Annotated in this window: 128 protein-coding genes and 2 pseudogenes (1 of these 130 only partly in view); 56 read left to right on the top strand and 74 right to left on the bottom strand. The window is 64.6% G+C overall.

Going from position 1 to position 198,220, the window contains the following annotated elements; all coding sequences use genetic code 11:
• From FRC98_RS22290 to FRC98_RS13985, 6 genes and pseudogenes are all read right to left on the bottom strand, one after another.
• Window positions 1-179: pseudogene (locus FRC98_RS22290) on the bottom strand (IS701 family transposase); the annotation flags it as partial.
• Between the two features lie 372 nt (window positions 180-551).
• A complete protein-coding gene (locus FRC98_RS14005) occupies window positions 552-1,400 on the bottom strand; it encodes a hypothetical protein (RefSeq protein WP_146982061.1) in 849 nt (282 codons plus the stop codon).
• Between the two features lie 627 nt (window positions 1,401-2,027).
• Window positions 2,028-2,756 (bottom strand): AgmX/PglI C-terminal domain-containing protein, encoded by a 729-nt coding sequence (locus FRC98_RS14000; RefSeq protein ID WP_230467613.1) that lies wholly within the window; start codon window positions 2,754-2,756, stop codon window positions 2,028-2,030.
• Window positions 2,757-3,135: 379 nt separating this feature from the next.
• Window positions 3,136-3,771: a class I SAM-dependent methyltransferase gene (locus FRC98_RS13995; protein WP_146982059.1), complete on the bottom strand. Its 636-nt coding sequence runs from the start codon at window positions 3,769-3,771 to the stop codon at window positions 3,136-3,138.
• Window positions 3,772-5,062: 1,291 nt separating this feature from the next.
• Window positions 5,063-5,827: an alpha/beta fold hydrolase gene (locus FRC98_RS13990; protein ID WP_146982058.1), complete on the bottom strand. Its 765-nt coding sequence runs from the start codon at window positions 5,825-5,827 to the stop codon at window positions 5,063-5,065.
• The gene (locus tag FRC98_RS13985; protein WP_146982057.1) at window positions 5,820-7,637 is read right to left on the bottom strand and encodes an amidohydrolase family protein; all 1,818 of its coding nucleotides are present in this window, start codon (window positions 7,635-7,637) and stop codon (window positions 5,820-5,822) included. The genes FRC98_RS13990 and FRC98_RS13985 overlap by 8 nt, the downstream gene beginning before the upstream one ends.
• A gap of 76 nt (window positions 7,638-7,713) precedes the next feature.
• Here FRC98_RS13985 and FRC98_RS13980 point away from each other — a divergent pair, with 76 nt between their 5' ends.
• From FRC98_RS13980 to FRC98_RS13970, 3 genes are all read left to right on the top strand, one after another.
• Window positions 7,714-8,967: a TraB family protein gene (locus tag FRC98_RS13980; protein ID WP_230467612.1), complete on the top strand. Its 1,254-nt coding sequence runs from the start codon at window positions 7,714-7,716 to the stop codon at window positions 8,965-8,967.
• Window positions 8,968-9,124: 157 nt separating this feature from the next.
• Window positions 9,125-11,149: a prolipoprotein diacylglyceryl transferase gene (locus tag FRC98_RS13975; RefSeq protein WP_146982055.1), complete on the top strand. Its 2,025-nt coding sequence runs from the start codon at window positions 9,125-9,127 to the stop codon at window positions 11,147-11,149.
• Window positions 11,133-12,224, top strand: a complete 1,092-nt coding sequence (locus tag FRC98_RS13970) for a hypothetical protein (protein ID WP_146982054.1) — start codon at window positions 11,133-11,135, stop codon at window positions 12,222-12,224. Before FRC98_RS13975 ends, FRC98_RS13970 begins: the two co-directional genes overlap by 17 nt.
• A gap of 99 nt (window positions 12,225-12,323) precedes the next feature.
• On the opposite strand, the gene FRC98_RS13965 is transcribed toward FRC98_RS13970, so the two are convergent.
• Window positions 12,324-13,814, bottom strand: a complete 1,491-nt coding sequence (locus FRC98_RS13965; RefSeq protein ID WP_230467611.1) for a pyridoxal phosphate-dependent decarboxylase family protein — start codon at window positions 13,812-13,814, stop codon at window positions 12,324-12,326.
• Between the two features lie 206 nt (window positions 13,815-14,020).
• Here FRC98_RS13965 and FRC98_RS13960 point away from each other — a divergent pair, with 206 nt between their 5' ends.
• On the top strand, window positions 14,021-14,593 hold the full coding sequence (locus FRC98_RS13960) for an SRPBCC family protein (protein WP_146982053.1): 573 nt from the start codon (window positions 14,021-14,023) through the stop codon (window positions 14,591-14,593).
• 39 nt (window positions 14,594-14,632) lie between these two features.
• Here the strand turns inward: FRC98_RS13960 and FRC98_RS13955 are convergent, their stop codons facing one another.
• From FRC98_RS13955 to FRC98_RS13905, 11 genes are all read right to left on the bottom strand, one after another.
• Entirely contained in the window at window positions 14,633-15,088 is a 456-nt protein-coding gene (locus tag FRC98_RS13955) for a DoxX family protein (protein ID WP_146982052.1), read from the bottom strand.
• 83 nt (window positions 15,089-15,171) lie between these two features.
• Window positions 15,172-16,797 (bottom strand): glycoside hydrolase family 57 protein, encoded by a 1,626-nt coding sequence (locus FRC98_RS13950; RefSeq protein ID WP_146982051.1) that lies wholly within the window; start codon window positions 16,795-16,797, stop codon window positions 15,172-15,174.
• Window positions 16,794-17,288 carry a DUF4912 domain-containing protein gene (locus FRC98_RS13945; RefSeq protein WP_230467610.1) on the bottom strand — a complete coding sequence of 165 codons (495 nt, stop codon included), beginning with the start codon at window positions 17,286-17,288 and terminating at the stop codon, window positions 16,794-16,796. The genes FRC98_RS13950 and FRC98_RS13945 overlap by 4 nt, the downstream gene beginning before the upstream one ends.
• Before the next feature lie 66 nt (window positions 17,289-17,354).
• The gene (gene csrA / locus FRC98_RS13940; RefSeq protein WP_115606598.1) at window positions 17,355-17,540 is read right to left on the bottom strand and encodes a carbon storage regulator CsrA; all 186 of its coding nucleotides are present in this window, start codon (window positions 17,538-17,540) and stop codon (window positions 17,355-17,357) included.
• A 462-nt stretch (window positions 17,541-18,002) separates the two neighbouring features.
• Complete coding sequence (locus FRC98_RS13935; protein WP_146982049.1) at window positions 18,003-19,628, bottom strand: MutS-related protein; 1,626 nt, start codon at window positions 19,626-19,628, stop codon at window positions 18,003-18,005.
• Window positions 19,629-19,719: 91 nt separating this feature from the next.
• Complete coding sequence (locus tag FRC98_RS13930; RefSeq protein ID WP_146982048.1) at window positions 19,720-20,190, bottom strand: hypothetical protein; 471 nt, start codon at window positions 20,188-20,190, stop codon at window positions 19,720-19,722.
• Window positions 20,191-20,369: 179 nt separating this feature from the next.
• Window positions 20,370-20,966, bottom strand: a complete 597-nt coding sequence (locus tag FRC98_RS13925) for a GTP-binding protein (RefSeq protein ID WP_111731164.1) — start codon at window positions 20,964-20,966, stop codon at window positions 20,370-20,372.
• Between the two features lie 305 nt (window positions 20,967-21,271).
• Complete coding sequence (locus tag FRC98_RS13920) at window positions 21,272-21,763, bottom strand: roadblock/LC7 domain-containing protein (protein ID WP_146973838.1); 492 nt, start codon at window positions 21,761-21,763, stop codon at window positions 21,272-21,274.
• 143 nt (window positions 21,764-21,906) lie between these two features.
• On the bottom strand, window positions 21,907-22,518 hold the full coding sequence (gene recR, locus FRC98_RS13915) for a recombination mediator RecR (RefSeq protein WP_146982047.1): 612 nt from the start codon (window positions 22,516-22,518) through the stop codon (window positions 21,907-21,909).
• 27 nt (window positions 22,519-22,545) lie between these two features.
• A complete protein-coding gene (locus FRC98_RS13910; RefSeq protein ID WP_230467609.1) occupies window positions 22,546-22,848 on the bottom strand; it encodes a YbaB/EbfC family nucleoid-associated protein in 303 nt (100 codons plus the stop codon).
• 151 nt (window positions 22,849-22,999) lie between these two features.
• Window positions 23,000-24,175 (bottom strand): M20 metallopeptidase family protein, encoded by a 1,176-nt coding sequence (locus tag FRC98_RS13905; protein ID WP_146982046.1) that lies wholly within the window; start codon window positions 24,173-24,175, stop codon window positions 23,000-23,002.
• 238 nt (window positions 24,176-24,413) lie between these two features.
• On the opposite strand from FRC98_RS13905, the gene FRC98_RS13900 reads away from it, so the two are divergent.
• The 3 genes from FRC98_RS13900 (at window position 24,414) to FRC98_RS13890 (ending at window position 29,006) form a co-directional block, all read left to right on the top strand.
• On the top strand, window positions 24,414-25,289 hold the full coding sequence (locus tag FRC98_RS13900; protein ID WP_146982045.1) for a hypothetical protein: 876 nt from the start codon (window positions 24,414-24,416) through the stop codon (window positions 25,287-25,289).
• Window positions 25,290-25,489: 200 nt separating this feature from the next.
• Window positions 25,490-27,787, top strand: coding sequence for a RecQ family ATP-dependent DNA helicase (locus FRC98_RS13895; protein ID WP_146982044.1), 2,298 nt, complete (start codon window positions 25,490-25,492; stop codon window positions 27,785-27,787).
• Window positions 27,756-29,006 (top strand): lactate racemase domain-containing protein, encoded by a 1,251-nt coding sequence (locus FRC98_RS13890; RefSeq protein ID WP_146982043.1) that lies wholly within the window; start codon window positions 27,756-27,758, stop codon window positions 29,004-29,006. The genes FRC98_RS13895 and FRC98_RS13890 overlap by 32 nt, the downstream gene beginning before the upstream one ends.
• A gap of 144 nt (window positions 29,007-29,150) precedes the next feature.
• On the opposite strand, the gene topA is transcribed toward FRC98_RS13890, so the two are convergent.
• From topA to FRC98_RS13860, 6 genes are all read right to left on the bottom strand, one after another.
• Window positions 29,151-31,694, bottom strand: a complete 2,544-nt coding sequence (topA, locus tag FRC98_RS13885) for a type I DNA topoisomerase (protein ID WP_146982042.1) — start codon at window positions 31,692-31,694, stop codon at window positions 29,151-29,153.
• A gap of 282 nt (window positions 31,695-31,976) precedes the next feature.
• The gene (locus FRC98_RS13880; protein ID WP_146982041.1) at window positions 31,977-33,464 is read right to left on the bottom strand and encodes a tetratricopeptide repeat protein; all 1,488 of its coding nucleotides are present in this window, start codon (window positions 33,462-33,464) and stop codon (window positions 31,977-31,979) included.
• 110 nt (window positions 33,465-33,574) lie between these two features.
• Entirely contained in the window at window positions 33,575-33,904 is a 330-nt protein-coding gene (gene trxA / locus FRC98_RS13875) for a thioredoxin (RefSeq protein ID WP_115606576.1), read from the bottom strand.
• Between the two features lie 143 nt (window positions 33,905-34,047).
• Window positions 34,048-35,391, bottom strand: a complete 1,344-nt coding sequence (locus FRC98_RS13870; protein ID WP_146982040.1) for a dihydrolipoamide acetyltransferase family protein — start codon at window positions 35,389-35,391, stop codon at window positions 34,048-34,050.
• 71 nt (window positions 35,392-35,462) lie between these two features.
• On the bottom strand, window positions 35,463-36,878 hold the full coding sequence (lpdA, locus tag FRC98_RS13865) for a dihydrolipoyl dehydrogenase (RefSeq protein ID WP_146982039.1): 1,416 nt from the start codon (window positions 36,876-36,878) through the stop codon (window positions 35,463-35,465).
• A gap of 2,682 nt (window positions 36,879-39,560) precedes the next feature.
• Complete coding sequence (locus FRC98_RS13860; RefSeq protein WP_146982038.1) at window positions 39,561-40,859, bottom strand: hypothetical protein; 1,299 nt, start codon at window positions 40,857-40,859, stop codon at window positions 39,561-39,563.
• Between the two features lie 286 nt (window positions 40,860-41,145).
• On the opposite strand from FRC98_RS13860, the gene FRC98_RS13855 reads away from it, so the two are divergent.
• Window positions 41,146-41,733 carry a PhnA domain-containing protein gene (locus FRC98_RS13855; protein ID WP_146982037.1) on the top strand — a complete coding sequence of 196 codons (588 nt, stop codon included), beginning with the start codon at window positions 41,146-41,148 and terminating at the stop codon, window positions 41,731-41,733.
• Between the two features lie 250 nt (window positions 41,734-41,983).
• Here FRC98_RS13855 and FRC98_RS13850 read toward each other — a convergent pair whose 3' ends face one another.
• From FRC98_RS13850 to FRC98_RS13835, 4 genes are read right to left on the bottom strand one after another with little or no spacing between them, the layout of a single operon-like run.
• Complete coding sequence (locus FRC98_RS13850) at window positions 41,984-43,027, bottom strand: hemin-degrading factor (RefSeq protein WP_146982036.1); 1,044 nt, start codon at window positions 43,025-43,027, stop codon at window positions 41,984-41,986.
• Window positions 43,021-43,845 carry a heme ABC transporter ATP-binding protein gene (locus tag FRC98_RS13845; RefSeq protein WP_146982035.1) on the bottom strand — a complete coding sequence of 275 codons (825 nt, stop codon included), beginning with the start codon at window positions 43,843-43,845 and terminating at the stop codon, window positions 43,021-43,023. The genes FRC98_RS13850 and FRC98_RS13845 overlap by 7 nt, the downstream gene beginning before the upstream one ends.
• Before the next feature lie 51 nt (window positions 43,846-43,896).
• A complete protein-coding gene (locus tag FRC98_RS13840) occupies window positions 43,897-44,985 on the bottom strand; it encodes a FecCD family ABC transporter permease (protein WP_146982034.1) in 1,089 nt (362 codons plus the stop codon).
• Window positions 44,986-44,987: 2 nt separating this feature from the next.
• Complete coding sequence (locus tag FRC98_RS13835) at window positions 44,988-46,013, bottom strand: heme/hemin ABC transporter substrate-binding protein (protein WP_146982033.1); 1,026 nt, start codon at window positions 46,011-46,013, stop codon at window positions 44,988-44,990.
• A 213-nt stretch (window positions 46,014-46,226) separates the two neighbouring features.
• Between FRC98_RS13835 and FRC98_RS13830 the strand changes: the two genes are divergently transcribed.
• Both FRC98_RS13830 and FRC98_RS13825 read left to right on the top strand, forming a co-directional pair.
• Entirely contained in the window at window positions 46,227-48,323 is a 2,097-nt protein-coding gene (locus FRC98_RS13830; RefSeq protein ID WP_146982032.1) for a TonB-dependent receptor domain-containing protein, read from the top strand.
• 56 nt (window positions 48,324-48,379) lie between these two features.
• The gene (locus tag FRC98_RS13825; protein WP_146982031.1) at window positions 48,380-50,017 is read left to right on the top strand and encodes an HmuY family protein; all 1,638 of its coding nucleotides are present in this window, start codon (window positions 48,380-48,382) and stop codon (window positions 50,015-50,017) included.
• Between the two features lie 216 nt (window positions 50,018-50,233).
• On the opposite strand, the gene FRC98_RS13820 is transcribed toward FRC98_RS13825, so the two are convergent.
• Together FRC98_RS13820 and FRC98_RS13815 are read right to left on the bottom strand one after the other, a co-directional pair.
• The gene (locus FRC98_RS13820) at window positions 50,234-52,885 is read right to left on the bottom strand and encodes a hypothetical protein (RefSeq protein WP_146982030.1); all 2,652 of its coding nucleotides are present in this window, start codon (window positions 52,883-52,885) and stop codon (window positions 50,234-50,236) included.
• 405 nt (window positions 52,886-53,290) lie between these two features.
• Window positions 53,291-55,549, bottom strand: coding sequence for a hypothetical protein (locus tag FRC98_RS13815; protein WP_146982029.1), 2,259 nt, complete (start codon window positions 55,547-55,549; stop codon window positions 53,291-53,293).
• Between the two features lie 241 nt (window positions 55,550-55,790).
• Here FRC98_RS13815 and FRC98_RS13810 point away from each other — a divergent pair, with 241 nt between their 5' ends.
• On the top strand, window positions 55,791-56,615 hold the full coding sequence (locus FRC98_RS13810) for an ABC transporter substrate-binding protein (RefSeq protein WP_146982028.1): 825 nt from the start codon (window positions 55,791-55,793) through the stop codon (window positions 56,613-56,615).
• A 141-nt stretch (window positions 56,616-56,756) separates the two neighbouring features.
• Here the strand turns inward: FRC98_RS13810 and FRC98_RS13805 are convergent, their stop codons facing one another.
• The 10 genes from FRC98_RS13805 to FRC98_RS13760 form a co-directional block, all read right to left on the bottom strand.
• The gene (locus tag FRC98_RS13805; RefSeq protein WP_146982027.1) at window positions 56,757-58,382 is read right to left on the bottom strand and encodes a hypothetical protein; all 1,626 of its coding nucleotides are present in this window, start codon (window positions 58,380-58,382) and stop codon (window positions 56,757-56,759) included.
• A gap of 353 nt (window positions 58,383-58,735) precedes the next feature.
• On the bottom strand, window positions 58,736-60,043 hold the full coding sequence (locus FRC98_RS13800) for a lactate 2-monooxygenase (RefSeq protein WP_146982026.1): 1,308 nt from the start codon (window positions 60,041-60,043) through the stop codon (window positions 58,736-58,738).
• A gap of 347 nt (window positions 60,044-60,390) precedes the next feature.
• On the bottom strand, window positions 60,391-64,638 hold the full coding sequence (locus tag FRC98_RS13795; protein WP_146982025.1) for a serine-rich family protein: 4,248 nt from the start codon (window positions 64,636-64,638) through the stop codon (window positions 60,391-60,393).
• 435 nt (window positions 64,639-65,073) lie between these two features.
• Window positions 65,074-65,640, bottom strand: coding sequence for a DUF4168 domain-containing protein (locus FRC98_RS13790; RefSeq protein ID WP_146982024.1), 567 nt, complete (start codon window positions 65,638-65,640; stop codon window positions 65,074-65,076).
• A gap of 225 nt (window positions 65,641-65,865) precedes the next feature.
• Window positions 65,866-66,741 (bottom strand): YitT family protein, encoded by an 876-nt coding sequence (locus tag FRC98_RS13785; protein WP_146982023.1) that lies wholly within the window; start codon window positions 66,739-66,741, stop codon window positions 65,866-65,868.
• Window positions 66,742-66,776: 35 nt separating this feature from the next.
• Window positions 66,777-67,430: a glutathione S-transferase family protein gene (locus FRC98_RS13780; protein ID WP_146982022.1), complete on the bottom strand. Its 654-nt coding sequence runs from the start codon at window positions 67,428-67,430 to the stop codon at window positions 66,777-66,779.
• A 175-nt stretch (window positions 67,431-67,605) separates the two neighbouring features.
• Window positions 67,606-69,060: a dihydrolipoyl dehydrogenase gene (locus tag FRC98_RS13775; RefSeq protein WP_146982021.1), complete on the bottom strand. Its 1,455-nt coding sequence runs from the start codon at window positions 69,058-69,060 to the stop codon at window positions 67,606-67,608.
• A 46-nt stretch (window positions 69,061-69,106) separates the two neighbouring features.
• Window positions 69,107-69,535: a CBS domain-containing protein gene (locus FRC98_RS13770; RefSeq protein ID WP_146982020.1), complete on the bottom strand. Its 429-nt coding sequence runs from the start codon at window positions 69,533-69,535 to the stop codon at window positions 69,107-69,109.
• Window positions 69,536-69,647: 112 nt separating this feature from the next.
• Window positions 69,648-71,105, bottom strand: coding sequence for a sigma-54-dependent transcriptional regulator (locus FRC98_RS13765; RefSeq protein ID WP_146982019.1), 1,458 nt, complete (start codon window positions 71,103-71,105; stop codon window positions 69,648-69,650).
• On the bottom strand, window positions 71,102-72,283 hold the full coding sequence (locus FRC98_RS13760) for a protoglobin domain-containing protein (RefSeq protein ID WP_230467616.1): 1,182 nt from the start codon (window positions 72,281-72,283) through the stop codon (window positions 71,102-71,104). The genes FRC98_RS13765 and FRC98_RS13760 overlap by 4 nt, the downstream gene beginning before the upstream one ends.
• A gap of 674 nt (window positions 72,284-72,957) precedes the next feature.
• On the opposite strand from FRC98_RS13760, the gene FRC98_RS13755 reads away from it, so the two are divergent.
• On the top strand, window positions 72,958-73,920 hold the full coding sequence (locus FRC98_RS13755) for a sigma-70 family RNA polymerase sigma factor (RefSeq protein WP_230467608.1): 963 nt from the start codon (window positions 72,958-72,960) through the stop codon (window positions 73,918-73,920).
• 20 nt (window positions 73,921-73,940) lie between these two features.
• Here the strand turns inward: FRC98_RS13755 and FRC98_RS13750 are convergent, their stop codons facing one another.
• The 4 genes from FRC98_RS13750 to FRC98_RS13735 all read right to left on the bottom strand — a co-directional run bounded on the left by FRC98_RS13750 (window position 73,941) and on the right by FRC98_RS13735 (window position 80,951).
• Entirely contained in the window at window positions 73,941-74,720 is a 780-nt protein-coding gene (locus tag FRC98_RS13750; RefSeq protein WP_230467607.1) for a 4'-phosphopantetheinyl transferase family protein, read from the bottom strand.
• Window positions 74,721-74,971: 251 nt separating this feature from the next.
• Complete coding sequence (gene ppdK / locus FRC98_RS13745) at window positions 74,972-77,707, bottom strand: pyruvate, phosphate dikinase (RefSeq protein WP_146982015.1); 2,736 nt, start codon at window positions 77,705-77,707, stop codon at window positions 74,972-74,974.
• The gene (locus FRC98_RS13740) at window positions 77,704-80,247 is read right to left on the bottom strand and encodes a Lon protease family protein (RefSeq protein ID WP_146982014.1); all 2,544 of its coding nucleotides are present in this window, start codon (window positions 80,245-80,247) and stop codon (window positions 77,704-77,706) included. Before FRC98_RS13740 ends, ppdK begins: the two co-directional genes overlap by 4 nt.
• Before the next feature lie 104 nt (window positions 80,248-80,351).
• On the bottom strand, window positions 80,352-80,951 hold the full coding sequence (locus FRC98_RS13735; RefSeq protein ID WP_146982013.1) for an HPF/RaiA family ribosome-associated protein: 600 nt from the start codon (window positions 80,949-80,951) through the stop codon (window positions 80,352-80,354).
• Window positions 80,952-81,407: 456 nt separating this feature from the next.
• Here FRC98_RS13735 and FRC98_RS13730 point away from each other — a divergent pair, with 456 nt between their 5' ends.
• The 3 genes from FRC98_RS13730 to FRC98_RS13720 all read left to right on the top strand — a co-directional run bounded on the left by FRC98_RS13730 (window position 81,408) and on the right by FRC98_RS13720 (window position 84,193).
• Window positions 81,408-81,899 (top strand): SixA phosphatase family protein, encoded by a 492-nt coding sequence (locus FRC98_RS13730; RefSeq protein ID WP_146982012.1) that lies wholly within the window; start codon window positions 81,408-81,410, stop codon window positions 81,897-81,899.
• Between the two features lie 105 nt (window positions 81,900-82,004).
• Entirely contained in the window at window positions 82,005-83,354 is a 1,350-nt protein-coding gene (locus FRC98_RS13725; RefSeq protein ID WP_146982011.1) for an MFS transporter, read from the top strand.
• 146 nt (window positions 83,355-83,500) lie between these two features.
• On the top strand, window positions 83,501-84,193 hold the full coding sequence (locus FRC98_RS13720) for a DUF4336 domain-containing protein (protein WP_146982010.1): 693 nt from the start codon (window positions 83,501-83,503) through the stop codon (window positions 84,191-84,193).
• Window positions 84,194-84,824: 631 nt separating this feature from the next.
• On the opposite strand, the gene FRC98_RS13715 is transcribed toward FRC98_RS13720, so the two are convergent.
• Entirely contained in the window at window positions 84,825-85,475 is a 651-nt protein-coding gene (locus FRC98_RS13715; RefSeq protein WP_230467606.1) for a DUF2267 domain-containing protein, read from the bottom strand.
• 261 nt (window positions 85,476-85,736) lie between these two features.
• Here FRC98_RS13715 and FRC98_RS13710 point away from each other — a divergent pair, with 261 nt between their 5' ends.
• From FRC98_RS13710 to FRC98_RS13700, 3 genes are all read left to right on the top strand, one after another.
• Window positions 85,737-87,575: a DUF7305 domain-containing protein gene (locus FRC98_RS13710; RefSeq protein WP_146982008.1), complete on the top strand. Its 1,839-nt coding sequence runs from the start codon at window positions 85,737-85,739 to the stop codon at window positions 87,573-87,575.
• A 297-nt stretch (window positions 87,576-87,872) separates the two neighbouring features.
• A complete protein-coding gene (locus FRC98_RS13705; protein ID WP_146982007.1) occupies window positions 87,873-88,292 on the top strand; it encodes a nuclear transport factor 2 family protein in 420 nt (139 codons plus the stop codon).
• Window positions 88,293-88,328: 36 nt separating this feature from the next.
• Window positions 88,329-88,871 (top strand): YaeQ family protein, encoded by a 543-nt coding sequence (locus FRC98_RS13700; RefSeq protein WP_146982006.1) that lies wholly within the window; start codon window positions 88,329-88,331, stop codon window positions 88,869-88,871.
• Window positions 88,872-89,167: 296 nt separating this feature from the next.
• Here the strand turns inward: FRC98_RS13700 and FRC98_RS13695 are convergent, their stop codons facing one another.
• Window positions 89,168-89,584: a hypothetical protein gene (locus FRC98_RS13695; protein ID WP_146982005.1), complete on the bottom strand. Its 417-nt coding sequence runs from the start codon at window positions 89,582-89,584 to the stop codon at window positions 89,168-89,170.
• Between the two features lie 225 nt (window positions 89,585-89,809).
• On the opposite strand from FRC98_RS13695, the gene msrA reads away from it, so the two are divergent.
• Window positions 89,810-90,460 carry a peptide-methionine (S)-S-oxide reductase MsrA gene (gene msrA / locus FRC98_RS13690; RefSeq protein WP_146982004.1) on the top strand — a complete coding sequence of 217 codons (651 nt, stop codon included), beginning with the start codon at window positions 89,810-89,812 and terminating at the stop codon, window positions 90,458-90,460.
• A 493-nt stretch (window positions 90,461-90,953) separates the two neighbouring features.
• On the opposite strand, the gene FRC98_RS13685 is transcribed toward msrA, so the two are convergent.
• The 7 genes from FRC98_RS13685 to FRC98_RS13655 all read right to left on the bottom strand — a co-directional run bounded on the left by FRC98_RS13685 (window position 90,954) and on the right by FRC98_RS13655 (window position 100,518).
• Window positions 90,954-91,781: a hypothetical protein gene (locus tag FRC98_RS13685; protein ID WP_146982003.1), complete on the bottom strand. Its 828-nt coding sequence runs from the start codon at window positions 91,779-91,781 to the stop codon at window positions 90,954-90,956.
• Window positions 91,782-92,270: 489 nt separating this feature from the next.
• Window positions 92,271-93,098 (bottom strand): hypothetical protein, encoded by an 828-nt coding sequence (locus tag FRC98_RS21590; RefSeq protein ID WP_230467605.1) that lies wholly within the window; start codon window positions 93,096-93,098, stop codon window positions 92,271-92,273.
• A gap of 356 nt (window positions 93,099-93,454) precedes the next feature.
• Entirely contained in the window at window positions 93,455-94,273 is an 819-nt protein-coding gene (locus FRC98_RS13675; RefSeq protein ID WP_146982002.1) for a hypothetical protein, read from the bottom strand.
• 346 nt (window positions 94,274-94,619) lie between these two features.
• Window positions 94,620-96,812: a beta-propeller domain-containing protein gene (locus tag FRC98_RS13670; RefSeq protein ID WP_230467604.1), complete on the bottom strand. Its 2,193-nt coding sequence runs from the start codon at window positions 96,810-96,812 to the stop codon at window positions 94,620-94,622.
• A gap of 415 nt (window positions 96,813-97,227) precedes the next feature.
• Entirely contained in the window at window positions 97,228-98,133 is a 906-nt protein-coding gene (locus tag FRC98_RS13665) for a hypothetical protein (protein ID WP_146982000.1), read from the bottom strand.
• A gap of 103 nt (window positions 98,134-98,236) precedes the next feature.
• Window positions 98,237-99,670, bottom strand: coding sequence for an OmpP1/FadL family transporter (locus FRC98_RS13660; RefSeq protein ID WP_230467603.1), 1,434 nt, complete (start codon window positions 99,668-99,670; stop codon window positions 98,237-98,239).
• Window positions 99,671-100,086: 416 nt separating this feature from the next.
• Window positions 100,087-100,518: a hypothetical protein gene (locus tag FRC98_RS13655; RefSeq protein ID WP_146981998.1), complete on the bottom strand. Its 432-nt coding sequence runs from the start codon at window positions 100,516-100,518 to the stop codon at window positions 100,087-100,089.
• 325 nt (window positions 100,519-100,843) lie between these two features.
• Here FRC98_RS13655 and FRC98_RS13650 point away from each other — a divergent pair, with 325 nt between their 5' ends.
• Window positions 100,844-101,815: an alpha/beta hydrolase gene (locus tag FRC98_RS13650; RefSeq protein ID WP_230467602.1), complete on the top strand. Its 972-nt coding sequence runs from the start codon at window positions 100,844-100,846 to the stop codon at window positions 101,813-101,815.
• 7 nt (window positions 101,816-101,822) lie between these two features.
• The gene (locus FRC98_RS13645; protein WP_146981996.1) at window positions 101,823-103,436 is read left to right on the top strand and encodes a HEAT repeat domain-containing protein; all 1,614 of its coding nucleotides are present in this window, start codon (window positions 101,823-101,825) and stop codon (window positions 103,434-103,436) included.
• Between the two features lie 8 nt (window positions 103,437-103,444).
• On the opposite strand, the gene FRC98_RS13640 is transcribed toward FRC98_RS13645, so the two are convergent.
• From FRC98_RS13640 to FRC98_RS13615, 6 genes are all read right to left on the bottom strand, one after another.
• Window positions 103,445-104,269, bottom strand: coding sequence for a DUF547 domain-containing protein (locus tag FRC98_RS13640; protein WP_230467601.1), 825 nt, complete (start codon window positions 104,267-104,269; stop codon window positions 103,445-103,447).
• 319 nt (window positions 104,270-104,588) lie between these two features.
• Window positions 104,589-105,212 carry a superoxide dismutase gene (locus FRC98_RS13635; RefSeq protein ID WP_230467600.1) on the bottom strand — a complete coding sequence of 208 codons (624 nt, stop codon included), beginning with the start codon at window positions 105,210-105,212 and terminating at the stop codon, window positions 104,589-104,591.
• Between the two features lie 244 nt (window positions 105,213-105,456).
• Entirely contained in the window at window positions 105,457-106,599 is a 1,143-nt protein-coding gene (locus FRC98_RS13630) for a hypothetical protein (RefSeq protein WP_146981993.1), read from the bottom strand.
• A gap of 36 nt (window positions 106,600-106,635) precedes the next feature.
• Window positions 106,636-108,201: a tetratricopeptide repeat protein gene (locus FRC98_RS13625; protein ID WP_230467599.1), complete on the bottom strand. Its 1,566-nt coding sequence runs from the start codon at window positions 108,199-108,201 to the stop codon at window positions 106,636-106,638.
• Between the two features lie 194 nt (window positions 108,202-108,395).
• Entirely contained in the window at window positions 108,396-109,784 is a 1,389-nt protein-coding gene (locus tag FRC98_RS13620) for a hypothetical protein (RefSeq protein ID WP_146981991.1), read from the bottom strand.
• A 151-nt stretch (window positions 109,785-109,935) separates the two neighbouring features.
• Window positions 109,936-112,068 (bottom strand): PPC domain-containing protein, encoded by a 2,133-nt coding sequence (locus FRC98_RS13615; protein ID WP_146981990.1) that lies wholly within the window; start codon window positions 112,066-112,068, stop codon window positions 109,936-109,938.
• A gap of 245 nt (window positions 112,069-112,313) precedes the next feature.
• On the opposite strand from FRC98_RS13615, the gene FRC98_RS13610 reads away from it, so the two are divergent.
• The 5 genes and pseudogenes from FRC98_RS13610 to FRC98_RS13590 form a co-directional block, all read left to right on the top strand.
• Entirely contained in the window at window positions 112,314-112,925 is a 612-nt protein-coding gene (locus FRC98_RS13610; RefSeq protein ID WP_146981989.1) for an LpoB-related protein, read from the top strand.
• Between the two features lie 139 nt (window positions 112,926-113,064).
• A complete protein-coding gene (locus tag FRC98_RS13605) occupies window positions 113,065-114,573 on the top strand; it encodes a COG3014 family protein (RefSeq protein WP_146981988.1) in 1,509 nt (502 codons plus the stop codon).
• Window positions 114,574-114,630: 57 nt separating this feature from the next.
• Complete coding sequence (locus FRC98_RS13600; RefSeq protein WP_146981987.1) at window positions 114,631-115,212, top strand: hypothetical protein; 582 nt, start codon at window positions 114,631-114,633, stop codon at window positions 115,210-115,212.
• 760 nt (window positions 115,213-115,972) lie between these two features.
• Entirely contained in the window at window positions 115,973-116,167 is a 195-nt protein-coding gene (locus FRC98_RS13595; RefSeq protein ID WP_146981986.1) for a hypothetical protein, read from the top strand.
• Between the two features lie 229 nt (window positions 116,168-116,396).
• Window positions 116,397-116,774: pseudogene (locus tag FRC98_RS13590) on the top strand (di-heme oxidoredictase family protein); the annotation flags it as partial.
• 117 nt (window positions 116,775-116,891) lie between these two features.
• On the opposite strand, the gene FRC98_RS13585 reads toward FRC98_RS13590, so the two are convergent.
• From FRC98_RS13585 to FRC98_RS13575, 3 genes are all read right to left on the bottom strand, one after another.
• Window positions 116,892-117,233, bottom strand: a complete 342-nt coding sequence (locus FRC98_RS13585; protein ID WP_146981984.1) for a hypothetical protein — start codon at window positions 117,231-117,233, stop codon at window positions 116,892-116,894.
• On the bottom strand, window positions 117,230-117,532 hold the full coding sequence (locus FRC98_RS13580; protein ID WP_146981983.1) for a hypothetical protein: 303 nt from the start codon (window positions 117,530-117,532) through the stop codon (window positions 117,230-117,232). The genes FRC98_RS13585 and FRC98_RS13580 overlap by 4 nt, the downstream gene beginning before the upstream one ends.
• A gap of 88 nt (window positions 117,533-117,620) precedes the next feature.
• Window positions 117,621-118,142 carry a hypothetical protein gene (locus FRC98_RS13575; protein ID WP_146981982.1) on the bottom strand — a complete coding sequence of 174 codons (522 nt, stop codon included), beginning with the start codon at window positions 118,140-118,142 and terminating at the stop codon, window positions 117,621-117,623.
• Between the two features lie 224 nt (window positions 118,143-118,366).
• On the opposite strand from FRC98_RS13575, the gene FRC98_RS13570 reads away from it, so the two are divergent.
• The 5 genes from FRC98_RS13570 (at window position 118,367) to FRC98_RS13550 (ending at window position 126,295) form a co-directional block, all read left to right on the top strand.
• Entirely contained in the window at window positions 118,367-118,552 is a 186-nt protein-coding gene (locus FRC98_RS13570; protein ID WP_230467598.1) for a di-heme oxidoredictase family protein, read from the top strand.
• A gap of 434 nt (window positions 118,553-118,986) precedes the next feature.
• Window positions 118,987-119,697 (top strand): TetR/AcrR family transcriptional regulator, encoded by a 711-nt coding sequence (locus tag FRC98_RS13565; protein WP_146981980.1) that lies wholly within the window; start codon window positions 118,987-118,989, stop codon window positions 119,695-119,697.
• Complete coding sequence (locus FRC98_RS13560) at window positions 119,694-120,794, top strand: efflux RND transporter periplasmic adaptor subunit (protein ID WP_146981979.1); 1,101 nt, start codon at window positions 119,694-119,696, stop codon at window positions 120,792-120,794. Before FRC98_RS13565 ends, FRC98_RS13560 begins: the two co-directional genes overlap by 4 nt.
• On the top strand, window positions 120,791-125,368 hold the full coding sequence (locus tag FRC98_RS13555; RefSeq protein WP_146981978.1) for an efflux RND transporter permease subunit: 4,578 nt from the start codon (window positions 120,791-120,793) through the stop codon (window positions 125,366-125,368). Before FRC98_RS13560 ends, FRC98_RS13555 begins: the two co-directional genes overlap by 4 nt.
• A 561-nt stretch (window positions 125,369-125,929) precedes the next feature.
• Complete coding sequence (locus FRC98_RS13550; protein WP_146981977.1) at window positions 125,930-126,295, top strand: DUF6184 family natural product biosynthesis lipoprotein; 366 nt, start codon at window positions 125,930-125,932, stop codon at window positions 126,293-126,295.
• A 127-nt stretch (window positions 126,296-126,422) separates the two neighbouring features.
• Here the strand turns inward: FRC98_RS13550 and FRC98_RS13545 are convergent, their stop codons facing one another.
• A complete protein-coding gene (locus FRC98_RS13545; RefSeq protein WP_146981976.1) occupies window positions 126,423-127,673 on the bottom strand; it encodes a serine hydrolase domain-containing protein in 1,251 nt (416 codons plus the stop codon).
• A gap of 272 nt (window positions 127,674-127,945) precedes the next feature.
• Between FRC98_RS13545 and FRC98_RS13540 the strand changes: the two genes are divergently transcribed.
• A complete protein-coding gene (locus FRC98_RS13540) occupies window positions 127,946-131,515 on the top strand; it encodes a serine/threonine-protein kinase (protein WP_146981975.1) in 3,570 nt (1,189 codons plus the stop codon).
• Window positions 131,516-131,647: 132 nt separating this feature from the next.
• On the opposite strand, the gene FRC98_RS13535 is transcribed toward FRC98_RS13540, so the two are convergent.
• Entirely contained in the window at window positions 131,648-133,126 is a 1,479-nt protein-coding gene (locus FRC98_RS13535; RefSeq protein WP_146981974.1) for a right-handed parallel beta-helix repeat-containing protein, read from the bottom strand.
• 589 nt (window positions 133,127-133,715) lie between these two features.
• Entirely contained in the window at window positions 133,716-135,245 is a 1,530-nt protein-coding gene (locus tag FRC98_RS13530) for a DUF362 domain-containing protein (RefSeq protein WP_146981973.1), read from the bottom strand.
• A gap of 633 nt (window positions 135,246-135,878) precedes the next feature.
• Between FRC98_RS13530 and FRC98_RS13525 the strand changes: the two genes are divergently transcribed.
• The 6 genes from FRC98_RS13525 to FRC98_RS13500 all read left to right on the top strand — a co-directional run bounded on the left by FRC98_RS13525 (window position 135,879) and on the right by FRC98_RS13500 (window position 159,759).
• Window positions 135,879-137,504, top strand: coding sequence for a PfaD family polyunsaturated fatty acid/polyketide biosynthesis protein (locus FRC98_RS13525; protein ID WP_146981972.1), 1,626 nt, complete (start codon window positions 135,879-135,881; stop codon window positions 137,502-137,504).
• A 100-nt stretch (window positions 137,505-137,604) separates the two neighbouring features.
• Entirely contained in the window at window positions 137,605-144,561 is a 6,957-nt protein-coding gene (locus FRC98_RS13520) for a type I polyketide synthase (RefSeq protein WP_146981971.1), read from the top strand.
• The gene (locus FRC98_RS13515; protein ID WP_146981970.1) at window positions 144,558-151,391 is read left to right on the top strand and encodes a beta-ketoacyl synthase N-terminal-like domain-containing protein; all 6,834 of its coding nucleotides are present in this window, start codon (window positions 144,558-144,560) and stop codon (window positions 151,389-151,391) included. Before FRC98_RS13520 ends, FRC98_RS13515 begins: the two co-directional genes overlap by 4 nt.
• Entirely contained in the window at window positions 151,388-156,499 is a 5,112-nt protein-coding gene (locus tag FRC98_RS13510; protein ID WP_146981969.1) for an ATP-binding protein, read from the top strand. Before FRC98_RS13515 ends, FRC98_RS13510 begins: the two co-directional genes overlap by 4 nt.
• 363 nt (window positions 156,500-156,862) lie before the next feature.
• Complete coding sequence (locus FRC98_RS13505; RefSeq protein WP_146981968.1) at window positions 156,863-157,807, top strand: hypothetical protein; 945 nt, start codon at window positions 156,863-156,865, stop codon at window positions 157,805-157,807.
• A gap of 437 nt (window positions 157,808-158,244) precedes the next feature.
• The gene (locus tag FRC98_RS13500) at window positions 158,245-159,759 is read left to right on the top strand and encodes a PAS domain-containing sensor histidine kinase (protein WP_146981967.1); all 1,515 of its coding nucleotides are present in this window, start codon (window positions 158,245-158,247) and stop codon (window positions 159,757-159,759) included.
• A gap of 574 nt (window positions 159,760-160,333) precedes the next feature.
• Here the strand turns inward: FRC98_RS13500 and FRC98_RS13495 are convergent.
• Window positions 160,334-162,343 (bottom strand): hypothetical protein, encoded by a 2,010-nt coding sequence (locus FRC98_RS13495; protein WP_146981966.1) that lies wholly within the window; start codon window positions 162,341-162,343, stop codon window positions 160,334-160,336.
• 202 nt (window positions 162,344-162,545) lie between these two features.
• On the opposite strand from FRC98_RS13495, the gene trhA reads away from it, so the two are divergent.
• The 3 genes from trhA (at window position 162,546) to FRC98_RS21585 (ending at window position 168,530) form a co-directional block, all read left to right on the top strand.
• Window positions 162,546-163,199, top strand: a complete 654-nt coding sequence (trhA, locus tag FRC98_RS13490) for a PAQR family membrane homeostasis protein TrhA (protein ID WP_146981965.1) — start codon at window positions 162,546-162,548, stop codon at window positions 163,197-163,199.
• Between the two features lie 567 nt (window positions 163,200-163,766).
• Window positions 163,767-165,785 (top strand): pre-peptidase C-terminal domain-containing protein, encoded by a 2,019-nt coding sequence (locus tag FRC98_RS13485; protein WP_230467597.1) that lies wholly within the window; start codon window positions 163,767-163,769, stop codon window positions 165,783-165,785.
• A gap of 783 nt (window positions 165,786-166,568) precedes the next feature.
• Complete coding sequence (locus tag FRC98_RS21585; RefSeq protein ID WP_230467596.1) at window positions 166,569-168,530, top strand: DUF7305 domain-containing protein; 1,962 nt, start codon at window positions 166,569-166,571, stop codon at window positions 168,528-168,530.
• A 269-nt stretch (window positions 168,531-168,799) separates the two neighbouring features.
• Here FRC98_RS21585 and FRC98_RS13475 read toward each other — a convergent pair whose 3' ends face one another.
• Complete coding sequence (locus FRC98_RS13475; RefSeq protein ID WP_146981963.1) at window positions 168,800-169,234, bottom strand: hypothetical protein; 435 nt, start codon at window positions 169,232-169,234, stop codon at window positions 168,800-168,802.
• Between the two features lie 570 nt (window positions 169,235-169,804).
• Between FRC98_RS13475 and FRC98_RS22055 the strand changes: the two genes are divergently transcribed.
• The gene (locus FRC98_RS22055; protein ID WP_283809655.1) at window positions 169,805-170,923 is read left to right on the top strand and encodes an RCC1 domain-containing protein; all 1,119 of its coding nucleotides are present in this window, start codon (window positions 169,805-169,807) and stop codon (window positions 170,921-170,923) included.
• Window positions 170,924-171,338: 415 nt separating this feature from the next.
• On the opposite strand, the gene FRC98_RS13465 is transcribed toward FRC98_RS22055, so the two are convergent.
• Window positions 171,339-172,274, bottom strand: coding sequence for a LysR family transcriptional regulator (locus tag FRC98_RS13465; protein ID WP_146981961.1), 936 nt, complete (start codon window positions 172,272-172,274; stop codon window positions 171,339-171,341).
• A 171-nt stretch (window positions 172,275-172,445) separates the two neighbouring features.
• Between FRC98_RS13465 and FRC98_RS13460 the strand changes: the two genes are divergently transcribed.
• The 3 genes from FRC98_RS13460 to FRC98_RS13450 all read left to right on the top strand — a co-directional run bounded on the left by FRC98_RS13460 (window position 172,446) and on the right by FRC98_RS13450 (window position 174,991).
• Window positions 172,446-173,999 carry a hypothetical protein gene (locus tag FRC98_RS13460; protein WP_146981960.1) on the top strand — a complete coding sequence of 518 codons (1,554 nt, stop codon included), beginning with the start codon at window positions 172,446-172,448 and terminating at the stop codon, window positions 173,997-173,999.
• Window positions 174,000-174,472: 473 nt separating this feature from the next.
• Window positions 174,473-174,706, top strand: coding sequence for a hypothetical protein (locus FRC98_RS13455; protein ID WP_146981959.1), 234 nt, complete (start codon window positions 174,473-174,475; stop codon window positions 174,704-174,706).
• Between the two features lie 45 nt (window positions 174,707-174,751).
• The gene (locus FRC98_RS13450; RefSeq protein ID WP_146981958.1) at window positions 174,752-174,991 is read left to right on the top strand and encodes a hypothetical protein; all 240 of its coding nucleotides are present in this window, start codon (window positions 174,752-174,754) and stop codon (window positions 174,989-174,991) included.
• Window positions 174,992-175,007: 16 nt separating this feature from the next.
• On the opposite strand, the gene FRC98_RS13445 is transcribed toward FRC98_RS13450, so the two are convergent.
• A complete protein-coding gene (locus tag FRC98_RS13445) occupies window positions 175,008-175,985 on the bottom strand; it encodes a sigma-54 interaction domain-containing protein (protein WP_146981957.1) in 978 nt (325 codons plus the stop codon).
• A gap of 255 nt (window positions 175,986-176,240) precedes the next feature.
• On the opposite strand from FRC98_RS13445, the gene FRC98_RS13440 reads away from it, so the two are divergent.
• From FRC98_RS13440 to FRC98_RS13420, 5 genes are all read left to right on the top strand, one after another.
• The gene (locus FRC98_RS13440) at window positions 176,241-177,152 is read left to right on the top strand and encodes an MBL fold metallo-hydrolase (protein WP_146981956.1); all 912 of its coding nucleotides are present in this window, start codon (window positions 176,241-176,243) and stop codon (window positions 177,150-177,152) included.
• Between the two features lie 3 nt (window positions 177,153-177,155).
• Window positions 177,156-177,602, top strand: coding sequence for a YeeE/YedE family protein (locus FRC98_RS13435; RefSeq protein WP_146981955.1), 447 nt, complete (start codon window positions 177,156-177,158; stop codon window positions 177,600-177,602).
• Complete coding sequence (locus tag FRC98_RS13430) at window positions 177,599-178,021, top strand: DUF6691 family protein (RefSeq protein WP_146981954.1); 423 nt, start codon at window positions 177,599-177,601, stop codon at window positions 178,019-178,021. The genes FRC98_RS13435 and FRC98_RS13430 overlap by 4 nt, the downstream gene beginning before the upstream one ends.
• A 176-nt stretch (window positions 178,022-178,197) precedes the next feature.
• A complete protein-coding gene (locus FRC98_RS13425; RefSeq protein ID WP_146981953.1) occupies window positions 178,198-178,665 on the top strand; it encodes a hypothetical protein in 468 nt (155 codons plus the stop codon).
• 66 nt (window positions 178,666-178,731) lie between these two features.
• On the top strand, window positions 178,732-179,193 hold the full coding sequence (locus FRC98_RS13420) for a hypothetical protein (protein WP_146981952.1): 462 nt from the start codon (window positions 178,732-178,734) through the stop codon (window positions 179,191-179,193).
• A 172-nt stretch (window positions 179,194-179,365) separates the two neighbouring features.
• Here FRC98_RS13420 and FRC98_RS13415 read toward each other — a convergent pair whose 3' ends face one another.
• Window positions 179,366-180,436, bottom strand: a complete 1,071-nt coding sequence (locus FRC98_RS13415) for a hypothetical protein (protein ID WP_146981951.1) — start codon at window positions 180,434-180,436, stop codon at window positions 179,366-179,368.
• A 549-nt stretch (window positions 180,437-180,985) separates the two neighbouring features.
• On the opposite strand from FRC98_RS13415, the gene FRC98_RS13410 reads away from it, so the two are divergent.
• From FRC98_RS13410 to FRC98_RS13385, 4 genes are all read left to right on the top strand, one after another.
• On the top strand, window positions 180,986-181,669 hold the full coding sequence (locus FRC98_RS13410) for a hypothetical protein (protein ID WP_146981950.1): 684 nt from the start codon (window positions 180,986-180,988) through the stop codon (window positions 181,667-181,669).
• A gap of 693 nt (window positions 181,670-182,362) precedes the next feature.
• Window positions 182,363-183,331: a M23 family metallopeptidase gene (locus tag FRC98_RS13395; RefSeq protein WP_146981949.1), complete on the top strand. Its 969-nt coding sequence runs from the start codon at window positions 182,363-182,365 to the stop codon at window positions 183,329-183,331.
• Window positions 183,332-183,436: 105 nt separating this feature from the next.
• Entirely contained in the window at window positions 183,437-185,470 is a 2,034-nt protein-coding gene (locus FRC98_RS21575; RefSeq protein ID WP_230467595.1) for a hypothetical protein, read from the top strand.
• A 627-nt stretch (window positions 185,471-186,097) separates the two neighbouring features.
• On the top strand, window positions 186,098-187,006 hold the full coding sequence (locus FRC98_RS13385) for a universal stress protein (protein ID WP_146981948.1): 909 nt from the start codon (window positions 186,098-186,100) through the stop codon (window positions 187,004-187,006).
• Between the two features lie 17 nt (window positions 187,007-187,023).
• On the opposite strand, the gene FRC98_RS13380 is transcribed toward FRC98_RS13385, so the two are convergent.
• The 3 genes from FRC98_RS13380 to FRC98_RS13370 all read right to left on the bottom strand — a co-directional run bounded on the left by FRC98_RS13380 (window position 187,024) and on the right by FRC98_RS13370 (window position 192,407).
• The gene (locus FRC98_RS13380) at window positions 187,024-189,198 is read right to left on the bottom strand and encodes a protein kinase domain-containing protein (protein ID WP_146981947.1); all 2,175 of its coding nucleotides are present in this window, start codon (window positions 189,196-189,198) and stop codon (window positions 187,024-187,026) included.
• A 36-nt stretch (window positions 189,199-189,234) separates the two neighbouring features.
• Window positions 189,235-190,713, bottom strand: coding sequence for a glycerol kinase GlpK (glpK, locus tag FRC98_RS13375; protein WP_146981946.1), 1,479 nt, complete (start codon window positions 190,711-190,713; stop codon window positions 189,235-189,237).
• A 185-nt stretch (window positions 190,714-190,898) separates the two neighbouring features.
• Entirely contained in the window at window positions 190,899-192,407 is a 1,509-nt protein-coding gene (locus FRC98_RS13370) for an Rne/Rng family ribonuclease (protein WP_146981945.1), read from the bottom strand.
• Between the two features lie 1,805 nt (window positions 192,408-194,212).
• Between FRC98_RS13370 and rho the strand changes: the two genes are divergently transcribed.
• Window positions 194,213-195,460, top strand: a complete 1,248-nt coding sequence (rho, locus tag FRC98_RS13365; RefSeq protein ID WP_146972021.1) for a transcription termination factor Rho — start codon at window positions 194,213-194,215, stop codon at window positions 195,458-195,460.
• Between the two features lie 100 nt (window positions 195,461-195,560).
• A complete protein-coding gene (gene prfA, locus FRC98_RS13360; protein WP_146981944.1) occupies window positions 195,561-196,628 on the top strand; it encodes a peptide chain release factor 1 in 1,068 nt (355 codons plus the stop codon).
• 24 nt (window positions 196,629-196,652) lie between these two features.
• Here prfA and FRC98_RS13355 read toward each other — a convergent pair whose 3' ends face one another.
• Window positions 196,653-198,220: the 3' portion of a hypothetical protein gene (locus tag FRC98_RS13355; RefSeq protein ID WP_146981943.1), read on the bottom strand. The gene runs 634 nt beyond the window's last position; 1,568 of the gene's 2,202 nt are visible here — the last part of the coding sequence; the start codon falls outside the window, past its right edge; it ends in the stop codon at window positions 196,653-196,655.

Below are 198,220 nucleotides of genomic sequence, written 5' to 3'. Positions count from 1 at the left end.
GGCGTCGCGGCCAGTTGAATCCCCGCCGGCTGATGGGTCTTTCGTTTGGCCGTCGACAGCCGCGCCTCAACGCACGCTCCGAGGTTGGCCCTGAGCGGCTTGCCCGAACAGTCGCTGAAGACGAAATCGCAGAAGGATTCGAGATCTGCGCACGAGGATGTGAAGTTTGAAATGTCCATAAGCGCGTTAGATCAGGCTTCGACCAGGGCCGCAATCAAAATCGGAAGAATCAATCAAGCAGTACTAAAAGGCTGCAACTCCCCCATCCTCCCGCGCCGAATGCCCCCGAACGCCGAAAATTACCGCATCGCGAAGACGGCGACGGCGCCCGAACACCATTCGCCCGCGCAGAGCCAAGCCTACATCTGCGCCGTCCCGGGCGCCACGCAGAGCCCGGCCCCGGCCGCCACAGACGCAGCCTGAACGATCCCCCGGAATGACACCACCATATTGAAAACGTGAGTGAACGCGTCCCTACCCTGTCGACCACGGCACGCAACGCGTCCCTACCCTGTCGACGACGCGCCAGGCGCCGTCAAAACGGCGCGTCGCTACATATTCGCCGCAAGCCCGGCCTCGCAGCCGTCAGGCTCACAGCACGTGATTGGCGCGTTTCGCCTCAACCAGAGCGTACCGCAGGGAAAGACGACCCCCTTTTTGCCCTTCAACCAGCGCTCTCGCTGACGGGCATACTCGCTGCGGAACTCGCGCTCCAGGGCAATCGCCGCACGCATCACCTCCGGGTTCTTCGAGGCAAATCGAGGTCTGATGCCTCCCCGCTCTTCCCGCGTCCGGGGGCGACTTGTGGGGCTGGTAGCCAGCACGCGTTTAACGCCCACCAGACGTCTTCCCTGACGCCGTCGCTCCTCCGCGAGCTCATCTTCTGCGTCCTTGAGCAGCTTCTCGAAGTAGGCAATCACCTCCTCCAGCGGCTTATCCTCGTAGCCCGGCGGAGGCTGGGGAGTAAACTCGACGAACTCCGGCAAGCGATCGCTAAAAAACATATCGGGACGAGGCACCCGGATGGTCGTACCCCAGTCGCGCGGCAAAATCTTAAAGCCAGGCCACTCCTCAGCCCGCCCCACAAGCCCCGCAAGCACCGGATTTAGCCAGACGTAGAGCAGCTTTCGCTCCTCAGCGTCTCGATCGAGAAGCAGCGTCTCACAGTACTGGCGCCCATCCCAGAAGTAGTCTTTGCGGCCCAGATCCCGGTTGCGCGCCCGGGCGATGTTGCCCATCGCGTCACGCATAAAGTCGCTGCGCCGCCCCTTTTTATCGGTGACGATCAGGTGCAGATGGTTCGACATCACCATCGCGGCGTGCATCTCGATATCGTTGCTCTCCGAGTCGCGCGCGAAGCGGTACGCCACAATCGCGTTAATGCGCTTATCGGGGCGCATAAAGAAATGTCGGTCCAAACAGCGGCGAGTAAGCATGACGACTTGATCTGCGATCTGACGCCGGGGAGGGGTCATGATGGGCTCCAGGTGAGAGTGAAGACGTCTACCTGATGATGTTATCGAGCGCCGGCGCAGGAGTTTGCGTAAGGGGGAGAACAAAGGTGTGAGCGAAGGGGGAAATCCGCGCGTTAGCGCGGGGGCACAGAATGGCGATCACGCGCACATAAACTGCACTTCGTGCGTCTCTCGGTCGTGTTTCACCGGTCGTAATTTTCGAACTATTTTTTTCATCGGGGCAGGAGACCTCCCGGGATATCAGCTCGCGCAAGGGGGGACCTTTCATCCCACGATCGACCGAGAGTGGCGTGCCAGGATGCAACGAGGCTGACTCGATCGACACCACGTCGCACACCCGCAAGGAAGCCCCGCCCCCGGAGTCGCACTCGAAAATGGGCGGCAATCCCGCGAGACTTCGGCGAGACCTCAATCAGCGTTCGACGGCACCATAACTGGACTTCGTGCGTCTCTCGGTCGTTTTTGAGTCGTCGGAGATCACGCAAATCTCACTCATTCTCATGAGTCCTTCAGACGGACGCAGAGTCACCTGCCCCCCCCTTTACCCGATGCTCACAACCCCTCACCCTGCGCAAAATTGAAGGGATACGTCACCTTCAAGGCGGCATCCTCCCCCGGCGAATCAAACACCACCTCGCTGAGATGATGCTGCAAGCACGTGTGAAGCGAGCTCTCGTAGAGCGTCGAGTCGTCCCCAATCTCTGTCATCGACACTCGCCCCTCCCCATTCTCGCTGATGACTTCAAACTCGAGCATCACGCGCCCATCGACGTCGGGAAAATCCTTGAGCGCATCCAGGTAGCACTGGCGCGCAATCGGCCTCAGAGTCTCAATGCTCTCCTGGAGCGCCTCTCGGGAGAGGGTCCCGGCCTTGCGCTCCGGCTCAGGCTTCTCGCGGGTGGGCGCCGCGCTCCCTTCAAGCGCCGGGATGAGGCCGGCGCCTGCGCCATCCTCAGCCTCTCCCTCCTCTTCGCGAGCCGCCTCACCGGTGCGCATCGCGTTCGCCTCGGCAGGTCCCTTTGCCACCCGGTCCGCGGCTGCAGCCTCCCGCTCACCTTCGACCTCCGCCACTCCTCCGCGCGCCCCCTCCTCGCCGCCCTCACTCGCCGCGCTTTCTGCCGACGGCGCCGCTTCATCAGGCCCCTGAAAAGCCTCAAAGCCCTGCTCCCGGTCGTCCGGAGCGGCCCGCTGATCACTTCTCGCCAGAAAAAAACCCACCGCCCCGCCCAAGACCAACGCCCAGACCACCGTCCCCATCAACTGCTTTTTCCATGCTGCCATGCCAGACCCCATGCTTCTCACACACTGCTTTCAGCCATGTTTCACGACAAATAAGCGTACACTAACATACCCAACGCTCCGCCACGAACCCGCGATCCTCGCCTGCAATCGGGCGCTTGTGCGTCTCCCGGGCGCTTGTGCGTCTCCCGGGCATTTGGGTGCGTCGGTCACCCGGGTGCGCTAACCGATTGTCCGCGCCCCTGCCGACCGACCATCGCTCAATCGCCCACGCGCCTCGCTGCAAAATCGCGTTCACCCGCATAAAGCAAAGCGCTCGTGCGTCTCTCGGACATATTCTGGACACATTCTCGACGCGCACACTGTGGATTGCCGCCCCCCCCCAGATCGACCAAATTTCCCCATTTTCTCGCCACACCCCTCACACCCTCTTCGCCACAATAAACGGACGATCATCTCTGCCCTTCGACGCGTGCCTCTCACACACGACCACCTCAAACCCCGCCTCCCCCATCGCCTGCTTCAACCCCCGCTCCGAGACGCGACTTACCCCCGGCGCCTTCCCCAGGGCCTGCATCACCCGCACCGCCAGGCGCACCAGCGGGTTCATATCGAGCACGCAGGGGGTCTTGGAGATAAAAAGTCCCCCCGGCACCAGCAACTCTCGAACATGCGCCAGGGTCTCCCCCAGATCGCCGGCCAGATGCAGGTAATTAAACCCCAGCACCACATCAAAGCGCGCCTCCTCGCCAGCGAGCGATTCAGCGGTAGCCTTCTGAAACGCCAGGCCCGACACCGGCGTCTCCGCAAGCTTCTCGTTAGCAATCGCGATCATCTCGGCGGAGATATCCGTCGCCAGATAACGCCCGGCGTGCTCAGCCAGCAAAAGCGCGGTCGAGCCGCTCCCACACCCCAGCTCCAGCACGCTCCCCCCGGGACGAAGATGCTCGCGCGTGCGCTCCAACGTACGCTCATACCCCTCCACATCCCCGATCGTGCCCTTCGCATACTTGCGCGCTCTCCGATCCCAGAAGCGCTCCGACTCTGCGCTACTCATCGTGTTCCCTCCTCATTTCATCCCGCTCATCCATACATCAACAAACTCCCCAAAACTTGCTAAAAACCGCATAAAAACTGGACCTTGTGCGTCTCTCGGACGTTCGGCGAGTCCGCATTTCACGAGTCCGCATTTCAGGTCCGCTTAAGAAGGCCCGTGCGCCTCCCGGTCCGTCCACGCCCCGCCCTGCTCGCCCGATGCCCTCAAAAGCCTCGAGCAAACAACGCTCATCCTCGGCCTCGACACCCCTCTCCCCTGCCCAAACCCGGCCCCCAGGCCGACCGTCACGCCTTCCGCCGACTAAAACACCTCCTCGGAGCCGACCGTCACGCCTTCCGCCGACTAAAACACCTCCTCGGAGCCGAACGACACACCTTCCCCCGACTAAAATACCTCCGTCGTTCACTGCATCGTCTCTCGTTCAACCTAAACAAGAGGCGTCGGCCGCTTCGCTCCAACAGTTTGAATCCAGGCACGATACGTCGTTTGCTCCGACACCGCTGTTTTACTTTGCAAAGACCGCGACTTTCACTTCGCCGCCCCTCCTTCAACCGGCAAGAGCCCCGTCATTCGCTCCGACGCCTCTCCTTCAATCCAAAACACTCGCCACGACCCCACCGACACGCCTGTTTCAATTTAAAAGAGTACCGTCGAAGCGCACAAACACTGGCCTTCGTGCGTCTCTCGGACAGTTTTCCGGACAGTTTTCCGGACAGTTTTCCGGACCACTTTCCCCCCCCCCTTTTCCTCCGCGATTCCCCGACGCTGCCACCAACACCTCCCGGCGGCACTCAACCCCCATCAACACACACACTGCCCGCCACACCAACACAGCGTTCACCCCAAAAACACTGGCCTTCGTGCGTCTCTCGGACAGTTTTCGGACAGTTTTCGGAGAGAGCTCGTACTGCTACTCGTAGCTCGTGCGCCTGCTCGTACTGATACTCGTAACTCGTACGCACTCCCAAAACTCAATCGGCTTCTAAATCAGCCTACCTCCCTGAATCTTTCGAAAACGCCCACACGAACCTCCCCACCCCGCACACCCCCCAGGCCCCACAACCACCCAACCACCCAACCACCCAACCACCCAACCACACGCTTTTCCGCCCCCCTCCCAAAACTCAATCGGCTTCTAAATCAGCCCTACCCCCCGAATCTTTCGAAAACGCCCACACGAACCTCCCCACCCCGCACACCCCCCAGGCCCCACAACCACCCAACCACCCAACCACACGCTTTTCCGCCCCCCTCCCAACCTGACGACGCCCCCAGCGTCGCCCTGGGGCGGTCAGCACCAACTTTCCACCTGCTTCGCCACCCACTCCGGATCATCGAGCGGCAGCTCATGGCCGGCGGTCGGATGCACGTGCAGCTGCGCGCCCAGGTGCCGGGCCAGCGTCCATGCGCAGCGCGGATCGACCATCGCATCGCCCCCGGCGCCCAGCACCAGCGCCGGCACGCCGAGCGCTTGCGGGGCCTTAAACGTGGCCGCGGCTACAAGCTGCTTGAGCACATTGCGGCGGCGGATCGGGGCATCTTCGGCGAAGCGGGCGGCCTGCCGGGCCACGATCTCGCGGTCCTCAATCAGCGCGGAGGTGAAGTTGAGGATGCGGCGCTCCCGCTCCACCGGGTCCGGGTCAACCATCGCCCGCACCATATCGGGCAGAATTCGGGCGTTGAGGCGTCGCAGCGGGCCGTTGAGGTTGCCGGCGCTGGAGTTGATGATGACGAGGCGAGCAAAATCCTCGGGGTGCAATTCCCCCCACTTCATGGTGACCATGCCGCCCAACGAGACGCCCAGAAGGCCCCAGGCCCCCTCGTGCTGCTCGCGCAGGGGCAAAAGACGCCGGCGCAAATCGCCCACGATGCCCGCCACCGTCGTCGGGCTCTCCCGCTCACACTCGGTGCCCACCCCCGGCAAATCCAGGGTGTGTACTCGCGAGCCGGGCACCTTCGCCTCGAAGATATCGACAAAAGGCCCCCAGTGGCGCTGCTCGCGAGCCAGCCCGCGCAGAATCAGCCAGTTCGTCGGACGTTCGCCTTCCTTACGCATCGCTCTTTTCCTCACTCTTCGCGCGCTTCGCCTTACCCGTCTTCGCCTTTTTCGAAGATGTATCTTTCTTCGTCGACTTCGCCGACGCGCCCTTCGTCGACTTCGATGACTTTGTCGACTTCGACGACGTCGCCTTCTTGCCGCTGGCCGCCTTCACCACCGGCCCCACTCCGGCTGCAGCCGGAAGATGCGTCAGCGTAAAGTCATACGCGTTCTTCCAGGCAAATTTTTCGAGGATCGTCTCCACCCCGATCTCCGCAATCCCCCGGGTATGCTTATGGGCCTCCAGCAGCACCCGCAACGACTCGCCGAGCTGCGGCAGGTCGGCCGCGGTGGGACAGCTCTCGATGGGGTGAATAAACCCGTCAAAATCCGTCCCCAGGCACACCCGATCCCACACCTTGAGCTTCTCCTCCTCGCTGTAGCGATCGTCGAGCAGGATCACATCGACCAGCGCAAAGATCTGGCGCAGCACCACCTCGGGCACCACCTCCGCGTCGAGCTTATCGCCGGGCTTCATGCCCAGAATGCGCCGGTCCAGGTTGATGCCGGCCAGCCCCTCACTCTCGAAGATCGCGCGCATGTCTTCGTCGCTTAAGTTGATGCTCCAGGCGTAAAAAGGCCCGCGATGCCAGCGATCGTGCTCGCGTTCCTCCTCAGCGATCATCTGCGCCAGGGTCGGCACCCCGGCGTAGCCCGAGTGGCTCATCACCACCGGGATCTTCGGGTAGCGCGCCCGATAGGCTGCCGGCTGCTTCTCGCGCCAGGCGTTATAGGGCTCGACCACCTGCGCATAATACGCCTTACGGCTGCGCGCGCTCATATGGCGCACGTCCAGGTGAATGCGCTTTCCGCCCCGATCCTTGAGATCTTCATCCAGGTCCAGCAGCGCGCGCACCACCGGCATCCCCCGCTCCGGATCAAAGCCCTGGTTGAGGCGAGTCTCCTGATCCATGATCCAGTCGGCAGCATCGACCAGGCTGTGGGCGTGGCCGCAGAGCCCGTTGTCGAAGTGGTGCGCAAGCGTCAGAAAGAGCACCGGATGCTCCCAGTTTTTGAGCGCCTCAATGCGCTCAAGCATCACGCTCAAATCCACCGGCTTAAGGTCCGTGCCCACCGAGAAGACGTGCCCGCCCTCAATGGTGAGCACCACCGCCAGGTCATCCTCGTTGCGCTCCATCACCGCCTGCACATCATCGACGCCGGTGGCCACCCGATACGATCCCTCCACCACCCGCGGCCCCTCCCCGGTGGCAAACTCCACCTTATGGCGCTCCCGATCGCCGCGTTTCAAAAAGTCGTATTCGAGCAGCAGCTCCTCCCAGTAATCGTAGGCTGAGCTGGAAAGGTGAGCGACGCGATCGGCGCCGTAGCCCATCACCACCCGCTGCACGATCTGGCGCAGCGGGCCGTTGTTGCGCAGAATCCCCAGCGCTTTCTGCGCCGCCCCGGAGACATCACCCGCCGCCAGCTTCGAAAGCACCTCGGCGGGCCGCTTCAGGCGCAACCACGCGGCGAGCTCCTCCTTGAAGGGGCGCTCATCGCCGGAGTCGCTGCCGATGAAAAAGCCGCGCTCAATCGGCGTAAAACTCGCAAAGATCAGGCGCACATCGCCTGCGATCATCCGCGAAAAGTTCGTCTGCACATAATCCGACGCCCGCGCCCCGGCCAGCTGATGCTCCAGATGGCTCTCAAGCTCGATCCAGGGATGAAACACCGAGGGGTCTTGCTCCTCGGGGGTGTTGCGAAGCCGATTAAAGGCGTAGAAGGTTGGGTGGCAATGGATATCGGCAAATGCTAACGGTTTCATCGTGTCCTCAGAGCTCCCCAGATCAGCGTCCAGCGCGGCGGATAACGTCGGCGACGCTACACCAGCGCCCGCGGCGTTGACAACGGCCCCCCCCGGCGCGCCAGGCGCCGAGGCGCAGGCCAGCGCAACGCCGGCGTCTTATGATCCCGATGAGAGTCAGGCGCTGGCAGTGCCGCCCCCCGGGGTTCATCGCCAGGTGGTGCGCCGGGGCGATCGCCGCTTTGTGATCCTCGATCTTCCCCGCGTCGACGAAGCCTCGCTCAACGCGCTCCGCGCCACGCTGCAGGATCTTCGCCCACAGGCGCTCGCCGTGGAGATCGACGCCCAGCGCCTGGAGTGGATCGGCGACCAGGAGAGCTGGCAGGCGCTCAACCTCATCGACGTCCTCAAAGCTAAAAAAGGCACGCTGCTCAACGCCTACCTGGCGCTGCGCATCTTCCAGAAACGCTTTGGATCCTTTGACGGCACCGAGCCCGGCGACGAGTTCCGCGTGGCCATCGAGGAGGCCCGCAGCAGCGGCGCACAGCCCCACCTGGTCGACCGCGACATGACCATCACGGGGCTGCGCGCCTGGCGGCGATCCCCGGTGTGGATGCGCCTGATGCTCACCCTTACCCTGACCTTCGGCTCCTTCCGCCGCACCAAAGCTCGCCCCGCCTCCGAGCACCGCGACCGCGTGGCGCGCCGCTTAAAACGCCTGGAGCTCTCGCTGCCCGCGGCCAAAGCCGCCTTTGTCGACGAGCGCAACGCCCACATCGCCTGCCGCATCGAGGCCATCGACGCCCCGGAGGTCGTCGCCGTGCTCAGCACCGTGCACGCCGACCGGGTCGCCGACCTCCTTCAAAGCGCCCCCGATCCCCACGCCTGCGCCGACACTGTGCCGGCCAAATCCCTCTTCTCGCGCATCTTCCCCTGGGCGCTCAGCGCGGCGATCATCGCCACCTTCATCCTGGGTTTTGCCCTGGGCGACCCCTCCACGATGCGCCAGGCGCTCCTGACCTGGTTTGTCGTCAACGCCATCTGTACCGCTCTGGCCACCGGCGCGGCGCTTGCCCACCCGCTCACGATCCTCGCCAGCGCGCTGAGCGCCCCCATCGTCTCGCTCAACCCGGCCGTCGGCGCCGGCATGGTCGGCGGACTTGTGCAACTTCTCGTCGCCCCGCCCAGCATCAAAGAGCTTGAGCAGGTCGGCGACGACATCGCGCGCCTCAAAGGCTGGTGGCAAAACCGCCTGGCCAAGATCGCGCTGGTCTTCATCCTGGCCAACCTCGGCAGCACCATCGGCACCGTGGCCGCGCTCATGATGTTCCCCGACCTTTTCGGAAGTTGACCTTTTGGTTAACCTCCCCCGCATCACTCACGACACGCGCGCTACGAATGGCGCGCTGCGTCAATCTATGTTGCCCCTCGGCGCTTGCGATGCCCTCTTTCTAACGAGTAGGCTGGCGCACCTGATTGAAGTGAAAACATTTTCGCTGGAGTCCTCTGTGTTCTCATCCTCCCGCCCTTGCCTCCTCCCCGCGCTGATCATCGCTGCGCTCCTGGCCAGCGCCCCGGCCTTTGCTCAGGACGCGCCGGCGCCCGATCCCACCGACGCACCCGCACCCGAGGCCTCGGCCTCCGATGACGCGGAAACGGAAGACGACGACCAGCCAGAAGACGCGGACTCTGACGAACCAGGCGCCGACGAGAACACCCCCGACGAGGACGAGCGCGCCGAGCCTGCGCCCGAAGCCGACCCCGACGAAGACGCCGAAAATACAGGCGATGACACCGGTGCCTCCCCCACCGAAGCGCCCGCCGACGACGCGCCCAGAGTGTATGACTTCGAGAGCCGCGACGAGCCCGGCCAGCTCACCACCACCGTCCCCGAGCCCGCCACCCTGCCCCCCGACGGCATCGACGCTCCCGGCGTGATCGACGCCGAAGAAGACCTCGAAAAGAGCCGCGTCACCTACCAGGCCAAGAGCGAATACCGCGTGCGCTCCCTGCAGATCACGCCCATCGAGCTCAACGGCACCACCGTGCGCGACATCGGCTGGACCGAGCAGCGCTTTCGCCTCGACGCCTCCACCGGCCTCGAAGGGGTGGGCTCGGTCACCGTGCAGCTCGACGCCCTCGACGGCGTACTTTTTGGCGACAACGGCCGCTTCTTAGGAAACCCCTCATCCAACTCCGGGGTCTCCCTGGCCACCAAACGCCCCAACCTCACCCGCTGGCAGATTGGCCTTCTGCCCGGCGGCGATCCCTTCGATCGCGAGAGCTACGGCCCGGTCCTCACCAGCGCCCCGCTCCTGGAGGTCAACTACCTCTACGCCGACGCCATGCTGCCCATCGGTCTGCTGCGCGTGGGCCGCCAGCCCCTGAACTACGGCGCCACGGTCAACGCCCACGACGGCGGCCGCCACAACCGCTGGGGGGTCAGCCAGTACTCCGACGGCGTCGACCGCATCCTCTTCGGCACCAAGCTCAACGAGATCGTCAACACCCTGCGCTACGGCGCCGACCACACCCCCGACACCTCGCTCGACCGCGGCGTGATCATGGGGATGTTTTACGACTTCATGAAGCACGACAACATCGCCCGCACCGACGACGATCTTCGTCAGATGGGCCTCAACCTTCAGTGGCTCGTCGATGAGGCCGACTGGTTCGGGCTCGACTGGCAGGGCTTTCAGGCCTCGGCCACCTTCGTGCACCTGCGCAACGACCGCTTCAACAGCCGCATCTACGGCTTCCCCCTGGCTTTCCAGACCGGCGTCAACAACGTCGATCTTCGCCTGCAGTTCTCGCACCTTCGCGGCGAAACCACCGAGATCAGCGAAGGCTTCGCCGCCCTGACCAACGCCGAGGTGCAGACCCAGCAGATGCGCGGCTACGGCGCCCAGGGCGTCGTCGACGTGCACCTGGGCCCGGTCACCCTGACCCTGGAAGGCAACTACGCCAGCGGCGACGCCAACCCCCGCGCCGGCGACCCGATCACCTCCTTTAGCTTCGCGCGCGACATGAACGTCGGCCTGCTCCTCTTCGAACACGTCCTGGCCTTCGAGTCCGCCCGCTCCGTCGGCGTCGGTCTCGAAAACCTCGCCGACGCCGACGTCGACAGCTTCCCGCTCACCGAGATCCAGAGCGATGGCCGCTTCTCCAACGCCATCGCGATCTTCCCGCAGATCTACGTCGATATGCTCAAGACCGCCGAGCATAACCTCTATGCCCGCGCCGGCGTGCTGGCCGCCTGGTCGGCCACGCCCGATGGCGTGGTCGACGCGGTGCAGACCGCACTCAACGACGTCGGCGGTCCCATCGAAAACAGCGCGCTGAACTTCCACGGCGGCACCCCCGGGCGCTTCTATGGAACCGAAGTCGACCTTCAATTAGGCTACCGTCTGCGCGATAACTTCTTCTGGACCGTCGAAGGCGCCGTGCTCTTCCCGGGCGAAGCGCTGCACGACGAAAATGGCGACGCCGTCCGATCCTTCCTCGTGGAGAACCGTTTTGAGCTTCTTTTCTAAAAAAATCTCGTTCTTCGCTGGCGCTGCGATCGCGCTTACGTCGCTTTTGGGCGCGGGCTGCCAGGAGTACATCGCCCCGCCCGAGGCGCAGCTCAACCTGGGCGACAGCCGCGTGGCCGTCGCCGATGAACCCCTGGTCTTCGAGTTCACCAAAGCCGTCGACCCGGAGACCGTCGGCGTGCGCCTTTGGCCACGCGACCGCGGCCTGCGTCGCGTGCCCGCCTCCGCCGACGTCGAGCCCCTGGCCCCGACCTGCATGGCGTCAGATGGCGAGTGCGAAGCCATGAGCATCGCCTTTAACGACGACGCCACCGCCGCACACATCACCATCGCCCCCGAATTCGCTCGCCCCGGCTCCTCGCTCATCCTGGAGATCGTCGAAGGTTTGAGCGACCCCGAGGGCTTCGATACCGGCACGGGGTACCTCTACAACATCCAGTTCGGCGTCTCCGGCGGCGACCCCAACGCCAACATCGAGTTCCAGGACGGCATCTACATCCTCGGTGGCAGCCTCAGCGTCAGCGGCCTCAACGCCGTGCTCACGCTCGTGAGCGACCTGCGCGTCCAATCCGATGGCCGCTTCGCCCTGGCCGGCGCCAAGGGCAAGGTGGATGAGAGCCGCGCGGAGAAAACCAGCCTCGACCCCGAGGTCATCACCATCGCCGACGATGAAGAGAGCTGGGCCCTCTTCGCCCGCGGCCAGATCGTCGAAAACGACGGCACCCGCTTTCTCACCACCGAGAGCTTTGACGTCTCGGTGCCCGTGCTCGGCGTGGCCACCGTCGAGCTCAAAGACGTCGTGCTCTACGCCGACATCATCAAAGACGAAGACGGCAACGACTTCTTCGACGGCACCCTGACCTTCGGCGACTCTCAGGTCGTCTTCCCCACCGCCAACGTCGACATCCCCGCCGGACAGGCCGCCCTGGCCGGCGGCATCGTGCCCGAAGACCTCGTCCCCGAAGGCACCCCCGACATGTGCACCGACATCTGCGGCGCGGTCACCGCCGTCTGCGAGCCCCCCGCCGGCTTCCCCGACCTCGACTTCTGCGAGGAAGTCCCGGCCGAAGAATAATTTTTTTGAAGCCCGAGCAACAAAAAAGGGACGCGCATCGCGCGTCCCTTTTTCTTTTCATATCAAAGACTTACACCGCACATCCTTGATCTAAAAACCTCACTTCTTCCACGGCAACGCGTCTTTGATCACCTCTTTGGAGCTCTCGAACTTCTCCAGAATCCCCATCGCCTTATCGCCGTACTTATCCATCAGCTGCATGATCAGATCATCATCCTCGCTGGCCTCCCCACCCAGATCGGGCACCTTGCCATCGGGGCCGTACATGCCCTCCATGATCTTCTGCACGCTGAATTTGACCGCCCCGCGGAAGGGGATCTTGGCGATCATGCCGTACATCGCCGCCTGCCCCTCGCTCTTAAGCTCCGGGTGCGCACGCACATGATCCACCGCCTGCTGAAGATCGTCCAGAAAGGCCGGCACCGCCTGCAGATGATTCGCGGTCACCGAGAGGTGAAAACTGTTGGGGTTTTGCTGCCGGTCGAGGTTCCAGCCCTTCGCGTTGAGCTGGTCGACCACCGCGTAAATGTCGACCTCCGGGCTATTGGAAGCCACACAGACCACCGGCCCATCGGTGCTGCCGAGCACCTTGAGGCCATCAATGCGCCGCACTCCCGACTGCAAGGCCTCCACCGCCTCCATCGTCTTGCGCGTCAACTTCAGATAACCCTCCTCGCCCATCGCCTTCATCGCCGCCCAGGCCGCCGCAATAGGCCCCCCGGGACGCGTCCCCGCGGCAGAAGGTGAGGGGTAGATGCCCCCGGGCCAGTCGGTGGAGATGTAGAACTGATGCTTCAGGTAGCTCATATCCCGATAGAGCACCACCGACGCCCCCTTGGCCGCGTACCCGTACTTATGCACATCGGCCGAGATCGAGGTCACCCCGGGCACCCGAAAATCAAAGGGCGGCAGGTCGTAGCCGAGCTTCTCCATCCAGGGCAAAAAGAAGCCACCAAAACACGCGTCGACATGAAAGGGGATGTCCTCTTTTTGCGCGAACGCCCCGATCTCCTCAATCGGGTCGATCACCCCGTGGGCGTACTGCGGCGCCGAGGCCGCGATCAGCGCCGTGTTACGGTTAACCGCCCGCTTGAGCGCGTCAACATCCACCCGAAAATCGTCGCCGAGCGGCACGTAACGGACTTTTAGCCCGAAATAATGCGCCGCTTTGCCAAAGGCCACGTGGATCGACTCCGGCGCCACAAGCTCCGGCTGCCCGTTGAAGATGAAGCGCTTTTTGCGAAAACGCTCCCGCGCCGCCTTCACCGCCATCAGGATCGACTCGGTGCCCCCCGAGGTCATCGTACCCACCACGTCCTTATCGCCGTGGAGCATCTCGGCCGACATCCGCACCACCTCCGACTCCATGCGCCGCAGGCTCTTAAACACCATCGGGTTAAGCCCGTTCTCGCTAAAGAAGGTGTTATGCGCCTCTTTGAGAAAGTCGTAATGCTCCTCATCGGCGTAATACACCAGGCTCCAGGTGCGCCCCTCGCGCCAGTTGCCGTCGGCGTCGCGAAGCTCGCGCATCTGCTCAAGCAACATCTTCTTATCGAGCCCCTTCTCGGGGATGGTCAGGCTCTCACTCACGTCGAAACTCCGGGTCCTGGCTGAACAACTTTGAATGATGGCGCATCGGCCTCGTCTCGATAGGACGCGGACTTCTGGCCGATGCTTTTCTCACGCGCTGGCAGGCCCTATACTCTGGGGGCTTTCACACGCTTAGGCAAGCGCGTCCTTTCCCCACGCGGGGTTAGACATTGCGACGCGCCACTCACTCTTGAGGATCTTCAACGATGCGACACGCTCTCGGCACAGCTCTTCTTCTCACCCTTACCCTGGCGGCCTCCCTGGCCTCCGCCAACGACGAGAAGTTAGCCGCCGGCGAGATCCTGGTGGAGACGCAGGACGTCAGCGGCAGTGACATCCCGAGGATGATCGTCACCGGCGTGATCGATGCCTCGCCAGCCGATGTCTGGAAGATCGTCAGCGACTGCGGCAACTACAGCCGCACCATGCCGCGCATCAAAGAGTCGCGCATGGTCTCACGCGACGGCGACACGGTGATCTGCGAGACGGTCGTGGGGCTGCCCTTCCCGCTGAGCGATCTTCGCTCCACCACTACTGCCACCCACACCGAGGGTCCGGTGGAGTGGCGCCGCCAGTGGACGATGATCGAGGGCAACTACCGCTTCAACGAAGGCTACTGGAGCCTCAAATCTTTCAACGGCCACAATGACCGCACCCTGGCTGTCTACTCGGTCTACGCCGCTCCCGAAGGCTCGGTGCCCGGCTGGATGCGCCGCCGCGCCCAGGAATCCTCGATGCCCGGCGTGATCGAGGCGGTGCGCGAAGCCGTCGCGAAATAATCACGGCTTACACCATCACTGCCCGGCCTCTCGGGGGCCTCAGCCATGCTCGCGCGCGTGGCGAAGGCGCTGGCGAAAGCGCCAGGTGTCGATCCACTCGTCCAGACTCATCGGCCAGGGCTCGCGCAGCGCTAAAAAGATCAGCGCCGAGCCCATCAGCCCCCCGTTTTTCAAAAACGAGGTCAACTCCACCTGCCGGGCCGCCGCCTCATCGATCGCCCAGAAGTTGTGCATCACCAGCGTGATCGGCAAGAGCGCCAGCACGATGCAGATCACCCCGAGCAGCGGGCGCAGCCCCAGCGCCAGGCTCACGCCTCCCATCACCAGCAACACGCCGCTCAGCCCCACTGCCAGGGAGGGAAAGAGCACGCCTTTATCGGCGGCGTAGGTGCTCAGCGTCTCCCAGGCCCCGAAGTGGTTGAGGCCCATGATCAGGTAGAAAAATCCGGCGATCACCCGGCCCATCAAGAAACTTCCTTTGCGCAGGTCGCTCATACGGCCTCCGATCTTCGGTGCAGCCTGGCGTCGAGGGTACGAGGCCAAATCTAAACACCGGCCGGAGCGCCGGGGTGGCGACCTCAGGAGCCGACGCTTAAAGCGACCTTTGCCTCATCGCGCCACCACGCCGCATCAAGGGTTCCGAAGATCGGGTAGCGCGCTTCCAGCGCGTCGAGAAGTTCGATGTCGACGGCCCTGGAAGCGATCATCTCCGCGAGTGCTTCCACATGCTCCAGGTGCCCGGCCTGACGGCGATGGGCGTACTCCACGGTGGTGCCCGTCTTCATGATAAACGCCCAGTCGCTGGCCTGGGCTAAGAGCAGCTGCTGCCCCATCAGGCGCAGCGCGCGCCCGAGGTTGGGATCCTCGCCAGGGCCGCCTCGCTCCACGTCTTCCACAAGCTCCAACATCCGCGCCTCGGCGTTGCGAAGATGCCGGTAAATCCAGGCGTTCGACGGATCGAGCCACACCCCAAAATAAGACTCCTCGCCCCAGGTCGAGATCCCGGGCGTGGCCTGCTGCTGCACCGGCTCTTCGGCCAGATAATCCAGCGGAGAGACCAGCTGAAGCTCCTCATGATGGGTGGCCTCGCGCAGCACCGCCTCCAGAAAGAGCGGCCCCTCAAACCACCAGTGCCCGAAGAGCTCCGCATCGTAGGAGCAGGTCAGGTGCGCGGGGCGCTGCCCCAACTTCTCAAAAAGATCGCGTCCCTGGTCGCGACGCGCGTGCACAAAATGCGAGGCGTGCTCCCGGGCGCGACGAGCGGCGACCTCCGGGCGGTAGAAGTCCTTATCGCCCAGGTCCACATCGCCGGTGATGCGATGGTATTTCAGTCCGGTATGATGCCGAATCCCGTCGGGGTGAATGTAGGGCGCGACCACCTCCATCGGCAGGTCGTAGCCCAGGTCCCGATAAAACTCCCGGTAATCATAATCCCCCGGATACCCCTCACTCGCGCTCCAGACCTGCGCACTCGCCAGCTGATCTCGCCCGAAAAACGCCACGCCCGCCGGAGAGACCAGTGGCGAGTAGGTGCCGTAAACGGGCGGCGCATCTGCGGTGAGGATGCCCACATCCTCCAGACACGCGAAGGCGATGCCCTCCTCGGCCAGCAGCCGATCGATGCCCGGCGCAAAGGCGCACTCCGCGATCCAGATGCCGCGCGGCCGAAAGCCCAGATGCTGCTCAAACTCGGCGATCCCCGCGCGGATCTGCGCGCGCCTGCCGGCGTCGCTCTCCAGAAAAGGCAAGATCGGGTGGGTCCCCACACAGGTCATCAGCTCCAGACGATGGCCCTGAGCGTGGTGTTTAAAGCGCGCGAGCACATCGCCCCCGAGCTCATCGAGGTAATACGTGCGCAACCCCTCAAAACGCGCCTCGTAATAGTCGGAGAGTTCCCGCGCGCCCTGCGGCCGCTCGCCATGCGCGCGCTCCGCGCGCGCCAGATCCCGCATCCGCTCGAGCTGCGCCACAAAACGCTCGCGCAGAAGCCCGTCGGCCATCATCGCGATCAGCGGCGCGCTCAAACTCAGCGTCACCTTCCCCTCAACCCCGTCGGCCTCCAGCCGGTCGAGGGCCTGCAGCAGCGGGAGGTAGGTCTCGTGCATCGCCTCATAAAACCACATCTCTTCGAGGTGGTAGGCGTGCTCCGGATGGCGAATAAAAGGCAGGTGCGCGTGCAGCACCACGCTCAAATACGTCTTCATGCGTCCCCCTCGGAGCTCCTGACCCCGCTGTCTTTTTGAGCTTTTGCAAACGCCGCCGAGCTCGGCCGCTCCCCCTCGCCAGGAAGAAAACGCCCCAGCGACGGGTGTGTATGTTCGGTGGGCTCCCAGCTTAAGCCCCGCTTTTCGCTGAGCATCACGCGCACAAAACGTGGCGCTGCCTCACCGGGGCTGCGCCCCGGAGCTTCGCTCACCTCCGAGCTCACCCGCACCTCAAAGCTGCCGTCCGACCCCACAACCCCCAGCTCCGCCCGGTAGCTCGCTCTCCCCTGATCCACACGCACAAATCGCCCTGAGAGCGCCTCATCGATCCGCCAGCGCTCCAGCTCCTCCCACTCCCTGTCGGACCTCAAACGCATCAGGCGCGCCCACGCTTCGCGTGGACGCACCTCCCCGGCGAGCTCCCAGTACACATAGCCCACCTCCGGGTCGCGCCATAGCAGCACCAGCTGCGTCTCTCCCCGTTGAGACATCCCATACCCTGCGTACGGCTGCTGCTCGCTTCCCATCGCGCTCCCGATGCGTATGTCGCCCGCTTTCTATGGCTCCTCGTCGTCGCCCTGCTCCTCCTGAATCGCCTCGTACACCTCTTCGCGATAAATCGGAACGTCGCGCGGCGCGACAATGCCGATGCGAACCTGATTGCGGCGAATCTCTTTGACGACGATCTCGATCTCTTCCCCGATTCGAATCGACTCCCCGACCTTCCTGGTTAGGGTCAACATGGGCCCACTCCTTTCCACGAGTGATGATTGGGTGATGTCCGACGCACTATGCGCCCACACTTCGATCGACGCTCCCTTCACCCGAGCTGGCCCTGACAGGGCGTTTAGTCTGCGCACCATGATGGCCTTCGGCCAGCAAAAGATCGCAGATCCTGCCAGAGGGCTCTCAGGACATAACGTTTTCAAGCACTTAAAACATGCCCGAGACGCCCTGGAGGGGAACCTCCCGATGCTGGTGTCGATCGCTTCCTTGCATGACTACCTGCACCTACATCGTGAACCCATAAGACAACAGGTTGGGGGCCGGGTCAAAAAACTTAAAGAGAAACTTTAAGAAAACACCTCTTGACCGCTCTTCGACATCAAACCACGCCCACACCTCGCCCGCTGGCGATGCTGAGAGCGCTCATCCTCACCCGATTTCGGGTCATGGGGAAGTTTTTCGGGCGCGCCGGGGCGATCTCAGCCCTCATCGCCCAGATCAAGACCCAGGGCCCGGGCCACCCGCCAGGCGTCGCGGGGCACATCGGTGGCGCGACTGGGTTGAGGGCGGTAGTCCATCAGCGCGCGCAGCGCGGCGGTGAGGCCCGCCACATCCTGGCGATCTCCGCTGGCGAGCGCCGCGCGCAGCGCCTCATCGCTGACCTGCAATCCGGCAATGCGCAACCGCGCGACGTCGTCGGCCGCGGCGATCTCGGGAAAATGCGTAGCGGCGACCACGCGATCGCCGGCCTGCTGCCGGGCCTCAATCACCGACCGCGCAAAGCGCGCGCCCTCGGCCGGGTGGGTGCCGCGCCCCGGCTCATCGAGTAGCCACAGCCGGGGCGCGGCTCCCTCCCAATGCGCCACAAGCCGTCGCACCTCGCGCCCGAACGAGGAGAGCCCCTCCTCCTCGGCGACGCCCCCCTCCTCACTGCCCACGTAGATCAGCCCCTCCATCAAGCCAAAGGTGCAACCGCCGGCGGGCACCGGCAGCGCCGCCTGCGCGCAGAACTGGCACAGGCCCACGAGCTTTAAGAGCGCGGACTTTCCGCCCATATTCGGGCCGAGCACCACCGTCACCGGCGAGTCGAGCGCCACGTCGATGGCCTGAACCTCATCGCCAATGCGATCGACCTGACGAGGATCGCGCCCCTGCACAACCTCCAACCCGGCCTGCTCGTCACGCCGCGGCCAGCATCCGCCGATCGCCTCGCGAAGTCGCACCCGCGCAAGCCCCTCATCAAAACGCACCAGCGCCTCCAGCGCCCCCTCAAGCTGCGGGAGCACCCGGGTGAGAAGTTCGCTCAAACGCCCGCGCACCTGCTGCTCGCAGGTCTCCACCTCCTCGCCGGCGCGGGCCACAACCGCCTCGGCCTCCACCACCGCCTCATCGACCAGCTGCCAGGCCCCGGCCCGGTAGGCCAGGCGATGATCGTCGGGGGTTATACCGGCCTCGGGTCGGTAGCGGCCCCGCACATCGAAACGTCCACCCAGGCGCTCGCAGATCTCGGCCTCGGCAGCGTCGCGAACCTTACGAAGTTCGCGCCCCGTGCGGCGATGCGCCTTTCGTGCCCGGGCCAGCGCCGCATCGAGCTGGTCGCTCAGATGAAAACGCGCGCTGGGTTGTGCCTCCGGGTGCATTGAGGCCATCGTCTCGCGCAGCACCTCAAAGCCTGGATCGCCGGGGCGCGGCAGGCCATCGGCGCCGGCGGCCGCCTCAAAGATCGCCAGGGCATAAAAAAGGAAGCGTTTGACCTCAAAGAGCTCCGCGTCGCGCAGCACTTCCGCAAGTTGCAGCCGGCGCAGCGGTCGCTCCAGGGCGGGCAGTTCGCCAAGGGCATCGGCGATCGGGCGTTGAACGTCGGGATGATCCTGGCGCCAGAGATCGAGCGTGCGCAGGCGCTCCACCTCTGCGTCCCAACGCTGAGCCTCCGCGTTGCGGAAGATGTGCACCTGTGCCGCACGCGCGCGCCCCGCCTCACTCAAAGGACGCAGGCGCGCGAGCAGATCGCGCGCGCCCACAACTTTCAACGTCGTCGCGTCGGCAAAGTCTGCCGGCGCGCCGCGCTCCGCCCCAACTCCCTGCTGATTTTTCCACTCATTCATCGGCCGGCCTCTTCTCGAAGACGGCTGCGACTATGCGCGAGCCATCTCTCTTTGGCAAAGCCGGCAAGCTCCCCCCAGGTGAGGCGCCCCCTCAATCGGTGGTCGCCCCGCCCGGAAACACAATCGTGGAGTAGGTCTCGTAGAACCCGCGCTCGATCTCGGTGCGCGCCTCATAGAGCTCGGCGAGCTCATCAAAGAGCAGCGCCAGGTACGCCAGGCGCACCGGGTGGTAGCGCCCGCGTGTGGCGGCGGGGAGCTCCTCCATAAAATGATCGAGCTGATCCAGGATCTGCTCGGCGTAGCGCTTGAGCCCCTCGATCTCTTCGACCTCCGAGCCGAAGATGCGCCGCACTCGCGGGTAGAGATGCTCGCGCTCCCGATCGAAGGTCGCCTGCAAACGCTGGCGCAAAAGCAACGCCCGCGGCACGATCTCACGCAGGATCGCGTTGACCTCGCCCTCATCTTCTCGCGCACGCCGCGCCGCTGCGATCGAGCGACCGATCGCCTCCATCGTCGAGAAGACCTCCATATGGGTGTACGTCAGCTCTGAGAGCAAACCCATCGCATACCTCCGTGCGCATCGCCGTTGTTCTTCGTAACGTATTGAAAAACAACACCTTTACGACCACCATTCCTCGACAACCTGCCAAATATCAGCGCCCCGCGACCAAAAAAAAGCGGCACCCCGTAGTGGGATGCCGCTTTCTCAAACCGTCAAACTCTGGCGCCGAGAGGCTCGCCTTATTTGGTCTTCTTCAGCTCGACCAGGATCTGCTTGACCACCGCCTTAAGGGTCTCGAAGACGCCGGGGCCGTTGGGCGCGATCGCGCTGGCCTCAAAGTCGGGGTACTTGCCCTCCGGGTTGAGGTCGGCGCGCAGCTCTTCGAGCGGCATCGCCGTGGGCAGGTCGCGCTTGTTGTACTGGATCACAAAGGGGATCTTGTCGATGTCGTAGCCGTAGGCCACCAGGTTCTCTTTGAGATCCTCCATCGAGATGATGTTGGCCTCTTTACGAGCCCGCTGGCTGTCGGCGACGAAGACAACACCGTCGGCACCTTTCATGATCAGCTTACGGCTGGCGCTGTAAAAGAGCTGACCGGGCACCGAGTAGAGGTGCAGGCGAGTTTTAAAGCCGCGGATGGCCGGGAGACTCAGGGGCAGGAAGTCGAAGAAGAGCGTGCGCTCTTGCTTGGTCTCCAGACTCACCAGCTTACCGCGCGCGTCCGGGTTAGTCCCCGAGTAGATGAACTTAATGTTCGTCGTTTTACCACAGAGCCCCGGCCCGTAGTAAACGATCTTGAGGATGATTTCCCGCTGGGCGTAATTGATGAACGACATAGGGACCTTCTCGTCACCGCGCGTGGCCAAGGCGAACGTACCCTGGGGCCGGGGCACGTTGCGTTAGCTGGTTCGAAGTCTCGAAATCGACATCGTCGAATAAACTCGCTGGAATGCCGCGAAGCGTTATACCACGAGGCGAAATCGTGTCGAATTAAATTTTGAACATCGCCGCCCGACCTCTCAGCCTGGCGTCGAGCCTGCGCCGGTGCTCGCCAGACCTGCCCGGCACACACCTGCGAAAGCTCCCCAAAACCACATCAAAACGTCATTTGAAACACGTCGCCTCAAGCGTGGAAGCCTCACTAGAAGGCATCATTGAAGAGGCTGTCGATATCGTCGTCGGTGATCTCGCCGAAGATATCCATATCTTTGTTGCCGTCTTTGGCCTTCTCGGCGACCGCCGCGATGATGTCGGCCATCTCCGCGTAGGCGCGCTTGACCCGCAGGCGCACAAGACCAAGGCTTGAGCGCTCGTCGAAGATGACCACAAGAATCAGCGTGTCACCGATCACCGAGACATGCAGATGCTTGCTTTTTCCTTCGTGGAAGTGAACCGGGAACTCCTCCTCACCGAGCATCAGCGCCAGGCTGCCGGTTGCCGCAGTGGAGCCGGCGACCAGCGAGGCAAGACCGGTGGTGTCGATACCAGTGGTCTCGCCAGTGGCGGTGACCAGCTGCCCGTCTTTGTCCACGATAAAGATGGCTTTCGCGAGGGCATCGCGCACAAGACGCTCACAGATCTCTGTGAGCTTCTGGTGCTCCTCTTCGTAAATCACCATCTGGGAACTGAGCATGGAGGTACTCCTCGGTTGCCTCCCCTTAAAAGGAGGGTCGAGTCGGCGTCAAACTGACTTTCACGGGTCAAGCTAGCACAGTGACCCACCCCACGCAACGCCGGGGTTGGGGCCTGGAGAACGGGCGAAAACCCGCACGCACGCTACATTTCCCGCCTCTGCGAGAGGGCGCGTGAGAGCGTCACCCGGTCGGTATATTCGAGCTCTCCACCAATCGGAACACCGCTGGCGATGCGGCTGACCTTGAGCCCCAGCGGCTTGAGCAAGCGCTGCAAATAAAGCGCGGTGGCCTCCCCGTCGACCGAGGGGCTGCAGGCCACGATCACCTCCTGCGGCTCCCCCATGCCTTCGGGCGGGGTCTGCAGGCGGGTGAGCAGCTCGCGCAGACGAATATCATCGGGCCCCACCCCGTCGAGCGGGCTGATAAGCCCGTGCAACACGTGGTAGAGCCCGCGAAAATCACCGGTGCGCTCGATCGCCCGCAGATCTTGGGTGCGCTCCACCACACAGATCGTGGTGGTGTCGCGACGGGTGTCGCGGCAGATCTCGCAGACCTCGGCCTCGGTCAGGTTGCAGCAGACCTGACACAGGCCCACCCGCTCCTTGACCTCCACCAGCGCCTCGGCCAGCTCCCGGGCCATCTCCTCGCTCTCATTGAGCACGAAGAAGGCCAGGCGCGTGGCGGTACGCTCGCCAATACCCGGCAACTTGCGAAACGCGTTGACCAGGCGAGTGATGGGATCGCGGGGCTTCATCGGGTGGGCCCGGGTCAGAAGGGGGGCTTAGAAGAGGCCCGGGATGTTGAGGCCACCGGTGATCTTCTCGATCTCGGAGTTCATCATCTCACCGGCCATCTCCATGGCCTGGTTGACGGCGCCGAGCACCATCTCTTCGAGCACCTCAACGTCGGAAGGATCGACGACGTCGGGGTTGATCTTGATCTGCAGAAGTTCCTGCTTGCCGTTCACCACGGCCGTGACCATGCCGCCGCCGGTGGAGGCCTCAATGGTCTTGTTGCCGATCTCTTCCTGAACCTTGGTGATGCGCGATTGCATCTTCTGGGCCTGGCGGACCAGGCTATTCATGCCGCCTTTCATCGCGAGTGCTCCTGGGTGGGCGCAACGTCATTGAATTGAGTGTGGTTCGCGCCGCCGCCGGGCGACACGAGGGGTGAGTTATACGCACACACCCGGCAGTGCGCAACGCATCTTGGGGCCAGGAGCGCACACCCCGCGCTTAGCCAAGGCCCAGCAAAGCCTCGGTGATGGCGCGCACGCCCAGCGTGAGGCAGCGCTCATCGACATCAAAGCGCGGGGTGTGCAGCGGGTGCACCTCATCGGAGCCCGGATCTTTGACGCCCAGAAAGAAGTAAGCCGCCGGCACCCGGGTGGAGAAGGCCGCGAAGTCTTCGGCCCCAAGCTGCGGCAGATGTTTCACCATCACACCCTCGCCCACGCGCTCTTCGACCAGACGCACCACGCGGGCCTCCAGCGCCGCATCGTTGGCGGTCAGGCGCGCGCCGGGCACGAAACGAATGGAGGCGCGCGCTCCCAGAGCGGCGGAGACCCCCTCAACGATCTGGCGCGCCGCGTCGCGGGCGCGCTCCATCGCCGGGGCCGAAAGTCCGCGCAGAATGCCGGTGAGCTCGGCCCGCTCGGCGATGATGTTGTAGGAGTTGCCCGCCTCGAGCTTCCCGATCGAGAGCACCACCGCCTCGCGCGCATCGGTGATACGGCTGACGACCTGCTGCAGCGCCACGATCACCTGGGCGGCCACGGCCACCGCGTCGATGCCCTCGTGCGGGTAGGCGCCGTGGCTCTTTTTGCCCTCGATCACGACTTCCACAAGCTCCGACGCCGCCCACACAGGCCCGCCGGTATACCCGATCTTACCCACCTCCAGAGTGGGCATGCAGTGCAGCGCAAGAATGGCCTCGACCTGAGGCGCTTCGAGCACACCTTCCACAGCCATGCGCTCCGCCCCGATCGGCTCACCTGTGGGCGATGCCTCTTCGGCGGGCTGAAAGATCATCTTCACCCGCCCCTTAAGCTCACTGCGCCGCGCCACAAGCTCGCGCGCCACTCCCAGCCCCACCGTCGTGTGCACATCATGGCCGCAGGCATGCATCACCCCGGCGCGCGTGCTGCAATAGTCGCTCTGGCGAAGCTCCTGAATGGGCAGGGCGTCGATGTCGGCGCGAAACGCCCGCGTCGGGCCGGGCAGCTCCCCCTCGATCAGCGCCACAACGCCCGTCTCGGCCACCCGCGCGCTCTTTAGCCCCAGCGCCGCCAGCTGATCTTCGATGAACGCCGCGGTCTGATGCTCTTCAAACGAAAGCTCCGGGTGGGCATGCAGATGGCGACGCCAGGCCACAAGCTCATCGTCGAGGGTTAAAAGGTCCTGGCTCATCATGCACCTGCTCTGCCCGGGTCTCGGGCGTTGAAAAAGGAAGATCGATCACAAGGTTCAACACGACGTGCACAAAAAACGCCGCCGCGCTCGACAAACTCACCGGGAGTAGGGCAAATGCCCCTACCCCTGTCAAGATAGCCAGAGCGACAACGGCCGGTGCTCTCACCCTCACATCAGGGGAGCTCGCCACCTCCGAGAGCCGCGCCGCTGAAACGACAACTTCTAATGGAATGAACTGATGATGCCGTCTTCTCGTCACCCGATCTTCGTTACCTTGCTCACGCTGACCCTGCTCTTCGCCAGTGGTTGCGCCACTTCTCTAAGCAACCTCGCCCCGGCTCACACCCTTGCCCCGGGCGAAGTTCAGATCACGGGCGTGGCCCAGGCCGATCTTTATACCGGCGTGTTTGACGGCACCATCGACGCCGGTCGCGCGGTGGTCGACGCCGCCCAACGCGATGATGGCCCCATCAGCGAAGAAGAGCTGCGCACGCTGCTCGACGCCGTGCTCCTCTGGCAGCTCTTTTTGCCCGGGGTCACCCCCGAGCTGGCGCTGCGCGTCGGTGTGAGCGATCGCCCCCTGGCGGGCCTCGATGTGGGACTTCGTTATAACGGCAACGTCGTCAAACCCGATGTGCGCCTGCAGCTCTGGGAGAGCGCCAGCGGCAACCTCGCGCTGACCGCCCACGCCGCCTACGGTTACCACCGCTCCGTGGCCACCTCTGCGGTGGAGTGGGCGGTGATGACCGAGTTCAAACGCCACGACTTCGAAGCCGGCCTCTCCGCAGGCTGGGAGTACCAGGACATCTTCAAACTCTACCTCTCGCCGCGCTACCTCTACAGCGACCTCTCGGCCACCCCCAACCTCCCGGACTGGCTCAAGGAGCGCATCCCCGAGGAGTACCAGGACTACAACCCCTCGCGCTTTTTTGAGGACTCCGAGATGCACTACGTCGGCCTGAACTGGGGCGCGATGCTCGGCTACCGCTGGGTCTTTGTGCACCTGGATATGACGATGATGCGCGTGCTCTTTCGCCCCACTGTGCTGGAGTCGTCGCGCAACTACGACAACTGGGTCTTCGCCCCCAGCGCGGGTCTCAGCGTGCGTTTTTAAGTCGATGCGCAACGCCCACCGAAGGGGGTGGGCCTTGCCCGCGATCGCGATCCCTGCGAAGAAAGGAGCAAGATCGGCGCGGCCGACGCGATAATGAGAGAAGCACCATGTTGCACCTCTGGTCGTGAGCGCGCGCCGACGGCGCCACACTCGCCAGCACGTTACAGGCGTGCCGGCCCTCCTCTCTCGAGCACCGCACTATGAACCTCCCCGCTCCCTTCGCACCTATCGCGCCCTCGATCGACGCGGCGCTCCACGACATCTTCGGCTTTGAGTCCTTTCGCACCGGCCAACGCCGCGGCATCGAGGCGGTCGTCGAGGGCAACGACACGCTGATTGTGATGCCCACCGGCAGCGGCAAGAGCCTCTGCTACATGCTCCCGGGCTGCGTGCTCCCGGGGCTCACACTTGCGGTCTCACCGCTGATCGCCCTGATGAAAGATCAGGCCGATGCGCTTGAATCCTTTAACATTCCAGCCACTTACATCAACTCCTCGTTAAGCTGGGATGAGCAACGTCAACGCCTGGCGGGCATGCGCGCCGGCGCCTTCAAGGTTGTTCTGGTAGCCCCGGAGCGCTTTAAGAGCCAGGCCTTCCTCGACGCCCTGGCGGGCGTGCCCATCGGACTTTTTGCCATCGATGAGGCGCACTGCATCAGCCAGTGGGGCCACGACTTCCGCCCGGACTACCTCAACCTCGGCGAGGTCCGTCAGAAGCTGGGTGCGCCCACGACGCTGGCGCTCACCGCCACGGCAACCCCGGACGTTCAGCGCGACATCGCCGCCCAGCTCGACTTTGACAATCACAGCGTCGTCGTCTCCGGTTTTGAGCGCCCCAACCTCTTCTTTGAGGTGTATCCGGCCCGCAGCCGCCGCTCCAAATACGAGCGCATTGAGGCTCTGCTCGACCAGACTCCCGAGGGCAGCAAGGTCATCTACTGCGCCACGCGCAAGCAGGTCGAAGAGGTGGGGCGCAACCTGCGCGAGTCGGGCTACTACCCGGCGCTCTACCACGCCGGGCTCTCCGACCAGGAGCGCGACGAGGTCCAGGACGCGTTTATGGCCGGCGACGCCCCGCTGCTCATCGCCACCAACGCCTTCGGCATGGGCGTCGATAAGAGCGATGTGCGCGCCATCGTGCACTTCAACATTCCCGGCAGCGTTGAGGCTTATTATCAGGAGGCCGGGCGCGCCGGTCGCGATGGTGAGCCGGCCCATTGCCTGCTTCTCTACAACCGCGCCGATCTTCGCATCCACGAGTTTTTCACCGAAAACTCCTTCCCTGACCGCAAGCTGGTGGAGCGGCTGTGGACGCTACTGCAAAAACACGGCGTGGGCATGCACACCCTCGACGCCGACATGCTCGCCGACCACCTCTCGCGCGCCGGCGACGATCGGGTGCACCCCTGGGCGGTGGGCTCGGCGCTGCGCCTGCTGGAGCGCGGCGGGCACCTGGCCTTTGGCCAGCGCGGTCCGGCCCCCTGGCTGGAGGTCATCGACCAGGCCCGCACCCGCGATCTTCGGGTGGACTGGGACGCGCTCAACGCGCGCCGCGGCGTCGATGAGCAACATCAAGAAGATATGGTGCGCTACGCCACCGGCCACACCTGCAGGCAGGTCTACCTGGTGCGCTACTTCAGCGACACCGCCCACGACATCGCCGAATGCAAGCGCTGCGACCGCTGCTGCGGCCCCCCCTCCTACGCCCAGGCCGCAGGCCAGGTGCGCGCGCCCATCGTCGTGCGCGAGCCCGCCCAGACGGTGCTTCGCAAAGTCTTAAGCGGCATCGCCCGTGCCCGTGGCAAGTGGGGTGCGCACGTGATCGCGGCGATGTTGCGCGGCTCCCGCGCCAAGAAGATCACCGGCGCCGGCCTCGACCGGCTCTCCACTCACGGCATCCTGCATGCGCTCCGTCAGGATGATCTCGTGCGCCTGCTCGATGTCTGCTCCCAACTCGGGCTGACCACGCAAAACACCTACGGCTGCCTCTCGCTCACCGACGCCGGCACTGAGCTGATGATGTCTTCGGAGCCTCTCTCCGAGACCGTCGCCGACGTGCTCGCCAGACATCTTCGCTCCACCTCCGAGTCGGGTGAGATCCCCCCAGGGCGCGCCGCCAGTCGCCCCACCGAGAGCTTCCCCCGCCCTGCCTCCGGCGATGGCGAGCTCGGTGAGACCTACCTGCGCACCCTGATGCTCGCCCGCGAAGGCCACGACTACCGCCAGATCGCCGAAGAGCGCGGGCTGACCCCCTCCAGCGTCCTTCGCCACTTTATGACCCTTGCCCAACGCGGTCATAAGCTTCCCCTCGACGACCACGCCGACGGTCGCCTGCTTCCAGAGCTTCGCGAGCTTGCCAGCGACTGGTCTCCCGATGATAAACTTGCCGAACTCAAAGAACGCCTCACAACCCCCTGCGACTACGATACGCTGAAGTTGAACCTCGCCATCGTACTTCAGGAACGTTTTGAACACGCCCAAACCCCCGAAGCCTCCTGAGAGCCCGCTTCACCGATCGGTAAGGCAGGCGCTCGCCAGGCAGTCAAAACCGATAGAGCAAGGCCAACGCCTGCTGGTCGTCATCCCCGACGCCACACGCCCTGTTGATCTTCCCGATGTGCTCGAGCCTCTTCTCGTGCACCTCAACACCTTTAAGCCCACTCACATCTCGGTGCTGGTCGCCCTGGGCCTGCACCGCGCCCTGGCCCTCTCCGAGCTGAGACCCCTCCTCGAGATCTGCCAGCAGGCCGGCGCCTCACTCACCCAGCATAACCCGCACCACCCGCGCCTCTCGATGCTCGGCGCTGACGTCGGGCTTTTCTCCGAGCCCCGGGCCGAACCCCTCATCGGCGCGGCCCCTCCGCGAGCAGATCGGGCGCTTCCCGCGCTCCTCCACCCGATGCTCTTTCAGCACGACCGCATCATCGTTGTCGGCACGGTCGAGCCGCATCAATACGCCGGTTTCTCCGGCGGCATCAAAGCCCTGGCCATTGGCTGCGCGGGCGAAGAAACCATCGGCACGCTGCACGGCCTGGAGCTGCTTCGCCACCCCGGCGTGCGCCTGGGACGCATCGACGATAACCCTTTTCAGCAGGCCCTCTGGCGGGTGGCGAATGTGCCCGCCCCCGTCGACGCGTTGCAGATCGTCCCCGGCCATCCCGAGCCCCGCGCGATCCTCTTCGGCCCGGTTCGCCCCACCTTTGAGGCCGCCTGCAAGATCGCCGGCGAAGCATTCTTCTACACCAGTGAACCCCTGCCCTGGCTGCACCTGAAGTTGCCGCCGAGCAAGTCCGACAACTTCTACCAGGCCTCGCGCGCGGCGACCTACGCCGCGCTTGTCGAAAAGGGCGCGCTCACCCCCGGAGGGTGGATTGTGCTGGAAGCCGACTGCCCCGAGGGGCTCGGCTGCGGCGATGGCGAGCGCGCCTTTGCCCGCGCCCTGGCCCGTGGCCGCGACGCCCTGCTCGCTGAACTTCGCGGCGAACAACGCTCCCCGGAGCCGGGCGCCGGCGGCCAGCAGCGCGCCTACGTGCTGGCGATGGCGCTGGAGCGAAATCCCATCGCTCTCATCTCGCCACAACCTCTCCCCGAGCTCGACGCGGTCGGCATTCGCCAGTTCCGAAGCCTCAAAGAGGCTCACCGCGCGCTCAACCTGCCCCTGGTCACCGGGGTCTCCCTGCCCGACATCTTCACCGGGCTCCCCATCCTCAAGCACTGAGCACGCCCGCGCTGTGGTGCACACCTTAAACGCAAAAAAAGAGCGTCCCCGCCCGAATCTCCGGCGGGGACGCTCTTCTGACTTCAACGCCCGACCTCACACGTCCCGACGTCATCGTCGGGGCGCGCAAGGCCGCACGTTGGCTTAGCTCGCGTTCTTCTGCTCGATGAGCTCCAGCGCTTTCTCCAACGTCATGTCGTCGGGGTTGGTGCCCTTGGGAAGCGAGGCGTTGACCTTGCCCAGCTTCACATAAGGCCCGTAGCGCCCGTCGAGCACGTTGATGGGCTTACCGCTGTCCGGGTCGGTGCCCAGCTCTTTGAGCACCTTGCGGCTGTTGGAGCGGCGGCCCTTGGGCTGCGCCAGCAGCTCCAGCGCCTGCTCCAGCGTCACCGTAAAGACCATCTCCTGCTCGGGCAGGTTGCGGTACTCCTTGACGTGTTTGACGAAGGGCCCGTAGCGCCCGATGCCCGCCTCCACCGGCTTGCCATCTTCGGGGTGCTTGCCCAGCTCGCGCGGAAGATCGAGGAGCTGCGCGGCCTGTTCCAGCGTCACATCTTCAGGCTTCATGCCCTTGGGCACCGAGGCCGTCGGCGGCTTCTTGTTATCTTCGGTGCGCTCACCCAGCTGGAAATACGGACCAAAGCGGCCATTCATCAAAAAGATCGGCTCGCCCTTCTCCGGGTGAATCCCCAGCGACTCGGGGCCCTGCTCGCGCTTCTCCAGCAGCTCCAGGATCTTCTCATAATCCAGGTCGGCCGGCGGGATGTCGTCGGGCACATCGACGGTCTTGGTCTCACCCTCGACCTCGATCTGCACGTAAGGCCCGTAGCGCCCCACCTTCAGCTTGGCCGGGAAGTCCTCCAGGGTGACCTCACGGGCAAGGTCGGGCTCGATCTTCTCTTCGCCCTCATTGACCTTGTCGGCAAACGCCCCTTCGCGGCGGTAGAACTGGTGGAGGTACTCGACTTTGGAGCCCTTGCCGGCGGCGATCTCATCGAGATCATCTTCCATCCGGGCTGTAAACTGCGTATCGACCAGCTCGCCGAAGTGTTTTTCGAGAAACTCGGTGACCGCAAAGGCCATGTACGTCGGCACCAGCGTGCGACCCACCTTGCGGCCGTACTTCTCACCGGCGGTGATCTTGCTCATGATCGTGGCGTAGGTACTCGGACGGCCCACGCCTTCTTCTTCGAGCACCTTGACCAGCGAGGCTTCGGTGTAACGCGCCGGCGGCTTGGTCTCGTGACCGATGGCCTCAAGCTCATTGCAGTCGACCTGTCCGCCCTCTTTGAGTGCGGGCAGGAGCACTTCGCGATCTTCGAGGGCCGCCTCCGGATCATCGGCCCCTTCGACGTACGCGCGCATAAAGCCCGCGAAGTCGATGCGGTTGCCGTTGGCGCGGAACATGTAGGTGTGCTCGTCGTCGCTGACCTTCAGGTCCACGCGCACGCTGGTCTTTTTGGCGTCGGCCATCTGGCTGGCCACGGTGCGCTTCCAGATCAGATCGTAGAGCTTGCGATCTCGCCCTTTAAGCCCCGACTTCTTCGGGTGCACAAAGGCATCACCGGTGGGGCGAATCGCCTCGTGGGCCTCCTGAGCGCCCTTGGACTTCGAGGCGTAGACCCGCGGCTTATCGGCCACGTACTCCGCACCGTAAAGCTCTCCGGCGGCCTTACGCGCAGCGTTGAGCGCCTGCTGCGAGAGGTTCACCGAGTCGGTACGCATGTAGGTGATAAAACCATTCTCGTAGAGCGACTGCGCAACCCGCATCGTATCGGAGGCCGACATCCCCAGCTTACGGCTGGCCTCCTGCTGCAGGGTCGAGGTGATGAAGGGCGGCTTGGGCCGGGTGGTGTAGGGGCGCTCGGTGATCTCGTTGACCGTCCAGGGGCGGCTGGACAGCTGGTCGACCATCTTTTTGGCCTGCTTCTCGTCGAGGAGCAGAACGTTTTTGCCCTCGGCGATCTTGCCGGTGTTCTCGTCAAAATCTTTGCCGGTGGCCACCCGGGTGCCGTCAACCGCATGGAGCACCGCATCGAAGGCGTTGCCCTTCTCGGCGAGCTGCGCTTTGAGGTCCCAGTAGGAGCCGGTGCGGAAGCGGCGACGCTCGCGCTCGCGCTCCACCAGAAGTCGCACCGCGACCGACTGCACGCGCCCGGCCGAGAGCCCGTACTTGATCTTCTTGCCGACCAAAAGCGAGAGCGGGTAGCCCACCAGGCGGTCGAGGATGCGGCGAGTCTCCTGCGCGGCTACCAGGTGATCATCGACCTCGCGGGTGTTCTCCAGGGCGCGCTCGATCGCCGACTTCGTGATCTCGTGAAAGACCATGCGGTGGGTCGGGCATTTGGGCTTGAGCTCCTCCAAAAGGTGCCAGCTGATCGCCTCTCCCTCACGGTCTTCATCTGTCGCGAGGTAGAGGGCGTCGGCCTTCTTGAGCTCGGCCTTGAGCTCTTTGATGGCCTTCTTGGAGCGGGGATCTTTGACGACATAGACCGCTTCAAAGCCCTCCTCGATGTTCACACCCAGGCTGGCCCAGGACTCCTTTTTATACTTCGCGGGCATCTGGCCGGCGTTGTCCGGGAGGTCGCGGATATGGCCCAGCGAGGCCTTCACCACAAACTCCTTGGGCAGGTACTTTTGAATGGTCTTCGCCTTGGAGGGCGACTCGACGATCACGAGTTTTGACATAGAAGGATTCCGCGCTTCGCTGTTCATTCATTAACAGGGCCCAACGGCTTCGAGGCTCAGATCTACGCGCTCATCACGAGGTGGCAAGCCGCTTTCGCTGCGCGCCCCTTTTGAGGGACCTTTGCACCTACACCCGTTGCCCGTGGGGGGCTTTCATAGAGAAGAGCCCGGGGGTTTGTCCAGCGTCACCGCCGACCGAGTTTGCAAAAGAGCCCCACGCTGCGGCGCAGCGCGGGGCTCCAGAACTCAGGGAAGCCACCCCCGGAGGGCCTCGAGGTCGTCTTACTCCTCGTCGATCTTCTCCGGCGAATCGACCTCATCGCTGCCGGCATCATCGCCAGCCTCAGGCGCGCCGGGGCCTTTGCCAGACTTCATCATCGTGTAGAAGTCGCGCATCTGCTTTTCGAGATCCTCGGCCGAGAGGTTGGAGAGATCCATCTTCTTGAGCTGCTCCTCGTCGATGTCGCCGAGCATGCTCTTGGGAAGATTCTTCATCAGCGTGGGGGCCTGCTTGATGGCCATCTCGAAGATCGGTTTAAACGCCCCGCGGATGTTGCCGGACTCATCAAAGAGCTGATCGAGCATGCCCATGGGGTTGCCCCCGGGCATCTTCGGCCCGCCGCCTGTGCCGCCCTGCCCGAAGGCGTCTGCGAATTTTGAGGGATCGAAATCTTTGCCGAACATCTCGAAGATCGAGCTATCAAAGGCGGGCATCTCCACCGAGTCGTAGGCCGGGCCGAGCAAGAACATCGGCAGCTCGGCCGGGGCGCTGGCGGCGCGCTCCAGATCTTCGCGGGCGGCGTCTTCTTCGCCGCTCATCTGCAGCGCCGCGCCGCGCACCGCATAGGCATCGGGCAGGCTCGGATCGAGCATCACGGCGCGCTCAGCGGCCTTCTTGCCGGCGCTGAGCTTGCCCTCGGAGAGCTGCACATTGGCGAGCTGCACAAAGGCAAACGCTTCTTCCGGATAGATGTTGGAGGCGCGCAGCGCGTCTTCGCGCGCCAGGCGATGCTCCCCGCGCGCCAGGCGCAGGTGGCTGCGCATCAAGATCGCCTCCAGCGCCACATCGGTGCCCTCGCCAACGGCGATATCGAGCAGAATCAGCGCCTCATCGACCTGCCCGCGCAGCATATGCAGCCTGGCCATGGCCAGGGCGTAATCGGGATCTTCGGCATCGAGTTCCCGGGCGGCCTTCAAGTCGCGCTCGGCCGCCTTCAGATCGCTCAACCGCAGGTGAACTTCACCGCGCAACGCCAGGATCTCGGCGTTATCTGGATCGGCGGTGAGCGCGTGGGTCAGATCGGCGCGGGCCTCCTCGTACTCCTCGAGTTCCACGGCCACCAACGCCCGCCCCATCAGAATGCCCGGATCCCCATCGTTACGCGCGACCGCCTCATTGAAATAGGCCTGCGCCGCCTCCGGCTCATCGAGCTGGTAGCTGGCCCACCCCGCCACGGCCATCGTGGCCGCGTCGCGCCAGCCGGCCTTCCAGGCAGCCTGGGCGTCGGAGAGCGCGTCGTCGACTTCATCGAGATCCAGATAAAGCTCGGCGCGCCGGCTTAAGAGCCGCCCCCGCAGAAGATCATCTTCGTTGCGCGCGCCCGGCTCCTCGTTGCCCGGCCCCATCGTCTCGAGCATCGCGCTGAGTCGACCGATGGCCTGATGCAGCGCGCCGTCTTCGATCAGAGGCGCAAGCTCGGAGGTGAGCTGCGTCCACATCGCCTCGTAGGTCGGGCTGAGCGCGACGGAGGCCTGCTTTACATCACTCATAATCACCGCTTCCTATCGACAGACGCCCGCTCTCCTCAAGAAAGCGGGCGTCGGTCGAATCTGTAGGATTGTGTGCAGCGCGGGCGCGCCTGCGCCTTCACACAGGCGCCTTACTTCGCCGCGCTCGCCTTTTCAAAAAGCTTCCGCAGAGGCTGCTCGCCCTGGAAGCCCATCATCACGTCGACGACGTCGTTGCCGCGCATCGCCACGACCATGGGAATGGAGCGCGCGTTGAAGGCCTGAGCCAGCTCCGGCTCCTCGTCGATGTTGATCTTGCCGACCTTGACCTGGCCTTCAAACTCGCCAGCGAGCTTGTCGATGACCGGGCTGAGCGCGCGGCAGGGACCGCACCAGGGCGCCCACAGGTCCACGATCACGGGCACGTCGGCGTTGACCACTTCGTCATTAAAGTTGTTCTTGTTGAAGTTATGCGTCGTCACGATGGACTCCTTCTTTAGCTCCGCGCAAGTCGCGCGGCTTCATCAAACCTGGAGGTATGGCCGACCCGACACTCGAGCCTGCCGCTACCTTAGAGATTCAGCACCGGCGGACAAGGTTTCAAATTCATCGCCGGCGGCAGGTGTTACTCCCAGCCTTCGAGCGTGGTGCGGATATGGGCCAGGAACGCGTCGGCGGTGGCCCCGTCGATGGTGCGGTGATCGAAGGACATGCAGAAGATCGCGGTGGGGCGCACCATGATGGCGTCGGTCTTCTGATCGACAACCACGCGCTTTTTGATGGCGCCGGTGCTGATGATCGCCGTCTGGGGCTGGTTGATAATCGGCACGCCGAACTCCGCGCCAAAGATCCCGTGGTTTGAGAGCGTAAAGGTGCCGCCCCGAACCTCATCGGGCTTCAGGCGCTTGTTGCGCGCGCGCTCGGCCAGATCGTTGATGGAGCGCGCCACACCCAGCAGGCTGAGTTCATCGACGTTGCGCACCACCGGCACGATCAGCGAGGCATCGAGCGCCACGGCCACGCCGATGTTGATGTCGCCGCGGTAGACGAGCTGGTCGCCGTCGAGCGAGGCGTTGACCACGGGATAAGCCCGCAGCGCGTCGGCCACCGCTTTGACCATAAAGGCGGTGTAGGTGAGCTTGACGCCCCGCTCCCCAAACTCGGCCTTCATGCGCTTGCGGGCCTTGAACACCGCCGAGAAGTCGATCTCGTGGATGGTGTGGGCGTGCGCGCTGGTGGCGCGCGAGCGGGTCATATGCTCAGCAATCGCCGCGCGCTGCGGCCCCAGCGGCTCGTAACGGTCGCGATCGCCCAGGGTGATGGGCGGGGCGGCCGGCGCCTGACGGGTCTGCTGTGCAGGCTGCGAGGCGCGCGAGGCGATCGGTCCGGTGGAGCCGTTGGTGCCCTGGTGGGCGCCCGACTCGATGAAGGCCATGATGTCGGCTTTGGTCACCCGGCCGCTCATGCCGCTGCCTTCAATCGGCGACAGATCGGCGATGCCATGCTCCTGCGCGATGCGACGCACAAGGGGGGTGGAGCGGGTGCGACGAAGCTCCTCCCGGGAGGGCACCCCGTTGCTGCTCGCGGCCGAAGTCGCCGCCGCAGGCGGCGAGGCAAGCGCGGTGGCGGTGCCACCCGAGCTCGCAGAGGTTGCGCCGCTACTGGCCGAGGCGGCCTTCGCCGGTGCCGAAGTCGTCTCACTGGAGGCCGCGCTCACCTCACCGGGTTTCGCTTCGGTATCGAGCACCGCCACCACGGTGTTGATCTCGACGGTGTCGCCCACCTTCGCCAGGCGCTCCACCAGCACACCGGCCAGGGGGCTGGGCACCTCCGCGTCAACCTTATCGGTGGTGATCTCGAAGAGCGGCTCATCGCGCTCCACAAAATCGCCGATCTCTTTGAGCCACGCGGTCACCGTCCCCTCGGTCACCGACTCTCCCATCTGCGGCATCACCACTTCGCTTCGCATCTCGCCATCCTCTCTTTCAGTCAGGAAACGTCTTGATTGAACTTCTGCCTCACACCAGCCTAAAAGGCTCTTTAGATGTGAATGGCGTGACCCATCGCCGCGTGTGCCGCCTCGGCCACCGCCTCAGCCAGCGTGGGGTGGGGGTGGATCGTCATCAAGAGCTCCTCGATGGTCGACTCCAGCTCCATGGCCAGGGTGCCCTCGGTGATGAGCTCGGTGGCTTTAGGCCCGATGATGTGCAGCCCCAGAAGCTCGTCGTACTTTTTGTCGGCCACGATTTTTACAAACCCTTCGGTCTTGTTGAGGATCGCTGCCTTACCGATCGCGCTGAAGGGGAAGACGCCCGTCTTCACGTCATAACCGGCCTCTTTGGCCGCCTCTTCGCTCAGGCCCACCGAGGCAACCTCGGGGCTGCAGTAGGTGCACATGGGCACCAGGCGGTAGTTGATCGGGCGCGGGTTTTTGCCGGCGATGTGGTCAACGGCCAGAATGCCCTCTTTCGACGCCACGTGCGCAAGCCAGGCGGTGTCCACGATGTCGCCGATGGCGTAGACGCCCGGCTCACCGGTGCGCATGAACTCGTCGACCTCGACCACGCCGCGATCGTTGATCTTCAATTTGGTGCCTTTCGCACCGATATCCTGCGTGCGCGGCGCGCGTCCGGCGGCCACCAGCAGGTGCGAGGCGTCGATGGTCTGCGACGAGGTCTTGTCGCCCTTCTTCGTTTCGACGACGAGCTTGACGCCTTTGGCGTCGGCCTTGACGTCGGTGACCTTCGAGCTGGTCAGCACCGTCATGCCCTGCTTCTTAAAGGACTTTTCGGCCTCGGCGCAGACCTCGTGATCTTCGGAGGGAAGAACGCGCGGGGCCATCTCGATCAGCGTGACCTTAGAGCCGTAGCGCAAAAAGACGCTGGCAAACTCCGTGCCCACAGCCCCGGCGCCGATGACCACCAGGTGCTCCGGCACCTCCTCAAGCTCCAGAATCTCGTCGGAGTCCAGCACCCGCTCCGGGCTCATGTCGATGAAAGGAAGGTGGAAGCAGGTCGAGCCCGTCGCCAGGATCACGTTTTTGGTCGAGAGCGTCTGCGACTTGCCCTCGGCGCTCTCCACGCTGACCTTGCCCTTGCCCGCCAGGCGGCCGTGGCCCAGGTGCACGTCGATCTTGTTCTTCTTCATCAGGTAGCTGACGCCGCCGGCGTTCTTCTGCACGACCTTCGCCTTATAGGCGTGCATCTTGCCCATATCGAGCGCCACGTCGGAGGCCATCACACCAATCTGGTCGCCTTTTTTGAGCGTCTCGAGCATGTCCGCAGTGTGCAGCATGGCTTTGGTGGGAATGCAGCCGCGCAGAAGACAGGTGCCGCCCAGGCGCTCGGTGGGCTCGCGCTCCACGATGGCCGTCTTTAGCCCGGATTGTGCGGCATGAATGGCCGCGACATAGCCTCCCGGCCCCGATCCAATCACCACGACATCGTACTGACTCATGCCCGTCTCCTGCGCCAGACGCCCCGGTTTCCGGGGCGTTATCAAGGGTCAAAATTTCTCAGCTGCAACCGGCCCGTAACGTACTACGCCCCCCCTCCCTGTCAAGGTTGCCAAACGCCCCCAGGACGACGCTGGCGGCGTCGTCAGGGATTCGCAGTAGCGCTGCTACAGCTTCATCCCTGCCTCCTTGCCATCGGCCGCCCTGGATGCGTTTGGGTTGGGGGGTGTAAGGGTCAGGTGGCGAACCTGGGGGCGGTAGCGCTGCTACATGCTCCTCCTTGCTCCTTGCCAATCGCCGCCCTGCGTGCGCTCGGGTTTGGGGGTGTGCGCCCCAGTGCGACGCTGGCGGCGTCGTCAGGGATTCGCAGTAGCGCTGCTACAGCTTCATCCCTGCCTCCTTGCCATCGGCCGCCCTGGATGCGTTTGGATTGGGGGGTATGCGGGTTGTGGTTGGGTGGTTGGGTGGTTCGGTGGTTGTGGGGCACCGAGGTTCACGATGTGGGTCGATTCGAGTGCCCCCCGGCAGTTCGCGGGTTTTGAGTCCGAGATCGATGTCGAGCGTCAGTGCGCGCTTGTCCGAGAGACCCACATCACCCGCATAAACACTGAACCTTTCCTGACCCACAGTCAGCCCCCATCACTCCACCAGAGACAAAAAACCCGGGTCTGAGGGCCCGGGTTTTTTCTGTGTCACGCGACTTCTGCGTTTTCTACAAAACGTCGATAAAGTCACGCGACGCATGGGCTGCTTCACCCGGTGTCGATGCGTTTTGACCGCATCGACACCTTTTTGTGAAGCGGCTTGTATCAAATAAGACCTGCGTCACTTAAGACGTCGTCAGTCTTATTTGATGTGTCGTGGGAGACCTGCGTTCCGAAAAACGTCGAGAGTCTCACACAACCTCTGGCGCTCTCGTTTCAAACCTGCGTCACTTAAGACGTCGAGAGTTTGATGTGAGATCCGGATATCAGAACCTGCTAACTTAATAACATGTTCTGATATCTACGCCGCCACGAAGCGTCGTACTCTCTTCGTGACTTACTCTCAATGTGTGCACATATACCCGACCACCAAATCTTTTCATCCTTTGCAGCCCGAAAACCTCCCCGCGCACACACGAATCGACCCACACCGCAACCCCCCGCGCCACACAACCACACAACCACACAACCACACAACCACACCCGAAAACCTCCCCACGCCCTCACGAATCGACCCACACCGCGCCCCCCCGCGACTTCCCGTCCAGGAGACCCACATCACCCGCATAAACACTGAACTTCTCACGACCCAAGGTCAGCCCCATCACCCTGCCAGAGACAAAAAAACCCGGGCCATTTGGCCCGGGTTTTTCTCTGTGTCACGCGACTTCTGCGTTTTCTACAAAACGTCGACAAAGTCACGCGACGCATGGGCTGCTTCACCCGGTGTCGATGCGTTTTGACGGCATCGACACCTTTTTGTGAAGCGGCTTGTATCAAATAAGACCTGCGTCCCTTAAGACGTCGACAGTCCTATTCGACCCGTCGTGTGAGACCTGCGTCCCGAAGGACGTCGAGAGTCTCACACAACCTCTGGCGCTGCCGTCTCAACGCTGCGTCACTGAAGACGTCGACACGTCAATTCGACCTTTCGACCTCCGATCATGTTAACTTAATAACATCATCTGAGGTCTTGCGCCGCCACGAAGCGTCGTGCTCTCTTCGTGACTTACTCTCAATGTGCGCACATATCCCCGACCACCAAATCTTTTTATCCTTTGCAGCCCGAAAACCTCCCCACGCACACACGAATCTCCCCACACCGCATACCCCCGCGCCACACAACCACACCCAAAAACCTCCCCACGCACACACGAATCTCCCCACACCGCATACCCCCGCGCCACACAACCACACAACCACACAACCACACAACCACACAACCACACAACCACACAACCACACACGAAAACCTCCCTATGTATACACGACTCTCCCCACACCGCGCCCCCCCCGCGACTCCCCGTCCAGGAGACCCACATCACCTGCATAAAAACTGAACTTCTCACGACCCACAGTCAGCCCCCATCACTCCACCAGAGACAAAAAACCCGGGCCCAAAGGCCCGGGTTTTTCTCTGTGTCACGCGACTTCTGCGTTTTTTACAAAACGTCGACAAAGTCACGCGACGCATGGGCTGCTTCACCCGGTGTCGATGCGGTTTGACGGCATCGACACCTTGTTGTGAAGCGGCTCCGTCGAGTCCAACCTGCGTCACTTAAGACGTCGTCAGTTGGTTTCGACCCGTTGTATGAAACCTGCGTCTCGAAAGACGTCGCCAGCTTCATACAACCTCTGGCGCTGCCGTCTCAACGCTGCGTCATTTAAGACGTCGATACATTGATCGGGCCTTTCAACTTCAGACGACATTAACTTAATAACATCATCTGAGGTCTTGCGCCGCCACGAAGCGTCGTGATCTCTTCGTGACTTAATGTCAATGTGCGCACATATCTCCGACCACCAACTCTTTTCATCCTTTGCAACCCGAAAACCTCCCCACGCCCTCACGAATCAACCCACACTGCGAACCACCGCGAACCACCGCGCCGCACAACCACACAACCACCTAACCACAAAGCGAACCCGACACCGCCCGCACACATCGCCCCACACCGCGAACCCCCACGCCCCCCCTCCTCAGCGCGGCTGAATCAGCTGCACTTCGCGCCCGGCCGCCCAGGCGTCGTAGTCCACCCTTACCTCGTCGTGCTCCACCACGCAGGGAAGCTCAACCCGGGCCCGGGCGCTGCCTACAAGCCTGAGATCTGCGGGAATCAGGGTGCTCAGGCTTTTTTGCTCCGGGGGCAACGTCGCCGACGCCGGGCTGACCTCCGAGGGGTTCAGACGCAGCGCGAAAGCTCCGGGCGATGTACTGAAATCAAGGACGCCGGTCACGCGTCGCCCCTCCCGATGCCAGGTGGCCTCAAGGCCCGCTGCCTCATAGCGGCCCTCCACCAACACGGGGATCTCAAGGGTGGTGAGCCCCTTGTCTCCGGAGGCCTGCTGCCCCGGGCAGAGAAGCCCGGTCTGCTCCAGACTCTGGCGCTCGCTGGCCAGCTGCACCACCAGCTCACCCAGCCTCTCGGGCAAGGGGGCCTGGCCATCGCCCGGGAGCGCGTCGGACCACTGCACGATCAGACGGGTGCCGTTGACCAGCGCGATGCGTACCCCGGAGCGCTCATCGCCCAGGGGGCTTGAGCACCGGGTCCAGTCCCGGGATGCAGCGCGTGCGGCGTCGCTACGAGAAACCTGGCGAGCGTCGACGACCATGCTCTCCCGCGCGCGGACCGCGCTCCCCTCACAGGTCAACTCATAGTCAATCCGTCCGCTCAGACGCTCAAAGTTCCAGCTCTCTCGCCGCGCCACGCCCCACTCGGCCATGAATTCCTGATGATGCCTCTCGATGGGGCGCGCCGCGGGCACGTCGTAGCTGAAGGAATCAAACACCACGTTCGACGCCGAGCCACTTGTGCGCTGCTCGGTGAGCTGACCGTGGGTCAGCTTGACCTCATGAACCACGCGCCCCTCCGGGCAGGGGCGCGCTATAAGACGCGCCTCGCGGGCCTGCAGATCGACACGGTAGACCTCCGAGAGCTCGCAGGTGTTGCTCGTATTCAACGGGCTCCATCGCAGCGTCACCACGTAGAGGGACTCGATGACCGATCCGGGGCGCTGACCGGCTGGCCCCGGCTCGCAGTCATCCTCACCCGCACAGATCAGCGCGGGACGCCCCCCTTGCACCGCCTGGGCCTGGGCCAGCTCGCAGCCATCGACCCCATCGCAGAGCGTGGCGACTGCCTCCTCCAGCGTCCAGGGGGCCACCCGATCCTGGCGTGGTGCGGGCTCTGGCGAGTCCGGACGCGACGTCGCCCCGCGGGCACATCCCACCAAAAACCCCATCGCCACCATGCCTGCCATTATCGCGTTTCGTGTCATCGCGCTCACCCTCATGTCCATCGCATTGCCATCATCGCATTGCCATCATCGGAGCGCCCCTTGCGGCGCAGACTCGGGCGCACCTGCGTCACTCGCCGCGCCAGAGTCTACGCCGCAAGGGGTTCCCGGGACAAAGGCCCTGCCCGGCGGCTCTTTCCCCGAATGACGCCGCGTCGTTTGACTGCTAGGAGCATGCTTGCCCCCTTGCGGGGGCGATCGGGCGCGTGGCCCGACCCACGCGTTTTTCCTCCTCCCCCTCTCCCTCTCTCACCCGACGAGCCTGACGATGACCGACGCCCGACTGACACACGACCTGGTAGACCGTTCCGGGAACATCTGCGAGCTCTGCGGCGCCCACCACGAGCTTGCCCCCTTCGGAGTGGCCCCCTTCGAGGCCGAGAGCGCCAAACACGCCGCCCTGCTCTGCGCCGGCTGCCGCACCCAGATCAGCGGCGAGGACGCCGAACTCGATCCGACCCACTGGTTCTGCCTGCAGGAGGCCATCTGGAGCCCCGTGGCCCCGGTGCAGGTTTTGAGCTACCGACTGCTGCATCGGCTGGCCCCCCGCGCCACCTGGGCGGCCGACCTGCTGGCCCAGGCCTACCTCCCCGACGAGGTCTTAAGCTGGGCCGAGGAGGGCATCCACACAGCCGAGGACGACACCCCGCGCACCCTCGACAGCAACGGCACCGAGCTCAACGAGGGCGACTCCGTCACACTGATCAAAGACCTCGACGTCAAGGGCACCTCCTTTGTGGCCAAGCGCGGAACCCTGGTCAAAGGCATCCATCTCACCGACAACCCCGAGCACGTGGAGGGGCGGGTGAATGGAACGGTGATCGTGCTCAAGACGATGTTTTTGAAGAGAGCCTGAGGGGGCGTTGGGGGGGGGGGTCGCGATGGGGAGGTTCGGGTGAGCGGCCGGCGGTTCGCGGGTTGTGGTTGGGTGGTTGGGTGGTTGTGGGGCGCAGGAGTTCTCGATGTGGGGCGATTCGTGCGGTCGGTGGGCACCTCCCGTAGGGGCCCTCCTTGTGGGGGCCCGCGTTCGCACGGCTTTTGATTTGCAGGCGCCGGGCGGGCACAAGGCCCGCCCCTACAAAAACACACCGTAGACCCGCGCCCCCTTAAAGCGCGTGCGCAAGCTCCCGCCACGCCGCAAGCTCCGGAATCCCCGGCTTGCGCGCGCCGAAGAAGAGCGCGATCACCTCGCCATCCTTATCAAAAACTTCCAGCGCGGTGACATCGCCGTCGACGGTGGGCTTGGTGACCACCCAGGCCTGGGCAATCTCGCCGTCTTTAAGGTGCAGGTTAAACGCCGGGTCGAGCACGTTGAACCACTCCCCGGTGCGCACCAGCTTGTTGACCTTGCCGCTGTAGATCTGGATGCAGCCCTTGCTGCCCACGAACACCATGATCGGGAGCTCCTGGGCCTGGGCCTTCTCCAACACGCTGACGGCGCTCTCATTGCTGACCTGGCGGGCGTAGCCCTCGGGCGCAAGACGCAGGGCCTGGGTGCGGGTCACGCCGAACTCGCGCAGCATGCCGAAGAAGTCGTGGGTGTCTTTGAGTTCACGCCAGGTCTTCTGAAAACTGGCCACGTCGATCTCGGCGTCGGGGGTCTCCGGATCTTTGGCTTTTTTGGCCTTCGCCTCCAGATAAGGCGTCTGGTCGGCGGCGGTGTGCTCCTGAACAAAACGATCCCAGGCGGCCTCGTCGGTCTTTTTGGTCAGGTAGACCTTGTGCACGGCGGTGCCGTCGATGTCGAAGAACTGCAGGCTCTTGCGCACGCCGTCTCGGAAAGGCGTCTCGACCGCAAAACCGTGATGCCAGGACCACATAAAGAGCCGAAGATCGATCATCGGGTTGAGCACAAGGCCGGACTGACCGTTGAACGAGATATCCTCGTAGCGGCCGTGCACCTCGTGCACCGCCGACTCGTTGCGGGTCAGCGCCATGACCTCGCCAAAGGCCTCAAAGGCCTTGATCATCTCCTTAAAATCCCCATCAAGGCGCACCACGCCCTGGCCAATCTGACTCGCCAGGAGCTCGCCCTCGCTCACGCCCAGGCGCTCGGCGGCGCGGCGCGCGCGGATGTTGGGCTCGGTCTCTTTCAGGGTGTGGAGTTGGTTGAGAAGTTGCGAAGGATCGGGGGTGTGGGTGCTCAGCATGGTGTCGCCTCCGTGGTGGTTTGAGAAAGTCGGTCCCCGAGCACGACCACCTGAAGGGCGCCCGTGAGGGGGTGGTCGACGATGTCGGCGTCGACCCCGAAATGGGTTGCGAGTAAGTCGGTCGTTAAAACGTGTTGCGGGGCGCCGATGGCCTGAAGCCGCCCCTGGGCCATCAGCGCGATGGTGTCGGCGAAGCGGGCGGCCAGGTTGAGATCGTGCAGCACGCAGATCACGCCCACGCCCAGCTCACAGAACTCCCGGGCCACCCGCAGCGCCGAGAAGGCGTGGGCGACATCGAGCTGGGAGGTGGGCTCGTCGAGTAAGAGGTAGCGGGCGTCGTCGCGCTCCGGGCCGACCTGGGCAAGCACCCGGGCAAAATGCACCCGCTGGCGCTCCCCGCCCGAGAGCGTGGTGTAGGCCCGCTCGGCCAGATGCTCGATGCCCACCAGGCGCAGGCAGTCGCGCGCGATGACCTCGTCGACGCGGCTGACGCGCCCGCCGTTAAGGGGCTGGCGCCCCATCAGCACCACGTCGATCACCGGAAAAGGAAAAGTCAGCGCCGGCGACTGCGGCAGGAGCGCGCGTTTTCTGGCAAGCAGGTCCAGCCGCCAGCGTTTCATCTCCCGCTCATCGAGCATCACGGCGCCGCTCTCCCCTTTCAGCTCGCCAGAGAGCGCGCCCAGAAGCGTGGATTTTCCCGCCCCGCTGGGCCCCACCACCGCCAGAAATTCACCGGGGCGCACCCCTAAGTTGATCTCCTCGACGATCGTTTCGCCGCCCAGGCGCACGCTCAGGTTTGTGGCGCGAAGTTCACTCATCGCTGGCCTCCTCGCGAATCGCTAAGCCCTTGTTTTTATTATCAAAAGCCATCAACCCCCCCCTTTGAGCCGGCGAGTCAGGAGCCAGAGGAAGAAAGGCGCTCCGATGAGGGAGGTGATGACGCCGATGGGCAGTTCGGCCGGCGCGGCCACGGTGCGGGCCAGCGCGTCGGCGCCCACAAGGAGGGCTGCGCCGAGCAGCGCCGAGCCCGGGAGCACCAGGCGGTGGTCGGCACCGCCGGCCAGGCGAAGAAGGTGCGGCACCACAAGGCCCACAAAGCCGATCATGCCGGCAAAACCCACGCTCGCCCCGACGGCCAGCGCGCTCAGCGCCACCACGCGTTTTTTGACGCGGTTGGCGTCGATGCCCAGATGAAAAGCCTCCGATTCGCCAAGAAGCATCGCGTTGAGCTGGCGCTGCTGCGAGAGCAACAGACCGATCGCCACGAGCGCCACCGGTGTGGCCATGGCGAGCGTCGTCCAGCTGGCGGTGGTGAGACTGCCGAGCGTCCACAACGTGAAGTCGCGAAGTTCGGTGTCGCTCGACGCATAGATCAAAAGTCCCAGCCCCGCGCCGCAGAAGGCGTTGATGGCGATGCCCGCCAAAAGCATCGTCGCCACGTCGGTGCGGCCCCCGCGGGTGGCCAGGCGGTAGACGATCATCGTGGCGATGAGCCCGCCTAAAAAACCTGCGGCCGGGATCATCGCGCCGGCGACAAATCCGGTGAGCGAGCCCCCCAGCATCATCGCGCAGGCCACGCCGAGTGAGGCGCCGCTGGAGACGCCGATGAGCCCCGGGTCGGCCAGAGGGTTGCGGAAGATCCCCTGCAACGCCGCGCCGCTCACCCCCAGTGTGGCGCCGACCAGCGCGCCGAAGAGCACGCGCGGCGCGCGGATCGAGCCCACCACCGCCAGGTGCATCGCGTCGGCCGAGGTGGTTTTGAAGATCAGCGCGCCGAGCGCCGCCCACACCTCTGCCGGTGCAATCGCCACCGCGCCGGCGCCCAGGCTGATAAGCCCCACCAGCACCAGCGCCCCGCCTAAGCCGACCAGCGCCCACGTGCGGCGCCGCGCCCGCTCCGAGGCCCGCGCGCTGGGCGCTGTGCCCAACTCGGGGCTATGGGGGATCGCCGCACTCATCCTTACTTCTCCGCCCGCTCAAGGTTGGAGAAGCTCGCGCTGAGCTCACTGACCGCCTCACCCAGGCGCGGGCCGTAGCCCAGCAGCTTGAGATCGTCGATGGCCACCACCTGACGCGTGGCCGCAGCCGGCGTCTCGCTCATACCCGGCAGCTCCCAGACTTTCTCGGGCCCGCCCAGGCTTTTCAGACCCTTTTCGGTCATCACGACCACGTCGGGCGCCGCGGCGATCAGCCCCTCGGCGCTCATCGGGCGAAAGTCGTCGTATTCGGTCACAAGGTTGGCGCCGGCAAGCTCAATGGCGGTGGCCGCGCTGGTGCCACGGCCGCCGATGAGCAGCGTGCCCTGACCGCGGGCGTACACAAAGATCGCGCGCAGGTCTTCGTCGACCTGCGAGGCGGCGGCTTCGGCTTTCTCGAGCTCCGCGTCGAGCTCGGCCACCAGCGCCTCGGCCTCCTCCGTGCGCCCCAGCGCTTCGCCGACCTTCAAAATACGCTCGCGCGCGCTGGCCACGTCGGTGGGCTCTTCAAAGACGACAACGTCGACGCCGGCGCCTTTAAGCTGGTCGACCACCTCGGCCGGTCCCACGCCTTCGGAGGCCAGCACGCGGTCGGGGCGATTGGAGAGCACGGCCTCCACCGAGGTCATGCGGTAGTAGTCCAGCGAGGCCACTGAAGCGGCCTCGGGCGGGTACTCGGCGGACTTATCCGCAGCGACCACCTGCTCGCCAGCGCCCAGCGCGAAAGCGATCTCGGCGATGGGGCCACCGAGCACGACCAGGCGCTCGGCCTCAAGGGCGTCGTCTGCGGCGGCCTCTTCACCTTCGGCGCTCTGGCCCTCGGTTGCTGCGGCGCTGGCCTCGGAGGTGGGCTCGGTGCCGCTCTCGGCAGCGCCGGAGTCACAGGCCAGCTGGGAGGCGGCGCACGCCGTCACCAGGATCATCGCCAGCGTCGCAAGAAGGCGGTCGGCGCGGCGAACGCGCGTCGGTTTCGTAAAGTTCAGGTCGGCGTTTGCCGCGTCATGGCTCATCGTTCGGTCCTTTTTAACTGCCAGAAAAGCGCCTCAACCTGAGGCGAATCATTCAGGGTCGACTCCGGAGATATTGAAAAACAATTTCAATTTCAAGCAGAGATTGAAAATCGGTTTCAATTTCAATTTCTCTTTGACAGCCATCCTGTCAGTCATTATCCCTCCTAATTGAAACTGGTTTTCAATATCGAACCAACTGCAGTGAACCCCACCATGACACCTCTCGCCTCACCTCGACGCCCTCCTCACACGCCCCGCTATCTTCTGCGCGTGCTGGCGTTCAGCCTGGCGCTGAGCCCGACCTCCGCCTTTGCGCAGGACGCTTCCGAAGCGGACGGTACCCCGGAGGCAAGCACCGAGGCTCCCCGGGAAGATCGCGACGAGGAGCGCACCGCACCTGAGGATGAAGGGGCTCCCGACGCCACCAAAAGCCTCACTGAAGCCCCCACCCACACCGCAGACCCGACGCGCGAAAAGCGTCGGGCCCGCGGTCCGCTGGTGGTCACCGGCACCCGGCGCGCCCAACGCATTGAAGACAGCCCGGTGCCCGTCACGGTCATCGACCGCGACGCGATTGAGGCCTCCGGCGCCCGGGACGTCTCCGAGATCCTGGCCGCCCAGGCCGGCGCGGAGCTTGTGCCCACCGTCGGCGGCACCGGCGTGCGCCTGCAGGGAATGGACTCCGACTACGTGCTGATCCTGGTCGACGGGCAGCGCGTGGCCGGCCGCGTCAACGGGGTCGTCGATCTCGACCGCTTCAACGCCCGCAACATCGAGCAGGTCGAGGTGTTGCGCGGCCCGGGCTCCGCCCTCTACGGCGCCGACGCGATGGCCGGCGTCATCAACATCATCACCCGCAAAAGCAAAGAACCATATGAGGCCGAGGCCACCCTGGGCTACGGCCAACGCAACCAGATTGAGGCCGGTGGCCGCGCCGGCATGAACCGCGAAGGCTGGCGCGCCCACCTGGAAGCCAACCACCGCCAGGCCGATGGATACGACTTATCGCCCCAAGACATCTTCTCCACCGGCAGCGCCTACAACGAGACGCAGGCCGGCGCCGGCGGCGCGCTCGATCTGGGAGAGCACTGGGAGCTGGGCGCGCGCGGCTCCTATCTTTTGCGCCGTCAGGAGCGGGTCGACCCGGGCGCCTCGCGCGCGGTCTTCGATCGCCTCAACGCCTATGAGGATGGCCTGGCCTCGATCTACGCCCAACACGAGGGTCAGGGCCGGCTGCGCACCACGGCCACCTTTCAGGTCTTTCGCAACCAGTTCTTCTACGATCAGCGCCGCTCCGACGCCCTGGATCGTTACGAAGACAGCAGCGAGTCCCAGGCGATCGTGGAGAGCGTCTACGAGCGCACCCTAAGTGACACCAACATCCTGACCCTCGGCGTCGAAGGCGCGCTGCACCGCTTCGACTCCGAGAGGCTCGAAGGAGGCGGCGGCGCCCGCGATCGCCTGGCGCTCTTTGCCCAGGACGAGTGGTTTTTTGGCGACGCCCAGCAGCTTGTTTTGATGCCCGGCATCCGCCTCGATCTGGACTCCCAGTACGGCTTTCACCCAAGCCCCGCCCTCTCGGCGCGCTATCAGGTCTTCGAGGATCTCAACCTGCTGGGAAGCGCGGCGATGGCCTACCGCGCGCCCAGTTTCCAGGAACTTCTGCTCGACTTTGAGAACCCGGCGGTGGGCTACGTCATTGAGGGCAACCCCGATCTGGAGCCGGAGACCTCGCGCTCCTTTCAGCTCGGCGCGCAGTGGCGACCGCTGGAGCGCCTCGATGTCGAGATCAACCTCTTCTGGAACGAGCTCGACAACCTCATCGGCACCACCACCACCGAGAGCGCCGGCGCAGGTCAGGCGCTGGTGTTCAGCTACAAAAACATCGCCAGCGCCCGCACCCGCGGGCTCGAATCCATGCTGCGCCTGCGCCCCGGCAAGGGCGTGCGCCTGGAGCTGGGTTACACACTGACCGACACCCTGGATCGCGATCAGAGCCGCCCCCTGGAGGGCCGCGCCCCCCACCGGCTCAGCTTTACGTTTGGGGCCGACCGCCTGCCTCTGGGGCTCAAAGCCAACCTGCGCGCCCAGCTCACAAGCGCGCGCACCTACTACTTCGACGGCACCACCGAGCTTGCCGAGCCCGAGATTGCACCGCCCTCGGCGCTGGTCGACGCCCACCTCTGGCGCGATTTCGGCGATCATTTTTCGGTGTCGCTGCAGGGCACCAACCTCTTGAACCAGGGCGACGCGCGCTTTTTGCCCATCGCCCCCCGCGCGCTCTTTGCCGCACTCAGCGCGCGCTACTGACGCATCACCCCTTCGAACAACGAACCCTAACCCCATGAATATGTTGGAGTTTTAACATGAAGCATCTTTCAAAAAACCTGATCTGGCGCCTGCTTGTGGCGCTGCTTATCGCCGGCACGGCCAGCGCCTGCGCCAACGATCTTCGCGACGACGTGGATACCGAAGACACCGACACCGGCACCGGCCCGGATACCGACGGTGAGGAGTACGACTGGCACCAGCTCACCATCGACACGCAGGACGCCGAGAGTTTTCAGTTCTTGAACCTCCTCGACGCCGAGCTCGTCGAGGGCACCGATTTCGAGCAGGAGAACTGGCATCTGGCGCTGCAGCGCTTTCAGATCCTGGTCAACGGCGGCGTCAGCGGCGCAGGCTCGGTCAGCGTGCAGATCCTGGAAGGCGAAGATTTTGAAGCGCTCACTGAAGCGCCCGCCGGCACCTACATCACCGATGTGCAGGGCGAGCCGGATGAGCGGGGGCAGAACCCGGGGCTGGTCTTTCAGCAGGAGGGTGCCTGGTATGACTACGACCAGACCACCCACACGCTCAGCGCGCGCGACCGCGTCTACGTGCTGCGCCTGAGCGAAGAGGATTATGTGAAGGTCCAGCTCCTCGACTACTACGACGAGGCCGGCACCTCCGGCTTTGTGACGCTGCGCTTCGACAGCATCGCCGCGCCCGAAGGTGAGGTCACGCTTCCGGATGTTGAAGATCCTGAAGACCCCGAAGATCCTGAAGACCCCGAAGATCCTGAAGATCCTCAAGATCCGGTCGAAGGCACCTTCACCATCGACGCCTCGTCGAGCGAGGCCTGGACCTACGTCTCGCTCCTCGACAAAGAAGCCGTCACCGTCGGCGACGCGACGGCCGAGCTGACCTGGGATATTGCGATTCAGCGCACCGGCTTCCAGACCAACAGTGGCGTGAGCGGCGCGGGCCTTGCCGGCGCCCTTCCCCTCAACGCCGAAGCCGACTTCGAGACGCTCATCACCACCAACACCTTAGGCTTTGTGGTCGACACGATGGAGGTCCCCGCCGGCCCCCCCGGCGCGGAGCCCGTGGCGCAGAACGCCGCGCTTTCCAACTGGTTCGACTACGACATGACCACCCACACAGTCAGCCCGGCCGAAGGCGTCTTTGTGCTGCGCCTGGCCGACGGCTCCTACGGCAAGCTCGAGATCCTCGACTACGACGGGGGCATCTACCAGCTGCGCTTTGAAGCCATCGAGGCGGTGGTCGAAGAGACCACCCTGGAAGTTGACGCCAGCAACGCCGAGAGCTGGGCCAACATCTCACTGACCCTGGGTCAGGTTGTGGAAGCTGGCGCAAGCTGGGATATCGCCTTTAAAAACTACCAGGCCCGCGCCTTCGGCGGCACCACCGCCCCGGAAGGCTCTGTCGCCGTGCTGGCCCTGGAAGACGACTTTGAGGCCCTCACCGAAGCCCCGACCGAGGGCTACGAGGTCGACGAGACCCTGACCATCCAGCCCTCCGGCGCCGAGTATTCTGGCAACCCCGTGCTGGCGGAGTGGTACGACTACGACTTCACCACCCACACGGTGAGCCCGGCCGCCAAAACCTTTGTCGTGGCGCTGGAAGATGGCGGCTACGCCAAGGTGCGCGTCGCCTCGTTTGCCGATGGCGTCTTTGAGCTGCGCCTGGCCTACACCGGCCCCAACGCCTCGAGCTTTTAATCAGGGTGGCGTTCTGCACCTCAACGCTTATGCGCCGGTGTGTTTCAAAAAGCCCATGGTGATGAGGAGGTGCAAGAGGATTCCCTGAGCAAAGGAATCCCTGAACAAAGGATTCCCTGAACAAAAACCCCCGGCGGTGCAATGCACCGCCGGGGTTTTTTCGATCAGGGCATCCGGCCGCCGATGGCGGCCGGATGCTTTATGGGACGAGACCTATCAGGGGCACATCTGCCCCGGAGCCGGTGCGTTATAATAACACCTCTCGGACTGCGTCGACGTCGACGAGGAGCAACTTCCGCTGGAGCAGTTATACGTGGTCACCGAGCGGCTTCGACGGGACCACTCACAGAGCGGGGCAGGTGAGCACGACGACCAGGAACCATAATCCGTGCTTCCGCAGCTGACGCCATTCGTATTACGCGAGCAGCTGCCGGTGTCGGTGGACGTCGATGTGACGCACGTCCCGCTGGAGCAGGTGCGCGTGTACTGGGTCCGCGTTTTCGTGGCGCTGTTATCGCACGAGTTGGAGTAATTGCAGGCGCCCCAGGAACCGTAGGTTATCCCCGCACCGCAGGTTGTACCGTTGGTCTGGTTGCAGCTCTGGCTCTCGGTGAAGTTGCTGCTTGTGCAGGTGCCGTTGCTGCAGGTGCGCTCGGTGCGGGTGCGCGTCCGGGTGCCCGAGCAGGCGCCGCTGGCAATGCTGCAGCTCGACCACGCGGTCCAGGTCGTGCCCGAACCGCAGGTGGTGCCGTTGCTCTGATTGCAGCTACGACTCTCGGTGAAGTTGTTGCTCTGGCAGCTCCCGCCGCTGCAGGTGCGTTCGGTCCGGGTGCGCGTCTGAGTGCCCGAGCACTCGCCGCTGGCGATGTTGCACGTCGACCAGTTACCCCAGGTCGTGCCCGCTCCACAGGTGGTGCCGGGAGCCACGGTGCGCGTGCAGCTCCCGTTTTCGGTAACGGTGTTCGACTGGCAGGTTCCGCCCGAGCAGGTCCGCGTGGTGACCTCCCGAGACCGCGTGCCGGTGGTGTCACACACGTCGGCAAAGCCGCTGCAGGCCGTCCAGGGCGTCTCAGTGACGCCAGCACCACAGCTGCTGCCGGCGGTGGTGCGCGTGCAGCTGGCGCTGTCGGTCTCGGTGCGAGTCAGCGTGGCGCAGCCGCCGTCGGTGCATTCGCGGTAGGTCACCGTGCGGGTGCGGCTTCCCTGGGTGGAGCACTCAGTAGGATACGTGCAGTTCGACCAGGCGCCGTTCTCTTCGGCGCCGCAGCTGTCGCCCTCGGTGCTGCGCGCGCAGCCGGCGGTGTCGGTCTCGGTGCGGCTGGACTGGGCGCAACTTCCGCCCTGGCAGGCGTACTCGGTGATGGTGCGAATGCGGCTGCCGCTGGTCGAGCAGAGCGCGTCGTCGTAGCTGCAGCTCGACCAGTCGCCGACGACATCGTCCTGACAGGAATCACCGGTGGTGTCGCGGGTACAGAGCTGGCTCTCGGTGTCGGTGCGCGTGGAGCATTCGCCACCATTACACTCGCGATAGGTCACCATGCGCGACTGCGTCCCGGTCTGGCCGCACACGCCGTTGAATCCCTCACACGGGCTCCAGTCGCCGTAGGTCTCCTCACCGCAGCTCTCGCCAGTGGTGGAGCGGTTGCAGGCTTCGACTTCGGTGTCGACGCGCTCCACGCAATCGCCGCTTCCACACTCGAAGTAGGTCACGGTGCGGCTGCGCTCGCCAGTCTGATCGCAGACGCTGTCGAAGCCCCCGCACGCGCTCCACTCGCCAGCCTCGGGGGTGCCGCAGGCCTGGGCGTCGGTGTCGAGCACGCAGCTCTCGAACTCTTCTTCTTCCACCACATCGCAGCCGCCCTCGGCGCAGACAAAGCTTGTGATCACGCGCCGACGCTGGCCCTCGGTCGAACACACGCCCTGCTCGCCAGCGCCCTGGCAGTCGCCCCACTCGCCAATCACCGTCTCGCCACACTCGAGCGCGTCGGTCTCACGGGTGCAGCTCTCGGTCTCCACCTCTTCGACGATCTCGCAGGTCATCTGATCGCCGCACACGTAACGGGTGACCAGGCGTTCGCGGGTGCCAACTTCGGCGCAGGTGCTCTCGCCAAAGTCGCAGTCGCTCCAGGGCAACTCGACCGGCGGCTGGCAGTCTTCAGTAAGCTCGCACATCTTACCCGGCTCGCAGGCCTCACAGTCGGGGCCGCCGCAGTCGATGTCGGTCTCTTCGCCGTTCTGCAGGCCGTCTTCGCAGGTGGGGACCACGCAGCTGCCATCGAGGCACTCGGCGCCCTCTTCGGTGCAGCTCTCATCATCGGAGCAGGCCCCATAGCAGACGCCGCGGTAGCAGGTCTGCTCGGCGGCGCACTCGACCACGTCGCAGTCCTGAACCACACAGGCACCCTCGTAGCAGCGCGAGCCGGCCTCACAATCATCCGGCGACTCGCAGGCAGCGTAGCACACCGCGCGGTAGCAGGACTCGCCGGTCTCACACTCCACCTCGGCGCAGCTCTCATCGACGCAGACCCCGCCGGTGCAAAAGCCCGAGGCGCAGTCCACAGATGCCTCACAGGACTCCCCCACATCACAGGCCTCGCAGTCGGGGCCGCCGCAATCCACCCCACTCTCCTGGCCGTTTTTTTCGCCATCGTCGCAGGTGGGCGCCGGGGTGGTGTCGGCATCGGGCTGGCCCCCGTCTTCGCCGGCATCGTCGATGGGTGTGTCCGGCGAGCCGCTGTCGAGCTCGACGTCTTCGCCGGGGATCATCACCGAGTCATCGTCGGTGTTGCAGGCCAGGGTGGCGCTGATGAGCAGGATCATCATCCAACCCAACGCCCGCCGGGGCATCGTTTTGACTTTTAAGTGCATTGCATGGCTCCAGTGATCTTTCCACATGGGGCCACCGGCAGGGTTCCGGCAGCCGAATTCATTGGCGTCAGCCAGGTCCATCGCTTGCCTGTCTGGCGAGGCGCAGAAGGGCGCTGACGCCTCCCGGATCGGTTCACATACGACGAGATACGCGCAGTGGGCACCGTACCAATTCTCCTCTTTGTGGGAATAACCCCTGATTGCAACACTAAGTAAACATCCACCTGCAACGCAAGCGCGTCTCGCAAATCCTGCGCCTGGGCGCTCGGCAGCTGGCCCGTCAGCGCGCAGAGCAAAAAGACCCGACGCCTGGGGGGGCGTCGGGTCTTCATGAAGTCACTGGCGAGGTCATACCGCCGGGGCGCGTCCCTCCTCAACCTTTCGCGGGTCGAGGAGGTCGCACGATCAGGGGCAGAGGAACCCTTCCAGACAACGCCCACCGCTGCAGCAGCCCCATTGGCCCGAGGGGCCGGTACACGAGGAGCCCTCAAAACACGATCCACTGCAATCACACACACCGCCTGAGGTGCAGGTACCCGACAACATGTTGCAGTTGCAATTCGTCCCCGAAGGTGCGTTGCAGCCCCGCGTGTTTGTAGCGCTCACATTTGTGCAGCTTCCATTGGAGCATCGCCGGTAGGTGACCGTTTGGCGCTGCTCTCCCCCGCAGGTGCCCTGGACGAGCAGACAAGCTCCCCAGGTGCCGGTCGAGGTCGTACCACACGTGGTGCCATTGCTGGCGTTGCAGCTCTGGCTCTCCGGAGTGTCCGTGCTCACACATGTCCCGTTATTGCAGGTGCGGTCGGTGCGGGTGCGGGTCTGGGTCCCGGAGCAGGCGTTGGTCGCCAGATTGCACGCGGAGTAGTTCGTGCGGGTGGTTCCTGCGCCACAGGTCGTGCCGTTGGTCTGGTTGCAGCTCTGCTCCTCAGTGAAATGGTTGCTTATGCAGGTGCCGCCGCTGCAGGTGCGTTCTGTGCGGGTACGGGTCTGGGTGCCCGAGCACGCACCGCTGGCGATGCTGCAGCTCGACCAGTTGGTGTGGGTCGTGCCCTGATCACAGGTCGTGCCATCTCTGTTTCGAGCACACCCCTCAGTGTCGGTCTCCGTTCGCGTCGATGAGGTGCAGCTTCCTCCCTGACACGCGTATTCGGTCACCAAGCGCGTGCGACTTCCACTGTTGGAACACGTCTCATCCTCATAGCTGCATGCGCTGTAATTGCCCTCAACATCGGGCTGACACTCAACTCCGTTGGTGTTGCGGGTGCACTGCTGACTCTCCGTGGCAGTCCTCGTCTCACACGCCCCACCGGCACATTCTCGGTAGGTGACGGTTCTGAACTGCGTCCCGGTTTGCCCGCAGACACCGCTGAAACCCTCACACGCGCTCCAATCACCATAGGTCGTATCCCCGCAGCTATCGCCACCGGTGGAGCGGCGGCAGGTCTCGGTCTCGGTGTCGACGCGCTCGTTGCAGTCGCCGCCGTTGCACTCAAAGTAGGTCACAGTGCGGCTGCGCGTGCCTTCCTGATCACACACGCTGTCAAAGCCGCCGCACTCGCTCCACGCGCCAGTCTCCGGCGTGCCGCAGGCCTGAGCGTCGGTGTCGAGTACGCAGGCCTCAAACTCCTCTTCTTCTACAACCTCACAGCCGCCATCGGCACAGACAAAGCTGGTGATCACGCGCCGACGACGCCCCTCGGTCGAGCATACGCCCTGCTCGCCAGCGCCCTGGCAGGCGCCCCACTCGCCAATCACCGTCTCGCCACACTCCTGAGCGTCGGTCTCACGGGTGCATTCCTGGGTCTCGACCTCTTCATTCACCTCACAGGTCGAGGCCTCGCCACAGCTGTAGGTCGTCACCGTGCGCGTCTGGGTGCCCACTTCGGCGCAGGTGCTCTCACCGAAGTCGCAGTCGCTCCAGGGGGTCGCCAGCGGCTCCTGGCAGTCTTCGCCCACTTCGCACATCTTGCCGGCGGCGCAGGCATCACACGTTGAGCCGCCGCAGTCGACATCCGTCTCATCGCCGTTTTTCAGGCCATCGTCGCAGGTGGGCACCACACAGCTTCCCTCCACACACTCGGCGCCTTCCTCCGAGCAACCCTCATCGCCGGAGCAGGCCCCGTAGCAGACGCCGCGGTAGCAGGTCTCACTGGCGGTGCACTCGGCCGTGGAGCAGTCCAGCGGCACGCACGAGCCCTGGTAGCAACGCGAGCTCGGGTTGCAGCCATCAGCGTCTTCACACGCCAGGTAGCAGGCGCCGCGGTAGCAGGCCTCCTCCTCGGAGCACTCCACACCGGCGCAGCTCTCATCGACGCAGAGGTTGCCGGCGCAGAAGCCCGACTCGCAGTCGGCGGCCTCGGAGCAGCCTTCACCCAGGGCACAGGGCGCGCAGTCGCCGCCACAATCTACAGCAGTCTCATCGCCGTTCTGGATGCCGTCGTCGCAGGCCGGCGCGGGCACGTCGGCATCGGGTTCTCCAAGATCGGGCTCCCCGACATCCAGGTTGGCGTCGGGCTGGCCGGAGTCCAGGTCGCCGGCATCATCGCCGGAGCCGGGGCGAGTGATCGCGCCGTCGTCGACATTACACGCGATCACAAACACGAAGAGCGCGGCGATCCACCACGTCTTCTGCAGAGAACGCTGACTTCGAATCCACTGAACCATAGACCTTTCTCCCAAAACCATGACACCCTCGGTGTCGACAGGTCGGCTCAACTCGCCGACGGTAGAGCTGCGCGAGCTTTTCCCTCACTCACCACGCAGGTCGCGTCAGGCGCAGGCCAGGCGGCATGTGATGCGTGGAAAGAGCACGTCCTTCGCGATGGATGGAATAAATCCTGACCGTCAGCTTAGGGAAAATTCTGCGTATTTTGCAAGTTACGCCGCAAGTTAAAGGACGCGACCCATGACCCGATTTCAACTTCCCCGAAGCCCCGAACGCATCGTCTGTCTGACCGAAGAGACCACGGAGTTGCTCTACCTGCTTGGCGAGGAGGAGCGCATTGTGGGCATCAGCGCGTACACCGAGCGGCCGGCGCGGGCCAAGGCGGAGAAGCCGGTGGTCTCGGCCTTTATCGGCGGGAGCGTCAAAAAGATCGCCGCGCTCAAGCCCGATGTGATCATCGGATTTTCGGATATTCAGGCCGATCTTGCTCGCGAGCTCATCAAGGCGAACCTGCCGGTGGCGATCTTCAACCAGCGCAGCCTCCAGGAGATTTTGGAGGTGATGGTGATGGTGGGCACGCTGGTGGACCGGCGAACGGAGGTGCTGGAGCTTGTGGGGGGGTATATCGCGCGGCTGGAAGCCGCGCGGCAGAGAAGCGCCGCCGCGAAGCGGCGGCCACGGGTCTATTTCGAAGAATGGGACGAGCCGCGCATCACCGCCATCCAGTGGGTCAGCGAGCTTGTGGAGCTGGCCGGCGGCCAGAATATTTTTGGCGAGAAGGCGGCCGGCAAACTCGCAAAAGAACGCTTTGTGGACGATGCCGCCATCATCGAAGCCAACCCGGAGCTGATCCTGGCGAGCTGGTGCGGAAAACCCGTCGACAAAGAGAGCATCCGCGCGCGGCCGGGCTACGCCGAGCTTGAAGCGATCAAGCACGATCGCATCATCGAGCTCGACCCGGCGATCATCCTGCAGCCCGGCCCGGCCTGCTTGAGCGCCGGGCTCGATGCGTTGGAGGCGGCGATTCGACCTCTGGCCGAGGATGGACCTGCGACCACGCCCTGAAAACACACATCCCCCGGCTGCGCGAGCAACCGGGGGATGTGTGCGGGCTCATCTCAACCCATAACGCATCGCTCATCACGCCATCGTGGCGACGCGGTGAGCCGATCTTGACCTTAGTTAAGCGTCCTGATCCAACGCCGACTACCCAAGGCAGGGAACATCAGTGCGGCACTGCATCCCATCTGACGTGCAGCAACCGGAGGTGCCATCCGGGGTCGTGCAGCCGAAACCAGGCTGACAGACCTGAGGGACACAGCGGCCGTTCGGGTAAGTGCGGGAGACGGGCGTGCAGCCGCCGCTGCCGTCGCACTGCGAAGACCAGGTCGTCACCATCCGGGTGCCATTCACACACTCCTCGGTGTCCATCGGAATCGGCCCCATGCAACTTGTGCCGGCCTCGGCGTAGCACGCCTGGATCTCGGACGACTCCATGCTCTCACAGCTTCCGCCCTGACAGATGCGGTCGGTGCGCGTTCGGCTTTCGCTGCCCGAGCACGTACTCACCGCGATTCGACATCCCGACCATTCGCCGAAGAAGCTGCGTCCGCAGCCAAGACCATCGGTCTCCACGTGACACGTCCGTGTCTCGACGAACGAGGAGGTCTCACATGCCCCGCCAACGCAGCGCTGCTCGTTGACTTCGCGCGACTGCAAGCCCTCGCTATCGCAGGTATCGCTGGCCCGAGCACACGGCGACCACTCTCCCTCCACGCGGCCTCGATCGCAGCTCAATCCTTCGGTCCGACGCTCACATGCCTCGACTCGAACGTCTACGATCGCCTCGCATCCTCCATCGCGGCAGACGTAGGAGGTGTTCACCTGACGGCGCTCTCCGCGGGCTGAGCAGTCGGGCTCGCCAGCAATCGCCTCACAGCCGCTCCATTCGCCGATCACCGGCTCCGCACACTGCACCTCGCCAACCTCGCGGCGGCACTCACGGGTCTCGATCCCTTCGGCGGCCTCACAGGTTCCTGAATCACCACAGGTAAACCGAGTCACGGTACGGCTCTGGGTGCCGACCAGCGCACAGGTGTTGGCGTCGTCGAATTCGCACTCCCCAAAGTCGGATTCGATCGGTGCCTGGCAATCCTCGCTCACCTCACACATCTTGCCGACCGCGCAGGCGTCGCAGCTGCTTCCGCCGCAATCCTTGTCAGTCTCTTCGCCATTTTGCAGGCCATCGTCGCAGGTCGCCACAACGCAGCTGCCGTCGAGGCACTCGGCGCCCTCTTCGCTGCAGCTCTGATCGCCGGAGCAGGCCCCGTAGCACACGCCGCGGTAGCAGGTCTCATCGGAGCCGCACATCACCCCCGAGCAGTCCAGAGGCAGACACGCCCCCTGGTAGCAGCGGGAGTTGGGGTCGCAGCCGTCGGCGTCGTCGCAGGAGAGGTAGCAGACCGCGCGGTAGCAGGCCTCTTCCTCATCGCATTGCACGTCGGCGCAGCTCGGATCGACGCAGATATTGCCCGTGCAGAAGCCCGATTCGCAGTCGGCACCCTCTTCGCAGCCGACTCCCAGGGCGCAGGGGGCGCAGTCGCCGCCGCAGTCTTGCCCGGTCTCATCGCCGTTTTGAACGCCGTCCTCGCAGCTCGGCGCGCTCACATCGACGTCGGGCTCAGCGCTATCGGGCCCGTCCGTGTCGGGATAGCCGATATCAAGATCTCCGCTGTCCTCGTCCACGTGGCCCGTATCATCGCCATAGCCCGGATTGAGCACGGCGCCGTCGTCCACATTACAAGCGCTCAGCACGAAGAGCAGACAGATCATCGACGCGATCTGTCTGCTCCAATCACCACCCAAATTCCATACATTCCATGAGTTTCGCATTTTTCATCCTCGTTCAAGTTCGCCGCAGGCTGCGCCCGGGCATCGCCCCGATCGGCATGATGCTTCCGACGTAGTCCCTTAATAGTAATAGGCCGCGGCAGAGACAATTAACCTCACGGTTAGTCTAGGTAAAAAAATGCAAAAGCGAAGCAAATAATCGTAACATCGCCATTTTTCTCGGAACTTTTCCGCGCGCAGCTCTCGGCCCCCGCCCGACATGCCTCAAATGCGCGCGAATCTTTAGGTTTCACGGCTCTGGCGATTCGCCTCCCCAGACGGCGCACCACACGCGCTCAGCGCTCAACCAATGTCGCCTGACGCACCTCCTCGATGGTGCGACATCCCGCCAGCCCCATGGTCAAATCAAAGTCGGCTTTGAAGTTACGCAGCACCTCCACCACGCCCTCCTCCCCCCCGGCAGCAAGTCCGTAGACATAGGGCCGGCCCACCAGGACCGCGTCCGCCCCCAGCGCCACCGCTTTGAAGACGTCGGCGCCGGTGCGAATCCCGCTGTCGAAGAAGATCGTCAGATCGTCGCCTACGGCCTCGGCGATCGCCGGCAGCGCCTCAATCGAGCTGAGCGCCCCGTCGACCTGGCGTCCCCCGTGGTTCGACACCACGATGCCGTCGATGCCGTGCTCCCGCGCGAGCTTCGCGTCCTCCACATGGCAGATCCCCTTGAGCACGATCGGAAGCTCGGTGCACTCGCGCAGAAAACTCAGGTCCTCCCAGGTCAGCGAAGGTCTCGAATAAATGCCGGTGAACTTTCGCACCGCCGCCAGCGCCTCCCCGCTGGTCAGGCTCTTGAAAAAGCCGTCCGGGTAGTTTCCGGCTAGCTCCATCAACACGCGGATCGTCGAGAGGTTGACCTTGCGCTCCGGGCCCACCTCCTGGTCGAGCTCATCCTCTTTAAGAAGTCGCCGAAAGACCGGATCGGAGGTGTACTGCGCGATCCCCTTTCCTCTCAAAAAGGGAAGATACGCCAGATCCAGATCGCGGGTGCGCCAGCCCAACAGCGTCGTATCCAGCGTGACCACGATCGCCTCACAACCGGCCTCTTCGGCTCGCTGCACAAGGCTTTTGACCAGATCGTTAGACACGCTCCAGTAGAGCTGAAAAAAACGCGGCGTCTCACCCAGCTCCCGGGCGCAATCCTCCATCGGCACAGATGCCTGATTGCTGAAGATCATGGGAACATTCTCGCGCCGCGCCGCCCGCGCCACGGCCAGATCCGCCTCGGCGTGCGCCATCTCCAGCACTCCGATCGGTGCGAGCATATGCGGCGAGTTGTAACGCGTGCCGAAGATCTCCACGGAAGCGTCGCGCACTGAGACGTCGCGCAGCATCCGCGGCACGATCGCCCACCGGTCAAATCCCTGACGGTTTGAGGCCATCGTGCGCTCCATCCCCGCGCCGCCGGCCACATACCCGAACGCCTCCGGGCTCATCGCCTCTTTTGCGCGCTGCTCCAGGGTGCAGAAATCCACCGGCACAGCCGGCGGCTGACCGCTGACGCCGCGCACGTAAATCTCGGTCTGACGCTCCCGGCCGATGCCCGGCTTTGAAGTTGAGGGCGACGTCGGATTCTGAGGCTTCGACATGGAGGCTCCTTAGGCCAGAACATCAACGAAGTTCGCGAAAGACGCGCCTCATCCACGCTCCACCTGCCGCGGCCGCCGGCTCATACATGAGCGCTGCACGCGTGAGAGACGCACAAAAATTCGATGCGTTGAGCTTTGTCCGCGGGTTCCACAAGGTCAAGCCTCACCGGCCGGCGCAGCCGGCGATCTCTCGCATAACCGAGCGATCGCAAAAGCGACTCGCCATGCCACCCAGCACAGAGCAAGGAGACGTTCGAACGTCTCCCACCATGAAAAAACCGGCCGCGATTGCTCGCGGCCGGTTTTTTCAACTTACATGCTTACATAGTCGTACGTAAGTACTGCTTTTAGAGCATGCAGATCCGCTGCGGTTCTCCAGGGCGCCCCTGCGGCTCACAATAGCCGTTGAAGTCACAACAACCCGACCAACCGTTGTCAGCCGTGCAGTTCATCCCGAAATTCGCGTTGCAGCTCTGCGACTCGGTACGCGTGGTGGTGGAGCAGCTACCGTTGGAGCATTTGTAGTCGGTGCAGCTGCGACTCTGCGTCCCGCTGCACGTCCCATAATTCACCATGCACATGCCCCAGGTTCCACACGAGGTGGTGCCACACGATTTGCCGTCCGTGTTTCGCGAACATCCCACCGTCTGCGTCGTGGTACTCGACGAGCAGTTCCCGCTCGAACAGGAGTAGGTCGTCACGCTGCGGCTTTTCGTGCCCGTTTCATCGCAGCTGTTGGAATAACCACCGCAGGCCGAGTAGGTGCCATAGACCGTGGTTCCGCAGCTATTGCCGTTGGTCGAGCGTGTGCAGCCCTGCGTCTCGGTCGCCGTCGAGGTCGTGCACGTGCCGCTGGAGTTACACTTATAGTCGGTGCGCGTACGCGACTGTGTTCCGGTCGTATCGCAGGTGTTGGCGTAGCCGCCGCAGCTGCCCCAGCCGGTGTAGGTCGAGGTCCCGCAGCTGTTGCCCGTCACGCTGCGCGTGCAGCTCTGCGTCTCGGTGCGGTTGACCGTCGAGCAGGTCCCATTGGAGCACTTGCGATCAGTAGCGGTACGCGACTGGGTGCCGGTCCTGTCGCACGCGCTGCTAAACCCGCCGCAGCTTCCCCAGGAGCCGTAGGTCGTCGACCCGCAGGTATCCCCGTCGGTGTCGCGCGAGCAGCTCTGCGTCTCGGTGAAGTTCGAGGAGCTGCAGCTTCCGCCCGAGCAGTCATACTCGGTTCGCGTGCGCGTCTGGGTGCCAGTCTCATCGCAGCTATTGGCGAACCCGCCGCAAGCCGACCAGGTGCTGAACGAATCACTGCCGCAGCTGTTGCCGTTGGTCACCCGGGTGCAGCCCTGCGTCTCGGTCGCCGTCGAGGTCGTGCACGTACCGCTGGAGTTGCAGTTGTAATCGGTGCGTGTACGCGACTGCGTACCGGTCGTATCACAGGTTGAGCTGTAGCCGCCGCAGCTGCCCCAGGAGGTGTAGGTCGAGGTCCCGCAGCTGTTGCCGGTGACGCTGCGCGTGCAGCTCTGCGTCTCGGTGCGGTTGACCGTCGAACAGGTCCCGTTGGAGCACTTGCGATCGGTCGCGGTGCGCGACTGCGTACCGGTCGAATCGCACGCGCCGGTGAACCCGCCGCAGCTGCCCCAGTTGCCGTAGGTCGTCGACCCGCAGGTATCCCCGTCGGTGTCGCGGGTGCAGCTCTGCGTCTCGGTGAAGTTCGACGAGGTGCAGCTTCCACCCGAGCAATCAAACTCAGTACGGGTGCGCGTCTGCGTGCCCGTCTCGTCACACACGTTGTCGAAGCCGCCGCAGGCCGACCAGTATGTAAACTGGTCGGCGCCGCAGTTGGTGCCATCCGTGTCACGCGTGCAGCTCTGCGTCTCAGTCGCCGTCGAGGTCGTGCACGTGCCACTGGAGCTGCAGTTGTAGTCGGTGCGCGTGCGCGTCTGCGTGCCGGTCGTATCGCACGTGTTCGCAAAGCCACCACACGCCGTCCACGAGGTGTACGTCGAATTCCCGCAGCTATCACCATCGGTCACCCGCGTGCAGCTCTCAGTCTCGGTGGTCGTCACAGACTCACAGGTGCCGCCGGCGCAGGTGCGCGTGACCACACTTCGGCTGCGCTCACCGGACTCATCGCAGGCGTTTGCAAAACCGCCACACGCGCTCCAGGGGCCCTCGGTCACGCCCGCGCCGCAGGTATCACCGTCGGTGACACGCGTGCAGCTCTGGGTCTCGGTGCGATCCACCGAGGTGCATCCGCCGTTATCGCAGATGCGATCGGTGGCCGTGCGCGTCTGGGTGCCGGTGGTGTCGCACTCATCGGCGAACCCGCCGCAGCTGCCCCACGAGGTGTAGGCCGTATCGCCGCAGCTCACATCGTCGGTGTCGCGCAGGCAGCTCTCAGTCTCGGTGGTCGTCACAGACTCACAGCTCGAGCCGGCGCAGGTGCGCGTGACCACACTTCGGCTTCGCTCACCGCTCTCATCACACACGTTGTCAAACCCACCGCACTCGCTCCAATCACCGTAGGTCACACCCGCGCCGCAGGTGTCTCCGTCGGTGTCGCGGGTGCAGCTCTGGGTCTCGGTGCGATCCACCGAGGTGCACACGCCGCCGGCGCAGGTGCGGTCGGTGGCGGTGCGGGTCTGGGTGCCCGTCTCATCACACTCATCCGCAAACCCGCCGCAGGAGCCCCAGTCACTGTAGGTGGTATCACCGCACTCCACGTCAGCGGTGTCGCGGGCGCAGTCCGCGCGAACTTCCGTCTCACTCGTCGTCACAGCCTCACAGCTGCCGCCGGCACAGGTCCGCGTCACCACACTTCGGGTGCGCGTGCCTTCCAGCGAGCACTCGGTGGCGTACTCACAGCTCGCTGACCAGTCACCGCGCGTCACACCTTCACCGCAGCTTGTCCCGGCGGTCTCCCGCACACAGGCGGTGGTGTCGGTCTCGGTCGTGGTGACCGATTCACAGCTACCGCCGGCGCAGGTGCGCGTCACCACACTGCGGGTGCGCTCACCGTTGAGCGAACATTCGGTCGCATAGTCGCAGGTCGACCAATCACCGTAGGTCACGCCCGCGCCACAGCTTGTCCCCGTAGTGTCACGGGTGCAGCTGCCGGTCTCGACTTCCTCGCGCGGCGCACAACTGTCGTCGGCGGCGCATTCATAATACGTCACGGTGCGGGTGCGGCTGCCTTCCAGCGCGCACTCATCGGCAAAGCCGCCGCACTCGCTCCAGGCGCCGTAGTCCGGCTCCTGGCACTGCACCCCGCCCTGATCGCGGCTGCAGCTCTGGGTCTCTTCGCGCTCGCTCGGCACGCACTCGCCACTGCCGCAGGCATAGCTCGTGATGACGCGCGTCTGCGTGCCGGTCTGGCTGCAGGTCCCGTCAAAGCCCACGCAGGGGCCCCACTCGCCAACCTCTTCTGCGCCGCATTCCAGATCGTCGGTCTCAAGCGCGCAGCTCTCCACCTCTTCGTTGTTCGTCTCCTGGCAGCCACCTTCGGCGCAGCTGTAGGTCGTGATCCCGCGGCGACGCTCACCTTCCAGCGCGCACACCGAGGCACCATCCACCGCCTCACAGCTCGACCACTCACCAGTGATGGTATCGCCACACTCCACGGCGTCGGTCTCGCGCACGCAGCTCTCGACCTCTTCGCGCTCGGTGGGCTCGCAGCTCTCCGAGGCGCAGGCAAAGCTCGTCACGGTGCGACGGCGCTCACCTTCATAGGTGCAGAGATCGGCCTCGGCGCCTTCCAGCGCCTCACAGCTCGACCACTCCCCGAAAATCTCATCGGCGCAAACTTCGGCTTCGGTCACGCGTTCGCACTGCTGTCCCTCCTCGATCTCCTCGGAGGCGCACACGCCATCTTCACCGCAGCTAAAGATCTCAACCATACGCGTCTGCACCCCGGCCTGGGTGCACACATCGCCTTCTTCGAACTGGCAGTCGCCCCAGGGCTGCGCCAGCGCCTCGCCGCAATCCGCGTCTGCACCGCACTGCTGGCCAACCTCGCAGGCCTCGCAACTCGAGCCGCCGCAATCCACATCGGACTCATCGCCGTTCTGCACGCCGTCGTCGCAGGTGGGCACCACGCAGCTGCCCTCCACGCACTCGGCGCTTTCCTCAGAGCAGCCGCTATCATCCTGGCAGGCCGCATAGCAGACACCGCGGTAGCAGGTCTCGGCCACACCGCAGATCACATCGTCGCAGCTCAACGCGGTACACGCGCCTTCAAAGCAGCGCTCTTCGGCGCCGCATTCGGCGCTCTCATCGCACGCCGCGTAGCACTGGCCCCGGTAGCAGGCCTGGCCCTCATCGCAGCTTACGCCTTCGCAGCCCGCGCCCACACAGACATTGTCCTGACACAGCCCGCTTGCGCAGTCGCCCGCGCCCTCGCAGCCCTGACCCGGCTCACACGCCTCACAGTCGGCGCCGCCGCAATCGATGCCGGTCTCCTCGCCATTCTGAACGCCATCGTCGCAGGTCGGCGCCGGCGTCGCATCGCCCGTATCCACCGACACATCGGGCAGCGGCGCGTCCGGCACATCGAGCAGATCACCCACGTCCAGGTCGTCGCCGGGGTTCGGTACGATCACCTCCCCGTCAGGATCCGAGCACGACAAAAGTCCCAGAGAAATGAGCACCACCACCAACCAGGAACTCAACCATCGAGAGCGCTTAGAAGTCATCAATCAAGCCGAAAATTACGGTTTTTTTTAAGAAGAAAGGGCCGCCGGACACAGCTCACCACTCAGCCTGAACGCTCTCTCGTACACCCCCCTTGAGAGCCTGGCTGCCGGCGTGAAACCGCCTTCATCGCGATGTAAACGAATGTTTCGCCACCTCCCTTATGTTACAAATCCCCACAAGAATCCAGAGAAAACCGGGAATACTGAAATGGATGAGCATTTTTACTTTTCTAAAAACTCTCCCCAAAGACGCAAAAAAGCCGCCCCCGGGAGCTCCCGGGGGCGGCTTCTTCACCTCACGAAGACCGCGCTAAATCACGGCCTTCGCGCTATGCACGGGCTTTAGTTCTGAACCTGCTCCAGCTCCGCCTCAAAGCGCTGCTGCAACGCGGTGTCCTGCTGAAGGCGCTGCGCAAACATCGCGTACTCCTCAAACGGCATGCCGGCTTCTTCGACCGCCGACTGGATCTGGGTGATCGCCTCCTGCTGCACCTTCTGCGCTTCTTCAGGCGACTGCACGCCGGCCATCTTCTGCTGCACCTCAGCCTGCACCGGCTGCGTGGCCACATAGGCCTGGGCAAAAGCCTTGACCTGTTCGTCGTCGATCTCCCCCTGCATCATGCCCGCAGCCCCCTGAGCCGGCGCGGCCTGCTGGCCTTCACCCAACGCCGCGCTCTCCTCATCACCGGCATTCTCTTCGGCGGCTTCATCCGAGGCTTCGTCCGCCCCGGGCTCTTCGATCGCCTCAGGGACTTTGGACTCATCGCGAGCCCCCTCGGACCTCAGCTCCGTCTCGGTCTCAAGCTCGGGCTCATCGGCCACCTCGCAGGCCATCAATCCGGTGGCGACAAGCGCCAGCAGTAGTCCTCGCAACGCGGTGTTCTGGCAGATCGGCATCTTCAACTTCATGGGTTCTCCTCAAAAAGAGTTATGGTGACTCACCAGATCAGGCTCCTCCCCTCGCCGTCCCGGCGTTCCACCCCCTGACATCTCGCAAGATGCGTTCCACCCCCTGATTTTATCTCTTTCGACCAAAATTCCGCATATCTGGCCCCAGAATGTGTGCTGTTATGCGACATGTCGCGTCATGCAACACCTTTTCCCCGGGTTTGTCCCTTCTCTCAAACGCGCGGCTCACCCCTTGCCGTTGGCGCGCTCCTGATAACGATCCGCCACGATATCGCGCAACGCCCGCGCCTCCACTCCGGCCGACTCGTTGACGATGGAGGCTTCCAGGATCGCGCGGGGATCGACCTCATGCACCGCACTGCGCAAGCGCGCGTACGAGAAGCGGTCGATGATGCAATAGATAATATGGCGCGGCTCGCCAGTGTAGCCGCCCACCCCCTGCAAGAGGGTCACACGCAACTTCATATCTTCGACGAGCTTGCGCCGAATCGGCTCGCAGTTGTCGCTGATGATCATCACCGAGACCACCTGATTGAAGCCTTCCAGCACAAAGTCGATGACCTTGGTGACCAGGAAAAACACCGCCACCGAGAACATCGCGCTCTCCAGACCGAAGAGCAGCGCCGCGCCGCTTAAGATCACCACGTTGATCGAGAGCAGAAAGGTACTCACCGGGATATCAAAACGCTGATTGGCCCACACTGCCAGCATCTCAGTGCCGTCAACCGCCCCGCCATTTCGCACCACAATGCCTACGCCCAACCCCAGCAACAGCCCCCCGTAGAGCACGATAAGCACCTCCGAGGTCGTCACCGCCGGAAAATCACGTAAGAACGCCAACCCCAGCAGCGCCACGAGGTTGCTATATGCTGTGCGCCAGGCAAACTTTTTGCCCAACGCCTGCGCACTGATCACGAGAATAGGGCCGTTCAGGCATAGAAGAAAAAGCCAGATGGGCAGCCCGAACATCTTTGCGCCCATGATCGAGAGCGCGGTGGTGCCGCCGTCGACAAGGCTGTTCGGCGCCAGAATCAGCTCCAGCGCCATCGCCACGAGCACTGCGCCCACGGTCAGCATCACGTAATCCACAAAGGTGCGCATCGACCCTCACATCTTGCTAAAACTCACCATCAACCTCACTCGCCACGCAGCAGCGCGACCATCTTCTCGGTCAACCCCTCGGCCCGGGCCGCCTGCACACTCTCGCGCGCCAGCAACGCCCGGCTGTAGGCCTGCACCTCTTCCAATCCGTCGAGGAGAGCGCCCCAGCCCATCGCCTCCATCGACGCCCAACGCGTAAACACCGGGGCCAGCGTCGCATCGACCAGCCCGAAGGAGGCGCCGGAAAAGTACGTCCCTTCCTCCCGCGCGCGCAAGGCCTCTTCGATGCGCTCCAACGCGCCGCGCACCGTCTTCAACCCCTGGGCCACCTGCTGCGCATCGCCGCCGGCAAACCACAGCGTGCCCAGCCCCTCCATCAGCACGTCGTTGGTAAAGGCTATCCAGGCGCGCGCCCGCGCACGCTCCACCGCCCCTTCAGGCAGCAACGCCGGCTCGGGCAGCACCTCTTCGAGGAACTCGTTGATCACGGCCGACTCGAAGATCGGCACCTCATCGACCACCAGCACCGGCACCTTGCCGCGCGGCGAAAGTTTGAGAAACCAGTCGGGCTTATTCTTAAGGTCAATAAAGACCTGCTCAAAGGCCTGCCCCTTCTCATGGAGCACCACACGGCTGCGCTCCACATAAGGGCAGAGATCAAACGAGATCAGGGTGTACGTCGATGACATCTTTATGCTCCTGCGTAGGGTCTGAGACTTACGGCACCATGCCGCCCTCCAAACACGGCACGAGCGCGATGCGGTCAACTCAGCGCGCACGCATCTCCGCGTTGCGTCAACGCAACCTCTCTCGAAACGCCCCCCTACCTCAGGTCGATTGGCCCGATTAAGCCGCCGAAAAAGCTCAGGTCCCCGGCCCGTAGCGCAACTTCTCGGCGGTGCCCGCCGTCAGGCGAAGATCGCCGGTGAGGCTGCGCAGCGCCGTGCGGATCCCCTCCTCGACCACCGGGTGGTAGAAGGGCATATCCAGAGCATCGAAGACCGTCATCCCGCTCTGCACCGCCCAGGCCAGAAGATGCGCGGTATGCTCGACATCCGGCCCAAACATCTCCGCGCCGCAAAGGCGGCCGGTGTCGCGGTCGGCGTAAATGCGCACAAGCCCCTTGTTTTTCGCCTTCACCCGCGCGCGACCCTGGTTGGCATAGGAGACCTCGCCGACGCCGCAATTATCTTTGTCGAGCTTCTTCCAGCCGCAGCCCACCACCGCCATCTGCGGATCGGTGAAGGTGATCGCGATCGGCGCGCGCCGAATCTGCGCGCGGATGTCCGGGAAGTTCGCCGCGTTGCTGCCTGCGATGCGCCCCTCATCGGCCGCCTCGTGCAAGAGCGGGTAGTGGTTGGCGGCATCACCAGCGATAAACACCGGCAGCTCACCGATCTGGGTGGTACGCGGATCAAAAGGTGGCTGCCCCCGCTCATCCACCGGCACCCCCGCCTCTTTAAGACCCAGCCCGGCCAGGTTGGGGCGGCGACCGGCGGTCACGAGCACCTTCTCAAAGCGCGCCTCACAGGGCTCCTTCTGCGCGTCGTGCCAGCGCAGCACAAAGCCGCCGTTGCCATCGGTGGCCTCGCTCACATCAAACGCGTCGATGCCCAGGTGCAGGTCGAGCTCCTCGCTGAGCACCTCGTGAATGACCTCGGCGACCTTCGGATCGTTGATATGCGCAAGCTCGTTGAAGGGCGAAAAGAACGCCACCCGCACGCCCAGCCGGTGCAAAGCCTGGCCGAGCTCCAGCCCGATCACCCCGGGGCCGACCACGGCCACCGACTCGGGAAGATCCTCCCACTCAAACACATCGGCGCTGGTGGACAACTTCTCTTTAAGAGGTACCAGGTTCGGCGGAAAGTAGGGGCTGGAGCCAGTCGCGATCACCACCGCCCGGGCGGTGATCTCCATCTCCTCATCGCTCCCCTCCAGGGCCACCCGCACCGTCGTCGTCGACGTCAGCCGTGCTCGCCCCCGAATCCGCACCTCATCGGGGATGCGTTCGGTCTGCTTGAGCACAAAGCCCACAAAACGGTCGCGCTCGCGCCGCACCCGCTCCAGCACCTCGCGCCCCTCAATGCGCACCCCTTCGGGGTGCACCCCGAAGGTCGGCGCATTCTTGACCGCAGCAGCCGCGTCCGCCGCAGCGATCAACAACTTCGAGGGCATGCACCCCACCCTGGCGCAGGTCGTGCCGTAGGGGCCATCTTCGATCAGCGCGACGCTGGCGCCGGCCTTTCGCGCCGCACTCTGCGCGCCCAGCCCGGCCGTACCGGCCCCGATCACCACCACATCCACATCGCGCTTTTGCATCGTCGAGCTCCTCGCAGCCACTTATCGCATGTCATCGCGGGCGTCGTTAACTCCAGCGCTCGGCGGCCTCCCGCAGCACGTCGATCACGCTGACCACACCCACCACCGCATCGCCTTCCACCACCGGCAGCGCGCCGACGCGGTACATCAAGAGCGCCTCCACCGCCCGGGCCACCTCATCATCGGGGCCAACCGTGACCACATCGCGATCCACCAGAAAACGGCTCTTGATGATCGTGGCCACCGGCGCCTCCAGCACGCCCTGGACGTCGGCCGGCGAGAGCATCGTAAACACCCCGGGCATCGAGTGAATGAAGGTCAGATCGCGGTCGCTGACCATGCCGACGATCCCATCCTCGTCGACCACCGGCACATGGCGGATACCCCGCTCGCGCATCATCCCCAGCACTGCCTCAACGCTCGTCTCGGGGCTGACCACCACCGGATCGTTCGTCATCACGTCGCGGACCTTCATCGTCACCTCCTCGGCCGGCGCTCCACCGGCGGCCTCATCGCCCGCCAACACGCCCCGGCTAAACCATTGACATCAAAGACGAATCCAACACAGCGCGACGCCGAGCAACGCCTCAGCTCTCGATCACGACCCCGGCTTCGCGGTATTCGCGCAGCCGATACTGGACCTTACGCACGCTGATGCCAAGCATCTCGGCGGTCTCGGCGCTGCTGCCGCCGGTGGCCTCGTAGGTGCGCAGAAGCGCGTAGCGCTCGATATCGGCCAGGGTCGATCCCGGGATCTGCACGCCCAGATCACCCAGGGAGGTCTCCCCCTGACGCAACACCTCGCGGGGCAGATGACGCAGCTCCAGGCGCTTGCCGTCGGTCATCACCACCGCGCGCTCCATGACGTTCTCCAGCTCGCGCACGTTGCCGGGCCAGTCGTAACGCTCCAGCGCGCTCATCACCTCCGGGGCAACCTCCTCGATGGTGCGGGCGTTCTCCTGGGCGTATTTCGCCACAAAGTGGCGCGCAAGAAGGGGCACATCGCCCGGGCGCGCCCGCAGGGGCGGCGCCTCGATGTGGATGACGTTGAGGCGAAAGTAGAGATCTTCGCGAAAACGTCCGGCTTTCACCTCGGCTTCCAGGTCGCGGTTGGTCGCGGCGACCACGCGCACATCCACCGAGATGGTCTTGTTGCCACCGACCCGCTCAAACTCCCGCTGCTGCAAGAACCTCAGGAGTTTGACCTGGATCGCTGGCGAGATCTCGCCAATCTCATCGAGGAAGAGCGTGCCGCCGTTGGCCTCCTCAAAGCGGCCCTCGCGCCGGGCGCTGGCGCCGGTAAAGGCGCCCTTCTCATGGCCGAAAAGTTCGCTCTCCAGAAGGCTCTCAGCGAGCGCGGCGCAGTGCAGGCGCACAAAAGGTTTGTCGACGCGCCCGCTCTTCTCATGGAGCATCCGCGCGATGAGCTCCTTACCGGTGCCGGACTCGCCAGTGATCATCACCGTGGCGCGCGCCCCGGCCACCTGGTCGATCATCGCGATCAACGACTGCACCGCCGGGCTCGCCCCCAGAATCTTCGTGCGCGACTGCTCGCGCTGCTCGGCGTGGCGCGCGCGCAGGTTGGTGAGCTCGCGGCGCTCCTCAATGCGCTCCATGGCGCGGGAGAGCACCAGCGAGACCGCGTCGAAGTTCAGAGGCTTGGTCAGATAGTCGTCGGCGCCGGCCTTCATCGCCTCCACCGCGCTCTCCACGCTGCCAAAGGCGGTCATCACCACACACCCCAGGTCGGGCTGCTCCTCGCGCGCCTTTTTCACCAGCGTGATGCCGTCCATCACCGGCATACGCCAGTCGGTCAGAAGCACCTCGCAGGGCCACTCGCGCAAGATCCCCAGCGCCTTAAAGCCGTCGCCGGCCGAGGAGACCTCGTAGCCCTCATCGCTGAGAAGTTCCACAAGGGCGCGGCGGGCGTGGGGTTCGTCGTCGACCACCAGGATGCGGCGTTTGCGCTGCGGCGCCTGAGGCTCAGGCGTCTTCTCGACCCGCTCCGCGGGAGAAACAGCCGTCTCTTCGGTCCATGCACTCATCGCTCAACCTCGTCCTCCGCGTCACGCCGCGGGTAGGGTAAGTAGACGGTAAAGGTGGTGCCCTCGCCAGGTCGCGAGAGCACATCAATGGAGCCGCCATGCGCCTCCACAATCTTGCGGGCGATCGCCAGGCCGATGCCCGTGCCGGAGGCCTTCGACGTGTAGAAAAGATCGAAGATCCGGTACTTCATCGCCGGCGACATCCCCGGGCCGCTGTCGCCAAACTCCACGCGCAGCCCGCTCTCATTCTGCACAACCTCCACCCGAATGTGCCCCCCCTCGGGCATCGCTTCAACCGCGTTGGTCATCAGGTTGATAAAGACCTGCATCAGGCGGTCGCGATCGCAGACCATCACCGGATCGCCATCGACCTCAATGTCCATCTGCACCCCGCCCGCCTCAAGCGTAAGCTCGTGGTTGCGGCGGATCTCATAAAAGATCTCGGCCACATCGGCCGGGCCGGTGTGGATGTCGACGGGTTTGGCAAAATCCAGGATCTCGGAGTTCAGCCCCTGAATGCGGCGCAGCTCCGCGCGCACCGCCTCCAGCACCTGACCGTAGACGCCCTCATCGACCTCGGAGCTTCGCAGGCGACGCTCGAGCAGGGTCATCTGCAGCCCGATGGCGTTAAGCGGGTTTCGCACCTCGTGGGCGAGCCCGGTGGCCAGCGCTGCCGGGATCTCGAGCTTCTGCTTCATCAGGGAGTCCCAGTAGGACTGCACCATGATCGTCAGCTCGATATCCAGAATGCGATCCACGCTGGTCACCGCGTGGCGCAGCCCCAGGATGACCGGATCGTCTTCGAGGCGCGCCTGCTGATCACTTAAGATCTCCAGAAAGCCGTGGCGAATCAGGTTCATCGCCCCGAACATAAACTGCGGCAGGAGCCCCACGTTCACGTGCACCCGACCGATATGCTGGCGATGCGCAAAATACGCGTCGTCATAGCGCCCCTCAAATAACTCGCCGAGCCAGACTTTGAGCGAGGCGCGCAGTCGGTCGATCTGCTCGGGCCCCACAAAGACGCCGCGGGCGCGCGGGTGCGCCATCAGCGCGTCGTAAAACGCCACAACCACCTCCGAGAAGCGGGGCTCCACAAGAGGGCCCAGCGCCTTGAGGCGAGCGGCGTCGTCGTCGGTGAACCCGACATAGCTTTTGATCTCGTCGAAGAAGTGCATCACGGAGTAACTCGGAGGTTCGAGGGGGCCGAGGCAACCCCGGATGGGTCACATCGGTGCTCGGGTCAGTTCATCAACACCCGTCGCAAATCACGGCTGCCTCGCTGCGGGCAGCCGAACGAATCGAATGGGCACCCGGGTGCGGCAGAATGTCGCGACGACCGGGGGTAAAGCAAAAGCGGTGCCACCGTAGACCCGTAAGAAAGGCCCGAAGCGCTGCGGGCCTTATCTAAAGCGGCCCATCAGCAGGTCGGAGCGATGAAATTAGCCATCGACGTGGCGAAAGCCGGCGCAAACTACGCAGCAGAGGCTCCCACGAGGCGCAACTTCTGCACCAACCAGAATAGCCACGCAAATATTGCGCAAAGTCTGAGCAACGCCCCCCCCTCAAGCGGGGGAGTCGGAGCCAATTCCCGCTCCCTTTGCGCGAGATTTTCGCGCCTCGCATCCCGGCTCCTCAATGCGCTACAGCGCGACGATTCGCCACATTCACCGCCGCGCCGCCGTAACGAGCGCGATGCCCCGGCGGGGGTGTTCTTCGATCTTTTTGAAACTTCTGGCACGGGCTTTGCTCTAACCGACGATGACGCTTGCTGGCGATGTCCCCGCGCAGTCGGACTCGCCATAGAGCAGGCTTTTGTTGGTGTCTGACTGCGCTACTTTGCGAGGTTCTTATGGCCGCACCCTGCATCTCGATGCCTGTCTCCGCTCCGGTTGACGCCCCCGCGCCCGCGGTGCACCCGCTGGCCCGCCAGCGCGCCCGCTCCTCGCGTGACACCGATCTGCACGCCGACTCGCTCACCACTTATATGAACCAGATCCGGCGCATCGAGATTTTGCCCAACGAGATCCAGGATCGCCTGGCCCGCGCCTTTCTGGAAAATGGCGACGAAGAGGCCGCCAAGACGCTCGTCTGGGCCAACCTGCGCCTGGTGGTGAAGGTCGCCACCGACCTGCACCGCCCCGGCCACGACCTTCTGGACCTGATTCAAGAGGGCAACCTCGGGCTGACCGAGGCGCTGACCCGCTTCGATCCGGACCGCGGCACGAGCTTTGTGGGCTATGCGCACTTCTGGATTCGCGCGCTGATCTTCAACTACCTGCTCAACCACACCTACCCCATCCGCATGGGCAGCTCGCGCGACAGCCGCAAGCTCTTCTTCAACCTGCGCAAGGCGCGCCGCCAGCTGCGCAGCCGCGGGCTGGAGCCCACCGCTGAGAACGTGGCCGACTACCTGGAGGTCGACGTCGACGAGGTCGAGCGCGTCGCCACCCTCACCGGCGGCGGCTTCACGCGCCTGGACGCCCCCTTAAGCGACGACTCCGAGACCACCGGCCGCGACATGCTCGCCAGCGCCGAGCCCGACCCGGAGACGGCCGCCCACGATCACCTCTTTTATGAACGCCTGCGCGGCCTGGCCGAAGAGTTCGTCAACACCATCGACGACGCGCGCCGCCGCCAGATCTGGCATGAGCGCATGCTGGCCGTGCATCCCCGCCAGCTCGACGATCTGGGCGATGAGTTCGGCATCTCCAAAGAGCGGGTGCGCCAGCTGGAGATGGACATGCGCAAAAAGTTCCGGGTTTATATGGAGACCTACCACGCCCCCACCCTCCAGGAATACCTGGCGCACTGAACCTCGCCCAACCCCTTGATTTAAAAAGAGTTTTCACGCCAGGCAAGCGCAAGGAGGTGGCCATCATCGAGCTCGGTGAGGGCCACCTCCCAGCGCTCTGGCGCATCATCGGGGAGCGCAATAAGGCGCGGGCTGGCGTGGCTGTCGAGGTCGAAGATCACCTGATTGAGGCCGGCGCTGATGCCGCGGCCGTCGGCCTTCATCCAGGCCTCTTTAAGCACCCAGAGCTCCAGAAAACGCCGCCGTCGCGCGCTCACCTGCCCCTCCTCGGCCTCATCGCTGAGCCTGGCGAGCGCGCGCTGCTCGTAGTCCGAAAAAAAGCGCTCGGCGACGTTGCGGTGGTCGACGCGTCGGTTGCCATGCTCAATATCGACGCCCACCCGCAAGCCCTGCGCCGCCGCCAGCACCACCCGCTCCTCGCTATGCGCCAGGTTGAAGTCGAAGCCGGGCAACGCCGGAGACACAAGGTGCGGGCGCTCGTGCGCCCCCTTCTCAAAGACCAGCTCGTGTGGTGCGCACCCCGCAAGCTCACTGAGCGTGGCGCGCGCAAGCCCGCGGGTGCTCAGGTCGCGGCGGCGCAGCCGCTCCAGCGCGTAGCGCTCGTGGCGCGCGAGCTCATCGGCGCTCATCCAGCCCCGCACCTCCTCGCCAACCCGCAGCGAGAGCGCTTCGACCGCGGCGCTCCTCACAATCACCCCGGCGCTCCGGGCGGCCTCCAGCACCAGCTCCTCCCCCTTCAGCGTCGCCGCCCCGGGGTCACACGCCGCATCGCCCCCGGGCTTCTCATCGCTGAAACACATCCCTGCTCCTGCACCGGATCGTGAAACATCTTCCGCATCTTCCGGAAAATTTTTCCAAAGACGCCCTCTTCGCAGACCTCGCGCGAAGGGTTTTACCTGAGCAGACGATTTTTTTTTAGCGATCCTCAAGAATGCGTCCGCGCTTCTACGAAAAAAGCGCCACGCAAACTTTGCGCGGCGCTCTCGCCACTCCATCATCGCAAGCCTCGTCGGGGTCATGATTTACCCCGAACGCAGGCGCTCAAACACCCTCAATCGCCGTTGCTCTGCCGCCGCATCGGCGCAAGCCCCCCTCGCCAGGCTTCGCCGCTGCGCGCGGCCTGCTCCTCGCGCACAAAAGCCTGCGCCGCCGCCAGCCGCGCGCTCGCCACGCGGTAGGGCGACACACTCACATAATCCAGGTTCAGCGCCTCAAAGAAACGAATGGAGTTCGGCTCCCCGGCGTGCTCCCCGCATACCCCGGCGGCCAGCTGCGGGTAGACCATCCGCCCCTGCTTGAGCGCCTGTCGCATCAAGAGCCCCACGCCGGCGCGATCGAGGATCTCAAAAGGATCTTCGGTGAGCACACCCTGGTCGCGGTAGGCCTCGATAAAGCGGGAGGCATCATCGCGGGACATCCCCCACATCAGCTGCGTAAGGTCGTTGGTGCCAAAGCTGAAGAAGTCGGCCTCCAGCGCCAGCTCCCCGGCAAGAAGCGCCGCACGCGGCACCTCCACCATCACCCCCACCGCCACATCGGCCTCGCGGCTTAAGCCGTAAAGATGGCGGGCGACCGCGTCGTTGATCACCGCGATCAGATGCCCGGCCTCCCCCGGGTCAGCCACCATCGGAATGGCGATCTCCACCCGGGTGCGCACCCCCTCATCCTGCACCTGGCGCGAGGCCTCCACGATCGCCTGTACCTGAGCCTCGTAAATCTGGGGGTAGACCATCGCCAGACGCCCGCCCCGAAACCCCAGCATCGGGTTGGTCTCCCGAAGCGCGTCCACACGCCAGCCCACCGCCTCCTCGCTGATGCCCAGCACCTCCGCCACACTCTTTCGGCCGGCCGGCGTGCCCGGCAAAAACTCATGCGCCGGCGGATCGAGTAGGCGTACCATCACGGGCAGGCCGTCCATCGCGCGCAAAATTTGCGCAATCTCCTGACGCTGGTAGTTCACCAGCTCCTCAAGCCCCTGCTCCCGCATCTCCCAGTCGGTGCTCAGGAGCACCTGGCGCATCGCGCGCACCGCCTCGCGACTCTCCAGAATCATATGTTCGGTGCGGCAGAGCCCCACCCCCTCGGCCCCCATCTCGCGCGCCAGTTCGGCCTCCTCGCCACTGTCCACGTTGACGCGAACCTCCAGGCGCCGGTAGCGGTCGGCCAGCTCCAGAAAGGTCTTCAGCTCACCGGTGATCGTCGGATCCTTGAGCTCCAACGCCTCACCAAAGACCTCGCCGGACCCTCCATCGATCGTTATGCGATCGCCTTCTTTGAAAAACGTCTCTCCCAGGTAGATCCCGCCCTCATCTTCATCGATGCGCAGCGCGCCCACGCCGCAGACGCAGGGGGTGCCAATGCCGCGGGCGACCACGGCGGCGTGCGACGTAAGCCCGCCCTGGGCGGTGAGCACCCCGGCGGCCGCATGCAGCCCCTCCACATCATCGGCAGCGGTCATCGGGCGCACCAGAATCACCGACTCGCCATCGTTGGCGCGCTCCACGGCGCGCTCTGAGCTGAGCACAATCTCCCCGCTCGCTGCCCCCGGTGAAGCCGCCTGCCCGCGGGCGATGGCGTCGGGCGGCGAACCGGCGATCTGGCGGTGCAGCGCCCGCTCCAGATGCAACTTCGGATCGACGCGTAAGATCGCCTCCTCCTCATCGATCATCCCCTCCTCACACATCTCCAGCGCCACACGCACCGCGGCCTGGCCGGTGCGTTTGGCCGCGCGGGTCTGCAACATCCACAGCTTGCCGCGCTCCACGCAGAACTCCACATCTTGCATGTCGTGGTAGTTGCGCTCGAGATCCTCCATATACCCGCAGAGCTCAGCGTACTGCTCGGGCATCAGGCGCTCCATCGCCGCCATACCCCCGTGCTGCTCCTCGTTCATGCCCAGGGGCCCTGGGGAGCGACGGCCGCCCACCACATCTTCGCCCTGGGTGGCGATCATGTATTCGCCATAGGGGCGAGCCTCCCCGGTGGCCGGGTTGCGGCTGAACGCCACCCCGCTGGCGCTCTCATCGCCCAGGTTGCCAAAGACCATCACCATGATGTTGACGGCCGTGCCCCACCCGCCGCCGCTCATCTGATGCAACTTGCGGTAGGCCCGCGCGCGGGGCGCCTCCCAACTTCGGAAGACCGCTTCCACCGCGCCCCACAGCTGCCCGAAAGGCCCGCGGGGCACATCTCGCCCCGTAACCTCCACGGCCTTCTGGCGCATCGCCTCGCTGATCGCAAAGAGCTCCTCCCAGCCCAGCTCGTGATCATCGTCGACGCCGGCCCGGCGGCGGTGACGCACCAGCACCTCTTCGAGCACCGCGTCGTCGACCCCCATGACCACGCTTGTGTACATCTGCACAAAACGGCGCAGACAATCGTAGGCAAAACGCCGGTCGCCGCTCTGGCGCGCCAGCCCCTCGACGCTGTCTTCGCTCAGCCCCAGATTGAGCACCGTGTCCATCATCCCGGGCATGCTGCGCGCGGCGCCCGAGCGCACGCTGAGCAGAAGCGGGTTGTTGACATCGCCAAAGCCGCGGCCGGTGGTCTTTTCCAACCAGGCGATGCCCTGACGCACCTGCATCTCGAGGCCTTCGGGAAAAAAGCCGTGCTCCAGATAACTGCGGCAGGCCTCGGTGGTCAGCGTCATCCCCGGAGGCACGGGCATGCCTAAGCGCGCCATCTCGGCCAGGCCCGCCCCCTTGCCGCCGAGCAGATCTTTTTGCGAGCCATCGCCGCGGGCGTGGCCCTCTTCAAAGCGGTACACAAAGATGTCGTCGGTGCTCATCGTCTCCTCCTCCACGTCGGAATCCTGCGGGGGCGCGCGTCGCGGGCCGCCGGCGGGTCGGGCTCCGGCGGCTGGGGCGACTCGGGCTCATGGGGGGGCCGCGCCAGGGTGGCCGGCTGAGCGCCGGTGCGAAAACGCCTGGAGGCCTCGGCCAGCGCCTCCAGGCGCCGCTCCACCTCGTAAAAGACCGTGCCCTCCTCAAAGGTGCCGGCCTCAGTGCGGCGACCGGCCGGCCGATCGAAGATCAAGGTGACGGCCTGGTGCACCGTCTCGACCGCATAAATAAAGAACTTCCCGGCCCTCACCGCCTCGACCACCTCTTCGGACACCATCAAATGCTGCGCGTTGCTCGCCGGGATCACCACCCCCTGGGTGCCGGTGAGACCGCGAGTTTTGCAGAGCTCATAAAAGCCCTCGATCTTGGCGTTGACCCCGCCGATGGCCTGCACGCGCCCGTGCTGATCCATCGATCCGGTCACCGCCAGATCCTGGCGCAGCTCCAGCTCGCTCAGCGCCGAGAGCAGCGCGAGGGTCTCGGCCACAGACGCGCTGTCGCCATCGACCCCACCATACGACTGCTCAAAGACCAGACGCGCCGAGAGCGCCAGGGGGCGCTCCCGCCCAAAGGCCTGGCCTAAGTAGCCGCCCAGAATCAGTACGCCCTTGGCGTGCAGCGCCCCGCTGAGCTCGACCTCCCGCTCAATATCGAGCACCTGCCCCTGGCCCACCTGCACGCTGGCGGTGATGCGGCTGGGCCGCCCGAAGCGCTCCCCGCCGAGCTCCATCACCGAGAGGCCGTTGATCTGTGCCGTCTTTTTGCCCTCGAGCTGCACGTGCAAAATATCGCGCTGCATCGCCTCAGTGATGCGATCGCGCAGCCTGGACGCGCGCCTGCGGCGCGCTTCAAGCGCCGACTGCACATCCCGGGTCTGCACCCGCTCCGCGTCGCGCTGCTCGCGCTGCCAGTCCGCCTCCGAGAGCAGCTCGTCGATGCGCTCCACGGCCACCGAGAGTTTTTGGGCATCTTCGGCCTGGCGCGCGCCCCACTCCACAAGGCGCGCCAGCGCCCCGGCATCCAGCGGCGCTGTCTCAAGTTCGGCGCTCCGCTGGGCAATCAGGCTCAAAAAACCGTCGAGCTCCGTGTCGCGCTCCACCGACTCCTCAAAATCGGCCATCACCTTAAAAAGATCCGAGACATCCGGATCAAAGGCCTCCAGCAGATAATAGAGGCGGCGCTCGCCAACGAGCACCACCTTCACATCGAGCTTAACGGGCTCCGGCTCCAGGCTCTGGGTCGAAAAAAGCCCCAGCGTCTGCGCCGGGCTCTCCACACGCAGCTCACCGGCGCGCAGCGCGCGTTTAAGCTGCTCCCAGACCATCGGCTGCATGAGCACCTGGCGCACGTCCAGCACCAGAAAGCCGCCGTTGGCGCGGTGCAACGCCCCGGGCCGAATCATCGTAAAGTCGGTGGAGATGGCTCCCAGGTTGGCCCGATGATCGATGCGCCCGAAGAGGTTCTCGAAGTTGGGGTGATGCTCCTGAATCACCGGCGCGCCTTCGGCCTCCCGATCCTCATAGAGCACGTTGACCTGGTAGCGGCGCAAAAGCTCATCTTTTCCCTGCGCCGCGCCCAGCCCCAGCAGCTGCCCGGCCTGCCCTCCTCCCTCACTGGCAACGAAGGCCTCGGCGTGCTCCACCAGATCGTCTTCCAGCGCGTTGAGGTACGTGACGACCGGGTCGTGATCGGCAAAGGCCTCGCGCACCGGCTTTAAGCGCGCGCTCACCTCGGCGCGCACCGTGGCTTCTTCCAGCGCCTCGACCTTCTGGCGATGTTCGCTCTCCTGTCCGGCCAGAGCGCGCAGGCTGTCATCGAGCTCGGTGTGCAGGGCTTCCAGCGCGTCTTCAAAACGCGTGCGCTCCTTCGGATCGAGCTCCTGAAAGGCCATCGGGCCGAGCACCTCGCCATCGACCACCGGCGCCATCACCACCCCGGAGGGGGTCTGAATCACTGCCACATCGTGGGCCTCGGCCTTTTTGCGAATCGCCTCCAGCTCCTCTTTCTGGCGGCTCTCATAGCGCTCATCGATCTCGCGGCGCGTGGCGATGTACTCGGGGCTCTCCAGGGCGCGGGGGAGTGCGTCGTTGAGCGCCTCCATCAGCTCCGCCAGCGTCTTTTTGAGCGCGGTGGCGCGCCCGGCTTCAAGACGCAGCGCGCGCGGGGCGCGGGGCTGCTCGAAGTTAAAGACATAACACCAGGCGTCGGGTGCCGGCCGCGCGGCGGCCGCCTCGTTGAGCAGCTTTAAGATCTGCCCGTGTTTGCCCAGCCCCGGCGGCCCCACCGCAAAAATGTGGTAGCCGGGCCGGCGCATCGAGACGCCAAAGGAGAGCGCCTCCTCGGCCCGGTCCTGGCCCGGCACCCCGCCTTCGCGAAGCTCCTCGCTCCCCTGAACGCCGAGCAGCTCCGCCTCACAGATACGGCGAAGCTGCTCAGTGGAAAGCTGCGTCGACTCGCGCACCGCATCGACGCGCGCCTCCAGCATTGAGACATCCGAATGGCCGTTGGCCTCGTCACCATGCGGCGTTGCCGACGGCTCGGATGCGTTGCTCCTGGTCCTTCTACGTCGTCTCACCCTCGCTCCCTGCGTTAAGCCCGGGGCACGATGCCCATAATGTGGCGCCCGTGACGTCCGATCACCTCGACGGTGCTGGCCTGGGGCCCCTCCTCGCCATCGACCTCGCTAAAGCGCACCTCATCGCCCGGCTCCAGGCGAGCGAAGCCGCCGTTGAGCACGGCATTTTTATGAAAATAGATCTCGCGCCCGCCGATCGTGCGCAGAAACCCGAACCCCTCCTCGGTGTTGATCTGCGTGATGACCGCGTGCGGGGCGTTGGCCCGGGGCTTGCGCTCGGCGCGCAGCCGGCCGGCGTAGCTCTTTAAGCGCCGCTCCATGGCCACAAAGGCGTCGCGCACCGCCTGGTAGGGGTCCTGCACCACCGCGCGCGCCGTCCCGACCCGGGGGGTGGTCGTGGCCACAAGCTCGGTGCCCGGCACACTCACCTCCACGCGCACCCGGTAGCCGGTGACCTCGTGCTGGTTGTTGCGGCTGGCCGCCTCCACGGCCACCCGACAGGCGATGATCCTCTGAAAATAGCGCGGCAGGCGATCGACCCGCTCGCGCACCAGCCGCTCCAACGAGGCGGTGGCCTCGACTTGCTTGAACGCGATCTCCAGCGGTACTCGCATAAAACGCCTCCGTCGCCGCCTCAACTGCGGCTGCAGGGGTCGGGCCGGTCAAGCCGGCGTGCTGCTCGCAGCCCGAGGACCCGAGACCCATCTCATCGTTGTTCAAGCTCGAAGCTAAACACGCCCGCTGATCCCCCATGATCGCCAGGGTGATCGCAAAGTGGGCCCCCACCACCCGCCACCGTAGGGGGACTTTTTATAAGTCCCCGCCTTGGGAGTTCCGGAGGGGCACAAGACCCCTCCCTACGGACTGGGTGGGTTCTCCATAAAAAAACCTCGTGGGACTTTGCGATTGCCCTGCCATGATCGCCCAGCGGCGTTGACCCCCGTCTGCCAAAAGACCAAGATTCGCCCGCTACCCTCACCCGCCACCGGTTTTGGCCGGCGGCCCCTGCGCCACGACTCGCCAGCCCCCCACCAAGGCGCTGGCCGGCCTTTTTAAGATGAGGTCTCCTGATGCAACGCCGCCTGATTGTGATGCGCCACGCCAAAAGCGACTGGGCCGAGCCGGGCTTAAGCGACCACCGACGCCCCTTAAACCCCCGCGGCCGCAAAGACGCCCCCCGCGTCGGCCAGCGCCTGGCCGAGCTCGGCTGGATCCCGCAGGTCGCGCTCAGCTCGGACGCCACCCGCACCCGCGAGACCTTTGAGCTGATGGCCCCCTCCTTTCCCGACTGCGAGCTGCGTCTTTTGAGCGAGCTCTACCTTCCGCGCACAGGTGACGTGCTCGACGCCCTGGCCACACTGGAAGACGAGGTGGAGACGGCGCTGGTGCTCGGCCATAACCCGGGCTTTGAGCAGGTTCTGGGCTATTTGGCCGGCAGTTTTCACACCCTGACCACCGCCAACGCCGCGCTGCTCACGGCCTCGGGCGACTCCTGGGCCGAGGCCTGCCAGGCCTCCACGATGCGCCTGTTGCAGATCGTGCGCCCGAAAGACCTCGACTGAGCCCATAGGGGCTTGAAGGGCGGCCAACCACCGCCTCACGCCCCACCCGCAACCCCTTGATATTAAAGACATTTCAAGCAACACCACCCCAGACGGAGTAGCGCCATGAGCTCGTCACCTCGCACCCACCGCCTGCTCGAAGCGCTGGGCCTGCACCGACCCGAGCTGCGCGCCTGGGCGATGTACGACTGGGCCATCACGGGGATGTACGCCGTGATCATCGTGGCGGTCTTTCCGATCTACTTTCAGCGCGTGGCCGCCGAGGGGCTCGACCCCACGCTGGCCACCCAGCACTTCGCCACGGCCACCACTCTGGCGCTGGCGATTGTGGCGGCGATCGCTCCCGTGGTCGGCGCGATCGCCGACTTTGCGACCGTCAAAAAGCGCTTCCTGGGGACCTTTGCCGGCATCGGCATCGCCGCGGTCGCCGGCATGTATTTTATCCAGGAGGGCGACTGGCTGCTGGCCGCGGGCCTCTTTATGATCGCCAACCTGGGCGCCAACGGCTCGATGATCTTCTACGACGCGATGCTCCCGCATATCGCGCGCGAGCATGAGATCGACCGCGTCTCCACCGCCGGCTTTGCCGTGGGCTACGCCGGGGCAACCCTGCTGCTGACCCTGAACCTGGCGATGATCATGCAGCCGGCCTGGTTCTTTTTGCCCACCGAGAGCACGCTCCCGAGCCGCCTGGCCTTTATTACGGTGGCCATCTGGTGGCTGGCCTTCTCGATTCCCCTTTTTCGACGGGTGCCCGAGCCCCCGCTCCCCGAGGGCCAGGAGGCGATCTCGGCCGGCCAGGCGGTGCGCCGCGCCCTGGGCCGACTTCGCCACACCTTCAGCGAGCTGCGCGGCTTCAAGCACGCCTTTTTGATGCTCCTGGCCTTTCTGATCTACAACGACGGCATCGGCACCATCATCCGCATGGCCACCATCTACGGCACCGAGCTGGGCATTGAGCAGGGCGTGCTCATCGGCTCGATTGTGCTCGTGCAGATCGTGGGCGTGCCCTTCACCTTCATCTTCGGCACCCTGGCCGGACGTTTCTCCACGAAGACCGCCCTCTTCTTCGGGCTTTTTGTCTACATGGGCATCAGCGTGCTGGCCTTCTTCATGACGAGCTGGGTGCATTTTGTGCTGCTCGCGCTGCTCGTGGGCACCGTCCAGGGGGGCACCCAGGCGCTCTCCCGCTCGCTCTTCGCCAGCCTGATCCCCCGTCATAAGAGCGGGGAGTTTTTCGGTTTTTTTGCGGTGTTTGAAAAATTCGCGGGCATCTTCGGCCCGGCGATCTTCTCGGTGATGATCATCGCCACCGGCTCAAGCCGTCAGGCGATCCTCTCGGTGATCGGCTTTTTCATCGTCGGCGGCCTGATCCTGATCTTTGTCGACGTCGACGAGGGCCGCGCCATCGCCCGCAAGGCCGAAAAAGACCGCGCCGACGCCCTCGCCGCCTGATCTTTCAATCATTTTTGACCCTTTTCGCCGCGCCCTGGCGACCTCGGGAGATTAGGTCTGCGGCAGAATGCCATCTCGCTGCACCTCAGCACCTCGCCCATGATGAGCGCACTTGCTCCCCTCTCACCTGAAACCCGGGACCTGCCATGAGCCGCCTGCGCCCCTTCACCAACACCATCTGGCTGATCGACCACCCCCTGAAACTCGCCGGCGTGCAGCTGGGCACGCGCAGCACCCTGATTCGGCTTCCCTCTGGCGAGCTTGCCATGATCAGCCCGGTGGCCTTCAGCGATGAAGACCAGGCCGAGATCGACCACCTGGGCGAGCTTAAGACCATCATCGCCCCGAACCTCTTTCATCACCTCTATCTGAAAAAGGCGATGGCGCGCTGGCCTCAGGCCCGCGTGCTCGTCCCCCCGGGCCTCCCCGAAAAGATCGGTGAGTTGGACCAGGCGCTCGCGCTCTCGCCCACTGGTGAGCTGGAAGAGAGCCTGAGCTGGCGTCGCATCGAGGGCATGCCAAAACTGCGCGAGCACGTCTTTTATGAGCCGCAGAGCGGCACGCTGATCCTCACCGACCTGTGCTTTCACTTCCCCGACCACCCCCACCTGTGGACGCGCATGTTTATGCGCCTCAACGGCGCCCTTGGCAGCTTCGGCCCCACCCGGGTGCTGCGCTCGGGCATCGCCGACAAAGAGGCCTTCGCAGCCTCCCTGCCCGCGCTGCTCGACTGGGAGTTTGAAAGAATCGTCATCGCCCACGGTGAACCTCTGAGCGAGGCGGGCAAGCGCCGCTTTCAGGAAGCGTTCGCCGCCGAGCTGGCGCGCGCCGGCGCGTGACCCACGGTCATTTCAATCGGAGTAGGCAACTGACCCACGGTCAGCTTCAACGGGGTATACGACCTGACCCACGGTCAGCCTCAACGGGGTATGCGGCCTGACTCACGGTCGTCTTATGCGGGGTATGCAACCTGACCCACGGTCAGCTCAAACGGGGTATGCGGCCTGACCCACGGTCTGCTCATACGGGGTAGGCGACATGACCCACGGTCGTCTTAAGCGGGGTATGCGAGCTGACCCACGGTCAGCTTAGACGAGGTAGGCGACATGACCCACGGTCGTCTTAAGCGGGGTATGCGACATGACCCACGGTCGCACCTCGACCTTTATTTATGCGCATGAGGAGCGACCCACGGTCAACTTTTACGGGGTATCCGACATGCCCCACGGTCAGCTTTTACGGGGTATACGACCTGACCCACGGTCAGCTCATACAGGGTATACGACCTGACCCACGGTCAGCTTCAAGGGGGTATACGACCTGACCCACGGTCACCCAAACCTGATCAAAAAAACCTGACCCACGCTCACCCAAACCTGATCAAAAAAACCTGACCCACGCTCACCCAAACCTGAGCAAAAAACCCGACCCACGGTCAGCTTTCACCCGTCTCATTCTCAACCCACACGCTCAGCTGCGCCGCCCCGGCTCGTTGAGCGATCGCGAGCTCCCGGAGCGTCCCTCGGCCAGGGTGCGGCGCGCGGGTTTTCCGTGGCTGGTCGCCAGTCTCTCACCCTGGTGGGGCTCCGCGTCGCGGGCGATGGAGTCCTGCTGGGCGGCGCTCTCCTCGCTTAAGGGACGGGTGCTCCCGGGGCGCCCCTCGGCCAGGTCGTCGCGGGTGGTGCTGTCGGTGGGGCCCGGCTCACTGGCGAGCTCGGGGCGATGGCCGAAGTCGGCCTTGCGGGGCTCAAAGAGCTCGCGCCACGGCTGGCCAAGGCGCGCGATGAGCAGCGCGCGGCGCTCGGCGCCCACGCACTCGCTCACCACCTGGCAGACCACGCGGCTGAACTCCATGGCAAAACCCTCGTCGAGCGCGAGCGCTTCGCCGACGCTCGTGTAGAGCGCGGTGGGTGTGATGCCCGGGTCTGAAGCCCCCCGGGGGGCCGCCCGGAGCTCGGAGGCCAGCGGCTCCGGCAGGCGCTCGGCCACCACCTCGGCGCTCTCCCGACTCAGCGCACCTCCCAGCTCCACGATCACGCGGTGCACAAGCTCCTGGAGCAGCCCGGCGTCATCGATGCCGCTTCGGCGCTCCACCCGCATCAAAAAGATCTCGTAGGTCATCGTCGTACTCCCTGCGTAAGCAGTGGACCTGACGCGCCACTCGCGCCGACCGCTCCGGGCCTCGGCCCTCGGGGGCAATGTAGGAGCGAGGGGCTTGTCACCAACCGATGGACCGTCCCGAGCCCGTCCCATAACCACCGAATAACACAGCCTGTTACGTCCCTGTCGCTGCGCTCCGCCCCCCGATTGTGGTAGCGTTGATGCGCCCCCGAGTTTACGACGCCCGATGCCTTTCATCTTCTTTCAGCGTGGAGTTTCAGGATGCGACACCTGACCTGGCCCCTGGTGGGTTTGTTGTGTGTAAGTCTGTTGAGCGCCTGCGGCGACGACGTCGCGCCGACCGAAAACGGCGGTGACACCACCGCAGACGCCGGCGCCGACAGTGATCTCGACGCCAATTCCGATCCCGACGCCACCCTCACCCCCGACACCGACCCCTCGGATACCGGCGACGCCGGCGACACCCCCCTTGATGAGAGCTGTCCCTCCTACCAGGACCGCTGCGACGGGGAGTGCATCCCCACCAGCGTCGACCCTGACAACTGCGGCGGCTGCGGGGTGGTCTGTGAGGGTGAAGATGTCTGCTCCGGCGGGAGCTGCGTCGACCCGGGGAGCTGCCCGGCAGAGCTTGAGGCCTGCGCCGGAGCGTGCGTGGACACCTCGCTCGACAGCGACCATTGCGGCGGCTGTGGCAACGTCTGCGACGCCGGCGAGGGCTGTGTGGCCGGCACCTGCCGCGAGATCATCGCGCTGGAGCCCGGTCCGGCAAGCTGCGAGGGCGTCGGCCCGGTCATCGCGTTTGAGCCCGGTCAGGGCTCCCCGCAGGCCTGCGCCGGCGACCTTGCCGAATACACCTTCCGCTGGGGCTTATGCTCCTGCGAAGACGTCGTGACCAACGTCGGACTCATGGTCGACGCCTACGACAGCCAGGTCGGCCCCTACACCCCCGGCGGCCCCGGCGGCGGCGTGGGCACCAACGGCAGCCAGCGCGCCAACGGCCTGGTCGACGTCACCGGCACCCTCTGGGTGGCCGGCTCCGAAGGCATCAACCTCAACATCGGCGCCGAGATCGGCCAGCGCCTCTACAACGGCGGCGATTTTTATAACAACAACCCGGTCTCGGTGGGCGAAGACGCCTTTATGATGGGCGACATCGACACCAACCTGGGCGTGACCATCGGCGGCGACCTCAACGTCCCGGCGGGCACCTCGGTGCACCCCAACGTCACCTACCAGAGCCTCAATGAGGGGCCCGTGAGCGTCGGCGACGCCTGCTCCTACTGCGAGGAAGACGACCGCATCGACGTGGCCGCCATCGTCGCCAGCCGACGTGACATCAACGACAACGCCACCATCGGCCTTGAGCCCGACGTCCTGGAAAACGCCACCGGCGGCGTGCGTCTGGAGCTCCCCTGCGGCAACTACTACTTGAGCGAGATCACCCCCAACCTGCCCACCACGATCGTGGCCACCGGCAACACCGCCCTCTACGTCGACGGCGACATCGAGAGCAACGGCCAGCTCACCATCACGCTCACCCCCGACGCGAGCTTCGATATCTTCGTGGCCGGCGACGTGCGCACCAACGAGCGCTTCCGCCTGGGATCGCCGAACTACCCGGCCCTGATGCGCATGTACGTCGGCGGCCCCAACGGCTTCCGATCCAACAATCAGATCGACGTCGGCGGCTACATCTACGCGGTGCCCGGCGGCATTGAGACCAACAACGACATCGAGATTTTCGGCGGCCTCCACGACAGCCGCTTCGGCGCCAACAACCAGGTCAGCATCCACTACGATCGCGGCGTGGGCCGCGTCGGGCAAAGTTGCCCCGAGCCCGACACCGACCCGGATCCCGATCCCGGCGACGATGTCGGCCCCGAGCCCGATGTCGATCCCGACCCCGATCCGGTGTGCGCCAGCACCGACGAGGCCTGCAGCACCGACTCCGACTGCTGCAGCCCCCTGCGCTGCGAGGAAGGCGTCTGCGCCCTGCTCTCCTGCCAGCCGGCCTACATGCCCTGCACGCGTCCCACCGACTGCTGCAGCGGCATGTGCTCGGCCTCCGCCGGCCAGGACGGCGTGTGCATCGTGCCCTGAGCGCCGTCTCACGCTGAGCTGAGTTGAGTTTTCACGCGGGGTCGCCCCTCATCCGCCGCTGATGCGGGTGATCGGCGACCCCCGGTCGTTCTAAGGCCGAGAGTAGGCCCCCCACACACGCCGGCTATCAACGTGAAAATGTTAACTTATGTCGATTTACCGTGACGCGGGCCCTCCCCATGCGGTACATCCCCGGCGCCGCGCTGGCCCGGCACCGCGCAAAAACTGCGCATCATCGCGTCCTGCGTACCCGACGCATCTGACGTCCACCCTCCAGGCCCCAGGCGACCTCCGACGATGTCTACCGATCTGCACCCGCTTCTCTCGGCGCTCAACTACGCGCTAGCCGGCGGCGATTTTGAGTACATCCTGGAGCACGCCGCCGACGACATCCGCTGGGAAATCGTGGGCGTGATGGTCATCGAGGGCAAAGACGCCCTGGCCGAGGCCTTTGAGGTCTTCGCCCACAGCGAGACCCGCGGGATGGAGCTTCGCAGCATCTTCGCCAGCCAGGATGAAGGCGTGGTTCACGGCACGATGCGCGTGGCCACCGCCTCCGGTGAGGAGCGCAGCTATGCCTTCTGCGACGTCTACCGCTTTACTCGGGTAGACTCGACCACCCCGCTGCTGCTTAACCTGACCTCCTACATCGTCATGCCGCAGGCCGGCGCGCTCGCCGAACTTCTCGGCGAGGGCTCGTCGACCGGTGACGACTGACCTTCGGCACGCTTTTCAACTTCTCGTGGAGACACCATGGCTTTGAGCGCCACGATGCGCCGCTTCGACATCAACCTCTCCGACGTCGACCGCGGCGTCTACGAGACGCTGGAGTTGCGCCTGGCCCAGCACCCCTCCGAGACCGACCTCTACCTGGTGACACGTCTGCTGGCGTATTGCCTGGAGTATGGCGAGGGCATCGACTTTGGCCGCGGCGTCAGCACCCCAGACGATCCCACGATCGCCATCTACGACCTCACCGGTCAGATCCTGTTGTGGATCGAGATCGGGCAGCCCGCCCCCGACCGCCTCCACAAGATTGCCAAAACCGCCGACCAGGTCGCCGTCTACACCCACAAAGACCCCGCCCCCACCCTCAGCGACCTGGAGAGCGGCCAGATCCACCGCGCCGAGACCATCGCGCTCATCGCCTTTGCGCCCGACTTCATTCAGGCGCTGGCCGAAAAGCTCGACCGCACCAACCGCTGGGACGTTTTGCGCAGCGAAGGCCAGCTCTACATCACCCTGGGCGACGCCACGCTGAGCAGCCCCGTGCACACCCTGCGCGACCCTCGCTAAATTTTTCAGGCCATAAAAAACAGCGACTTTTTCAGGATACGCGCACGACCGTGGGTCGCACCAAATCCTTATTGTATGCGGCTCACACGCGACCCACGGTCACCAAAAACGATGACCCAGGGCCACCAAAAATGACGACCCACGGTCGCCTCGACCCCTTAGCGTATGCGCCTCACACGCGACCCACGGTCACCAAAAACGACGACCCACGGTCACCCGAAGCGACGCGTCTCCCCCCCCGGCTGTGGATTAAAAACCCGGCCGGAGAGGCCGGGTGATCGAGGTGATCGAAACGATCAGTAGGTGTCCGACAAAAACTCGTCGAGCAGCGCGGTGACGCGCTCCACCTCTTCCTCGGCCTCGTCATCTTCCGGATCGAGCTCCAGCAGCTCGGCCATCGCGATGAGCAGGGGCTCGATCTGGTCAAAATGCAGCTCGGAGGGGCGCTGCCCGAACTCCAGAAGCTCCCAGGCCTGCGCCAGCGCAATCCCCAGCCCCTCGCCGACCTCCTTGACCCCCACCTGGCCGGTGGGCACGCGCAAGGTCTCCCCGTCGAGATCGAGCTCTTCGACGATCTCCTGGATGTGGGTCAAAAGCTCGGTGGCCAGGTCCACAAACCCGTCCACCGACTCGCCATCGAGGACCTCCCCGGCGGCCTCGGCCCACTCCTCGATCTGACGATGAATGACATCAAGTCCCTGCTGCAAACGCATGTTTCTTGCCCTCTTTTACGACTCCGGTTGCGATCTACCCCCGTGTGGGGGTCGCAGTTTCTCATCATGCGCCGCGCGCCTTGTCAAACCCTTCCCACCACGCCAGAGAACTTTTCCAGGCTGAAATGCCCCGGCGCTCCCCGGCGTTGCCCGGTTGATGGGGTCGACCGCAGCCTTTGCGCGCGCCACCCTCCGACCACCTCCCCCGACTCCCAGGTCACGACCATGTTTTTCACCTCCCGCAAAGCCCAGATGCCCCACCCCGACGACGCGCTCCCCGGCCGCGAGGAGCCCCCCTTCGAGATCCCCGAGACCCATTTTGTGCTCGGCACCCCGCTTAAGCCCCCCTTCCCCGAGTCGATGGAAGTGGCGATCTTCGGCATGGGATGCTTCTGGGGCGTGGAGCGCAAGTTCTGGCAGCTCGAGGGCGTCTACTCCACCCAGGCCGGCTACGCCGCGGGCTACACCCCCAACCCCACCTACCGCGAGGTCTGCAGCGGGCAGACCGGCCATAACGAGGTGGTGCGCGTCGTCTTCGACCCAGAGCGCATCAGCTACGACGATCTATTGCGGGTCTTCTGGGAGGGCCACGACCCCACCCAGGGCATGCGCCAGGGCAACGACGTGGGCACCCAGTACCGAAGCGGCATCTACGTCACCTCCTCGGCCCAGCGCGACGCCGCCCAGGCCTCCCTTCAAGCCTACGCCCGCGAGCTTGCCGCGGCCGGCTATGGCGAGCCCACCACCGAGATCCTCGACGCCCCGGAGTTCTATTACGCCGAGGAGTACCACCAGCAATATCTCGCCAAAAACCCCGGCGGCTACTGCGGCGTCGGAGGCACCGGCGTGAGCTGCCCCACCGGCTGGCGCGCCTGAAACCCGGATTCTTCCGCCTACCGAGGTAATTTTTTGGCTCAGAGGCCGGAAACTTCCGCCCATCCAGGCAAATTTTTGCCTCCACGGCCGGAAACTTCCGCCCACCCGGATAAATTTTTGCCTCCACGGCCGGAAACTTCCGCACTCCGAGGTCAATTTTTCACCCACTTACCGGAAAGCTCCGCCCTGTCGCGCAAATTTTTCGCCCACCTGCCGGAAACTTCCGCACTTCGAGGTAAATTTTTGCCTCCAGAGCCGGAAGCTTCCGCCCATCGAGCTAAATTTTTAGCTCCAGGGCCGGAAGCTTCCGCACTTCGAGGTAAATTTTTGCCTCCTGGGCCGGAACCTTCCGCCCATCGAGCTAAATTTTTAGCTCCAGGGCCGGAGTCTTCCGTCTTTCCACGCCAAAAAAATGGGGCGCCGCGCTCAGCGCGACGCCCCACTTACGAGAGACCGCCCCACAGGGCACGTCACTCACCACTTCGACCGACCTTTAGCGGGTGTAGATCTCCACAAAGCTCGGGCGCTGCTCGTCTTCGGAGCGACGGCGAGCACTCATCGAGTCGCCGCTGACGCACACGTCGTAGACCTCCTCGCCGACGGTGACCACGCCACCCTCGTTGGTGTAGGCCCCGGCGCTCTCTTCTTCGTAGGTGCCCGCCACATCACACTCGCAGCGGCCGGCGGTCGCGTTGGTGACGCAGCTCACCTCGACGTTCGGGTCGGCCGAGCCGGCGATATCCCCGAACCCTTCGCAGCCGAGAAACCCGATCGCCTGACAGTCGGCGGGAATGTAGACGAGCGCCTCAGCCTCGATGGTGATCGCCCGGGCGAAGTTATCGGCCGTGACCACCAGGGTGCCGTCGGTATTCACGTCGAGCGATTCCACCGTCGATCCATCACAGACCGTGGAGAGGAGCGACGCAAAATCAAAATCGGTGCAGGCGTTACCAAAGCTCCAGGTCCCCTCGATGCTCTCACCACAGGCGTCGTCCGGACCGAAGGTCGGCTCGCAGGCCGGGGCCGGATCGGGGTCGGTGCCGGCGTCGTCGTCGGTGCCAGCATCTTCGTCCGTGCCCGCGTCCTCGTCCGTGCCGGCATCTTCGTCCGTGCCGGCATCTTCATCGCCGCCGGCGTCCTCCTCGTTGGAGCCGGTGTCCTCGTCGCTGCCCGTGTCCTCGTCATTGGCACCGGTGTCGCCGGCGTCCGGGGACTCCTCGCCAATATCAAACCCGGCGTCTGTAGCGTTGGAGCCGACGCCGTCATCACCACAGGCCGTCACCATCATCGCCGCCACACACACCACCAGCCATCGCTTCATCGCACCGCGCATCTTCGCCTCGTCGTTCCGATCGCCTCTCAGCGCGCCTTACACCACAGCGCGACCTCCGACGATCATTTCTGTCCGTAAGTAGGGGTCAACGCTGGTGTTGTAGCGCCGAGTCGGTCGCAAGATCAACCCCGGGACGCGTTCGCGCCGGGTAGCCGTCCCACACATCCCAACCGAGGACGACCCACGGTCGCGTCTCATCCGCATAAACGCTGCCCCTGATGTGACCCTGGGTCAGCTTCCAGCATAACCCTGGGTCACCACCCGGCATGACCCACGGTCACCTCCCGGCATGACCCTGGGTCGCCCCTCACCCGCATAAAACCTGGACCTTGTCCGTCCCTGGGACGGACAACTGCCGCCCTGCATCCTCAAAACTCCACCACAGCGAAGACGCAAAAAAAGGGGCGTCGCACCAGGCGACGCCCCACTTCGAGAGACCGCCCCACAGGGCACGTCGCTCATCACTTCGACCGACCTTCAGCGGCTGTAGACCTCCACCAGAAAGCGCGCTCCGGGATCGTCGGGACGAAGACGCATGGTGAGACCACCCCCTTCTGCACATACATCGTAGATCACCCCGTCAACGTTCAACTCGCCATCATTGTAGGTATAGCCGCCGTTGGCTTCCCGCACGTAGGTGCCGGTGACGTCGCACTCACAACGCCCCGCGGCCTCGTTCGTGACGCAGGTCGTCTCCAGGTCGGAGAATGAGTTGACCATGTTCTCATGACCCTGGCATCCCCCAAATAGCATCGACGGGCAACTGAGCGGGATATGGGCCACGGCGTCGACATCCACCTCCACAGCACGCGAGAAGTTCGACGCGCTCACCTCCATCGAGCCTCGCGCCGACATCTCAAACTCCACCAACTCTGCGTCCTCGCAGTTTGAATAGAGCGCCAGGGCCTCAATGGTCTCCTGCGGGCAGAGACTCTCGAAGGTCCAATTTCCCACGATATCCCCCCCGCAGGCGTCTTCTTGGGTGAAGGTCTCATCGCAGGCAGGCACAGTTCCCGGATCGGTGTCGGGATCATCGCCCGTGTCCTCTTCGATGCCTGTATCCTCCTCGATGCCGGTGTCCGGCGTGTCTCCGACGTCTTGCGGCGAGTCCGTATCGTGCTCGTCTCCGGCATCTGTGAGGTCGCCGGCGTCGTCTTCGGCGCCGCCGTCGTTGAGGTCGCCGGCGTCGTCTTCCACCTGCGAATCTCCACCGTCGGCCGGAGGCGTGACGTTGTTGATCTCGATGCAGGCCGACGAGAGCGCGAGCACAGCCACCAACGCGCAGATTTTTAGATCAAAATTCATGACATGTTCTCCTGATAACGCGCGCTCGGGCTCCTCGCAGAGGTCTTGTGTCTGGCGTCGCTCTGCACCGCGCGTCTCTTTTGTTTGAAATCCATTCCCACAGAATTAGCGACTTTGAGCTCGCGCTTCAAACTCACACTCGCCGCCTTCTTATACCCCGCTTCGTCCGACCGTGGGTCGAACATCACCCGCATAAACACTGGCTTTTGTTCGTCCCTGGGATGGACCTATACCCCGCCGAGGCGACCGAGCAGCGTCGAAGCGAGGGCGCAACCGTGGGGCGTCACGACCGGCGTGACGCCCCACTCCGAGAGACCGCCCCTCAGAGGCTCTCACGCTCTTACGCTGACCGACCTTCAGCGACCGTAAACTTCGACAAAAACAGGGGTGTCCTGGCTCTCCGGGCGAGGACGAAGGGTAATCCCGCCGCCGGAGCGACAGACATCGAAGGTCCGGTCGCCAACAACCACCGTCCCATCCTCGTAGCTGTAAGAACCGTCGCTTTCGCTCATAAAGCTCCCGGTCAACTCACACTCGCATCGCGACGCGCCTTGATTGAGCACACAGGAGGCGTCCAGACCGGAGAAGGAGCTGGCGACGACTTCATACTCCTCGCACCCGCCGAATACCAACTCCGGACAACTGGTGGGCACGTGGGTTAGGACCTCGACATCGATCTCGATCAGCCGCGCAAAGTTGGTGGCGCTGACCGTCAACATGCCCGTGGCGATCTCTTCATAATGAACCACCTCGGCCTCGGCACAGGTGGGAGGGAGAATGGTGGGTACCAGATTGGCATCGTTGCAAATGCTATCCAGAGTCCAACTCCCTACGATCTCCCCACCGCAGGCGTCTTCCGGCAGAAAGTTCTCATCGCAAGCTGGCACAGGGCCAGAATCGTTACCGGCGTCTTCATCATCACTGCCGGTGTCTTCATCGCTACCGGTGTCGTCATCACTGCCGGTGTCTTCATCGCTGCCGGCATCTTCGTCGTCGCCAGAATCAACGGTGTCGCCGGCGTCGTCTTCGCCGCCCACGTCATTGCTGTCGCCGGCGTCCGGGTCGGTCTGGGAGTTTCCACCGTCGGCGGGCGGGGTGATGTTGTTGATCTCGATGCAGGACACCGAGAGCCCCAGCACAAGCCCCATCGCACACATCTTCAAAAGATTCGTCATCGTAGTCTCTCAGGTTCGCGCGCAGCCGGACGCGTTGAAGTTGAGAACGCAAAACGTCTCGCGTCATCCTTTCGTCGTGCGCGTATCTCTGGGGAAGGCGGTCAGAGCATCTTTAGCAACTTCTGGGGGTCGATTCAACGCGGCATCACGCATGCGTACATACCCCTCCTGGCCTCCCCCTCGACCGCCTTTCACCCGCATAAACACTGACCTACACCCGTCCCCGGGACGGGCATATACCCCGTAGCAGGTAACGCAACGAGGGAGCGAGTCACCTCGCTCCCTCGTTGAAATCTCGCTGCAACCTCAGGCGCCCACCCAACACTCGGGCGCCCGAATCACGTGCTTAGAAACGCTCGCGCAAGAGCACCGAGGCCAGCTCTTCGTCGGTGTTGAAGACGTTGTTCACCTTCAGACCCACGTCGCTCAGCGAGTACACGAACTCCTCGCCATTCTCACTGCTCATGATGATGCTGCGACGCATCTGAGAGTACCAGCCCCAGTAGTCTTCCTGGGCGCAGCCGATCTCCATGCCGTAGCGCAGACACTGCGAGTCGGCCACCAGGTCGCCGTGGCTGACACGGCCGATTTCGGTAATGCCAGCGTCTTCGACCGCTTCTTCGGCGTCGATCTGGAAGAGCATCAGGCCGGTGAAGCGCTCGTCGTTCTCCCAGATGTTCATCGGCACGCTGAGCACGCCCAGGCGAGCCTGGTAGGTGAAGGCGTGGTGGTTCCACATGGCTTCGCTGTCGGAGGACCAGCCGCCAGTCGAGATGACGTGGTGATGCTTGAGCTTCGGATCGCTCATGTCGCTCACATCGAAGACCTGAAGGTGCACGCCGCTCATCACGCCGTTCTCATCGCCGTCGCGGCCGATCGCCAGGAGGTAATCGTCACTCAGGGGGTGCAGGTAGCTCGAAAAGCCGGTGATTTTCAGCTCGCCAAGCACCTTCGGATCGTTGGGGTCCGAGAGGTCCAGAGTGTAGAGCGGATCGGTCTCGCGGAAGGTCACGATGTAACCGCGGTCGCCCATCATGCGCGAGCTGTAGATGCGCTCGGTCGGGGCAAGGTTGCGCACCGAACCGGTCTCCACGAGCTCGCCGGCCTCTTCCTTGACGATGATGACGTGGTTGCCGCCCGAATCGGTCTGCTCGCCAGTCTCCTGATCCCAATCCCAGCGGTTGTCGGTGGTCGCCACACGCAGGTGACCTTCGTACTCGCTGAAGGAGAACTGGTTAAGCAACCAGCCGTCGACCTTGCCGCTGGCGCGGTACTCGGGCTGCCCGTCGGGGTGCAGCGCGAACTTGTGGATATGCGACTCGTTCTGGCGACCGCCGCCACCCCACCACCACCACCAGCGACTGCTCATCGCCACGTAGAGGTTGTCCTGGGAGGCGTAGACCTGCCAGCCGTTGGCCAGAAGCCCCGTGGAGTCGATGGTGGTCTTGGTATCGAGATCGAAGCTGGAGATCGACAGCACGCCAAGCTGGTTGGCGTTATCCGTCATGTAGATCTCGTCGCACTCATAAAGCGGCTCTTCGACCAGCACCTGACCGTCGTGGTCGAGAATACGCTGGCGGGGGAACCAGCTCTGCACATCTTCGTTGGCGAGCACATCGGAGAGGTAGGCACGCACGATGGGGCGGGCCTCATCGCGCATGACTTCGAGCTCTTCGGGGGTCGTCTCGTGATCGCGCTCGGGAAGCCCCGGGATCTCGTTGTTGTACATGTACTGCCAGACGTTGATGTTGCGCATCGCCCCGTTGCTGACCACGTAGACCTTATCGTCGATCATGCGGCCGTCGGTGTAGCTGCCCTCAATATCGACCTGGCGCTCGATGACGGGGTTGGTGCGGTCGCTCACATCCAGAATCGTCAGGCGCGTGCCGTAGAAGGGCTCCACGTACTCGCCGGGCTCACGATCGCCGTCGGGGGTGACACCGTCATCGGTGCCGACTTCGTCGTAGTAGTAGTTGCCCTGCCAGATCGAGCTGAAGACGGCCACGCGGTCGCCCTTAAGGAAGAGGCTGTGCGGGTAGGCCTGCTGCGGGAAGTCGTAGCGCCCCACACGGTCGGTGTCCTCCGGCGGCCAGCTCTTGAGGATCTGCAGCGAGCCGTCAGCCACCGTGTAGATGTAGTCGCCGTCGGTCTTGACGATGTCCGGCTCGTCGACGCCTTCTTCCTGCACGTTGGTCTCGGTGAACTCCGTGGGGCTCTCACCGCGGTCGCCGCCGGCGTTGTCGTCACCGGCCTCGGGAGCGCCGGGCTCGGGAGCACCAGCATCGAAGTCGACGCCGCCCCACCAGTACTCGCTGTAATGGTTCTGCAGAACCTGCTCGGTAAGCGAGTCGACAACGTCGTCGCGCACGTCTTCGCAGCTCTGGGCGGGCAAGAGTCGGAAGCTCGCGCTGGAGGTCGCGTCGCGGCGGGGCGCGTCATCGGGCTCGCCACAGGCGGCGACCATCGTCACAGCGCCGACCGTCGCGGCGACGCGCGGCAGCCATCGATGCCATCGTTCAGAATTTTGAGACTTTTTCATCGCGGACCTCTCAGATTTTTTGGGGGTTAGCGTCATCGTGTCGTCGTCGAACGTCGTCTTGCGCCTTGCGTGGTGCCAGTTTGCGACGATTCGGCGAGTTTCGTCTCCAGCATCGTCGCGGTGATGGTCTACGACTAGAGCAATCTCGATGCCAGGATCGCCTAAGCGCTGAAAATAGATCGTTTTTTTCGAATATTTTTCGCTCGAACGACGTCGCCCGCGACCTCGACGCCAGGGTCATACACGTGTCTTCGTGCGACCCCGGGTCCGTTCAAAACATGACCCACGGTCAGGCAGCACGAAGACCCGGGGTCGCATCACACACAGGTTTTATGCGGGTGTGCGCTGACCCAGGGTCAGATGAAAACATGACCCACGGTCAGACTTTTCGAGGCCGATTCTGGCGAGGTTGCGCTCAGGGGCGGCAGTTCTCGGCGTCGGGCTCGCGGGTGCTGAGCACCTCTGCGAAGTAGGGCGCGGCCTCGGCGCAGGAGATGGTGCCGTCGCCGTCGTCATCCAGGTTGATTGCGCCGCCCAGCCCGTCGATGCGCACCATCTTGAAGGTGCTAAAGGCGTCGTTGGGCTCCACATCCGGCGCGATGGCGCAGAGGGAGGCCGAGGCGCCGTAGACCTCCATGCGGGTGGTCGTGGCGCTGCTGCCTTCGATGAGGTTGGGGGCTGTGAGCCGGCCTGTGTAGCGCACGATCTGGCGCTGGGCCATGTAGCGACGGCAGTTGCTGCCGGCGATCTCCAGGGTGACCCCGGGCTCGCCATCCTCATCGGCGTCGACCACCGCCGGGTCACCGGCCTCGGTGGGGATGGCGTCGCCCACAGGATCGTCGAGCTCCAGGCCCCAGAGCCCCACCTCGGTCGACGAGGTGTAGGCCCCGCCGGTGGTCGGGCGCGTGACAAAGCCCTGGTCGATGGCCGGGGTGACGATGCTCTCAACGACCGCCGGCGGCACCAGGGGGCGAAGCCCGAGCACCGGGCTGAGCTCCAGCTCACAGAGGGTGCGCTCCTCATCGAGGAGCTCTCCATCTTCGGCGATCGTGACGACGTAATAGCCCATCGAGACCTGCTCCTGGCCCAGCACACAGCTCGACGCGCGGTGGGCCTGAAGCCACACGCCGCCCAGGGTGCCCGCGCCCTCGCCATCGCCGAGGCCCACGTCGCCCGAAGGCCCGACCTCGGGGGTTCCCACATCTTCAAAGGTCTGCGCCTCAAAGCTGCTCTCGCCACGCTCCACCTGGCAGCCCGCCGCGCTCAAAAGGAGCACCAACGCCACGCCCCACCGCCCATCTCTCTGCGCTACTTCTCTCATCGTACGGCCTCTACTGCGATGAATACGCGCCTCTAAAACGCCTGATACCTGCACAAAATCAACAACTTACACACCCTAACACACCCGCACCTCGGGCGTTGCTTCAGTAATGAAGCTCAAAGCCCACCGCGCCCAGCCAGCCCCCGGAGCTAAAACCCGGGAACCCGGGGTTGCCCGTCTGCAGGCCCTGCGCCTCGGCGTAGGGCTGGCCGGTGCGGGGGTCGCGGGTGTCGTCGGGGACCTCGTCACAGAGACGCGTTTCGCCGGGGGCGCAGTCGGGATAGGAGCTGAGCGCGTCTTTGTCGGTGGTGCGGTAGAGCAGGTGGTGGGCCTGCACGTACCAGGCGGCCACAACCTCGCGCTTCCAGAGCGCGAAGCGATGCTCGGCACCAATCGAGGCCAGCGCGCGGTGGTTGTCCACGTAGTTGGTGCGACCGGTCTGGGCGGGAACCGGTGAGGGCACAAAGCCCAGGCCTGCGCGAAGTCGGGTGTCGGCAGAGCTCTGCCACTCGGCGCCCAGGCGAGCTTCCAGGGTGTCGGTAAAGCCGGCGTCCTGACCCTGGGTGTCGAGGTGGGAGGACCAGAAGGTCAGGCGCGCGTCGGCGGTCAGCACCACATCGCCCGGCGACCAGGCAAGCCCCAGGCGCAGCGAGGCTGGCGAGGAGGTGGGAATCCACGAAATGACCTGACGGGTGTCTTCGCCGGAGCCCGCGCCGCGCACCTGCACCTCGTTGCCGCCCTCGATCGCAAAGGCCACCTGGCCGCGGTAGACAAGCCCCAGGCGAAGATCGGCGGGAAGCGTCAGCGTCGCACCGGCCAGAAGGCCCCAGGCGTTGGTGGTCTGGATGTCGGCGTTGAGCCCCACGTCGGATTGGTCGGCGGGGTCGCGCACGTAGGCCTCGGTGGTGGCACGGGCGCCGGGCAGGTAGGTGCCGCCGACGCCAAAGCTGAGCCAGTCGGTGAGCTCGCGCGCAATCCCCGCCTCGATCACCGGGCGGCGCAGACGCTCGCCAATCAGCTCAAAATGCAGCTGGTTGCTAAAGGCCCGCTCGCGCTCATCGGCAAAATGGGTCTGCATGCTCAAAAGACCATTGGTCGGCAGCATCACCACCGCGCCGCCGCGGGTGCGCTCGCTGCCAAAATCGGTCACAGCGCCGATCACCACCCCGTAAAGCGGCGCGAGCTCCATGGTGTCGGAACGTCCTCGCCGCGTTTGATCGGAGGGCAGCGCCGGGGAGTTCCCGTCGAGGTCGGGCACGTCATAGCCGGCCGGCCGCTCTTTGAGCAAAATCTGCGCCTGACCCAGCGTGGCAAACGCCCCCAGGCGAATGCCCGGGCGAGCAAAGGCCAGCTCGGCCACATTATCATAAACGGCAGCCGGTCCCTCGGCAGAGGCCACCTGGGCGCCGGCCATCGCCGCCGAGCGCGCCCCGGAGCCGTACACATCAAAGGGGTTGGCCGCGGCCGTCGAGGGCAGCGCAACGAGGAGCACACTGAGCGCGGCCAGCGCGCGCGCTCGGGAGAGTTGTGATGCCAACGCGTTCTCCTTCATCCAGATCATCTTCATTGAGCACCCACATTCGCGTACCCATGCGAGGTGCCCCACCTTAGGGCGTGTGATGGGGGATACAAGGTTCACTGCCACGCTGGCGAGTCTACACCACGTCGCCTCGAAGATCGCGGGCGGCGGCGTGGCCTTCCCGGCGCGTCCTCCTCGACCCGAGATCTACCCCGCTGCGCTTTGTCGCCTATGCCGCGACATACCCCGCCGCGTCTGTCCGAGAGACGACCATCGACCGCATCGTTGCTCGTCAATGTCCCTCTCTCGGACGGTTGCATACCCCGCTACCCCCGACCCCGGGTCGCGCGGCATACCCCGCTCGCCGGCAAAAAAATGCCCCCGCGACGTCGCGTCGCGGGGGCAAAAACGACCCTTTCTTTCGATATCAGGCCTTAACGCGAGGAGCCGACCTCACGCTTGAGCACGACCTGATCGCTGGGAGCGAGCACGGTGCTATGCGACTCGGCAGTCACGAGCATGCTGAAGCTGGGGAAGGGGGTGGTGAAGGTGATCGCGCCGGTGCGATCGTCGGCCAGGCGCAGCTGCCCGACGTTGTAGTTGTAGTTGGTGCCCTCTGGCGAGATCCACACCACGTAGGTGGCCATGGAATCGTCGAGCTGGCCGGGGCGAGGCAGGTGCGCCACCGAGAGCGCCACCACGCGGTTGCCGTTGTCGTCGGAGCTCACCGAGAGCAGGCCTTCGGCGCCGGCGGTGCGCTGACCGGACTCCATACGGTACTCGTTGGCGCCAGAACACGCGCTGAGCACCAGGCCCAGCGCCATCACGACCATCAACACCATCGACTGCACGTTCTGAATCTTCATTACATCACTCCTTGAAAGTAAGGTTCTCAAGCGCGCGCGAAGGGAAGACGCCGCGCGCCCAAGTGTGTGCGCCATCTACCAAAAGTCTAGCGTGGATGCCCCGCTCAAGCCCGCGTCCCAAGAGGGCTGAGGGTTCGTATCAGGTTGTCGACGAAACGCGTTTAGACCACCCCATCGTGCCACAAGACGCCTCGTCGGTCGACCCGAAGCGGGATGCACTCGCCGGCTGGATCGCACGCGTCGCGGGTTCGCAACGGGCCATGAGCGTGATAAACTTTCACCACCAATGGCCCCTGCCCCCCTCCCTCGTCCCGGTCTTTCATCTATGGCACGTCCTCAGCCCGCAGCTGCCCCCGAGCTCACCCCGATCCGATGGTCGAGCGACACCTTTGACCCGAACATCTGGGAGGATCTGGCCCCGGGCAGACGCGCGCCGCTCGACGCGGTGGAGCGCGACGAGGGCTACATCAGCACCCCCGATCATCAGCAGCTCTACTGGCAGACCTGGCGCGCGCCGAAGGTGACGCCGCGGGCGGTGGTGGCCCTGATGCACGGCTACGCCGAGCACAGCGCGCGCTACGATCATGTAGGCATCGCGCTGGCACGGGCCGGCTACGCGGTGATGGCCATCGACGCGCGCGGCCACGGGCGCAGCACCGGGCGGCGCGGTCATGTGGAGCGTTTTGACGATTACGTCGACGACCTGGAGCTCTTGATCCGCCGCGCCGGCCAGCGCTGGCCCGATCTTCCCCTCTTTGTCATGGGGCACTCCAACGGCGGGCTCATCGCGCTGCGCCTGGCGCTGCGCAAGCCCCAGAACGTGCGCGCCTTTGTCATCACAAGCCCCCTGCTCGGGGTCGCCCCCGACCTCTCACCAGTGATGCAGAAGGTGGGGCTTGCGGCCGCGCGCATCCTGCCGACGTTGACGATTGCCTCGGGCATCGACCCGGGGGCGCTGACCCACCTTAAAGACGTCATCGACCATCACGAGCGCGACCCGCTCAACTTCCCCACGGCCACCGCCGGGTGGTTCTCCGAGGCGGTAGGCGCGATGAAAGACGCTCACCGGCGCGCCGGCGAAGTTGAACACCCGGCGTTGCTGCTGGTGGCGGGCGATGATCGCATCGTCAACGCGCGCGAGACCGAGCGCTTCTTCCACCAGATGGGCTCCCACGATCGCCAGCTGGAGCTTCTGCCCGGGCTCTACCACGAGGTGCTCAACGAGGAGCCCTGGCGCGATCTTCTGGCCCGCGCCCTCTTCTTTATGGAAGATCGCCGCGACCCCGCCAACGACTGAGGCCGCTTTGAACGCTGCGTTCACCCGTCATACCCGGTTCTTGCGCCCGCTGATCATCATGCTGCTCGCCATACTGATGGCCTGCAGCTCCGATAGCCTGCGCGAGGGAGAAAAGGAGACCATCGACAACATCCTGCGCAGCGGGCTGGAGATGGGCGATGATCCTTTTGTGCGCGCCGAGACCCTGCGTGCGCTTGAGCTCATCGACGATCCGCGGGTGGTGGAGCTCTCGGAGCCCCTGCTCGACGATCCCTCACCCATGGTGCGCGTGGCCGCACTGCGGCTGATGATCCTCCACGACCATCCCCGCGCTCGCCAGGAGGCGATGGCCAACTACAACCGCGCCGGCGACGCCGAAAAACGCCTGATCGTGGCCACCGCTCTGGAGCTTGGCAGCGACACCCTGCGACGCACGATGATCAGCCGCGCGCTGCGCGCCGAAGATCCGCGCCAGCGCCGCATGGCCTTTGAGGCCGGGCCCTACGCCACGGTTGAGGCGCTGCAGGCCTCCGGCGACGAGACCACCTTGAGGCGCACCGCGCTGCCGGAGCTCGGTGGTTTTGTCGAAGATCCCGATCCCGACATCGCCGCTCTGGCGCTGGCCCGGCTCACTGAGGCCGGCCAACCCGACCGCGCCCGCGCGTTCATCGAGCGTTTCGCCGACGCGAAACAACCTCTGGAGGCTCGTCTGGACGCCGGTCGCATTCTGGTGCGCTCCCGCGCCGAGATGGCCCGCGAGACCTTTGCCGCTCTTCTGGAGCGCGCCGGCGTCTACGATGCGGAAACCCTGGGGCTTCCCCAGCGCCGCATCGATCCGCAGCTTGTGCGGGTGGCCGCCCTGGGGCTGACCGCCCTGGGCGATGAGACCTACGTGCCCAGCGCCCAGGAGTACCTGCGCGGGGCGGAGGTCGAGCCCACCATCGAGGTGCTCAGCGCGCTGGCCACCAACCCCTCCGACGACGCCGCGGTGAGCCTGCGCATCGCGATGCGCGATGCGCGCGAGCCGGTGCGGCGCGCGGCCATCAACCTCTACGCCGCCCGCGAGGATGCCCAGCCCGACGCGCTGATCAGCGCGATGCGCATCGATGATTTCGAGACGCAGAAGCTCATCGCCGGCCAGCTCGTGGCGCGTTTTGCCGAGGACTGGCGCGAGACGCTGAGCGCGCGCCTCGAAAACGAGGAGCAAGCCGCCGAGACGCTGCGCACCCTGCAGATGGTGCTGCGCAGCGAAGAGGAGCTCAAGCTCATCGTCGCCCCGCTGAGCCCGCGCCTGGAGGCGCTGGCGGCCTCCAACAACGCCGAGGTCGCCGCCCTGGCCGCCTACCTGCTACTGCGCGTCGAGGCCGATGGCGAGTTGCCCGAGGCCATCCGCGCAAGCACCGACCCGCAGACGCGCCAGGCCTACCTGGAGTACCTGGCCACCAGCGACACCCCGGGCCAGTACATCGATGAGCTGCGGGCCAACCTCTTTGAAGATCTCTTTGTGCTGCGCCTCTTCGCCGCCGCCGGCATGTGGCGCGCCTTCCCCGACCAGGTGCGCGCGCCGGCAAAAGCCGGCGAAACCAGAGGCGCGGCGAGCGATAGCGAGCGCGCCGAGACGGCTACGACTGGCGACGAATAAGCCCGCGTTCAGCGGGCGTTAATCGCCCAGTCGTACTCCGAAAAGCTCACGTCGGCGCCGGCTTCCAGGGCCTGACGAAGCTCGGCATCACGCACGTAGCGCAAAAGGTAGGCCTGCACCGAGCCGGCCGATTTTACAAAGTCTTCGGCAAACCAGTTAAAGAGCTGGCTCGTCTCCACACCGGACTCGGTGCGGCGAGTGGCCGCCGGGATGAACTCGCGGGCGGCAGCGTCGAGTTGGCGCTCCAGGGTGGCGGCGCGCATCGGCTCCTGGCGCAGGCGCGGGCAACTTTTGGCCGCACACACCAGCACAAAATGAATGCGCGGCTCCTCAAATTGCGCGCGGATCACCCGGCTGTGCTCGAGCTCATCGAGGGTGAGCGACTGACCGGCGACCCGGTGTTTGACCTTGTCGAAAAACCCCTCGGCCTTCATCACGCTCTGCATCGGCCAGCGCTCAAGCACCGCGTTGAGCACCAGCGCGTTATACGCGTTGATGTAAAAGGCCAGGCGCGCATCGGCGCTCTTCCCCTCCACCTCGGCCTGGCCGACCGCCTCGACCACCTCGCCAAGGCGCGCGCGATCTTCGGCGCTGGCGTGCCAGCGGGCGTAGTCGACCTGACCGCGGGCGTCGACATAGCGCTCGAGCAGCGCCTCAAAAGGCGCCGGGTCGATGACCTCGGCGCCGGCCTCCGAGGCGCTCTTCTGCGCGGCTTCGACCTCGGTCGTCTCCGGGGTGCGCTCCTGAGCGTGCGCGGCCGGCAGGACGAAAAGACAAGCCGCGGCAGCGGCGCTGAACAGGGTCTGTAGCTTCATCGAGGTCTGGTGCTTCATCGGCGACTCCGGGTCTCGGGATGTCGGGGGGCAGACGCCGTAGCATACGCGCGAATGCCCACCGCGCCCAACATCCTCAAAGACGCTATGCTTCCCGCGGGCATTCATTCGCGACAGCAGCCGACCTTCATAAAGTCGGCTCACCATGCGGGTTAGAGCGCTCCGCACGTCGGTTCTAAGGGCGCCTCAGGCGGGTTAAACGCGGCGCTTCCGCTTAATAAACCCTGATCAAAAAAAACCAGCGCCCCGAACTCGGGGCGCTGGCAACGTCGGTCTTACGCTCGAAACAAGCGCCGCCCGAAGGGCGGCGCGTCTTCGCTTAGCGCAGCTCGAACTTGTACTGGGTGGCGCGCGCCAGGTTCTCGGCGACGTTCTCCCAGTTGACCACGTTCCACCACTGGTCGACGTACTGACCGCGGTTGTTCTGGTACTTCAGGTAGTAGGCGTGCTCCCACACATCGAGCGCCAGCACCGGGATGGCGGTGAACTGGGTCTGCTTCTGGTGGTTCTCCGCCGCAAGGGTCACCAGCTGCTCACCGGCGGGCTGCCAGCACAGAAGGCCCCAGCCGCTGCCTTCCACAGCCTTGGCCGCCGCGCCAAACTGCGCTTTGAGGCTGTCGAGGCTGCCGAAGTCCTTGTTGATCTGCTTGAGCAGGTCGCCCGAGGGATCTTTGTAGTTATCGGCCGGGGTCATGTTCTGCCAGAAGAGGCAGTGGTTGAAGTGACCGGAGCCGTGGAAGGCCGCCAGGCGCTCAAGATCACGGATCTTGCCGAAGTCCCCGCTCTCACGAGCTTCTTTCAGGGCCTTCTCCGCCGCGTTGAGGCCGTTGACGTAGCCCATATGGTGCTTGCTGTGGTGCAGACGCATCGTCTGCTCGTCGATGAAGGGCTCGAGCGCGTCGTAGGCGTAATTAAGCTCGGGAAGGGTGTGGTTTCCAGCCATGAAGAACCTCCTTAAAATGGGGTCATTGCGGTCAGTAAAAGGTGCATTCTCAGCGCCATAAAGCGCCGACTGCAGCATCGCCCGCGCCGCGAAAAAAGCGAGCCCGAGAGCGGCGGATCGCCCCGTTACGTCGGTGCGACACGCCGAGAGCCGGCGTCAAAGCAAGCGCGAAGATAAACCGCCACCGAGTGAAGTCAAGCAGCCCCTTTGAAGGAGGTCGGGAGGACGCCGCGTTTACGCCGCCTTAAGGCAGCGCACAATAACGCGTGCTGACTTCCACAATGCCCTCAAGCCCCTGGCGTTTGAGCGAGAGCGCGCCGTTATCGCAGCCCTCCACCGGCCCCAGAAAGACAAAGCCCGACCCGAAACCAATGACCTCTTCCTGGCCATCTTCGCTCAGGCCGAGCACCTCCAGAGGTTCATGAGCCATCGGCTCGGAGGCGCATAAAGTCACCGAGCTGGTCATGGCGAGGCGGTCGGCGATGAGGTCGAGCTGATCGAAGAAGTCGAGCGTGCAGGCGCTTGTGAAGATGCCGCGCTCCCCGAACGCTTCCACCGTCTGGTAGAGGCGGTTTCCGGGGTAGGCCGCCCCAAGCGTGCTGCGGCAGACCGAGCGCACCACCTCGCCATCCTCATAGCTCGCGCCGGAGGGCGGCCCGGTGATGGCGGCAAAGGAGATGCCCTCGGGGCTCTCACTGCTGGCGAGCAGCTCCTCGACCAGCGGGGCGACCTCACGGCGACTCTCGGCGCTCCAGGCGCAGACATCGCGGCTGGCGCCCTCTCCTTCGGGGGTGGGGCCGGAGCAGTCGTCTTCGTTGCTCACGACCAGGATGAGCAGACGCGCCTCCTCGCGGCGAAAGGCGCGCAGCGCCGAGGCCTCCCCGAGCACATTGGTCTCAATCACGTCGAGGGCCTGCTGAAACCCATCGCCCCCCTCGCCCTGCTGCACATTGCAGGCCGCCGCGCGTACCCAGCCCTCCACCCCGGAGTAGGCCACCTGCAGGGTGTTATCCTCACAGCCCTCCACGTCGCGCACGATCGGCGCCAGGCCCGCCCCGTCGCGGGCGTCACTGGTCACCACGCCCACCTGCACATCGAGGCCGCCCTCGCCCTCCAGGCGCTCCAGAAAGCCGGGCAGCGCCTCAGCCAGCGCTCGCTGGTAGGCCTGCATCTCGCCGGCGTTATCCATCACCACGAGCACATCGAGGAGCTCCGGGCGCTCAAAACGATCGAAGAGCTCGCTGCGCTCAATGCCGGCCCGACACTCATCCGGCAAGAGCGGATCGCCCTGGTAGGCGGGGTTGGGCTCGGTGCACCCCAGCGCGCTCAGCGCCAGGGTGAGGGCTAGGGCGATCGAGGATCGCATCGGAAATCGTCGGCTGACCATCGTTGCTCCTCCAAAACCTCGGCCGAGCGTTTAAGCTCAGCGGCGGATGCTCTCGGCGACCTGCGCAAGTTTGCGACGTCCTTCGACCACCGCCAGCATCTTCGAGAAGACGCGGGCATCGTCGCCCTGAAGTCGCATCGCGACGGCTTCCCAGGACTCAAAGTCCCACATCATCGGCACGACCTCCGGGGTAAGCTCAAGCTCCTCCACAAAGGTGTTGGCGAAGTCGCGCGTTAACTCTTCTTCACCGGCGATCGACGCGCACACAAAGCCGAGCATCGCGCGCACCGAGAACCAGCGATCGTCGCCGCTGTACGCCTTCTGCAAAAAGACTCGGGCCGGGGTGCCGCCTTCGATCTTCAAAAGTTCTTCGGCAAACGCGCCCAGCCACTCGGCGTCTACACCCAGACGCTGGGCCTCCTCGATATGTTCAAACGCCGCGGCCCGCTGACCGTCAATCAGCTCGGCAACCGCCAGCGCGCCCACCGCCGAAGAGCTGTCCGGGGGCTCCTGCTCCAGAAGTTGCTCCAGGACCAGGCGAGCCTCTTTGACCCGGCGGCGCTCCAGCAAGAGGACGCCCAGGTTGTACTGCGCCTCCATATTCTCCGGGCCAACCTCGATGGCGCGGCGCGCCCAGCGCTCGGCCGCCTCGGTGTCGCCGCTCTGGTAAGCGGCCATCGTCGCGCCGTTGAGCATCGTCACGTCATCGCCGGCGTGTTTGACACCTTCTTCAAAGCTGCGCAGCGCCTGCTCATGCTGGCCCAGCAAAAGATGCGACTGGCCGAGTTGCCCCCAGCCCACCGCGCTCTCCGGCTCCAGCTCGACGTACTCCTCAAAGGCGTCGACGGCGTCTTCAAAGTCCTGGTTCACCTGATGGCAGAGCCCCAGGTAGAGCCAGGCCGAGGTGTTTTCGGGATCTTCCTGCAGCACGCGTTTAAATGCGTACGCCGCATCTTCGACGCGCCCGGCCTCAAAGTAGGCGGTGGCGGCCATCTCCCAGACCATAGGGTTGTCGACGGCCTGGCGCGCGGCGATGCCGAAATAGTGCGCGGCCTCATCGAACTCCTCGCGATCGAAGAGCAGATGCCCCAGCCGGAATGCCACATCGACGGCCTCCACGCCGCGGTCCACCGCCTGGCGGTAGCAGTCCATCGCATCGTCTTCCGAGCCCATATCCAGGTACATATCGCCCATAAAGGCGTGATGGCGGGGCTCGGCGGTGTTCACCGCGCCCATCGCGTCGAGCAGGGCTGTGGCCGCATCAAACTCACCCATCACGATCAGGGCCTCGACCTGGCTGAGCTGCAGGGAGACGTCCTGGGCATGATGCGTCAGCGCGCGTCGAATCACGCCCAACGCCTCATCGCAGAGCTGGCGGCCGACCAGCAAAATCGCATAGGTCAGCGCCGCCTCCAGATCGGTGGCGCCCTGCTCGGCGTAGCGCGCGTTGGCCACTTTGAGCGCTTCCGAATAGTTGTCGCGCTCCAGCGCCCGGCGCAGCTCGCGGGTCAGCCCCTCGAGGCCGCGGGGCAAAAGCGCTTCCAGGGTCATCAGCGCCGGGGTGGTCTGGCCGTCTTCTTCCAGGTCGAATTCGTCTCGCATCGTCCACATCGTGGTAGGGCCTGTTTCAAGCGATCTTCAAAAGGCGCGCAGCCCCGGCACAGGGCCGGGAGGCGCGCAGCTGGCAGGCTTACCCTAAGTTTTACGCAACATAAAGCGCGAGCGGCCCCTTGCTTCAGGCCGCTCGCGCAAACACGTCGCAGACGCACTGCTCCGTCAACCGCCTCCACGCCCTCTCAAAGTCCGGGGGGACGCTCCACAATGAAGTAGTTGAGGCACATCTCATCGTAGGTGCCCTCCCCCCAGCGTACTTCCTGCGGGGCGCGCCCGTCGGGCTGGTTGGCCGGGGAGTTGTCGTAGCGACACTCCAGGCGCGGGAGCACCGGCGGCACCAGAACCTGCGGCTCCTCAAAGAGGTAAAAACCCTGCCAGTTAAAGTCCCACTCGGGGATGTCCATCAAACAGACCTCACCGGCCCCGGTCTGGGCGGTGACCTTGATGCTCTTTCCGAGCAGATGCATATGCGGGGCAACCCCGTGAAGGGTGAGCGGCAGCGGGATCTCCGGCCCCTCTTCCACGGCCACCGCGTCCGGGTCGCCGGCCTCAATCTGCAGGCCAAGCTCCGCCAGCGGAATGATCACAAGCTCGGTCACCCGGGAGGTCGTCTCCTGGTCGACAAAATAAAGATCAAAGAGGCTGCGATCGCTGCCCTCGGTGTCGTTGACCGTGTTGTAGTGCATCTGCACCACGATCTTCGATCCGGCCTCAATGCGCACCCCGTGGCCCTCCTCAAACTCCAGGGGCATGGTGCCGGGCACCCAGCCCGAGAGCAGCCAGGGATCGGAGGTGCGCGGCCCGCCGAAGCAGGTGTAGCCGGGGCGCTCGTCTTCGGCTTCGAGCTGCTCCAGGCGCGCGGCCTGATCTTCGGAGACCGAGTACACCAGCGCGTGGTGCACCACCCGGGTGTTGCCGGGGCGAGTGCGCACGGCGTTGAGGAACTGATCCTCATTGAGCTCGGGGTCGATGACAAAGCAGCGGTAATCGTCGACCGCCTCGGCCAGCGGCGGCTCGGGCGTATACTCAAAGCCCCAGTCCAGAGTCAGATCGGGCTCACCGCGGTCAAAGACCGGCGCATTCTCATCGCGCTCGGGGGGAGGCGCATCGCTCGGCTCACCCTCGGGGTAACCCGCCTCCACCCACTCACGAAAGACCGCGATCTCCTCCTCGCTGATATGCCGGCGGTTCTTGAGAGGCGGCCCACACTCCTCGGCCGGAGGCCAGGGCGGCATCACCCCGGTCTCCATCGCCCCAAGCGCCAGCCGCCCCATCTCTTTGATGCCCTCATAGGAGTCCAGCGCCATCGGGGCGATGGCGTCTTCGACGTGACACTCGTTGCAACGCGCCGCCATCATCGGGCGGATATGCGAGTAGTAGTTGGGCACAGACACGCCGGAGGCATCGTCCGCATCCGCGCTCCCGTCGGCGTCTTCTGCGACATCGCCGGCATCATCGGCCAGGTGCACATCGGCGTCTTCAGCCTCACTCGACTCGGTGCCGCAGGCCGCAGCGCTCAAGAGCAGGACCGCCGTCGCAGCTCGCCAGATGGGGTTTTGCCAGATCTTCATCGCCGCGCTCCTTAAGCTCGGATGGGGTCAGGGGAAGTCTCAGTGTGACGCGCCACAGCCGGCGCAGCAATGCCTATCAAGGGTGATACGGCCACCCACACCACTTGCCAGAAACACCTGAAAAAACCTCAAAAATACTCGATTCAGCCGCTTAGAACGCGAACATATCCAGGTCGTACTCCACCGGCGCCTCGGCGCTGATCGCCAGGTAGTAGGTGCCCGTCTCGTCGGCCACAAAATCAAAGTCCACCGAGCGGATGCTTGCCTCTCCCACCGCCACGCGACCGCCGCCTTCGTTGAAGACATCCAGGAGCACATCCTGCGCGCTGCCGCGGTTGACGACCATCTGCCCCAGCACGCTCTGGCCGGCCTCAACCTCAATGGCGAACCAATCCTCCAGATCGTTGCAGATCTGCAGGTCGACCTCGGAGAGGTCCAGCTCCAGGGCGGCCGCCTCGGAGAGCGAGTGGTTGCCGGCGAAGGTATCAACATCGTTGCAGATCCGCTCCACGGCCAGATCATAGGCGTTCGGCCCGTCGACGCTCTCCACACGCAGGTAATGGAAGCCGGAAGCGGCCGCGGTGTAGCTGAGCACCTCATCGTCATCGCTCGACCACGCGCTGGCCACGCCATCCTCACCCAGGGTGGCTGAGGTGGACTGCTCGGGCGCATAGAGCGTCAGGTCGATGTCGCCCTCGGCGTGGGCAAACGCCGCAAGAACTTCCAGATCGTCGCCGGCAAAAAGCTCTACGGCGTAGAGGTCGACGTCGTCGGCCTCACAGATGGCCAGCTCGCTCAATCCCACAAAGGTCTCGGTCAGGAGCGTGGCCATCGCCGCGGCGTCGTTGGGCTCGTAGGCCGCATCAGGGCAGGTGGTCTGCTCCAGGCTGTAGGCGCCGATGTGGTAGGCGGCCTCATCGCCGCGGGCGCGCACCACGTAGGTACCAGGGGTGTCCAGGATGGCCACAGCCAGCCCGTCGCAGCCGGCGCGCTCAAAGGTGGCGCTGCCTTCCACAAAGCTCAGCTCCAGGTCGGTGCCCGGGGAGTGCGCCACCACCACTTCGAGAACTTCGCCCTCACCCACCTCCACGCTATGATGTTTATCGGCGCTCCGGCAGAGGCGATGGTCGCTGTAATCCTCGCGCACCATCGGGGCAGCCTGCGCTACCGAGCCCAGGTCGACGCCGTCATCCACGCAGCCAGAATCATCGGGGGAGTAGGCCGCAAATCGCCAGTAGGTATAAGGCGGGGCACACACCACGGCCTCATCTTCCGAGGTCGGCTCGGCCTCCACCGCGCAGATCGTATACGAGATCACCGGCGAGTCGCCGGAGGTGGGGAGCGGGTTGGCGATGGAGGCGCGGGCGACCTTGCCCTCCAGCGTCATCAGGCGGCTCTCAAAGTCGGCGCTCTCGCTAAAGGGATCGTCGAGCGTCCAGTAGAGCATCACCTCCGAGAAGCGGGTGGAGCCCCCGGCGATGTCGGCCTCAATGAGGTAGTCGCCCACGCCGCGCTGGGTGCGCAGGGCGGTGTGCACAATCGGGCCCTCCACCTCACAGCGATCGTCAGAGGGCGTGCCCGGCGACTGGCCGCTGCGCTGCACAATGATCGTGACCACGAACTCCACCGGCTCATGCACAAAATCTTCGGCGACAAAGGTCACCGTATGCGCGCGCTGCTGCAGCTGCGCCGGGGAGGGAAGCCAGGAGAAAACGCCCTCAAAGGCCTCCACCTGCTCAAAGCTCGCGCCCTGCGGGGCGCTCGCTGCCGGCATAGTGATGGTGACCTGGTTGGAGTCGTCATCGCGCACCCGCACCTCCAGGCGCAGAGGCTGGCCGCCGCGCGGGTCATAAAGCTCACTCTGCGAGCTCACAAACCGGGGCTGGCCATTGCCCGAAAGGATGCGCACGTGCACCACCCGCTCGGCCACCTTGCCCACGCTGTTTTTGGCCGAAAACACCAGGCGTCGGCTGCCCTCCCCGGTGGCGTCGCTGGCGATGGGATCCCAGGTGAAGACCGCGGCGTTGCTGAACGTCTGGAAGGTCGCCCGCTCGGGCTTATCAGCCACCTCGAAGGTCAGCGGCAGCCCCCCCGGATCGCTGCCCGTGAGGTTGATCTGAATCACATCCTCGCCAACGGTGTACGTCTCCTCCGAGCGCACATCGAGGGTGAGCACCGGCGTGCCGGCCTCCACCAGAGGTTCAGTGCAGCCGCCCAGGAGCGAGGCTGCCGGCAGAGTGGTGGCGAAGACCAAAAAAGAAGCGAATATTTGCCGAAGTTTCATCGTCTACCGTCTCGAGAAGCAGGACTTTCTGCGCAGAGCACTCACGCTAGCAGATGCGCCCCGCGCCCAAAAGAGCGGGGCTATCGCGGCGCTTGTTCTTCGCCCCCGGGCCCTTACACTGGCGAGCGGTGTGGCGAGTGTGACGCGCGGCGCTGCCTGCAAGAGCCTTGTTTCCACTGCCTGGCGCGCATCTTCGCCAGCGACCGACCCCACGATGATGGCTGCCCTTAAAAGGATGAGACGCCGTGAAGACCTCTACCGCTTTCCCCCTTCGCCCGCTGCTCCTCTCGGTGCTGCTGCTCGCCACGCTCAGCGCCTGCGGAAGTCCGCAGTACGTGCGCGACACCGAGGAGCCTCGCCTCGACGACTACACGATGAGCCTTCGCTTTGATCGCGAAGACCTCAACCGTCTCTACGACGACAACATCGACGAGCTGATGAGCAGCTCCATTGTCCGCCAGTGGGACCGCGGGGATTCGCCGGTGGTAGCGATCTTCCCGATGCGCAACGAGACCAGCGAGCATATCGGGCAACAGCTCGACACCTTGCTCTCGAAGTTTGAGACCGATCTCGTCAACCAGACGGCCGCCTCGGTGGTGAGCTGGGAGAGCCAGCCCGATCTTCTCAATGAGGTGCGCCGCCAGCAGTCCGACGCCTACGATCCGACGCGCCTTGCGGCCTACGGTCGCCAGCTCGGCGCGCAGTATTTTGTCACCGGCAAGGTCTACGACGTGGCCGACCGGGATGAAGATGAGCGGCGCGTGCAGTACTTTATGTTCGTGCAGGTCATCAACGTGAGCACCGGTCAGATTCATTTTCAGAATGAGTCGGCCATCACCAAGGGCCTGATCCGCTGAGGCGTCGCACCGACTGCCTCCCGGCGAATGCTTCTGTGCCGCCCCCCCCCACCGCGCCTGAGATCTTCAGCGCGGCACGCGGGGGGCGGCGTCTTCCCTTGCGTCCCTCGAACTCGCCAGACCCGGCTCGCGGCCTTTTATGAGCGCCTTCAGCTCCCTCACAACCCTGCCTCAGCATATGTTGAGCGCGTGCACGCCAGCCTCAAAGTTCTGGCCGGCTGTGCTTGTGGCGGCGTTGCTGCTGGTCATGAGTGGATGCGCCTCCTACACCGACACGCTGCGACCCACCCGCCAGTCCCTCTCAGTGGGCGACGCCGAGAGCGCCATCGCCGAGCTCAACACTCGCCTGGAAGTTGACGCCACAAGCGAACTTCCCGCGAACCTTAAGGAAAATCGCGCGCTCTTTTTGCTGGAGCGCGCTACCCTCCTTCAGGCCGCCGGCGAGTATGAGCAGGCCGCCCGCGATTTGATGCACGTCGACGATCACCTGGAGTGGGTCGACCTCTCCGGCGAGGGTGCGGCGCAGGTAATGCGCTTTATTTACAGCGACGACTCCGGCGGCTACCGCGCGCCGGCGCATGAGCGCCTGCTGCTCAACACCCAGAACATGATCAACTTTCTGGCCGCCGGCCGGCTGGGCTCAGCGCGGGTGGAAGCCCGGCGCTTTTACGTGCTGGCGCGCTTCTTCATCGACGAGGGCACCCGCGAGCTTGTGCCGGGCATCCTGGGGCTGGGCTACTACCTGAGCGGGGCCACCTACGAAGCGTCTGGCGAGTACGAAAACGCCGCGCGTTTCTACGCGCGGGCCTACCTCTCGGGGGTGTGGCCGGAGGCGGGGCCGGAGCGCCTGGAAGACTTGATCGCGCTGACCGGCTACCGCGGCCGCGATCTTCAAGACTTCGGCGTCGAAGACGATCATCCGCTCTTCTTCTCGGCGCGCAGCCGCGAGCGTTTGAGCGGCGCCGAGTATCGCGCGCGCCATCAGCAGGGCGACGTGCTGGTGGTGGTGCAGAGCGGGCTTTCGCCCTACCGCCAGGCCGCTCGCGTGGGCATGGACTGGGCGCTGGGCTACTCCCAGTACTCACCCTACTCCGGGGTGTACTTAAGCAGCGATCAGCGACGCAAAGCGATGAGCCTGCACGCCAGCGGGGTGTTCAACACGCTGAACTTCCCGGTGCTTACCACCGAGGGGCTTCCGCCCCGGCGGCAGGTTGGTTTGAGCGTCGACGGACGCGTGGCGCCGCACTCGGCGCGGGTAAACGTGGCCGACCAGGTGCACGCGAGCTGGACGATGATCGGGGCCACCGCAGCTGCCGCCGCCATCTCACGCGCGGTGGTGCGGGCGGTGGCCGGCGAGGCCAGCCGGGCGGCCACCGACGCCGCGCTGCGCCACGGCGGCACCGAGGCTTCCGCTGCCGGCGCCCTGGGCTTTCTGGCAGGCCTGGCCGTCAAAGGCACCATGAGCGCGCTGGATACTCCCGACACCCGCAGCTGGACCACGCTGGCCGCCGACATCGATTTATTTCGCATAAAATTGCCCGCCGGACGTCATACCATCGCCGTGGATGTGGGCCCTCACGACGACAAGCGTGTGGTCGACGTGCTCAGTGATGAATTCGTTTTGCTTAACTTCTCGGCGCTGCGCTGACCCCTGACCCGGGGTCACCTTAAACGATAGCGCCCAACTCTTCTGCGAGGTCTTGTGATGCGACGCACCCTGCCCCTTTTGCTGGCGATGGCGATCTTCTTGATAAGCGCTCCGGCGATGGCCCTCGACGGCTACAAAGACCGGCGCGGCTCCTACTTCGGTCTGGGGCTCGGCGGCGGCATCGGCTCGGTCTTTGTCGAAGATGAGACCTTGTCCACCGGCCTCGATGAGGGAGGCGACCTGGGCCTGCATCTGCACGCCGCACTCGGCGGCGGGGTCACCAACAACCTGCTCTTTGGCGCGGAACTCAACTCCTGGATCCGCACCACCGACGTCTACGGCCAGGAGCTCAACCACCAGCACTGGTCGCTCAACGCAGCGAGCACCCTCTTTATCGTCAGCGGTCTCTTTGCGGAGGCCGGCGTGGGCCTGGCCTACGGCATCAGTGACGCCTCCAACCCCGCCGGCGACCGGCGGCGCTATCAGGAGATGGGCCTGGCTGTAAAAGGCGGCCTGGGCTTTGAGTACTTCGTCAACGGTACCATCGCCCCGGGGTTTCGCGTGGGCTATACCCGCCATTTCTACTCCAACAGCGACTTTGAGACCTTCCACGGGGCGATCACCCTGCGCTGGTACTGATCGTTTTGATCAGGGGGGCTGGCTGCACTTAGAGCTGTCGTGCACCCGCTTCCGCGCTCTCAGCATCGAAAAAACCTCGCCAGGTGGCGAGGTTTTTTTATGCGCCCGGCATTGCCACTCGCCCTTGTTCCATGAGGCAGAGAGATGACCCGGGGTCATTTCTCTCAAGTGCTAGCAGCATGACCGGGGGTCATGTTTTCTTCTTTATCCAGACAACGACGAGACGCCTGTTTCCGCGCCTGCCCGCAGTGCCTCGCCACCTTCATTCAGAAGATCGGGAGGTGGAGCAACCTCTGTCCACCGACCGGGCTCTCGCCGCAAACCTTCTCCAGGTCAATCACCGGCGATCGCGGCATAACGCCCCTCACGCTACGTTTCTACCCCCGGGTTCGCAGGGCCTCAGAAATGCCGACTGGACCGGCGATCGCAAAACTTCGCAACATCTCCTCGAGCCCCGTGTCCGCACCTAAGCGCGTATGATCACTGAAAAATCGGCGTCAACACAGGCGTTTTCAGGTCTCATCATCAGCGATTTCCCGGCAAAGGAAAGTAGACGGCCCCCCGAATTCGACTATATTTAAAGTAGAACCTCGGCAGCGGGTCGGAGCAGCCACACTGTAATTTTCTCCGGCACGTTGAATATGGAACGCTTCCTGCACGTTAAAGACTGTGAAGGGCAGCCCGGCACGTAAGGGCAGTATTCGAGGCCAGTTGTCTGGATAACTCACGCTCTTCGAGCGCAGGTGTCCCCAGCCCAAGGATGAAGACCATGCTGCCGGATTACATCATCTACGATCAGCTCAAAAAAGAACGGGCTCGTCAGCAAGAGCAAGCTGAGCAGCGCCCCCAGCTTGAGATCCCCCGGCCCCTTCCCTACTGGCCGGAGCAGGAGCGCGAGAGCCCCAAACCCTCCGAAGATCGCGCCGAGCGCGGCGTCGAGATCATTCAGATGTGAGGTGTGCGCCCCCTCGGGCCGCCTCACCCCTCGATGCCCCTCTGGACGGCTGGTCTTTGGAGCGCATCACACGCATGAGAACGCCCGGGAGCTGACGCTCCCGGGCGTTTCTTTTGGCCATCTCGCCAGGATGGTTCGCCACGTTTTGAACACCCTCTGGCTCGACCCAGGGTCATCTCACATACCTCGCCACGCATGACCCCGGGTCACCCCGCACAGACAGGGCGCGCGCCACTTTGACGCCATCGGCTGCGCCGACTGCCACACCCCGCGCCAGCACACCTCCCCGGACGCCGCCGAGCTTCTGGCCAATCAGACCTTCTTCCCCTTCACCGATCTTCTCTTACACGACATGGGGCCGGAGCTCTCCGATGCAGTGGGCGAAGGAGGTGCAACGCCCTCGGAGTGGCGCACGCCACCCCTGTGGGGCCTGGGCCTTATCCTGCAACGCTCCGATGACGCGCGGCTCCTGCACGATGGTCGCGCCTCCACCTTTCATGAGGCCATCCTCTGGCACGGCGGCGAAGCCCTCGACGCTCGCCGGCGCTACGAGGCGCTCTCACCAGCCGAGCAAGAAGCGTTGGTTCACTTTCTGGGGCGGCTTTAAATGGTGACCCACGGTCATGTTTCTACCCCGCAGCAGGTGACCGTGGGTCACAGATCCCACCGACCAAAAACAGAACCTTCCGGCCTTTGAGCCAAAAATTTCACCGAGTTCTTTGTTTTAGCGAACCAGAAGATCTTCCGATTCAACTTCTTGATAACCAAGTACCTGATACGTCTCGAGCACCTCCTCACCATCTACCCAATAGGAGAGCTGCGCTGCAGCAATACTGGGGCCACCGTAGTTCATACTACCCATTGTGAGTTTCATATCGCTGGAGCCATAAGGATGAATGCCAACATCTCCGCCTTCGATTACGCCAAAAATGGACACCCCTCCTTCCCATGGAACATGGATACCACTCACAACTCGTCCACAGCCGTTATCCGTAAGACAGCTCGTGAGTCCTAATGATGAAATGATTATCAGTGCACCAATCATTACCTCTTGGAATATCTTCATCGAAATTCTCCTCCAACTGTAACTTCAGGAACAAACTCGATCAGTCCCTCTTCTCCAACCTCAAGGTCCTTCACGTGAAGAAAGGTTCTGGAGCTCGAACTCGCTGCGACTCGCAACTCAACCTCCTCATAAGGCGTCATGTCCTCAACGGGCTCCCCAGCCACGCTAACCTCTAAAAGCTCCATATCTGTAACCAGGAGCGGACATTGGGAGTGGTAGTCCGGGCTTCCCGCCCCGGTGCCAAAGGCGACCACCAGAGCGACGAGCGTTAACGCAACAACAAGCGGTACTTTTGTCATGATATGCTCCAGTATTAGGTGAGGTCATACATGCTCGCTACTAACGAGCATGTTACACATGGATCACAAAAGCTCCCCTTCCAAGTTGTCAGGGTTCAGATGGCGAGATGTGCTCGGCAACCAAAGTACGTAACGATCCCTCGACCGCTGCGTCAAGCGCCCGGTTATGAAGATCGGGATCGTTTAATGAAGGTGCTTTGCCGTCGATGGAGTAAGCCTGATTAAACTCAAAGGCATCCAACCACACAGCCAATGCATAGCTATATGCGGCGCGCCCGGCAATCAAAGGATCAATCTCAGCAGGCTTCCATCCTTTAACAAAGTCCAGATCTTGCCAGCCACTGGCCCCGCCCGCTTCGATAGGAAGATAGCGATGCACATGAGCTTCCACCAGATTCACCATATGGGTCAAATAGCGCGCGTCAGATATGTCGGTGACTTCATGAGCAATGTACTTGCGAGCGACCGTCATATGACTATGAAAAAGATCGCTTCTATTTACTTGTAACGCCGTCTCAATAAGCTGAAGTCCCATAAGAACATTGGAAGAGACGTAAGACCCCAGCGAATCGATCATCGTTGATACAGGCAAAGGAAGCCAGTCTGGCACCACCCCTCGAAAAATCTCGTTAATCCGAACATCGAAGGTAGCGATGATCGTCTCAAGGTCTCGAAATGAACCTGCGCATGTTGCACATCACAAACAATTTTATTAAGCAAAATTCAACTACCAATTACCTCTCCCGAGTGTCAAATCTGATTCATAACCTTTCTCAGCTACGGACACCTAGCCCGTAGAATGTGGCCTCGCCCTCAAAGTAATGTATTTTATTTTTGTGGGGGCTCGGCCTTGTCCTGCAACGCTCCGATGACGCGCGGCTCCTGCACGATGGTCGCGCCTCCACCTTTCATGAGGCCATCCTCTGGCACGGCGGCGAAGCCCTCGACGCTCGCCGGCGCTACGAGGCGCTCTCTGAAAACGAGCAAGACGCGTTGATTCACTTTCTAAAACTGCTCTGAGTCCTGACCCACATCCCACCGACCAGGGACGGATCCTTCCGCCCTGACGGACAAAATTTTCACCCGAGAGGCGGATCCCTCCGGCATAAGGCGCAAATTTTTCACCGGGGAGGCGGAACCTTCCGCCCTGGCAGGCAAATCTTTGCCCGGAGAGCCGGAATCCTCCGCCCGGCCAGACAAACGCTTGTGACGACCGAGGATTGAACCCAGGCCATTTTTCTTTCAGCGATGTGAACCCCCGTCAGCCCCTGCGGCATCCTGACGCAGTGCATCATTCGAAGATGCAACACGCTAAAATTGCATCGTATCTTTCCGTTGACACCAGAATTTGCGGCCCTATCATCCCTCCTGCCTAACGCTCGTTAACCTAACGAACGTTAAACAACCTCGCTGATGCTCTTCGCTCGCCCCCCCTTTCCGTAGCGGCCTACCCTATGAGTACCCCGACCCCCTCCCCTCCACAGCCTCCGCCCCCGTTGATCGCGTCGCTCGTTGAGAGCGGCCTCAACGAGAATGCTGCGCGCATTCTCATCGCCGCCGCTCGCCTCTTTGGCCAAAAAGGCTACTCCGCCACCAGCGTGCGCGAGATCGTGCAGGAGGCCGATGTCACAAACCCCATGCTCTATTACTACTTCGAGAGCAAAGAGGGGGTGTTTCATCGGCTGCTCGATTTTGTCGTCGAAGCGCTGCATCAAGCCATCGAAGACGCCATCGCTCAACATGAGCATGTGCGCGATCGCCTCGACGCCATCGCCCACACCTTCTTCGACGGGGTGAAAATCGCCCCGGAGCTTGTGCGTTTTGTGTACGCGGTGCTTTTCGGGCCGGTACAGAGTCGACCGGGGGCCGACATCGTCGCCATGCAGCAAAAATCCCACGGGTTACTCCATAAGGTCTTCGAGGCCGGCGTGGCGCGCGGGGAGCTTTTGCCACACCCGGGGCAAAGCACGCACTTTTGGGGGGGTCAATTTATGGCGCTGATCAACAACCAGATGATGATCGCCTTTGGCATCCTGGAGTTTTCCTGTGATTGCTCAGAGCCCGAGCAACTCCTTAACGAATACATCGGATCAGGTGCGCGCGAGCGCCTGTTGAACTTCTTTTTTAATGGCGCGGGAACGCTCGCCACCCAGGAGACACCATGACCTCGAAAGCCACACTTTCCCCTCTTCGCCGCGCACTTGGTGTGCTGGCGTTAGCTCTTTTGATGGGCGCGTGCAACTCCGAGGCCGCCAGCAAGCCGGAGCAGGCCCGCGTAGAGCTCCCGCCCACGCCGGTCAACGCGGTCACGCTCCAGGCGGCCGAGTTCACCGACACCTTCGACGTGCTCGGGACCGCCGAGCCGGTCGACGCGGTGCGCCTGATGGCGGAGGTCCCCGGCCGCATCCTCAACGCCTATGTGGAAGAGGGCGAAGAAGTGAAGCGCGGGCAGAACATCTTCCGCATTGATGTGGAGCTGGACGCGGCGCGCATCGATCTTCTGCAGACCCAGGTCGACGCCGCCGAGCGCGAACTTCGCCGCCTGCAGCGCCTGCGCTCCGAGGGGCTGGCCACGCCGCAACAGATCGATCAGGCGACCACCAGCCTGGAGAGCGCCCGTCAGAACCTGCGCCAGGCGCGCATCGGCGTGTCCAAAAACCGCGTCACAAGCCCGCTGGCCGGCTACCTGGTCAACCGCACCGCCGAGCCCGGCGAATTCGCCAACCCGGGCGTGGCCCTGGCCGAGGTCATTGTTTACGACACCATCGTGGTGCACGCCCAGGTCCCCGAGTCGGAGCTTCGCCACTTAAGCGACAGCGAGACCATCGAGGTGCACTTCCCCGCCCTGCAGAAGTCCTTTGAGGGCACCATCCACCGCGTGGGCCTGCGCCCCCTGGGCGCCACCAGCACCTACCCGGTGGAGATCCGCATCGACAACGAAGATCTGCAGATCCGCCCCGGGATGCGCGCCGACCTGCGCTTTGAGCGCGAGCACTACGAACAGGTCATCATGGTCCCTCGCGAGGCGGTGCTCGAAGGCTACAACGCCCGCGAGACAATGGTCGTCAATGAAGACGGCACCGCCGAGCTTCGCCAGGTCAAAGTGGGTCCGGGCAACGCCACCCACATCATGATCACCGAAGGCTTGAGCGCCGGCGATCGCCTGATTGTGCGCGGCCACCGCGCGCTGGTCTCCGGCACCCGGGTCGACGTCGTTGATGATCCCCACGCCTCGGCCGCTGCCGCCAAGGAGACGCTGTGAGACTGACGCGCTTTTCCATCGATCATGCCGTCGCCGTTTATGTGCTGATCGCCTGCATCATCATCGGCGGCCTGCTCAGCTACCGCAGCCTCCCGCGCGAGGCCGCTCCCGACATCGCCATTCCCATCGTCATGGTTTCGACCCCCTACTTCGGGGTCTCGCCGGCCGACATTGAGACGCTGGTCACCCAGCCGATGGAGCGGCAGTTCAAAAACCTGCGCGATCTCAAGGAGATGACCTCCACCAGCGCCGAGAGCGCCTCGTTGATCGTGCTGGAGTTCGATCCGGAGGTCGACATCGACGAAGTTCTCCAGCGCATCCGCGTGGAGGTCGACAAAGCCAAGCCCGATCTTCCCCCGGACGCCGAAGACACCGAGGTCATGGAGATCAACTCCAGCGACTGGCCGATCCTTGTGGCCAACGTCGCCGGCGATCTCGACCCGGTGCGCCTCAAAGCGCTGGCCGAAGACATGCAGGAAGATCTCGAGGCGCTGCCCGGCGTGCTGCGCGTCAGCCTGGCCGGCGGCGTTGAGCGTGAGATCCACGTGCTGCTTAACCCCGAGCGCATGCGCCAGCTGGGCGTCTCGGCCAACGACGTCAGCACCGCCCTGCAGACCGAGAACATCAACCTGCCCGGCGGCTCCATCGACATCGGCTCGATGAAGTACACCGTGCGCGTCGCCGGTGAGTTCGACGAGCTCGAGTCGATGCGCCACATCGTCGTCAAGTCGCCCGGCGGAAATCCCATCTACCTGCGCGATGTCGCCGAGATCGAAGACGGTTTTGAAGATCCCACGACCTTCAGCCGCCTGACCACCTGGAAAGAGAACGCCGCTGGCGAGCGCGTCCCGGTGACCAAGACCAACGTCAGCCTGGCCATCGTCAAGCGCAGCGGTGAGAACATCGTGGCGATTGCCGAGGCCGCCAAAGAGGTCATCGACCGCTACGATCAGCAGGCTGGCGAGTCCGTGCAGATCACCATCGTCAACGACATGTCCAAGAGCATCGCCTCGACCGTGCGTGAGCTGGAGAACAACATCATCAGCGGCATGCTCCTGGTGCTCCTGGTGCTCTTCTTCTTTATGGGCGGCGCCCGCAACGCGCTCTTCGTGGCGGTGAGTGTGCCGATGAGCATGCTCATCACCTTCCTGGTGCTCTCGATGCTGGGCATCACGCTCAACATGGTCGTGCTCTTCAGCCTGCTGCTGGCGCTGGGGATGCTCGTCGATAACGCGATCGTGATCGTCGAAAACATCTACCGCCACGCCTCCACCGGCAAAGATCGCGTCACCGCCGCCTACGATGGCACAAAAGAGGTGGGCTGGGCGGTCATCGCCTCCACCGCCACCACGGTTGCGGCCTTCTTCCCGATGCTCTTCTGGCCCGGGGTGATGGGCGAGTTCATGGGATTCTTGCCTCTGACGGTCATCATCACGCTCTTGAGCTCGCTTTTTGTGGCGCTGGTCATCAACCCCACGCTCTGCGCCACCTTGCTCAAGGTTCAGGACGGCGTGAGTTTCGATGAAGACTCGGTGCCCGACCTCTTTATCTACCGTGCCTACCGCAACACGCTGGAGTTCTCACTCAACCACCGCATCATCGTGACCTTCATCGCGGTCGGCGTATTTGTGGGCACCTTCGTGATCTTCGGCGCGACCTCGCGCGGGGTGGAGTTCTTCCCCAAGACCACCCCGGAGCAGTTCAGCGTGCAGGTCACGCTGCCTGACGGCACCAACATCGAGGAGACCCGCAGCACGCTCGAAGGCCTGCAGGGCCCTCTTTCCACCGCCCCCGATCTTGTGACGGCCTGGATCACCGACACCGGCACCCAGGGTGGCGGTCAGGCCGGCGGCGGCGGTGAGGCGCCACACTACGGTCAGATCACCGTGGAGCTTAAGTCGATCGAAGATCAGCCCAGCGATCCCAACGACTTTATCGAGAAGCTGCGCCAGACCTTCTCGAAGGTCCCCGGCGCCGAGATCATCATGGCGACCCAGAGCATGGGCCCGCCCACCGGCGACCCGGTCTCCATTGAGATCGCCGGCGATGATCTTCCCACCCTGGCGCGCATCTCCCAGCAGGTCATGCAAGAGGTGCGCACCATCGAAGGGGTTATCGACCTGACCGACAACCTGGAGCTGACGCGTCCCGAGATTCATGTCGAGATCGATCGGGCGCGCGCCGCGGTCCTCGGCCTGAGCACGCAGTCGGTGGCGCAGACGGTGCGCACGGCCATCAACGGCAGCGAGGCCGGCGTCTTCCGCGAGGCCGATGAGGAGTACGACATCCTGGTGCGTCTTCCCGAAGATCGCCGCAAGGCCATCGCCGACATCAGCCAGCTGACCGTCGTCAACAAAGACGGCGTGCACGTCCCGCTGGTGGAAGTCGCCGAAGTTGTGGTGCGAGGCGGTAGCGGCTCGATCCGCCGCAAAGATCAGGAGCGCGTGGTCACCGTCAGCGGCAACGTCGCCGACGGTTACCTGGCCGCTGATGCCCTGGCGGAAGCTCAGAAGCGTCTGACCGACCTGCAGCTCCCGGCCGGCTACGAGATTCGCTACACCGGCGAGAGCCAGGATCAGGAAGAAGCCGCGGCCTTTCTGGGTAACGCCCTGCTCGCCGCGGTCTTCTTGATCCTTTTGATTCTGGTGACCCAGTTCAACTCGATCGCCCAGCCCTTCATCATCATGTTCACCGTCTTCTTGAGCCTCATCGGCGTGTTGTGGAGCCTGATCATCACGCAGGCCCCCTTCGGCATCATCATGACCGGTATTGGCATCATCAGCCTGGCCGGGGTTGTGGTGAACAACGCCATCGTGCTCATCGACTACATCAACCAGCTGCGCGCCCGCGGCTGGGATCGCCGCGATGCGCTGATTCAAGCCGGGCTTGTGCGCTTCCGCCCGGTGATGCTCACCGCCGTCACGACCATTCTGGGTCTTCTGCCCATCGTGCTCGGCGTGAGCATCGACTTTATCGATCAGTCGGTGACCTTCGGCGGGGCGTCGGTGGAGATGTGGGGCCCGATGGGCGTCGCGGTCACCGGCGGTCTGCTGGTAGCGACGGTGCTCACGCTTGTGGTGGTGCCGGTGCTCTACTCGATGTTCGACAGCCTCTCCGACCTCTCGCAGCGTTTGCTCAAGCGCGTGGCGGCCGCCGGACTGGTGCTCTCGCTGGTGATGCTGGTGCTGCCGGCGGTCACCTCCGCCCAGGAAGCGCCGGCCAGCGATGAGGCGCAGACGCAGGCCGAAGGTGAGGAGCTCTTCCCCGAAGTCGACGATCCCGGCCAGATTGAACGCCGCGAGCTCAACGACGCCGAGATCGAGAGCGAGGTTACCATCGAGGTCGCCCGTACGCTGACGCTCAATGAGGCGCGCCAGCTTGTGCGCGAGCAGTCCTTCGATGTGCGCCTGGCTCAGAACCAGGTCGACTCGGCCAACACCGTGATTCGTCAGGCCTACAGCGCGCTCTTCCCCCGCTTTACGGCCAGCGGCAACTACACCGTCAACGAAGAGGAGGTCGTGCTGGACTTCGGCGACAGCCTCCCACCGGGCATCGAGGTGCCCCCCTCGGTGGTGCAGCCCAAGACGGACTACCGCTGGAATGTGGCCGCGTCGATGCGCGTGAACTTCCGCTCCTGGCCCTTGATTCGCCAGGCCTACGCCCAGCGCGATCTGGCGCAGGCCCAGGTCGAGATGACCCGCGAGGCGCTCGATCAGGCCGCCGTCTCGACCTACTTCAACCTGGTGATGGTGCGGCGCATGATCGATATCAGCGTGCAGCAGGCCCTCTCCGCCCAGACCGTGCTCGGGTTTACCGAGGCGCAGGTCGCCGCGGGCACCGCCACCGAGTTTGAGCTCACCCGCGCACAACTTCGCGCGGTGCAAACACAGAAAGAAGTCGACCGCGCGCGTCAGCAGTACATCCAGGTGCGCAAAGCCTTTGCCGAACTTCTGCAAACCGACGACGACTTCGACGTCGAGGTCCCTGCGCGTCCCGAGGAGGTGCAGGGTGACAATCTGATGGAGCGCGCTGAAGAGAACCGCGCCGCCTTTGAGGTCAACCGCCTGGCCATGGAGGTCGCCGATCTGGGCATCGAAGATATCTACTACCAGTATCTGCCCTCGCTCTCGGCGACGTTTAGCTACGGCGGCGGCAAGTCCACCGCGCTTGCTCCCGGCGACCCGCGCTGGATTCTGACCCTGGGCGCGGAGTGGACGCTGTGGGACGGGGGGCTGCGCGAAGCGCAGCTCAAGCAGGCCCAGGCCCAGCGCGTCGCCGCTGAGCTTCGTCAGGAGCAGACCCGTCACCAGATCGCCTCGGAGATCGACCAGGCCCGTGCCGATGTCGAAGCCGCGCGCATTCAGCTCGACAGTGGCGTCACCGAGCTGGAGCTCGCCCAACGCGGTGTGGAGCAGGCCGAGACGGCCTTCCGCTACGGCGTGGCCACCCAGCTCGATGTGATCAACGCGCAAGACCAGCTGCGCCTGGCTCAGCTCGCCCGGGTGCAGGATGAACTGCAGCTGGAGATGGCCGTCTACAACCTTCAGACCCTGGTCGAGGGCCTCGACCCCTGATCTTCTGGCCCGCGCGGCACACAGCGCGCGGGCCAAATTTCCCCCGAAAGGGGGAGCAATCTTTGATTTTTATCCTACATGTGATTACAGTGTGGGAGAGCAACCGCCTCTTTCAGCGTCGGACCCTTTGAAGATGGAATGCCTCCGGGCGGCCATCGCGTTATCCCGGCGCCTTTCGGCGGCGATCGCGAACCAATCTTAGCAAGGCGTTACTTGAACCTTAGAGCAGGTGGTTACACAAACAGATGTTGATGAAGCCGGGGTTGGGGAAGAGTCGTTATCAGCTCACCCCAAGAACTTCTCGCCACGAAGCGACAGCCTGTCGCACCGGCGAGGCCCGTCCCCTTATCAAGCCCGACAACTTCGTGTTGTGGGCCTTCTCGCCATAGATTGTAGATGTACGATTCCTTCCACCTTCGCCAGACTTTGTGCGATCTGGGGTCTTACCACTACTTCTCCGCTCCAAGGCGATATCTTCTCCAACTCCGGCTTCATCAGCAGGTTCTCAGCAAGTACGCCCCTCAGTTCGTTGGTAGTTAGCTTTCATGTATGGAGGATGACATGCGCATCACTGCAGTTCTGAAATCGTCTCTTATGCTCGCTCTGGCCCTCCCCCTCTTCGGATGCGGAGAGCCCACGCGTGAGGACTACCGCGACGAGGCCGCCGAGACCTACTGCGACCGAGTAGATGAGTGCGGCAACATCGGAGATGGCGGCGAATACGAATCGGTCTCGGATTGCATCATCGATCAGAAAGATCGATTCAATGAAGTCTGGCCGGCCAGCGAATGCGACAATGGTCGCATCAACGAGACGCAATTCGATCGCTGCCTCGATCGCATCAACGTCGCCGCATGTGATGGAAGCTGGCTGGACACCTTCTCGGCTATCAATGAATGCCGCGCCGGCAACGTCTGCACCAACTGAGCCACACGTCGCGCGGGGCTTCGGTGTTAACTTTCGAGCCCGCGCGTGAACGAAAAAGCCCGCGCCACCTTAAGAGGTGGGGCGGGCTTTTTTTGTGCACAGGGCCTGTGCGAAAGCTGTGGAAAACTCAGCCCTCAATCACCCCGGGACTATCATAGAGCGCCCGGCAGAGCGCCAGCGCGCGCGGCGATCGAATGCGCCAGTCCATGAAGTTCATCGCGTAGCCGATGGCGATCTCTTCGACCGGGTCCGCCCAGCCCAGCGCGCCGCCCATGCCCGGGTGCCCGAAGGACTCGGGGTTTGGTGAGAAGAGGTGGCGCTCCTCTTTGCAGAACCCGTGCGACCAGCCGATGGGCTTTTGCAGCACAAGGTCGTTCTGCGACCAGCCCTGGCGCGCGTAGACTGACTTGAGCGCGGTGGCCTTGAGGTAGCGCTGACCCTCAAACTTTCCTTTGGAGGCGAAAGGCAGATAGGCGCGGGCCACGCCGTGGGCGCTGCCGGTGGCCGAGGCCCAGCCCAGCACGGCGCGGCGCGCCGGCGGCTGATTGTAGACGGTCACATCATCGCCGGGGACCTGCGGGTTCAAAAACGCGCGGCGCATCGGTGAGCCGCGGCGCACAAACTGGCCGAGCACGCGGGCCTCGGTCGATTGAGGCTGGGTCAGGGCGTTGGTGAGCATCTTCGCCACCCGCGCCGGCTTCGCCGGCGGATAGAGGGTCGCGATGTCCTTATCAAACTGCGCCGGCGTGCCCAGGTACACATCGGAGCCCAGGGGCTCAAAGAGCTCGCGACGCAAGAACTCCCCGAGATCGGCGCCGGGGCAGATGCGCTCAAAAAGCTCGCGGGCGTACATCCCAAAGGTGATCGCGTGGTAGCCCTGGTCTGAACCTGCCTCCCACAAAGGTTTTTGCGACTCCAGAGCCTCCAGGAGCACGGCGGCGCGCGCCGGGTTGGTGACATCGTCCATCGTCAGCGAAGTGTCCAGGCCCGCCAGACCACCGCGGTGGCCGAGCAGGGTGGCGACCGTCATGCCCTCTTTGCCGTTGCGGGCAAAACCGGGCCAGTAGGTCTCGACCGGTGCGTCCCAGTCGAGCTTGCCGCGACTCGCCAGAAGATGCAGCGCCATGGCCACAAATCCTTTGGTCACCGAGAAGAGCACCACGCGGGTATCTTCGCGCCAGGGGGCTTTCGACGCCACATCGGCCATTCCACCCCAGAGATCGACCACACACTCCCCTCGCCGATATACCGTAAACCCGGCCCCCACCTCCTCGCCGCGCTCCAGCTGACGCGCAAAAACCCGCGCGACGGGTTCGTAACCATCCGCATAACTACCCCGTGCAGGGTAAGGAGCGTTGTTGGGGAGCTTGTCGTACATGTCTTACCTGGGATGCGAGAGACGTCAGCCGGGTGATAGCGTGCGGCGACAGCCTAACCCCGGCGACTTCTGTAGAAAAGTCGCATGCGGTGGTTGCGCCACACGCAGCGGTAGGTAGCCTGAAGACGACCTCTCTTCGCAGCACTCGTTGGCGACGCGATAACCTCTGACCGGCACCTCTATGACCGGGGGTCAGCCGGGCGCGGAGTGACCGGAGGTCAGCGAAGTGCGCAAGCGACAGTGACGTCTCAGCGGTGCGGCCGGAGCGAGTTTTGAGCCGACGATCCTTTTTTGAACAGTTTGAGCTTATCGACCCCATCGGCCGCGGCGCGATGGGCGCGATCTGGCGTGCCCGCCATCGTGGGGAGGGCGAGGAGGTTGCGGTCAAGGTGCTTGGCTCGAGCTACTCGGCGCGCGACACCATTCAGGCGGCCTTCGGCGATGAGGTGCGCGCGGTGGCCTCCCTGCGTCACCCGGGCATCATTGACGTCTACGATTACGGCGAACTTCTGGCCGACGATCCGCTGCCCAACCACCCCGATCTTCGTGTGGGCAGCCCCTACCTGGTGATGGAGCTTGCCGACGGGGGCAGCCTCGAAGAGCGGGCTGAGGCGATGAGCTGGTCGCAGATCCGCGCGCTCTTGCTGGGGCTGCTCGACGCGCTGGCCCACGCGCACGCTCGCGATCTGGTGCATCGCGACATCAAGCCGGCCAACATCCTGCGCTTTGGCCGGGGTGAACACACCCGCTTTAAGCTCGCTGATTTTGGCATCGCCCACGCCATCGCCTCCCCGGCCGAATCCAGCGGAGAGCATAACGCCTCGGGCACACCCCTCTACATGGCGCCGGAGCAGTTCACCGATCAGCGCCGGGAGTTCGGTCCCTGGACCGACCTCTACGCGCTGGGCTGTGTGGCGTTTGAGCTCTTGAGCGGCCGGCCTCCTTATGACGCGCGCTCGTTTGTCGGGCTTTACGATCAGCATAGCAACGCGCCCATCCCCCACCCCGACGTACCCGAGGGTGCCGTCCCCGAGGGGTTGCAGGGGTGGCTGATGCGTTTGCTGGCCAAAGATCCGCGCGCGCGTTTTGCGTGCGCGGCCGACGCCGCCTGGGCGCTGCTGACACTGCCGGCGGCGCGCTTTCCCGATCGCGTTTTGTGGGATTCTCCCACCAGCCCCACCCTGCCCGGGCGGCTGCCCACGACACCCCTGACCCTGGCCACGCTCAGCGAGGTTGCCGCCGCGACGCGCGCCCCACAGTCGCCCTCACTCCTCCCCCCCTCCCAACGACCGGGGGTTGAGGATCAGCCCCATTCTACGCGCCCCTCCGGGGGTAACCCCACCGCCGCGTACCCCGCAGCAAGCGACGCCCCGCCCCTTCCCGCCACCTGGCGGGCGGCACACACTCCGGCGGCAAAGCCCCGCTGGCTGGGTGGGGTCGGGGTGGGACTCTTCGGCCTGCGCCCCACCCCGATGGTCGGTCGTAAAGCCGAGCGCGACCAGCTCTGGGAGGCGCTGCGCAGCGCCGCCGCACACAAGCGCTGCGGACTAGTCATCGTGCGCGGCGCCGCCGGCACCGGCACCTCCAGGCTTGCCAGCTGGCTGGCCACCCGCGCCCGCGAGCTCGGCGTTGCCACCGCGATGCAGGCGACGCTCAAGGCCGACGCCACCGCTACCTCCGCGCTGGTCGAGATGGTCCGCCACCACCTGCGCGTCGTTGGGCTCAGCGGCGAGGAGCTCATCGAGCGCCTGGGGCGCGCGCTGCCCCCGCAGCTCGACTCGCCGACCCTGACCCGGCTGGCCGAGCTCCTCGAAGATCGCAGCGCGCTTCCCCTGGACGCACAGCTCTCCACCATCGCGCGGGTGATCCGCGCCCGGGCCACGACGCGCCCGCTCGTGCTGGTCCTCGACGATGTGCAGTGGGGCGCGGGCGCGCTGCGCCTCTGCGCGCAGCTGCTTCGCTCCGAAGACCAGTTCCCCATACTCATCGTCGCCACCCTTGGCGACGAAGCCCTGGCCGAGCGCGACGAGGAGCAAGCTCTCATCGCCGATCTTCTCACCACCTCCGACGACGCGCGCGTCAGCGACATCCACCTGCGCGCGCTCCCGCCCGAAGATCACCACCAGCTCGTCGCCAACCTCCTGGGCCTGCACCATGACCTGGGCCGCCGCATCGCCGAGCGCAGCAATGGCAACCCCCTCTTTGCCATTGAGCTTGTCGGCGACTGGATCCAGCGCGGCATTCTTCAACCCGGCCCCCGCGGCTTTGAGATCCCCGATCTGGCGCTGGCCGAAGAGAGCCTGCCTGACGATCTTTTGAGCATGGGGTCTGAGCGCCTGCGCACCCTGATGCAAACCTCGACGCTGGGCCCGTATCGCCAGGCTGTGGAGGTCGCGGCGACCCTGGGTCAGCTCGTCTCGGTGCCGCTGTGGCGCCAGGTCTGTGCCCGCGCCGGTGTGGAGGCCCCGCCCTGGCTTATGGCCGAGCTGATGCGCCTGCGCCTTGTAGAAGGCACCCGCGAGAGTGTCGCGTTTGTGCAGGGCATGGTGCGCGAAGCCCTTTTGGAAGATGCACGTAAGAGCGGGCGCCTTGCCGATTTTCACCGCGCGGCGGCCGAGGAACTGATGCGTGAGGGCATGCCCGCCGCGCTCGCCAGCCGCGAGCAGCTCGCCAGACACCTGGCCGGCGCCGGCGCGCATCGCGACGCGCTCCCGCATCTTCTCGAGCTGGGCGATCGCTACCTGGTCCAGGGCGACACCAGCGCCGCCCGGCGTCTCAGCGCACATGCCCTGGCGAGCCTCCACCACGCCGCGCTGCCCCGGCAGAGCGCCTCTGGTGTGCACCTCGATCTTCTGGAAGCCCGCATCCACATTGAACGTCTGGAGTCAGTGCGCGCCGCCGAGCAGGCCGCCCGCGCCCTGGAAAACGCCACCGCGCTGAACCTCCCGGCAGCCTGCGCCCGCGCCAACGAGCTGCTGGCCCGCTGTAACCGCTCCTTCAACATCTACGACCGGGCGGTGCACTTCTTCGATCAGGCGCTGGCGCTCTACCTCCAGGTGGGCGACGCCACCTCCCGGGCCAGCGCCCAGGAGGGGAAGGCCTGGACGCTGGTGCTCCTGGGCCAGATCCCCGCGGCTGAAGCCACCTACCTCGACGCTATCGCCACCCTTGAGGAGACTTTCCCGGTGCCCGTGCGCGCGCTGGCCGACGCCTACAATGGCCTGGCCGAGATTCGCCGCCGCCAGCGGCGCTTTGACGACGCCGACCTCCTCCTCGCGCAGCAGGAAGACCTGGCCCGGCGCTTCGGGCACGCCTCGGCGCTCTGCGACGCCTTTAATACCCGCGCCGAGATCGCCCGGGAGCAGGGCGACTACGCCCGCGCGCGCGAGCTCTACGAGACGGCCTTTCGTTATCTGGCCGAGACCGGCGCGCGCATCGGCGACATCGCGCACCTGAACCTCGCGCTCGTCGATCTTTTCGGCGGCGAGTTGGAGGGGGCACTTGCAGCCTTCGAGGCGCTTGTGGCGAGGATGCCCGAGGATCACTCCTTTGCGTACCGCGCCTATATCTACGCCGCGCTCACCGCCGCTTACGCCGAGCTTCAACGCTGGGAGGACGCGCGCACGCAGCTGCACAACTTCATCCGCGACCAGAACGCCACGAAAATTTTCGATCTGGACATCGCAATGTGTTTGAGCCGCGGGGCCGACCACGCGCTCCGACACGGACAGAGCGCGCTGGCCGAGCCCCTGCTACGCCAGGCCATCCATCAATGGGAGCGCATCGACCGCGGCGCCCGCGCCGCCGAAGAGCGCGCGCGACTCTCAGCGCTCACGCTCTGATAAGCCTCACACCTCCCCCTTCTGCGATGACCGTGGGTTGCATCTTAGCCAGTATGTATGCGGGTGTGACGTGACCCACGGTCATTCGCATACCCCCTCGCAACGCCGCAAAAGGTCAACGTCCCGGCACGCTCAACGCTCGTCCGCCCCGATGTCGGGAGCGGCCCCCTTCTCGTGCGGCTCCCCGTCGATATCCAGGCCGGCGTCTTCCACGACGTCCCCCTGATCGATGGCCGCTGTGGCCGACGCCCCCAGATGAAAATCCAGTCCGAACGCATCTTCAAACAGCGCTGCCCCCACCCCCTCAAGGTTGGTTTCAACCTCCCCCGCAGCCTCATTCCGGCGCGTGATACGACCGACGAGGTTGTTGCGGATTTCGGCCGATGTATTGGGGAAGCGGTAGTCGATGGAGCTAAAGCGGTTGGCCGCGTCCGCGTCATAGATGGTGTTATGAAGAACGCGCACGCCGTGGGCCTGCGCAAGCTCGATGCCGGTGTCGTAATAGTCGATGTCGGCCACGATGATGTTGTTGCGAATCATCCCGTCGATATGCCCCATATACCCCTCCACCTCGGGGTGAGGGTCGTCGGCGTAATTGCGATCGCCGCCGCTCTGCGAAAGCCCGAACCCCACGCCGCGGGCGCAATTTTCAATCAAGTTGCGCTCCACCACGGTGTCGCGCGAGGCCGACCAGAAGTGCACGGCGTGCTCCGCCAGCCCTTCGCCGGCGCAGTAGATGTCTTTGAAGTGGTTATCGCGCACCACCCAGCCACGCGCGGCGTGACCGTCGACGCCGCCGGTGTAGCAGCCGGTGCCGCTGCGATCGACGCGCGGGCGCCCGGCGTCGGTGAGCTCAAAACGCGAGCAGGCCACAAGCCCATCGTCCACAAAGGCGCTGCGCGCGCCGTTGGGGTTGATCTTGATAAACTGCTGCGCACCATCGACGATATGCACCCCGTAAATACGCGTCCCTAAAAGGTTTTCCGACGCATCACCGGTGGGCGTCACGTGGATGGGGTGGTGCAGCGCGCGACGCAGAGTGAGGTGCGCGAGGGTCGCGTTGCTGGCGTTGATAAAGACCAGCGAGTTGACGTTGTAGCCGCCGTCGATCACCACGCTCTCGGCGTCGTCACCGGCCGAGCGCAGGGTGACGCCTTCGGCGCGAATATGCAGCGTCTCGGTGAGTTCGTAGGTGCCGGCGGCCAGCACGAAGGTCGTGTTGGCCTGAGCCTGGCGCACAAGCTGCGGGAGCTGCCCGGCCATCGACGCGTCGACTTCCACGATCGTGCCGCCGCTCTCAGGCAGCGGCGCACAATCCACCGCGCCCGGCGTCTCGGGATCTTCCGGATCTTCCGGATCTTCCGGATCGTCCGGATCGTCAGCGTCGGCATCGACCTCGTCGCCGGCGTCATCGACCGAGGTGTCGGTATCCGGGTCATCGGGGCTCCCATCGTGGGAGGCATCCTCCCCAGGGGCATCCGGAGCGCCGGCGTCTTCGCCCCCATCGAGGGCGCGACGCGCATCCGGGTCGCCGCTCCCGCAGGCCACACCTGCCCCGGCCAGCAACATCACGATCAAGGTTCTCCGAAAGAGCGCGCTCCACTTCACCATCACAACTCCCCATCTTTGAGTGTTCGTCATTCCCCCGCTGGCGCGGGCGTCGGCATCGCTTCGATGCGATCGAGGATGCGCAAAGTGGCGAGCTTTCGCCAGCGTCTCGCTGTATCGATTCGCAACGTCGCGACGTTTTTTCAATGTATTTGCCGACCCCGTGCTCAGGCGACCGGGGGTTGAACTTTGCCCTGCATCTGTGCGGGGAATCGATGACCCTGGGTCATCCACATTTGCCAATTTTCGATGACCCTGGGTCGTTTCATTTCGACCATTTTCGATGACCCTGGGTCGTTCCATTTCGACCATTTTCGACGACCCTGGGTCGTTCCAGTTCGACCAACCTCGATGACCCTGGGTCGTTCAACTTCACCCGAATTATGCCTCATACCTCCCCCACCCCAAACGACCCTGGGTCACACCTCCCCCTTTATTCATACGCCTTTCCGGCGACCCACGGTCATCGACCTACCCCATAGCAACGCTGCGCAGCAGGCATAACGCGCCCCTCCCCCGCCGGCGAACGATCGCCGACTCGCGGCCCCCTCCCTGCTCGAAAAAACCTGATCAAAAAACTCTGGTTGAAAACTTACGAGGCGCTCTCGCTCTCCACCCCGGCGGGCGGGAGGTTCTGGGCCGGGCGAGCATCGCCGCGCACCGAAGGACCGCTGCGCTGGTAGGGCGTTCCCAAAATGCGGCTCAGCGCGGTGCGGGTGCGCGTGGAGAGGTAGCAGCTCACAAAATCCACCGACGTGCGCGGATCGAGGTAGGGGTTCTGGGTCTTGCCCAGCTTCACCAGCATCAAGACCTGCTCCGCCACGCTGACCGGACAGCCCGCGATGCGCATCACGTCCGTCTTGCGCGCGCCCAGAAACTTCTGCTCCACCTTGAGCATCTTTTTAAAAATGTCGTCGACCTTGTAGGTCTCCGGGTTGAGCTCGGAGCGATCGCGATAGAGGCTGTCGATCTGCACCTGCTGCCCGCCAATCTCCCCCTGGTAGGTCGCGCAGTCCCCCATAAACACGACCTTTTCGCCAGGCTTAGCGTCGATCGTCCCCTCGTAGGCCCCGAACACAATATGCATCGGAGGCATCTTCTCGTCGGTGGAGGCGTCGTAGACGCGCAAGATCTCGATAGCCTCCTCCAGCGCGCCGGGGCAGCCGCCCCAGCAGTAGTCGTCGGTCTGGCTGGGGGGGCGGCCCGAATACGCGCGGATGTTGGTGCCCTTAAAATACTCTTCGACGCGGATCAGCCCGACCTCAAAGTTTGCCGCGCGCTCCTTCGCCTCGTCGAGCGAGACATCGCCCAGGATGCGGATCTGCGAGAGATCCACCGGCCCAAAGCCGCGCTCGTGCGCCAGGCGAATATGATCGACCGTCATCGGGTCGACGCCGATGATGTGGCAGCAGACCGCGTCAAACGCCACCTGGTTGTTGCCCATCAACATCATGTCCAGCCGATAAGGCAGCGGCGTGAGCATTCTTCCTTCGCCAGCGATAATCGCGTCGGTGGCGATGAACTGCGGCTGGGTGATGTATTGCAGATCGGCGACCTTGTAGTTGAGCGCATGATCGTGATCGATGAGGCGATGGCGATCATCCTGAATGCCGATGTAATTCTTCATGCTGAAGGTGACCGTCGTCCACGGGTGCGCCTTGAACTTGGGGCAGTTCACAAAAAAGTCGGCCTTCGCCACCGGCTCCGGCGTATAAAAGGACTCGCGCAACCGGCCCTGGTGGTAGAGGGGAATCTCCACCTGCGTCGACTCTTCAAAATGGTAGAGCTTCACGTCGCCCACGCGGCGAGCCATCTCGTAGTAGCCGGCGTTTTTGAAGGTGTAGCGCGTGGGCACGGTGATGCCGCTGCGCTCCCCGACGGCCAGCTCCTCCATATTCGAGCCGCGCTTTTTCAGCGCGCGCAGGATGCCCTCCACAAACTCCGCGCGGGTGTACGCGTGCGGGAACATCTCGCCAGACGCCACCACGTTGGGCTTGACCAGGGTGCGACCGTGGGGCTGCAAACCCATCGTGTCGAGCCCCTCCACCGCCAGGCGCTCAATACGCTCGGGCTCGTAGTCGGGGCAATGCCTCAAGATCACGGTGGGAAGGTGGGTGGTCATCGTTTCTCTCCAGCAGAGTCGGGGGCAAAGGCGCGGGCGCACGCTGTGGATAGTGTAAACGGTCGGACGCTCCGGTCCAATCCCGCCACCTTCCTGGCCGCGTTTCCGCCGGGGTGCATACCCCCTGTCACATGCTTGCGACGGGGTAGACGGACGACCGTGGGTCGCCCCATACCCGTATAAACGCTGGAGAAGGTACAACCCTGGGTCATGTCCAGGAGGGTAGGTATGTGGCGGGTTGATGACCGTGGGTCATCTCCAATCGTGACCCTGGGTCATCTCCAATCGTGACCCTGGGTCGTCTCCAAACGTGACCCGGGGTCGTCTTTCACCCGCATAAACGCTGGGTCAAACTTGACCCAGGGTCACTTCCAAACGTGACCCGGGGTCGTCTTTCACCCGCATAAACAAAGAACTTCACCCAACCCACGGTCATCTTAAAACGCAAAAACGAGGCCCCCACCGGGCCCGCACCACCTCCTCTCAGATCGAGCGAATTCGCAGCGACAGCCCCCTCTGTACCTTCCCCAACTCCCGTTGTATGCTCCCGCCAAATTGGCCCATCGCCGCCTTGCACGTGTTAAAATGAGGGCGGTGCGATCACTGAATCATGTCGTTTGCAGGACCTACTTTATGGTGATGGATATCACCTCCAGCCGCGCCCCGGAGCAGGCCGCCGAGGCGGATGCGCCGCAGGCGCCGGCCTTTGCTCCGGCGCAGCTTCGCGAGGCGGCCCACCGGGTGCGCGAGACCGCTTATATTCTGCGCGAGCCCTCCGGGGGGCGCGTCGGCGTGAGCTTCGATGCGCGTCACCTCGACCCCCGCGCCGGTTTTGAGCACCTGGCGACCCTGCCGCCGATGTACCCGGAGTGGCTGAGCGATCGCGCCTTTTGCGAGACCCACGGCCTGCGCTTCCCTTATGTGGGCGGGGCGATGGCCAACGGCATCACCAGCCCTGAGATGGTGATTCGCCTGGCGCAGGCCGGTATGCTGGGCTTTCTGGGCACCGCCGGCCTCCCGCTGGAGCGTATGGTCGATTATATCGATCGCACAGCGGAAGCGCTCAACCCCCGGAAGTTGCCCTTCGGCGCCAACCTCATCCACTCCCCCCAGGAGCCCGGCCTGGAGATGGCCACCGTCGAGCTCTTCTTGAGCCGCGGGGTGCGCCGGGTCTCCGCCTCGGCCTTTATGCGCCTCACCCCCGCGGTGGTGCGGTATGCGGTGAGCGGTCTTTTTCGCGACGCCCACGGTCAGGTGCAGCGCTCAAACTTCCTTTTTGCCAAGATCTCGCGGCCGGAAGTCGCCGAGCCTTTTCTGAAGCCCGCCCCGCAGAAGCTCCTCGATCAGCTGGTGGCCGAGCAGAAGATCACCGCCGACGAAGCCGCGCTGGCCCTCGAAGTTCCCGTGGCAAGCGATATTACGGTGGAGTCAGACTCCGGCGGCCACACCGACCGCCGCCCGCTGGGGCCGCTCTTCTCGGTGATCGCGCGGCTGCGCGACGAACTTCAGCGCGAATACGGCTTTGCCACACCGGTGCGCCTGGGCGCCGCCGGCGGGCTGGGCACGCCACAGGCGGTGGCCGCGGCCTTTGGGCTGGGCGCGGCCTTTGTGCTCACCGGCTCCATCAACCAGGCCAGCGTCGAGGCAAATCAGTCGCCGGGGGTCAAAGAGATGCTGGCCCAGGCCCGTTTTGCCGATGTGACGATGTGCCCGGCCGGCGACATGTTTGAGATGGGCGTCGAAGTTCAGGTGTTGAAGCGTGGCAACTTCTTCGCGGCCCGCGCCAAACGTCTTTTTGAAGTGTACTCGACCTACCCCTCCATCGAGGCGATCGAGCCGGAAGTTCGCGAGAAACTTGAGCGCGAGATCTTCCAGCAGACGATGGAAGATGTCTGGCAGAAGACGCGCGACTTCTTTCAAACCCGCGATCCGCAAGAGATTGCGCGTGCCGAGCGCGACCCGCGCCACCGCCTGGCGCTGGTCTGCCGCTGGTACCTGGGGCTCTCCAGCCGCTGGGCGATCGAGGGCGTCGACGGGCGCCAGCTCGACTACCAGGTCTGGATGGGACCGGCCCAGGGCGCCTTCAATGACTGGGCGCGCGGCAGCTTTCTGGAGCCCCTGGAGGCACGCCACGTCGACCAGATGGCGCTCAACCTGATGGAGGGCGCCGCCCGCATCACGCGCGCCTCCCAGCTGCGCGCCTTCGGCGCGGCTATCCCTCCGGATGCCTTTGATCATCGGCCCCTCCCCCTGGCTTGACCAGGCTCGCAGGGCGTCCACACTCCCGACGCTCGGACCCTCTTGTTGTGAACTCGAGTCTCGCTGACCCCCACTCGGCGCTTTTGACGCAGTAGGACTTATGCCTCTTATCCCCACGCCTTCTTCGGCCCCCTCCTCGCCAGATGCCAGCACCTCGCAGGAAAAAAACCTGCACGCCGGCGGCGACCACCCGCCGGTGGCCATCGTCGGCTTGAGCGCGCTCTTTCCGGCCTCGGCCTCCCCGGGACGCTTCTGGCAAAACATCATGGAGGGCAACGACCTCATCACCGAGGTTCCGCCCTCGCACTGGCTCATCGAAGATTATTTCGACCCGGAGCCGGGCGACGCCGATAAGACCTACTGCAAGCGCGGCGGATTCTTGCCGGACGTCGACTTCGACCCGGTGGCCTTTGGCATTCCGCCGACGATGATCCCGGCCACCGACACCACCCAGCTCCTCGCGCTGATCGTGGCGCGCCAGGTGCTCGACGACGCCTTCAAAGGCCAGTTCGAGTCGATGGATAAAGAGCGCATGAGCATCATCTTAGGCGTGACCGCCGGCCAGGAGCTTTTGATTCAGGCTGCCTCGCGTCTGCAGCGCCCCCAGTGGCTGCGCGCGCTGCGCGAGCAGGGCATCGGTGAGTCCAAAGCCCAGGAGATCTGCGACCGCATCGCCGCGCAGTACACCCCCTGGCAGGAGAGCACCTTCCCGGGACTTCTGGGCAATGTGGTGGCCGGACGCATCGCCAACCGCTTCGACTTAGGCGGCACCAACTGCATCACCGATGCGGCCTGTGCCTCCTCGCTCTCGGCGATGGCGATGGGACTCAACGAGCTCTACCTCGGCCACTCCGATGTCGTGATCACCGGCGGCGTGGACTGCTTTAACGACATCTTCATGTACATGTGTTTTTCCAAAACCCCGGCGCTCTCCCCCAGCGGCGACTGCCGCCCCTTCGCCGACGGTGCCGATGGCACGTTGATGGGCGAGGGCATGGGGATGTTTGCGATGAAGCGCCTGGAGGACGCGGAGCGCGACGGGGATAAGGTCTACGCGGTGATCCGCGGACTTGGCTCCGCCTCTGACGGTCGCTCGTTGTCGGTGTACGCGCCGCTGCCCGAGGGTCAGGCCAAGGCGCTGCGCCGGGCGCACGAGCGCGCCGGATTTTCGCCTGAGACCATCGAGCTTGTCGAAGCGCACGGCACCGGCACCCGCGCCGGCGACGCCGCCGAGTTTGAAGGGTTGCGCCTGGCCTTCGGCGGAACAGGGGATCCGCAAGACATTGAAAACACTCAAGAAACCACCAAAAACCCATGGTGCGCGCTGGGGTCGGTAAAAAGTCAGATCGGCCACACCAAGGCCGCCGCCGGCGCCGCCGGGCTTTTCAAAGTGGTGATGGCGCTGCACCACAAGGTGCTCCCGCCCACCATCAAGGTCGGCCAACCCAACCCGAAGATGAACATCGAGGAGAGCCCCTTCTACCTCAACACCGAGGCCCGGCCCTGGGTGCGCGGTGATGATCATCCGCGACGCGCCGGATTGAGTTCTTTCGGATTTGGCGGCAGCAACTTCCACGTCGCACTGGAGGAGTACCGGGGGCCGGCCGCAAAACCCGATCGCCTGCGCGCGTTCAAGAGCGAGCTTCTTGTTTACGGCGCCGACGATCTCGACGCTCTGAAAAGCACGTTGAAGGAAGTTCAAAATAACCTTCAGTCGCTTCCGGAAGATGAGGGTGAGAAGCGCGAGGTGTTGGCCTTTGAGGCGCATAACTCGCAGTCGAGCTTCAACCCCGGGTCATCAATTCGCCTGGCGCTGGTGGCCGCATCGCTCGACGAGCTCGGCAAAAAGATCGCACAGGCGCTGGCGAACTTCGACGCCGAGAAGATCGACTTCGATCTTCCCGGAATGTGGGCGCGCCAGGGTGCGGGCATCGAGGGCAAGGTCGCCTTCTTGTACCCGGGTCAGGGAAGTCAGTACGTGGGCATGGGCGCCGACCTGGCGATGGCCTTTGATCGCGCCCGCGAGGTCTGGGATCAGGCCGCCCCGCTGGGACTTCATCACAAAGTCTTTCCGCCGCCGGCCTTCGACAAGGCGCAGAAAGAGGCCCAGGAGCTCGCGCTGCGCGAGACGGAGTGGGCTCAGCCGGCCATCGGCGCCGACAGCCTGGCTCGCCAGGCGATGCTCGAAGCGCTGAGGCTTAAGCCCGAGATGGTCGGCGGTCACTCCTACGGAGAGGTCAGCGCGCTGCAGGCTGCCGGGGCCTTTGACCCCGCCACCATGCTCAACATCGCAGCTCGTCGCGGCCAGCTGATGGCCGAAGCCGCCACCACGACCAGCGGCGCAATGAGCGCGGTGCGTTTGTCGGCCGAGGAGCTCCGCGAGGTTCTGAGCGGATGCGACGCCGACGTTGTGATCGCCAACGACAACAGCCCCACCCAGGTCGTGATCTCGGGCTCGGTGGAGGCGATCGAGGCCGCCGAGAGCTTCCTCGACGAGCAGTTCATCACCTTCATCCGCCTGCCGGTGGCCACCGCGTTCCACTCCCCGATTGTGGCCGATGCGGCGCCGGCGTTCGGCGAGTTTCTTGGCGAGCAGAGGATTGGCGAGCTTGGCTGCCAGGCGTTTGCCAACGTGAGCGCCGACGCCTATGCCGCAGACGACGCCGACGCGATCCGCAAGAGTCTGCAAGAGCAGATCACCTGCCCGGTGCGATTTGTGGAGATGGTCCGCGCGATGCACACGCAAGGCGCGCGTCTCTTCATTGAGGTCGGCCCCCAGGGGGTGCTCAGCGGGTTGGTCAAACGCATCTTGAGCGGCGAAGACTTTGAGACGGTCGCGCTCGATGCCCGCGGCAAGGACGACGTCACGGCCCTCTTTGAGGCACTCGGCAAGCTGAGCGCGCTGGGCATCACGCTGGACTTCGGGGCGCTCTGGGAGGGCTACGCCACCCCGAGCGACCCGCGCGATCGGCCGCGCTCGAAGTTTACGATCAAGCTCAACGGCGCGAACTACGGTCGGCCTTACCCGCCCGAAGGTGGCGCGGCGGCGCTACCGGCGCCCAACCCCGATGTTCCAGACAGTTCAAATAGTTCAGATAATTCAACGACTTCAAACACTTCGAAGACTTCAGAGACTTCGAACACCTCGAGTTTCAGCAGCGCTTCCGCTCCGGCGACCAGGGCCACCATGGCAAGCGACGACTCTACCAGGGACAAAACGACGATGAGTGAGCAGCAGTATACGAAGGGTCAGGCGGTAGCTCCGGGTCAGCCGGGAGCGCCGGCGTCGCAGAACACTGGCAATGGTCAGTCGGTAGCTCCGGGTCAACCGGGAGCGCCGGCGTCGGCGCAGGCTTTTGCGGAGTATCAGCGTGCGATGGCCGACAGCCATATGGCCTACCTGCAGCTGATGGAGCGCTCGGTGGCGCAGGCTCAGATGGCGTACATGCAGGCCATGGAGACCTCCTTTGCGCAGTGGTGCCAGGCCGGCGGGCAGGTGCCTCTCGCACCCTCGATTCCCGCGCCGCAGGCGGCTATGGCACAACCCCCGGCCATGCCTCAGGCCCCGGTGAACGGCTACCGTGCACAGGCCCAGACCCAACCCCCGGTCGCGCCCCAACCCCCGGTCGCGCCCCAACCCCCGGTCGCACCGGTCGCCTGGCAGGAGCGCGAGGATCGCTACCACGTCGTCCACCCCCTGATGGGTGGGCTGCGTTCTCACACCTCGGCTGCCAGCCTCAATGGCCACACGGCGACCACCGCCTCACCCGCACAGAATCAGGCGGTGACGCAACCCGGGGTCATGTCGCAACCCGCCGCGAGTGCCCCCAACGGGGTCGCCGCGACCCCTTCGGTCGACCTCACCGCCACCTTTATGGACGTCGTCGCCGACAAGACCGGCTACCCCGCCGAGATGCTCGACGCCTCCATGGCCCTTGAGGCCGACCTGGGCATCGACTCCATCAAGCGCGTCGAGATCCTGTCGGCCGTCCAGGAGAAAGTGCCCGAGCTCCCCGAGCTCGACCCTTCGAAGATGGCCTCGCTCAAGACCCTGGGCGATATCGTCGGCTACCTGCAGAGCACCGCGCCGGCGCAGAGTGGCGCTTCCCCCGCGCAGAACAACGCCCAGGCGCAACCCACGGTCACGCAGTCTGCCGCGGCAAGCACGCCTTCGGCCGACCTCACCACCACCTTTATGGACGTCGTCGCCGACAAGACCGGCTACCCCGCCGAGATGCTCGACGCCTCCATGGCCCTTGAGGCCGACCTGGGCATCGATTCCATCAAGCGCGTCGAGATCTTGTCGGCGGTGCAGGAGAAACTTCCGGAGCTTCCCGAACTCGATCCTTCGAAGATGGCCTCGCTCAAGACCCTGGGCGATATCGTCGGTTATCTGCAGAGCACCTCGCCGGCGCAGAGTGGCGGATCACCCGCACAAATCAACGCCCAGGCGCAACCCACGGTCACGCAAGACACCGCGGCGAACGCTTCTGCGGCCGACCTCACTACCACTTTTATGGACGTCGTCGCCGACAAGACCGGCTACCCCGCCGAGATGCTCGACGCCTCGATGGCCCTTGAGGCCGACCTGGGCATCGACTCCATCAAGCGCGTCGAGATTTTGTCGGCGGTGCAGGAGAAACTTCCGGAGCTCCCCGAGCTCGATCCTTCGAAGATGGCCTCGCTCAAGACCCTGGGCGATATCGTCGGCTACATGAACACGCTCGGCACCTCCGGCGCTGCGGAGGGCAACAGCCTGGGAAAATCTGAACCGTCGGCGGTGACCGTCCCGCTCCCCACCCGCTACGCGGTGGAACGTGTGGCGGCGCCGTCGGCGGGTTTGAGCTTTTTGAACACCTCGCCAATTACGCTGATCGACGATCGGGGGGGCGTGGCCAACGCGCTGGCGGACCTTCTCAGTGAGCGGGGCTACCAGGCGCACGTCGTCGACGAACTCGCTGAAGATGGCGTGGTTGCGCAACTTCTCGACCTTCGGGGGCTGCGCGAGACCCCGAGCGTCGATAGCGCGCTGCAGCTCCAGCGCGACGCCTTCGCCTGCGCGCGACGTGCTGCCCGAGAGGGCTCGCTGCAGACCTACGCGCTGATCCAGGACACCGGCGGATCCTTCGGGCTAAGCGATGCCCCCCAGGGCCCGCGCGCCTGGCTCGGAGGCTTGAGCGCGCTTGCCAAAACCGCAGCCCAGGAGTGGACCACCACCCCGATCAAATCCATCGACATCGCCGCTCAGGGTCGCGACCCGCAGGCCGTCGCCCGCCGCCTGGCTGATGAGCTTCTGGCCGGCGGCCCGGAGCTTGAGGTGGCGCTGGCAGCCAACCTTTTGCGCTACACCCTGCGCGCCACTCCGACCGACGCTCCCACAGAAGGCCCCCTGACCCTGGGTGCCTCCGACATCCTCATCGCCTCGGGCGGCGCCCGCGGCGTCACCGCCCACTGCCTCATTGAGCTCGCAAAAGAGGCTCAGCCCACCATCATTCTGCTTGGCCGCACCGCCCTCGACGACGAGCCCGCAGAGCTTCGAGAAGCCCGCACCGACGCCGAGATCAAACGCGTGCTTCTTACACAGGCACGTGCAAGCGGTGAGTCACCCTCACTAAAAAATATTGGCCGCAAGGCGGCGAAAACGCTGGCGCAGCGCGAGGTTCGCCAGACGCTCGCGGCCATCGAAGCCGCCGGCGCTCGCGCCCGCTACCTGGTCGCCGACGTGCGCGACCGCGACGCGCTGCACCGCGCGTTTGAGACCGTCCGCAACGAGGTTGGTGCCCCCACCGCCCTTCTGCACGCCGCCGGTGTGCTGGCCGATAAGACCATCGACCAGAAGTCGGATGACGATTTCAACTTCGTCTTCGACACCAAGGTTGACGGCCTGCGCGCCCTTCTGGAAGTCAGCGCCAACGACCCGCTGCGCTTCATCGGCGCGTTCTCCTCGGTGGCCGCGCGCACCGGCAACACAGGCCAGGTCGACTACGCCATGGCCAATGAGACCCTTAACAAGGTCGTCGCCGCACAGGCCGCCGAGCGCGCCAAAAACCATCCCGACCGCCCCGCCCTCCTGACCCGCTCGCTGGGCTGGGGCCCCTGGGACGGTGGCATGGTCGACGCCTCTCTGCGCGCCCACTTCGAGTCGCGCGGCGTCTCGCTGATCGATCTTCAGGCCGGCGCCCGCGCCTTCGTCTGCGAACTTCGCGAAGATGATGCCGGCACCGAGATCGTGCTCGGCGACGGACTTCTCGACGACGCGGTGCGCGCCCGCGCCACGACCTTCGTCAGCGCACGCACCCACGACTTTCTAAAAGGTCATAGCGTCCAGGGTCACCCCGTGCTTCCGGCCGCCGTGGCGCTGGACTGGCTGCAATCCATCGCACGAAAAGCCCTGCCCCCCACCGAGGCGTTGCGCCTGCGCGACTTCAAAGTACTGCGCGGCGTCACCCTGGAGAACTTCGAAGACCCCGATGCCTGCTGGCGTTTTGAACTTCGCGCCAGCGCGCAGGCCGGCAGCGACGATCTTCTTCTGGAGGTCCTCGACGAGGATGGCAACCGCCGCTTCAGCGCCAAAACAAAGGCGGAGGCTCAACCCAGGGTCACCCCGCTGAGCATCCCCGAGCGCTTTGAAGACGCCACGCTCGACGTCGACGCGGTCTACGAGCGCTGCCTCTTTCATACCGGCCCCTTTCGCCTGATCCGCGCCGCCGACGGCCTGGGCCACCCCGACGCCTGCGCCACACTGCTGCGCGCGGTCGACGCCGGCTGGCAGACCGCCACCTGGGCCGGCGATCCGGCGCTGGTGGACGGCGCCCTGCAGCTCGCGCTGACCCAGGGCGTGCTCTCCGACGGTCGCGCCAACCTGCCCACCGCCATCGCCGAGGTTGTAGACCTGGGCTTAAGCCAGTGCGACGGCCCGGTAGAGCTGCTGGCAAGAACCCGCGACATCAACACCCACCGCGCCATCTTCGATCTTGATCTTCGCTGCGCCGACGGCCAACTCGCCGCCACAATCCGCGGCCTTGAGATGTACTTTCGCTCCGAGCAGCTCCTATGAGTCGCCCCACCCCCGTGGCCATCGTCGGCCAGTCCTGCGTCTTCCCCGGATCACTTTCGCCGGAGGCGTTCTGGCAAAATCTTCTGGCGGGCCGCGATCTTCTCAGCCCTCCCGACCCCGAGCGCTGGCGCGCCGAGCCCGCCCGCGCGATGGGCAAACCCGGCTGGAACAATGTTGGGGGCTACGTCACCGGCTTCGATGAGGTCTTCGACCCTCAAAACTACGCGCTCGACGCCGAGGTGATGCGCCACATCGACCCCCTGGTGCAGTGGTCGGTGCACACCGCGAAGTTGGCCTACCTTCAGGCCCAGAAGCGCGATGAAGGCCGCCTGGCGATCTTTTTGGGCAACCTCTCGCTCCCCAGCGAGGGCATGGCAAAGAGCGTGGAGGAAGATCATCTCCCCGAGGTTTTGCGCGACGCACGCCGGGCCTCGCGCTCCGATGCGGCGAACTTCGCCCGGCGTCTCGACCGCCATATGAGCGGACTTCCCGCCCACCTCATCGCCCGGGCGCTGGGCCGGCCCGAGGCGCCGGCGGCCGCGCTGGATGCGGCCTGCGCCTCCTCGCTCTACGCCATCAAACTGGGCATCGAGCGGCTTCGCGCCCATCAGAGCGATCTCGTGCTGGCCGGCGCCGTCAACCGCGCCGATCCGCTCTTCTTGAACATCGGATTTCAGGCGCTGCAGGCGCTCAGCCCCACCGGGCAGAGCCGCCCCTTTCACCGCGACGCCAACGGACTTGTGCCCACCGAGGGTTGTGCCTTTGTCGCGCTCAAGCGCCTCGACGACGCGGTGGCCTGCGGCGACACCATCCTGGGCGTCATCCACGAGGTGGGCCTCTCCAACGACGGGCGCTCCGACGGCCTGCTCGTGCCCAGCAGCGAGGGGCAGGTGCGCGCGCTGCGCGCGGCCTACCAAAACCTCGATCTTCGCCCGGACGACATCGGCTACATCGAATGCCACGCCACCGGCACCTCCCTCGGGGACGGCCGCGAGCTCAAGAGCCTGCAGGCCCTCTTCCCGGAGCGCCGCGACGAGTCGCTGCCCATCGGATCGCTCAAATCCAATATGGGCCACGCCATCACCGCCGCCGGCATGGCCGGGCTGCTGAAGATCCTGGCGTCGATGCAGGCCAACACGCTGGCCCCCACCATCCACTGCGACCAACCGCTCGACGCCCTGACCTCAAGCGCGTTTCGCGTCGTGCGCAGCCCGGAGCCCTGGGAGCCCACCCGCCAGGTGGCCGCGCTCTCAGCCTTCGGGTTTGGTGGAAACAACAGCCACCTCATCGTCGAATCCTGGCCCTCGTACGCCCGCGCCTACCCCGAGACAAGCGCCGGCAACGCCTCGATCACCCGCACCACGACTGAACTTCGCGCGACCCAGGGTCAAACATCTATCCGCCAGGATGACGCGACGATCGAGGTCGCCGTCGTCGCCCTGGCCACCCTTCTGCCCGACGCCCGCACCACCGGCGAATGGGCCGAGACCCTGCTCAACGCCCCGCCCCGGGGTCAGGCGTCAAGCGCCACCGGCGGCAAGCTTCATACGCTGACGCTTCCATTTAAGGGTCTGCGCTTTCCTCCCCGCGATCTTGAGGTCTCCGCGCCGCAGCAGATCGCAATGCTCCAGGTCGCGCAACACGCCGCGTCGCACGCAGGCACACTCCCCCGCGAGCGCACCGGCGTGTTCGTGGGCATGCAGACCGACCCGGATGTTGTGCGCCACGGGGTACGCGCGCGCCAGGACCACCTCTCGGATGCCGAGAAAGACGCCATCGCCTCGCCACTTTCGGCAGCCGCGGTCATCGGGGGGCTCCCCAACATCGTGGCCAACCGCATCAACGCCCACCTCGACCTTGGCGGCTACTCGCTGACCTTGAGCGCCGAGGAGCACTCCGGCGTCGTGGCGCTCGAAGAAGCCGCCCACGCCATCCGCCGCGGCGAGCTCGACGCCGCCGTCGTCGGCGCGGTGGAAGTCGCCGACGATCTTGAGCATGACGCCGCCGTCGCGCTCGTCTTAAAGCGCGCGAACCTCGCACGCGACGAGGGCGACACCATCCTGGCCACGCTCCCGGCCGAAGCCGACCTTCGCGACGCCGTCTCGCTCGACGCCCATCTTCCCGAATGCGGCAGCGCTCGCGGACTTCTGGCCATCGCCGCGGCCATCGCGCTCCCGGAGTTCGCCCTGAAGCGTCGCGGAGAGGCCACCGGCCTGCGCGCCACCGCCGTGGTTGAGACCTCCGCCACCGAAGCCGCCCCCCGGCGCAGCGCCATCACCCGTTCGCCGCTCCCCGTGGCCCTCGACGCGCCGGGCATCCACCACGTCGAAGCCCCCATCCCCGCCTTTATCGTCGCCTCCACGCCCGAGGAGCTCGCCGACAAAAAAGCCCGGCTGACGCGATTTGCCGAACAAGGCGAACACCCCGGCGAAGGCGTCTACCCCTTCGATGCCATCGATGGCGAGGTCGCTCAGGTCTTTACCGGCGCCGCAGCCGCCTACCACGGCATGGGGCAGGGAGTTTTGCTGGCCTTCCCCGATCTTCTCGAAGATCTGCGCGCGCGCTTCGCGCGCGTCGACGCGGCCACCCGCTGGATGACCCACCCCGACCGGCAGGCCGCCGCAACGCCGCTCGACAAGCTCTTTGCCGCCTCCACCCTGGCGCAACTTCATAACGATCTGACGACCGAATTTCTGGGCATCGACTTCGACGCGGCCATCGGCTTTAGCAGCGGTGAGACCAACGCGCTCTTTGCGACCGGGGTCTGGCGCGACTTCGACGCGCTCTACGATCAGTTTTCCAGCAGCGGCACCTTCACCCGCGCCCTCGGCGGCACCTTCGACATTTTGAAAAAAGCCTGGGCCGAGCATCTTGGCGAAGACGAAGCACCGCAGTGGGAGACCTGGCGGGTGGTCGGCCCCCGCCAACCTCTCGAAGAGGCGCTGGCCCATGAGCCCCTGGCCTACCTCACGCTCATCAACGCCCCCGATGACCTGACCATCGGGGGGCACGCTCCGGCGATCGCGCGCGTCCTCCAACATCTTCCCGAGCACCGTGCAAGCCACCTCGACTACGACATCGCCGTGCACATCCCCGAGGTCGCTGGTTTTCAGGAGCGCTGGCTCAAGCTGCACACGCGCGAGAGTTTTTCGACCACTCGCCGCCTCTACAGCCACGCTTTTTTAAGCCACTACGAACCCACCAGCGTCACCGTCGCCCAGGCGCTGCTCGGCCAGGCGCTGCGCACCGTCGACTTCCCGGCGATCATCAACGCCGCCTACGACGACGGCGTGCGCATCTTCGTGGAGCACGGCCCCCGCACGACCCTGGGCCCCTGGATTCGCCAGATACTCGGCGATCGCCCCCACCTCTGCGTCTCACTCGACTCGGCGGCCGACGCGGGACTTCGCCCCCTGGCCAACGCCCTGGCACGCCTTGCCGCAGCCGGCGTCACGCTCGATCTCGACGCCTACAACGCCCGCATCGAGCGCGCTAAAAACCACCCTCTCTTTACGACCCAGGGTCATCCCTCGACCAGCAATGACGCCACATTGAGCTTCCCGGCTCACTGGCCCACCTACCAGCTCTCGCCGGCGACTCCCCCCACTCGTGCCACTGCACCCGCGCCCGACTCCGCTCCCTCTTCTGCCCCCGATCAGCCGATGTCTCAGCCTACCTACCTTCCCCCGGCCCCCGCGCTTCCCCGGGTCACCGATGCGGCGATTCATGCCCCGGCCAGGGTGCAGTCTCACCACGGCGAGCCGACGGCCGCGCAAGAGTACGTGCGGTCACAACCTCCGGTGGCGGCCCAGTCGCAGGCATCCAGCGCACCTTCCGCGGCGAACCCGGCGCGGCCTGGGACCTCGGCCTCAAGCCTGCCGCCTTATTTTGAGCTGCAGCGCCAGGCCTACGAGCGCTACCTGGGCGTGCTCGCCACGCAGGCGGAGGTTCATAAAGCCTTTCTGGCCCACTCTCAGCGGGCCTGGCAGATGGCGAATCAGCCCGGGCATACCACGCAGCATCACCCGACTCCCATGACCCAGGGTCAGCCCATCGCGAGCAATGGCGCCGAATTTTCGGGTTTGATGGCCGGGTCGCAGTCTCACTCGTACGCGGTGGAGCCACCCACTTCGAGCATGACCCAGGGTCACTTGAACACGACCCAGGGTCACCCTGAAAACACGACCCACGGTCATCCAAACGCGACCCAGGGTCACCCGGAAATGATGACCCACGGTCACCCTGAAAACACGACCCACGGTCACTCGAACATGACCCAGGGTTACACCTCCAAAACGACCCAGGGTCACATCTCCACCAGCAATAGCGCCGAATTACCGACCTCCACGCCCAACAGAACCCCCGCCCCAACCCCCGTCGGCCCCACCTTCGATCGCAGTGATCTGGAGGTGCTCGCCAGTGGCAACATCTCGCAAATCTTTGGGCCGCTCTTCAGCATCCAGGATGACTTCCCCCGCCAGGTGCGCATGCCCGAACCGCCCCTTTTGCTCGCCGACCGCGTCACCGGCATCGACGCCGAGCCCGGCGTCGTGAGCACCGGCACCATCTGGACCGAGACCGACATCACCCCCGACGCCTGGTACTTGCACCGCGGGCACATTCCGGCCGGTATCATGATCGAGGCCGGCCAGGCCGACCTCTTGCTCATCTCCTGGATGGGCGCCGACTTTAAAAACCGCGGCGAACGCATCTACCGCCTGCTCGGCTGCGAGCTCACCTACCGCGGTGGGCTGCCGCAGGCCGGCGACACCTTGAGCTACGACATTCACATCGACGGCCACGCCAACCAGGGGCCGATCCGCATCTTCTTCTTCCACTACGACTGCCGCGTCGGCGACGACATCCGCCTCTCGGTGCGCGAGGGCCAGGCCGGCTTCTTCTCCGACGCGGAACTGGCCGAGTCGATGGGCGTGTTGTGGACGCCCGAGAAAGAAGATCTCGACGCGGCCCCCGAGCACATCACCTCACTGGTCTCACCGGAGCTTGTCCCCTCGAGCTTCAGCGCCGCACAGGTCCAGGCCTTTGCCGACGGCGACCCCGCCGCCTGCTTCGGGCGCGGCTACGAACGCCTGCTCACCCACACCCGCACCCCCTCGATCCATGAGGGGCGCATGTGTTTGATGGGCGAGGTCGAAGAGCTCAACCCGGGCGGCGGGCCCTGGGGACGCGGTTATCTGCGCAGCCGCCTCGACATCACCCCGGACCACTGGTTCTTCGACGGCCATTTCAAAAACGACCCGTGCATGCCCGGCACCTTAATGTTTGAAGCGGGCATGCAGGCGATGAGCTTCTATATGGCCGCCTGCGGCCTGACCTTTGCGCGCGACGGCTGGCGTTTTGAGCCCGCCCCCGACATCCCTTACCAGCTGCGCTGCCGCGGGCAGGTCACACCCACCTCAAAAGTTCTCACCTACGAGATCTTTGTCGAAGAGCTCAACGACGCAACCTCCGGCGGCCGCCCCTCGCTGCGCGCGCACATCCTGGCGACGGTCGATGGTCTTAAAGCCTTCCACTGCCGCTCGATGGTCATGCATCTCGTGCCCGACACGCCGATGGGCGAGCGCATCGCGTGTGAGGGCGCGCCGGAGGAGCGCGATCCGCGGGCGGTGGAGCGTGGCGGCGTGGTCCACGACCGCTTCGCCCTGGAGGCTACGGGCATTGGCCCGGCCACAGCCTGCATGGGCCCGGCCTACCAGCGTTTTGAAGACGCCGGACGCATGCCTCGCCTGCCCGGCGACCCCTTCCAGTTTATGACCCGCGTCACCGACTTCAGCTCCGAGCCCGGCCAGAGCGCCCCGGGCGACGAGGTCGTCGTCGAGTACGATCTCCCCGAAGACGCCTGGTATTTCGATCATAATGATCGCGGGGTCGTCCCCTACGCCGTGCTGCTGGAGGCGGCACTGCAGCCCTGCGGCTGGCTCTCTCTGACCTCCAGAGCCTTTGCCGACGCAGCCGAGCCCCTCTACTACCGCAACCTCGACGGGCAGGCGACGCTCCTGCAGGAGCTGCTGCCGGCCGGCGGCACGCTGCGCACACACACGCGCATGACCAACCAGTCCATCTCCGGCTCGATGATCATTCAGAGCTTCGAGGTGCAGTGCACCATCCATGATGTGCCGGTCTACGAGCTCACCACGACCTTCGGGTTCTTCCCGCACGCGGCGCTGCAGAACCAGGTAGGCCTGCCGCTCACCGACCTCGATCGCGAGCGTCTGAGCGCAGACCCCAGAGTCACGACCGACCCCGAACTTCGGGCCTCATGGTCAACCCAGGGTCAAAATGCCCTCAGTCGGAGCGCGGCGTTGGAGTTACCCCCGGTGGTCGACCTCACCACACCACCCGACCCCGAACACCCCGAGCTCTGGCCCGGCACGATGCTACGCATGATCGATCGCCTCACCTCCTGGGAGGAGACGGCCACCGGCGTGCGCGTTCGCACTGAAAAAGACGTCGACCCGGGCGAGTGGTTCTTTAAAGCGCACTTCTTCCAGGATCCGGTTCAGCCCGGATCACTCGGCGTTGAAGCCATGATCCAGACGCTGCGCTACAGCCTGCTTCGCCTGGGGCTGCATCGCCGCTTTGAAAACCCCGTCATTGAGCCTCTGGCGCTCGACCAGGCCCTGACCTGGAAGTACCGCGGACAGGTCATCCCCGAGAATCAGAAGATCACCATCCTCCTCGACCTCCACACCGTCGAGGAGACCGACCACGACACCCTCCTCATCAGCGAGGCCTGGCTTCTGGTCGACGGCTTAAAGATCTACCACACCTCCAACCTGGCGCTGCGCGTGCGCGAGGATCGATCATGACCCAACCCGCATCTTCCATCTCTCGTGTGCTCACTGGCGAGTTTCGCCGCGTGGCGATTCTCAACCGTGGCGAAGCGGCGATGCGCTTTATTCGCGGCGCCAAAACCTGGAGCCGCAGAGAACGCGTGCCGCTGGAGACCATCGCGCTCTACACCTCCGCCGACACCGACGCCCCCTTTGTGCAGGCGGCCACCCACGCCGTCGCGCTGCCCGACCCGGCCCCCGGCCAGCCATCGCCCTACGTCAACATCGATCTTCTGCTGGATACCGCGCAGGCCGCCGGCGCCGACGCCATCTGGCCGGGCTGGGGTTTTGTCTCCGAAGATCCCGCGCTCGCTGACGCCTGCCAGGCCCGCGGTCTGGTCTTCTTAGGCCCCCCCGCCTCAGCCACCGTTGAGATGGCCGACAAAGTCAGCGCCAAACAGCTCGCGGAGCGCTGCGACGTGCCGGTCGCCCCCTGGTCAAAAGAGCCCGTCGCCGACGTCGACGTCGCACTCGCGGCTCTAAAAACCATCGGCTTCCCGGCGCTGCTCAAATCCGCAGCCGGCGGCGGCGGTCGCGGCATCCGCCTGGTGCACAACCCCGACCAGGTCGAAGACGCCTTTAAGAGCGCCTCGGCCGAAGCCCTGGCCACCAGCGGCAATGCCGCGCTCTTCATCGAGCGCTACATCACCGAGGCTCGCCACGTTGAAGTCCAGGTGCTCGCCGACACCCACGGCAACGTCTGGACCCTGGGCACCCGCGACTGCTCGGTGCAACGCCGCAACCAGAAACTTCTCGAAGAAGCCCCGGCCCCGGGACTACCCAACGAACTCAGTCAGAGCCTCGAATCCTGCGCCCGCCGCCTTGCCCGCGCCTGCGGCTACGTCGGCGTTGGCACCGTCGAATACCTCGTCCTTCCGACGACCCCGGGTCATCCTTCACACCCGGATTCTGCGACGTCTCAAACGACCCTGGGTCATCCTTCACCCACAACCCAGGGTCACCGTTCAACCGCACAGAACAACGCCGATCTCACCTTCGTCTTCCTCGAGATGAACACTCGTCTGCAGGTCGAGCACACCGTCACTGAGGCGATCTTCGGCATCGATCTCGTCGCCGCTCAGATCGACGTCGCCCGGGGCCTCGACCTCAGCACCCGCACTCGACCCGAGCCCCGCGGCGTGGCCGTGGAGGCCCGCCTCAACGCCGAAGATCCCGACGATGGCTTCGCCCCGCGCACCGGCCAGATCCTGCGCTTTGTCGCCCCCGACGGCCCCTGGATCCGCGTCGATACCGGCTACGCCGAGGGCAACACCATCCCCTCGGCCTTCGACTCCAACGTCGCCAAGATCATCACCTGGGGCATCAACCGGCAGGACGCCCTGGCGCGCCTGCACAGCGCCCTCGATGATACGGTGCTCGCTGTGGAGACCGGCCTCTCCAACCGCGCGCTCTTGCGGGAGCTCGTCGCCGACTCCGACTTCCACGACGGCCCGGTCACAACCGCCTGGCTCGACGCGTTTCTCGCCAGTCGCCCCCGCGCCCACCAGCGCCACCAGCTCGCCATCGCGCTGGCGGCCGCCGCCATCGGCGACCACCTCGCCACCCGCCGCCAGGAGCTGCGCCTCTTCTTTGCGCAGGCCCTCACCGGCCTGCCGCGGCGCCTCTCTGCCCCGGGCCCACGAGAGCTCAGCTACCGCGTCGACGGCACCCCCATCGACATCACCATCGCCACCCTCGCTCCAATGACCTACCTGGCCTCCAGCGGCCCCTGGGAGGCCATCATCGAGGCACGCCCAACCGGCAACGCCCATATGGTGTTGACGATCGGAAGCGACACCTACCAGGTCATCCGCGTCGCCCGCCCCGATCACGTGGTGCTCGAGGTTAACGGGGTGGCCCACCGCCTGGAAAAACGCTCCGACGGAAACATCACAGCTCCCATCCCCGCGGCCATCAGCCAGATCCACGTTGAACCCGGTCAGCGCGTAAGCTCCGGACAGCGCCTCATCACGCTGGAGGCGATGAAGATGGAGTTCCCCGTCGTCGCCCCCATCGATGGCGTCGTCGAGGACATCCTCGCCACGCGCTCGGCCTCCGTGGAAGCCGGCCAACCCCTTCTGCGACTGCAACCGGACAGCGACGCCTCCGCCGACGACGCCCCCCTGGTCTCGCTCGCGCTGCCGACTCAAAGCAGACGCCCGCTGAGCACCGCCGAGGTCCTGCACGCCCAACTTCTGGGCTATGACGTCGACCCGGCGCTTGCGGCCACCGCGCTCGACACGTTGCTCGATCACCCCGAACGACTGCAACCCGCCGAGCTCCTCGATCTCTTTGCCACCTACTGCGCCGGCGAGTCGCTCTTCTGGCACGGACTCGAAGACGATGCCGCAAACTCCGCCGGCGAATCCAGCGCCGACCAGCTCGCCCGCTTCCTGCGCCAGCGTCACCTCGACGACGAGCACCTCTCCGAGCGTTTTACCACCAAACTCCGCCTCTATCTGGCCTCGCACGGCCTCAAACGTGACCACGAATGTCGCCCCGGCGAGCGCCTCGATCACGCGCTGATGCGCCTGTTGCAGGCCCGCAAAGATCGCCGACTTCGCGACCGCCTCGCCACCGAGGTCCTGCGCACCCTGCTCAGCCCCACCCGTAGCGCCGAGACGCTCACCCATCCCTCTTCGCTTGAGCAGCACTTCGGTCCCCTGCACACCACGCTTCCCTCACTGCTCGAAGCCCTGGCGGGCGACGTCACTCGCCGACGTCGTTGGGAGCTCGCCGCCCTGGTCTGGCAACTTCGCCACGCCCTGGAGCTCGACGCGAGCGCCCCCCCCTCACCCGCGCGCCCGACCTTCTGGGACGACCCCACCCCGGCGCTCACGCCCCCCGCGTTTTGCCTCACCCCCACCCAACCGGGGGTTGAACCTTCGCCAGATATCGCGCTGCGATCCTGGTCCCTCACCGCCACCGACACTCCCGACGATCATCGTCTGTGGGTCGAAGTCTGCGTGGCCCCCTCACATGACAACGACCTCGATCTTCTCAGCCTGAAGCGCGCATTTTTGCAGGCCGCCACAGCGCTGCGACATCACATCGCAAAAGACACGCCGGCGCCCTCGTTTAACCGCATCATCCTCAGCTACATCGGCAACCTTAACGCCACCGACGCCTCAATCACCGAGCTCGCCAGACAACTCAGCGCCCAGAGCGCCGACCTCGATCTCGAACTCACGCTGCTTCGCTGCAGCGCCGGGCTGTCGCTGAACGCCCGTCCCTGCAACGCCATCATCTTTGGTCCGGCCACCGGCATCGGCGCTTCCTTCGCGGACGTCGACACACTGCCCCCCGCGCCGGCGCTGACCTCCGCGGACCGGGGCGCCCTGCAAGCCCACCGCCGCGGCCTCTTCCACCCCTCCGAGGTCATCACCTGGCTGACCGGGGGTCAGACCTCGCCCGGTTTTCATGCGGCGATCGCCGGGTCTTCCCCTCACACGGGCACCTTCGAGGAGTGGGATCTCGACGCCCGGAACAACCTCACTCCCACCTCCCGAACCCCTGGCCAGCATCAGGCCAACCTGGTGGTGGGCCTCATCACCAACACGCGTGCCGACGCCTCCCCGCTCACCCGCGTTTTGATCATCGGCGACGCTACCCGCACCATGGGCTCGCTCGGTGAGGCCGAGTGCCGTCGCATCTGCCTGGCGCTGGATCTGGCCCGCGAACGCAACCTGCCCGTGGAGTGGGTCGCGCTGAGCTCCGGCGCGCGCATCGCCATGGACTCCGGGACCGAAAACCTCGACTGGACCGCCCGCGTCCTGCGCCGCATCGTCGAGATGACCCAGGACGGCCACCCCATTCACGTCATCGTCGACGGCCCCTGCGTCGGCGCCCAGTCCTACTGGAACGCCGAAGCTACCATGCTCATGCACTGCAAGGGCGCGCTCATCATGACCCCGCGTGGCTACATGATCCTCACCGGTCGCAAAGCCCTGGAGTTCTCCGGCTCGGTCAGCGCTGAGAGCAACACGGCGCTGGGCGGCGCCCCGATCATGGTCCCCAACGGCGAAGCACAGTACGAGGCCGATGACCTCATCGACGCCTACCGCACCCTCTTCGCCCACTATCGCCTCACTCGACCCGGGGTTGCGGATCCCCGCCAAAACTCAACCTCGCCATCAACCCAGGGTCATCTCTCTCACACCGAATTTTCGCCACAAAACACAACCCAGGGTCATCTCTCTCACACCTTAACGGATCGATCTTCCGCCCTCGAAGAGACCGACCGCGCTACGTCACTCCCCGAGCTTGAAGCCATCTTCGATCCCGAACAAAACCCGGGCAAAAAGAAGCCTTTTGCCATCCGCACCTTGATGCAATCGGTGCTCGACCCGGGCGCACCAACCCTGGAACGCTGGGCCGCTCTGCAGGGCGGCGAGTCGGCGGTGGTGTGGCTGGGCGAACTTGGCGGGCAATCGGTGACGATGATCGGCATTGAGTCGCAACCCATTCAGCGCCGCGGCCCGGCCCCGGTCGACGGCCCCGACACCTGGATGAGCGGCACACTTTTCCCGCATTCGTCGCGAAAGATCGCGCGCGCAATCAACGCCGCAAGCGGGGTTCAGCCCCTGGTCATCCTCGCCAACTTAAGCGGTTTCGACGGCTCTCCCGAGTCGTTGCGCGAGCGCCAACTTGAGTGGGGCGCCGAAATCGCCCGCGCGGTCATCAACTTCGAAGGCCCCATCCTCTTTAACGTCGTGGCGCGCTACCACGGCGGGGCGTTCGTCGTCTTCTCCCAGGCCCTCAACGAAAACCTCCACGCAACGGCTCTGGATCACACCTACGCCAGCGTCATCGGCGGCGCACCGGCGGCCGCAGTGGTATTCCCGGGCCTGGTGCAGCGCCGCCTGATGGCCCATCCCGACTACCCGCGGATCGAAACGATCCCGACACCCGCCCAACGGCGGGCGGCGCTCCAATCGCTGCGCGCGCGCATCCAGGCCGAACTCGCCAGCGAATTCGACCAGATTCACAACGTACAGCGCGCCCGCGATGTCGGCTCCATTCACGACATCATCGCCCCGGACCAACTCCGGGAGCACATCATCACTCGCCTGACGCAAGAGTAGATGTCGGCCAATTCACCGCTGACTGTAGGTTCCCCATCGCCGGTGACCCTGGGTTAACCTTCGACTGTGACCCTGGGTTAACCTTCGACCGTGACCCTGGGTTAACTATCACCCCGTTATTCTGCGGTGAGCAGGCCGTTTACGCCTCAACATTCTGGCAACCCGGGGTCAACCAACGGCGATAACCCTGGGTTGTCTTCCATCGATGAATCGAGGCCGCCCCTCACCGCCTCATTCTGAGGCGAATGAGCCTTCTCATCCTACTAACTCGCATCTTCTTTTTGTTCTCACGCAACATCCCGCCGGAACGCTCGATAATAAAACTTCGTGGTACCACACTCACCTACACCACGGAGCTCGCCGATGACGCTTCCACGCCGCCACCTGCCCAACGAAGTTGTCGCCCTCGTCCGTCGCACACACCGGCGCGAGTACTCGCTCACCCCCTGCGACACCACCAATGAGATTGTCGCGTATCAAATGGCCTGCGCCGCCACCGAGCACAATCAGAGCGTTCACGCTGTCGTGGCCATGTCGAACCACATCCACACCATCGTCCACGACCGCAACGCCAATCGAAGTGACTTCATGCGCGACCTTAACGCTGGCATCGCCCGCGCGATGAATCACTCCCATGGTACCCCCGGCGGCTTCTGGGAGGCTCGCCCCTACGGAGAAGTCCTCCTTCTAAATCTCACCGCGATCGAGCAACAGATCGTCTACACCTGCCTCAACCCAGTTGCGACCGGCGAAGTCGACTCCCTTGATGACTGGCCAGGATTCGTTATCCGGCCCCGAGACTGGGGAAAACCGGTCCGATGTCCTCGTCCCGAGTGCTTCTATGGCGACGATCGCCCCGCTTTCATCGAGTTCATCCCCCAACCCCCGCCGGGATATGCAGATCGTCCACTCGACGAGGTCATCGCCTACTTTGAAAACCTCATTGAGGAAGGGCGCCAGAAACTGCTGGCCGCCAGACCAGCCGATCAGCCTGACACTCCCCCCTTTATCCCTCCAGCTCCCCACGAATCTCCCTCAACTCCAGCGCTTCGAGAGCGCACACGTCCGCGCTTTGCAGCGGGAGATCCGGCCCTGATAGCGCAGGCAAAAGAGCAATATCGTGGCTTTCTCGAAGCATACCGCCACCAGCGTAAAAAGTGGCTTGAGGGTGCCCGTCCCAGGCGTTGCATCTTCCCCCCGGGCACCGTCTGGCTTCGCAAACACTCACCAGTGCTCTGCGCGCCACCGCCTCCGGTCTCGTTGGGCGTCTTCCCCCCACCAGAGTCCCGACCACCGATCGCAGCCTGACGACAGGCAGGCAGCCGAGAATATCGAGTACAAATCAGCCGAAATCAGCTCGTGAGTCGCTTGAGAAGCGAGTCGCGGGGCACCGCTCTGTCTGCCTCATTGCTGCGACGCGTGACCGTCTGGGTTCGCGATTCGAGCCGACACGCCAATCCCGTAAAATTCTACTTCCAGTGCAACTTCTTCAGCAACGTCGCGTACCAACCCTGGGTCACACACCAGGTAACCCAAGGTCAACGCCAGACAACCCACGGTCAGTTGTCTTAATCGTGAAACGACCCGCGGTCGTTGAGGCCTGAACGCGACATGACCGTGGGTCGCCCGCCACGACCCACGGTTGCCTGCAAACCCCAACGATCCCCAGGATTTGCCCAGCCCTTCACATCTTGTTACAATTACCAGGTACGACCTCCCCTCCTCCCCCTCCCGAGTACCCCGCCTTGTCCAACCTCCTCCACTGGCAATCCATCGCCGACGCATCCCGCGACCCCGCCCTCGTCATCAATCGCGACGCCTTCATCCGCTACGCCTCCGCCTCCGCCCGCACTCTCTTCGATCTCGACGGCCGCCCCCTGCACAAGCGCCCCTTCACCGACCTGCTCCCCCCCGAACTCCACGAGCACTTCACGCACGCCTACCACGACTTCTTTGAGCTCCCCCGCCCCTTCCTCACCAGCGAACTCGCCCCGGTCCGCGGCATCAAACGCGACGGATCCGAGTTCCCCGCCTACGTCTCCCTCTTTCCCTTGGTCATCGACGGAGACCTCCACGCCCTGGCCACCATCCGAGACGTCTCCACCCTGGTCGACACCCAGCGCGCCCTGGAGCTCTCCCAGAAATCACTGCGCGACCTCATCGAAGCTCTACCCGACGGCGTCGCCGTCCACAGCAACGATCACCTTCTCCTGGTCAATCAACGCCTCGCCGACGACCTCGGCTACGACTCCCCTGACGAGCTCATCGGCACCCGCCTCAGCGATTTGATTCACCCCACGCACCGCGCCAACGCTTCAGCGCGCCTATCCCACATGAACCACTCGGGCGCATCGCTGCCCCCCACCGCCGGACAACTCATTCGCAAAGACGGCTCGATCATGGAGGCCGAGGTTCGCGCCCAACCCGTCATCTTCGAAGGCAAGAATGCGTTCGTCGGCATCGCCAGCGATCTGACCTACAAGCGAAAATTTCTCGCACACGCCATCCGCGCAAACCGCAAGCTCGCCCTGGCCTCACTGGCCGCCGGTGCCGCACACGAAATTAACAATCCCCTCGGCTACGCCACCGCCAACGTGGACTTCGTCCTGCGTACCCTCCAGAACTTCGCCACCCAACCGCCCTCCTCTGAAGAGCACGACGCGCTGATCGACGCGCTCAACGACACCCTCATTGGCCTCAAACGCATCGGGGAGATCGTCCTCAGCCTCAAATCTTACACCGATCTCGACGAGCTCCCCACATCCAACATCGACGTCAATCCGGCGATCACCCGCGCGCTGAATATGGTCCGCCACGCAGCACCGCCGGCGATCGACTTCGACTGCCAGCTTGCGGCCCCACTCCCCTCCGTCTGCTGCACCGAAGAGGCCTTGAGCGACGTTCTCATCCACCTCCTCACAAACGCCGCTCAGAGCTTCGAGCCGGAACGCACCCTCACCTCCACCGCCCCGTCCGCTCACCCCCCGAGGATCGTCATCACTACCTGGCAAGAAAACGACGTCATCTTCCTGCGCGTCGAAGACAACGGCGCAGGCATCCCCGATGACATTCAGCCCCAACTATTCGACCCCTTCTTCACCACCCACCCCGCAGGCCAGGCATCAGGACTGGGACTGACCACGGCCAAAAACATCGTCGAAAAGTTTCGCGGGGGCATCGAGCTTCAGAGCAACATCGGTCGCGGCACCACCGTAACCATCTGGCTACCTGCAGCCTCCTCCGAACACTCCTCGGCCTGAGATAACGGGCATCGCCTCAACCCGAATATTCGCAGCATCAAACATCCCTGGGTCATCTCATCGATGACCCACGGTCATCTCCACGCACAACCCACGGTCATCGCTTCAACCCGAATATTCGCAGCATCAAACATCCCTGGGTCATCTCATCGATGACCCACGGTCATCTCCACGCACAACCCACGGTCATCCCCTCAACCCGAATATTCGCAGCATCAAACATCCCTGGGTCATCTCATCGATGACCCACGGTCATCTCCACGCACAACCCACGGTCATCGCTTCAACCCGAATATTCGCAGCATCAAACATCCCTGGGTCATCTCATCGATGACCCACGGTCATCTCCACGCACAACCCACGGTCATCCCATCGATGACCCACGGTTACCTCCTCGCCACGAAATGGCGCCTCATCAACAACCCACGGTCATCCCATCGATGACCCACGGTCACCTCACTTTACCACCGTGAGCACAGCCCCCGGCATGCCCCCCTTCCACGCCATCTTCATCTGAAGCCCTCCTGACACACTTTCACGTTCCTCCCGAACTCCCCCCCCACCGTCCGCATCTTCACTCCGGATCGCACACCCCCTCACAAAAACGCTCCACCCTGCCGCTCTCCAAAAACTCCCCGACCTGCGCCCGATACGACTCCAGCAGCCGCACATCGTTATGCACGCCGTTCTCCTCGGCAGCCACATTGCCCACAGGATGCGCCTCCACACCCAGATCGTAGATCTCGTAGCCAACCCGCACATCCCCCTCGACCAGCGTCGTCGCGTCAACGCGAGGCACCTCCCAGACCTCCTCCACCCCCGGCATCACCTGCTGCACCCCGGCCGCACCGGCCACCCACCGCGACACCATATTGGCCACCTGCGAGTCATGCAGCGCCTCCACCACCAGCAACTCCGGCTCCGCCACCATCCCCTCGGCGCGCTCCTCGAGCAAAAACTCCGCGTAGTTAAGCGAATCCACCGGATCGAAGATCTGCTGCAACATCGAGACCCCCAGTTGAAGCTCGACCTGGTTGCGATAACGCCGCGTAAACAATCCCCCCAGCGTGGGCCACTGCGCCGCCCGTTGCAACATATGCGACCACCCCCCGCCCGGCACGATCAACGCGCCCCGCTTGAGCACCGGCGACGTGCTCATCATCACAAAACCCTGCGTCCCACCGTTGCTGATCCCCATATACGAAATCGCATCGCCATCCAGCGGCCGATACACCCCCTCCCCGAAATCCAACTCCAACTCCGCCGCCAGATAGTCGCGCAGCATATTATGCACCACCGTGAAGTTCGCCTGCGACTGACGCTGCTGATCGATCACCCCGGCCAACCCCTGCAACGACTCCGCCGCGAGCACCGTCGCCGTATCTGCAAGATCCGCCTCCGCAAACCCGTAAAATCGCGTCGTCACCGCCGCCATCTCCCACTGCTCCAGCCCCCCGAAGAGGTTGCCCCAGGTCGACTCCTCAATCGCGCTGAAGAAGCCGTGACCAAAGAGCACCACCGGACGCGTCCGATCGACGCTGCGCGGCACCGTCACCAGAAACTCCACAAAACGCTCCTCCACAACCTGCGGCAGCCCCGCCTCATTGAGCACCACCCGGTTATCCTCATCGAGGAACCAGGGCACCTCCACCTCCCCGTAAATCAGCGCCCTAGCGTCTTCATACACAACCTCCTCAAGACGGTAGTTTGACGCGTCGGCCTCATTCGCCACGCGCTGCATCTCAAAGAGCGCCGAGACCACCTCCTCGCGCTCGCGCACCCGGAAACTCCACGCCTGCACAAGCCCCCCGGCCTCCTCACCCATCACTGCCAGCGCCGCCCGCATCGCCTCGGCGCCGCGCGTCACCCAGGCCTCCTCAGCCGCATCGGCCGGCTCCCCGGCCAGCACCCGCGCCAGCGCCTCCGAGCTCCCGTGCTCCACGCACGCCTCCGACTGCTCATCCTCCACACACGCATAGGTTCGCAGCCCTCGCCGAAGCCCCACCACCACCTGGGCCCCGGCCGGGAAAGGACGATGCGGACGTATCAAAAGCGTGGCCTCATCAGGCTCCCGCGCCGTCGCATCCATCTCGACCAGCACCGGCCAGCGCCGCGCCTCCTGCCCCTCCTCCAGCACCACCACCTGCACGAGACTCGCCTCGCCAAGCGTCGCCCCCCAATCTACGGCATCCGGCAACCCCCGCGGATCGATCCCCCCCTCCAACCAGGTCACCATCGGGGCCACCCGACTCGCCCCGCTCCCCCCGATCAACTCCCCGTCAAAACCCGCCGGAATCAACGCCTCCGCCACCCGCACGCTGACGCCATCTTCCCCCTCCTCCTGATACTGCGCCGCCGGCCAGGGCAACAACGCATGCCCCCCCTGCCCCATCGCGTTGGGCATCGCCGAGGGATCTTCCGGCTCCTCAAAAACATCCCCGGCGTCCCCCACGTCGCCAGCATCGCCGACATCCTCCCCCTCCTCCACGTCGGCCGGCTCCACCGGAGCATCACCGCTGCATCCCGTCGCCGCCAGCAGAAAACCAAGCCCCACCACGCTGTAAATTCTTGAAAATCGTCCCATCACGTCGCTCCCAGATCTCTTTATAACGCGTCCCGACCACCGATTCGCGCCCTGATATCAACCACTTAGCCTCACCCTTGACCCGACCCAATCCAAACACCTGTCAGCCAGAGTCCCTCTTGCGAACCCGGCAACTTCCCGCCAGAGTTCAAGAGGTCGTGAACGCCACATCCTTTGCTCTCATCTCACCACCGGACACGCCATGAGTCCAGCCCCCTCCCTCGATGCTCCCGAAAAACCCAGCCTCCGCGGACAGATCCACTACGCCTCGGCCTTCGCCGCACTGGGCGCCGGGATCATGCTCGTCCTCTTCGCTTCCAGCCCCCAGGCGCGCCTGGCCACCGCCATCTACGCCGCAAGCCTGGTCAACCTTTTGGCCACCAGCGCCACCTACCACATCATCAACTGGCCGCCGACAGCCCGCGCCCGCATGCGCAAGCTCGACCACGCCGCCATCTTCATCCTCATCGCCGGCACCTTCACCCCCATCTGCCTGCTGGCCATGAGCGCCTCCGGCGGCAAAGCCCTGCTCACCCTCGTCTGGTCCGGCGCCGCCCTGGGGACCCTCAAAGAGTTCCTCTGGCCACGCGCCCCCAAGTTCATCACCGCCCTGATCTGCGTCCTGCTCGGCTGGACCAGCGTCCCGGCCGTCCCCCGCATCTACGCCGACTACGGCCTCCTCACCGTCGTCCTGATGCTCGGCGGCGGCGTCGTCTTCACCCTGGGCGCCCTGGCCTACGCCCTCAAACGCCCCAACCCCGCACCGGCCACCTTCGGTTACCACGAGGTCTTCCACACCCTGGTCGTCATCGCCGCCGCCATGCATTTTGCCATGGTCACCATCGTCGCAACCTGACCCACGCTCACTCGAACACCGCGTAAATCCTGACCAGAACGCGACCCACGGTCATCTCCACCCACGACCCACGGTCACCGTTTCGCCCCACAAATAGCCGACTTTACACGACCCACGGTCACACCCTCTCACAACCCACGGTCATCTCCACGCACGACCCACGGTCATCTCCACGCACAACCCACGGTTACCTTTTCGCCGCATAAATAGCCGACTTTCCACGACCCAAGGTCACACCCTCTCACAACCCACGGTCACCGTTTCGCCCCACAAATAGCTGACTTCGCACGACCCACGGTCATCTCCACGCACAACCCGCGGTTACCTTTTCGCCGCATAAATAGCCGACTTTCCACGACCCACGGTCACACACTCACCCACCCCACAGCCGCCCCCTCGCCACACCCGATCCTTATCGCGCTACACAACTTTATCTCCCCATATTTGACGACCTCCCTCCCGGCTCCTACCCTTCTGTCGGCCCGCAAAACTGCTCTTCCGACCGCGCCACTGCTGAACGCGGTCTCCAAATGCTGCTGATCCCCTGCTCCCCCAATGAGGACACGCATGATGTTGGCTCCGCGGACACCCCTCGCCATTGCTCTGACCCTCGCCACGCTCAGCCTCGTGGCCTGCGGCACCGACCCCTACTTCTCGCCATACGTCGAGCCCGTCCCCGAAGACGACTCCACAGACGTCGCGCTGGCATCCCCCGAGCTCACCAAAGAGGGGCACGTCATCCTGGGCGACACCCGCTACCGCTCCGTGGCCGACTTCCACCAGTCCGACGAGTTCCGCAACAGCGGACGCCGCTGCGCTACCGCCCACGACATCAGCGCCGCACAACTTCCCCTGAGCAACCGCTCGGCTGCCTCCTGCGGCTACAACTACACCTCCATCAACCCCCTCTACGAACCCGACGAGATCCTCGAGATCCCGGTGGTCTTCCACGTCATCCAGCGCACCGACGGCACCGGCTACATCTCCGAGTCCCTCATCCGCAGCCAGATCGACGTCCTCAACGAAGACTTCCGCGCCCTGCCCGCCACCCCGGGCCGAAACGGCGTCGACGCCCGCATCCAGTTCGTGCTCGCCAGCCAGGCCCCCGACGGAAGCGCCACCGACGGCATCAACTACCACACCAACAACACCTGGTTTAACGACCCGGGCTACGGCGTCACCCCCATGAAAGCCGCGCTCGCCTGGGACCCCGAGCGCTTCCTCAACATCTACACCAACGACGCCAGCGGCGCGCTCGGCTACGCCACCTTCCCCCAGACCGACGCCGGCGACGCCATCGACGGCGTCGTACTCGCCTGGAACGTCGTGGGTCGAAACGCCCCCCAGGCCGGCATGTTTAACCAGGGCCGCACCGCCACCCACGAAGTCGGCCATTACCTGGGGCTCTTCCACACCTTTGAGGGCGGCTGCGGCAGCGCCTCCAGCCCTTACTCCACCGGCGACCTCATCGCCGACACCGTCGCCCACCCCGGCCCCGACTACGAATGCCAGGCGCGCGCCAGCAGCTGCGGAGGCGGCAACCACCCCATCCGCAACTTCATGAACTACACCCCCGACGGCTGCATGACCGGCTTCTCCGAAGAACAGGTCAACCGCATGCGCTGCTCGCTGATCAACTTCCGCGATGAGCTCTTCGCCACCTCCGGCAACACCTCGGCGCTGCCCCCCGAGGCCGACTTCACCGGCAGCGTCAACGAACTCACCGTCACCTTCTCCGATCAAAGCTCGGCCGGCGACTCCAACATCACCTCCTGGCTGTGGAACTTCGGCGACGGGCAGTCCTCCGACCAGCCCTCCCCCACCCACACCTACGCCACCGCCGGCGAGTACACCGTCACCCTCATCGTCACCGACGCCGACGGCGACACCGACAGCGCCTCGGCCACCGTCACCGTTAACGCCCCCTCCCAACCCCAACCCTCCGACGCGCTCATCGACGGGCAACCCCGCACGAACTTAAGCGGCGCGGCCGGCTCCCAGCGCAACTTCTACATCGACGTGCCCGAAAACACCGAGCGCCTCCGCGTAGAAACAGCCTCCGGCTCCGGCGACGCCGACCTCTACCTGCGTTTTGGCAGCCTTCCGACCCAATCCGACTACGACTGCCGGCCCTACGAGTCCGGCAACAACGAAGTCTGCACCATCGACAACCCGCAGCCGGGCCGCTGGCACGTGATGCTCGACGCCTACCAGCCCTACCAGGGCCTCACCTTAAGCGCCGAACTCACCGCGGGCGCCGTCCAGAACCCCAACCCGCAGCCCGAGCCTACCGTCGCCGAGCTCACCGACCTCTCCGCCGGCTCCGGCCAACAGCTCCGATACACCATCGAGCTGCCCCAGGGTCTGCAATCGGCCACCTTTGAGACCATCGGCGAAAACGGCGACGCCGACCTCTACCTGCGCCTCGGCGACGCCCCCACGACCTCCACCTTCGACCACCGCCCCTTCCTCTACGGCAGCAACGAGTCGGTTACCCTCGAAAACCCGCAAAGCGGCGAATGGCACATCCTCATTAATGCCTACGAGGGTTTCAGTGACCTCACCCTGCGTGTGACTTACGAGTAATCCTCCTTCTCCGCCTTTACCTCCGAGCGCCACTTCTTTCCGGGAGTGGCGCTCGTCTTTTCTTGCTGATGAAAACGCCCCCAGATCCCAATCTCAGATCAACCCTGGGTCACCGTTCAACCGCATAAATACTTATCCTTCCTCGACCCTGAGTCACCACTCTGCCGCATAAATACTCATCCTTCCTCAACCCTGGATCAGCCTCCCACAGCTTCGCCAGCCCCCCCTCAAGATGACCCTGGGTCAAACCTACCAACCCGATCATCCCCCCCTCAAGATAACCCTGGGTCAGACCTCCACCGCATGAAACCTCCCCCATCATCATCGTTTCAAACGCATTTCCCTCGTAATCTTCACCTCTCCCACCCGACCCGCGGTCATCTATATCATGACCCACGGTCACCCGACCCACGGTCACCAAAACCCTGACCCACGGTCACCCGACCCACGGTCACCAAAACCCTGACCCACGGTCACCCAAACCCTGACCCACGGTCACCCCTCCCCGACCCACGGTCACCTCTCCCACCCGTCCCACGGTCATCCAAACCATGACCCACGGTTACCCTTCCCTCACACACACACACCCCATACACAACCGCCCCCTCTTATCCACCTCGTAGACCTCGCACCCCTCACGTCCCCGCCCACCTCATCCGTTACAACATCTTACGACCACGCCTCTTGAGATCCCCCTCAACTTCCTCCACCATCGATCCCAGACCTTTCGTCTAACAACTCGCCGATCACTTAACCTGATCGATGACCAGGCAGGAGCAATGTATGTTGAATTCACGCGCTCTCCTCACCTTATGCGCGGTGCTCTCACTGAGCCTCATCCCCCTGGGATGTTCCGATGAAGTGACCGACACCGACACGGGCACCACCTCCGACTCCGGCGACCCTGGTGACTCCGGCGACCCTGGCGACTCCAGCGACCCGGGTGACTCCGGCGACCCTGGCGACTCCGGCGATGCCGATACCACGGTCGATGACGGTGGCGATCCCGACGCCGACGCCGACGCCGGCCCCTCCACCCCCACCGACCCCGTCGACGACCCCGATCGCTTTGCCTGCGCTGGCGAGTATCAGCTCATCTGCGACGACGTCTGCACCAGCCCCAAGACCGACCCCGACAACTGCGGCGGCTGCGGCATCACCTGCGGTGAAAATGAAGCCTGCTCCGGCGGCTTCTGCCTCGAAGAGTGTCGCCCCGGCGAAAACGTCTGCGATCGCGAATGCGTCGCCTTCCAGACCGACAACAACAACTGCGGCGGCTGCGGCATCGCCTGCGGCGAAGGTGAAGGCTGTGTCGAAAGCGCCTGCGTCCCCGCACTCGCCTTTGAAGAGCCCGCCTTCTGCGCCGGCGGCGGCCCCCCCGTCCGTTTCGATGAGGTCAACGACGACCTCTGCTCCGGCGACGTCGCCGAAGAGACCTTTCGCTGGGCGATGTGCATCTGCAGCGACGCCCGCTTCACCGCCGGCATGAACACCGACGCCTTTGACAGCCGCGAAGGCCCCTACCTCCCCGGCTCGCTCGGCGGTAGCGTCGGCGCCAACAGCGAGTTCAACACCAACAGCGCCAACGACATCGGCGGCTCGGTCTGGGTCGGCCCCGGCGGCTCCCTGGGCTGGAACGCCGCCCAGAACGACATCCGCGGTGAACTTCACGTCGGCGGCATCTCGGCCAACTCCTCCAACACCACCACCGTCGCCGAGAACGCGTTCATCGCCCAGGAGATCTCCGGCTCTTTCGTCATCGACAAGACATTGACCATCCCCAACTCCGGCACCATCGGTGGCGGTATCACCTATGGCAACCTCGTCCGTGATCCGGTCTCCGTCGCGCCCCCCTGCGGCTGCGAAGAAGACGAGCGCGTCCCCGTCGAAGCCCTCGTCGCCCGTCGCGCCACCTTCAACGACAACGACGCCATCGGCCTTGAATCTGACGCCATGATGGACGGCTCGGTGCGCCGCCTCGAGCTCCCCTGCGGCCAGTACTACCTCGACGGCATCAACACCGCCGGTGAGGTCGTCATCCACTCCACCGGCCGCTCTGCCATCTTCATCGGCGGCGACATCAACGCCGGCCGCCTCGTCATCAAAGCATCTCCCGACGCCGAACTCGACGTCTTCATCGACGGCGCCATCAACGCCGCCGGCATGGAGCTCGGCTCGCCCAACTACCCCGCCAACACCCGCTTCTACATCAGCGGAGAGCGCCTCCAGATCACCAGCGACGTGCTCGTCGGCGGCTTCATCTACGTCTACCCGGGCCGCGTCCAGATCGTCGATAACGTGGAAATCTTCGGCGGCATCTTCGCCAACGAAGTGCAAATCACCGCCCCGGTCTCCATCCACTACGACCGCCAGGTGCAGCGCTCCGGCGAAGTCTGTGAGATCCCCGTCGAAGAACCCGATACCGATCCCGATCCTGCCGACCCCGATCCCGACGCCGGCGACACCGATCCTGATCCCGATCCCGACGCCGGCGATACCGACCCTGATCCCGACGCCGGTAACCCTGACGCCGGCGACACCGACCCCGATCCCGAGCCCGTCTGCTCCAGCCTCGATGAGGCCTGCTCCTCCAGTGGCGACTGCTGCGCCCCGCTGAGCTGCGAAGAAGGCTTCTGCGGCACGGCCGCCTGCCGCACCGCCACGCAGTCCTGCGTCTACAACAGCGACTGCTGCAGCGGCATGTGCGCCCGCTCCGGAGACAGCGGCATCTGCATCGTCGGCTAACCCCCGAGAGACGCCGTAAACGCAACACTTCCCCACGAGCCGGGCCCCATCAGGGAGCCCGGCTCGTGGCTTTTTGCCCCTGGAACATCCCCAATCAAACCAACGGGGGGTCACACCTGCCCCGCATAAACACACAACTTCTCGCGACCCACGGTCGCTCATCCGCCCCCTCGCGCATCCCCCGTCCCCCTCCCCGACCACAAAAAACCCACGCCCGAATCGGACGTGGGTTCCACTTCAAACCACCTTCTTTGCCGCCTGAATGCGTCTCAGAGGCGGTTGCCATTCGCGCTCAACGTCAACGTCCCGTTGGGCGAAGAGAGCGTCGCATTCAGCGTAAAAATATTGCCCACAACCGTCCCATTTCCCTGAGCCGTCACCGAAAACGCGTTGCCGTTCGCGTCGGTCAGGTTCACGCTCTGAGAGTCGATCGAAAACGACGTATCTCCCTGCACCGTCGCCCGCAAATTACGCAGATCGGCCACCGAAATAATCAAATCTGCCGTCGTCCCCGCCGTCACCACAATATCGGTCGTATACGTCTGCGAGCCCGAACCGCTCAGCGTCGCCGTCCCCTGATACGTCCCCACAAAATGATCCGTGTCGGGCTCATCACTGCCTAACTCGCCACATCCGGCGGCCAGCGCAAACACCACCATCATCACCATCGCAAGAATACGACCCTGCAACACATCCATACGCATAACTTTCCCCACTTGAGGTTGCGCCGACCGCATACGCGCGGCTGGCCCGGTTGACCCACATTGGTTTTGCGATGCTTAAGCGATAGCGAAGAGAGCCATCGACGTCAACACAGACCTCGCCAGACTGTTTTGCAGCCCCTAAACACGTCGCAACGCTCAGCCTCACCCATGACCCGGGGTCGCCGCTACGCAACGCCCCCGGGGTCACCGCTCACCCGCATAAACACTCAACCTTTCGCGTCCCGCGGTCATCCACAACCCACCTCAACCGAGGCACTTCACTGCCTCCACCCCACCCACACGCCCCCTCGACCTCCTCCGCCAACATGCTACGCGGTCATCCACAACCCACCTCAACCGAGGCACTTCACTGCCTCCACCCCACCCACACGCCCCCTCGACCTCCTCCGCCAACATGCTACGCGGTCATCCACAACCCACCTCAACCGAGGCACTTCACTGCCTCCACCCCACCCACACGCCCCCTCGACCTCCTCCGCCAACATGCTACATTGACGCGCCAGCCCCACGCGCTCTCCTCCCCCACCACCCTCGCCAGTGACGATGTTGATGATGCCCCTCCCCACCCCTCGCCAGCTCACCATCCTCCTGGCCCTGCTCACCGGCATTGGCGCGCTCGCTGCTTGCGATCGCAACGAGCGCAACACCACCCCCGATGAGGCCACACGCCCCGCCACCTCCCTCTTTCTGATGTCCGCCGAACACGCCTGCGCCCTCGGCGCCGACGGACAGGTCTGGTGCGCCGGCGCCAACGCCGCCGGACAGCTCGGCGACAACACCCACACAACCCGCGCCGAGCTCCAACCCGTCGAAGGCCTCCGCGAGGCCGCCGGCATCACCCTCTCCCCCATCCACAACAGCTGCGCCTGGGACTCCGACGGCGCCCTCTGGTGCTGGGGCGGAAACGAAAGCGGCCTGCTCGGCCCGGACACCGACGCCGACGACAGCCCCATGCCCGTGCGCATCGCCGGACTTCCCCCCCTCGCCTCGGCCACGCTCGGCGCCTACCACGCCTGCGCCCTGACCCGGGAAGGCCAGGTCTTCTGCTGGGGCGAAAACCGCCGCGGACAGCTCGGCCGCGGCCAGACCTCACAGCCAGACCCCACCCCAAAGCCAATAAACCTCGACGAAAAAGCCATCGCCCTTGCCGCAGGCCTCGAGCACACCTGCGCCCTCACCGAATCCGGCGAAGTCTACTGCTGGGGCCACAACCGCCACGGCGCTCTGGGCATCACCACCGAAGGCGACATCGCCACCGCCCCCCTCAAACTCCAACTCTCCGAGCCCGCACACGCCATCGCCGCAGCCGGCTACCACACCTGCACCGTCACCGGCCCCGAGCGCACCCTGAACTGCTGGGGCGACAACACCTTCGGCCAGCTCGGCCTGGGCGACCGCCTCCCCCGCGCCGAGCCCACCCCCGTCCCCGGCGCCATCGCCCTCTCCGAGCTCGCCACCTCCGGAGCCGCCGTCTGCTTCCGCAACATCGAGGCCACCGTCTTCTGCGCCGGCGGCCCGCCCGACGCCCCCGCCGACTCCGCGACGCGCTTCAACGCCACCCCTCTCCTCTCCCAGACCCGCGCCATGCACGGCGCCATGGGCGGCATCTGCGGCATCCAGGGCGACCACCAAATCGCCTGCAGAAAACTCGAAAACGCCACCGACTAACTCCCCACACACCTCCCCCTCCGCACCGACCGTGGGTCACGCCTCACCCGCATAAACACTGCCCCGAGCGCCTCCCACGGTCACCCTCCTACCCCACTGCATCACCCCACACCGCAACGACCCACGGTCATTTTTTGACCCCATCATTGCTCGCGATGATGCGACCCACGGTCACCCACACACACGACCCACGGTCACTTTTTTGACCTCGTGAAAACACGACCCACGGTCATCCCCCAAACACGACCCACGGTCATTTTTTGACCTCGTGAAAACACGCCCCACGGTCACCTCTCACCCGCACAAATACTCGCTCCAACACGACCCACGGTCACATCCCGAAACGACCCACGGTCACCTCTCACCCGCATAAACACGCGCTCCAACACGACCCACGCTCCCCCCAACCCCACCATCACTCCCTGACCAAAAGATCCTCACGCACCCTCCGCCCCACCTCCTCCAACATCTCCCGCGCCCCACTACGCCCGACCTCCTGCTCCCGCACCGCCCCGAACACCCGAATCCCCTCCAACCCCTCAAACCCCACCCGCCGCACCTCCCCCCGCTCCACCCACGGCCGCGCCGCCACATCCGGCAGCACCGTCACAAACCTCCCGCTTCGACACACCTCCACGTTCGTCGTCAACAACGTGATCTGCATCCCCACTCGCCGCGACACATCCACCGGCCAACCGTCCATCACCTGCCCGCTATCGCCCACCTGCGGCACCGAGAAGGGCCAGCACAACACCTCCTCTTCCCCCACCTCCGCCGCCCGCTCAAAGAGCGGATGTCCCTTCCCGCAGTACACCGACGCCCCGATCCGCCCCAGCTCCTCCACCTCCACCCCCGGTGCGCTCAGCCCCTCGTAATAAAACGCCACATCCAACTCCCCTCGCCAGAGCTTCTCGTTGGCATCTCGTGGCCGATGGTTCTCCAGCATCGGCAAAAGCTGCGGATGCCGCTCGCACAACGCCAGCGCCGCCGGCAGCACAAACGAGTTCGTCAGCACCCCCAGCGACCCCACCCTCAACCTCCCCCCTACCCCCTCAACCTGCACCTCTTCCACCACCCTCCCCAACCCGCCCATCGCCTCCTGCACCGCCGCCAGCAGCTGCTCCCCGGCGGTGTTGAGCACAAGCCTCCGCCCCACCCGGTTAAAGAGCTCCACCTCCAGGTGCTCCTCCAAAAGCCGCACCGTCCGCGAGAGCGCCGGCGAGCTCACGTGCAAGCGCGCTGCCGCCGTCGGCAAATGCTCCGCCTCGGCCACGGCCCGAAACGCCGGCAACCAGTTCCAGATCGCCTCCAGACTCACCCCCGCCCACGCCCCTCGCTGCTGCTCCGCCACGCCCTCACCTCCATCTCAGCTTTCTTCAACGTCAGCATCATAAAGAATACCTGAACAACCCATCAAAAACATTCAAATTTTATTCAGACCATCTCTTCGGCACACTCATCTCCAGACGCAACCCACCCGCGCGCTCCCCCCGGAGACGTCGACTCGCCCGGAGATCCCGCCATGAACCGCTCGCCAGCCGCACACTTCGCCCTCCTCACCCTTCTCGCAGGTCTGGCCGCCTGCGGCCCCGCCCCCTTACCCCCATCCCCCGACACCGACTGGAACCTCGACGAGCCCACCCCACCCGCCGAGCCGGCCGCCCCTACCTGCCTGCCTCAAGCTGAAGCGAGCAGCCTGCAGCCACCGCCCGAGTTCACCGGCAGCCTGCCCGACTGCCAGGTGCCCGCGCTCCCCGTCGACAACTTCCCGGCGGTGACCTGCGATGAGCACTCCCTGACTCTCATCAACATCTTCGGCACCACCACCTGGCACTTCGCCGACCCGCAGGGCAGCCGCATCGTCCTCATCGAATTTCAGGACGCCCTCGCCAGCGACGACGTCACCGTGGCGCGAACCTGGACCTTCGACGACCGGGAGCGCCTCATCCACGAGTCCCAGGTCCTTACGCGCTTTGTAGGCCCCCCTCAGATCACCGAGCTCACCCACAGCTACGAGGACGATCGCCTCATCAGCATCGAACTCCTCAACGACAATGCGCTCACCCGCACCCTCTTCGACTACGACGACGAAGGCCGCCTCACCCGCGCCACCCGCACCTTCCCCGACGACTCCCACGAATCCGCCAGCTGGATCTACCACGCTGGCCGCCCCGTCGAGCTCATTCGCGAGCGCAACGATGAAGCTCTCCTCCACATGCGCTGGAACTTCTCCCCCGAAGGTCACCTCCAGGCCATGCACGTCGACGCCGATATCGACGCGACCGCCCCCGCCCTACTCGACTCCTACGCCGCCCATCCCGACTGGCCGCACCTTATGGGCCTCCCCTCCAACGACGGCGCCTGGTCCCCCCTCCCACACTCCGACGAGCAATGCTCGCCAGTTCCCACCGCGCTCACCCACGGTTACCCCGCCGCCGATGTGGTCTACATGCTCCTCGGCCCCGCCCCGCAGCTCGACCTCTTCCACGTCTCCACCGCCTACCAGGGCTACGGCCTCTTCCTGCGTTTTGGCCTCGACTACTGGGTCGGCCACGACGGCGCGGGCTTCGCCTGGCCCGCCGCCTTCCAGCCAGGCGACCACTGGCAGACCTCCCGCCACTTCGACACCTCCGGCCACATGGTCCGCGAAGACATTCTGCGCTTGAACGAGGGCCAACTTATCGAGCGCGCCGAACGCCGACGCGAACTTCGAGACGGCCGCATCCTCTCCGACCGCCTGGAGCGCACCCTCACCGCCGACGCCCACGCCATCCCCACCCGCACGCTAAACTTCGACTACCACGCTGACGGCCGACTCTCCGCCCGCACCCTGACCTCCCCAGACGGCACCATCCTCCAGCGCGCCGTCTGGCATCTGGAGAACAATCGCCTCACCGAACACCACGTCGACTCCCAGCTCCACCAACCCCACCCCACCGACGCCCCCTACCGCCTCGACGACACCACCGAGGCCACCCCCACCGGCCGCTTCACCCTCACCACCACCGAACACCACTACTGGCTCGGCCACACCTCCCCCCCTCAGGAATTCACCCGGCCCGCCCAGACCCCATAACGCCCCCTCCTCCCCTGACCCTGGGTCATCTCTCACCCGCATCATCACTGCACCCGAGACGACCCACGGTCACAAAAAACTCGACCCACGGTCACAAAAAACCTCGTCCCACGGTCATCTCTCACCCGCATAAACGCTGCACCTGAGACGACCCACGGTCACAAAAAACCTCGACCCACGGTCACACCAAACCTCGTCCCACGGTCACGCCAAACCTCGACCCACGGTCATCACTCCCCCGCATCATCACTGCACCTGAGCCAACCCACGGTCAGCCTCACTCCCCACCATAACTCCCCCTCTTCCCCTGACCCACGGTCACCCCTCACCCGCATAAACACTGCCCCCGAGCCAACCTACGGTCAGCCCCATACCCCACCGCATCCCTCCACTCGCCATCCATAACTTGCCCCTTCAACGCCTCGTCCCCACGTTCTACGCGCTCACCCTCTCCTCTCTCCCGGAGCGCGCATATGCACCGCGATCACGATCTTCGAAATATCTTCGTAGCCGGCCTGTTTCTTGTCACCGCAGGCGCCTGCGCCTCCACCTCCAGCGCCGACGACGAGCCCGCACCACCTCCCCCTCCCTACACCGACCCCTGGGAGGGTGTGCCCGAACCCGGCGTCGACGAAGACCCCGCCGAGCAAGAACCCGAGCCCGACCCCGATGACCCCATGGAGGTCGAGCCCCTCGAAGGCCCCTGACCCCTTCCCTGATCCCCTAAACATCCTCTCCCCTCAGGCCTGCCGATGTACCGCGCGCCCCGCACCTCCCTCGCCATCCTCCTCCCCCTGGCCCTCCTCATCGCCATCCCCACCCTGGGCGCCTGCGCCACCACCTCATCCCCCGGCGCCCAATCCGAGCAAAGCGCCGAAGAGCCCACCAAAAAACGCCGGCGCTTCTACGACCCCTGGGGCCAGCCCTACGAGGAGAACACCCCCGAGGACTCTCCCCCCCCGGTCGAGTACGAAGAATCCGACGAGCTCTGAGCTCGCTGCACCACGCTCAATCCTCGATCCCGTACTCCTTCATCCGGCGCCACAACGTGGTGCGGCTGATCCCCAGCGCGCTCGCTGCATCCTCGCGGCTGCCTCCGGCCGCCCGCAGCGCCGCCACGATCTCCTGGCGCTCACTGCGCCCGCTCTCCCCTCCACCGCGCTCCAGCTCCCGACTGTCCACCGGGCCCTCCCCGCGCAGCTCCGGCGGAAGATCCCCGTACGCCAACACCTCTCCCTCCCCCACCACAAAGGCGTACTCGATCACATTGCGCAGCTCCCGCACATTGCCCGGCCACCCGTAACTCTGCAGCGCCTCAAACGCCTCCTCGCTCAACCCCTCAATGCGCCGGGGCATCCCCTCCCGCGCGTTGAACTCCTCGATGAAATGCCACACCAGAAGCTCAATATCGCCCTGACGCTCCACCAGCGGCGGCAAAAAGATCGGCACCACCCGCACCCGGTACATCAGGTCCTCGCGAAACCTCCCCTGCTCCACCTCCCGACGCAACGCCTTATTCGTCGCCGAGATCAGCCGCACATCCACCTTCACCGCATCGGTTCCCCCCACCGGCACGAAGCGCTGCTCCTGAAGCACCCGCAGCAGCCGGGCCTGCACCTCCAGCGGAATCTCGGCGATCTCATCGAGAAACACGCTCCCCCCGTCGGCCAGCGCAAAGAGCCCTCGCCGATCTTTAACCGCCCCGGTAAACGCCCCCCGCACATGCCCGAAGAGCTCGCTGGCCAGCAGCTCCGAGTTAAAACTCGCGCAGTTCACCGCCCGAAACGCCTTTCCCTGACGCGGCGAGAGCTCGTGAATCGCCCTTGCTACAAGCTCCTTGCCCGTGCCCGTCTCTCCGCGCACCAGCACGCTCACATCCGCCCGCGCCACCCGCTCCAACAACCCGAAGAGCTCCTCCATCTGAGGCGCCCCGCTGATCATCCCGAAAAAGTTCCTTCCCCGACGCTGCGGCCGCTTTATCATCATCTCCTCAACTGCCTGTTCGAACGAGTTTCATTCACGTTGCATGCGTTGCACCACGTTTCGTTTCAACATTTAAACAATTTCGAAACAATAGTGGAACAAAAAACCCCTCTCCCCCCTTCACTTTCCAACGCCGAAGGGCGTATCACCCCGTGAACTCGCCAGATCCTCAATTTTTGATAGTGTTGGCACGCATCTGGCAAACATACTACGCCGACAACGCCTCGACGGCGAAAACACCCAACTCGGAGGTTTCGCATGACCATCAAAACTCAGCCTTTCTACGATTCTCGCACCAACACCCTGACCTACGTCGTCTACGATCCCGAGACCCGCGACGCGGTGCTCATCGATCCCGTGCTCGACTACGAGCCCCACGCCTCGGCGATGTGGACCGAGTCGGCCGACCGCGCCGTCAACTTCCTCAAAGAGCAAAAGCTCACCCTCCACTACATCCTGGAGACCCACGCTCACGCCGACCACCTCTCCGGCGCCCAGCACGTCAAGGTGCACTTCCCCAAAGCTCGCCTGGCCATCGGCGCCCGCATCACCGAGGTGCAGACGCTCTTCAAAAAGGTCTTCAACCTCCCCGATGACTTCCCCACCGACGGCAGCCAGTTCGATGTGCTCCTCGAAGAAGGCGAAGTCCTTGAGGCGGGCTCCCTGAAGATCGAGACGATCTACACCCCGGGTCACACCCCGGCCTGCGCCACCTACCACATCGACGACGCCATCTTCACCGGCGACGCCATGTTCATGCCCGACTTCGGCACCGGCCGCTGCGACTTCCCCGGGGGATCAAGCGAGGCCCTCTACCACTCCATCACCGAAAAACTCTACAAGCTCCCCGATGAGACCCGCGTCTTCGTCGGCCACGACTACCAGCCGACCGGCCGCGAAGTGAAGTTCATGAGCACCATCGCCGAGCAGAAAGCCAGCAACGTGCAGCTTCCCGAGGGCCGCTCCAAAGAGGAGTTCGTCAATATGCGCGACTCCCGCGACAGGACGCTGGCCGCCCCGAAGCTCCTCCTGCAGAGCCTGCAGGTCAACATCGACGCCGGCTCGCTTCCCCAACCCGAAGACAACGAGAAGCGCTACCTGCGCATCCCCGTCAACGTCTTCCGCCCGGCCTCCACGCCGGATGCCGACCTGACCCTCGAGGAGGTCTGATTCATGGAAACGCTGTTCACTCCCGTCACCGCCGCCCTGGGCGGTGCGCTCATCGGCCTGGCCGCAACCCTTCTTCTGGCCACCGAGGGCCGCATCGCCGGCATCAGCGGCATCCTCGCCGGGCTCTTTAACAAAGACTCCGAACGCATGGGCCCCCTGCCCTGGCAGGCCCTCTTCGTCGGCGGCATGGTTCTGGGTGGCATCTTGCTGGCCCTCTTCGCCCCGCAACTTGTCAGCTCCGAAGTTAACCTGAGCGCCGGATGGCTCGTCGCCGCCGGACTGATCGTCGGCGTGGGCACCCGCGTCGGTAACGGCTGCACCAGCGGCCACGGCGTCTGCGGCCTCTCTCGCTTCTCGGCCCGCTCGCTCGTTGCCACCCTCTCCTTTATGACCGCCGGTTTTCTGACCGTCTTCATCACCCGCACCCTCGGACTGGGAGTCTTCGGATGATTCGACACCTCGCTATCGCCCTCTCGGGCTTCATCTTCGCCATCGGCCTGGGTGTCGCCGAGATGACTCGCCCCGAAAAGGTCATCGCTTTCCTCGACCTTTTCGGAAACTGGGACCCCTCCCTGGCCTTTGTGATGGGCGGCGCGGTCTTGGTCTACGCCATCACCTTCCCCATCATCAGCAAGCGCGACCGCCCCTTCTTCAGCCCGCGCTTCTACCTGCCGACTCGCAAGGATCTCGACAAACGCCTGATCGTCGGCGGTGCCCTCTTCGGCATCGGCTGGGGCCTCGGCGGCTTCTGCCCCGGCCCCGCCCTCACCGGCGCTGCCGCCGGCGTCACCTCGGCGTTTATCTTCGTGCCGGCCATGCTCATCGGCATCTTCATCGCCGACCGCTTTTTGCAGCCCAAGACCGCCTGACACGTTCGTTTCTGACCATCAGGTTGGCCTAACTGAAAAAGCCCGCGACCTCCCCACAGGTCGCGGGCTTTTTTGCATCCGAGCGCACCTCGGCATAGCTCTTGCTTTAAATCTACCCGCGGGGCCTTCCCCACCGCCCCTGGGCCTTTTGATGACGCTCTTCCTGGAGACGCACCATGACGGGTAACCCCAACTTCTGGCTCCCCCTCACGCTCGCCATCTCCCTGCTCGCCGCCTGCGGCGACGACCCCGAACCCACCCTCGTGACCTTCGAGGATGAAGGCGACGTCTGCCTCAACCGCTCCAGTTTCCAAGACGACGCCCCCCTCGAAGCAGACGCCCCGATCGATGTGCGCGTCGAGCTCCCGGTCTGCCTCTCCTCAAGCTGCTCCTCCCAACCCCAGGCCTCCTGCGAGCTGGCCGTCGACACCGCCACCAACACCATCACGCTCACCTCCGAGGGCTCCTACCTCGACACCAGCGCCATCGACGGCAGCTGCACCGCCGACTGCGGCCTCCTCCACGCCGAGTGTGAGATCCCCGCCCTGCCCGAAGGCCAGTACACCCTGACCCACGGTCAGACCACCTACACCTTCGACGTCCCCTCCGAGCCCACAGGCTGTCTGGAGGCAAACGCTTCATAAGGCCCTCCAGCCCCACACAACCTCAATCTTCTGACACTCCCCACATTGATTTCTGAAGGATCCCCCATGCTCTCTGCTCGCTGCATCGCCCTGACCCTGCTCGCCATTCCCCTCATCGCCGCCTGCGGCGTATTCGACGACGACCCCGAACGCGTCGAGTTCGAGAACGAAGGCACCGTCTGCCTGCACCTGGCCGACGATCCGCAGGACTACAGCGATCGCGACATCCCCTCCTTGAGCGTCACGCTTCCGGTCTGCCTCTCCTCAAGCTGCTCCGAAGCCCCTCAGGCCAGCTGCCAGGCCAGCGTCGATGGCACCACCATCACGCTCACCTCCGCCGCCTCCTACCTCGACACCAGCACCGCCGGGGGCGCCTGCACCGACGACTGCGGCCAGCTCCAGGCCACCTGCGCCATCCCCGCGCTGGAGCCCGGCGAATACACCGTTGTCCATGGCGACGAGACCTTCACCCTGCAGGTCGACGCCGAGCAGGAGCCCACCACCTGCCATGGCGAGCCCTACTTTTGATCACGCCTCCCACATGACCGTGGGTCGCCTCTCACCCGCATAAACACAACATCTGGCGCGACCCACGGTCACCTCCAACCAAGACCTTTATACGACCGTGGGTCGCCTCTCACCCGCATAAACACAGCGCGTGACACGACCCACGGTCATCTCTCCCCACCCTGATCCGACCTCAGCGCTTACGCACCGCCGCGCCGGCCGAGAGCATGATCAGCACATTGGAGTCTTCGGGCTCAATGCGCTCGGTGTGGCTCTGCTCCAGGTAGACGTAATCGCTGGTGCGCTCCTCCGGCAGATACGCGGTGAGCTCCGCCGGGATCACGTAGCGCCCGTTATCGGCGACCTCACACACGATCCTCACGCTTGTGCCGTCGGCACCGCTTGCGTCTACATCAATGCGCACCTCCGAGGCATCGGCGTTGGGCGTCCAGCTCAGCACCATCTCCTCACCCGGGGCGATAGGGTCGTGGGTAAAATCGGCCGGCGCGATCGTCTGAAGCGTGCGGTCAAAGGCCGGGAATTGCACCTCCACTTCCGCATCCGTGCCCGCTGAGACCACCCGCAGCTCCGCCTCCGGATCAAACACAAACTGCTGCCCAAAAAACTCGGAGGGCGGCTGATAACACGACCCGAACTCACTCGGCGAAAACGCTGCCGGGTTTATCGGATTAACCCCGAAGACCGTGATCGGACCGGCATTGTACGCAGTGACCTCCGGCGGCTCCGAGAGCCCTTCGCCATACACCCGGCAGCGCTCTCCCTGGGCCAGCGCCACGCGCGGCAGACTTCCGTTGTTCTCACTGGCGCTGGCGCACACCAGCATCCCGCGCATCTCCGAGGCCAACTCCCCATCCACGTAGGACTTCAGATCCTGGGTATACACCAGCAGCGTCGGCACCACCTCGCACTCCCCGCTGGTCTTGTTGGCGCGCTGCCCCGACGGGCAATCATCGGGCACGACCACATCGCCGGCATCATCGTCCACATCGGCATCCGCCCCGGCGTCTTCTTCGACGTCCACATCGGCATCCGCCCCGGCGTCGTCTTCGATGTCCGCATCGGCATCCGCATCGACGTCGGCGTCGTCACCCCCATCGTCGACGCCCGTATCGCCCGCGTCGGAGACATCTCCCACATCGTCTCCGCCCGCGTCGTCATGACCCTGCACCTCATCGCCACCGCAGCCGGCCACCATCACCGCACCGCTGAGCACCGCGGCCATCCACCACATCTTGTCTCGCATCGTTTACTCCGGATTCGCTCAAAAGTTGGTCGCCCCCCACGTCGGCGCCCAGCTTGCTACGCGCCGATGAAATGTCAAGCATGCGCAAAACGCCCCCGAAAGCCCGAAAAACTAAACCACTTCAACACCTTAGACACAAAACCCCGCCCCTAGATGCTGACCCACGGTCACCTCCTAACTACGACCCTGGGTCATCCTCCGCCATGACCCTGGGTCACCTCCAAACCGCATATTTGCTGCTCCAAACACGACCCACGGTCACCTCCCAACTCGACCCCGGGTCATCCTCCGCCATGACCCACGGTCACCTCCCAGCCGCATATTTGCTGCTCCAAACACGACCCACGGTCACCTCCCACCCGCATATTCGCTGCTCCAAACACGACCCTGGGTCACCCTCCAAGCTCGACCCTGGGTCACCTCCAGCAACGACCCTGGGTCACCTCCCCCCCTGACCCACGCTCACCCTCCCCCCCCCAACTCCGGCTGGCATCCACACCACCTCCCTGCCATGCTGTGCCCCCCACAGATCCCCCACCCGAGCAAACGATGTCTCGCCACCCCCTCCTCCTCGCCATCCTGTTCGCTGCCCTCACCACCCTGAGCCTGGCCAGCGCGCAGCCCGCACTCGCCAAGACCGCCTCCAACTCCCGCTGTCAGACCGTCGCCGCCATGCCCACCCCCGGCGAGCTCTCGGCACTTGTGGAGCGCCTCGAAGCCGACCACCCCACGCGCCAGTCCATGCAAGCTCTGGACGCCTGGCGCACCCGCGCCCTGGCCGACTGCGACGCCACTGGCGAGCTCCAAGACGACGCCGACTTCAGCGTCATGCGCCACCGCGCCGACTTTTTGCGCGAAGCCAGCGCCGCGCTGCCGCGCCTGGAAGACTACCACCAACGCCGCCACGAGCTCCTCGACCAGGCCCTTGCCACAGGCGACATCACCGAGGCCACCCACACCCGCTTTCGCACCGAACTCGACGCCTGCTTCGACCCCACCTTCGCTAACCTCCCCGCTGGCGAGGGCGGCGCCGCGCAATTCCACGCCTGGAACACCCCCATCGAGCGCTGCTTCAGCACCCTCGACATCAAACTACGCGACCTCTCCAACGCCGAGCCCTCCTCCGGCGCCCTCTTCTGGCTGCTCCTGGCCGCCACCCTGGGCCTCTCCGCCGCGGGCGTCGCCATCGCCTACGCCAAACACCGCAAAAACGAACGCCAGGCCCGGCCCTGACCCGACCCCGCGCCCCATGGACTGAACGCCCGTTCAAGATTTAGGATGCAAAACATGCCCCGAAACACCTTTTTTTCGACGCGATGAAGCCCCCGAAGGCTCCCGAGCCCTCGTCTCGCTCCTCCGATCCCGAAAAACACGCTCTAAAGCCCTCAAATCGCTCATCCATGATCGAAAAAAACGCTCTAAAGCCCTCAAATCGCTCATCCATGATCGAAAAAAACGCTCTAAAGCCCTCCAAACGCTCATCCGATCCCGAAAAAAACGCTCCAAAGCCCTCTAGCCGCTCATCCCATCCAACACCGAGACCTCACGAGCCCTCAACCCAACCGCCATCACAAACGCCGAGAGCACCTGCACCTGCACGAGCACCAACTCGAGTTCGAGCACCAGCTACCCGTACGAGCACCAGCTACCAGTACGAGTACGAGTACGAGTACGAGTACGAGCACCAGCACCAGTACGAGCACGAGCACCAGCACGAGTACGAGTACGAGCACCAGCTACCAGCACGAGTACGAGCACCAGCAACCAGTACGAGTACGAGTACCAGCACCAGCTACCAGTACGAGTACGAGTACCAGTACGAGTACGAGTACCAGTACGAGCACCAGCACGAGCCCAAACCCGAGACCAACCCCACCCACCTCCCCCAAATCAAAAAACCCTGATCAATAAAACGGATCCCCCCTCATGAGCGACATCACCACCTCGCCACTCTCCATCCCCGAAATCTTCGGCCTCACCAACCCCTCGCAACGCCTGCGCGAGGCGATGCTCATGCTCCGCGGCGATCCCCACACCCCACCCAGCCGCTTTGACACCACCAGCCTGAAGATCCTCCACCCCCGCTTAAGCCTCTCCACCTGGCTCGGCCTCACCCGCAAAGACGGACTCATCCCCATCTACAATCTTTTTAACCATACCCCCACCCCGGTCGAAGAGGGCTGGTCGGTCCGCGTCACCCGGGTCACCGACTACCGCGGAAAAGCGCGCACCTACGACAGCCACAACGGCACCGACTTCGCCATCCCCGTGGGCACCGTGGTGGTGGCGCCGGCGCCGGGACGTGTGCTGCGCGTCTCCAACGAGTTCCACCGCGGCGGGCTCAAGGTGCTCATCGACCACGGCCGCGGGCTCATCACCACCAGCAACCACCTGGGCCGAGCGCTGGTCACCCCGGGCCAGATGGTCGGACGTGCCCAGCCTATCGCTCTGGCCGGCGGCTCCGGCGTCGACATGCTTGCCGCCTTCCCCTGGTCGGCCCCGCATGTGCATTTCAACACCTGGCTCAACGGCCGCCCCATCGACCCCTTCGCCCGCGAAAACACCGACGAAGCCTCCATCTGGCGCGTCCACAACGACCCCAAACCCTACCGGGGCGACGTGCCCGAGGAGGCGGTCGAGCCCACCGAATGGGACGAAGACGCCCTGAGCGCGGCCATCGACGCCTGCGTCGACGCCAGCCTCCGACGCCACCTGCGCTCCCTGCGCGGCACCGCGTTTCGCGCCGCGGCCACGATCTTTCATATCAACTATTTCCCCACGCGCTTTCCCCTCAAGCCGACGCTCTACGCCCGAACCTTCGAGCGGGAGCCGCGCCTCGACCTGCCCTTTCGCGCCGAAGACTTTCGCGGCATCATCCACCGCGAAGCCATCTAAGCCTGGCCCCGCACCACGGCCTCAATAACGCTCGCCGGCGCCGCGCCCGCTCCCGCAACGCGCCCGTCGGCTCGGATTGAAACACGCTGCTGATAAGGATTTTCCATGAACCGCACCCACCTGCTCTGGCCCCTGGCGCTCACCGCGCTTCTTGCCGCCTGCTCCGAACCCGCCGACACCGAGACCCCCGACTCAGGCCTGCCGGACACCTCCGAAGACGTCGGCCCCGACGCCGACACCGACACCGGCCCGCTCCCCACCGCGCGCACCACCGACTGCGACGCGCTGATGCCCTCCTACTGCACGCTCCCCTGGCCCTCCAGCCTCTACCTTCAAGAGGACGCGAGCCGCCCCACCGGCTACACCCTGGACTTCGGCGCCGAGAGCCTCCCCGAGAGCCGCGACGGCCACATCGATCCGGCCGCCTACCGTCGCCTCGACGGCTACGGCCTGGGCACCCCCATCACCGTGCTCTTCCCCGACATCGACACCTCCGAGATGCCCGCCGAAGACGCGATCGAGCGCTCCCTGGAAGACGAGGACCGCCAGATCCTGCTCCTGCGCGTCACCGACGAAGGCGTCGAACACGTGCCCTTCTGGGCCGAACTCGACTCCAAGGCCCCCTCGGCCGACAAACAGGTCCTCTTCATCCGCCCGGCGGTGATTTTGGAGCTCAACAGCCACTACATCGTGGCGATGCGCAACCTGCAGACCACCGACGGTCAGCCCTTTGAGCCCTCCGAGGCTTTTGAGGCCTACCGCTCGGGCACCGCCGCCGAAGATCCCGAACTCGCCTGGCGCCAGCCCCGCTTCGACCGCCTCTTCGAGATCCTCGAAGACGAAGGCGTCGATCGCGACGAGCTCACCCTGGCCTGGGACTTCCACACCGGCAGCTCCGAGAGCCTCCACGGAGACGTGCGCGCCATGGTCACCGACGCCCTGAGCGCCATCGAGGAGACCCCCGTCCAGTTCACCGTCGACCGCCTCGTCGAAAACACCCCGGAGGAGCACCCGCACATCGCGCTCGACATCATCGGCACTTTCACCGTGCCCTCCTTCGTCACCCGCTCTGAGCGCGCCCCGGCCCGAGGCTTTCTGCTTAACCGCACCCCCGAGGGCGACATCACTCAGGACGGCACGCTTGAGGCCACCTACTGGCTGCGCATCCCCCACTCCGCCCTCGACGGCACCCCCCACGGCCTTGTCACCTACGGCCACGGCATGCTCGGCAGCGGCGAAGAGATCACCTACGGATCGAACGACACGGCGAAAATCGCCAACGAGAACAACCTGATCTTCTTCGCCACCTCCTTCTCCGGCTTCTCCTCCGACGACATTCCCCTGGCCGGCTTCGCGCTGCAGCACGCCACCTACTTCGAAGAGCTCGTCGACCGCATGCACCAGGGCATCGTCAACTACGCCGTGCTCACCCGCGCGATGCGCGAGGGTCTTAGCGAGATCGACGAGCTCCAGCCCTACGACATCACCGTCAACCCCGACGAGCACTACTACATGGGCATCTCCCAGGGCGGCATCTTCGGCGCCACCTTCCTGGCGCTGACCCCCGACATTGAGCGCGGCCACCTGGGCGTGCCCGGCATCAACTACGCCATGCTCATGGAGCGCTCCGTCAACTTTGGCCCCTACTTCGCCTTCCTCAACCTGGGCTACCCCGACCGCGTCGACCAGGGCCTGGCCATCGCCGCCATTCAGCTGCTCTGGGACACCATCGACCCCATCAGCTACATGCGCCACATCAACCACGCCCCCTTCTTCGAGAGCGACAAACGCGCCCTGCTCGCCCCGGCCAAAGGCGACTACCAGGTCGCCGTGGTCACCAACGAGATCGTCGCCCGCACCGACATCGGCATCCCGCTCCTCGACAACTACGACGTCGACCGCCAGCCCTACGCCGTGCCCACCACCCCCTACCCCCATGAGGGCTCCGGGGTGGTCCTCTACGACTTCGGCAACCCCTGGCCCGCCATCGGCCCCCAGCCCCCCGAAGACGAGCTCGGCGACCCCCACGGCCTCCCCCGCCGCCTGGAAGAACACCAGCAACAAATGATCGAGTTCTTCCGCACCGGCACCATCGTCGACGTCTGCCAGGACGCCCCCTGCGTCTTCCCCCGCAACTGATCTTTTCAACCAGCAAACCCGCATCACAAAAGGCCGGAGCCCGCTCCGGCCTTTTTTTTGTTTACTCACCGCCCCCCACCCCGAGCGCATCCAGGGCGGCGGTGACAAGGAGCCAGGACGAAACTGTGGCAGCGCCACCGCGAGGACGCAGCGACGCCGTCAGCGTCGTCCTGGGGCGCTCGGCACCCAACCCGAGCGCATCCAGGGCGGGGGATGACAAGGAGCAAGGACGAAGCTGTGGCAGCGCCACCGCGAGGACGCAGCGACGCCGTCAGCGTCGTCCTGGGGCGCTCGGCGCCCCGCCAACCACCTGACCACAAATCAACCAACACTCGCGAACCACAGCGCCCCTCAACCACCCAACCACAAACCGCACCCCAAAAAACGCCCTCACGAACCTCCCCACACCGCGAACCACAGCGCCCCGCAACCACCTGACCACAAATCAACCACCACCCGCGAACCACAGCGCCCCTCAACCACCTGACCACAAACCGCACCCCAAAAAACGCCCTCACAAATCGCCCCACGCCGCGAACCACAGCGCCTTGGGCATCTGCCCCCCGTGCCCACCTTCTTAAAAGCCTGCGCAACCTCATCGAAGTTCTCCCAACGCCGAGCTCCCCGATGAAGATCCTCCTGGCCACCGACCTCTCCCTGGAAGCCGAAAGCGCCGCACGCTGGGCCCTCGATCTGCGCGAGCGCATCCTCGCCACCGAGCGCTCCGCCTCGCTGAGCGCCCTCTACGTCGCTCCGCCCGAGCACTACTCCGCCAACGCCGGAGAGCGACTCGCGGAGAACCCCGATATCAACGCCCGCCAGACCCACCAGGTCCGCGAGTGGCTGCGCACCTTAAGTCCGCATACCGACGACATCGACATTCTGCTCGAAGAGGGCAAACCGGCCACCGTCATCACCAACTACTGCACCACACACCAGGTCGACTGGCTTGTGCTCGGCACCAGCGGCGCCGGCGCCATCAGCCGCGCGATGCTCGGCTCCACCGCCATGAAGCTCGTTCACCGCGCCCCCTGCAAAACCGTGCTCGTGCAGCCCGATCACGCCACCTTAAGCGAGCCGCCCGGCCTGAGCGTCGCCCTCGACTTTATGCCCGGCTCCCAGGCCGCCCTCTTCAGCGCCGCCCACCTGGCGCACCTCACCGGCGCGCAGCTTGATCTCGTGCACATTCTCCACGACACCCCCACCCCCACGCTCAACACGGGCCTGGTCAACTACCTCTCTCCTCAAGACATCGATCAGCTCACCGAGCGCACCCGCGAATGCCTCATCGAGCTCGGCGTCGAGGTCAAAACCCTCTACCCCGAGCTGACCTTCGAGTCGCATGTCTACGCCGGCCCCACCGTCGCCACCCTCACCCAACACTGTGAGACCCACTCGGTCGACCTGCTCATCCTTGGAAAAAAGAGCCGCTCCGCCCTTCAGGACCGCGCTTTGGGCTCCATCGCCAGCGCCATGGCCCGAAAGCACCCCACCTCCCTGATGCTCGTGCCCCCCGAAGATCACCTCGATCGCTGAGTTTTTGGGCAACGCCGCTAGACGTGCTCCGCCGGGGCGTCCGCACCGCTGCGCCTGGCCATCTTCTGCGATTCCCGAGGTGCCTCCACCTCCAGGGTCACCTGCATCGCCAGCTCGCCAGACTCATCGTCGGACTCGGAGGCCACCGCTTTCGCGGCCGGCACGAGCTTCGCCCCGTGGCGCTCCCACCACGCCTTCGCCTGCGCCGCATCCCAGCGCGCGCTGGCCCCACACGCCTCCAGCGCCTCGGCTAGCTCCCGCATCGTCGCCGGACGTTCCGCCGCCTTTCGACTCAAGCATTGCATCACCAGATCTTCGAGATCCGCATCGATGACCCGCCCCAGCACCTCCGAGGGGCGCGGCGGATCTTCGTTGATCTGCTTGAGCATCACCTTCACCGCCGAGCTGTCCTCATAGGGGTTCTGCCCGGTCAACAGCACATAGGCCACCGCCCCCATCGCAAAGATGTCCACGCGCACATCATCGGCCCCCTGCCCCAGAATCACCTCCGGCGCCATAAAGCCCGGCGAGCCCTGGAGGATGTCCTGACCTGTCAGTTGAACCTCGCGCGGGGCGTGAATGTCTTTCACCAGCCCGAAATCCAGCACTTTGACAAAATCCCCCAGCCCCCCGCGATCGCCGACCACAATATTGCCCGGCTTGATATCCCGGTGAATCAGCCCCGCCTCATGCGCCTCAGCAAGCGCCCCGCACACCTGGCGCAACAGAAAAATCGTGCGCCCCTCATCGAACGGCCCGCAGTAGTTGATGAGCTCCAGAAGCGTCACCCCGTCGAGCAGCTCCATCGCATAATAAAAGACGCCCTCGGTGGTCCGACCGTAATCAAAAATCGTGATCGTGTTGGGATGCGTCAGCTTGCACGTCAGCTGCACCTCCCGCTCAAAACGCCGCACCGACTCCCGGTCGTAGAGCTCCCCTTTGAGCAACTTCACCGCCGTGGGCCGCTGCAGCATCGCGTGGCGGGCGCGGTACACCGTGCCCATCCCCCCCTCGCCAATCTTCGTCTCCAGGGTGTACTGCCCCAGGCGCTGCGCCGCGTCGATCACCTGCTCAAAGCGGCGCCGATACGAGCGCGAGGTCCGCACCCCCACCAGCACCGCAAGCCCCAGCGCCAGCAGCGTCAGCCCCAGCGTGACGTTGCGCTGCCGCTCGATCACCCCGGTAAAGTCCGAGCGCGGCACCATCGTGGCGATCGTCAGCTCGCGCTGCCCCAGCGCCACCGAGCGAAACCCTGCCCAGTAGCGCTCGCCAGCAGCCCGCACCTCCACAAGCCCCTGCCCGCTTCCATCCTCTCGCCAGGTCTTGAGCGCCTCCTGAAGCTCCCACAGCCCAAGCTCCGAGGTCGACTTGAGCACATCGGCCCGGATCGCCTCCTCAGCCTCATAACGCCCCCGCGCCGGCAGGCCCATCACCGTCTCATCGCCGGCGAGCACGGCGACATACCCGCGCTCGGTGGGGCGAATGCCGGTGGAGAAGGCCGAAACATCGCTGAGCATCACATCCAGCGCCACCACCTGCGCGCCCCCATCGGGAGCCTCAAAACGCGTCGAGGCGGTGATGCCCGGATCTTTCGTCGTAAAAAAGGTGTACGGCTCGGTCCAATGCACCTGACGCTTACCCGCAGACATCGCCCCGATATACCAGGGCCGCTTGCGCGTCTCGTAGTCGCTCTTCTCCTCCCAGCGCTCCACCACCTTGCCATCGGCGTCGCGACGCACCCAGCGCACCACCTCCCCGCGGGCCTTGCGATCCACCAGGCGATTGACCCAGCCCCCCCCCTGCTCCAGCAAGAGATATTCGCGCCCCTCGGCGTCGGCGTAGAGCACCGAGGTGACCTGATTGAGCCTGCGCAGCACCGGCATCAACCGCGCGTTCATCGCCTCAACATCATCTTCAGCGAGGCTCAACTCCCCGCCTGTGCCCCAGTCCGCCAGCACCTCCAGCTGGGTGGAGACCGGCACAAAAAAGCGGTCGAGCTCGGCATCCGCCCGCTCCACCGCCTGGTCAATCGCCTGCTCCGAGAGCTCCTCGACCGCCCGGTACGAGCCGATCAAAAACACCAGCGCCACCGCCCCGGCCGTCAGCAGGGTGAGCAAGACGAGGTTGCGCACCAGCTGGTGCCGCAACGTCGTATCTCGCCCCCCCAAACCGATGCTCTCCAGACGGCTCATTCCACTCCTCGTAGCGGTGACGCTCGGTGGTGCTGATCAGACCCTCTTCAAACCCTCTTCCCAGAGCTCCAGGTGCATGTTGCGCCGCTGCTGACTCATCGCCGGCTTAAAGCGCGCGTCTTCTTTCCAGGTCTCGCTGATCGCGTTGAAATCACTAAAGATTCCGGCACCAAGACCCGCCAGCAGCGCCGCCCCCAGGGCGGTGGTATCGGTCATCTTCGGGCGCACGATCTCGCGGTTCAAAAAGTCCGCCTGCAGCTGCATCAGCAGCCCGTTCGCACTTGCCCCACCGTCCACGCGCAACACCTTGAGCTCTTCGCCCAGATCGTGCTCCATCGCCTTGAGCAAGTCCACATTCTGCAGCGCGATGGCCTCCAGCGCCGCCCGCGCAATATGCGCCCGGGTCGTGCCGCGGGTCAGCCCCCAGATCACCCCGCGCGCCCCCGGATTCCAGTGCGGCGCGCCCAGCCCGGCCAGGCTCGGAATCAGCACCACCCCGTCGCTCGACTCAACCTGCCCGGCCAGCTCCTCAATCTCGGCGGCCGTCTCAAAAAAGCCCAGCCCGTCGCGCAGCCACTGCACCAGCGCCCCGGCGATAAACGCGCTCCCCTCCAGCGCGTAAGTCATCTTCCCGTCGATCTTCCAGGCCGCCGTCGAGAGCAGACGATGCCGGCTCATCACCGGCTTATCGCCGGTGTTCATCAGCAAAAACGCCCCGGTCCCGTAGGTGCATTTGGCCTCCCCCGGCCGGTAGCAGACCTGCCCGAAGAGCGCCGACTGCTGATCGCCGGCCATCCCGCAGATCGGCGTCCCGTCGGCCAGCCCCTCAATGCCCTCCACATGTCCGTAGACTTCGGCGTTGCCCACGATCTCGGGCAACATCGCCCGCGGCACCCGGAAGAGCTCCAGCAAATCCTCGTCCCACTCGCCCGTATGAAGGTTCATCAAAAGCGTACGCGATGCGTTGGACACGTCGGTCGCGTGCACCTTTCCACCGGTCAGCCGCCAGAGCAGAAAGCTGTCGATCGTCCCGAACTTCAGCTCCCCCTTCTGGGCCCGACGCCTGGCCCCGCTCACGTGATCGAGAATCCATTCGATCTTTGTGCCCGAGAAATAGGGATCGAGAATCAGCCCGCTGCGCTCACGCACCATCGGCTCATTGCCGTCGTCGGCAAACTGCTGAATCCGCCCGCGGGTGCGACGATCCTGCCAGACGATCGCGTTATGAATCGCCTCCCCGGTCTTGCCATCCCACACCACCGTCGTCTCACGCTGGTTGGTGATGCCCACCGCCACGATCTCTTCCGGCCGCACCCCGGCCTGGGCCACCGCCGCCTTGATCGTGCTGCAGGTCGAGCGCCAGATCGCCTCCGGATCGTGCTCCACCCACGAGGGCTTGGGAAAGATCTGCTCAAACTCCTCATTCACTCGCCCCACCACCTCAAGCGTGTCATCGAGAATAATGACCGTCGTCCCCGTCGTACCCTGATCGATGGCGCAGATATAACTCGTCATGCTCTCCCCGCGTCGCGGTTATCCAAAGGATCCAATAAAGGCTTTAAGCGGGCCAACCATACCAGCTGAGCAACCCACTGACCATAAAAGCACCGTGGCACGGCGCATAAAAAACGCCCCCCGAGTCCACAGAACTCGGGGGGCAACACCATCACTGCAACCCGCATCAACCAGGTCCGTGCATCTTATTTTGCGTCGGCGATCTCAAAATTCTCCGGGTGCTTGTCGCGCTGCCCCCGCAGGTGAATCTTCTTCTCAAAGGTCTTTTCCAGATCCTGAATCGTCTTGCGCTCCGCGCTGAGCATGTACGAGACCACATCGGCGTTGGCCTCCACGTACACGTCCTTGTTCGCAAAGGCGCGCGCCTCACGACGAATCTCACGCACGATCTCGGCGCTTACCGTCTCGGCGCTCTTCACATGCCCCAACCCCTTGCAGCGCTCGCACGGGTCGCACATGTACTGCACCAGCGACTCGCGCACCCGCTTGCGCGTCATCTCCACCAGCCCGAACTCCGAGATGGCCAGCGAGTTGGTCGTCACCCGATCTTTTTTGAGCGCGGCCTCCAGCGTGCGGTAGACCTTCTCGCGGTTTCGGGCATCTTCCATATCGATAAAATCGATGATGATGATGCCCCCGATGTTGCGCAGCCGCAGCTGGTAGACGACCTCCTCGGCCGCCTCCAGGTTCGTGCGCAAAATCGTCTCCTCAAGGTCGGAGCCGCTCCCCACGAACTTCCCGGTGTTCACATCCACCGCGGTGAGCGCCTCGGTCTTATCAAACACAAGGCTTCCGCCGCTCGGCAGCGGCACCTCCCGCGCCAGCGCCCGGTCGATCTCCACCTCGATGCCGTAGGCATCAAAGATGGGCTCATCGGCGCCGTACATCTCAATATTGTCGGCAAACGAAGGCATATAATGCTTCGTAAACCCGCTGACCCGCTTGTAGGCCTCCTCATCATCGACGATGAGCTTGCCCACATCGGTGGTGAAAAGATCGCGCGCCGCCCGCAAAAGCAGGTCCGGCTCCTCGTTGAGCAGGTAGGGCGCCTTGACCTGGTTGGCCTTATCCAGGATGTCGGTCCACAGCTTGACCAGAAGCTGCATATCGCGCACCAGCTTATCTTCGCTGATGTTCTCGCTGACCGTGCGCACGATAAACCCGGTGCCCGGCGGGCGATTCTCTTCAACGAGCTTGCGCAGCCGCTTGCGCTCCTTCTCCGACTCGATCCGCCGGCTGATCCCCACATGCGAGACCGTGGGCATAAACACCACGTAACGCCCCGGAAGCGAGATATGCCCGGTCAGCCGCGCGCCCTTGGTGCCCATCGGCTCCTTGGCCACCTGCACCAGCACCTCCTGCCCCTCTTTGATGCAGTCCGAGATGTTGATCTTGCGGCTGATCTTGCCACGGGAGGGCGGCGGCCACTGGTCGCCGTCTTCTTCCAGAAGGTTGATATCCTTCTCGAAGTTATAAAAGTCGCTCACGTGCAGAAAGCCCGCCTTCTCCTGGGCCACATCCACAAACGCCGCCTGCATCCCGGGAAGCACCCGCAACACCTTGCCCTTGTAGATGTTGCCGGCCACCCCGCGGTCGCGGCGGCGCTCCATATAAATTTCGCTCAGGAGCCCGTCTTCGATCAGCGCTACGCGCGTCTCCGAACGGGTCGAATTGACCACCAGAATGTTGGACATATCACCTCATCGCGAACCCCCGCGTGCCCTCGATCACCTCACCCGCAAGCCGTCCTCCTCGAAAGCGCCCGCGACCTGTAAGAGGTCGCCGACCACCGCCGAGAAGACGCACCGCTGCCGGGCGTCGATCACGACACACACAAGCTCGTCTCTATCGGGTTGAATACCGTTCAAATCGTCACATATCACTCAGGCTCCCCGAATCAGCCGCCGGCCCGGGCATGCTCACCGCCCTCAAAACCGACGCCTTTCCAGGCGCCCATAACACCTTGAAAATCGTTGATAAACTCGCTGCCCCCACACCCCGGAACCCCTCACCGGGGGCATATTCGAGACATGTCGCAGCGCGCTCTTCTCTTCATCCCGAGCTATATCACAGCCCCAGATCGCCGACTAGCCACGATCCTTTTGCCCAACCTTTTTGCCACCTCTGGAGTAACGCTTAACCACCCCCCCCCCCCCCCCCCCCCCTCCACCCCCTCTCACCGCCCGATCGCCCCCGAAACACGCGCTGGCACGCCCCCTGCATTACCTGACTCCCACCTGAGACGGAGCGGCGAATGTTCCCCAACACTCCAGAGCGCTCCCGGGTTTGCGACGGGCACCCCGATCCCCACGGGGTGCCCGCGCCTTTTCTTGCGACATCTCTCCCCACCTCATTTGGTTTAACCGCACAATAAATAACCCGACCGCATCCAGGGCGGCGCCTGGCAAGGAGGCAGGGATGAAGCTGTAGCAGCGCTACTGCGAATCCCTGACGACGCAGCGATTTCCGCGTGCCCCCAAACCCGACCGCATCCAGAGCTTTCGATAGCAAGGAGCCAGGACGAAGCTGTAGCAGCGCTACCGCGAGTCCGCAGCGACGATGCTAGCGAAGCTCTGGGGCGCTCGGCACACCCGCGTGCCCCCAAACCCGAGCGTATCCAGAGCTTTCGATAGCAAGGAGCCAGGACGAAGCTGTAGCAGCGCTACCGCGAGTCCGCAGCGACGATGCTAGCGAAGCTCTGGGGCGCTCGGCACACCCGCGTGCCCCCAAACCCGAGCGTATCCAGAGCTTTCGATAGCAAGGAGCCAGGACGAAGCTGTAGCAGCGCTACCGCGAGTCCGCAGCGACGATGCTAGCGAAGCTCTGGGGCGGTCGGCACACCCGCGTGCCCCCAAACCCGAGCGTATCCAGGGCAAAGTCCAGCAAGGAGCAAGGAGGAAGCTGTGGCAGCGCCACCGCGACGACGCAGCGACGATGCTAGCGAAGCTCTGGGGCGCTCGGCACACCCGCACGCCCCCAAACCCGAGCGTATCCAGGGCGGCGCCTGACAAGGAGTCAGGAGGAGCGAGTAGCTTTAGCTACGGCGACGACGCAGCGACACCGTCAGCGTCGTCCTGGGGCGCTCGGCACCGTTGACAAATGAATGGAAGCTCTCTAAACATTGAAATTATCGTCATCGCGAATAGTTCGCCCCTCGACGGTGTTCATCTCCCACGAACACCTCGAAGCTGGCACCGGCCTGTCGCGCTCGTCGACGATCCAACACGCTTCAACCCTCCGCGCTGCCTCGCGCTCTGCCGCTCGCCATCCTCGGCGCCCGGCGCTCGCGGTTGCTACTCGGCGCAACCCCCGCTCGACCGCCTCACTCCCCCTTCTTCCACCCCAGATCCTACCCGCGCGCCCACATCACCGGCCCCCGACCCCACATCTGCGGTCTTCTGCCCTGATCTTTTGGCGCCCAGATCCCTCTCGCTTTTCCCTCTCTTTCTGATCCTGACCTGTCTGTCTTTAAGACTCCCCTCCCAAGGAGAACACCCCGATGAACCTGAAAGAACTCAAGGAGAAAAAGATCGGCCAGCTTACGCAGATGGCCAAAGAAGCCGGCATCGACGATGCTGGCAACCTGCGCAAGCAAGAGCTGATCTTCGCCCTCCTCCAGAAGCAGGCCGATAAAGAAGGCTCCATCCAGGGCGAAGGCGTCCTGGAGATCCTGCCCGACGGGTTCGGATTCTTGCGCGCCCCGGACTACAACTACCTGCCCGGGCCCGACGATATCTACGTCTCGCCAAGCCAGATCCGCCGCTTTAACCTGCGCACCGGCGACACTGTCAGCGGGCATATCCGCCCGCCCAAAGAGAGCGAGCGCTACTTCGCGCTGCTCAAAGTCGAGAAGGTCAACTTCCAGGATCCCGAGCACGCCCGCGAGAAGATCCTCTTCGACAACCTCACCCCGCTCTACCCCGAAGAGCGTCTGAAGATGGAGACCAAGAAAGACGAGTTCTCCACCCGCATCATCGACCTGCTCACCCCCATCGGTAAAGGCCAGCGCGCGCTCATCGTCGCGCCGCCCCGCACCGGTAAGACCGTGCTGATGCAGGACATCGCCAACGCCATCGGCGACAACCACCCAGACGTCGTCCTCATCGTGCTGCTCATCGACGAGCGCCCCGAAGAGGTCACCGACATGCAGCGCTCGGTGCGCGGCGAGGTCGTCTCCTCGACCTTCGATGAGCCGGCCCAGCGTCACGTGCAGGTCGCCGAGATGGTCATCGAGAAGGCCAAGCGCCTGGTCGAGCATAAGCGCGACGTGGTCATCCTGCTTGACTCCATCACCCGTCTGGCCCGCGCCTACAACACGGTTGTGCCCCCCTCCGGCAAAATCCTCTCCGGTGGTGTCGACTCCAACGCCCTTCACAAGCCCAAGCGCTTCTTCGGCGCGGCCCGTAACATCGAAGAGGGCGGAAGCCTCACCATCATCGCCACCGCGCTGATCGACACCGGCAGCCGCATGGACGAGGTGATCTTCGAAGAGTTCAAAGGCACCGGTAACTCCGAGCTGCACCTCGACCGCAAGCTCATGGAGAAGCGCATCTTCCCCTGCCTGGACATCAACCGCTCCGGCACGCGTAAAGAAGAGCTGCTCATGGAAGACAGCCAGCTCAACCGCGTCTGGATTCTGCGCCAGCTCCTCCACCCGCTCAACGTGGTCGACTCGATGGAGTTCCTCATCGACAAGCTCGGCAAGACCGACTCCAACGCCGACTTCCTGCAGTCGATGAGCGGCTGATCCTTTGCACGGTCTCTCAACGCCCCGGAGCCTCATCGCTCCGGGGCGTTCTCATTGCATTGACCTTTTCCTGTCTGATTGTTGGGCCTGAGCCGATCCCATGTTCGAAAAACTCAAAGAAGTTGAGGCGCGCTACCACCAGCTCAACAGCCAGCTGGCCGACCCCGAGGTCGCCTCCGACCCCAACACCTTCCGAAAGATCGCCAAAGAGCAGGCGCTGCTCCAGGAAGTCGTCACCACCTACCAGCGCTACCAGAGCGTCGAGGAGGAGATCGCCGAGAACCGCGAGCTCCTCTCCGAAGATGATGACGACGCCATCAAACAGATGGCCAAAGACGAGCTTGAGCGCCTCAACCCCGAGCTCGAAGCGCTCGCGCAGACTCTCAAACGCCTGCTTCTTCCCCGCGATCCGCTCGACGACAAAAACACCTACCTGGAGATCCGCGCCGGCACCGGCGGCGACGAGGCCGCGCTCTTTGCGGCCGACCTCTTTCGCATGTACACGCGCTACGCCGAGCGGATGGGCTGGAAGATCGAGATCGTCTCCACCAACGAGACCGACCGCGGGGGCTTCCGCGAGGTCATCGCCCTCATTGAGGGCGATAACGTCTACAGCCGCCTCAAGTTTGAGGCCGGCACCCACCGGGTGCAGCGCGTGCCCGACACCGAGAGCCAGGGCCGCATTCACACCTCGGCGGTCACCGTGGCGGTGCTGCCGGAGGCCGATGATGTGGAGATCAACATCCAGGACAACGATCTCAAGATCGACGTCTACCGCTCCTCCGGCCCCGGCGGGCAGTCGGTCAACACGACCGACTCCGCCGTGCGCATCACCCACCTGCCCACCGGGCTTGTGGTGATCTGCCAGGACGAGAAGAGCCAGCATAAAAACCGCGCCAAAGCGCTGCGCGTGCTGCAGGCCCGACTGCTGGAGCGCGAGCGCGAAGAACAACGCCAGGAGATCGAGGCCGAGCGCCGCGGTCAGGTCGGCTCCGGCGACCGATCCGAGCGCATCCGCACCTACAACTTCCCCCAGTCGCGCATTACCGATCACCGCATCGGCTTTACCACCCACCGCCTCGATGAGGTGTTGAGCGGCAACGTCGACGAGCTCATCGATCCCCTCATCGCGCACCACCAGGCTGAGGCGCTGCAAAACCTCGAATAAGCCTCCCCCTGCTCGTCGTCGCTGCTACTCCAGTCGAAGTTTGATGCGACCGCTACGTCCGTCTTCGGCCTCAATGCGGCCAGCCCAGGCCACCCGAAGCTGGGAGCTCTTCTCAACCTCGGCGAGGTTATCGATCATCGCCTCCGGCCGGCGCACATCGAGCATCAGCGGAAAACTCGCCAGGGTCTCCCTGTTGCCCAGGCACGCCCCGCCGCCGACCTCCCCGGCGGTGTTCTCGGCGATCTTCACATCCTCAATCACCACGCGGAAGGGAAGCTCATAGCCCGGCTCGCCGATGCGTCCGGCCAGCTCCCGATCCGGGGCGCTGACGGCCAGAATCCCGCCGCCGCTCTCGCCGGCGCGGTTCTTAAAGATCCCGCACCCGAGCATCACCTTCACGCTCGCGTTGATCGCCGCGATGCCCCCTCCCCCGCCCGAGGCCTGATTGGTGCTGAAGACCACCGACTCAAACTTCGCCTGACCGCCGCCCCGCACAAGCACCCCGCCGCCATGCCCCCCGCCGGCGCGGTTCTGGCTGACTTCGCCACCTTCCACCTGCAGCATCGCGCGCCCCACCGCAGCGAGTCCGCCGCCATGTTCGGTGGCCAGGTTGTTGAGCACGGCCACATCATGCGACTTCACCAGCGCGGCTTTCCCATCGCGCCCGATCGCCACGATGCCCCCGCCCAGCTCGGCGCGGTTCTCAAAGATCATGCAGCGCCGCTCCCCGGTGGCCCGAATCACAAGACGCCCGCCCATCACCGCGATCGCCCCGCCGGCACCCCGCGCGTCATTGCCGTCAAAGACCGTATCGACCACCCGGGCCAGTCCCCCGTCAAGCCCCAGCGCACCTCCCCAGCCCCGGGTCGTTTCGCTGTCTTCCGGCCCGCCAATCGCCCCCAGCGCGCGGTTGCGCTGCATCATGCAACGCTCGATCACCAGGGGCTTGGTGAGCTCCTCGGCCCAGATCGCGCCGCCCCGCCCCGCTCGGTTACTATCAAAAATACTCGCAACCACCCTCACCACGCTGCGCCTTATGCGCAGCCCGCCCCCACGCTTGGCCGACGCATTGCTCTTCCACACACAGCCCACAAAGCTCACATCGCGCCCGGGCAGCTCCTCGCCAGCGTCCTGAACTTTGACCGCCCCCAGCGAGAAGCCCTCAAACGCGCAGTTGATCACCGCCAGCGCGCGGCTCCCCACAACCTCCATCCCCCGCTGCGCCACACCCTCGCGCCCTACCAGATAACATCCCACCACCCCCTGCGACTGCCCGGCGCGCACCTTCAGCGCGCAGCGCTCCTCACTCGGCGCAAGTATTGTGACCCGCTCCTCATGATCCGGCATCGCCTGGGCGCGCAGCCAGGCCAGCCGCTCATCGACGCTCTCCACCCCCGGCATACAGTCGTTGACGATGACCACCCGGTCCGGCACCTCCAACGCCTCCTGATAGACGCCGGGACGCACGCGCACGACCACCGCTTTCTTCTGCTTGAGCACCTCCGAGAAGGCCCGCTTCACCCCCTCGGCCAGCGAGGTATACGGCCGGCGCATGCTCCCGTCAGCCTCCTCGCCAGGCTGCCCCTCAAAAC

This window comes from Lujinxingia vulgaris (assembly GCF_007997015.1).
In the GTDB taxonomy this organism is placed as follows: domain Bacteria; phylum Myxococcota_A; class Bradymonadia; order Bradymonadales; family Bradymonadaceae; genus Lujinxingia; species Lujinxingia vulgaris.
Note: the sequence above shows the minus strand (reverse complement) of the source record. Positions and strands in the feature narration are given on the sequence as shown.

Excerpts from the sequence above, each read along its gene's own strand:
- FRC98_RS14005 (WP_146982061.1), bottom strand. The coding sequence starts at position 1,400 with ATGCGCCCCGATAAGCGCATTAACGCGATTGTGGCGTACCGCTTCGCG.
- FRC98_RS14000 (WP_230467613.1), bottom strand. The coding sequence starts at position 2,756 with ATGGCAGCATGGAAAAAGCAGTTGATGGGGACGGTGGTCTGGGCGTTG.
- FRC98_RS13995 (WP_146982059.1), bottom strand. The coding sequence starts at position 3,771 with ATGAGTAGCGCAGAGTCGGAGCGCTTCTGGGATCGGAGAGCGCGCAAG.
- FRC98_RS13990 (WP_146982058.1), bottom strand. The coding sequence starts at position 5,827 with ATGCGTAAGGAAGGCGAACGTCCGACGAACTGGCTGATTCTGCGCGGG.
- FRC98_RS13985 (WP_146982057.1), bottom strand. The coding sequence starts at position 7,637 with ATGAAACCGTTAGCATTTGCCGATATCCATTGCCACCCAACCTTCTAC.
- FRC98_RS13960 (WP_146982053.1), top strand. The coding sequence starts at position 14,021 with ATGCGACACGCTCTCGGCACAGCTCTTCTTCTCACCCTTACCCTGGCG.
- FRC98_RS13955 (WP_146982052.1), bottom strand. The coding sequence starts at position 15,088 with ATGAGCGACCTGCGCAAAGGAAGTTTCTTGATGGGCCGGGTGATCGCC.
- FRC98_RS13950 (WP_146982051.1), bottom strand. The coding sequence starts at position 16,797 with ATGAAGACGTATTTGAGCGTGGTGCTGCACGCGCACCTGCCTTTTATT.
- FRC98_RS13945 (WP_230467610.1), bottom strand. The coding sequence starts at position 17,288 with ATGTCTCAACGGGGAGAGACGCAGCTGGTGCTGCTATGGCGCGACCCG.
- csrA (WP_115606598.1), bottom strand. The coding sequence starts at position 17,540 with ATGTTGACCCTAACCAGGAAGGTCGGGGAGTCGATTCGAATCGGGGAA.
- FRC98_RS13935 (WP_146982049.1), bottom strand. The coding sequence starts at position 19,628 with ATGAATGAGTGGAAAAATCAGCAGGGAGTTGGGGCGGAGCGCGGCGCG.
- FRC98_RS13930 (WP_146982048.1), bottom strand. The coding sequence starts at position 20,190 with ATGGGTTTGCTCTCAGAGCTGACGTACACCCATATGGAGGTCTTCTCG.
- FRC98_RS13925 (WP_111731164.1), bottom strand. The coding sequence starts at position 20,966 with ATGTCGTTCATCAATTACGCCCAGCGGGAAATCATCCTCAAGATCGTT.
- FRC98_RS13920 (WP_146973838.1), bottom strand. The coding sequence starts at position 21,763 with ATGCTCAGTTCCCAGATGGTGATTTACGAAGAGGAGCACCAGAAGCTC.
- recR (WP_146982047.1), bottom strand. The coding sequence starts at position 22,518 with ATGAAGCCCCGCGATCCCATCACTCGCCTGGTCAACGCGTTTCGCAAG.
- FRC98_RS13910 (WP_230467609.1), bottom strand. The coding sequence starts at position 22,848 with ATGAATAGCCTGGTCCGCCAGGCCCAGAAGATGCAATCGCGCATCACC.
- FRC98_RS13905 (WP_146982046.1), bottom strand. The coding sequence starts at position 24,175 with ATGATGAGCCAGGACCTTTTAACCCTCGACGATGAGCTTGTGGCCTGG.
- FRC98_RS13900 (WP_146982045.1), top strand. The coding sequence starts at position 24,414 with ATGATGCCGTCTTCTCGTCACCCGATCTTCGTTACCTTGCTCACGCTG.
- FRC98_RS13895 (WP_146982044.1), top strand. The coding sequence starts at position 25,490 with ATGAACCTCCCCGCTCCCTTCGCACCTATCGCGCCCTCGATCGACGCG.
- topA (WP_146982042.1), bottom strand. The coding sequence starts at position 31,694 with ATGTCAAAACTCGTGATCGTCGAGTCGCCCTCCAAGGCGAAGACCATT.
- FRC98_RS13880 (WP_146982041.1), bottom strand. The coding sequence starts at position 33,464 with ATGAGTGATGTAAAGCAGGCCTCCGTCGCGCTCAGCCCGACCTACGAG.
- FRC98_RS13870 (WP_146982040.1), bottom strand. The coding sequence starts at position 35,391 with ATGCGAAGCGAAGTGGTGATGCCGCAGATGGGAGAGTCGGTGACCGAG.
- lpdA (WP_146982039.1), bottom strand. The coding sequence starts at position 36,878 with ATGAGTCAGTACGATGTCGTGGTGATTGGATCGGGGCCGGGAGGCTAT.
- FRC98_RS13860 (WP_146982038.1), bottom strand. The coding sequence starts at position 40,859 with ATGACACGAAACGCGATAATGGCAGGCATGGTGGCGATGGGGTTTTTG.
- FRC98_RS13855 (WP_146982037.1), top strand. The coding sequence starts at position 41,146 with ATGACCGACGCCCGACTGACACACGACCTGGTAGACCGTTCCGGGAAC.
- FRC98_RS13850 (WP_146982036.1), bottom strand. The coding sequence starts at position 43,027 with ATGCTGAGCACCCACACCCCCGATCCTTCGCAACTTCTCAACCAACTC.
- FRC98_RS13845 (WP_146982035.1), bottom strand. The coding sequence starts at position 43,845 with ATGAGTGAACTTCGCGCCACAAACCTGAGCGTGCGCCTGGGCGGCGAA.
- FRC98_RS13840 (WP_146982034.1), bottom strand. The coding sequence starts at position 44,985 with ATGAGTGCGGCGATCCCCCATAGCCCCGAGTTGGGCACAGCGCCCAGC.
- FRC98_RS13835 (WP_146982033.1), bottom strand. The coding sequence starts at position 46,013 with ATGAGCCATGACGCGGCAAACGCCGACCTGAACTTTACGAAACCGACG.
- FRC98_RS13830 (WP_146982032.1), top strand. The coding sequence starts at position 46,227 with ATGACACCTCTCGCCTCACCTCGACGCCCTCCTCACACGCCCCGCTAT.
- FRC98_RS13825 (WP_146982031.1), top strand. The coding sequence starts at position 48,380 with ATGAAGCATCTTTCAAAAAACCTGATCTGGCGCCTGCTTGTGGCGCTG.
- FRC98_RS13820 (WP_146982030.1), bottom strand. The coding sequence starts at position 52,885 with ATGCACTTAAAAGTCAAAACGATGCCCCGGCGGGCGTTGGGTTGGATG.
- FRC98_RS13815 (WP_146982029.1), bottom strand. The coding sequence starts at position 55,549 with ATGGTTCAGTGGATTCGAAGTCAGCGTTCTCTGCAGAAGACGTGGTGG.
- FRC98_RS13810 (WP_146982028.1), top strand. The coding sequence starts at position 55,791 with ATGACCCGATTTCAACTTCCCCGAAGCCCCGAACGCATCGTCTGTCTG.
- FRC98_RS13805 (WP_146982027.1), bottom strand. The coding sequence starts at position 58,382 with ATGATCTGTCTGCTCTTCGTGCTGAGCGCTTGTAATGTGGACGACGGC.
- FRC98_RS13800 (WP_146982026.1), bottom strand. The coding sequence starts at position 60,043 with ATGTCGAAGCCTCAGAATCCGACGTCGCCCTCAACTTCAAAGCCGGGC.
- FRC98_RS13790 (WP_146982024.1), bottom strand. The coding sequence starts at position 65,640 with ATGAAGTTGAAGATGCCGATCTGCCAGAACACCGCGTTGCGAGGACTA.
- FRC98_RS13785 (WP_146982023.1), bottom strand. The coding sequence starts at position 66,741 with ATGCGCACCTTTGTGGATTACGTGATGCTGACCGTGGGCGCAGTGCTC.
- FRC98_RS13780 (WP_146982022.1), bottom strand. The coding sequence starts at position 67,430 with ATGTCATCGACGTACACCCTGATCTCGTTTGATCTCTGCCCTTATGTG.
- FRC98_RS13775 (WP_146982021.1), bottom strand. The coding sequence starts at position 69,060 with ATGCAAAAGCGCGATGTGGATGTGGTGGTGATCGGGGCCGGTACGGCC.
- FRC98_RS13770 (WP_146982020.1), bottom strand. The coding sequence starts at position 69,535 with ATGAAGGTCCGCGACGTGATGACGAACGATCCGGTGGTGGTCAGCCCC.
- FRC98_RS13765 (WP_146982019.1), bottom strand. The coding sequence starts at position 71,105 with ATGAGTGCATGGACCGAAGAGACGGCTGTTTCTCCCGCGGAGCGGGTC.
- FRC98_RS13760 (WP_230467616.1), bottom strand. The coding sequence starts at position 72,283 with ATGCACTTCTTCGACGAGATCAAAAGCTATGTCGGGTTCACCGACGAC.
- FRC98_RS13755 (WP_230467608.1), top strand. The coding sequence starts at position 72,958 with ATGGCCGCACCCTGCATCTCGATGCCTGTCTCCGCTCCGGTTGACGCC.
- FRC98_RS13750 (WP_230467607.1), bottom strand. The coding sequence starts at position 74,720 with ATGTGTTTCAGCGATGAGAAGCCCGGGGGCGATGCGGCGTGTGACCCC.
- ppdK (WP_146982015.1), bottom strand. The coding sequence starts at position 77,707 with ATGAGCACCGACGACATCTTTGTGTACCGCTTTGAAGAGGGCCACGCC.
- FRC98_RS13740 (WP_146982014.1), bottom strand. The coding sequence starts at position 80,247 with ATGCTGGAGGCGCGCGTCGATGCGGTGCGCGAGTCGACGCAGCTTTCC.
- FRC98_RS13735 (WP_146982013.1), bottom strand. The coding sequence starts at position 80,951 with ATGCGAGTACCGCTGGAGATCGCGTTCAAGCAAGTCGAGGCCACCGCC.
- FRC98_RS13730 (WP_146982012.1), top strand. The coding sequence starts at position 81,408 with ATGCAACGCCGCCTGATTGTGATGCGCCACGCCAAAAGCGACTGGGCC.
- FRC98_RS13725 (WP_146982011.1), top strand. The coding sequence starts at position 82,005 with ATGAGCTCGTCACCTCGCACCCACCGCCTGCTCGAAGCGCTGGGCCTG.
- FRC98_RS13720 (WP_146982010.1), top strand. The coding sequence starts at position 83,501 with ATGAGCCGCCTGCGCCCCTTCACCAACACCATCTGGCTGATCGACCAC.
- FRC98_RS13715 (WP_230467606.1), bottom strand. The coding sequence starts at position 85,475 with ATGACCTACGAGATCTTTTTGATGCGGGTGGAGCGCCGAAGCGGCATC.
- FRC98_RS13710 (WP_146982008.1), top strand. The coding sequence starts at position 85,737 with ATGCGACACCTGACCTGGCCCCTGGTGGGTTTGTTGTGTGTAAGTCTG.
- FRC98_RS13705 (WP_146982007.1), top strand. The coding sequence starts at position 87,873 with ATGTCTACCGATCTGCACCCGCTTCTCTCGGCGCTCAACTACGCGCTA.
- FRC98_RS13700 (WP_146982006.1), top strand. The coding sequence starts at position 88,329 with ATGGCTTTGAGCGCCACGATGCGCCGCTTCGACATCAACCTCTCCGAC.
- FRC98_RS13695 (WP_146982005.1), bottom strand. The coding sequence starts at position 89,584 with ATGCGTTTGCAGCAGGGACTTGATGTCATTCATCGTCAGATCGAGGAG.
- msrA (WP_146982004.1), top strand. The coding sequence starts at position 89,810 with ATGTTTTTCACCTCCCGCAAAGCCCAGATGCCCCACCCCGACGACGCG.
- FRC98_RS13685 (WP_146982003.1), bottom strand. The coding sequence starts at position 91,781 with ATGAAGCGATGGCTGGTGGTGTGTGTGGCGGCGATGATGGTGACGGCC.
- FRC98_RS21590 (WP_230467605.1), bottom strand. The coding sequence starts at position 93,098 with ATGAATTTTGATCTAAAAATCTGCGCGTTGGTGGCTGTGCTCGCGCTC.
- FRC98_RS13675 (WP_146982002.1), bottom strand. The coding sequence starts at position 94,273 with ATGACGAATCTTTTGAAGATGTGTGCGATGGGGCTTGTGCTGGGGCTC.
- FRC98_RS13670 (WP_230467604.1), bottom strand. The coding sequence starts at position 96,812 with ATGAAAAAGTCTCAAAATTCTGAACGATGGCATCGATGGCTGCCGCGC.
- FRC98_RS13665 (WP_146982000.1), bottom strand. The coding sequence starts at position 98,133 with ATGAGAGAAGTAGCGCAGAGAGATGGGCGGTGGGGCGTGGCGTTGGTG.
- FRC98_RS13655 (WP_146981998.1), bottom strand. The coding sequence starts at position 100,518 with ATGAAGATTCAGAACGTGCAGTCGATGGTGTTGATGGTCGTGATGGCG.
- FRC98_RS13650 (WP_230467602.1), top strand. The coding sequence starts at position 100,844 with ATGGCACGTCCTCAGCCCGCAGCTGCCCCCGAGCTCACCCCGATCCGA.
- FRC98_RS13640 (WP_230467601.1), bottom strand. The coding sequence starts at position 104,269 with ATGAAGCACCAGACCTCGATGAAGCTACAGACCCTGTTCAGCGCCGCT.
- FRC98_RS13635 (WP_230467600.1), bottom strand. The coding sequence starts at position 105,212 with ATGGCTGGAAACCACACCCTTCCCGAGCTTAATTACGCCTACGACGCG.
- FRC98_RS13630 (WP_146981993.1), bottom strand. The coding sequence starts at position 106,599 with ATGGTCAGCCGACGATTTCCGATGCGATCCTCGATCGCCCTAGCCCTC.
- FRC98_RS13625 (WP_230467599.1), bottom strand. The coding sequence starts at position 108,201 with ATGCGAGACGAATTCGACCTGGAAGAAGACGGCCAGACCACCCCGGCG.
- FRC98_RS13620 (WP_146981991.1), bottom strand. The coding sequence starts at position 109,784 with ATGAAGATCTGGCAAAACCCCATCTGGCGAGCTGCGACGGCGGTCCTG.
- FRC98_RS13615 (WP_146981990.1), bottom strand. The coding sequence starts at position 112,068 with ATGAAACTTCGGCAAATATTCGCTTCTTTTTTGGTCTTCGCCACCACT.
- FRC98_RS13605 (WP_146981988.1), top strand. The coding sequence starts at position 113,065 with ATGAGCGCCTTCAGCTCCCTCACAACCCTGCCTCAGCATATGTTGAGC.
- FRC98_RS13600 (WP_146981987.1), top strand. The coding sequence starts at position 114,631 with ATGCGACGCACCCTGCCCCTTTTGCTGGCGATGGCGATCTTCTTGATA.
- FRC98_RS13595 (WP_146981986.1), top strand. The coding sequence starts at position 115,973 with ATGAAGACCATGCTGCCGGATTACATCATCTACGATCAGCTCAAAAAA.
- FRC98_RS13585 (WP_146981984.1), bottom strand. The coding sequence starts at position 117,233 with ATGAAGATATTCCAAGAGGTAATGATTGGTGCACTGATAATCATTTCA.
- FRC98_RS13580 (WP_146981983.1), bottom strand. The coding sequence starts at position 117,532 with ATGACAAAAGTACCGCTTGTTGTTGCGTTAACGCTCGTCGCTCTGGTG.
- FRC98_RS13565 (WP_146981980.1), top strand. The coding sequence starts at position 118,987 with ATGAGTACCCCGACCCCCTCCCCTCCACAGCCTCCGCCCCCGTTGATC.
- FRC98_RS13560 (WP_146981979.1), top strand. The coding sequence starts at position 119,694 with ATGACCTCGAAAGCCACACTTTCCCCTCTTCGCCGCGCACTTGGTGTG.
- FRC98_RS13550 (WP_146981977.1), top strand. The coding sequence starts at position 125,930 with ATGCGCATCACTGCAGTTCTGAAATCGTCTCTTATGCTCGCTCTGGCC.
- FRC98_RS13545 (WP_146981976.1), bottom strand. The coding sequence starts at position 127,673 with ATGTACGACAAGCTCCCCAACAACGCTCCTTACCCTGCACGGGGTAGT.
- FRC98_RS13535 (WP_146981974.1), bottom strand. The coding sequence starts at position 133,126 with ATGGTGAAGTGGAGCGCGCTCTTTCGGAGAACCTTGATCGTGATGTTG.
- FRC98_RS13530 (WP_146981973.1), bottom strand. The coding sequence starts at position 135,245 with ATGACCACCCACCTTCCCACCGTGATCTTGAGGCATTGCCCCGACTAC.
- FRC98_RS13525 (WP_146981972.1), top strand. The coding sequence starts at position 135,879 with ATGGTGATGGATATCACCTCCAGCCGCGCCCCGGAGCAGGCCGCCGAG.
- FRC98_RS13520 (WP_146981971.1), top strand. The coding sequence starts at position 137,605 with ATGCCTCTTATCCCCACGCCTTCTTCGGCCCCCTCCTCGCCAGATGCC.
- FRC98_RS13515 (WP_146981970.1), top strand. The coding sequence starts at position 144,558 with ATGAGTCGCCCCACCCCCGTGGCCATCGTCGGCCAGTCCTGCGTCTTC.
- FRC98_RS13510 (WP_146981969.1), top strand. The coding sequence starts at position 151,388 with ATGACCCAACCCGCATCTTCCATCTCTCGTGTGCTCACTGGCGAGTTT.
- FRC98_RS13505 (WP_146981968.1), top strand. The coding sequence starts at position 156,863 with ATGACGCTTCCACGCCGCCACCTGCCCAACGAAGTTGTCGCCCTCGTC.
- FRC98_RS13495 (WP_146981966.1), bottom strand. The coding sequence starts at position 162,343 with ATGGGACGATTTTCAAGAATTTACAGCGTGGTGGGGCTTGGTTTTCTG.
- trhA (WP_146981965.1), top strand. The coding sequence starts at position 162,546 with ATGAGTCCAGCCCCCTCCCTCGATGCTCCCGAAAAACCCAGCCTCCGC.
- FRC98_RS13485 (WP_230467597.1), top strand. The coding sequence starts at position 163,767 with ATGATGTTGGCTCCGCGGACACCCCTCGCCATTGCTCTGACCCTCGCC.
- FRC98_RS21585 (WP_230467596.1), top strand. The coding sequence starts at position 166,569 with ATGTTGAATTCACGCGCTCTCCTCACCTTATGCGCGGTGCTCTCACTG.
- FRC98_RS13475 (WP_146981963.1), bottom strand. The coding sequence starts at position 169,234 with ATGCGTATGGATGTGTTGCAGGGTCGTATTCTTGCGATGGTGATGATG.
- FRC98_RS22055 (WP_283809655.1), top strand. The coding sequence starts at position 169,805 with ATGATGCCCCTCCCCACCCCTCGCCAGCTCACCATCCTCCTGGCCCTG.
- FRC98_RS13460 (WP_146981960.1), top strand. The coding sequence starts at position 172,446 with ATGAACCGCTCGCCAGCCGCACACTTCGCCCTCCTCACCCTTCTCGCA.
- FRC98_RS13455 (WP_146981959.1), top strand. The coding sequence starts at position 174,473 with ATGCACCGCGATCACGATCTTCGAAATATCTTCGTAGCCGGCCTGTTT.
- FRC98_RS13450 (WP_146981958.1), top strand. The coding sequence starts at position 174,752 with ATGTACCGCGCGCCCCGCACCTCCCTCGCCATCCTCCTCCCCCTGGCC.
- FRC98_RS13445 (WP_146981957.1), bottom strand. The coding sequence starts at position 175,985 with ATGATGATAAAGCGGCCGCAGCGTCGGGGAAGGAACTTTTTCGGGATG.
- FRC98_RS13440 (WP_146981956.1), top strand. The coding sequence starts at position 176,241 with ATGACCATCAAAACTCAGCCTTTCTACGATTCTCGCACCAACACCCTG.
- FRC98_RS13435 (WP_146981955.1), top strand. The coding sequence starts at position 177,156 with ATGGAAACGCTGTTCACTCCCGTCACCGCCGCCCTGGGCGGTGCGCTC.
- FRC98_RS13430 (WP_146981954.1), top strand. The coding sequence starts at position 177,599 with ATGATTCGACACCTCGCTATCGCCCTCTCGGGCTTCATCTTCGCCATC.
- FRC98_RS13425 (WP_146981953.1), top strand. The coding sequence starts at position 178,198 with ATGACGGGTAACCCCAACTTCTGGCTCCCCCTCACGCTCGCCATCTCC.
- FRC98_RS13420 (WP_146981952.1), top strand. The coding sequence starts at position 178,732 with ATGCTCTCTGCTCGCTGCATCGCCCTGACCCTGCTCGCCATTCCCCTC.
- FRC98_RS13415 (WP_146981951.1), bottom strand. The coding sequence starts at position 180,436 with ATGCGAGACAAGATGTGGTGGATGGCCGCGGTGCTCAGCGGTGCGGTG.
- FRC98_RS13410 (WP_146981950.1), top strand. The coding sequence starts at position 180,986 with ATGTCTCGCCACCCCCTCCTCCTCGCCATCCTGTTCGCTGCCCTCACC.
- FRC98_RS13395 (WP_146981949.1), top strand. The coding sequence starts at position 182,363 with ATGAGCGACATCACCACCTCGCCACTCTCCATCCCCGAAATCTTCGGC.
- FRC98_RS21575 (WP_230467595.1), top strand. The coding sequence starts at position 183,437 with ATGAACCGCACCCACCTGCTCTGGCCCCTGGCGCTCACCGCGCTTCTT.
- FRC98_RS13385 (WP_146981948.1), top strand. The coding sequence starts at position 186,098 with ATGAAGATCCTCCTGGCCACCGACCTCTCCCTGGAAGCCGAAAGCGCC.
- FRC98_RS13380 (WP_146981947.1), bottom strand. The coding sequence starts at position 189,198 with ATGAGCCGTCTGGAGAGCATCGGTTTGGGGGGGCGAGATACGACGTTG.
- glpK (WP_146981946.1), bottom strand. The coding sequence starts at position 190,713 with ATGACGAGTTATATCTGCGCCATCGATCAGGGTACGACGGGGACGACG.
- FRC98_RS13370 (WP_146981945.1), bottom strand. The coding sequence starts at position 192,407 with ATGTCCAACATTCTGGTGGTCAATTCGACCCGTTCGGAGACGCGCGTA.
- rho (WP_146972021.1), top strand. The coding sequence starts at position 194,213 with ATGAACCTGAAAGAACTCAAGGAGAAAAAGATCGGCCAGCTTACGCAG.
- prfA (WP_146981944.1), top strand. The coding sequence starts at position 195,561 with ATGTTCGAAAAACTCAAAGAAGTTGAGGCGCGCTACCACCAGCTCAAC.